Source organism: Pectobacterium actinidiae (assembly GCF_000803315.1).
Lineage (GTDB): Bacteria > Pseudomonadota > Gammaproteobacteria > Enterobacterales > Enterobacteriaceae > Pectobacterium > Pectobacterium actinidiae.
On the sequence record NZ_JRMH01000001.1, the window covers coordinates 2,649,806 to 2,880,491 of the forward strand.

At 48.4% G+C, this 230,686-nt stretch carries 209 protein-coding genes, 7 tRNA genes, 1 other RNA gene and 5 pseudogenes (1 of these 222 only partly in view); 91 read left to right on the plus strand and 131 right to left on the minus strand.

The window, feature by feature from the left end:
- Positions 1-451 precede the first annotated feature (451 nt).
- The 6 genes from sufE to sufA all read right to left on the minus strand — a co-directional run bounded on the left by sufE (position 452) and on the right by sufA (position 6,174).
- Positions 452-868 carry a cysteine desulfuration protein SufE gene (gene sufE / locus KKH3_RS11260; RefSeq protein ID WP_039359488.1) on the minus strand — a complete coding sequence of 139 codons (417 nt, stop codon included), beginning with the start codon at positions 866-868 and terminating at the stop codon, positions 452-454.
- A 33-nt stretch (positions 869-901) separates the two neighbouring features.
- Complete coding sequence (gene sufS / locus KKH3_RS11265; RefSeq protein ID WP_039359492.1) at positions 902-2,125, minus strand: cysteine desulfurase SufS; 1,224 nt, start codon at positions 2,123-2,125, stop codon at positions 902-904.
- Entirely contained in the window at positions 2,125-3,471 is a 1,347-nt protein-coding gene (sufD, locus tag KKH3_RS11270; RefSeq protein ID WP_039359494.1) for a Fe-S cluster assembly protein SufD, read from the minus strand. Before sufD ends, sufS begins: the two co-directional genes overlap by 1 nt.
- Entirely contained in the window at positions 3,446-4,192 is a 747-nt protein-coding gene (gene sufC, locus KKH3_RS11275; protein WP_039359497.1) for a Fe-S cluster assembly ATPase SufC, read from the minus strand. Before sufC ends, sufD begins: the two co-directional genes overlap by 26 nt.
- A 97-nt stretch (positions 4,193-4,289) precedes the next feature.
- Positions 4,290-5,789 carry a Fe-S cluster assembly protein SufB gene (gene sufB, locus KKH3_RS11280; RefSeq protein WP_039359500.1) on the minus strand — a complete coding sequence of 500 codons (1,500 nt, stop codon included), beginning with the start codon at positions 5,787-5,789 and terminating at the stop codon, positions 4,290-4,292.
- A gap of 13 nt (positions 5,790-5,802) precedes the next feature.
- Positions 5,803-6,174, minus strand: coding sequence for a Fe-S cluster assembly scaffold SufA (gene sufA / locus KKH3_RS11285; RefSeq protein ID WP_039351732.1), 372 nt, complete (start codon positions 6,172-6,174; stop codon positions 5,803-5,805).
- Positions 6,175-6,601: 427 nt separating this feature from the next.
- Here sufA and KKH3_RS11290 point away from each other — a divergent pair, with 427 nt between their 5' ends.
- Positions 6,602-7,003 carry a hypothetical protein gene (locus KKH3_RS11290; protein WP_015840662.1) on the plus strand — a complete coding sequence of 134 codons (402 nt, stop codon included), beginning with the start codon at positions 6,602-6,604 and terminating at the stop codon, positions 7,001-7,003.
- 72 nt (positions 7,004-7,075) lie between these two features.
- Here KKH3_RS11290 and menI read toward each other — a convergent pair whose 3' ends face one another.
- Together menI and ydiJ are read right to left on the minus strand one after the other, a co-directional pair.
- Positions 7,076-7,492, minus strand: a complete 417-nt coding sequence (gene menI, locus KKH3_RS11295; protein WP_039359503.1) for a 1,4-dihydroxy-2-naphthoyl-CoA hydrolase — start codon at positions 7,490-7,492, stop codon at positions 7,076-7,078.
- Complete coding sequence (ydiJ, locus tag KKH3_RS11300; RefSeq protein WP_039359505.1) at positions 7,492-10,545, minus strand: D-2-hydroxyglutarate dehydrogenase YdiJ; 3,054 nt, start codon at positions 10,543-10,545, stop codon at positions 7,492-7,494. The genes menI and ydiJ overlap by 1 nt, the downstream gene beginning before the upstream one ends.
- 286 nt (positions 10,546-10,831) lie before the next feature.
- On the opposite strand from ydiJ, the gene ydiK reads away from it, so the two are divergent.
- The 3 genes from ydiK to apbE all read left to right on the plus strand — a co-directional run bounded on the left by ydiK (position 10,832) and on the right by apbE (position 13,503).
- On the plus strand, positions 10,832-11,941 hold the full coding sequence (ydiK, locus tag KKH3_RS11305; protein WP_039359508.1) for an AI-2E family transporter YdiK: 1,110 nt from the start codon (positions 10,832-10,834) through the stop codon (positions 11,939-11,941).
- A gap of 313 nt (positions 11,942-12,254) precedes the next feature.
- Positions 12,255-12,366, plus strand: an RNA gene (gene rprA / locus KKH3_RS21740) — antisense sRNA RprA.
- A 90-nt stretch (positions 12,367-12,456) separates the two neighbouring features.
- Positions 12,457-13,503, plus strand: coding sequence for an FAD:protein FMN transferase ApbE (gene apbE, locus KKH3_RS11310; protein ID WP_039359511.1), 1,047 nt, complete (start codon positions 12,457-12,459; stop codon positions 13,501-13,503).
- A 172-nt stretch (positions 13,504-13,675) separates the two neighbouring features.
- On the opposite strand, the gene ppsA is transcribed toward apbE, so the two are convergent.
- Positions 13,676-16,054, minus strand: a complete 2,379-nt coding sequence (ppsA, locus tag KKH3_RS11315) for a phosphoenolpyruvate synthase (RefSeq protein WP_039359513.1) — start codon at positions 16,052-16,054, stop codon at positions 13,676-13,678.
- 300 nt (positions 16,055-16,354) lie between these two features.
- On the opposite strand from ppsA, the gene ppsR reads away from it, so the two are divergent.
- The 3 genes from ppsR to KKH3_RS11330 all read left to right on the plus strand — a co-directional run bounded on the left by ppsR (position 16,355) and on the right by KKH3_RS11330 (position 20,600).
- The gene (gene ppsR / locus KKH3_RS11320; protein ID WP_039359514.1) at positions 16,355-17,176 is read left to right on the plus strand and encodes a posphoenolpyruvate synthetase regulatory kinase/phosphorylase PpsR; all 822 of its coding nucleotides are present in this window, start codon (positions 16,355-16,357) and stop codon (positions 17,174-17,176) included.
- 192 nt (positions 17,177-17,368) lie between these two features.
- On the plus strand, positions 17,369-18,421 hold the full coding sequence (locus tag KKH3_RS11325) for a 3-deoxy-7-phosphoheptulonate synthase (protein ID WP_039359516.1): 1,053 nt from the start codon (positions 17,369-17,371) through the stop codon (positions 18,419-18,421).
- Positions 18,422-18,788: 367 nt separating this feature from the next.
- Positions 18,789-20,600: a glycoside hydrolase family 13 protein gene (locus tag KKH3_RS11330; protein ID WP_039359519.1), complete on the plus strand. Its 1,812-nt coding sequence runs from the start codon at positions 18,789-18,791 to the stop codon at positions 20,598-20,600.
- Between the two features lie 39 nt (positions 20,601-20,639).
- On the opposite strand, the gene KKH3_RS11335 is transcribed toward KKH3_RS11330, so the two are convergent.
- Positions 20,640-21,353 (minus strand): GntR family transcriptional regulator, encoded by a 714-nt coding sequence (locus tag KKH3_RS11335; RefSeq protein WP_039359522.1) that lies wholly within the window; start codon positions 21,351-21,353, stop codon positions 20,640-20,642.
- A gap of 297 nt (positions 21,354-21,650) precedes the next feature.
- On the opposite strand from KKH3_RS11335, the gene KKH3_RS11340 reads away from it, so the two are divergent.
- From KKH3_RS11340 to KKH3_RS11365, 6 genes are all read left to right on the plus strand, one after another.
- Entirely contained in the window at positions 21,651-23,240 is a 1,590-nt protein-coding gene (locus KKH3_RS11340) for an alpha-glucoside-specific PTS transporter subunit IIBC (RefSeq protein ID WP_039359525.1), read from the plus strand.
- A 2-nt stretch (positions 23,241-23,242) separates the two neighbouring features.
- On the plus strand, positions 23,243-24,565 hold the full coding sequence (locus tag KKH3_RS11345) for a 6-phospho-alpha-glucosidase (protein WP_039359528.1): 1,323 nt from the start codon (positions 23,243-23,245) through the stop codon (positions 24,563-24,565).
- A gap of 204 nt (positions 24,566-24,769) precedes the next feature.
- Positions 24,770-25,819 (plus strand): hemin-degrading factor, encoded by a 1,050-nt coding sequence (locus KKH3_RS11350; RefSeq protein ID WP_039359531.1) that lies wholly within the window; start codon positions 24,770-24,772, stop codon positions 25,817-25,819.
- Entirely contained in the window at positions 25,816-26,634 is an 819-nt protein-coding gene (locus KKH3_RS11355) for a heme/hemin ABC transporter substrate-binding protein (protein WP_039359534.1), read from the plus strand. The genes KKH3_RS11350 and KKH3_RS11355 overlap by 4 nt, the downstream gene beginning before the upstream one ends.
- Entirely contained in the window at positions 26,631-27,635 is a 1,005-nt protein-coding gene (locus KKH3_RS11360) for a FecCD family ABC transporter permease (RefSeq protein WP_039359537.1), read from the plus strand. Before KKH3_RS11355 ends, KKH3_RS11360 begins: the two co-directional genes overlap by 4 nt.
- Positions 27,628-28,425, plus strand: coding sequence for a heme ABC transporter ATP-binding protein (locus KKH3_RS11365; RefSeq protein WP_039359541.1), 798 nt, complete (start codon positions 27,628-27,630; stop codon positions 28,423-28,425). The genes KKH3_RS11360 and KKH3_RS11365 overlap by 8 nt, the downstream gene beginning before the upstream one ends.
- Before the next feature lie 20 nt (positions 28,426-28,445).
- Here KKH3_RS11365 and KKH3_RS11370 read toward each other — a convergent pair whose 3' ends face one another.
- The 9 genes from KKH3_RS11370 to KKH3_RS11410 form a co-directional block, all read right to left on the minus strand.
- Entirely contained in the window at positions 28,446-29,897 is a 1,452-nt protein-coding gene (locus tag KKH3_RS11370) for a protein adenylyltransferase SelO (protein WP_039359544.1), read from the minus strand.
- A 186-nt stretch (positions 29,898-30,083) separates the two neighbouring features.
- Complete coding sequence (locus tag KKH3_RS11375) at positions 30,084-30,809, minus strand: EAL domain-containing protein (RefSeq protein ID WP_039359547.1); 726 nt, start codon at positions 30,807-30,809, stop codon at positions 30,084-30,086.
- A 136-nt stretch (positions 30,810-30,945) separates the two neighbouring features.
- Entirely contained in the window at positions 30,946-31,962 is a 1,017-nt protein-coding gene (lplA, locus tag KKH3_RS11380) for a lipoate--protein ligase (RefSeq protein ID WP_039359551.1), read from the minus strand.
- Between the two features lie 40 nt (positions 31,963-32,002).
- Positions 32,003-32,479 (minus strand): NlpC/P60 family protein, encoded by a 477-nt coding sequence (locus KKH3_RS11385; RefSeq protein WP_412458869.1) that lies wholly within the window; start codon positions 32,477-32,479, stop codon positions 32,003-32,005.
- 147 nt (positions 32,480-32,626) lie between these two features.
- Entirely contained in the window at positions 32,627-33,403 is a 777-nt protein-coding gene (btuD, locus tag KKH3_RS11390; RefSeq protein WP_039359554.1) for a vitamin B12 ABC transporter ATP-binding protein BtuD, read from the minus strand.
- Positions 33,404-33,955: a glutathione peroxidase gene (locus tag KKH3_RS11395; RefSeq protein ID WP_039359557.1), complete on the minus strand. Its 552-nt coding sequence runs from the start codon at positions 33,953-33,955 to the stop codon at positions 33,404-33,406.
- 51 nt (positions 33,956-34,006) lie between these two features.
- Positions 34,007-35,002 carry a vitamin B12 ABC transporter permease BtuC gene (gene btuC, locus KKH3_RS11400; protein ID WP_052201329.1) on the minus strand — a complete coding sequence of 332 codons (996 nt, stop codon included), beginning with the start codon at positions 35,000-35,002 and terminating at the stop codon, positions 34,007-34,009.
- A 121-nt stretch (positions 35,003-35,123) separates the two neighbouring features.
- Positions 35,124-35,888, minus strand: coding sequence for a class I SAM-dependent methyltransferase (locus KKH3_RS11405; protein ID WP_039359560.1), 765 nt, complete (start codon positions 35,886-35,888; stop codon positions 35,124-35,126).
- 11 nt (positions 35,889-35,899) lie between these two features.
- A complete protein-coding gene (locus tag KKH3_RS11410; protein ID WP_039359563.1) occupies positions 35,900-36,244 on the minus strand; it encodes a cupin domain-containing protein in 345 nt (114 codons plus the stop codon).
- Between the two features lie 116 nt (positions 36,245-36,360).
- Here KKH3_RS11410 and KKH3_RS11415 point away from each other — a divergent pair, with 116 nt between their 5' ends.
- Positions 36,361-37,077, plus strand: coding sequence for a Crp/Fnr family transcriptional regulator (locus KKH3_RS11415; RefSeq protein WP_039359566.1), 717 nt, complete (start codon positions 36,361-36,363; stop codon positions 37,075-37,077).
- A 416-nt stretch (positions 37,078-37,493) separates the two neighbouring features.
- Here KKH3_RS11415 and cobB read toward each other — a convergent pair whose 3' ends face one another.
- The 5 genes from cobB to lolC all read right to left on the minus strand — a co-directional run bounded on the left by cobB (position 37,494) and on the right by lolC (position 42,481).
- Positions 37,494-38,324, minus strand: a complete 831-nt coding sequence (gene cobB / locus KKH3_RS11420; RefSeq protein ID WP_039359569.1) for a Sir2 family NAD+-dependent deacetylase — start codon at positions 38,322-38,324, stop codon at positions 37,494-37,496.
- A gap of 11 nt (positions 38,325-38,335) precedes the next feature.
- Positions 38,336-39,250 (minus strand): N-acetylglucosamine kinase, encoded by a 915-nt coding sequence (gene nagK / locus KKH3_RS11425; protein WP_039359572.1) that lies wholly within the window; start codon positions 39,248-39,250, stop codon positions 38,336-38,338.
- Positions 39,251-39,334: 84 nt separating this feature from the next.
- Positions 39,335-40,582: a lipoprotein-releasing ABC transporter permease subunit LolE gene (gene lolE, locus KKH3_RS11430; RefSeq protein WP_039359575.1), complete on the minus strand. Its 1,248-nt coding sequence runs from the start codon at positions 40,580-40,582 to the stop codon at positions 39,335-39,337.
- Positions 40,579-41,286 (minus strand): lipoprotein-releasing ABC transporter ATP-binding protein LolD, encoded by a 708-nt coding sequence (lolD, locus tag KKH3_RS11435; RefSeq protein WP_039359578.1) that lies wholly within the window; start codon positions 41,284-41,286, stop codon positions 40,579-40,581. The genes lolE and lolD overlap by 4 nt, the downstream gene beginning before the upstream one ends.
- Positions 41,279-42,481: a lipoprotein-releasing ABC transporter permease subunit LolC gene (gene lolC / locus KKH3_RS11440; RefSeq protein WP_039359581.1), complete on the minus strand. Its 1,203-nt coding sequence runs from the start codon at positions 42,479-42,481 to the stop codon at positions 41,279-41,281. The genes lolD and lolC overlap by 8 nt, the downstream gene beginning before the upstream one ends.
- 142 nt (positions 42,482-42,623) lie before the next feature.
- Between lolC and mfd the strand changes: the two genes are divergently transcribed.
- Together mfd and yegD are read left to right on the plus strand one after the other, a co-directional pair.
- On the plus strand, positions 42,624-46,076 hold the full coding sequence (gene mfd, locus KKH3_RS11445) for a transcription-repair coupling factor (RefSeq protein ID WP_181939654.1): 3,453 nt from the start codon (positions 42,624-42,626) through the stop codon (positions 46,074-46,076).
- A 209-nt stretch (positions 46,077-46,285) separates the two neighbouring features.
- Positions 46,286-47,638 (plus strand): molecular chaperone, encoded by a 1,353-nt coding sequence (gene yegD / locus KKH3_RS11450; RefSeq protein WP_039359584.1) that lies wholly within the window; start codon positions 46,286-46,288, stop codon positions 47,636-47,638.
- 51 nt (positions 47,639-47,689) lie between these two features.
- Here yegD and KKH3_RS11455 read toward each other — a convergent pair whose 3' ends face one another.
- Positions 47,690-48,280 carry a TetR/AcrR family transcriptional regulator gene (locus tag KKH3_RS11455; protein ID WP_039359587.1) on the minus strand — a complete coding sequence of 197 codons (591 nt, stop codon included), beginning with the start codon at positions 48,278-48,280 and terminating at the stop codon, positions 47,690-47,692.
- A 135-nt stretch (positions 48,281-48,415) separates the two neighbouring features.
- Between KKH3_RS11455 and KKH3_RS11460 the strand changes: the two genes are divergently transcribed.
- Together KKH3_RS11460 and KKH3_RS11465 are read left to right on the plus strand one after the other, a co-directional pair.
- Entirely contained in the window at positions 48,416-49,624 is a 1,209-nt protein-coding gene (locus KKH3_RS11460; protein ID WP_039359590.1) for an MFS transporter, read from the plus strand.
- A gap of 37 nt (positions 49,625-49,661) precedes the next feature.
- On the plus strand, positions 49,662-50,855 hold the full coding sequence (locus KKH3_RS11465; RefSeq protein WP_039359592.1) for an MFS transporter: 1,194 nt from the start codon (positions 49,662-49,664) through the stop codon (positions 50,853-50,855).
- An 83-nt stretch (positions 50,856-50,938) separates the two neighbouring features.
- Here KKH3_RS11465 and KKH3_RS11470 read toward each other — a convergent pair whose 3' ends face one another.
- The 9 genes from KKH3_RS11470 to KKH3_RS11510 all read right to left on the minus strand — a co-directional run bounded on the left by KKH3_RS11470 (position 50,939) and on the right by KKH3_RS11510 (position 59,339).
- Positions 50,939-51,478 (minus strand): glycine zipper 2TM domain-containing protein, encoded by a 540-nt coding sequence (locus tag KKH3_RS11470; RefSeq protein WP_039314289.1) that lies wholly within the window; start codon positions 51,476-51,478, stop codon positions 50,939-50,941.
- Positions 51,479-51,947: 469 nt separating this feature from the next.
- The gene (locus KKH3_RS11475; RefSeq protein WP_039359595.1) at positions 51,948-53,252 is read right to left on the minus strand and encodes an NAD(P)/FAD-dependent oxidoreductase; all 1,305 of its coding nucleotides are present in this window, start codon (positions 53,250-53,252) and stop codon (positions 51,948-51,950) included.
- Between the two features lie 365 nt (positions 53,253-53,617).
- Positions 53,618-54,160 (minus strand): alpha/beta hydrolase YcfP, encoded by a 543-nt coding sequence (gene ycfP / locus KKH3_RS11480; RefSeq protein WP_039359598.1) that lies wholly within the window; start codon positions 54,158-54,160, stop codon positions 53,618-53,620.
- A gap of 28 nt (positions 54,161-54,188) precedes the next feature.
- Positions 54,189-55,217 carry a beta-N-acetylhexosaminidase gene (gene nagZ, locus KKH3_RS11485; RefSeq protein WP_039359601.1) on the minus strand — a complete coding sequence of 343 codons (1,029 nt, stop codon included), beginning with the start codon at positions 55,215-55,217 and terminating at the stop codon, positions 54,189-54,191.
- A gap of 196 nt (positions 55,218-55,413) precedes the next feature.
- Entirely contained in the window at positions 55,414-56,298 is an 885-nt protein-coding gene (gene thiK / locus KKH3_RS11490; protein WP_039359604.1) for a thiamine kinase, read from the minus strand.
- The gene (gene lpoB, locus KKH3_RS11495; protein ID WP_039359606.1) at positions 56,279-56,860 is read right to left on the minus strand and encodes a penicillin-binding protein activator LpoB; all 582 of its coding nucleotides are present in this window, start codon (positions 56,858-56,860) and stop codon (positions 56,279-56,281) included. The genes thiK and lpoB overlap by 20 nt, the downstream gene beginning before the upstream one ends.
- Before the next feature lie 21 nt (positions 56,861-56,881).
- A complete protein-coding gene (locus KKH3_RS11500) occupies positions 56,882-57,262 on the minus strand; it encodes a YcfL family putative periplasmic lipoprotein (RefSeq protein WP_039359609.1) in 381 nt (126 codons plus the stop codon).
- Positions 57,263-57,331: 69 nt separating this feature from the next.
- The gene (hinT, locus tag KKH3_RS11505) at positions 57,332-57,682 is read right to left on the minus strand and encodes a purine nucleoside phosphoramidase (protein ID WP_039359612.1); all 351 of its coding nucleotides are present in this window, start codon (positions 57,680-57,682) and stop codon (positions 57,332-57,334) included.
- Between the two features lie 202 nt (positions 57,683-57,884).
- Entirely contained in the window at positions 57,885-59,339 is a 1,455-nt protein-coding gene (locus KKH3_RS11510) for an MFS transporter (RefSeq protein ID WP_039359615.1), read from the minus strand.
- 123 nt (positions 59,340-59,462) lie between these two features.
- On the opposite strand from KKH3_RS11510, the gene KKH3_RS11515 reads away from it, so the two are divergent.
- Positions 59,463-60,260: a helix-turn-helix transcriptional regulator gene (locus KKH3_RS11515; RefSeq protein ID WP_039359618.1), complete on the plus strand. Its 798-nt coding sequence runs from the start codon at positions 59,463-59,465 to the stop codon at positions 60,258-60,260.
- Positions 60,261-60,320: 60 nt separating this feature from the next.
- Here KKH3_RS11515 and ptsG read toward each other — a convergent pair whose 3' ends face one another.
- The 14 genes from ptsG to yceD all read right to left on the minus strand — a co-directional run bounded on the left by ptsG (position 60,321) and on the right by yceD (position 72,658).
- Positions 60,321-61,754, minus strand: coding sequence for a PTS glucose transporter subunit IIBC (ptsG, locus tag KKH3_RS11520; protein WP_039359622.1), 1,434 nt, complete (start codon positions 61,752-61,754; stop codon positions 60,321-60,323).
- A gap of 313 nt (positions 61,755-62,067) precedes the next feature.
- A complete protein-coding gene (locus KKH3_RS11525; protein WP_039359625.1) occupies positions 62,068-62,865 on the minus strand; it encodes a metal-dependent hydrolase in 798 nt (265 codons plus the stop codon).
- A 19-nt stretch (positions 62,866-62,884) separates the two neighbouring features.
- Positions 62,885-63,895 carry a DNA polymerase III subunit delta' gene (holB, locus tag KKH3_RS11530; RefSeq protein WP_039359628.1) on the minus strand — a complete coding sequence of 337 codons (1,011 nt, stop codon included), beginning with the start codon at positions 63,893-63,895 and terminating at the stop codon, positions 62,885-62,887.
- Position 63,896: 1 nt separating this feature from the next.
- Complete coding sequence (gene tmk, locus KKH3_RS11535; protein WP_039359631.1) at positions 63,897-64,556, minus strand: dTMP kinase; 660 nt, start codon at positions 64,554-64,556, stop codon at positions 63,897-63,899.
- Positions 64,546-65,565, minus strand: coding sequence for an endolytic transglycosylase MltG (gene mltG / locus KKH3_RS11540; RefSeq protein ID WP_039359634.1), 1,020 nt, complete (start codon positions 65,563-65,565; stop codon positions 64,546-64,548). The genes tmk and mltG overlap by 11 nt, the downstream gene beginning before the upstream one ends.
- 14 nt (positions 65,566-65,579) lie before the next feature.
- Entirely contained in the window at positions 65,580-66,377 is a 798-nt protein-coding gene (pabC, locus tag KKH3_RS11545) for an aminodeoxychorismate lyase (protein ID WP_039362377.1), read from the minus strand.
- A 127-nt stretch (positions 66,378-66,504) separates the two neighbouring features.
- Positions 66,505-67,746: a beta-ketoacyl-ACP synthase II gene (gene fabF, locus KKH3_RS11550; RefSeq protein WP_039359637.1), complete on the minus strand. Its 1,242-nt coding sequence runs from the start codon at positions 67,744-67,746 to the stop codon at positions 66,505-66,507.
- A gap of 80 nt (positions 67,747-67,826) precedes the next feature.
- Positions 67,827-68,063: an acyl carrier protein gene (gene acpP / locus KKH3_RS11555; protein WP_005970506.1), complete on the minus strand. Its 237-nt coding sequence runs from the start codon at positions 68,061-68,063 to the stop codon at positions 67,827-67,829.
- 154 nt (positions 68,064-68,217) lie between these two features.
- Positions 68,218-68,952: a 3-oxoacyl-ACP reductase FabG gene (gene fabG, locus KKH3_RS11560; RefSeq protein WP_010297224.1), complete on the minus strand. Its 735-nt coding sequence runs from the start codon at positions 68,950-68,952 to the stop codon at positions 68,218-68,220.
- 14 nt (positions 68,953-68,966) lie between these two features.
- On the minus strand, positions 68,967-69,896 hold the full coding sequence (gene fabD / locus KKH3_RS11565) for an ACP S-malonyltransferase (RefSeq protein WP_039359640.1): 930 nt from the start codon (positions 69,894-69,896) through the stop codon (positions 68,967-68,969).
- A gap of 17 nt (positions 69,897-69,913) precedes the next feature.
- Positions 69,914-70,867, minus strand: a complete 954-nt coding sequence (locus KKH3_RS11570; protein WP_039359643.1) for a beta-ketoacyl-ACP synthase III — start codon at positions 70,865-70,867, stop codon at positions 69,914-69,916.
- 6 nt (positions 70,868-70,873) lie between these two features.
- Positions 70,874-71,920 (minus strand): phosphate acyltransferase PlsX, encoded by a 1,047-nt coding sequence (gene plsX, locus KKH3_RS11575; RefSeq protein ID WP_039359647.1) that lies wholly within the window; start codon positions 71,918-71,920, stop codon positions 70,874-70,876.
- Positions 71,921-71,949: 29 nt separating this feature from the next.
- Positions 71,950-72,120 (minus strand): 50S ribosomal protein L32, encoded by a 171-nt coding sequence (rpmF, locus tag KKH3_RS11580; protein WP_005970518.1) that lies wholly within the window; start codon positions 72,118-72,120, stop codon positions 71,950-71,952.
- A 16-nt stretch (positions 72,121-72,136) separates the two neighbouring features.
- Positions 72,137-72,658, minus strand: a complete 522-nt coding sequence (yceD, locus tag KKH3_RS11585; RefSeq protein WP_039359651.1) for a 23S rRNA accumulation protein YceD — start codon at positions 72,656-72,658, stop codon at positions 72,137-72,139.
- Between the two features lie 140 nt (positions 72,659-72,798).
- On the opposite strand from yceD, the gene KKH3_RS11590 reads away from it, so the two are divergent.
- Entirely contained in the window at positions 72,799-73,383 is a 585-nt protein-coding gene (locus tag KKH3_RS11590; RefSeq protein ID WP_039359654.1) for a Maf family protein, read from the plus strand.
- A 66-nt stretch (positions 73,384-73,449) separates the two neighbouring features.
- On the opposite strand, the gene rluC is transcribed toward KKH3_RS11590, so the two are convergent.
- Positions 73,450-74,406 (minus strand): 23S rRNA pseudouridine(955/2504/2580) synthase RluC, encoded by a 957-nt coding sequence (rluC, locus tag KKH3_RS11595; protein WP_039359657.1) that lies wholly within the window; start codon positions 74,404-74,406, stop codon positions 73,450-73,452.
- A 594-nt stretch (positions 74,407-75,000) separates the two neighbouring features.
- Between rluC and rne the strand changes: the two genes are divergently transcribed.
- The gene (gene rne / locus KKH3_RS11600; protein ID WP_039359661.1) at positions 75,001-78,354 is read left to right on the plus strand and encodes a ribonuclease E; all 3,354 of its coding nucleotides are present in this window, start codon (positions 75,001-75,003) and stop codon (positions 78,352-78,354) included.
- Positions 78,355-78,416: 62 nt separating this feature from the next.
- Here the strand turns inward: rne and KKH3_RS11605 are convergent, their stop codons facing one another.
- Positions 78,417-78,704 carry a putative quinol monooxygenase gene (locus KKH3_RS11605; protein WP_039359664.1) on the minus strand — a complete coding sequence of 96 codons (288 nt, stop codon included), beginning with the start codon at positions 78,702-78,704 and terminating at the stop codon, positions 78,417-78,419.
- Positions 78,705-78,888: 184 nt separating this feature from the next.
- Here KKH3_RS11605 and pyrC point away from each other — a divergent pair, with 184 nt between their 5' ends.
- From pyrC to KKH3_RS11635, 6 genes are all read left to right on the plus strand, one after another.
- Entirely contained in the window at positions 78,889-79,932 is a 1,044-nt protein-coding gene (gene pyrC / locus KKH3_RS11610) for a dihydroorotase (RefSeq protein ID WP_039359667.1), read from the plus strand.
- A gap of 106 nt (positions 79,933-80,038) precedes the next feature.
- Positions 80,039-80,278: a DNA damage-inducible protein I gene (gene dinI, locus KKH3_RS11615; protein ID WP_039359670.1), complete on the plus strand. Its 240-nt coding sequence runs from the start codon at positions 80,039-80,041 to the stop codon at positions 80,276-80,278.
- An 88-nt stretch (positions 80,279-80,366) separates the two neighbouring features.
- On the plus strand, positions 80,367-80,624 hold the full coding sequence (locus KKH3_RS11620; RefSeq protein ID WP_039359673.1) for a hypothetical protein: 258 nt from the start codon (positions 80,367-80,369) through the stop codon (positions 80,622-80,624).
- Between the two features lie 241 nt (positions 80,625-80,865).
- Positions 80,866-81,120, plus strand: coding sequence for a biofilm formation regulator BssS (gene bssS / locus KKH3_RS11625; protein WP_039359676.1), 255 nt, complete (start codon positions 80,866-80,868; stop codon positions 81,118-81,120).
- Between the two features lie 458 nt (positions 81,121-81,578).
- Positions 81,579-82,133 carry a cytochrome b gene (locus tag KKH3_RS11630; protein WP_039359679.1) on the plus strand — a complete coding sequence of 185 codons (555 nt, stop codon included), beginning with the start codon at positions 81,579-81,581 and terminating at the stop codon, positions 82,131-82,133.
- Positions 82,134-82,162: 29 nt separating this feature from the next.
- Positions 82,163-82,738, plus strand: coding sequence for a YceI family protein (locus tag KKH3_RS11635; RefSeq protein ID WP_139338645.1), 576 nt, complete (start codon positions 82,163-82,165; stop codon positions 82,736-82,738).
- A 72-nt stretch (positions 82,739-82,810) separates the two neighbouring features.
- Here the strand turns inward: KKH3_RS11635 and trhO are convergent, their stop codons facing one another.
- On the minus strand, positions 82,811-83,878 hold the full coding sequence (gene trhO / locus KKH3_RS11640) for an oxygen-dependent tRNA uridine(34) hydroxylase TrhO (RefSeq protein ID WP_039359685.1): 1,068 nt from the start codon (positions 83,876-83,878) through the stop codon (positions 82,811-82,813).
- A 216-nt stretch (positions 83,879-84,094) separates the two neighbouring features.
- Here trhO and KKH3_RS11645 point away from each other — a divergent pair, with 216 nt between their 5' ends.
- Complete coding sequence (locus KKH3_RS11645; protein ID WP_039359688.1) at positions 84,095-85,189, plus strand: NADH:flavin oxidoreductase/NADH oxidase; 1,095 nt, start codon at positions 84,095-84,097, stop codon at positions 85,187-85,189.
- 260 nt (positions 85,190-85,449) lie between these two features.
- Positions 85,450-86,370, plus strand: a complete 921-nt coding sequence (locus KKH3_RS11650) for a Kdo(2)-lipid IV(A) acyltransferase (RefSeq protein ID WP_039359690.1) — start codon at positions 85,450-85,452, stop codon at positions 86,368-86,370.
- Between the two features lie 114 nt (positions 86,371-86,484).
- Here the strand turns inward: KKH3_RS11650 and mdoH are convergent, their stop codons facing one another.
- Both mdoH and KKH3_RS11660 read right to left on the minus strand, forming a co-directional pair.
- Complete coding sequence (gene mdoH / locus KKH3_RS11655) at positions 86,485-89,049, minus strand: glucans biosynthesis glucosyltransferase MdoH (RefSeq protein ID WP_039359692.1); 2,565 nt, start codon at positions 89,047-89,049, stop codon at positions 86,485-86,487.
- Positions 89,042-90,544, minus strand: a complete 1,503-nt coding sequence (locus KKH3_RS11660) for a glucan biosynthesis protein G (protein ID WP_139338646.1) — start codon at positions 90,542-90,544, stop codon at positions 89,042-89,044. The genes mdoH and KKH3_RS11660 overlap by 8 nt, the downstream gene beginning before the upstream one ends.
- A 443-nt stretch (positions 90,545-90,987) precedes the next feature.
- On the opposite strand from KKH3_RS11660, the gene KKH3_RS21750 reads away from it, so the two are divergent.
- Positions 90,988-91,479: a DUF2946 domain-containing protein gene (locus tag KKH3_RS21750; protein WP_072034526.1), complete on the plus strand. Its 492-nt coding sequence runs from the start codon at positions 90,988-90,990 to the stop codon at positions 91,477-91,479.
- A 102-nt stretch (positions 91,480-91,581) separates the two neighbouring features.
- A complete protein-coding gene (locus tag KKH3_RS11665) occupies positions 91,582-93,099 on the plus strand; it encodes a PepSY-associated TM helix domain-containing protein (RefSeq protein ID WP_039359698.1) in 1,518 nt (505 codons plus the stop codon).
- Positions 93,100-93,209: 110 nt separating this feature from the next.
- On the opposite strand, the gene KKH3_RS11670 is transcribed toward KKH3_RS11665, so the two are convergent.
- The 3 genes from KKH3_RS11670 to KKH3_RS21755 form a co-directional block, all read right to left on the minus strand.
- Positions 93,210-94,874, minus strand: a complete 1,665-nt coding sequence (locus tag KKH3_RS11670; protein WP_039359701.1) for a methyl-accepting chemotaxis protein — start codon at positions 94,872-94,874, stop codon at positions 93,210-93,212.
- Between the two features lie 960 nt (positions 94,875-95,834).
- Complete coding sequence (locus KKH3_RS11675; protein WP_039359703.1) at positions 95,835-96,116, minus strand: hypothetical protein; 282 nt, start codon at positions 96,114-96,116, stop codon at positions 95,835-95,837.
- A 158-nt stretch (positions 96,117-96,274) separates the two neighbouring features.
- Complete coding sequence (locus tag KKH3_RS21755) at positions 96,275-96,574, minus strand: hypothetical protein (RefSeq protein ID WP_072034527.1); 300 nt, start codon at positions 96,572-96,574, stop codon at positions 96,275-96,277.
- A 155-nt stretch (positions 96,575-96,729) separates the two neighbouring features.
- Between KKH3_RS21755 and KKH3_RS21760 the strand changes: the two genes are divergently transcribed.
- Together KKH3_RS21760 and KKH3_RS11680 are read left to right on the plus strand one after the other, a co-directional pair.
- Positions 96,730-96,915: a GhoT/OrtT family toxin gene (locus KKH3_RS21760; RefSeq protein WP_072034528.1), complete on the plus strand. Its 186-nt coding sequence runs from the start codon at positions 96,730-96,732 to the stop codon at positions 96,913-96,915.
- A gap of 83 nt (positions 96,916-96,998) precedes the next feature.
- Positions 96,999-97,505 (plus strand): 2-thiouracil desulfurase family protein, encoded by a 507-nt coding sequence (locus tag KKH3_RS11680; RefSeq protein WP_039359707.1) that lies wholly within the window; start codon positions 96,999-97,001, stop codon positions 97,503-97,505.
- A gap of 48 nt (positions 97,506-97,553) precedes the next feature.
- On the opposite strand, the gene KKH3_RS11685 is transcribed toward KKH3_RS11680, so the two are convergent.
- From KKH3_RS11685 to KKH3_RS11700, 4 genes are all read right to left on the minus strand, one after another.
- Positions 97,554-97,982 (minus strand): universal stress protein, encoded by a 429-nt coding sequence (locus tag KKH3_RS11685; protein ID WP_039359709.1) that lies wholly within the window; start codon positions 97,980-97,982, stop codon positions 97,554-97,556.
- A 165-nt stretch (positions 97,983-98,147) separates the two neighbouring features.
- On the minus strand, positions 98,148-98,603 hold the full coding sequence (locus KKH3_RS11690; protein ID WP_039359712.1) for a GNAT family N-acetyltransferase: 456 nt from the start codon (positions 98,601-98,603) through the stop codon (positions 98,148-98,150).
- 4 nt (positions 98,604-98,607) lie between these two features.
- Entirely contained in the window at positions 98,608-99,132 is a 525-nt protein-coding gene (locus KKH3_RS11695) for an isochorismatase family protein (RefSeq protein ID WP_039359716.1), read from the minus strand.
- A gap of 86 nt (positions 99,133-99,218) precedes the next feature.
- The gene (locus KKH3_RS11700) at positions 99,219-99,641 is read right to left on the minus strand and encodes an NUDIX hydrolase (protein WP_039359719.1); all 423 of its coding nucleotides are present in this window, start codon (positions 99,639-99,641) and stop codon (positions 99,219-99,221) included.
- 502 nt (positions 99,642-100,143) lie between these two features.
- Here KKH3_RS11700 and KKH3_RS11705 point away from each other — a divergent pair.
- On the plus strand, positions 100,144-100,398 hold the full coding sequence (locus KKH3_RS11705; protein ID WP_039359722.1) for a biofilm/acid-resistance regulator YmgB/AriR: 255 nt from the start codon (positions 100,144-100,146) through the stop codon (positions 100,396-100,398).
- Positions 100,399-100,787: 389 nt separating this feature from the next.
- On the opposite strand, the gene KKH3_RS11710 is transcribed toward KKH3_RS11705, so the two are convergent.
- Positions 100,788-100,875, minus strand: a tRNA-Ser gene (locus KKH3_RS11710).
- A gap of 288 nt (positions 100,876-101,163) precedes the next feature.
- On the opposite strand from KKH3_RS11710, the gene yccA reads away from it, so the two are divergent.
- Positions 101,164-101,823: an FtsH protease modulator YccA gene (yccA, locus tag KKH3_RS11715; RefSeq protein WP_039359724.1), complete on the plus strand. Its 660-nt coding sequence runs from the start codon at positions 101,164-101,166 to the stop codon at positions 101,821-101,823.
- Positions 101,824-101,932: 109 nt separating this feature from the next.
- A complete protein-coding gene (gene tusE / locus KKH3_RS11720) occupies positions 101,933-102,262 on the plus strand; it encodes a sulfurtransferase TusE (protein ID WP_039359726.1) in 330 nt (109 codons plus the stop codon).
- Between the two features lie 11 nt (positions 102,263-102,273).
- Here the strand turns inward: tusE and yccX are convergent, their stop codons facing one another.
- Entirely contained in the window at positions 102,274-102,552 is a 279-nt protein-coding gene (gene yccX / locus KKH3_RS11725) for an acylphosphatase (protein ID WP_039359730.1), read from the minus strand.
- Positions 102,553-102,773: 221 nt separating this feature from the next.
- Here yccX and hspQ point away from each other — a divergent pair, with 221 nt between their 5' ends.
- Positions 102,774-103,082, plus strand: coding sequence for a heat shock protein HspQ (gene hspQ / locus KKH3_RS11730; RefSeq protein ID WP_039359733.1), 309 nt, complete (start codon positions 102,774-102,776; stop codon positions 103,080-103,082).
- Positions 103,083-103,163: 81 nt separating this feature from the next.
- On the opposite strand, the gene KKH3_RS11735 is transcribed toward hspQ, so the two are convergent.
- Entirely contained in the window at positions 103,164-103,577 is a 414-nt protein-coding gene (locus KKH3_RS11735) for a CoA-binding protein (RefSeq protein WP_039359735.1), read from the minus strand.
- Positions 103,578-103,771: 194 nt separating this feature from the next.
- On the opposite strand from KKH3_RS11735, the gene KKH3_RS11740 reads away from it, so the two are divergent.
- Both KKH3_RS11740 and KKH3_RS11745 read left to right on the plus strand, forming a co-directional pair.
- Complete coding sequence (locus tag KKH3_RS11740) at positions 103,772-104,296, plus strand: DUF2057 family protein (protein ID WP_039359736.1); 525 nt, start codon at positions 103,772-103,774, stop codon at positions 104,294-104,296.
- 137 nt (positions 104,297-104,433) lie between these two features.
- Positions 104,434-104,892 (plus strand): methylglyoxal synthase, encoded by a 459-nt coding sequence (locus KKH3_RS11745; RefSeq protein ID WP_039359739.1) that lies wholly within the window; start codon positions 104,434-104,436, stop codon positions 104,890-104,892.
- Between the two features lie 85 nt (positions 104,893-104,977).
- Here the strand turns inward: KKH3_RS11745 and helD are convergent, their stop codons facing one another.
- Positions 104,978-107,035: a DNA helicase IV gene (gene helD / locus KKH3_RS11750; RefSeq protein WP_039359743.1), complete on the minus strand. Its 2,058-nt coding sequence runs from the start codon at positions 107,033-107,035 to the stop codon at positions 104,978-104,980.
- A 197-nt stretch (positions 107,036-107,232) separates the two neighbouring features.
- Between helD and KKH3_RS11755 the strand changes: the two genes are divergently transcribed.
- The gene (locus KKH3_RS11755; RefSeq protein WP_010276031.1) at positions 107,233-107,679 is read left to right on the plus strand and encodes a YccF domain-containing protein; all 447 of its coding nucleotides are present in this window, start codon (positions 107,233-107,235) and stop codon (positions 107,677-107,679) included.
- Positions 107,680-107,699: 20 nt separating this feature from the next.
- Positions 107,700-109,835 carry a YccS family putative transporter gene (gene yccS, locus KKH3_RS11760; RefSeq protein ID WP_039359746.1) on the plus strand — a complete coding sequence of 712 codons (2,136 nt, stop codon included), beginning with the start codon at positions 107,700-107,702 and terminating at the stop codon, positions 109,833-109,835.
- Between the two features lie 15 nt (positions 109,836-109,850).
- Here yccS and KKH3_RS11765 read toward each other — a convergent pair whose 3' ends face one another.
- The gene (locus KKH3_RS11765) at positions 109,851-110,471 is read right to left on the minus strand and encodes a TfoX/Sxy family DNA transformation protein (protein ID WP_039359748.1); all 621 of its coding nucleotides are present in this window, start codon (positions 110,469-110,471) and stop codon (positions 109,851-109,853) included.
- 224 nt (positions 110,472-110,695) lie between these two features.
- Here KKH3_RS11765 and sulA point away from each other — a divergent pair, with 224 nt between their 5' ends.
- Both sulA and ompA read left to right on the plus strand, forming a co-directional pair.
- Positions 110,696-111,202 (plus strand): SOS-induced cell division inhibitor SulA, encoded by a 507-nt coding sequence (gene sulA, locus KKH3_RS11770; protein WP_039359751.1) that lies wholly within the window; start codon positions 110,696-110,698, stop codon positions 111,200-111,202.
- Between the two features lie 362 nt (positions 111,203-111,564).
- The gene (ompA, locus tag KKH3_RS11775) at positions 111,565-112,659 is read left to right on the plus strand and encodes a porin OmpA (protein ID WP_039359754.1); all 1,095 of its coding nucleotides are present in this window, start codon (positions 111,565-111,567) and stop codon (positions 112,657-112,659) included.
- Between the two features lie 78 nt (positions 112,660-112,737).
- On the opposite strand, the gene matP is transcribed toward ompA, so the two are convergent.
- Positions 112,738-113,196, minus strand: coding sequence for a macrodomain Ter protein MatP (gene matP / locus KKH3_RS11780; RefSeq protein ID WP_039359757.1), 459 nt, complete (start codon positions 113,194-113,196; stop codon positions 112,738-112,740).
- 166 nt (positions 113,197-113,362) lie between these two features.
- On the opposite strand from matP, the gene KKH3_RS11785 reads away from it, so the two are divergent.
- Both KKH3_RS11785 and fabA read left to right on the plus strand, forming a co-directional pair.
- Positions 113,363-115,132, plus strand: a complete 1,770-nt coding sequence (locus tag KKH3_RS11785; RefSeq protein ID WP_039359760.1) for an AAA family ATPase — start codon at positions 113,363-113,365, stop codon at positions 115,130-115,132.
- Between the two features lie 91 nt (positions 115,133-115,223).
- The gene (gene fabA / locus KKH3_RS11790) at positions 115,224-115,742 is read left to right on the plus strand and encodes a bifunctional 3-hydroxydecanoyl-ACP dehydratase/trans-2-decenoyl-ACP isomerase (protein ID WP_039359762.1); all 519 of its coding nucleotides are present in this window, start codon (positions 115,224-115,226) and stop codon (positions 115,740-115,742) included.
- Between the two features lie 94 nt (positions 115,743-115,836).
- Here the strand turns inward: fabA and KKH3_RS11795 are convergent, their stop codons facing one another.
- The 4 genes from KKH3_RS11795 to betI form a co-directional block, all read right to left on the minus strand.
- On the minus strand, positions 115,837-116,490 hold the full coding sequence (locus tag KKH3_RS11795; RefSeq protein WP_080756536.1) for a tellurite resistance TerB family protein: 654 nt from the start codon (positions 116,488-116,490) through the stop codon (positions 115,837-115,839).
- Between the two features lie 146 nt (positions 116,491-116,636).
- Positions 116,637-118,316, minus strand: coding sequence for a choline dehydrogenase (betA, locus tag KKH3_RS11800; protein ID WP_039359768.1), 1,680 nt, complete (start codon positions 118,314-118,316; stop codon positions 116,637-116,639).
- Positions 118,317-118,335: 19 nt separating this feature from the next.
- Complete coding sequence (betB, locus tag KKH3_RS11805) at positions 118,336-119,808, minus strand: betaine-aldehyde dehydrogenase (protein WP_039359771.1); 1,473 nt, start codon at positions 119,806-119,808, stop codon at positions 118,336-118,338.
- A 68-nt stretch (positions 119,809-119,876) separates the two neighbouring features.
- The gene (gene betI / locus KKH3_RS11810; RefSeq protein WP_039359774.1) at positions 119,877-120,464 is read right to left on the minus strand and encodes a transcriptional regulator BetI; all 588 of its coding nucleotides are present in this window, start codon (positions 120,462-120,464) and stop codon (positions 119,877-119,879) included.
- 357 nt (positions 120,465-120,821) lie between these two features.
- Between betI and KKH3_RS11815 the strand changes: the two genes are divergently transcribed.
- From KKH3_RS11815 to KKH3_RS11825, 3 genes are all read left to right on the plus strand, one after another.
- Positions 120,822-122,855, plus strand: a complete 2,034-nt coding sequence (locus KKH3_RS11815; RefSeq protein WP_039359776.1) for a choline transporter — start codon at positions 120,822-120,824, stop codon at positions 122,853-122,855.
- A gap of 216 nt (positions 122,856-123,071) precedes the next feature.
- Positions 123,072-123,710: an RpiB/LacA/LacB family sugar-phosphate isomerase gene (locus KKH3_RS11820; protein WP_039359779.1), complete on the plus strand. Its 639-nt coding sequence runs from the start codon at positions 123,072-123,074 to the stop codon at positions 123,708-123,710.
- Between the two features lie 218 nt (positions 123,711-123,928).
- Positions 123,929-124,018: transfer RNA gene (locus KKH3_RS11825), tRNA-Ser, on the plus strand.
- A 262-nt stretch (positions 124,019-124,280) separates the two neighbouring features.
- On the opposite strand, the gene phoH is transcribed toward KKH3_RS11825, so the two are convergent.
- The 3 genes from phoH to KKH3_RS11840 all read right to left on the minus strand — a co-directional run bounded on the left by phoH (position 124,281) and on the right by KKH3_RS11840 (position 127,030).
- A complete protein-coding gene (gene phoH / locus KKH3_RS11830; RefSeq protein WP_039359782.1) occupies positions 124,281-125,069 on the minus strand; it encodes a phosphate starvation-inducible protein PhoH in 789 nt (262 codons plus the stop codon).
- 519 nt (positions 125,070-125,588) lie between these two features.
- A complete protein-coding gene (gene fliZ, locus KKH3_RS11835) occupies positions 125,589-126,104 on the minus strand; it encodes a flagella biosynthesis regulatory protein FliZ (RefSeq protein WP_039359785.1) in 516 nt (171 codons plus the stop codon).
- A 203-nt stretch (positions 126,105-126,307) separates the two neighbouring features.
- Positions 126,308-127,030, minus strand: a complete 723-nt coding sequence (locus KKH3_RS11840) for an RNA polymerase sigma factor FliA (RefSeq protein WP_014915881.1) — start codon at positions 127,028-127,030, stop codon at positions 126,308-126,310.
- 463 nt (positions 127,031-127,493) lie between these two features.
- Between KKH3_RS11840 and KKH3_RS11845 the strand changes: the two genes are divergently transcribed.
- Positions 127,494-128,537, plus strand: coding sequence for a glycosyltransferase (locus KKH3_RS11845; RefSeq protein WP_234991573.1), 1,044 nt, complete (start codon positions 127,494-127,496; stop codon positions 128,535-128,537).
- A gap of 68 nt (positions 128,538-128,605) precedes the next feature.
- Here KKH3_RS11845 and KKH3_RS11850 read toward each other — a convergent pair whose 3' ends face one another.
- The 15 genes from KKH3_RS11850 to KKH3_RS11920 form a co-directional block, all read right to left on the minus strand.
- Positions 128,606-129,448, minus strand: coding sequence for a WcbI family polysaccharide biosynthesis putative acetyltransferase (locus KKH3_RS11850; RefSeq protein ID WP_039359789.1), 843 nt, complete (start codon positions 129,446-129,448; stop codon positions 128,606-128,608).
- Between the two features lie 80 nt (positions 129,449-129,528).
- Positions 129,529-130,716, minus strand: coding sequence for an acyl-CoA reductase (locus tag KKH3_RS11855; RefSeq protein WP_039359791.1), 1,188 nt, complete (start codon positions 130,714-130,716; stop codon positions 129,529-129,531).
- Positions 130,700-131,782 carry a LuxE/PaaK family acyltransferase gene (locus tag KKH3_RS11860; RefSeq protein WP_039359793.1) on the minus strand — a complete coding sequence of 361 codons (1,083 nt, stop codon included), beginning with the start codon at positions 131,780-131,782 and terminating at the stop codon, positions 130,700-130,702. The genes KKH3_RS11855 and KKH3_RS11860 overlap by 17 nt, the downstream gene beginning before the upstream one ends.
- Positions 131,783-131,784: 2 nt before the next feature.
- Positions 131,785-133,191 carry an AMP-binding protein gene (locus KKH3_RS11865; RefSeq protein WP_039359796.1) on the minus strand — a complete coding sequence of 469 codons (1,407 nt, stop codon included), beginning with the start codon at positions 133,189-133,191 and terminating at the stop codon, positions 131,785-131,787.
- On the minus strand, positions 133,181-133,870 hold the full coding sequence (locus KKH3_RS21350; RefSeq protein WP_052201331.1) for an MBL fold metallo-hydrolase: 690 nt from the start codon (positions 133,868-133,870) through the stop codon (positions 133,181-133,183). The genes KKH3_RS11865 and KKH3_RS21350 overlap by 11 nt, the downstream gene beginning before the upstream one ends.
- 4 nt (positions 133,871-133,874) lie before the next feature.
- Positions 133,875-134,918: an N-acetylneuraminate synthase family protein gene (locus KKH3_RS11875; RefSeq protein WP_200802243.1), complete on the minus strand. Its 1,044-nt coding sequence runs from the start codon at positions 134,916-134,918 to the stop codon at positions 133,875-133,877.
- A 15-nt stretch (positions 134,919-134,933) separates the two neighbouring features.
- Positions 134,934-136,715, minus strand: coding sequence for a thiamine pyrophosphate-binding protein (locus KKH3_RS11880; RefSeq protein ID WP_039359801.1), 1,782 nt, complete (start codon positions 136,713-136,715; stop codon positions 134,934-134,936).
- A 19-nt stretch (positions 136,716-136,734) separates the two neighbouring features.
- On the minus strand, positions 136,735-137,208 hold the full coding sequence (locus KKH3_RS11885) for a 3-hydroxyacyl-ACP dehydratase FabZ family protein (RefSeq protein WP_039359804.1): 474 nt from the start codon (positions 137,206-137,208) through the stop codon (positions 136,735-136,737).
- Between the two features lie 2 nt (positions 137,209-137,210).
- Positions 137,211-137,456, minus strand: coding sequence for a hypothetical protein (locus tag KKH3_RS11890; RefSeq protein ID WP_039359806.1), 246 nt, complete (start codon positions 137,454-137,456; stop codon positions 137,211-137,213).
- Positions 137,457-137,563: 107 nt separating this feature from the next.
- Entirely contained in the window at positions 137,564-138,223 is a 660-nt protein-coding gene (locus KKH3_RS11895) for an acetyltransferase (protein ID WP_159440283.1), read from the minus strand.
- Positions 138,224-138,408: 185 nt separating this feature from the next.
- Entirely contained in the window at positions 138,409-139,476 is a 1,068-nt protein-coding gene (locus KKH3_RS11900) for a class I SAM-dependent methyltransferase (RefSeq protein WP_039359809.1), read from the minus strand.
- 119 nt (positions 139,477-139,595) lie between these two features.
- Entirely contained in the window at positions 139,596-140,699 is a 1,104-nt protein-coding gene (locus KKH3_RS11905) for a DegT/DnrJ/EryC1/StrS family aminotransferase (RefSeq protein ID WP_039359812.1), read from the minus strand.
- A 22-nt stretch (positions 140,700-140,721) separates the two neighbouring features.
- Entirely contained in the window at positions 140,722-144,225 is a 3,504-nt protein-coding gene (locus tag KKH3_RS11910; RefSeq protein ID WP_039359814.1) for a glycosyltransferase, read from the minus strand.
- 144 nt (positions 144,226-144,369) lie between these two features.
- A complete protein-coding gene (locus KKH3_RS11915) occupies positions 144,370-148,053 on the minus strand; it encodes a glycosyltransferase (RefSeq protein WP_052201332.1) in 3,684 nt (1,227 codons plus the stop codon).
- Between the two features lie 400 nt (positions 148,054-148,453).
- Positions 148,454-149,344, minus strand: a complete 891-nt coding sequence (locus KKH3_RS11920) for a flagellin N-terminal helical domain-containing protein (protein WP_039359816.1) — start codon at positions 149,342-149,344, stop codon at positions 148,454-148,456.
- Positions 149,345-149,627: 283 nt separating this feature from the next.
- Here KKH3_RS11920 and fliD point away from each other — a divergent pair, with 283 nt between their 5' ends.
- Genes fliD through fliT form a run of 3 tightly spaced genes read left to right on the plus strand, consistent with a single transcriptional unit; the run spans position 149,628 to position 151,837 of the window.
- Complete coding sequence (gene fliD / locus KKH3_RS11925) at positions 149,628-151,016, plus strand: flagellar filament capping protein FliD (RefSeq protein WP_039359818.1); 1,389 nt, start codon at positions 149,628-149,630, stop codon at positions 151,014-151,016.
- A 30-nt stretch (positions 151,017-151,046) separates the two neighbouring features.
- On the plus strand, positions 151,047-151,457 hold the full coding sequence (fliS, locus tag KKH3_RS11930; RefSeq protein ID WP_039285815.1) for a flagellar export chaperone FliS: 411 nt from the start codon (positions 151,047-151,049) through the stop codon (positions 151,455-151,457).
- On the plus strand, positions 151,457-151,837 hold the full coding sequence (gene fliT, locus KKH3_RS11935; protein ID WP_039359819.1) for a flagella biosynthesis regulatory protein FliT: 381 nt from the start codon (positions 151,457-151,459) through the stop codon (positions 151,835-151,837). Before fliS ends, fliT begins: the two co-directional genes overlap by 1 nt.
- 275 nt (positions 151,838-152,112) lie before the next feature.
- Here fliT and fliE read toward each other — a convergent pair whose 3' ends face one another.
- Entirely contained in the window at positions 152,113-152,427 is a 315-nt protein-coding gene (fliE, locus tag KKH3_RS11940) for a flagellar hook-basal body complex protein FliE (RefSeq protein WP_010279635.1), read from the minus strand.
- 260 nt (positions 152,428-152,687) lie between these two features.
- On the opposite strand from fliE, the gene fliF reads away from it, so the two are divergent.
- From fliF to fliR, 13 genes are all read left to right on the plus strand, one after another.
- Entirely contained in the window at positions 152,688-154,418 is a 1,731-nt protein-coding gene (fliF, locus tag KKH3_RS11945) for a flagellar basal-body MS-ring/collar protein FliF (protein WP_039359821.1), read from the plus strand.
- On the plus strand, positions 154,415-155,407 hold the full coding sequence (gene fliG / locus KKH3_RS11950) for a flagellar motor switch protein FliG (protein WP_039359823.1): 993 nt from the start codon (positions 154,415-154,417) through the stop codon (positions 155,405-155,407). The genes fliF and fliG overlap by 4 nt, the downstream gene beginning before the upstream one ends.
- A complete protein-coding gene (gene fliH / locus KKH3_RS11955; protein WP_039359825.1) occupies positions 155,400-156,122 on the plus strand; it encodes a flagellar assembly protein FliH in 723 nt (240 codons plus the stop codon). The genes fliG and fliH overlap by 8 nt, the downstream gene beginning before the upstream one ends.
- Positions 156,122-157,492: a flagellar protein export ATPase FliI gene (fliI, locus tag KKH3_RS11960; RefSeq protein ID WP_010279628.1), complete on the plus strand. Its 1,371-nt coding sequence runs from the start codon at positions 156,122-156,124 to the stop codon at positions 157,490-157,492. The genes fliH and fliI overlap by 1 nt, the downstream gene beginning before the upstream one ends.
- 8 nt (positions 157,493-157,500) lie before the next feature.
- The gene (gene fliJ / locus KKH3_RS11965) at positions 157,501-157,947 is read left to right on the plus strand and encodes a flagellar export protein FliJ (protein ID WP_010279625.1); all 447 of its coding nucleotides are present in this window, start codon (positions 157,501-157,503) and stop codon (positions 157,945-157,947) included.
- Entirely contained in the window at positions 157,944-159,233 is a 1,290-nt protein-coding gene (locus tag KKH3_RS11970; RefSeq protein ID WP_039359827.1) for a flagellar hook-length control protein FliK, read from the plus strand. Before fliJ ends, KKH3_RS11970 begins: the two co-directional genes overlap by 4 nt.
- 155 nt (positions 159,234-159,388) lie before the next feature.
- Entirely contained in the window at positions 159,389-159,868 is a 480-nt protein-coding gene (fliL, locus tag KKH3_RS11975; RefSeq protein ID WP_039359828.1) for a flagellar basal body-associated protein FliL, read from the plus strand.
- Between the two features lie 5 nt (positions 159,869-159,873).
- Positions 159,874-160,887, plus strand: coding sequence for a flagellar motor switch protein FliM (fliM, locus tag KKH3_RS11980; protein ID WP_039359830.1), 1,014 nt, complete (start codon positions 159,874-159,876; stop codon positions 160,885-160,887).
- Positions 160,880-161,293 (plus strand): flagellar motor switch protein FliN, encoded by a 414-nt coding sequence (gene fliN / locus KKH3_RS11985; protein WP_015840788.1) that lies wholly within the window; start codon positions 160,880-160,882, stop codon positions 161,291-161,293. Before fliM ends, fliN begins: the two co-directional genes overlap by 8 nt.
- Positions 161,293-161,715, plus strand: a complete 423-nt coding sequence (gene fliO, locus KKH3_RS11990; protein ID WP_039359833.1) for a flagellar biosynthetic protein FliO — start codon at positions 161,293-161,295, stop codon at positions 161,713-161,715. Before fliN ends, fliO begins: the two co-directional genes overlap by 1 nt.
- Positions 161,716-161,792: 77 nt before the next feature.
- Positions 161,793-162,488, plus strand: a complete 696-nt coding sequence (fliP, locus tag KKH3_RS11995; RefSeq protein WP_172644770.1) for a flagellar type III secretion system pore protein FliP — start codon at positions 161,793-161,795, stop codon at positions 162,486-162,488.
- Positions 162,489-162,508: 20 nt separating this feature from the next.
- On the plus strand, positions 162,509-162,778 hold the full coding sequence (gene fliQ / locus KKH3_RS12000; RefSeq protein ID WP_010279609.1) for a flagellar biosynthesis protein FliQ: 270 nt from the start codon (positions 162,509-162,511) through the stop codon (positions 162,776-162,778).
- A 2-nt stretch (positions 162,779-162,780) separates the two neighbouring features.
- Positions 162,781-163,566, plus strand: coding sequence for a flagellar biosynthetic protein FliR (gene fliR / locus KKH3_RS12005; RefSeq protein ID WP_039359839.1), 786 nt, complete (start codon positions 162,781-162,783; stop codon positions 163,564-163,566).
- A 369-nt stretch (positions 163,567-163,935) separates the two neighbouring features.
- Here fliR and flgL read toward each other — a convergent pair whose 3' ends face one another.
- The 11 genes from flgL to flgB all read right to left on the minus strand — a co-directional run bounded on the left by flgL (position 163,936) and on the right by flgB (position 174,119).
- Positions 163,936-164,889, minus strand: coding sequence for a flagellar hook-associated protein FlgL (gene flgL, locus KKH3_RS12010; protein WP_039359842.1), 954 nt, complete (start codon positions 164,887-164,889; stop codon positions 163,936-163,938).
- 31 nt (positions 164,890-164,920) lie between these two features.
- Positions 164,921-166,615: a flagellar hook-associated protein FlgK gene (flgK, locus tag KKH3_RS12015; protein WP_039359846.1), complete on the minus strand. Its 1,695-nt coding sequence runs from the start codon at positions 166,613-166,615 to the stop codon at positions 164,921-164,923.
- A gap of 125 nt (positions 166,616-166,740) precedes the next feature.
- Entirely contained in the window at positions 166,741-167,703 is a 963-nt protein-coding gene (gene flgJ, locus KKH3_RS12020; RefSeq protein WP_039359849.1) for a flagellar assembly peptidoglycan hydrolase FlgJ, read from the minus strand.
- Positions 167,703-168,812, minus strand: coding sequence for a flagellar basal body P-ring protein FlgI (locus tag KKH3_RS12025; RefSeq protein ID WP_039359852.1), 1,110 nt, complete (start codon positions 168,810-168,812; stop codon positions 167,703-167,705). The genes flgJ and KKH3_RS12025 overlap by 1 nt, the downstream gene beginning before the upstream one ends.
- A gap of 16 nt (positions 168,813-168,828) precedes the next feature.
- On the minus strand, positions 168,829-169,542 hold the full coding sequence (locus KKH3_RS12030; RefSeq protein ID WP_039359856.1) for a flagellar basal body L-ring protein FlgH: 714 nt from the start codon (positions 169,540-169,542) through the stop codon (positions 168,829-168,831).
- A gap of 183 nt (positions 169,543-169,725) precedes the next feature.
- A complete protein-coding gene (flgG, locus tag KKH3_RS12035; protein WP_039359858.1) occupies positions 169,726-170,508 on the minus strand; it encodes a flagellar basal-body rod protein FlgG in 783 nt (260 codons plus the stop codon).
- Positions 170,509-170,535: 27 nt separating this feature from the next.
- Positions 170,536-171,291: a flagellar basal body rod protein FlgF gene (locus KKH3_RS12040; protein WP_039359861.1), complete on the minus strand. Its 756-nt coding sequence runs from the start codon at positions 171,289-171,291 to the stop codon at positions 170,536-170,538.
- A gap of 21 nt (positions 171,292-171,312) precedes the next feature.
- Positions 171,313-172,506: a flagellar hook protein FlgE gene (gene flgE / locus KKH3_RS12045; RefSeq protein ID WP_039359864.1), complete on the minus strand. Its 1,194-nt coding sequence runs from the start codon at positions 172,504-172,506 to the stop codon at positions 171,313-171,315.
- Positions 172,507-172,579: 73 nt separating this feature from the next.
- Complete coding sequence (gene flgD, locus KKH3_RS12050; protein ID WP_039359866.1) at positions 172,580-173,254, minus strand: flagellar hook assembly protein FlgD; 675 nt, start codon at positions 173,252-173,254, stop codon at positions 172,580-172,582.
- Between the two features lie 15 nt (positions 173,255-173,269).
- Complete coding sequence (gene flgC, locus KKH3_RS12055) at positions 173,270-173,674, minus strand: flagellar basal body rod protein FlgC (RefSeq protein WP_015840801.1); 405 nt, start codon at positions 173,672-173,674, stop codon at positions 173,270-173,272.
- Between the two features lie 28 nt (positions 173,675-173,702).
- Complete coding sequence (gene flgB, locus KKH3_RS12060) at positions 173,703-174,119, minus strand: flagellar basal body rod protein FlgB (protein ID WP_039359869.1); 417 nt, start codon at positions 174,117-174,119, stop codon at positions 173,703-173,705.
- Between the two features lie 165 nt (positions 174,120-174,284).
- Here flgB and flgA point away from each other — a divergent pair, with 165 nt between their 5' ends.
- From flgA to KKH3_RS12075, 3 genes are all read left to right on the plus strand, one after another.
- A complete protein-coding gene (flgA, locus tag KKH3_RS12065; RefSeq protein WP_039359872.1) occupies positions 174,285-174,953 on the plus strand; it encodes a flagellar basal body P-ring formation chaperone FlgA in 669 nt (222 codons plus the stop codon).
- Between the two features lie 141 nt (positions 174,954-175,094).
- Complete coding sequence (gene flgM, locus KKH3_RS12070; protein ID WP_039359875.1) at positions 175,095-175,391, plus strand: flagellar biosynthesis anti-sigma factor FlgM; 297 nt, start codon at positions 175,095-175,097, stop codon at positions 175,389-175,391.
- Positions 175,392-175,396: 5 nt separating this feature from the next.
- Entirely contained in the window at positions 175,397-175,834 is a 438-nt protein-coding gene (locus tag KKH3_RS12075) for a flagella synthesis protein FlgN (protein ID WP_039359878.1), read from the plus strand.
- Positions 175,835-175,896: 62 nt separating this feature from the next.
- On the opposite strand, the gene KKH3_RS12080 is transcribed toward KKH3_RS12075, so the two are convergent.
- The 15 genes and pseudogenes from KKH3_RS12080 to KKH3_RS12150 form a co-directional block, all read right to left on the minus strand.
- Positions 175,897-176,307 (minus strand): flagellar protein FlhE, encoded by a 411-nt coding sequence (locus KKH3_RS12080; RefSeq protein ID WP_181939655.1) that lies wholly within the window; start codon positions 176,305-176,307, stop codon positions 175,897-175,899.
- A 5-nt stretch (positions 176,308-176,312) separates the two neighbouring features.
- A complete protein-coding gene (flhA, locus tag KKH3_RS12085) occupies positions 176,313-178,397 on the minus strand; it encodes a flagellar biosynthesis protein FlhA (RefSeq protein WP_039359884.1) in 2,085 nt (694 codons plus the stop codon).
- On the minus strand, positions 178,390-179,541 hold the full coding sequence (flhB, locus tag KKH3_RS12090) for a flagellar biosynthesis protein FlhB (protein ID WP_039359887.1): 1,152 nt from the start codon (positions 179,539-179,541) through the stop codon (positions 178,390-178,392). The genes flhA and flhB overlap by 8 nt, the downstream gene beginning before the upstream one ends.
- 245 nt (positions 179,542-179,786) lie before the next feature.
- The gene (gene cheZ, locus KKH3_RS12095) at positions 179,787-180,431 is read right to left on the minus strand and encodes a protein phosphatase CheZ (protein ID WP_039359890.1); all 645 of its coding nucleotides are present in this window, start codon (positions 180,429-180,431) and stop codon (positions 179,787-179,789) included.
- A 9-nt stretch (positions 180,432-180,440) separates the two neighbouring features.
- Positions 180,441-180,830 (minus strand): chemotaxis response regulator CheY, encoded by a 390-nt coding sequence (gene cheY / locus KKH3_RS12100; protein WP_005970714.1) that lies wholly within the window; start codon positions 180,828-180,830, stop codon positions 180,441-180,443.
- A gap of 38 nt (positions 180,831-180,868) precedes the next feature.
- Positions 180,869-181,921: a protein-glutamate methylesterase/protein-glutamine glutaminase gene (locus KKH3_RS12105; RefSeq protein WP_010279517.1), complete on the minus strand. Its 1,053-nt coding sequence runs from the start codon at positions 181,919-181,921 to the stop codon at positions 180,869-180,871.
- On the minus strand, positions 181,921-182,793 hold the full coding sequence (gene cheR, locus KKH3_RS12110) for a protein-glutamate O-methyltransferase CheR (protein ID WP_014915918.1): 873 nt from the start codon (positions 182,791-182,793) through the stop codon (positions 181,921-181,923). Before cheR ends, KKH3_RS12105 begins: the two co-directional genes overlap by 1 nt.
- A 520-nt stretch (positions 182,794-183,313) precedes the next feature.
- A pseudogene (locus KKH3_RS12115) lies at positions 183,314-184,998 on the minus strand (methyl-accepting chemotaxis protein).
- A 135-nt stretch (positions 184,999-185,133) separates the two neighbouring features.
- On the minus strand, positions 185,134-185,631 hold the full coding sequence (gene cheW / locus KKH3_RS12120) for a chemotaxis protein CheW (protein WP_039359892.1): 498 nt from the start codon (positions 185,629-185,631) through the stop codon (positions 185,134-185,136).
- Between the two features lie 31 nt (positions 185,632-185,662).
- Positions 185,663-187,666 carry a chemotaxis protein CheA gene (gene cheA, locus KKH3_RS12125; RefSeq protein ID WP_181939656.1) on the minus strand — a complete coding sequence of 668 codons (2,004 nt, stop codon included), beginning with the start codon at positions 187,664-187,666 and terminating at the stop codon, positions 185,663-185,665.
- Between the two features lie 39 nt (positions 187,667-187,705).
- The gene (gene motB, locus KKH3_RS12130) at positions 187,706-188,761 is read right to left on the minus strand and encodes a flagellar motor protein MotB (RefSeq protein WP_039359897.1); all 1,056 of its coding nucleotides are present in this window, start codon (positions 188,759-188,761) and stop codon (positions 187,706-187,708) included.
- Entirely contained in the window at positions 188,758-189,645 is an 888-nt protein-coding gene (motA, locus tag KKH3_RS12135; RefSeq protein ID WP_010279501.1) for a flagellar motor stator protein MotA, read from the minus strand. The genes motB and motA overlap by 4 nt, the downstream gene beginning before the upstream one ends.
- Before the next feature lie 134 nt (positions 189,646-189,779).
- Positions 189,780-190,358: a flagellar transcriptional regulator FlhC gene (gene flhC, locus KKH3_RS12140; protein WP_005970730.1), complete on the minus strand. Its 579-nt coding sequence runs from the start codon at positions 190,356-190,358 to the stop codon at positions 189,780-189,782.
- Positions 190,359-190,361: 3 nt separating this feature from the next.
- Entirely contained in the window at positions 190,362-190,712 is a 351-nt protein-coding gene (flhD, locus tag KKH3_RS12145; protein WP_010279486.1) for a flagellar transcriptional regulator FlhD, read from the minus strand.
- Positions 190,713-191,516: 804 nt separating this feature from the next.
- Entirely contained in the window at positions 191,517-192,449 is a 933-nt protein-coding gene (locus tag KKH3_RS12150; protein ID WP_039359901.1) for a DMT family transporter, read from the minus strand.
- A gap of 309 nt (positions 192,450-192,758) precedes the next feature.
- On the opposite strand from KKH3_RS12150, the gene KKH3_RS12155 reads away from it, so the two are divergent.
- Positions 192,759-194,468 (plus strand): methyl-accepting chemotaxis protein, encoded by a 1,710-nt coding sequence (locus KKH3_RS12155; RefSeq protein WP_039359904.1) that lies wholly within the window; start codon positions 192,759-192,761, stop codon positions 194,466-194,468.
- A gap of 68 nt (positions 194,469-194,536) precedes the next feature.
- Here the strand turns inward: KKH3_RS12155 and dsrB are convergent, their stop codons facing one another.
- Positions 194,537-194,740, minus strand: a complete 204-nt coding sequence (gene dsrB, locus KKH3_RS12160; RefSeq protein ID WP_039359907.1) for a protein DsrB — start codon at positions 194,738-194,740, stop codon at positions 194,537-194,539.
- A 209-nt stretch (positions 194,741-194,949) separates the two neighbouring features.
- On the opposite strand from dsrB, the gene KKH3_RS12165 reads away from it, so the two are divergent.
- From KKH3_RS12165 to KKH3_RS12230, 14 genes and pseudogenes are all read left to right on the plus strand, one after another.
- The gene (locus KKH3_RS12165; protein WP_039359909.1) at positions 194,950-196,365 is read left to right on the plus strand and encodes a diguanylate cyclase; all 1,416 of its coding nucleotides are present in this window, start codon (positions 194,950-194,952) and stop codon (positions 196,363-196,365) included.
- A gap of 277 nt (positions 196,366-196,642) precedes the next feature.
- Entirely contained in the window at positions 196,643-196,861 is a 219-nt protein-coding gene (locus KKH3_RS12170; RefSeq protein ID WP_039359912.1) for a KTSC domain-containing protein, read from the plus strand.
- A 459-nt stretch (positions 196,862-197,320) separates the two neighbouring features.
- A complete protein-coding gene (locus KKH3_RS12175; RefSeq protein WP_039359914.1) occupies positions 197,321-198,775 on the plus strand; it encodes a flagellin N-terminal helical domain-containing protein in 1,455 nt (484 codons plus the stop codon).
- A gap of 51 nt (positions 198,776-198,826) precedes the next feature.
- Positions 198,827-199,372, plus strand: coding sequence for a helix-turn-helix transcriptional regulator (locus KKH3_RS12180; RefSeq protein ID WP_039359916.1), 546 nt, complete (start codon positions 198,827-198,829; stop codon positions 199,370-199,372).
- Between the two features lie 440 nt (positions 199,373-199,812).
- A complete protein-coding gene (locus tag KKH3_RS12185) occupies positions 199,813-200,331 on the plus strand; it encodes an Hcp family type VI secretion system effector (RefSeq protein WP_039359918.1) in 519 nt (172 codons plus the stop codon).
- A gap of 196 nt (positions 200,332-200,527) precedes the next feature.
- On the plus strand, positions 200,528-202,498 hold the full coding sequence (locus tag KKH3_RS12190) for a type VI secretion system Vgr family protein (protein WP_039359921.1): 1,971 nt from the start codon (positions 200,528-200,530) through the stop codon (positions 202,496-202,498).
- The gene (locus KKH3_RS12195) at positions 202,491-203,387 is read left to right on the plus strand and encodes a DUF4123 domain-containing protein (protein ID WP_039359924.1); all 897 of its coding nucleotides are present in this window, start codon (positions 202,491-202,493) and stop codon (positions 203,385-203,387) included. The genes KKH3_RS12190 and KKH3_RS12195 overlap by 8 nt, the downstream gene beginning before the upstream one ends.
- Before the next feature lie 11 nt (positions 203,388-203,398).
- Positions 203,399-205,003: a hypothetical protein gene (locus tag KKH3_RS12200; protein ID WP_072034529.1), complete on the plus strand. Its 1,605-nt coding sequence runs from the start codon at positions 203,399-203,401 to the stop codon at positions 205,001-205,003.
- Between the two features lie 71 nt (positions 205,004-205,074).
- Complete coding sequence (locus KKH3_RS12205) at positions 205,075-206,043, plus strand: hypothetical protein (RefSeq protein ID WP_234991580.1); 969 nt, start codon at positions 205,075-205,077, stop codon at positions 206,041-206,043.
- A gap of 240 nt (positions 206,044-206,283) precedes the next feature.
- Entirely contained in the window at positions 206,284-207,306 is a 1,023-nt protein-coding gene (locus tag KKH3_RS12210; RefSeq protein ID WP_039359928.1) for a hypothetical protein, read from the plus strand.
- 26 nt (positions 207,307-207,332) lie between these two features.
- Positions 207,333-207,599: a type VI secretion system PAAR protein gene (locus KKH3_RS12215; protein WP_039359931.1), complete on the plus strand. Its 267-nt coding sequence runs from the start codon at positions 207,333-207,335 to the stop codon at positions 207,597-207,599.
- 106 nt (positions 207,600-207,705) lie between these two features.
- The gene (locus KKH3_RS12220; RefSeq protein ID WP_039359934.1) at positions 207,706-208,791 is read left to right on the plus strand and encodes a hypothetical protein; all 1,086 of its coding nucleotides are present in this window, start codon (positions 207,706-207,708) and stop codon (positions 208,789-208,791) included.
- A 308-nt stretch (positions 208,792-209,099) separates the two neighbouring features.
- Positions 209,100-210,851 (plus strand): annotated as a pseudogene (locus tag KKH3_RS12225) (N-6 DNA methylase); the annotation flags it as partial.
- A gap of 1 nt (position 210,852) precedes the next feature.
- A complete protein-coding gene (locus tag KKH3_RS12230; RefSeq protein WP_052201333.1) occupies positions 210,853-211,566 on the plus strand; it encodes a restriction endonuclease subunit S in 714 nt (237 codons plus the stop codon).
- On the opposite strand, the pseudogene KKH3_RS12235 reads toward KKH3_RS12230, so the two are convergent.
- Positions 211,495-211,910, minus strand: a pseudogene (locus tag KKH3_RS12235) (transposase); the annotation flags it as partial. The gene KKH3_RS12230 and the pseudogene KKH3_RS12235 sit on opposite strands and share 72 nt — an antisense overlap.
- A 276-nt stretch (positions 211,911-212,186) precedes the next feature.
- On the opposite strand from KKH3_RS12235, the gene KKH3_RS12240 reads away from it, so the two are divergent.
- The 3 genes from KKH3_RS12240 (at position 212,187) to KKH3_RS12245 (ending at position 216,376) form a co-directional block, all read left to right on the plus strand.
- Positions 212,187-214,844 carry a type I restriction endonuclease subunit R gene (locus KKH3_RS12240; protein ID WP_268807954.1) on the plus strand — a complete coding sequence of 886 codons (2,658 nt, stop codon included), beginning with the start codon at positions 212,187-212,189 and terminating at the stop codon, positions 214,842-214,844.
- Positions 214,817-215,383 (plus strand): type I restriction endonuclease subunit R, EcoR124 family, encoded by a 567-nt coding sequence (locus KKH3_RS22600; protein ID WP_268807953.1) that lies wholly within the window; start codon positions 214,817-214,819, stop codon positions 215,381-215,383. Before KKH3_RS12240 ends, KKH3_RS22600 begins: the two co-directional genes overlap by 28 nt.
- A gap of 66 nt (positions 215,384-215,449) precedes the next feature.
- The gene (locus KKH3_RS12245) at positions 215,450-216,376 is read left to right on the plus strand and encodes an IS5 family transposase (RefSeq protein WP_039359936.1); all 927 of its coding nucleotides are present in this window, start codon (positions 215,450-215,452) and stop codon (positions 216,374-216,376) included.
- A gap of 355 nt (positions 216,377-216,731) precedes the next feature.
- Here KKH3_RS12245 and KKH3_RS12250 read toward each other — a convergent pair whose 3' ends face one another.
- From KKH3_RS12250 to uvrY, 7 genes are all read right to left on the minus strand, one after another.
- Complete coding sequence (locus KKH3_RS12250) at positions 216,732-217,997, minus strand: tyrosine-type recombinase/integrase (RefSeq protein ID WP_039359939.1); 1,266 nt, start codon at positions 217,995-217,997, stop codon at positions 216,732-216,734.
- A 203-nt stretch (positions 217,998-218,200) separates the two neighbouring features.
- Positions 218,201-218,287, minus strand: a tRNA-Leu gene (locus KKH3_RS12255).
- An 8-nt stretch (positions 218,288-218,295) separates the two neighbouring features.
- Positions 218,296-218,369 (minus strand) — tRNA-Cys (locus KKH3_RS12260).
- 51 nt (positions 218,370-218,420) lie between these two features.
- Positions 218,421-218,496, minus strand: a tRNA-Gly gene (locus KKH3_RS12265).
- Between the two features lie 139 nt (positions 218,497-218,635).
- Complete coding sequence (gene pgsA, locus KKH3_RS12270) at positions 218,636-219,184, minus strand: CDP-diacylglycerol--glycerol-3-phosphate 3-phosphatidyltransferase (RefSeq protein WP_010279374.1); 549 nt, start codon at positions 219,182-219,184, stop codon at positions 218,636-218,638.
- A 58-nt stretch (positions 219,185-219,242) separates the two neighbouring features.
- The gene (gene uvrC, locus KKH3_RS12275) at positions 219,243-221,075 is read right to left on the minus strand and encodes an excinuclease ABC subunit UvrC (RefSeq protein WP_039359944.1); all 1,833 of its coding nucleotides are present in this window, start codon (positions 221,073-221,075) and stop codon (positions 219,243-219,245) included.
- Entirely contained in the window at positions 221,068-221,724 is a 657-nt protein-coding gene (gene uvrY / locus KKH3_RS12280) for a UvrY/SirA/GacA family response regulator transcription factor (RefSeq protein WP_039359945.1), read from the minus strand. Before uvrY ends, uvrC begins: the two co-directional genes overlap by 8 nt.
- A gap of 642 nt (positions 221,725-222,366) precedes the next feature.
- Between uvrY and KKH3_RS12285 the strand changes: the two genes are divergently transcribed.
- Positions 222,367-222,591 (plus strand): DUF2594 family protein, encoded by a 225-nt coding sequence (locus KKH3_RS12285; RefSeq protein WP_010279363.1) that lies wholly within the window; start codon positions 222,367-222,369, stop codon positions 222,589-222,591.
- Positions 222,592-222,684: 93 nt separating this feature from the next.
- Here KKH3_RS12285 and KKH3_RS12290 read toward each other — a convergent pair whose 3' ends face one another.
- On the minus strand, positions 222,685-222,972 hold the full coding sequence (locus KKH3_RS12290) for a basic helix-loop-helix domain-containing protein (RefSeq protein ID WP_039359947.1): 288 nt from the start codon (positions 222,970-222,972) through the stop codon (positions 222,685-222,687).
- A gap of 455 nt (positions 222,973-223,427) precedes the next feature.
- Positions 223,428-223,503: transfer RNA gene (locus KKH3_RS12295), tRNA-Lys, on the minus strand.
- 336 nt (positions 223,504-223,839) lie between these two features.
- On the opposite strand from KKH3_RS12295, the gene cycA reads away from it, so the two are divergent.
- Positions 223,840-225,252, plus strand: a complete 1,413-nt coding sequence (gene cycA / locus KKH3_RS12300; RefSeq protein ID WP_039359949.1) for a D-serine/D-alanine/glycine transporter — start codon at positions 223,840-223,842, stop codon at positions 225,250-225,252.
- A gap of 170 nt (positions 225,253-225,422) precedes the next feature.
- Here the strand turns inward: cycA and iraP are convergent, their stop codons facing one another.
- Both iraP and KKH3_RS12310 read right to left on the minus strand, forming a co-directional pair.
- Positions 225,423-225,689, minus strand: coding sequence for an anti-adapter protein IraP (gene iraP / locus KKH3_RS12305; RefSeq protein ID WP_039359950.1), 267 nt, complete (start codon positions 225,687-225,689; stop codon positions 225,423-225,425).
- A 393-nt stretch (positions 225,690-226,082) separates the two neighbouring features.
- Positions 226,083-226,352: pseudogene (locus KKH3_RS12310) on the minus strand (LysR family transcriptional regulator); the annotation flags it as partial.
- 379 nt (positions 226,353-226,731) lie between these two features.
- Between KKH3_RS12310 and KKH3_RS12315 the strand changes: the two are divergent.
- Positions 226,732-226,807 (plus strand) — tRNA-Asn (locus tag KKH3_RS12315).
- A gap of 161 nt (positions 226,808-226,968) precedes the next feature.
- Positions 226,969-228,240: a tyrosine-type recombinase/integrase gene (locus KKH3_RS12320; RefSeq protein WP_039359954.1), complete on the plus strand. Its 1,272-nt coding sequence runs from the start codon at positions 226,969-226,971 to the stop codon at positions 228,238-228,240.
- A gap of 133 nt (positions 228,241-228,373) precedes the next feature.
- Here KKH3_RS12320 and KKH3_RS21770 read toward each other — a convergent pair.
- Positions 228,374-228,577, minus strand: a pseudogene (locus tag KKH3_RS21770) (helix-turn-helix domain-containing protein); the annotation flags it as partial.
- Between the two features lie 258 nt (positions 228,578-228,835).
- On the opposite strand from KKH3_RS21770, the gene KKH3_RS12325 reads away from it, so the two are divergent.
- A complete protein-coding gene (locus KKH3_RS12325; protein WP_014699383.1) occupies positions 228,836-229,108 on the plus strand; it encodes a helix-turn-helix domain-containing protein in 273 nt (90 codons plus the stop codon).
- A gap of 346 nt (positions 229,109-229,454) precedes the next feature.
- On the opposite strand, the gene KKH3_RS12330 is transcribed toward KKH3_RS12325, so the two are convergent.
- A complete protein-coding gene (locus tag KKH3_RS12330; protein ID WP_200802232.1) occupies positions 229,455-230,513 on the minus strand; it encodes an alpha/beta fold hydrolase in 1,059 nt (352 codons plus the stop codon).
- A gap of 117 nt (positions 230,514-230,630) precedes the next feature.
- Positions 230,631-230,686: the 3' portion of an NADPH-dependent F420 reductase gene (locus tag KKH3_RS12335; RefSeq protein WP_039359958.1), read on the minus strand. Its footprint extends 568 nt past the window's final position; the window shows 56 of its 624 coding nt (coding positions 569-624); the start codon falls outside the window, past its right edge; the stop codon is at positions 230,631-230,633.

Consider the following 230,686-nt stretch of genomic DNA (forward strand, 5'->3'; position numbering starts at 1 on the left):
AATATATTAATTATCAACAACATCCGGTTCTATACCCAGAATGCAGTATCCGGCTGGCTATACCCTGTTACCCCCGTCATACCTCAAGTTGCCTGTGCGTTCGCCTTGCTGCAACCCGAATTTTTCAGGAGATATCTGGTGTCAATGCGGCTATTTTGCCCCTTTCCACCAAGCGTGGGTATATATTAGCATTGTTGTAACAAAAGAATATTTTATTTAAAAATCAAAGCATTGATATTCAATTCTTTACAAAGCCGAGTCAGAATAAAATTTAATGAAAAATAAATATACGGGACGAATTCTGAAATATCAGCGGGTTAATAAATTCAACAAAAAACAATAGCGTGCCGTTGGTAAAAATCAGTGAATACAAAAACAAAAAAGCGCTGGACGTTTTTTCCGTCACAGCGCTTTTTTTATACTCCAGGAAAGCAGAAAACAGGGGAGAAAATTAAAGCAGTGCCGCAGCATGCGCACGAATCGCGCGCAGCATCGCCTCAAGCCCCTGAGAGCGCGATGGCGTCAGGTGTTGATTCAGCGCCAGCGATTCAAAGAATGGCCGCACATCCAGCTCAACAATCTCCTGCGCCGTCAGCCCCTGATACAGGCTGAAAACCACCGCAATCAGCCCCTTAACAATAGCGGCATCGCTGTCGCCGTGCAGGATGATAATGCCCTGCTCATCAGGCTGCGCCACAATCCAAACCTGGCTCTGGCACCCTGAAATCAGGTTATCAGGATTACGCCACGCATCGGGTAATGGATCAAGACGCTCCCCTAACTCGATGATATAAAGATATTTCTCTTCCCAGTCATTACAGCGCGCAAAATTGCGCGCCAGTTTCTGCGGTTCTGGCAGACTCGCCATGCTTTCCTCCCCGAACAGATCAGCGCGCGGCGCTTAACTGCCCAGCAATCGATGGATACGTTGCAATCCGGCAACCAGCCGGTCAATTTCTTCGCGTGTAGTATAAACGGCCAGCGAGGCGCGGCACATACTGGGAACACCATAGTGTTCCATCAGCGGCATCGCGCAATGGTGGCCGGTGCGAATCGCAATACCGTACCGATCGAGGAAACTTCCGACATCATAGGCATGGTGCTGCCCAAGGTTAAACGCAATCACGCCGTGACGCTCAGCAGGGCCGTACAGTGTCAGATCGGGCACCTGCGTTAACGCTTCCAGCGCATACTGCATCAGCGAGGATTCATAACGTTGAATGTCTTCACGCCCCAGTGCCGTCACGTAGTCCAACGCGGCGCCTAAGCCTATGATACCGCCCGTGTTAGGCGATCCCGCTTCAAAGCGCCACGGCGAATCGGCATAGGTGGTGCCTGTACGCAGGCTCACCTGACGAATCATCGCCCCGCCGCCTTCCCACGGCGGCATGGCCTGAAGCAGGTCACGTTTGCCGTATAGCACGCCAATACCCGAAGGGCCGTAGATCTTATGGCCTGAAAAGACAAAGAAATCACAGTCCAGATCCTGCACATCGACAGGCTGATGCATAATCGACTGCGCGCCATCAACCAACACGACCGCGCCCGCCGCTTTTGCTTGCGCGACAATGGCTTTTACCGGATTCAGCGCACCAAGTACGTTAGAGATCTGCGTCACCGCCAGCAAACGAGTACGTTCATCCAGCAATGCGGGAAGCTGAGCAACATCCAGCGAACCATCTTCGGCCAACGGCAATACGCGAACCTCGACGCCACGCGCTTCCGCCAGCATCTGCCAGGGAACGATATTCGCGTGGTGTTCCATCTCGGTGATGATCAGGTTGTCGCCTGGCTGGATGAAGGTGCGGCCATAACTGTTAGCCACCAGGTTGATGGCCTCCGTCGTCCCGCGAACAAAAACAATCTCTTCTGCTGAGGCGGCATTGATAAAGGACGCCACCTTTTCGCGCACGGCTTCCATCGTGCTGGTCGCCTGTGCGCTCAGCGTATGAATGCCGCGATGCACCGCGGCGTATTCATGACGATAGAATTCAGCTTCGCGATCGATAACCGAATGCGGCTTTTGCGCACTCGCCGCGCTATCAAGATAGGCTAACGGCTGACCGTTAACCTCACTTGCCAGCAACGGGAAATCGGCGCGAACCCGTTCAATAGGATAACTCATCATACCGCCTTGCCGGCATTCGCCAGCGCGTTAGGCAAACGCTGCGCGATACGTTCCAGAACCACATCTCGCAGAGACTCGTTTTCAATCGCTTCTGTGACTTCCGCCGCAAAGGCGAAGATGATCATCTGTTGCGCATCCTGCTGCGTAATACCGCGGGAACGCAGATAGAACAGCTGTTCTTCGTCCATGCGGCCAATGGTGGCACCGTGACTGCATTTCACATCATCTGCGTAAATTTCCAACTGCGGCTTGGTGTCGACTTCAGCCAGTCGACCCAGCAACAAGTTGTTGTTGGTCATCTGCCCATCAGTTTTCAGCGCGTGCGGCGCAACTTTGATCATGCCGTTAAACACCGCTCTGGCGCGATCGTTGACGATGACCTTATGCAACTGACGACTTTCGCCATAGCCCTGATTGTGCTCAAGATACGTTCGCGTATCACACACTTCACTACCGACAGGCAGAATAAGGCTATTCATGGACAGATTCGTGCCTTCGCCGTTCAACTGAGCGCTGGTGTTATGACGCGTCAGCCCCGCTCCCAGCAGAAAACTGTGGCTGCGAACCCGGGCATCACGCGCCAGAACCAGATCGTTATGCGCAAAGTGGTAACCCGCAGCCGCTTCAAACGCCAGTTTATAGTGGCTAACCTGGCTATTTTCCGCCGCATTCACCGTCAGACGTGCGCCAGTAAAGTGCGCATGCTCATCCAGACTGACATAGTGCTCGATAATTTCCGCGCTCGCGCCACGCTCAACGTTCAGATGATGACGATGGTGAGCCGTGTTCAACGCGGCCGCCTGACTGCTGCTGATGTGCAACAGGTAAAGCGGTTTTTCCGCCTGCTGTCCGGCAGCCAGACGAATCAGCGTACTCGTGCTAGCCAAACTTTCGGTGAGGTGCAGAAACACTTCAGACTGGATGGCCGCGGGCAACACGCCACGCGCACGCGACGCCTGTACGTCAACCTGATAAGGGCCCCAGACGCTGTCGCTGAGTTCGGCATTGAATACGCCATCGACAAACACCAGACGCCAGCTATCCACGGCTAATGCCAAGGCATCTACCGCTGCACGATCGAGAGACGGTGCCTGTGGCGCGACAAATTCGTTGCTCAGCAAACCATCCAGCGGCGTGTATTTCCAGTGCTCATGCTTACGGTGCGGTAAGCCAAGACGTATCACGTCCTGCCAGTGCTGGTTTGCATCTTCAGAACGACGCGACGCATCACGCTCAAACAGGCCATGCCATTGTTGCAGCGCCTGCTCTTGCTTCTGGGCGATGCTGGTTTTACCCGTCGCGTTGTCGTTCGTCACATTATTGCTCGTCGGTAAGCCAGCCATAGCCTTGCTCCTCCAACTGTTTCACCAGCGAGAAATCACCCGATTTCACAATACGTCCCTGATACAGAACGTGGACGTGATCCGGTTTGATGTAATCAAGAATACGCTGGTAGTGCGTGACGATGATGAACGAGCGTTTGCCGTCGCGCAGGGAATTCACGCCGTTAGAGACGATTTTCAATGCATCGATGTCCAGCCCGGAGTCAGTTTCATCCAGAATGCACAGATCCGGCTCCAGCGCCGCCATCTGCAGGATGTCGTTACGCTTCTTCTCGCCGCCGGAGAAGCCCACGTTGACCGAACGGGTCAACAAGTCTTCCGGCATATTCAACAGCTTGATCTTCTCTTCGATAAAGTCGGCGAAGTCAAAGCGATCCAGCGGTTCCTGCTCGCGGTATTTACGTACCGCGTTAACGGAGGTTTGCAGGAAGAACTGGTTGCTGACGCCGGGGATCTCGACAGGGTACTGGAACGCCATGAAGACGCCTTCGCCCGCGCGATCTTCTGGAGCCAACTCCAGCAGATCTTTCCCTTTGAAGCTGACAGAGCCGTCGGTCACTTCATATTCTTCACGTCCCGCTAGCGTCGCGGAGAGCGTACTCTTTCCTGAGCCATTCGGGCCCATAATCGCGTGGACTTCACCCGGCTTAATAGTGAGATTAAGCCCTTTGATGATCTCTTTGCCTTCTACGCTGACTTTTAAATTTTCGATGCTTAACATGCTTATTCCTTCCAACGCTCAATGTGGCGAGCGCTTAATGAATTCCGGGACCGATGATTCTCATTATTCGTCTGTGAAAATCCCGGTAACCGCCGAATTAACCCACGCTATGTTCCAGGCTAATCGCCAGTAACTTTTGTGCTTCTACCGCGAATTCCAGCGGCAATTCAGAGAAGACGTCCTTACAGAATCCGTTCACGATCATCGAGATGGCATCATCTTCGCTGATACCGCGTTGCAGACAGTAGAACAGCTGGTCTTCGCCAATTTTCGAGGTCGTCGCTTCGTGCTCCAGCTGCGCAGTATTGTTGCGCACTTCCACATACGGGAAAGTGTGCGCGCCACACTCGCTGCCGATCAGCATAGAGTCACACTGGGTGAAGTTACGGGCGTTGGTCGCGCTCGGCATGATCTTCACCAGACCACGGTAGGTGTTCTCACTGTGTCCGGCGGAAATCCCTTTAGAGATAATGGTCGAACGGGTGTTTTTACCGATGTGGATCATCTTGGTGCCGGTATCGGCCTGCTGACGACCGTTGGTCAACGCGACAGAGAAGAATTCGCCGACGGAGTAATCACCGCGCAGAATAACGCTCGGGTATTTCCAGGTGATCGCTGAACCCGTTTCTGACTGCGTCCATGACATTTTTGAATGCTCGCCTGCACACAGCGCGCGCTTGGTCACGAAGTTCAGAATCCCGCCTTCGGCGTCATCTTTACCGGAGAACCAGTTCTGCACCGTGGAATATTTCACTTCGGCATTCTTGTTGATGATGACTTCCACCACGGCGGCGTGCAACTGGTAGGTGTCACGAACCGGCGCGGAGCAGCCTTCGATGTAGCTGACGTAGCTGTCATCATCGGCGATCAGGATCGTACGCTCGAACTGACCGGTTTTCGCCGCGTTGATGCGGAAATACGTCGACAGTTCCATCGGGCAGCGCACGCCTTTCGGGATGTACACAAACGTGCCGTCAGAGGCGACCGCCGAGTTCAACGCCGCAAAGAAGTTGTCGTTCGCCGGTACCACCGTACCGAGATACTGACGCACCAGCTCAGGATGTTCCTGAATCGCCTCGCTGAATGAACAGAAGATAATGCCTTTTTCAGCCAGCTCATGCCGATACGTGGTCGCCACGGATACGGAGTCGAAAATGGCATCGACCGCCACTTTCTTGCCTTCACGAACAGGAACACCCAGCTGATTAAACGCATTCTCTACTTCACTGGTCAGATAATTATTCACGTCCGTAATCCCGGATTGCTGCTTAGCGCCGGGCTCAGAGCCGCAGCTGTCATCGCAGTTACCGCAGGAAGGCGCGGAATAATAGCTATAGTCCTGATAGTCCAGTTTCTCGTAATGGGCTTTCAGCCAATGCGGTTCTTCCATCTCCAGCCACGCTTTGTAGGCGTTGAGACGGAATTCCAGCATCCACTCAGGTTCGTTACGCTTCGCCGAGATCGCCCGTACGACATCTTCGTTGATGCCGTGCGCCAACTCATCGGTTTCCAACTGCGTGAAGAAACCTTCTTTATAGCGTCCATCACCCATCCAGATCTGGACATCATCAGGTACATCTACCGTGCTACGTGCCATAATTTTTCATCACTTAAATGCCAAAGCTTTCGCCACATCCACAAGCATGCTGCGCTCTGGGATTATTAAACTTGAATATCTGATTCAGCCCTTCACGGACAAAATCAAGTTCTGTGCCGTCAATGAAAGGCATCGCTTTCAGTGGGACATACAGTTTTGCACCATCACGTTCGAAAACCAGATCGTCGGTTTCGAACTCCTGTACCAGATCCAGCACGTAGCCAAACCCCGCACAGCCTGATTGTTTAACGCTGAGACGCAGTCCTTGCACGGCCTCATTCTGCTTCGCCAGATTCTTAATCTGCTTCACGGCACTATCTGTCAGCGTCAGTCCTTGCCAGACATTTTCATCCAGTGAAAACGTCCCTACATTTTCCGCTTGCATATGGAATACCTCATTGCGTGTGGTACCAGTTTTAGGCTGGTTTCCCCTAATGTTAGTGATAATGAAACTAGCTTCAACCTCTTGTTTCGCAGGGCTATTCGTAACATTTCGGTTTTTAGCGAGCCAATAGCGCTATTTTACACGTCTCTGACGCGCCAAACAACGCGGCAAAAAATCAACTAACCAATTGATAATAAATGAATTAACAGCATCACCCTTATCTCTTTCGGGAAGGTGAAAATTATCATCTCGTTATCATTATTATAACATTTATCGGCGATACCTATTTGTAAAACAGGGAAGGTATATGAAGATTTATATGATTTCCGATCATACTTTTGACGTTAAAAACACATTTTGCCCATTGATCATGGCCTTTTTTATCAATATGATAATGATTATCATTTCATATTCAGGATCGATAACCATGCTTTCCGTGAATGCCTGGCTGCACCACCAAATTGACGAATATAAATTTCAGATCCGCGATGCCACCGTTGATTTTTATATGGCGGAAGCTCGCCTGAACCGTCCAGGAAGCAATATTGACCATTTACGTCGCTATCATAACGCCTGCATGGACATGGTTGAACTCTGTCTGAGAAATGGCGATGACGACAGCTATCTGCATGCGCTGGTCAAGCTGCACAATCGGTTGATTAAAGAGATTAATAATGAAGGGCGTTGCCACCTCTTTCGCGTGCAAAGCTACTACTTTGCCCGTAATACGCTGAAGTCGATTTGCCATCAGTTGAGCATGCAAGGTTCATGGGATAAAGCCACCGCGTTTCAGACGGATTTTGTTAAGCGCGTACCGTTTCTCCCCTGAAGCGCAATGTTTTCTCATCTTCCCAGAACAACGGAACCAGACCCGCCAGCAGCCTGGTTTCGTGTCTTATGTTTATGGCGTAATGACCGATGTCGTCAGACGTGAAATACAGCACAGGCGATTCTGATTATCAAAAATCTCAATCTGCCACACCTGGCTACGACGGCCAACGTGCAGCGCGCGGCACACGCCCCGCACCTCACCTTCACGTACGGCTCGCAGGTGATTGGCATTGATCTCCAGTCCTACCACCTGCTGATCGCCTTCAGAACACAGATAACCCGCCACAGAACCCAGCGATTCTGCCAGCACGACGGACGCGCCGCCGTGCAGCAGGCCAAATGGCTGACGCGTGCGAGAGTCCACTGGCATCACCGCTTCCAGAACATCATCCGCAATATGGGTATAACGAATACCGACATGACCCACCATACACGTTTGGCTCTGTTGATTAAGCTGTTCAAGCGTAATCTGTCGTTTCCACAGCATCAGAGAATCTCCAGCAAGGCCTGTAGCGGATGGCGCAACGCACTGCCTTCCATGCGTTTCACCTGACTGCGACACGAATAGCCAGTGGTCAGGCAGCGTTTCTGCGGTAACTTCTGCAACACCTGCTGCCAGGACAGCGCATAGATGCCCTGCGAGTTGGCGAGATTTTTGGTTTCATGCCCATAGGTTCCCGCCATGCCACAACACCCGACGCTGACATTCTCCAGCTTTGCGCCAAAGCGCGAGAAAATATCGGACCACTGTTTAGTGCTGATCGGCAACGCCGTGGTTTCCGTACAATGCCCCAGCAGATACCAAGATTCGCCGGTGGCAGGCTGCGGCGTGCTATCTGCCAACGCCGTTACCAACCATTCATGCACCAGTTGCACCTGGAAATCGCCACGTTTCTCACCCAGAATTTCACGGTATTCGTCGCGATAGCACAGCACCAGCGCCGGATCGACACCCACCATCGGCATCCCCAGTTTGGCTACGCGGTTCAGGAAGTCTGCTGTCTTCGACGCCGTTTTGGCAAAACGTTGTAGGAAGCCTTTAATGTGCTGCGCCTTTCCGTTCGGCGAGAACGGCAGCAGAACCGGTTTCAACTTCAGTTTTTCGATCAGGTGGACAAAATCGGCCACTACCTGCGCATCGTAATAGCTGGTGAATGGATCCTGCACGATCAACACATACTGCTGACGCGCCGCTTCCGGCAACTGTTCCAACTGTTCCAGCGTGGTGTTGACACCGCTATGCCCGGCAAACTGCTGACGCAGCGACGGCGACGACAGTAAGGGCAAATCGACCATACCAATCTGGCTGCGGCTCAGGTTATTCAGCAGCGGCATTTTCAGGAAGAAGTTAAACGTCTTCGGGCTACGTGCCATCAGTGGCGCATAGCTTTCGACACCCGCCACCAGATAATCACGAACCGGGCGCAGATAGCGCGTGTGATAAAGCTGTAAGAAACGGGAACGGAAACCGGGCACGTCAATTTTGATAGGGCACTGCGTTGAACAGGCTTTGCACGCCAGACAGCCCGACATCGCCTCTTTAACTTCATGTGAGAAATCGTAGTCACCCTGCTTCGCCTGCCAGGTGTTGCGGGTTTTCTGGATAAAGGCACGCAGGCTCAGCTTCTGCTGCGGCAAGGCGTTCTCCAAAGCAACCGGATCGACGCCCTGCTCCGCCAGCAGGCGTAACCATTCACGCACCAACGTCGCACGGCCTTTCGGCGAATGAATACGGTTGCCGCTGATTTTCATCGACGGACACATTGGGCTACGGGCATCAAAGTTAAAACACAGTCCGTTACCGTTACATTCCATCGCACCACGGAACGCGGTACGCACTGTCAGTGGGATCGTGCGATCAAACGTGCCGCGTTTGACCGCATCGACTTTCATCATCGGCGCATCCACATCCAGCGGCGCACAAATTTTTCCAGGGTTAAGTCGGTTATCAGGGTCGAACGCCGCCTTGATGCGACGCAACTCGGTATACAGCTCCGGCCCAAAAAATTCAGGGCTATATTCGGCGCGGAAACCTTTACCGTGCTCACCCCACAGCAGACCGCCATATTTGGCCGTCAGCGCGACAATCTGGTCGGAAAGCTGCTTCATCAGCATTTCCTGTTGCGGGTCGCACATATCCAGCGCGGGACGAACGTGCAGCACCCCAGCGTCCACATGGCCGAACATGCCGTATGTCAGGTTATGGCTGTCCAGCAGCGCGCGGAATTCTTCGATGTAATCCGCCAGATGCTGTGGCGGCACGCAGGTGTCTTCTGCAAACGGAATCGGCTTTGCCAGCCCTTTACTGTTACCCAGCAGCCCGACAGCTTTTTTCCGCATGGCATAAATACGTTCGATTCCGGCAAGGTCATTACAGGTTTGGTAACCAATCACCCCGCCTTCACCGGTCTCCAGCAGCGTGTCCAGTCGCTGACAGAGCGCGTCGACCTGCCCGTTAATCAGCGCTTCATCATCCCCCGCGAACTCAACGATGTTCAGGCCGAGCATTTCCTGATTAGGCACATCGGTAATCAGTTCGCTGACGGAATGCCAGACGATATCTTCACGGGCAAGGTTTAAGACTTTGGAATCTACAGTTTCAACCGACAGCGCTTTCGCTTCTACCATGAATGGCGCATTGCGCAACGCTGAGTTGAAGGAATCGTATTTGATATTGACCAGACGACGGCTCTTCGGCAGCGGCGTGATATCGAGCTTCGCTTCGGTGATAAACGCCAGCGTGCCTTCAGCCCCGGTCAGAATACGCGTCAGGTCAAAGGTACGGAGATCGTCGCTGAATACATGGCGCAGGTCATAACCCGTCAGAAAACGGTTCAGCTTAGGGAACTTGTCAATAATTAACGCACGCTGTTCGCGACAGCGGTGCAGCACCGTATGGTAAATGCGACCGAGGGTGGAATCTTCTAACGCCAGTTTCTCTGCCAGCTCGACCGACATCGCTTGCGTATCCAGCATTTCGCCGCCCAGCAGAACCGCACGCAGCCCCAGTACATGGTCTGAGGTTTTACCGTACACCAGCGAACCTTGCCCTGATGCATCGGTATTGATCATACCGCCCAGCGTCGCTCGGTTACTGGTCGACAGTTCAGGTGCGAAGAAATAGCCATAAGGCTTCAGGTACTGATTAAGCTGATCTTTAATGACGCCAGCTTCGACGCGTACCCATCCCTGCTCAGGATTGATCTCCAGAATGCGGTTCATATAACGCGACATATCGACCACGATGCCGCGATTCAACGCCTGACCGTTCGTTCCTGTTCCGCCACCACGTGGCGTAAAGGTCAACCCTGAAAAACGCGTCTCACCCGCCAGCCGCGAGAGGATCGCCACATCGGCGGTTGAGCGGGGGAAAACCACCGCATCCGGTAAAAGTTGATAAATGCTGTTATCCGTCGCCATCGTCAGACGATCGGCATAATTGGTCGCCGTATCGCCCGTGAATCCATTTTTCTTCAATGCTTCCAGAAAATTAAGCACCGGCTGGACCAGCCCGGGAGATTGTGTGATCTGTGGGATCATTATTTTTTGACCCTGTCCGTACATGATGTGTTTGCCAATATGTCGTGATATACCTGATATAGCCGCCCTTTCATCGGGGACATGACGTTTTATCACATTTCGCAATCGTGTGCGCTCTCGGATCGGCAAAAACATACAGCGTGTTGGCTAACCGTAGTTTCACCAACAAAATGTTCAACAAGCTGTCAAAACACTTAGAAATATCTCATGATGACATTGTGATTAAATCACTTCACCCAAACCACCTCACCTTCAGCCTTTTCTTTTGCTATTGAGGAACCATTCGTTGAGCAAATATTCTCAACCACCACGATTTGACCTGGCCAGAATCCTGTTCAGTCTGGTGTTTATTACCATCATGATTATTGCCTGTTTTTGGGTGGTGCAGCCTTTTATTCTGGGGTTCGCCTGGGCATGTATGGTGGTCATTGCCACCTGGCCGATGCTGATTAAATTTCAGGCGCTATTATGGGGGCGACGTTCTCTGGCTGTTCTTGTCATGACGCTGCTGCTTATCCTGCTATTTATTGTCCCGATTGCCGTTCTTGTCAGCAGTGTGGTGGATAACAGCTCGGCGCTAATGAGTTGGGGAGCCAGACAGGAAAATTTTTCTCCGCCAACGCTGGAGTGGCTGACGTCAATCCCTTTAGTCGGTGATAAATTATTCAACAGCTGGCAGACGCTGTTGCAAAGCGGCGGCAGCGGTTTGTTCGCCAAGGTGCAACCTTATTTTGGTAAAACCGCGACCTGGCTGGTCGCACAGGCTGCGCATGTCGGGCGTTTTCTAATGCACTGCTCCCTAATGCTGATCTTTAGCGCCCTGCTCTATTACAAGGGGGAAGCCGTTGCGAAGGCCGTACGACATTTCGCTATCCGGTTGGGACAGGAGCGCGGTGATGCCGCCGTGATTCTGGCGGCGCAGTCGATTCGTGCCGTCGCACTGGGTGTGGTGGTAACGGCCATCGTGCAATCGGTCTTAGGCGGAATTGGTCTGGGGCTATCCGGGATTCCCTACACCACACTATTAACTGTTCTGATGTTCCTATGTTGCCTGGCGCAGTTGGGGCCTCTTCCGGTACTTATCCCTGCGATTATCTGGCTATATTGGACGGGCGATACCACCTGGGGCACTATCCTGCTGGTATGGAGCTGCTTCGTTGGCACAATCGATAATATTATTCGCCCGGTCTTAATCAGAATGGGAGCCGATCTTCCTATGCTGCTGATTCTTTCTGGTGTGATTGGCGGGTTGTTGGCCTTTGGTATGATTGGGATATTTATTGGCCCGGTCGTCCTCGCGGTTTCCTATCGTCTGCTGTTTGCCTGGATGCGCGAAATCCCCGAACCGCAAAACATCCTCTCCGTTAATACATCCAACACACCAAATAAAAAGTAAGACCAGCAATCAGTGTTTTATCTTCGCGTGGGCGGTGCGCCGCCTACGCCTCCCCCCTTCCGCCATTGCTTCTTCGGTACTATTTTCGACACTATTTTTCAGCATTATTATTCCCCTACTTTCTCAATAGGTAAAATTAGCTAATGATTAACCCTCTATTCTTGGGGATTAGTCCTAAAAATTTTGATATCATTTCTCTAATGCATCAATATTATTGACAATATAAAAACGCTGACAGGTGAACTCTTAAAAAACAATTAACTATTAGGATGATTCTTAATGACTGAATAGCGCATAATCCATAGGATTAATAACGGAGCTAGTATTAACCTACTGTTTGTCAATGAGGTTTCCTCCTCGTCAGAGTTAGTAACGAATTGCTGTGTGTAGTCTTTGCCCATCCCCTGAGATGGGCTTTTTTTTCCTTTCATTTGTCTTCCATTCAATTACGCCTCATCCCTTTTTTGTTACTCTCCTGTCTGCCTATCCTCAGTTCAGTTTTTCAGGAGTTTTTCATGATGCCTCGCGCCGCGAAGATATTGCTACTCTGTGGCTTATTCAGCCTTCTGGCAGCCTGCGATAATCCAGCACCGACGACACAACGACCGCTGTTGACCATTGAAGGCAAAACCATGGGAACGTTTTACAGCGTAAAAATCAGCGGCGACATCAGCGAAGATAAAACGCAGCTACAACGGGAAATTGACGCGCTGCTCGAACAGGCCAATAACGACATTTCTACCTATCGTGATGATTCAGTACTGTCGCGTTTTAATCAGTATCGGGGAACAGATCCACAGCCCATCAGCAATGGCATGGCGGATATCATTCTGGCCGCATTGCGTATCGGTAAAGCCACTCACGGCGCGATGGATATCACCGTCGGCCCACTGGTGAATCTCTGGGGGTTCGGCCCGCAGAAGCAGCCTACGCGGATCCCCAGCCAACAGCAGATCGATGTAGCACGGCAACATGTCGGGCTGCGCCACCTGAAACTGATCGGTGACGAAAAAGGCGAGTGGATTCAGAAAGACCTTCCTGATTTGTATGTCGATCTCTCCACATTGGGTGAAGGGTACGGCGCAGACGTTCTCGCGCAGCTCATGACGCGTAAAGGGATCACCAATTATCTGGTTTCCGTCGGCGGTGCGATTTCCAGCCGAGGGGTGAACGCCGAGGGTACGCCGTGGCGGGTAGCGATTCAGAAGCCAACTGACCAGGAAAATGCAGCACAGGCGGCAGTAAATTTGCAGGGTTATGCAATCAGCACTTCCGGCAGCTATCGGAATTATTTTGAGGAAGACAGCAAGCGCTATTCTCACGTTATCGATCCCGAGACGGGCAGACCGATTACTCATCAGTTGGTTTCTGCAACCGTGATTGCCCCAACGGCGTTAGAAGCGGACGGCTGGGATACCGGTTTGATGGTGTTGGGAACGGAGAAGGCGTTGAAGCTGGCGGAGCAGCAAGGGCTGGCAGTTTATCTGATTACCAAAACGGATAAGGGCTTTAGCGCGGTAATGACGCCACAGTTCAAATCCTTCCTGATTGCGGCACCGTAAGAAACATCAAGGCCAACGGCAGCCCCATAGTGATAAGAGCGAGATACACGGGGCTAACACAGAGTGAGGCATCCCTGCGGGAACCTCATCTCCGTGTTTCCCCTAAAATCTGACATCGTCGGTTGCTATGACGCCCGGCAGTCACCAAGCGTCATAGCATTCACCGTACAAATTACTTGTGCTCGGCCAGATTCAGCCAGGTTTGCACCACGGTGTCTGGGTTGAGCGACAGGCTATCGATGCCCTGCTCCATCAGCCAGAGCGCGAAATCTTCGTGATCTGACGGGCCCTGACCGCAAATACCGACATATTTACCCTGTTTTTTGGCGGCCTTAATCGCCATCGACAGCAACGCCTTCACCGCATCGTTACGTTCATCAAACAGTGACGATACTACGCCGGAGTCGCGGTCCAGACCCAGCGCCAGCTGCGTCATGTCGTTCGAACCGATGGAGAAACCATCAAAGCGTTGCAGGAATTCATCGGCCAACAGCGCGTTGGACGGAATTTCGCACATCATGATGATTTTCAGGCCGTCTTCGCCACGGCGTAAACCCTGACTTGCCAGCTCGGCAATCACCGCTTCCGCCTGCGCCACGGTACGAACAAACGGGATCATGATCTCAACGTTCTTCAGACCCATCACGTTACGCACGCGTTTGACCGCTTCGCATTCCAGCGCAAAACAGGCCTTGAAGTCCGGCGACACATAACGACCCGCACCGCGGAAGCCCAGCATCGGGTTTTCTTCTTCCGGCTCATAGCGCTCACCGCCAACCAGATTAGCGTATTCGTTCGATTTAAAATCGGACAGACGGACGATGACGCGCTTCGGCGAGAATGCCGCTGCCAGCGTTGCGATCCCTTCCACCAGACGACCTATGTAGAATTCCACCGGATCGTCGTAGCCCTGCATCAGCGTTTTAATCTCGCGTTGCAGTTCAGGGGCTTGCTGGTCGAATTCCAGCAGCGCACGCGGGTGCACGCCAATCATGCGATTAATGATGAATTCCAGACGCGCCAGACCGACGCCATCGTTTGGCAGGCAAGCGAAATCAAATGCGCGGTCAGGGTTACCTACGTTCATCATGATTTTCAGCGGCAGTTCAGGCATTTCATCAATCTGTGAACTCTTCACGGAGAAGTCCAGCAGATCCTGATACACATAACCGGTGTCGCCTTCCGCACAGGACACAGTCACTTTCTGCCCTTTGCGCAAACGCTCGGTCGCATCGCCACAACCCACGACGGCCGGGATGCCCAGTTCGCGTGCGATAATCGCCGCGTGACAGGTACGCCCGCCGCGATTGGTGACAATCGCCGCCGCTTTCTTCATGATCGGTTCCCAATCTGGGTCGGTCATGTCGGTTACTAGCACGTCTCCCGCATTGATCAGGTGCATCTCGCTGATGTCCTGAATCACTTTGACTTCACCCGCGCCGATACGGTGGCCGATCGCACGGCCTTCCACCAGCACCGTGCCGCTAGCAGGCAGATGATAGCGCTCCATAACCTGACCGTTGGAACGTACGGTTTCTGGACGTGCCTGCACGATATAGAGTTTGCCAGTGTGGCCGTCTTTCGCCCACTCGATGTCCATCGGGCGGCCGTAGTGTTTCTCAATCAGCAGTGCCTGACGCGCCAGCGCCTGCACTTCGTCATCCGTCAGACTGAAACGTGTCGTTTGTTCTGTCGGCACATCTTCAATCCGTACCTGCTTGCCATGTTCCTGGCTGGCGGCATACACCATACGGATTTTTTTCGATCCCATATTACGGCGCACAATCGCCGGTTTATTGTTCTGCAAGGTCGGCTTATGAACATAGAACTCATCCGGGTTCACCGCACCCTGCACCACCATTTCGCCCAAACCGTAAGCCGAGGTAATAAACACCACCTGATCAAAGCCAGATTCGGTATCGATGGTGAACATCACGCCTGCGGAGGCCAGATCGGAACGCACCATACGCTGTACGCCCGCCGACAGCGCTACGCCACGGTGGTCATACCCCTGATGTACACGATAGGAGATCGCGCGATCGTTAAACAGCGATGCAAATACGTGCTTCACCGCCACCATCACCGCGTCAATACCCTGCACGTTCAGGAAGGTTTCCTGTTGGCCGGCAAAGGACGCATCCGGCATATCTTCTGCCGTGGCGGAAGAACGCACGGCAAATGAGGCGTCTTTCTCACCATCGGCCAGTTGCTGATAGGCGTCACTGATTGCCTTTTCCAGCTCCGGCTGGAATGGCGTATCAATAATCCACTGGCGAATCTGCGTACCAGCACTGGCCAGTTGATTCAGATCGTCAATGTCGGTGCGATCGAGCAGCTCATAAATACGCTGGTTAATCCCGCTTTGATTAAGAAAATCATTAAACGCCTGCGCCGTTGTCGCAAAGCCGTTGGGAACGGCTACGCCCAATCCTGAAAGGTTGGTGATCATTTCACCCAGAGAGGCATTTTTGCCCCCCACCCTTTCAACGTCGTGCATACCGAGTTGGTTATACCAAAGGACATTACGCAAATCAGGGCCGTTATTGGACATCGAAAATAATCCTTTCTGCATACAATTAGGGTATGAAAGAGTTCGGTTGAGAATCGCCTCAACGCAATCAGGTTAGCATAGCGTTTTGATGAACATGGACAGGTGAATCGATCAACCTATGAAAAAAAACTGATTTCACGGCGAATGATTGCTTAATGCGGTAAAAATCCAATATCGTACAAGATTAGCATTCTTTATCATGAAGATAATGAAATGGCGTTTTAATAAAAGTATTATCGAAATGCAATTTTTGACGAGGTTAATGTGTTCGAGCTGTCGGCAATATCACAAGGGGGTTATGTGGAAAGAAGCGTATTTTATGTCTCGGACGGTACAGCCATTACGGCAGAAGTACTGGGTCATGCGGTGTTATCCCAGTTCCCCGTGAATACGGTTAGCTATACCTTACCTTTCGTGGAAAGTGAAGCTCGCGCCAAAGCCGTGTGTGAGCAAATCAATACGCTCTATCGGCAAACCGGTGTGCGCCCGCTGGTGTTTTACTCCATCGTCACACCAACCGTGCGTAACATTATTACCAGCAGCGACGGATTTTGCCAGGACATCGTACAGGCGCTGGTTGCCCCTTTGCAGGAAGAATTGAACACGCCGCCGACGCCGATTGCCAACCGTACTCACGGTTTGACGGCCAATAACCTTAGCAAATACGACGCCCGTATCGCCGCTATCGATTATACGCTGGCGCACGATGACGGTATTTCGCTACGCAATCTCGATCAGGCACAGGTGATTCTGCTGGGTGTGTCACGCTGCGGTAAAACGCCGACCAGCCTGTATCTGGCGATGCAATTCGGCATTCGCGCCGCCAACTATCCTTTTATTGCCGATGATATGGACAATCTGCGCCTGCCCGACGCGTTGAAGCCTTTCCAACACAAACTGTTCGGGCTCACGATTGATGCCGAGCGGCTGGCGGCCATTCGGGAAGAACGCCGGGGCAACAGCCGCTATGCTTCGTTGCGCCAGTGCCGTATGGAGCTCAGCGAAGTCGAGGCGCTATTTCGCAAACATCAGATTAAATATCTCAATACCACCAATTATTCTGTTGAGGAAATCTCCGCCAAAATCATCGACATTCTCGGCATGAGCCGAAGAATGTACTAGTACATGATAGATTTTTTACCCTGATGCGGTTGTAATGTGCGCCATTTCGTTTATTGTGTGCACCATCACTTCCCGGCATTTCGCCGCTGCGAAGCAACCCTTTTAGTCGGAAACATTGTCTGAAAACACCGCGATGTCTATGCATTTCCAGCGATGACAGGTTTTCGGCTTGACCGTATTCAGAGACAAAACATGCAACAAACAGATGAACTGCGGAGCGCGCGCATCGAGAGTCTGGTTACGCCTCAAACGCTACTTGCCAGACTCCCGATTACCCCCACCATTGCCGAAAATGTCACCTCGTCACGCAAAAAAATTGAAGCCATTCTAACCGGTCAAGATCCCCGTTTACTCGTCGTGGTTGGCCCGTGTTCCATCCATGACACCGATAGTGCGCTAGATTATGCACGCCGTCTGGCTGCGCTACGCACGAAGTATCAGGACAGGTTGGAAATCGTCATGCGTACCTATTTTGAGAAACCGCGTACGGTGGTGGGCTGGAAGGGGCTGATTTCCGATCCCGCGCTCAATGGAACCTTCCAGGTGAACGACGGGCTGGAAATTGCACGCCGCCTGCTGCTGGACATTAATCAGCTTGGCTTGCCGACCGCGACGGAATTCCTCGATATGGTCACAGGTCAATATATCGCCGACCTGATTAGCTGGGGCGCGATTGGCGCAAGAACGACCGAAAGCCAGATCCACCGGGAAATGGCCTCGGCGCTGTCCTGCCCTGTTGGCTTCAAGAATGGGACGGACGGTAATACGCGCATCGCCGTCGATGCGATTCGTGCCGCGCGCGCCCAGCACATGTTCCTCTCGCCGGATAAGCAGGGCTTCATGTCAGTCTACAAAACACAAGGCAACCCGTTTGGCCACATTATTATGCGCGGCGGGAAAAAACCGAACTACCACGCGCAAGATATCGCCGCCGCCTGCGCTCACCTGCGTGAATTCTCGTTACCCGAACATCTGGTGATCGATTTTAGTCATGCCAACTGTCAGAAACAGCATCGCCGTCAGCTCGATGTTGCCGATGACATCTGCCAACAAATTTGCGCTGGTTCACGCGCCATCGCGGGCATCATGGCGGAAAGTTTCTTAATCGAAGGCAACCAGCCGGCGATCAATCCTCTGGCATTGACGTATGGGCAATCCATCACCGATCCTTGCCTGAGCTGGCAGGATACCGAAACGCTGCTGGCACGTCTGGCGGACGCCGTCGACAGCCGATTTCAGGCTTAATCCCCTCCCCCCTGTAGTTCATCGCCACAGGGGGAGAGAGAGTATGTCATTTCTTCTCATCGCTTCGCGGTGCAATAGCATTTCCTCCCTCTTTTAGCCGATGAATAATAGGGTGATATTAGTTTTCACGCTTATTTTTTTACAGAAAAGAACATGTAGACGTAGTATTTCCCTGGCAACTATAAGTTGACCATATACAAGCATGGAGTAAAGTCATTAATAGAATCCAGAATAGGATTCATTATTTACATTTATTTGCCCATGCTCGACAGGGGTAGTCTTATTTCTGTACAACGGCCTACTGGTGATATGGCATGGCTGTTTTCATTCAGCCAAATTACAATATTAAATACGTGATTTAATTACTATGACGATACTTACTACTCGAATTACGCTCAGTACAATACTGGCGGCAGGATTATCATTCTCAGCCGTTAATTATGCGGCAACAAATCATAATGAGCAGGATACAAAGACGGTAATAGCCGTCAATGATGGCGTTTCTGCGCATCCCGTGTGGTGGAAAGAAGCTGTGTTCTATCAGGTTTATCCACGTTCATTTAAAGACAGTAACGGTGATGGGATTGGTGATCTTAAAGGCCTGACCGAAAAGCTCGATTATTTAAAAACACTCGGTATTAATGCCATCTGGATTAACCCCCATTATGATTCACCGAATACCGATAACGGATACGATATTCGTGATTATCGAAAGATAATGAAAGAATATGGCACAATGGATGACTTCGACAACCTCATTGCAGAAATGAAAAAGCGTGATATGCGACTAATGATAGATGTTGTCGTTAATCACACCAGCAATGAACACAAATGGTTTGTTGAAAGTAAGAAATCAAAAGATAATCCTTATCGCGACTATTACATTTGGCGCGATGGTAAAGATGGCACACCGCCTAATAATTACCCCTCCTTCTTCGGCGGTTCCGCCTGGCAGAAAGATAACGTAACACAGCAATATTATTTACACTATTTTGGCGTACAGCAGCCCGATCTGAATTGGGATAATCCCAAAGTACGTGAAGAAGTGTACGATATGCTGCGTTTCTGGATTGATAAAGGCGTTTCCGGGCTACGTATGGATACCGTAGCAACCTTCTCTAAGAATCCGGCATTTCCCGATCTCACGCCAGAACAATTGAAAAACTTCGCTTATACCTACACACAAGGTCCAAATCTGCACCGTTACATTCAGGAAATGCACCAGAAGGTGCTGGCAAAATACGACGTCGTTTCCGCAGGTGAAATTTTCGGTGTACCGCTTGAAGAAGCGGCCCCGTTTATCGATCAACGTCGTAAAGAGCTCGATATGGCCTTCTCATTCGATCTTATCCGTCTCGATCGCGCCGTAGAAGAAAGATGGCGACGGAATGATTGGACGCTATCCCAGTTCCGTCAGATCAACAATCGACTGGTCGATATGGCCGGGCAATATGGCTGGAATACTTTCTTCCTGAGCAACCATGATAACCCGCGTGCTGTATCACACTTCGGTGACGATCGCCCTGAGTGGCGTATCCGTTCTGCTAAAGCGTTGGCAACCCTAGCGTTAACACAGCGAGCGACCCCGTTTATTTATCAAGGGGACGAATTGGGCATGACCAACTATCCGTTTACCTCCTTGTCTGAATTTGATGACATTGAAGTTAAAGGTTTCTGGCAGGACTTTGTAGAGACCGGAAAAGTGAAACCTGATGTCTTTTTGGAAAACGTGAAACAAACGAGTCGCGATAACAGCCGAACCCCATTCCAATGGAGCAATGCGGAACAGGCGGGCTTTACTACAGGTACGCCCTGGTTCCGTATTAACCCCAACTACAAGAACATCAATGCAGAGGATCAAACGCAAAACCCAGATTCCATCTTCCATTTCTACCGTCAGCTGATCGCACTGCGTCACGCCACGCCGGCGTTCACCTACGGAGCCTATCAGGATCTCGATCCGAATAATAACGAGGTACTTGCTTATACTCGTGAACTCAACCAGCAACGTTATCTGGTTGTGGTGAACTTTAAAGAGAAACCGGTGCATTACGCGCTGCCGAAAACGCTTTCCATCAAGCAAACACTGTTGGAAAGTGGGCAGAAAGATAAGGTAGCACCGAATGCAACCTCACTTGAGCTCCAGCCGTGGCAGTCAGGTATTTATCAGTTGAACTGACACAACGTCCGCTCGTCGTATCCCGATGAGCGGACGAATTTACAGCGAAAGCTTATTACGCTGCATATAAAAGCTAACCTGATAATCATGTACGTTATAAATCATAATCGAAAAGTCGAGATACGCGCCTTCAACCGACTGCGAAAGAGAGGTCATTTGTAGCAACGGCGCGCCCTCGCTCACGCTCAATAAACGTGCCACCGACACATCAGCCAAAATCGGCGAGAAAACCTCGTAGCAACCGGCAATCTCAATATGTTTTTCGTCCTCGATATAAGCGAATTTCGATCCCTGCAAATGCTTTACCGACAGCTCAGGAAAGAGAGCAACCGGTAAATAGCTGTCTTCCAACATACAAGATTTACCGTCCACGTAGCGAATACGCCGCGCAAAGTAGATCTTTTCATCTGTCCGAAGCCGCAACTGTCGGGCAATCGCTGGCGGCGCGGGGATAATACGAAAATCCACGACGTCATTCGTCGTCGTACGACCAATCAAACGCATATGTTCGGCAAAACTGTTCAGCGCGTGACTCTCATGCTGGACATCTTTTTGCAGAATATAGGTTCCACTCCCGTGGCGACGATCCAGTAGCCCTTCAGCCACCAGCAACTCTAGTGCTTTACGCACGGTCATCCGCGAAACGGAGAATTCTTTCGCCAGATGTTTCTCCGCTGGCAACACCTCACCCACGCGAAATTCTGCGGAATTAATGCGTGAACGAATCTGTTCGGCAATAAATTTATAGATCACTTTTAGACCTCCCTTTCCTCTTTCCGATGCCATAATATTCACCTGACATCCTTAATTTTTACTTCCTAATCATAGTATTACGTTTCTTTTACCGCCAACGCTCTCCTGTACAGAATAAACAGGTCTGCAAGACGGCCAAAAGCTATACCTCTTCCCGCGCGCCAACTTGTTGATTGAGTTCACAAATCATCGATACATGCTCTGTTCGTGTAAGCCAACCTGCTTATTCTCACTACAGAACGCGTTATCTAGACCAAAAAAAATTTCCCTACAAACATAAAAATGAAGGACACCATTATGCTCAGTCAAATTCAGCGGTTTGGTGGCGCAATGTTCACACCCGTGCTGCTATTTCCTTTTGCCGGTATCGTCGTCGGGTTGGCGATCATGCTGTCGAATCCCATACTTGTCGGTGAGTTAGCCAACCCGGACAGTCTATTTTTCCAGATAGTTTATGTGATTGAAGAAGGCGGATGGACCATCTTTCGCAATATGCCACTGATTTTTGCTTTCTGTCTGCCGATTGGATTGGCAAATCACTCACCTGCCCGAGCGTGTCTGGCTGCACTGGTTTCCTACCTGACCTTTAATTATCTCATTCAAGCAATGGCGACCCAATGGGGCGGCTATTTCAATATTGATTTCAGCGCCGAGATCGGCGGTATGAGTGGATTAACGACGATCGCAGGCATCAAAACGCTGGATACCAGCATTATTGGCGCTATCGTCATCTCCGCCTTTATCACCGCGCTTCACAACCGTTATTACAATAAAACGCTGCCAGTTTATCTCGGCATATTTCAAGGCACTGCTTTTGTGGTCATCATCAGCTTCCTGCTGATGCTACCAGCCGCCTGGTTGACCTTACTTATCTGGCCTAAAATCCAGATGGGAATCGCGTCCCTTCAGGGATTACTGCTGGCATCGGGCGCTGCCGGAGTCTGGGTATACACGTTTCTGGAACGCATTTTAATCCCCACCGGACTGCATCATTTCGTTTACGGACCGTTTATCTATGGTCCCGTTGCAGTAGAAGGCGGTATTCAGGTTAACTGGATCGCCAATATTCAGGCTTTTAGTCAGTCCACACTGCCATTGAAGACGCTCTTTCCCGTTGGTGGATTCGCGCTGTTTGGCAACGCGAAGATCTTTGGTGCCATAGGTATCGCCGCAGCCATATACGCCACAGCCAGCCCTGAAAACAAAAGCAAAGTTGCAGGCTTGCTGATCCCTGCCGTACTTACCTCCGTGCTAGTGGGTATCACCGAACCACTTGAATTCACTTTCCTGTTCATCGCCCCTTTTCTGTTCGCGATCCATGCTGTGCTGGCCGCCACGATGGCCACCGTGATGTATATGCTGGGCGTAGTCGGCAATATGGGCGGCGGATTGATTGAAATCGCCACGCAGAATTGGCTCCCCATGTTCCACCATCACGCCATGAATATGGTCATCCAAGTCAGCGTCGGCATCCTGTTCTCTTTTCTCTATTTCCTGATTTTCCGCGCCGTGATTTTGCGTTTCAACATCAAAACACCGGGACGGGAAGACAGTGAAATTCGCCTCTACTCAAAAGCGGATCTTGCTGGAAAAACCACGCCTCAACACATGACACAACACGCAGCACAACAGGACGAAGCCAAAGCGTATCTGACCGCATTGGGCGGAGCAGAAAACATCGCTAGCCTCACCAACTGCGCAACCCGTTTACGCATCACGCTGGCAGACCCAACGCTAATGCAGCCCGATGACGTATTCCGCCAGCTCGGCGCACACGGCGTCGTCCGCAACAGTCACGCCATTCAGATTATCGTCGGCCTGTCGGTTCCTCAGGTACGCGATCGTCTGGAAAATCTCATGCACAACACACATCCTATGGAGATTTAACCATGAAAAAATTTTCAATTTTGATCGCAGGCGGCGGCAGTACTTTTACCCCAGGCATTGTTCTCATGCTACTGCAAAATCAGGATCGTTTTCCGATCGGTACGCTGAAATTTTATGACAACGACAGCGCGCGTCAGGAAATCGTCGCCGAAGCCTGCAAAATTTTGCTGCAAGAGCAGGCGCCTGAAATCAAATTTAGCTATACCACCGATCCACAAACCGCATTTACCGACGTGGACTTTGTGATGGCACACATTCGCGTCGGTAAGTACCCCATGCGCGAACTGGATGAAAAAATTCCGCTGCGTCACGGCGTGGTTGGGCAAGAAACCTGCGGCCCGGGCGGGATTGCCTACGGTATGCGCTCCATTGGCGGCGTGCTTGAACTCGTGGATTATATGGAGCAGTACTCACCACAGGCGTGGATGCTAAATTACTCCAACCCAGCGGCAATCGTGGCAGAGGCGACCCGCAAGCTACGTCCCAATGCGAAAATACTCAATATCTGTGATATGCCAATCGGCATAGAAGGCAGAATGGCAGACATCCTTGGCCTGAAATCACGTAAGGAGATGACGGTACGCTACTACGGACTGAATCACTTTGGCTGGTGGACATCGATTCAGGATAAAGACGGTAACGAGTTACTGCCAACTATCCGCGAACACGTCGCGCAACATGGCTATATTCCACTGACGGTTGAGAACCATAACGAAGCAAGCTGGAACGATACGTTTGCCAAAGCAAAAGATGTCTGCGCACTCGATCCGCAGACGCTACCCAATACTTACCTGAAATATTATTTCTTCCCCGATTATGTCGTGGCGCATGCCAATCCTGACTATACGCGAGCCAATGAAGTGATGGCCGGACGGGAAAAACAGGTATTTGGCGCCTGCCGTGCCATCACTGAAGCGAAATCGGGTACGGCTGGCGATCTCGAAATTGATGAACATGCGTCTTATATTGTCGATCTGGCACGCGCTATCGCATTTAACACGCGAGAAAGAATGCTATTGATTGTTGAAAACAACGGTGCGATACGTAACTTTGATCCTAGCGCGATGGTGGAAATTCCGTGTCTCGTCGGAAGCCACGGGCCAGAGCCGCTGCAAATAGGCGACATCCCTACCTTCCAAAAAGGATTAATGAGCCAACAGGTTGCCGTCGAAAAACTGGTGGTTGAAGCCTGGGAAGAAGGGTCGTATCAAAAGCTGTGGCAAGCGCTGACATTGTCCAAAACAGTTCCCAGCGCCAGCGTCGCCAAAGCCATTTTGGACGATCTGATTGATGCCAACCGCGATTTCTGGCCTGAATTACACTAACCGTAAATGACTTCCGCCCCTTCTTATCGCGAAGGGGCTTCCTCCTGCTACTTTCTCGTTATTTCGCGACACATAAACTCCTCTCCCAATTTCCCTTATTCCACTTATTAAGAAAACTTCACTTGAGGTTGCGTTTTTGTTACATGAAAATGATTCTCATTCATTGCTATAATCAATACGACAACGATTAAGGGAACGAACGAGATGCAGACGTCCATTTACCAACAATACCTCCAGGCTAAAGTAGAACATCCGCGCAAATACGCACGCGATCTGGCTGCGCTACTCGGCATCAGCGAAGCGGAACTCACACATGCCCGCGTCGGACACGATGCACAGCGTTTACAGGGTGATGCCAAAGTCTGGCTCAGTGCACTGGAGCAGGTTGGTAATACCAAGTCGATCACGCGCAACGAATACGCCGTGCATGAGCATACCGGTTACTATCAAAACCAGACGCTGGATGGGCATGCCGGCCTTATCCTCAACCCACGCGAGTTGGATCTGCGTTTGTTCCTTTCTCAATGGGCTTCCGCCTTTGCGCTGCGTGAAAACACCGCACGCGGTGAGCGTCAAAGCATTCAATTCTTCGATCATCAAGGCGATGCCATTCTGAAGGTCTACACCACTGACACCACCGATATGGCCGCCTGGCAGCTATTCGTTGAGAAATTTACCAGCAGCGAAAACCCTGCGTTGGCACTTCGCCCTGCTAACAGCACAGCCGCCGAGCAGGTCGTTGCCCACAATCCTCAGTTTGAAGCAGACTGGCGTGCGATGACGGATGTGCATGATTTCTTCATCCTGCTCAGACGCTATAACCTGACGCGCCAGCAGGCGTTTAACTCGGTCGCTGACGATCTGGCCTACCGTGTAGAAAACGATGCACTGTCACAGATTCTGTTTGCCGCGCGTGAAGATCAGAACGAGATCATGGTCTTTGTCGGTAACCGTGGCTGTGTGCAAATCTTCACCGGTACGCTTGAGCGTGTAGAGCGTATGGAACAACACGCGGAATGGATTAACATCTTTAATAAAGACTTCACCCTGCATTTGATCGAAGGCGCGATTGCTGAAAGTTGGATCACGCGTAAACCGACGGTCGACGGTATTGTGACCAGCCTCGAACTCTATGCCGCAGACGGCTCTCAAATTGCACAACTCTTTGGGCAACGTACCGAAGGCACGCCGGAACAACAGCAGTGGCGCGACCAGATCAATGCCCTGAAACCGCTTAAGGATCTCGCCGCATGAAAAACTGGCTATTCCCCCTGCTATTGACACTCCCACTGGGGGTGTCTGCTGCCGAACGTATCGTTTCTATCGGTGGTGACGTCACGGAAATCATCTATGCGCTAGGTGCAGAGAAAGATCTGGTTGCGCGCGATAGCACCAGCCTGCACCCGGAAGTCGTGAAAAAACTGCCTGATGTGGGCTACATGCGTCACCTCAATACCGAAGGTATTCTGGCGATGAAACCATCGCTGGTGGTTGCCAGCGACCTGTCTCAGCCGTCGCTCACCTTGCAGCAGGTGGCGGACAGCGGTACTAAAGTGATTCACGTCCCTGCACAACCGTCTTTGGACGTGGTGCCGCAGAAAATCGGCGTCATCGCACAGGCGTTGGGCAAAGACACCGAAGGTAAAACGTTGACGGAAACCTATCAACAGCAGTTGGCGGCAGTTAAAACAACGCCATTACCCGTCAAGACGTTATTTATTCTCAACCACGGCGGTATGAGTGCGATGGGGGCAGGTAAAAATACGCCGCCAGACACGATCATTCGCCACGCCGGGTTACAGAATGCTATGCAGAATGTTGAACGTTACCAGCAACTGTCTCAGGAAGGTGTGATTGCCAGTGCACCAGATCTGATTCTGATCTCCAGTCAGGGTCTGAAGACATTGGGCGGCGAAGCGCAAGTCTGGAAATTACCAGGACTAGAACTGACTCCAGCTGGCAAGAACAAGCGTCTGTTGGTCGTCGATGATATGGCAATGCTGGGCTTTACGCTCGGAACGCCAGCGTTGATGGCGACGCTGCGTCAGACCGCTGAAGCGATAAAATGACGTCACGGTTTCATCCGCGCACGTGGTTAATCGCGCTGTTATTGCTCATGGCGGTACTGATGGTGGGTGCCGCCAACATGGGTGCGTTGGCGTTGTCCCTCAAAACGCTATGGCAGACGCCTTTTGACGATCCGCTCTGGCATATTTGGCTGAACATCCGCGTTCCCCGCGTGCTGCTGGCGATCCTCGTCGGCGGCGCTCTGGCCTGTTCAGGCGCGATTATGCAAGGACTGTTTCGCAATCCTCTGGCCGATCCCAGCCTGCTTGGCATCAGCAGCGGGGCTGCGCTGTGTGTGGCACTCACTATCGTGCTGCCGCTTGGCCTTCCCCCTCTGTTGGCGCTTTACAGCCCGATGTTTGCCGCTTTCGCGGGTAGTCTGGCGATTACCGCTATCATTTTTATCCTCAGCCGCTCCGAACAGGGTGGGCTAACGCGATTACTGCTGGCGGGTATCGCGCTTAATGCGCTGTGCCTGGCGCTGATCGGCGTCTTAACCTACATCAGCACCGACCAACAATTGCGCCAGTTTTCACTCTGGGGCATGGGCAGCCTCGGACAGGCTCAGTGGCCAATGCTGTTAGTGACCAGCACGCTGGCCATTCCTGGCATGCTTGCCACACTGTACTACGCGCGTCGTCTGAATGTATTGCAGTTGGGGGATGAAGAGGCGCATTACCTCGGTATCAACGTAAAGCGTACCAAATATGCACTACTGCTACTCAGTTCGCTGCTGGTGGGGGTCGCCGTGGCAGTCAGCGGCGTGATCGGGTTTATCGGGCTCATTATCCCGCACCTGATGCGCTTGCATGTGGGTGCCGATCATCGCTGGCTCATTCCCGGTTCCATCCTCGGTGGTGCCTGTCTGCTGTTGTTTGCCGATACGCTGGCACGGACGCTACTTGCACCGGCAGAAATGCCCGTTGGACTGTTAAGCAGCCTGATTGGCGGGCCGTATTTCTTATGGCTGATCGTTCAGCACAAAGGACGCAGCAATGACTGACTCAGCGCTCGACCGGACATTGGTCGCACGTCATCTACGCTTTCAGACCAACGGACGCACTCTGACGGATGACGTTTCTCTGGAACTGCACAGTGGGGAAATCGTCGCGATTATCGGTCCTAACGGTGCGGGGAAATCCACCCTGCTCCGTTTACTGACCGGTTATTTGACGCCAGATGAAGGTGAGTGCTTGTTAGCCGGACAGCCTTTTTCGCACTGGCAGCCCGGCGCGCTTGCCAAAACGCGCGCGGTGATGCGTCAACATAGCGGTATGGCGTTTGCGTTTAGCGTAAGAGATGTCGTTGCGATGGGTCGCTCCCCTCATGGGCGCTATCCGAAAAATGATGATGTTATTCAGCAAGTCATGGCACAAACGGGCTGTCTGGAACTGGCTACGCGCGACTATCGTCAGCTTTCCGGCGGGGAGCAGCAGCGTGTACAACTGGCTCGCGTGCTGGCACAGCTGTGGCACCCTGAACCGACGCCGGGTTGGTTGTTTCTCGATGAACCGACTTCGGCGCTGGATCTGTATCATCAGCAGCACCTCTTACGGCTACTCAAACAGCTTACACGCGAACAGCCGTTATCCGCATGCTGCGTCCTGCACGATCTGAATCTGGCCGCGCTGTACGCCGACCGTATTCTGCTGCTGCACGAAGGGAAGCTGGTGGCACAAGGCACGCCCGCGCAGGTGTTACAGATAGACACGCTGACCCACTGGTATCGCGCCGATCTCAGCGTCGGTTCACACCCTGACTACACCATTCCGCAAGTTTATCTGCGGCAATAGTCTATTATCCCTGCTCCGGCCTAGCTGGAGCAGGAAATCTCCAGATGCTTACCCCATTCTGGCGGTAGCGCCGCTAAATCGTTCATATCAGGCTGATCATCATACGGCCGACACAGCGCCTGATGCAGACGCGCCAGCACACTGATGTCGTCGTTTTCCGCCCGTTCAATCGCCATTTGTGCCAGATAATTACGCAGAACATATTTCGGGTTCGTTGCATTCATCAACCGACGACGTTCCTCATCGCCCTGCTCTTCCTGCATCAGCCTCTGGCGATAGTTCGCAAACCAGCTATCAAACGCGGCTCTGTCGATGAATTCATCACGGAGCGGCGAGCGCAATTCTTGCTTCTCGCTATCTGCCAGCAGCCGGAACGTGCGGGTATAATCGCTACCTTCCTGCTGCATCAAACGCAGCAGCCCGACCAGCACGTCATTATCCTCCGGGCTCGCGGTAAATAAGCCCAGCTTAGCGCGCATCAGCGTGCCATAGTGCTGCATCAACGCTGGTTCATAGCGAGCAAGCGCACGCTCCAACGTTTCTGTGTCCATCAGCCCCGACAGCGCCTGCGCCAGACGATGCAAATTCCACAGCCCCACAGCGGGCTGATTATCAAACGCATAGCGCCCGCGATGGTCGGAATGATTGCAAATGAAATCAGGCTGGTAGGCATCTAAAAAGCCGTAAGGGCCGTAGTCGATGGTCAGTCCCAAAATCGACATGTTGTCCGTATTCATTACGCCGTGCGCAAACCCAACGGCCTGCCAATGTGTAATCAGCCGCGCGGTACGTTCTACCACATCACCAAACCACAGCTCATAACGACGCTCGTCGTTTTCCCACTGCGGCCAATAGCGGGCGATCACATACTCCGCCAACTGACGCACCTTTTCTGGTTCACGGCGATAGTAAAAGTGCTCAAAATGACCGAAACGCACATGGCTTTCCGCCACGCGCAGCAACATCGCCCCCTTTTCTTCTTGCTCACGCTGAACCGGATGTGTGCTGGTGACAATCGTCAGCGCCCGCGTGGTGGGGATCCCCAGATGGTGCATCGCTTCCGAAGCCAGAAATTCGCGTATTGCTGAACGCAGTACGGCACGACCGTCGCCCATACGTGAATACGGCGTCAGCCCCGCACCTTTCAAGTGCCAGTCCATGCTGCGGCCATCTGCCAACTGTTGTTCTCCTAGCAGGATGCCACGCCCGTCCCCCAACTGGCCGGCCCACACGCCAAACTGATGGCCGCTATAAACCTGCGCCAGCGGCGTCATGCCCGGCAGCAAACGCTCACCGCTCCAGACGGCGTCCTGTTCTGGCGTAAACCATTCAGACGACAGGCCGAGTTCCGCGGCCAATCCCTCGCTGTGATAAAGCAGACGAGCGCCATGCAGCGGCGTCGGCTGTAGCGCGGTGTAAAATCCCGGCAGTTGATGAAAATAGTGATTATTGAATAACGGTGTTTGCTGCATCCTGTCTCCCTAATACCACCCTGTTCAGGTGAAGAGAGCCATATGCTCACGACACAACGACTAACGGGTATGACGAAAGTGTAGAGGGATGATAATGAAATTAACACGGAGGAAATGCAGGGGTATTACTTTCACGATGGTATTCAGGAAAGACCGTCGCTCTCAAAGACGGTGGGAATAATTGAGTTAATCAATAATTGCCGTGCGTTGCTCAAGCCTGTCAAAATGTACGGCGGGCCACATTTGGCCTTGAACGGCATCAATGTTTAGCGACCTCATTTTGTTCAGGCTCGCCATAGTATCGATCTCTGTGGCGACGATACTGATACCTGAATAGCTGTTTTTAATCGTCCGCAGTAAGGGTTCCATCATCAGCGTATTGCCCGGGCGCGATAAAAGCTGCGTGATAAACTGACGATCTAATTTCACTCCACGTACTAGCCCATCGTGCAAAGGTTTAAGCGTTGTTTTTCCCGAACCAAAGTTATCCAACCATAAAGGAACGGATTGACTCAAATTCAGCAGCGTGGCGTTTTCTTTCCCCTGCGATAGCTGAGGGAAGAGTTCATTAATCTCCAACAGCACAAAATCGAGACGTTTGATTTCGCTGCGCAGCACGTCGGATTTAATTAGCATTTCGGTTATTTGACGCCCAACCTTCAGCACGAGCTGAATGTGGTTATCAATAAACCATGCGGATCTATCTTTGATAAAATGCAGTTGTTCACAAAAAAAATTATATTGTTGTCGTGGACTTAACTGCATGAGGAGAAGATCGGCTGGCATACTCAACTTGCCTGAAAGCCCATTAAAATGGCTGATCATTTCGACAGCCAGCAGCGTTCCATCCAACCTGAATATCGGCCAAAAAACGTAGTCACTGGTGTAATCAACAGCAAGATGGATGCGCATGATCCTGTACTGCATAGCGATTAATAATAATCACATTACGTTATTATTATAGATGAATCTACAGCGCTTATCGCACAACGCACGAAAAGCGCCTTTCTGCCATGCAGCGGGGTCATTAAGCGTCCTACTTCGCGATCTAGCGCAGGCTTTGTTCCAGCCAATTTGCCAGTTCCTGCAATTCGTTTTGCTGTTCGGGGAAGGTAGCGATCAGTGCCTGACACGTCGCCGCCAAGGCTTCTGGACGATACGCCGTTCCCTGTAATGCAGAGGCGAGTGCTTCTAGCGGCGCGGGGTTCAGGCTATCGGTATAAATCTGTGCACGGACAATCACACCGCGTTCCACATCGAAATGTAATTCAACGCCGCCCCAGGTAAAACGGTTATCCAGTAAGTGCGAGAAATCTGGTGCCTGACCGAAGTTCCATTCCCAGCTACTTTGACGCGCAAACTGTTCGCTGAATCCGGGTAGATCCGGGTGGGCAGATGGCGAGATGATTTCCGGCTCGCACTGTTCGCCAAAATAAGCAAAGAAGGCCTGTGTCACGGCCTGACTAATGACCTGATGATCGACAGAAGGCAGCAATTCCACCAGATTGGCGACGCGGGAACGCACGGACGTAATTCCTTTTGCCTGTAGCTTCTTAGCATCCGGGTTTAAATAATCCGCTAAACGACTGAGATCTGCGTTCAGCAGCAGCGTGCCGTGATGGAACCCGCGATCTTTGGTTTCGCGGTAGGCAGAACCGGACACCTTACGCACGCCGTCCGTGGTTTCCACCACCAGATCGTTACGCCCCGAGGCACTCGCTTTTAACCCAAGCGAACTGAGTGCATCCAGAACAATTTGCGTTGAGACGCTTTTATCGTATTCCGGTTTGCCCGCCATGAAGGTAAAGCAGGTATTACCGAGATCGTGGAAGACCGCTCCACCGCCGCTGCTGCGCCGTGCCAGCGTGATCCCATCCTCTTCCATCCGCCGTGTATTGCACTCTTTCCACGGATTTTGGGCACGACCGATGACTACCGTTTCCGCATTGCGCCATAAAAACAGCACCCGCTGCGTGGTGGGCATCTGGCGAAAAATGCACTCCTCAACGGCCAAATTAAACCAGGGATCGTAAGAGTCGGAGATCAATAAACGCAGAGAGGACATGAGTGGAGAGCTCCATGCTGTCAACAAAATAAGGAAGGAATCAGATACGGCGGGCCTGCCAGTACGCCCGTTTCCAGTACACGTTATCCAGCGATGAGCGGATTACACCCTGACTGGTAGAGGCATGAATAAACTGGTCGTCTTTGTCATAAATGCCGACATGCAGCCCACTGCTGCCGCTGCCAGTTTTGAAAAAGACCAAATCGCCCGGTAATAGATTATCGCGATCAACACGTTCGCCCAGTTCGGTTTGTTCTTCCGTGGTGCGCGGCAGTTGCATGCCAAACCTATCGCGAAATGTCAGGTAAACAAAGCCAGAACAATCGACGCCGTTACGATCCAGCCCACCATAGCGATAAGGCGTTCTGTACCATTGTCCGAGTTGATCGTTTAGCTGCACCATCACCATGATCGAATCGCTCAGACGCGCATTCGGCGGCGGATTATTATGCCGACTACTGCTACAGCCGACCAAAATCAGGCAGGCAAGAATCAAAGCGTGGCGTAAACGTATCATCGCGATTACCATAAAACCGCCGAGGCCATAGACCTCTAGCGTTTGAAAATGCTAGGTATTGGGTTAATTTAGCGTTTAATCGGGGTAACTGGCAAGTAAAGGCGATTTTTCCTATTTCTGACGACGCCGATTTTCTCGCGACAGCAGTCAGGCGCTGCGCGTGATGATCCAGTTTCTGCCATCAACCACGTGCCGCTGAAACGCAACACCGAACACAGGAGACAGCACGTCCGGCAGCATAACCTCCGCCGTTTTGCCCTGTGCCACCAGAGTACCAGCAGACAGCAGCCACACGCGATCCGCATGGTGGGCGCTGTGATTCAGATCGTGCGCGCAAACCATGACCGCGATGCCCAAACGACAGAGTTCGCTCAGTAACGCATCCAGTGCCACCTGCTGCGCCACATCCAGACTATTGGCCGGTTCATCCAGCAGCAGCAAACGCGCGTGCGGATTAATCGTCGGCCAAATTTGCAACAGTGCCGCCACCAGCCGAACGCGCTGCCATTCTCCTCCTGACAGCTGCGCGAGTGGACGCGACAGCTTGTCGGTTAACATCAAGCTTTCTGCCAGAAAATGCACCACCTTTTCGACCGCGTCTTCCTGAGCCAACGGCGGTTGATGCCGTTGCCAATACTGGAATACCGGCATCAGCGCCAGCGGCGGTTGCTGCTGTGCCAGATAGGCACGCCGCACGGCAAGATCCGCTGCCGTATAGTGCGACAGCGGCGTGCCAGCCAGATAAACTTCACCTTCCCCCTCCAGTAAGCCAGCCGCTCTTGCCAGCAAAGTACTCTTTCCCGCGCCGTTGGGGCCGATGATGTGCAGTAACTCACCACGACGACACTCTGCGTTCGTCGGCAACAAACGCGGCAAGACGCTAGCCTGCATCAGCTGTAATACTGGGGAAGTCTGCTGCGTCAATTATTTTGCCAACGCCTCTTCGATCGCTTTCACAATGGTGTCATGGTCAGGAGCCATATCCGGCGCAAAGCGATCAATCACGTTCCCTTCGCGATCCACCAAAAATTTCTCGAAGTTCCACAGGATGTCTTCTGGATTCTTGGGCTTACGGCCTTTATTGACCAAACGCGCAAAAAAGTCACTCTTCCAGGTTCCATTAGCTTCCGGTTGCTGACGAATCAACAACTGGTACAGCGGGTGACGGTTCTCGCCATTCACTTCGATTTTGCTGAACATCGGGAACTGAACGCCAAACGTCCCACGGCAGAATTCCTGAATTTCTTCTTCCGAGCCCGGTTCCTGCCCTGCAAATTCATTGGAGGGGAATCCCAGTACGACCAATCCTTTATCGCGATAGGTTTCGTAGAGTTTTTCCAACGCATCGTATTGTTTAGTCAGGCCACATTGAGAGGCGACGTTGACGACTAAAGCCACCTGCCCTTTAAACGCTTCAAACGTTGTCGCTTTTCCGTCAATGGTGGTCAGCGGAATAGTATAGATTTCAGTGCTCATCGTTTTGCTCCCTTCAGTGATAAACAAGAGTGGATAGAACAAGACATCTCGCTACAGTCGATTGCGTAATAGTAGCCAGATAAACCACGGCGATCCCAGCGTAGCGGTAACCACGCCTATCGGCAACTCGGCTGAACTCAGCGCAATGCGCGCGACGGTATCCGCCAGCAAAAGAACGCCACCGCCAGCCAACGCGCAGCCAGGCAATAAATAACGCTGATCGGTCAGTCCGCACAGCCGTAACATGTGTGGGATCACCAGACCAATAAACGCGATGATACCGGCCAGTGCCACACTCAGACCGACCTGTACGCCCATCACCAACACGAGAATAGTACGCCAGCGATAGACAGGGATACCCAACTGACGCGCCTGAATTTCACCCAGCGTCAGCCCGTTTAACACCGCCCCCTGACGACTCAACCACAGCACAAGCGGCAAGAGTGTCAGTATCAACCAACCGTGTCGCCAGTCAATGCCGCTAAAGCCGCCCATCATCCAATACATCAATTGGCGTAAATCGAGGCTGGTGCTGAAATAGACGGCCCAGGTCATCACCGCGCTACAGATAATCCCAAGCGCAATGCCAATGAGTAACAAGCGAGTATTAGAAATATGGCGGCGGGCAAAATGGAGTAACAGAAAGGTAATCAGCAGCGCGCCAGCAATCGCGCTCAGGCTTAACATCCAGACGGGCAGCAATCCCTGCCCCAACAGCACCGTCAGCACTAAGGCCACGCCAGCGCCGTTCGCCACGCCCAAGAGCCCTGGTTCCGCCAGCGGATTATCAAAGACAGCCTGCATTACGATGCCCGACATCGCCAGACTGGCCCCCACCAGCATCACGGCCAGCGTTCTGGGCAAACGCAGTTGCCAGACAAAGAGCTGCTGCGCGTCATCCAGCCAGGCCGTTGGCCAAATCCAGCGCTCCCCCGCGCACAGGCTGATGACCAGCGTGAGTGCAAGAAACGCCAACAGCAGTGCCAGACTCCGACGATCGCGTCTGCACTGCTGTTGTTTTAGCTGGCTGTAGTGGGGTAACGGCATAGCGTGCTTTAGCGGGATATCACCCGGCGGTCATTAAGTAGTGTCATGTATGTTAAACGATTTCGCTTACCTTACACGCATTTTCCTTGTTACCGCCACGCAACCAAAATGAAGACGATCGCTACTTCGTGCTACATACCGCAATATAGTTAAGCTGGTTCCGATTGCGGCGGAAGGTATGAAACATATTGAAGAACATACTGCGATTTTCTTTCTTCAGCGCATTTTTTACGATACGCGCCGCCCCCGCTAGCCCCTCATCATAGATCAGCCCCTGTGGCGTCAGCAGCGTCATTGCGCCGTTATCGTAGCTGACCCGACTAAAACCACACTCCTGAAACAGCGTCACCCAGCGCTCACGCAGCATCGGCTGGGCATGCACGTTAATCGCTTTATGCATCTGTTCCACCGCCTGTAATGCCCCGGTATCCTTCTCGGAAAGCAACATGATATCGTGCGTAATCAGACGACCACCGGGTTTCAACACGCGATAATATTCGGCAATAATCCGGCTCTTGGCCTTATCGGCATACATCGTGAGCATGGCTTCATTAATCACCACGTCAAAGTGATTATCGGGGAACGGCAGTTCCAGCGCATTGGCCTGCATAATCGTGACCTGAGAGGCTAAACCGTTCGCTGCTACATTTTCCTGCGCCTTCTGTAACGCGGCTTTATCCATATCCGCGCCAATAACCTGACAGCCAAACCGACGCGCAATTTCCATCGCTGTGGTGCCCATATTGCAGGCAACTTCTAATACTACGCTGTCCTGCCGGAACCCGGCCTGACTGAGCAGCCATTCCGTTGCCTTTCTGCCGCCGGGACGCAAACGCTTTTTCCCCAGTCGGGCTAAAAATTTATGTCCAGCTTCATGATCGCTCATACTGTCACTCCTTAATTCGGTGTTTTCAGCGTCTTCAACATCGTCAGCAACATACGCGACGACTGCTGCGCATCAACGGCATGTGGGATATTCGCGGGCATACGCACCAGCGTGCCGGGCTGCGCGACGACAGGCTCGCCCCCGATCGTCAGCAATAATTCACCTTCAAGTACCATAACCAGTGCATCATAAGGCGCACTGTGCTCGCTCAATCCCTGCCCCTGATCGAAGGCAAACAGCGTGACATTGCCGCCGTCGGTTCGAGCCAACACACGGCTGGCGATACCGTGTTCGGTTGGGGTAATTAATTCATGGAGAACCAGCGCCTGTGCCGCCGGGAGGGTATTTTCTTTCATAGAAACGCTCCGCTAGTGTCGATTCAGCGCGCCGTGATTTTGCTTGCCGAATCCATGCAAGTGATTATTATTTTCATTTACTAGCTTGATGGTAATACCAGCCTCTGGGAGGGCAAATGACATTTGTCAAAAAGGCGCTGTCACCCGATGAATACGGCGAGGTACTGTTTCAGCATGACTGGATGCGCGGTGAACCCAGCAATGTGGTGTGTGAGCTATTGGCTAAAAGTGAACGTCTGTTTTTCCAGCACGATGACATTCTGTTTCGTGAAGGCGACAAAATGCAGCACTGCTTACTGGTTGAAACGGGAAAATTACAGGCCTTTCGCCATACCTATGGCGGCGATGAGAAGATTTTCGGGCAATTTGAGCGCGGTGAATTTGTCGCCATCGCCGCCGTCTTTATGGATCACGGCCGCTTCCCGATGAATATCCGCGCACAGAGCGACGGTCACACGCTGATGATCCCACGGCAAGATATTCATCAGTTTTGCTTGCAACGCCCGGAGCTGGCACTGCGTTTGCTCAATTATCTGGGCAAGAAACTCTACTCGACGATCAACCAAATCGACTGGCTGACCTCCAGCTCCGCGCCACAGCGTCTGGCGGATTACCTACTGCGGCAGCACCACATTCAGCAAACCCAGCATCTGACACTACCGGTGAGCCGAGGCCAGCTTGCGACGTCATTAGGGATGCGCGGCGAAACGCTGAGCAGGCTCATGTCAGACTGGAAGCGACAAGGCCACATTATCTATCGGGGTCATCAAGTGGAATTATGCGATCTGAATTATCTGAAAGAACTGGCTGCCGAAGCTCGGCGGACATTCTGATTGATCGAAGCCTTTGTCGATTCAGGCATGGCAAGCGGATAGAACAATTTTGGATATACTTTTTGACAATTGTCATTCCCTCGTCATCGGATTATCAACTACGCTTAGCTGACATTGATGAGAATAGCTCTCATTAACACTTTTGTCTTTCATAAGACATCGTGAGGGTAACGCTATGCTGGGCTTTTTCCGACGAACCTTATCATTTCATGGAGCACGGCCACCGCATCCGCAGGCCGACTCGCCGACAGAAACCGTTTCGCATACGCGCTGTAGCGAGAGTGAATATTGTTTCTTTAACCATACCGCCATGTTGCCATTCGATCAGCTTGACGAATGTTGCAGCAGCAACGATCGGCAAGAGAAAACGTCATCCTCACACGATTCATGACGTTTTCGCTTCTTTTTGATGGCGTTTAAAACTTGATGCTTTGACCGCGCGTTAGCCAGGCAGCGACGAACTCGGGTACGACAGTGCTGGCGGGGCCGTAAATTTTTTCATCAAACTGGCTTTCTACCTGGCTCGGCTCCAGATTCAGTTCCAGCGTGTAGGCGCCGTGCGAATGGGCTTCATGGACAAAACCTGCGGCGGGATAGACATGCCCCGACGTGCCAATCGCAATAAAGTAGTCCGCCTGCGACAGCGCATGATAAATCTTGTCCATGTGCAGTGGCATTTCACCAAACCACACCACATGCGGGCGTAAGGGCGCGGGAAATTGGCAGCAGTGGCAACGTTCACCGACGGCAAGGTCGTCCGTCCACTCAAAAACCTGCCCACTTTGGCTACAGCGAATTTTCAGTAGCTCACCGTGCATATGAATCACGCGCTTGCTGCCAGCACGTTCATGCAGGTTATCGATATTTTGTGTAATCAGTTGGAAATTGTCTTCCAACATCGCTTCCAGATTCGCCAACGCCAGATGTGCGGCATTAGGCACAATTTCCGGCTGCTGTAACTGACGACGACGGGCGTTATAAAATGCCTGCACCAGCTCGGGATTACGCTGAAAGCCTTCGGGCGTCGCGACATCCTCAACACGGTGTTCTTCCCACAGCCCATCGGCCGCGCGAAAGGTACGAATGCCCGATTCCGCAGAAATACCGGCGCCCGTCAGTACCACCACACGCGGTTTTTTCACTTCGCTTGCTGCCAGATAATCACGATGGAAAATACGCGCACGAAGACGCTGTTGCCGCAGTCGCTTTCCCTTATGAAACCGCCCTAATCGTTGACGCGTATACATACCTTCTCCAGCTAGTTATCCATTAAGTGTAGCAACGCAGCACCACGTACGCCGCCCGCATCGCCATGACGCGCTTTCTCTATACGCGGCAGTTTCGCAATCGGTAAAAGTCGTGAAGGAAGGCGCGTCGGCAGAATTTGATAAATTTCATCAAAATTCGACAGGCCGCCGCCCAATACCAGCAGGTGTGGATCGAACAGCGTCAGTAAATTACCCAGACAGGCCGCCAGCAAATCCATAAAGCGATCGACAAATTCCAGCGCTTTTTCTTCTCCACCACGATAGTGCCGGATAATCGTCACAGCAGGCAGCGCTTCACCATACCGATGCTCGTACAGCCATTCAAAACCGCGGCCGGAAATATAATTCTCGATACAGCCAGATTGGCCGCAGCCGCACTTTACGCGGGGAATATCCACGCCAATGATATCCAGCGCGTCGGACGGCAGGCGGAGATGGCCAAACTCTCCCGCGATACCGTTGCGCCCGTCGACCGGACGCCCGTTAATCACCAGACCACCGCCCAGCCCCGTACCTAAAATCATGCCCAGCACGACAGGATAGGAACGAAATTCCGCATCCCAGGCTTCCGACAGCACAAAGCAGTTAGCGTCGTTACTGATGCGAATATCACGCTGCAAACGCTGCGACAAATCCGTACGCAGCGGTTTTCCCATCGTCGCAGGCAGATTAGCGGTGAATAGCGCACCATCGCTACCCGTTTCCATACCCGGTACGCCGAGACCAACCTTCCCCTGTACGCCAACCTGTGCATCGGCTTCATGCACCAGATCGACCAGTGTCGTGAGTAAGCCATCATAATTACTGCGCGGCGTCGGCACCCGCTTTTGCCACACCTTGTTCAACTCCGCGTCGAACACGCCCAGCTCAATTTTCGTGCCGCCCATGTCAAAACCGTAGTACATGACTGCTCCTTAGGGTGTGATCGCTTTCCCACACGATAGGGATTATCCCCGTCATCTCTCAAGCCGCATGTGCGTTGGCTTGGCTTACTGTCCGCTCAACACGCGGGCTGGGTCAATCCGGCTGGCGCGCCGCGCCGGATACCAGCTGGCAATCAAACTCAGCACCAACGACGTGCCTAATACGATGACAACGTCCATCAGATGCAATTCCGACGGCAGAAAATCGATAAAATAGATGTCGCCAGACAACAGTTTATGGCCGATAAGTGCCTCGATACCACGAATAATCGGCGTCAGTTGCAAGGTCACGATCACGCCGACTACTGCACCTATCACGCTGCCTAGCAGCCCGGCCAATAGCCCGTACCAGACAAAGATAGCGCGAATCAGCCCGTCTGACGCGCCCAGCGTACGCAACACCGCGATATCGCTGCTTTTGTCTTTCACCGCCATCACCAGCGTTGAAACAATATTAAAGCAGGCCACGCCAATCACCAGAATCATCGCCAGATACATGATGGTTCTCACCATCTGGATGTCTCGGTACATATAACCATAGGTGCCAATCCAACTGCTAATAGTGACATAAGCCTTCGTGGCCATACCCGCATCACGCACCAGTTTATTGGCGGAGAACACATCTTTAGCCTTGATGGCGATCCCCGTTACGCTCTGTCCCATATCCAGATACTGCTGGGCATCGGCAAGCGGAATCAGCGCCAGACCGTGATCGAGTTGGCCGCTCAGTTGTAAAATGCCACTGACGTGCAGCCGGATGCGTTTAGGCTGCATCAGCTTCATTTCAGGGTCGCTGTTCGGGATCATCACCGTAACCCAATCCCCTTCAGCCACATTCAACGCCTTCGCGACGCCCTGCCCGATAATGACCTGCTGTTCGCCCGCGCGAAACCGCTGCCAGGCATTATTGATCACATAGTTGGGCAGTGCGCTAAGACGTGTTTCCTGCTGCGGATCGACGCCTTTTACTTGAATCGCCTGAAGCTTGGCACCGTTTTCCAACAGCCCAGTGAAATTGATATAAGGCGCGGCGGCGGCAACGCCAGGAACCTGTTCGATTTTAGGTAGGATGTCCTGCCAGCCGTCAAAAGGCTGATTAACTGGTGCGATCTCGCCGTGCGGCACCACGGCCAGAATGCGGTTATTCAGTTCACGTTCAAAGCCATTCATCGCACTCAGGCCAAGAATCAACACCGCAACACCGAGAGCGATCCCCAACGTTGAAATGACGGAGATCAGCGAAACCATGCCGCCACGCCGACGGCCACGGCTAAAGCGCAGACCAATCAGCAACGAGAGCGGAGGAAAGGTCATTGCCGCGCTCCCATCAGGGTCAGTTCCTGCTGCAACTGACCGTCGCGCATTTCCAGTTGACGATTTAGTCTGCTAGCCAACTGCAAGTCATGCGTCACCACCAGGAAAGCCGTACCCTGCCGGACGTTCAGTTCGCCTAACAGCTCGAAAATGGTATCCGCCGTACGCTGATCGAGGTTACCGGTCGGTTCATCCGCCAGCACCAGCGAGGGGCTGTTGACCAGTGCTCTGGCAATCGCGACACGCTGCCGCTCGCCGCCGGACAACTCCGACGAACGGTGGTGGCTACGCGATTCCAATCCAACAGCCGCCAGCATTTCGCGTGCTTTATCCTGTGCCTGTGACGTCGGCACTTTGCCAATCAGCAACGGCATGGCAACGTTTTCCAGCGCAGTGAAATCCGGCAGCAGATGGTGAAATTGATAAATAAAACCCAGCTCGCGATTGCGTAAATCGGCTTTTGCCGCCGCCGAAAGCGAACTCAGCGGTTGGCCTTTAAAGATAACTTCGCCAGAGGTCGGCGTATCCAACCCGCCCAGCACATGCAGCAACGTACTTTTACCCGAACCGGAACTCCCGACGATCGCCATCATTTCCCCGCAGCTCATCTCAAAAGAGACATCGCGTAACACGTCGGTAGACAGCTTGCCGTCCTGATAGCGCTTAGACAGGTTAGTACACTGCAATAACGGTAAATCACTCATAACGTAAAGCCTCAGCGGGTTGAACGGCGGCAGCGCGCCATGACGGGTAAAGTGTCGATAAGAGGGCAATCACCATCGCGGAAATCGCGATCGTCACGACCTGCGCGGGGTCGATCGCCACTGGCAGCGCGGCACCATCCAGCAACACGCCCAATATTGGCATCAGCGTATTCAGTTGGCTGGCCAATAACGTCCCCAGCAATGCCCCTAACAACGCGCCAATCACGCCAGCGCTGCCCCCCTGCACGATAAACACCGCCATAATCTGACGTTGAGTCAGCCCCTGCGTTTGCAGAATGGCGACTTCTCCCTGTTTTTCCATCACCAGTAAACCCAGCGAGGTAATAATATTGAACGCGGCCACGGCGACGATCAGGCTGAGCAGCAGCCCCATCATATTTTTCTCCATGCTTACGGCCTGAAACAGCTCACCTTTACGTTCGCGCCAGTCTTTCCAGACGGTGCCTTCCGGCAGCGTTTGCGTGCTCAGCGTATCAACCAGCAGCGGCTTTTCCAGCCACAAACGCCAACCGGTAATGTGGTTCGTCGGATAGCGCATTAGCCGTGAGGCATCCTGCTGATTCACCAGCAGTTGGTAGCTATCCACTTCGCTGTTGGCGGCAAAGGTTCCGGCAACGGTAAAAATACGCTGGCTGGGGATACGCCCCATCGGCGTCAACTGACTGGCGCTCGTTACCATCATGCGAATTTGATCGCCAGCTTTAACACCCAACTGTGCGGCCAGTTTCTCGCCCAAAATGGCCCGGTACTGACCAGATTGCAGTTGCTGCTGTTTGACGTTAACCAGATAGCGTGACAGCGGATCCTGCTCGTCAGGATCAATGCCTAACATCACGCCCACGGCGACGCTGCGAGCACTTTGTAGCACCACATCGCCCGTCGTTAGCGGCGCAACGCGCGTTACACCTTCCAGCGAGTCTAAGGAGGAAGCAGGAATCAACGCCGGGTTCAGCGAACCCTGCGGCGTAGAAATAACCGCCTGAGGCATCACGCCCAGAATATTGCCTTCCAGCTCGCGTTCGAAACCGTTCATTACAGAAAGCACGGTGACCAGCGCCATCACGCCCAGCGTGATGCCAATGGCGGATAACCAGGAGACAAACCGGCCGAAGCGGTCTGATGCACGCCCGCGCATGTAGCGCAGGCCAATAAATAAAGCGACAGGTTGATACATGAAATCCGTCTGGATAAGGTTGCCAAAGCAAAGTGATCAAGGATAATAAAGGGTAGTACTGCTTTATGGAACCCTAACACCCTCACTCTACGGCTTTTTCTTATTCCTGGCCGGATGCAGGGAGGCGAGACCCGATAATCAGATGATGCCTGAAAATTACCGTTATTCGCTGCCGCCCAAAGCGGGTGAGCAGCGCCTGCTGGGCCAGTTAACCGGCGCTGCCTGCGCCGTCGAATGTGCAGAAATCATTGAACGCCACGCCGGGCTGGTGGTGCTTATCGCGCCTGATATGCAAAACGCCCTGCGATTGCGTGATGAAATTCAGCAATTTACCGACCAGCACGTTACCACGCTGCCTGACTGGGAAACGCTGCCCTACGATAGTTTTTCTCCGCATCAGGAAATTATTTCTACCCGCCTTTCCACGCTCTATCAATTGCCTAACATGACGCGCGGCGTTCTGATTCTGCCAGTCAACACGCTGATGCAGCGCGTTTGTCCGCACAGTTTCCTGCACGGTCATGCACTGGTGTTGAAAAAAGGTCAGCGCCTCTCGCGTGACAAGTTGCGTTCGCAGTTGGAGCAGGCGGGCTACCGCAGCGTGGATCAGGTTATGGAACACGGTGAGTATGCCACGCGTGGCGCTCTGCTGGATCTGTTCCCGATGGGGAGCGAAGAGCCTTATCGTATCGATTTCTTTGACGACGAGATCGACAGCCTGCGTCTGTTCGATGTGGATACACAGCGAACCCTGAATGAAGTGCCGCACATTAATCTGTTGCCCGCCCATGAGTTCCCGACCGATAAAGCCGCCATCGAACTTTTCCGCAGCCAGTGGCGCGAACAGTTCGAAGTACGGCGCGATGCCGAGCACATCTATCAGCAGGTTAGCAAAGGCGTCTGGCCCGCAGGGATCGAATACTGGCAGCCGTTATTCTTCAGTGAACCGCTGCCGTCGCTGTTCAGCTACTTCCCGAACAACACGCTGATCGTTAACACTGGCAATCTCGAGCAGAGCGCCGAGCGTTTCTGGCAGGATATTCAGCAGCGTTTCGAAAGCCGTCGTGTCGACCCGATGCGACCACTGCTGCCATCAGATTCACTCTGGCTACGTGTTGACGGTCTGTTCACCGAGCTGAAAGCGTGGCCGCGCGTGCAGTTAAAAACCGATACGCTGCCGGAAAAAGCTGCCAACGTGAATCTGGCCTATCTGCCGCTGCCGGAGTTGGCGATTCAGCACCAGCAGAAATCCCCGTTGGATGCGCTGCGCCGTTTTATCGAACAGTTCGAAGGCCAAATCATTTTTTCCGTCGAGAGCGAAGGCCGACGTGAAACGCTGCAAGAGCTGCTGGCGCGCATCAAACTGAACCCGACGCTCATCAGCACGCTGGATCAGGCTCAAGGGCGTGGTACTTACCTCATCATCGGTGCCAGTGAGCACGGTTTTATCGACACGCTACGCCAGCGCGCGTTGATCTGCGAAAGCGATCTGCTGGGTGAACGCGTCAGTCGCCGCCGTCAGGATAGCCGCCGCACGATTAATACCGATACGCTGATCCGCAATCTGGCGGAACTGCGGCCGGGGCAGCCCGTCGTCCACCTCGAACACGGCGTTGGCCGCTATGCCGGACTGACTACGTTAGAAGCAGGCGGTATCAAAGCCGAATACCTGATTTTGACCTATGCAGGTGAAGACAAGCTGTACGTTCCGGTTTCCTCGCTGCATTTGATCAGCCGCTACGCGGGCGGTGCCGATGAGAATGCGCCGCTGCATAAACTGGGTGGCGATGCCTGGTCACGCGCACGTCAAAAGGCGGCGGAAAGGGTGCGCGATGTCGCCGCCGAGCTGCTGGATATTTATGCCCAGCGTGCGGCAAAGAGCGGCTTTGCGTTTAAGCACGACAAAACACAGTACCAGCTTTTCTGCGAAAGTTTCCCCTTCGAGACCACGCCCGATCAGGCGCAGGCCATCAACGCCGTGCTGAGCGACATGTGCCAGCCGCTGGCGATGGATCGTCTGGTGTGCGGCGATGTCGGCTTTGGGAAAACCGAAGTGGCGATGCGCGCCGCATTTTTAGCCGTTGAAAACCATAAGCAGGTTGCCGTTTTAGTGCCGACGACGCTGTTGGCGCAGCAGCATTTTGACAACTTCCGCGATCGCTTTGCCAATTGGCCGGTGAAGATTGAAATGATCTCTCGCTTCCGCAGCGCACGTGAACAAACTCAGGTGCTGGAGGAAACGCAGGAAGGTAAAGTCGATATTCTGATCGGCACCCATAAACTGTTACAGAGCGACGTGCGCTGGCGCGATTTAGGGCTGCTGATTGTGGATGAAGAGCACCGCTTCGGTGTACGTCATAAAGAACGTATCAAAGCGATGCGAGCGGATGTCGATATCTTGACGCTGACCGCCACGCCGATTCCGCGGACGCTCAACATGGCCATGAGCGGGATGCGCGATCTGTCGATCATCGCTACGCCGCCAGCCCGCCGTTTGGCAGTGAAAACGTTCGTGCGCGAGTATGACAATCTGGTGGTGCGCGAAGCGATTCTGCGTGAGATTCTGCGCGGCGGACAGGTGTACTACCTCTATAACGACGTCGAAAATATCGAGAAAGCGACGCAGCGGCTGGCGGAACTGGTGCCAGAAGCGCGCATCGCAATCGGTCACGGTCAGATGCGTGAACGCGAGCTGGAACGGGTCATGAACGACTTCCACCACCAGCGTTTTAACGTGCTGGTGTGTACCACAATCATCGAAACGGGGATCGATATACCGAGTGCCAACACCATCATCATCGAGCGTGCCGATCACTTCGGCTTGGCACAGTTGCATCAGTTGCGCGGTCGCGTCGGTCGCTCCCACCATCAGGCTTACGCCTACCTGCTGACGCCGAATCCTAAAGCGATGAGCACCGATGCGCAGAAGCGTCTGGAAGCCATCGCCTCGTTGGAAGATCTCGGCGCCGGCTTTGCGTTGGCAACGCACGATCTGGAAATTCGTGGGGCAGGTGAACTGCTAGGAGACGATCAGAGCGGACAGATGACCAGTGTCGGTTTCTCACTGTATATGGAACTGCTGGAAAGTGCCGTCGATGCCTTAAAAGCGGGTCGGGAGCCGTCGTTGGAAGATCTGATTAACAGCCAGACCGACGTCGAACTGCGTTTGCCTGCCCTGCTGCCCGACGATTTCATTCCCGACGTCAATACGCGCCTGTCGTTATACAAACGTATTGCCAGTGCGAAAACCACTGCCGAGCTGGATGAGTTGAAGGTCGAACTGATCGATCGCTTCGGCCTCCTTCCCGATGCAAGCCGCTATTTGTTGCAGATTGCCGCCCTGCGTCAACAGGCACAGGCACTGGGGATTCGCCGTATTGAAGGGAATGAGAAAGGCGGTTTTATCGAATTCAGCGAACAAAACCGCGTCGATCCCTCCCACCTTATCGGCCTGTTACAGCGCGATCCGGGCACTTACCGTCTTGATGGCCCGACCCGCCTGAAATTCATGAAGGATTTGAGCGACCGCCCGCAGCGCATCGAGTTTATCGGCTCACTGCTGGGGAATATGGCGCAGCATACGCTGGCAGCGTAAGGTGTTTTCAGCATACTCAACGGGAACCTGCGGGTTCCCGTCAAACATCTTTCCCTACTCCGTTGCATCCGCCTTTACAAGCCCTACCGTAACGCAGTAAAGTCGCCCCCCCTTTTTATCGCCCACCACTTCTGCCTGCTCATTCTGGCCATTGTTGGTACGACGTTAAAAATCTCTCCCGAAAATTTCTCATGGCATGGGGTCTCACTATGTTTATCGGTTTTGACTACGGTACAGCCAACTGTTCAGTGGCGGTTATGGAGGCGGGTACGCCACGGCTCCTGTCGCTGGAAAATGGCTCGCCTTATCTTTCTTCTCTGCTGTGCGCACCCGTGCGTGAAGCGGTTAGCGAGTGGTTATGGCGACACCATCAGGTCAATGCTGAGGGTGAGAACGCGCTGCTGCTGAAGCGTGCCATCAGCTACAACCGCGAGGAAGATATCCGCGTACAGCCTGATAGCGTGAAATTTGGGCGCGATGCATTACGCCATTATATGGATGATCCAGAAGAGACGTGGTTCGTTAAATCGCCGAAGTCCTTCCTTGGTGCCGTCGGGCTGAAAGCCCAGCAGATTGCGCTGTTTGAAGATTTGGTCTGCTCCATGATGCTGCATATCCGCACGCAGGCAGAAAGCCAGCTCGACCAGCCTATTCGTCAGGCCGTCATCGGTCGTCCGATTAACTTTCAGAGTATCGGCGGCGAAGAAGCCAACCAACAGGCGCAAGGAATCTTAGATCGTGCAGCCCACCGTGCCGGATTTGAAGACGTCGTCTTCCAGTTTGAACCCGTGGCCGCCGGGCTGGATTTCGAATCTACGCTGATGAAAGAAACGCGTGTGCTGGTTGTGGATATCGGCGGCGGAACCACCGACTGCTCCATGCTGCTTATGGGCCCAGAATGGCACAAGCAACACGAACGTTCGCAAAGTCTGTTAGGACACAGCGGTTGCCGCGTTGGCGGTAACGATCTGGACATCATGCTTGCGTTCAAACAGTTGATGCCACTGCTTGGCATGAATAGCGAGACGGAAAAAGGCATCGCTCTGCCGATCATGACCTGGTGGAATGCGGTCGCAATTAACGATATTCCGGCACAAAAAGAGTTTCATAGCACCGCCAGCCGCGCGTTAATCAACGAAATGATCCGTGATGCCCGCCAGCCCGAGCTGGTGAAAAGACTGCTGACCGTCTGGCAACAGCGCCTGAGCTACCGTCTGATTCAACTGGCGGAAGAGAGTAAGATTGCGCTTTCCAACCAGTCGGAAACGGCAGCCGATTTACACTTTATCGAATCGGGTCTGGCAACGTGTATTCATGCTGATGAACTCAACGCTGCCATCGATAATCCGCTCATGCGTATTCAGCAACAGGTGACGCTGGCGCTAGAAACCAGCCAGACCCGACCGGAAGTGATCTACCTGACTGGCGGTAGCGCACGTTCTCCCCTCCTTCGTCAGGCCATTCAGCAATTGCTTCCTGATATTCCTATCGCCAGCGGCAACGACTTTGGTTCCGTTACCGCCGGATTGGCGCGCTGGGCGGAGATTATCTTTCGCCGTTAATCCAAAAACGAGACGCCAACCACGCGTCTCGTCATGCTATTCTTTCGATCGCTACCGCGACTTGACTAATAGCCCACGCAGCAGCAATTCCAGCGCGGCAACGCCTTGTGTCAGCCGCGCATTGCCCTCCTCACCCTCCGCAATCCAGAACGCCGCTTCAGCCAGACTGCCGTAGATTAACGATGCCAGCGCCTGTGGATCGACATCCGCTACCACGCCCTGTCGGATAAGGTTATCGATCAGCCGCTGCATCGACTCAACGCAATGGCGCTGTGAATCCGGCGATGCGCCCCCCAAAACAGCCCGGGCATCGCGCAGCACAATACGCTGAATCTCTGGCTCCCGCGCCATTTCCAGATAGGCGCGGCAGCGACGCTGAAAGCCTTCCCAGGCATCTTCAGCAGTATCGGAGATGGCTTGCAGTCGTTCATCCATCTCGGCATCGATCTGTTCCACCACGGCTGCCAATAATCCTTTCTTGTCACCGAAGTGGTGATAAAGCGCCCCACGGGTCAGGCTCGCCTGCGCAGTGAGATCGTCCATTGAGGTGTCAGCATAACCGCGTTCGCTAAAGACCTTACGGGCGGTCGCCAGCAACGTAGTGCGGGTTTCTTCCATTTCAGCACGGGTACGACGAACCATCGACACATCCTTACATACACACCGTATGATTATTTACATTCAATCCGTATGAATATATGCTTTTATTCATACGCTCTGTATGTATTGTCGCTGTGCCACCGCGCGGTGGCAAGTGGATTCACTTTGGAGAATGAGATGCTCAATCCTTATCGAGAACTTTTCACCGCACCCGGCACCAAGGGCTTTGCACTGTCTGGCCTGCTGGCGCGCATTCCGCTGCCCATGACGGGTATTGGCATTATCACTATGCTGTCGCAACTGCGCGGCAGCTATGCACTCGCGGGTGCCGTGTCCGCCACCTTTGTGCTGACCTACGCGCTACTGTCACCGCAGACCTCTCGTCTGGTTGATCGCCACGGGCAAGGCCGCGTGCTACCGATTGCAACCGCCGTCAGCGCGATCGGTATGCTGCTTCTGATCACCAGCACCTGGTGGCAAGCGCCTGACTGGAGCTTATTCATCGGTGCCTTACTGGCGGGTTTCATGCCCAGCATATCCGCGATGGTAAGAGCACGCTGGACAGCAATCTATCGCGGCCAGCCTCGCTTGCAGACGGCTTACTCGCTGGAGACGGTGCTCGATGAAGTCACTTTTATCGCCGCGCCTCCACTGGCTATCGGGCTGTCCGTCGCAGTGTTTCCTCAGGCTGGCCCGCTGGCAGCGGCACTCTTGCTGATTATTGGCGTGTTTGCTCTGGTGACACAGCGCGGTACGGAACCACCAGTAGAAGCGCAGGATGTCAGCACGGATCGTTCGGGGTCGGTGATCAAACAGACGAACGTGCGTTTGTTGGCGCTGTTGCTGGTCGCAATGGGCGTCATCGTGGGCACCGTGGATATCGTCAGCGTGGCCTTCGCCGAACAGCATGGGCAGCCTGCTGCGGCCAGTCTGGTGTTGTCGGCTTATGCGGTCGGTTCCTGTCTGGCCGGGCTGGTGTTCGGCGCTCTCAAGCTGCGAACCGCATTGCACCAATTGCTGTTGCTGGGCGGCTTGGCAACGGCAGCAACCACGTTGCCTCTATTGCTGGTTGGCAGCATTCCGACACTGGCTGCGGCCGTGCTGATCGCCGGGCTGTTCTTCGCCCCCACCATGATCGTGGCCATGTCGCTGGTCGAACGTCTGGTTCCCGAACATCGCCTGACCGAAGGCATGACCTGGCTGCTGGCAGGGTTGAATGTCGGCGTGGCGCTGGGCGCAGCGGTATCAGGCCACGTTGTCGATGAGGGCGGTGCTCGAGCCGGATTTGCCGTGGCGCTGGGCGCTGGCGTACTAGTGCTGCTGGTCGCGCTATGGGGGTACCAGCGTTTTCGGGCACATGCCTCTTCTCTTCTCCATGTCGCTTGACGGTTAAACCGCTTGTGCCCCCTATTAGGACTGAACCATGAATACGTCTTCCTCTATCCCTACAGGTGCTGCTGCACAGCCTCTCTGGCTGGCCGTCGTCGCCGTTGGTCTTGCGACCTTCTCGGTGGTCACGACGGAAATGCTTCCAGTCGGCTTGTTAACCGCGATTGCCGATACGCTACAGACCTCTACCGGAACCGCTGGCCTGATGGTTTCGCTGCCTGCACTGTTAGCCGCGTTATTCGCCCCACTCGTGGTAATCGCATCCGGCGGTATGGATAGACGCAGGATCCTATGTGGACTGCTGACGCTGCTGGTTATCGCCAACATTGCCTCGGCACTGGCACCGGACATCGGTTGGATGCTGGCGGCACGCGTGCTGGTCGGTTTTTGCATGGGTGGCATCTGGGCGATTGCCGGCGGTCTGGCGGCCCGACTCGTTCCCGAGCACGCCATCGGCTTGGCGACATCTATCATCTTTGGCGGTGTCGCGGCGGCATCGGTACTGGGTGTGCCGTTCGGCGCACTGATCGGCGATCTCGCCGGATGGCGCTGGGCCTTCGGCTGCATGGCTGTCTTTAGCGGGCTGGTGCTAGTGCTTCACCTCGCGGTTATTCCTGCCTTGCCCGTCGCCCATTCCGTCCCCCTACGCCAGTTCGGCGAGCAGTTGATCAACCGTAAACTGCAAGCCGGGTTAATCCTGACGCTGTTGCTGGTAGCCGGACACTTCATGGCTTTTACCTTCGTGCGACCGCTGCTGCTATCGGTATCAGGGTTCGATGCGCGATGGATCAGCGCATTGCTGTTCGCCTATGGCTTGGCAGGCATCATCGGTAATTTTCTGGCGGGCATCATCGCAGCGCGACGTACGCCGTTAACCTTGATGACAATCGCGTTGGGGCTGTTGTTGACTCCGATACTTTTCCTGACCGTCGGTGACTCACATTTCGGCGGCGGTATAGTGCTGCTCGTCTGGGGATTAGCCTACGGCGGCGTGTCTGTCGGTTTGATGACGTGGATGATGAAGGTCGCGCCACGCGCCGTGGAGATGGCCTCCGCGCTGTATGTTGGCGTTTTCAACGTTGGTATCGCGCTTGGGTCATGGGTAGGCGGTCAGATAGTCGATAGCTCTGGCCTGATTACGACGCTTTGGCTGGCCGCTGGATTTGCAGCTGTCGCCTTACTGTTATCGTTGAGCATGAAACTGGCTGAAAGCAGGAAGATCGTATAATGAAAAAACCGCGAGCACCTTCTTTAGGTGGCTCGCGGTTTTTAGAGATGGTGTCAGCGCAAAACCGTAGACGTTCGGATCAGTTAACTCTGCTGATTCAGAATTAATTGCCCATTTCGATCTACTGGAATTTGTGTACCAGGATCGCGATCCATGCGGATTTTACCCTGCTGGTCGCCGATTTTATAGGTGACATCATAACCCAGAACTTTTTGTGATTTGTCGTACACCGTCTGACAGCGCTGTTGCTGCGTCGTGTACGTATCATTTTCCTGCATGCCGCTTTGTACACGGTTGCCCGCATAGCCGCCAGCCAGTGCACCCGCTACCGTTGCGACATCTTTACCGCGACCGCCACCGAACTGGTGCCCCAGAACACCACCCGCTACTGCACCCAGTACCGAGCCAGCAATCTGGTTTTCATCCTGCACCGGACGACGATGTGTCACGCTCACATTACGGCACTCCTGACGAGGCGTTTTGACCGTTTCTTTTATTGGTGTTGCTGTTAGCACCTGTGCAAACTGAGGTTTAGAGGAAAAGACATCCATACTCGCCACCGCCGCCACACCCAATGCCGCAGCCACACCAATACCTACACCCGCTAACATTGATTTGTTCACAGGATACCTCCCGAATCTATTCTCACGCATTCCCCACCTGCAACCCTGGCGTAAACCTTGTTTTACGCCAACTCGCGTTTAACGCGATGAATCCGATGGTTCCTTCTGAATATCAGCATTCAGAATTTTCGGCGTGCGTGCTACGCCATCTGTAAACAGTGGAAAGTCTGCACAATGTTTCACGCTCTCGCAATAAGACTAATTAACCAAAACTGTCAGATTCGTAACATAAAACTGCCATTTGGGAATTATCTTAACTGGAATTGCTAATAGGACGACATTTTATACTGTTATTCCAGCAAGATGCTCAACGGCATGACAAGCAAAAGTCCCGCACAGGAAAGGAGCCTTATTAAGGCATTGAGGGGAAGAGAAGAATATTTCCAAAGCATCCAAACTGGCGATGACAAAAAATACGGGCACGAAATAGCGTTCATGCCCGTATCATAAAGATGTCAGCAACGATGGATTAATGCAGTTTCAGACGCGGGCGAATCACACGATTGATCCCACCGACCAGCATCATCAAGCCTGTTTTAACATAGCCATGCAGAGCAACCTGGTGCATGCGATAGAGAGAGATATACACGAAACGTGCAATCCGCCCTTCTACCATGACGGAACCGCGCATCAGATTCCCCATCAGGCTGCCAACCGTACTGAATTTAGACAGCGAAACCAGCGAACCGTGATCTTTATAGACGTAAGGTTTCAACGTTTGCCCGTTCAGCAAGGCGATGATATTGCTGTGGCAACGTGATGCCATCTGGTGGGCCGCCTGTGCGCGCGGTGGTACGAAGCCGCCGCCTTCCTGCGGGCAGGAGGCACAGTCGCCAATGGCGAAAATGTTGGGATCGCGCGTCGTCTGCAACGTCGGCTCAACCACCAGCTGGTTAATCCGGTTCGTTTCCAGACCTGCAATCTCTTTCATCGCATCCGGTGCTTTGATGCCCGCTGCCCAAACCATCAGGTCGGCGTCGATAAATTCACCGTCCTTGGTATTCAGACCGCCACGTTCTGCGCTGGTCACCATGGTTTTCGTCAGCACACGGACGCCAATGTTGTTCAGCTCGTGATGTGCCGCCGCTGAAATACGCGGCGGCAGCGCAGGCAGAATACGCTCGCCCGCTTCCACCAACGTCACATTCAGCGTTTGGTTATCCAGCCCGTCAAAGCCGTAGCTATGCAGCTGTTTCACCGCGTTATGTAATTCCGCAGACAGCTCAACCCCTGTCGCACCGCCACCCACAATCGCGATGTTCACGCGCTCTTTTTCTTCCTGATTTGCCGTGAATTTCAGGAACAAATTCAGCATTTCATTATGGAAACGGCGGGCTTGTTTCGGGTTATCCAGGAAAATACAGTGATCTTTCACGCCCGGCGTACCGAAGTCATTTGAGGCACTGCCTAATGCCACCACCAAAATGTCATACGGGATACGACGCGCTGCAACCAGCACATCGCCTTGCTCGTCACACACTTCAGCCAGTTGAATCTGCTGCTGTTCACGATCGATATCCGTCAACATGCCCAGTTGGAACTGGAAATAGTGATTGCGGGCATGCGCCAGATAGCTCAGCGCATCCATATCGTCGTCCAGCGAGCCGGTTGCCACTTCATGCAGCAACGGTTTCCACAGATGGCTGTGGTTGCGATCCACCAGCGTGATCTCCGCTTTTTTCTTGCGTCCTAGCTTGTGACCCAAACTTGTTGCAAGTTCAAGTCCGCCAGCTCCCCCGCCGACAATAACAATTTTTTTGGTTGGTGATGTCAAAATGACCCCCTAAAATGTGAACCAATCGTTAATAAAGAGTAAAGAATAATATCCTTATATAACATAGGGTTCGCGTAAGTTAAGCCTGATATCTGCTGCAAGAATAGCACGCTAGGTTATTTGGTCATACCAAAATTGATATATATCAATTTATTTTGTCGGGCAGATTTTTAGCAAGAAAATTCCATTTTTATTTCAGTGTATTAGCGGAAATCTACGCGAAGAGAAAATGCTGAATCGTGCGCATCTGCGCCGCTGGATGAAATAAGAAAAGTACATAAACTACGTCATTCCTCCTGATTCCCCGCCAAAAAGATATCAGAAGGAACGACAGCAGCCATTAGCAGAACATTGCTAACGCAGAGTTAACCGAGCGTTTTGAAGGCTTTTATTCGCTGCAAATGGGGGGAGATGCTTTTGAATTTATGCGTCTGAATATCGTCCCAGACGATCTCGTAATACGTTCCCAACGTCTGCGCGCTACGCTGGCTGTCCAGCATTTCATCCTGACGAGAGAGCATCACCAAGCAGCGATCGCGGTTCTTTTCACGAAAGTTCGCCACGCACTTCGTGGCGATATCCAGATACTCTTCCGGGCGATCGATTTTCCCGCTCATGTTTTCCTGCGGGAAAAGGTTAGGGTTGACGATGACTTGTCGTATATCACACAGGAAACCGACCCGTTCGGCCCAGAATCCCCCCAACCCTACGCCACAGATCAGCGGACGATCGTCATCAGATTGCTGAATCGTCTTATCCACCTGCTTGAGCAGATGTTGCATATCATGGCGCGGATGCAGCGTGCTATAGCTAATCAGCCGAACATCTTCATCAATAAACTGAAGCTGCATGACCTTTTCATGGTTACCGGGGCTGGTCGAGTCAAAACCGTGTAAATAGATAATCATCTTTCATCCTCACCGCAGACTGAATTGCCTATTTCTCGCCATTTTTATGCGCCTGCCAACGCTCGCTGAGTAATGTGAGCGCCTGATTAGCCTGCTTCCAGCGTGGCGAATCCAGCAGTTCCCGACGAGAAAACGAACCCTGATGATATAAGCGCGTCAGTTGCTCCGCTTTGACCGGGGACAGGTTATCTAGCACGCTGACCGCCCCTTCCCGATGGTTACAGACCAGAATCATGTCACATCCTGCCTGCAACGCCGCCTGCGCCCGTTCGGGATAGCTGCCCATCACGGCGGCTCCTTCCATCGAGAGATCGTCAGAGAAAATAATGCCATCAAAACCTAACTCTTCACGCAGCACCGTTTTAAGCCAATAGGACGAACCACTGGCCGGACGCGGATCCGCCTCCGTGTAAATCACATGGGCAGGCATGATCGCATCCAACTGCTGGCGCTGGATCAGCGCTTTAAAAATCAGCATGTCGTGTGCGCGAATCTCCGCAAGCGGGCGTGGATCGCGCGGCGTTTCTTTATGCGAGTCAGCGCTGACCGCGCCGTGGCCGGGAAAATGCTTACCCGTGACCTTCATGCCCGCACTATGCATGCCGCGAATAAAACTCTGCGCCACCGCCAACGCCGTCTCTGGATTGGCATGAAACGAACGCTCACCAATCGCCGCACTCTGGTGGCCGATATCCAGCACCGGCGCAAAGCTAATATCGATATCCATCGCGATCATTTCCGCCGCCATCAGCCAGCCGCCTTCTTCCGCCAAACGCAGGGCTTCTGATTCGCTATTTAATGCCGCAAACGCCTGCGCGGCAGGCAGACGGGTAAATCCGTCACGAAAACGCTGAACGCGTCCCCCTTCCTGATCCACGGACACCACAAGGCGCTCGCGCGACGCCGCACGGATTTGACGCACCAGTTCGCGCAACTGCGCCGCATCATGAAAATTACGGGTAAATAGAATAACGCCGCCAACCAGCGGGTGTTCCAGTACTTCACGATCTTCTGCATCCAGCTCATAGCTGGCGACATCTAACATTACCGGACCCACAAAAACCTCATTCTTTAGAGTGTGCTGCTTAATAAAATGACCTTTACCACAAAAGCCAAACGGTCAGTCTAATGTTGGTCACTTACGTATGGATTTAGGGGGAAACACGATGATGAGGCTCCCGCTGGGATGCCTCGCACCGTGGTAGCCCCCGGCATCTATCCCCTTTACGATCGGAATTACACCGTCAGCCTGACTAAAGCCTGTGGCCCAGCTGTAGCCGATGATATAGCGCGGGAATGTCCGCTAAAAACTCGGGGCTCTTCGTTTGCTGCCAGCGTAACTCAAACCACATCAATACCAGATAATCGACCCAGGGGAACCATCGCATCATCTGTTGCTGGAGGCGGCTCACGGAAAACCCTCGCTGATGCCGCTGGTAACTCTGTAGAAAATACGTTTGCGCCAGGCTTTCCATCTTGCTGGCTCGCGCAATAAACGCTAGTTCAAAGGCAATATCGCCATCTGAGGCGTATTCCCAGTCAATCAACACCGTTCCTTGTGGCGTAATCAGCAAGTTTTCAGCATGCACATCGAGATGAAGAGGAGCCAGTGCCAAAGGCGTCGGTAGCGCCGCATGCTGAAAGTAATGATGGGCGCGCAACAACGCGGGCGAACGGCGTCGCGGATCCATCAACTGCCAGTGCTGTGCGAATAGCGTTTTGAGATCGAGAGGATGGCCGCTACGCGGCTGGCAATGAAGCTGAGACAATATTCGCGTCACTTCACCATTAGCCAGCATCATCAGGAACTCATCAGAGGTGGCAATGCGCCCCGGCACCCACTCGACAATGAGCCAACCGTCACGCCACAGCAGCGGCCGTGGCGCGAGACCTATCGCCGACATCTGTCGCAGCAGAGCAAACTCGCGCTGGCGATCGATGCCCATTTTCCGCTCGGTTGGTGATTGCCGACGCGCAAGCCATTCGATGCCTGTGCCACGGATACGCCAGCTTTTACTGCTCAGCCCGCCAACCAGCTCAAAGCGAAGATCCGCTATCTCCACGGCCGGGAAATATTTCTGGATCGTCACAGTCAGCTGTTGGTGGAGGCCTGCCTGCTTAATGCTGGACGGCGCCATTGCCTGACCACACAATTTCACCGGTCTGCACCAGCATCAGTTGCATGTCGAGCTGTGGCGATTTCACATCACCACTGACGTCGCTGTACAGTACATACTGCGCGCTGACATAGCGCGCCAGACCAATCGCCTTGCTGCGCGATCCTAAGCTATCGTCAACCGACAGGCCCAGCGTTTGTTTTGCGGCGGCCAGTTGCTCACGCGGCACCAGCGTAAACGCCTTACCGGAAGATAATGCGCTGTACAATGCCCCCGTCGCTTTCGCTATCGGCAGTGAACCATTGGTGTTATTTTTCACACTATCTACCAGCAGGATGCTGCCCGGCGTGACGCCATCGGCTTTCAGCATTTGCGCCACCAGCGGATTGATGCTGGCTTCCCAGTTCAACGTCTGGATTTTGGGCGGCTGTGGTACGGATTCCCCCGGTGGCGACGTTGGCGTAGTTGGCACTTGAGGCTCAACAGGCTCAATAGTCGCAGGTGGTTCGGTCGGTTCCGGCGGGCGGCTGGGACACCCTGTCAGAACCAATGCCGCCAGTATCACCCCTAGATACTTTTTCATATTTTCTCTCTCTGCACAGCATTATAAAAACAGATGAAGACGAACCTGACACGCATTGGGACTGCTGCGCGTTGAAAAAACCGTCATTTCCGTCTGTGGCGGGATTTCAATAGACTGCACCTCTTCAAAAGGCAGCACATCCAGCCCGTTTTCATCATACCAATAGAAACGATAATGCACGGTCACCGCGTGTGAAGCGTCGTTGCTGACGACGGAAGACGCACGCAGTCGACCATTTTCTGAATCCAGCGACGGGTTCCCTGCGGTAACACCGGCCGTTAGCACAGGGGCATCCAATACCAGCGTTTGCCGCTCATTGATAGTCAGCACTTTTGGCGCGCTACAGCTTGCCAGCAGGCCAGCCATCAAACACGCGGACAGAAAAAGCATCGGGTTACGCATGATGTTCTCGCATGGTGGTTTCCTCGCACGACAGTCTGCCCATGACTATCGAACCTGGTTCTAAAAGCTCTAGCTCGCCAGCAAAGGCCCTAATGCGCGGCCACCCAGCAGATGCATATGGATGTGATAAACTTCCTGCCCGCCGTGTCGGTTGCAGTTAATGATCAGACGATAGCCGTCTTCTGCAATACCTTCCTGCTGCGCAATTTTACCCGCGACCGTCACCATACGTCCCAGCGCCGCTTCATGCTCGGGAGCCGTGTCGTTAACGGTAGGGATCAAGACATTCGGGATAATCAGGATATGGGTTGGCGTGCGAGGCGCGATGTCACGGAAAGCGGTGACCAGTTCATCCTGATACACGATATCGGCAGGAATTTCCCGGCGGATGATTTTACTAAAGATGGTTTCTTCAGCCATGATTGATTTCCTTGTTAAAGCTGGCGTTGAACGACGTCATGTAGGCAGTATGAGTGACATATTCCATTTCTTTCAACCTTCTTCGTCTATTTCTGGTGCGGGTGGTTAAAATACGACTCCCAGTAAAAACCAGAAAGACGCCCGCCTGCTCCCGAAAACAGTGACGCTATCGCCGCTGCGGTAAGAATTTCGCACCGTCCTATCAACTGAATGACCGCTGCGTTCTTAGCAACATCCATAACAGGATACAGACCAGCAGAGCCGCGACCAGGTTGTAGAGCATTCCCGCTACAAAAGCTGCAACATACTCGCTCGCTTGGGCAACCGCACCATCGCCTGTCGCCAGCACGGTACCAAACAGGATCCCCACTACGGCCACACCCAGCGCCGCCCCAACCTGCTGAACCGTCGAGATCACACCGGATGCCATACCAGCCTGAGCCTCATCGACAAAGCCCAGAACCAGATTCAACAGCGGCGTCATGATGAAACCTTGACCCGCCCCGACCACCACCAGCACAGGGATCAGCCGTACAGCCACCAGATCCGCCCCCGCTATTTGCACTTGCATAATCAACAGGCCGATCGAGACAGCATAGATTAACGCCCCTGCGACGATGGCAGGCGTGCCCCAGCGGGCAACCAGACGTGGTGCAGCCAGCGATGCCAGAACGAAACCCACACTGCACGGCGCGAAAATACTGCCCGCGAGGAAAGGATCAAGCCCCAGCCCTGTTTGCACCAGTAGAGCAAAACACAGGAAAAATGAGCTGGATGTGGAATACACCAACAACACGAGCAACACGCCTAGCAGGAAGCGGCGCTGTGCAAGCAGGCGCATATCCACCAGCGGAAGATACCCCGCCAGCTGTCGACGTTGCTGCTGGCGATGAAAAATCATCAACAAGAGAGTGGCAGTGGTCAACATCCACAGGCTCCATGCTGGCCAACCTTGCCCTGGGCCTTCGATCAACGGTACCAACAGCAGCGTCAATCCCACACTGACCAACGCTACCCCCGTCCAGTCCAGCGAAGGGCGCTGCGGCGTGCGGGACTCAGGAATAAATCGTGCAAATGCGATAGCCAGCAGGCCAATGGGAACATTAATAAGAAAGATACTGCGCCAACCCAGCTCAAACAGATTAGCATGCACCAGCCATCCCCCCAGTACCTGACCCGCAATGGCGGCTAATCCCAACGTCATGCCCAGCAAGCCGAAAGCTCGGCGGCTATCGTTACCGTCGAAATTGACGCGGATAGAGGCATAAACCTGTGGAAACAGTAAAGCAGCGGCGAGCCCCTGCAAGATACGCGCACCAATCAGAAACCCCGCATGGGGTGCGAGGCCACACAGCGCGGAGGCGAGCGTAAATCCGGCCATGCCCACCACAAACAGGCGACGTCGACCAAATACATCTCCCAGTCGACCGCCCGTAATCAGCAATACGCCGAAGGCCAGTTCATAACCCGCCACGATAAAGCCGATCTGTGCAAAGCTAGCACCCAGATCGGCCTGCATGCTGGGAATAGCCACATTGACCACGAACAGATCGAAGATCGTGACAAAACCGGCCATCAACAGCACCGACAAGCCGAGCCAAGGTGGACTATTGACAGCCGGCGTAGGCAGTGCCGATGCGCGATAATGTGAGTTCATCTTGTGTCTCCTTGCATATCGAGAGTTTGCGTATCGAAAGTGATGACGCCGTCATTCTCAAATCCTTTTTAAACAATTACAATTTAACCACTTATGCTATTACTAAAAACAATGTGGTAAACGATGCGGACATTGGAAAGAACTCGCCACGATTTAGCCGCCTTTTTGCGCGCGCGGCGTGAACGGGTGTCACCCGCCGACGTGGGCCTGCCCAGCGGAGGAAGACGGCGCACGCCGGGGTTACGACGAGAGGAAGTGGCTGCGTTGGCTGGCGTGGGTCTGACGTGGTACACCTGGCTCGAACAGGGACGTGATATCGGTGTGTCCGCAGCATTTCTGGACAGCCTGGCACGGGTGCTCAAACTCGATGCCGCTGAACGTCGCCATCTGTTCCTGCTTGCGCATGAGCGACCACCAGCCGAACCGGGTAAGACGTGGTGCGTAGTACCGCCGCTGGTACGGCGTTTGATGCACGATTTGGCTCCGCATCCTGCCTATATACTCAACCTGCGCTGGGACGTGCTGACCTGCAATGAACCAGCAAACCAGCTTTTCGGTTTCGACGCCCACCCTCCCGAGAGACGCAACCTGCTCTGGCTGTTGTTTACCGATCCGTTACTGCATGAGCGATTCGTCGGCTGGGAACAACAGGCTCCACAAATGCTGTCGAGTTTTCGTCGCGATTTCGCACGCGCGACGCAGGAGGCAGATATTCATGAACTGGTGGACGAACTGGAACACGTGTCACCGGACTTCAAAACGTGGTGGCGGCAGCATGAGGTACATGCCCCGTGCAGCGGCGTGCGGGAACTGATGATCGACGGCAAGGCTGAAGCCTTCGAGCATACGTCGTTGACCATCGATGAAGATCGCCATCTGCGTCTGGTGGTTTACGCAAGGCAATCTCAGGAAGAGGAATAAGGCGATTCTGACCATAAAAAAAGGGGCTTTCGCCCCTTTTTACCACTCCCCAACAACACATCAGTGGTTACGGATGTAGTCGTCCATATCGGTTTTCAGGTTATCGGATTTTGTACCGAAAATGGCCTGAACACCGGAACCTGCTACAACCACACCTGCTGCGCCCAGTTTTTTCAGGCCAGCCTGATCAACTTTAGCCACATCGCCTACGCTAACGCGCAGACGGGTGATGCACGCATCCAGGTTAGTGATGTTTTCTTTACCACCAAACGCGCTAACCAGAGCGGCAGCCATTTCAGTGCTGTCCTGTGAATTTTGCTCAGACGAGCTATCTTCACGGCCTGGTGTTTTCAGGTTCAGTTTGGCAATCAGAACGCGGAAGATGGTGTAGTAAATCAGCGCATAGCCCAGACCCACAATCGGGAACAACCACAGGTTGCTACCGTTGCCGCTCAGCACCACGAAGTCGATCAGACCGTGGGAGAAGCTTGTACCATCACGCATACCCAACAGGATACAGATTGGGAACGCCAGACCCGCCAGAATCGCATGGATCACATACAGGATCGGTGCAACAAACATGAAGGAGAACTCAATTGGCTCAGTGATACCCGTCAGGAACGAGGTCAGCGCCGCAGAGATCATGATACCGCCCACTTTCGCGCGGTTTTCTGGCTTAGCTGAATGCCAGATAGCAATAGCCGCAGCTGGCAAACCGTACATTTTAAACAGGAAACCACCGGACAGTTTACCCGCAGTCGGGTCACCCGCAATGTAGCGAGGGATATCGCCGTGGAAAACCTGACCCGCCGCATTGGTGAACTCACCAACCTGCATTTGGAAAGGAACGTTCCAGATATGGTGCAGACCAAACGGAACCAGAGAGCGTTCAACGACCCCATAGATACCGAATGCCAGCATCGGGTTCTCGTTCGCAGCCCAGTGGGAGAATACCTGAATCGCACTGCCGACTGGTGGCCAGATGAAAGACAGTACCGTACCGATAACGATCGCCGTCAGACCGGAAATAATCGGCACAAAACGTTTACCGGCAAAGAAGCCCAGATACTCAGGCAACTGAATGCGGTAGAAACGGTTAAACATATACGCGGCAATCGCACCGGCAATGATCCCGCCCAGAACACCCGTATCCGCCAGGTGCTTCGCCGTAATCTCGGCAGCCGGTAGATTAAGAACCAGCGGTGCAATCGCAGCCATGGTTTTAACCATGATGCCATAAGCCACCACCGCCGCCAGTGCGGAAACACCGTCGTTATTAGTGAAGCCCAGGGCAACACCAATAGCAAAAATCAACGGCATGTTGGCAAACACCGAGTCACCGGCCTGAGCCATGACGCTGGAGACAATTTCAGGCAACCAGCTAAAATTGGCCGAACCGACACCCAGCAGGATACCTGCGATAGGAAGTACGGATACGGGCAGCATTAGCGACTTACCTACTTTTTGCAGGTTTGCGAATGCATTCTTGAACATAATTGAGTGTGCTCCTGAGTAATAGTGCTTTTACTTCTGATACTTCATATAAGCAAAGACGGGGAGAATGGCCTTTGCGAGTTGGGGTGTCTTAGCCCCCTTTAATTTTTACGCAGAGTAAAATAAATAGTGTTCATAATGTTTGATTGCTATCACGTTTCCACAAGCCGACAGGCTGAGATCGAACAAATATTGCACTTTTCTGTGATATATCGCTAAAAAACACGTCCCCCTGAAGAGGAAAAACCTAATCAAGGGGATTATGAAGCGCTATTAATTACACGGATAAAAAAAACTCGGCTATTTTCAGCCACTATTGCGCGGCGGTCAACCGAGCCTTATCAATGTGAAACAGGCGGGAGAAGTTTTCTGTCGTGGCGGCAGCGAGAGTTTCCAGCGATGTGCCTTTCAGTACAGCGAGATATTCTGCTACATCGCGTACATACGCAGGCTGGTTTTCCTGACCCCGGAACGGAACTGGCGCAAGCCAAGGGGAATCCGTCTCAATCAGCATCCTATCTAGCGGCACGTAGCGCGCTACGTCACGCAGCTCCTCTGCATTACGGAACGTCACGATCCCAGAAAACGAGATATAGAACCCCATATCCAGCAACGCTTTTGCCGTGATCAAATCTTCCGTAAAGCAGTGCAGAACACCGCTGCATTTCTCCGCCTGCTCATCACGCAGAATTGCCAGCGTATCTTCACGGGCAGCACGCGTATGTACAATGACCGGCTTGTTCAGATCATTACCAATACGAATGTGTTCACGAAACGACGCCTGCTGCTGGGCTTTTGTCTCCTGCTGGTAGAAATAGTCCAGGCCCGTTTCCCCCATCGCCACCACACGGCTGGCGCTGGCCAGCTCACGCAACTCGGCATAGTCATAAGGGGCTTCCTGATTAAGCGGATGAACGCCGCAGGAAAAGGCCACGTTATCGCGCTCGCCGATTAACTCCACCATGGCACGATAGCCGGGCAGCGTTGTCGCCACCGCCAGAAGGAAGCCGACATCGCGACGTTTCGCTTTATCCAGCACGTCGGAGACATCTTTATGCAATGACTCATAATCCAAACCGTCAAGATGACAGTGGGAATCCACTAACAACATGATATTTACTCGATAGTAATTAAACAGAAAATGGATGGCTGTCGCGCTTAACCGATGAAGCAAGCGTGCGCTCTCCATCAAGTAGACGTTCCGTCAGCAGCAGTTCACGGTTTACCCCCGTGACAGTCAGCAATTTTTGCCGACAATCCAGCCACTGTTGCAGTTCATACTGCAAATGTGCGGACGGTTCGCGCGCCAGACGCTCAACCAGTTCGATCTGATCCTGATTCACCCAATGCTCGCTTGCCCCCTGCTGCCATTTCATCGCATCCAGCAGTAACGTGGCCAACCAGTGAATACGAACATCAGCATCGTCATGATTCAGCTGTGGTATCAGCGAGAGCTGATCTCGCGAAGCCAGCGCGGCAGAAAACGCCTGACACAACGCACTACGCTGTTTCCAACGCTCTGGCTGCAATAACGCCTCAGCGGCAAGCGGCGCACCCGATTGCAATCTCAACGCCGTGCGCAATGCCTTACTGTCATGGCGATGGCGAGCGTTCAGCCACAGCACGCTCTGCGTCTCACCTGGGACATCCAGATAATGATACAGACAACGGCTGCGCAGCGTCGCCAATAGCCGTGCGGGTTCGCGGCAGCCAAACAAAAAGAAGGTATTCTGCGGCGGTTCTTCCAACGTTTTCAGCAGTGCATTGGCAGCAGCCTCTGCCAGTTGCTCAGCAGCAGCCAGCCAGATCACCTTTGCTCCGCCCTGCCGGGAGTGTTGGTACACCTTTTCCACAACGTCACGCACGGGATCGACGCCCAGACTTTGCTTACCTTTCTCCGGGCTTAACACATGCCAATCTGGGTGCGTTCCTGCGGTCATCAGGTTACAGGAGTGACATTGGCCGCAGCTTTTCATTCCATCAGGCCGCTGGCAGATCAACCAGCGGCTCAGCGCATAAATCAGCGACTCATCGCCCATGCCCGGCAGCGCATGCAGCAACACCGCATGATGGCCTCTGCCCGCCTGATATTGGCCGATAAGCTGCCGATACGATGCATTCAGCCACGGATACCACTCCATATCAGCTCTGCCCCTGCGCGACGGGCTGCAACCCTTGTTGCTGCAACCACTGCTGTAACGTCGCCTGAATATCCGCACTGACGGCATCAATAGACTGTGAGGCATCGATCGTCAGGATACTGTCATCCTCCGCCGCCAGTTCCTGATAGCGGGAACGGGTGCGATCAAAGAAAGCCAGAGACTCCTGCTCGATTCTATCCAGTTCGCCGCGCTGACGCGCGCGCTGCAAGCCGATGGTTGGTGGCAAATCAAGATAGAGCGTCAGGTCAGGACGAAAATCACCGAGCACGGTGTCGCGCAGTGAGCGCAGCAGTTGCTGGTCGATCCCGCGACCACCACCCTGATAAGCCTGTGAAGAAAGATCGTGCCGATCGCCAATGACCCAGTTTCCATCTGCCAGCGCCGGTTTGATGACGTTATCCACCAGTTGCACTCTGGCCGCGTATAACATCAGGACTTCCGCTTTGTCAGTGACCTTCTCATCGGCTATGCCTTGCTTGATAAGCTCACGCAGCTTCTCCGCCAACGGTGTGCCACCGGGCTCTCGTGTAAACACCACGTCTTTCACACCATGTGAGCGCAGCGTTTCCACAACGATATTGCGCGCGGTGGTCTTTCCCGCGCCTTCCAATCCTTCAATGACGATAAATTTACTGTTCATCCCGTTCCTTTAACGCTGAGCGGTATACCCTCACAGCACGATTATGGTCTGCAAGGTTAGTGGTAAAACTGTGTCCGCCTTTTCCATCCGCCACAAAATACAGGTACGACGTTTTGGCTGGATGCGCAGCTGCATCCAATGAAGCCTTCCCCGGCATCGCAATTGGCGTAGGCGGCAAGCCGGAGATAACATAAGTATTGTAAGGCGTCGGCGTATCTAATGCCTTACGGGTTATCACGCCTTTATAGTCGTCGCCCATGCCATAAATGACCGTAGGATCGGTCTGCAAGCGCATGCCCAGACGTAAACGATTGACAAAAACGGAAGCGACCTGCGTGCGTTCTTCATTGATCGCCGTTTCTTTTTCAATGATTGACGCCATCGTCAGCAATTCGTCCTGTGTCTTATACGGTAATCCTTCTTCACGCCCTTTCCATACCTCATCCACCGTTTTTTTCATGCGCTGGTGCGCACGCTGCAACAGGGCGATATCGCTCGTACCCGCCGTGTATGAATAGGTATCAGGATAAAACCAACCTTCCGGGTTCGTCTTATCTTTGATTTCCAACTGGGTGGCGACGTCCTGTTCAGCTTTATCGGCTAGTGAATGCTTGATATAAGGTGCTTGTTGCAGCGTGCCTAACCACTCTTTCAGCCGTGAGCCTTCGACAAAACGGATGGAGAATTGCGCTTCTTTTCCGCTAGACAGTAGCGCCAGCATCTCACGCACGGTCATTCCCGCCGTAAAGCGATACGTACCGGCTTTGAATTTTGCCAATTCAGGCTCGATACGCAGTAACCACGGAAAAAACGCGCCATCAGTCATAATTTTCTGATCTAGGAGCAGCGTTTCCAGCCCTTCTCTTCCCGTACCGGCAGGAAGTGTGAAAATAGTTTCTTGTTCGATAGTCAATGGAGAACCAGCAAAACGCTGCATTTTCTGCCACGCTACCAGCAACAGGAGTACAACAGCAGCAATAATCAGCAAACCAATTTTCTTTTTCTTCATAAATCAACCATCTACTAGCAGTCAAAACTCAGGAATTGATAAAGAACTCGGGAGTGGTAACGCCAGATATGTGCCTGATTCACGGGGACTATCGGCATTAATGCGTTACAAATCAGTACTTCATCCGCATCGGCCAACGTGGTTACGGGTTCGCTGACAATCTGTAGATCGAAGTCAGAACCAGCCAGCAAGGTGATAATATGTTGCCGGGCAATGCCATTCACGCCTGACTGGGATAAATCCGGCGTATAAACCCGATGCCCTTTGCGCCAGAATAAATTAGCGGCACAGCATTCCACTAGCGCACCGGAAGTGTCAAGCACGAGGGTCTCATCGGCGGATGTCTGGTCAAGATGCGCACGAATCAACACTTGTTCGAGCCGATTCAGATGTTTTATTCCCGCCAACAGCGGATTTTTAGCTAGCGCCACAGGGCTGAGATTCAAGCTTATGCCCTGCTCACGCCAGTTGGCATAGTGCGCAGGATAGCTTGTCTGCATGACGACTCGGGTTGGCTGCACACAGCCTTGGGCACTATAGCCACGCCCGCCGACACCTCGTGTTAGCATCACTTTCACTACGCCGTCTGCTCGCCCTCGTGCCGCCTGTTTCATTTCAGCAATCAGGCTTTCCCAGTCAAGCACCGGAAATAATAAGCGCGTGGAAGCCTGTTGCAAACGCGCAACATGTCGATCCAGCCAAACAATGTCGCCATCGCATATTCTGGCTGTCGTAAAACAACCGTCACCATACTGTGTACCCCGATCGAGTACCGAAAGTTGTTCCTGTAACTGACCATTTACCCACAGCATAATAAGCTCCGCATCATTCATCATCGTCAGCTTGCCAGTAAAGTTGCGTTGCAGACAAGCAGGGGTGTCTGATTTTATGCAGGCAAAAAAAAACCCGGAAACCGGGTTTTTTTAGACGCTATCGCAATCAAACTTTACGGAAGATCAGCGAACCGTTGGTTCCACCGAAGCCGAAAGAGTTGCAGAGTACATATTCCAAGTTGCTGACCTGACGCGCCTCATGAGGCACGAAATCCAGATCGCAGCCTTCATCTGGATTGTCCAGATTGAGCGTTGGCGGAACAGACTGATCGCGCAAAGCAAGAATACTGAAAATAGACTCTACCGCGCCTGCTGCACCGAGCAAATGACCCGTCATCGATTTTGTTGAACTCACCAGCACACTGCTGGCGTCCGAACCAAATACGGATTTCACTGCCTGCGTTTCAGCTTTATCACCCGCAGGCGTAGAGGTGCCATGCGCGTTGATATAGCCAATTTGGCTCGTTGACACACCGGCATCACGCAGTGCGTTTTCCATCGCCAGCGCAGCGCCAGAGCCGTTCTCCGGCGGAGACGTCATATGATACGCATCGCTGCTCATGCCAAATCCAACAATTTCTGCATAGATTTTCGCACCGCGCTTTTTCGCGTGTTCATACTCTTCCAGCACCATAAGGCCAGCACCGTCACCCAGAACAAAGCCATCACGGTCTTTATCCCACGGACGGCTTGCCGCCTGAGGATCGTCATTGCGCGTAGACAATGCACGAGCGGCACCGAATCCACCGACGCCCAATGGCGTACTGGCTTTTTCTGCACCACCGGCCAACATCACATCCGCATCATTGTAAGCAATAATGCGAGCGGCTTGACCAATATTGTGCACGCCAGACGTACAGGCCGTAGCGATAGAGATGCTCGGGCCACGCAGTCCGTACATGATAGTAAGATGTCCGGCCACCATATTGACGATGGTGGACGGCACGAAGAACGGACTGATTTTACGCGGGCCACCGTTCACCAGCGCAGTATGGTTCTCTTCAATAAGACCCAGACCGCCGATGCCGGAACCAATCGCCGCACCGATACGCGGCGCGTTCTCTTCCGTTACTTCCAAACCGGAATCCTGCATGGCTTGAACGCCAGCAGCAACACCGTATTGAATAAAGGCATCCATTTTGCGAGCTTCTTTACGCGAAATGAATTCCTCAGAATTAAAATTCTTTACTAAGCCAGCAAAACGCGTTGCGTAGGCACTAGTATCGAAATGGTCGATCAGGCTGATACCACTCTGACCGGCAAGAAGAGCACTCCAGGTAGACTCAACTGTATTGCCGACAGGAGATAACATGCCCAGTCCGGTCACAACTACTCGACGCTTAGACACGCTTATCCTCCAGGGAGGGAAAAAAGACACTGCGGGACAAAAAAACTTAGGCGGTCGAATGACCGCCTAGATATGTTCGCTTACTGCTGGTTAGCCTGAATGAAATCAATGGCTGCTTGAACAGTCGTGATTTTTTCAGCTTCTTCGTCTGGAATCTCAGTATCAAATTCTTCTTCCAGAGCCATTACCAGCTCAACAGTGTCAAGAGAATCAGCGCCGAGGTCGTCAACGAAAGAAGCATTGTTTACGACTTCTTCCTGCTTAACACCAAGCTGTTCAACGATGATTTTCTTAACGCGTTCTTCGATAGTGCTCATACTCTTAAATTTCCTATCAAAACTCGCTTTCGCGATGGTTTTCGTAGTGTATAAAATGTTTGAAAAGATGCAACAAAATCTCGGCTGGTCGAACCACGATTTTGTGCTATTTTGCGGTTATCACCGCAAATAAAGCAAATAGTTTTCGAGCTTTTTAGATCATATACATGCCGCCATTGACATGCAATGTTTCGCCAGTAATGTAAGCAGCTTCATCAGAGGCTAAAAATACAACAGCACTGGCGATTTCTTTAGCATCACCGAGTCGGTTAGCTGGAACCGACGTCAAAATGCCTGCTCGCTGTTCTTCTGTCAATGCCTGAGTCATATCTGTTTCGATAAAACCAGGCGCGACTACGTTGACCGTAATACCACGAGAAGCCACTTCACGTGCGAGGGATTTACTGAATCCAATCAGTCCCGCCTTCGCTGCCGCGTAGTTAGCCTGTCCTGCATTGCCCATCGTTCCCACAACAGAACCGATGGTAATGATCCGGCCAAAACGTTTCTTCATCATGGCACGCATCACTGCTTTAGACATGCGGAATACCGACGTTAAATTGGTATCCAGAATATCGTGCCATTCGTCATCTTTCATACGCATCAGCAGGTTATCACGCGTGATACCCGCGTTATTGATAAGAATATCAACTTCACCGAATTCTGCGCGAATTTCTGCTAATACGCTTTCTACTGATGCTGCATCGGCAACATTCAGCATATAACCTTTACCGTTCTCACCCAGCCAGCCGCTAATTGCTTCAGCACCTTTTTCGCTGGTTGCGGTACCAATGACTTTTGCCCCGCGGGCAACCAACGTCTCGGCGATGGCACGCCCAATACCACGGCTTGCACCAGTAACCAGTGCAATTTTCCCCTCAAAACTCATTGTATTCTCCGTTCTTATTTCTCAATCGCCGCTGAGAGAGAAGCAGGATCGTTCACCGCATCTGCTGTCAGGGTATCGACGATTCGTTTGGTTAAGCCAGTCAATACTTTACCCGGCCCGACTTCTAGCAGCGACTCAATGCCCTGAGAAGCCATAAATTCAACACAGTCAGTCCAGCGCACCGGGCAATGAAGCTGGCGCACCAGCGCATCACGAATGGCTTCCGGTGTGGTTTCGATGCGTGCATCGACATTATTGACAACAGGGATGACCGGAGAATTAAACGTCACGGACTCAAGCGCAGCAGCAAGTTTCTTCGCTGCTGGTTCCATCAACGCACAGTGTGATGGAACACTAACAGGCAGTGGCAGCGCACGCTTTGCCCCCGCCGCTTTACAGGCTGCACCCGCACGCTCAACGGCGTCTTTATTGCCTGCAATCACCACTTGGCCCGGTGAATTGAAGTTTACCGGAGACACCACCTGCCCTTGCGCGGATTCTTCACACGCCTTGGCAATAGCGTCGTTATCAAGCCCGATAATGGCATACATCGCACCCGTGCCTTCCGGCACCGCTTCTTGCATCAGTTTGCCACGCAATTCGACCAGACGGACGGCCTGTTGGAAATCCAGAACGCCAGCACAAACCAGTGCAGAATATTCACCAAGGCTATGACCCGACATCAGAGCAGGCGTTTTTCCTCCCTGCTGCTGCCAGACACGCCAGATAGCAACAGAAGCGGTCAGTAACGCAGGCTGCGTCTGCCAGGTTTTATTCAACTCTTCAGCCGGCCCTTGCTGGCTAAGCTGCCACAAGTCATAGCCTAACGCTTCAGAAGCCTGAGCAAACGTTTCGGTGACGATCGGGTATTCTGCCGCAAGTTCAGCCAACATCCCTACCGTCTGCGATCCCTGACCGGGAAACACCATTGCAAATTGCGTCATATCACAATCCTGTTTAATTAAAAACGAACCAGCGCTGAACCCCAGGTAAAACCGCCACCGAAGGCTTCAAGCAGCACCAGTTGTCCTGGTTTAATACGCCCATCACGCACCGCTTCATCAAGCGCTGAAGGCACAGAGGCTGCGGAGGTATTACCATGACGATCAAGCGTCACAACCACCTTATCCATCCCCATACCCAGTTTTTTTGCCGTGGCGTTGATGATGCGCAAGTTAGCCTGATGAGGCACCAGCCAGTCTAATTCACTTTTATCCAGTTGAGCCGCTTGCAGCGTTTCTTCAACGATATGAGCTAGTTCAGTCACTGCCACTTTAAAGACTTCATTACCCGCCATCGTCAGGTAAGCAGGCGTATCCGTGTGGTTACGATCCTGATGCGGCAGCGTCAGCAGTTCACCATAACGACCATCGGCATGCAGATGGGTAGAAAGAATGCCCGGTTGCTCTGACGGCGTTAACAGCACGGCACCCGCACCATCACCGAACAGAATCAGCGTGCCGCGATCTTCAGGATCCAACGTACGAGACAACGTATCAGAGCCAATCACCAGCGCGTATTTCACCGCACCACTTTTAACATATTGATCGGCAACGCTCAGCGCGTAGGTAAAACCTGCACACGCCGCAGCCAGATCGAAGGCAATCGTATCTTTGATCCCTAGCAGTTGCTGAACCTGGCAAGCGGAGCTAGGAAAAGCATGGCTTGATGATGTTGTCGCAACAATCAGAAGACCGACTTCAGAAGGATCGACATTCGCCATTTCCAGTGCTTTCTGCGCAGCACGGTAGCCCATGGTCGCTACGTTTTCATCCGGCGCAGCAATACGGCGCTCACGGATTCCAGTACGAGTGACAATCCATTCGTCCGTCGTTTCCACCATCTTTTCTAAATCAGCGTTCGTCCTGATTTCTTCAGGCAGGTAGCTGCCCGTTCCGATTATTTTTGTATACATGTACGCTTAATCACTCTTGGGTAATACCGCTTCTAGACGAGCGGCAATCCGCTCGGGAAGCTGCCGCCGTACCGTCTGCATTGCCTGTTCAATGGCAACGGCAAACGCTCTCTGGTTTGCTGCACCATGACTTTTGATTACAGTTCCCCGTAATCCTAGCAGGCATGCGCCATTATATTGATCGGGATTCAAATGACCGAAACGCTTTGATAAGCGTTTTTGTAGCAAACGCCCTAGCCATTTCAACCACCAGGATCGCTTTTGTTTTTGCCCAGGGCCTGAAGCTGGGGATTTCAGCAGTGACAGGAACATCCTTACCACGCCTTCCACCGTTTTCAGTGTGACATTACCCACAAAGCCGTCACAGACCATCACATCCGTTTTCCCCGTCAACAGATCGTTGCCTTCCAGATAACCGATGTAATTTATTGATGGTGCCTCTTTTAACTGCGCCGCTGCTTCACGGATAGTGCTCAGCCCTTTGCTTTCTTCTTCACCGATATTCAACAACGCGACCCGAGGATTTGTCAGTTCCAGCACTTCTTCTGCCATCACTGAGCCCATCACGGCAAACTGAACCAGCATCGTGCTGTCACAGTCAACATTCGCCCCCAGATCCAACACGACTGTTTTTCCGTGTTGCTGGTGAGGTAATACTGATACCAACGCGGGTCGTTCAATTCCTTCCAATGGCTTAATCAGGAGCTTAGCCAGCCCCATTAGCGCCCCCGTGTTGCCAGCACTCACACAGGCCTGTGCTCGACCGTCTTTAATCAACTCAAGCGCTATGCGCATTGAGGTACCACGGCTCGCACGAATAGCCTGTGACGGCCTCGCATCACTAGCAATAACCGACTCCGCCGGAACAACTTCTAAGCGGGAAAGTAAATCAGAATCGACTTTGGCAAGTAATGGAGTTATCGCAGCAGGATCGCCGACTAATAACAAATTGAGAGCTGGATTAGAAGCCAGTGCCTGCAATGCAGCAGGCACTGTTACGCAGGGACCAAAATCCCCGCCCATCGCATCTAACGCCAGTGTTAGGCGTGTCAAGGTATTGCCTTGCAAATAATTCGCAAGAATTACTTAGCAATTACCTTGCGACCGCGGTAGTAACCATCCGCAGTGATGTGGTGACGCAGGTGAGTTTCGCCAGAAACTTTATCTACGGATACAGAAGCGGTAGTCAGCGCATCATGTGAACGACGCATACCACGTTTGGAACGGCTAGGTTTGTTTTGTTGTACGGCCATGGACCTTACTCCTTAATTACTTACGCTTTAAACTGGCTAATACGGCAAATGGATTTGGTTTTTCCGCCTCTGCAGGTAGTTGACCAAATACCATATCCGCTTCGGACACTTCACAGTGTTCAGAATCATGCACCGGGGCGATAGGCAACATCAGAATAATTTCATCTTCAATCATTGCCAGCAGATCGACTTCGCCAAATTCATCAACGCCGATCGGCTCATACGCTTCCGGTAACGCTTCGGCCTGCTCATCATTGACGACCGGGCTAAAACAGAATGTCGCATGGACTTGATGTTCAAACGGCTTTCCGCAACGCTGACACATCAGTGTGACAGTAACGTCAGCGTTACCGTCGATCACCGCCAGACGCTGATTATCGATATTGAAAGATAAAGAGGCCTGAACATCACTATCCACACTCACCACTGATTCGGCAACACGCTCTACCTGTTCAGCGGAATAGACACCAACGTAATCTAAACGCTTCTGAGCAGTGCGGACCGCATCAAGGGTTAAGGGTAATTTTACCTTTTGCATAGGGCGCGCATATTAACGTCGTAACGACATAGAGTCAAAGAAAAAGGCAGTGATGCACCACCTTTCACCAATATTCGCTTCCAGAGCGGCGCACAGTTTAAAATGCCTTTCATCATTACGCTACGGTTTATCAAAAAATTATGCAGCAGATTGTTCTCGCCTCAACCTCACCTTATCGTCGAGCCTTATTAGAAAAGCTCGCGATCCCTTTTGTTTGTGCGTCACCAGACATCGATGAAACTCCTCGCCCCGGTGAAAACGCCATCGATCTTGTAATCCGCCTTGCTGAAAGCAAAGCGCGCGCGCTGGCCGCGCACTATCCTAATAACCTGATTATCGGTTCCGATCAGGTTTGCGTTCTGGGAAATGCTATAACAGGAAAGCCACATAATAAGGGTAATGCAACACGGCAATTGCAGCAGGCCAGCGGAAAATGTGTTTCCTTTTTTACGGGTTTAGCACTCTTCAATAGTACAACCCAGGAAATGCAGAGTCTCGTAGAGCCATTCGATGTACATTTCCGTACGCTAACGGGAGCAGAAATTGACGGTTATCTGGAGAAAGAGCAGCCGTGGAACTGTGCGGGCAGCTTTAAAAGCGAAGGATTGGGCATTACCCTTTTTGAACGCCTATCCGGGCGCGATCCTAATACGCTCATTGGGTTACCCCTGATCGCGCTAACGCAGATGCTACAAAAGGAAGGCGTGAATCCGCTGACGATGTGAAATAAATCGGGATAGCCTAATGAAGCGCTATCCCGACAGATAAAAGCAGGCAGAAGGTATGCGTGGTTATGCTTTTGTCTTGCGCAGTATCTGTAGACAGCGACGCAGTCCGCTATCTAATGGTGCTTCGACTCTCAACGTCTCACCCGTGTTCGGATGTTCAAAACGTAGCGCTTGCGCATGCAGGAACAGACGTTTTAAGCCCGTGTCCGCCAGTTGCTGGTCGAATTCACGATCGCCGTAACGGTCATCGAACGCTATCGGATGCCCTGCATGTTGTGCGTGCACACGAATTTGATGCGTACGCCCGGTAACAGGGCTTGCCCGCACCAGCGTCGCATGTTCAAAACGTTCTTCTATTTTAAAGCGCGTTTCTGACGGTTTACCGTCGCTGTTTACTCGTACGATACGTTCACCGCTTTGCAGGATATTTTTCAACAGCGGTGCCTGAACAACCTTGCAGTGAGACTGCCATTGGCCGCGAACCAGCGCCAGATAGTCTTTTTGCATGCCTTTCAGCCGCAGCTGTTCGTGTAGAGAACGTAAGGCCGAACGTTTTTTTGCGACCAGCAAAACGCCAGAGGTATCGCGATCGAGGCGGTGTACTAACTCCAGAAAACGTGCTTCCGGGCGTAAAGCACGCAACCCTTCAATCACGCCGAAGCTCAGGCCACTGCCGCCATGCACGGCTGTACCCGAAGGCTTATTCAGAACCAACAGGTAGTCATCTTCATAAATAATGCACTCGGCCAACGCCGCGACTTTGCCAAGACTGGCAGAAACAGGGGTTTCATCGCGTTCTGCCTGTCGAACAGGCGGAATACGGATGACATCCCCATCGAGCAATTTATACTCAGGCTTGACCCGTTTCTTATTTATCCTTACCTCACCTTTTCGCAAGATGCGGTAAACCATGCTTTTAGGCACACCTTTTAAGTGGGTATGCAAAAAATTATCGACGCGCTGCCCCGCTTCATCTGCGGAGATCGTCACAAATTGTACTGAAGGATTATCTGTTTTCATGATGCGCGATTCTAAATAGAGCAACCCGATAGCGCCACTTCTTTTTCTGTGCTTAACTGTGTGTCTGACTTATGAAGATATTGTTGCATTGTCGAGTAAGTGGGCGAGTGAGTTGGCCTGTAGCATCAACCCCTGCCCGTTTTGGTAATAACAACAGAACTATCTTTATACAGACAGGCAAAGTCACCTTGCTATAACGGTATCAGCAGTGGAATAATGCTTTTGCGTTTCCCACGCGGATTTCCGATAAAACACGGGGAAATTGCGAAATTATTAAATTTGCCTGATGACGCACACACGCAGCAATGGCGTAAGACGTAATGTGAAATCAAGCAGTTAGCGGGCTGCGGATTGCAGCTTGGCCGGCAAATGGAATCAGATCTGGCGACATAATTCAGAAGCTGTTCCCTCAGTAAATGCGCTGTTTTCCATCAGGAAACACAGGCTACCGAAACATGCGTCTCTATGCAGGCGACAACCGGGAGGTTGACGTCCCTGCGATAAGCCACGAGGCCATCGGTTCACTCCGGTCATGCGGTTCTTTTGTCCGCAGCTCTATCAATAATGTAAGTAAAAATAACGAGTAAGTTGAAGATGAAAAGAATGTTAATTAACGCAACTCAGCAGGAAGAGTTGCGTGTTGCCTTGGTTGATGGTCAACGGCTGTATGATTTGGATATCGAAAGTCCGGGTCATGAGCAGAAGAAAGCAAATATCTACAAAGGTAAAATCACTCGTATCGAACCTAGTCTTGAAGCGGCTTTTGTTGATTACGGCGCTGAAAGACATGGTTTCCTCCCTCTTAAAGAAATCGCCCGCGAATACTTCCCTAACAACTATTCCTCCCACGGTCGTCCTAACATCAAAGACGTGTTACGTGAAGGTCAGGAAGTCATTGTTCAGGTAGACAAAGAAGAGCGTGGCAACAAAGGCGCTGCACTGACCACCTTTATCAGTCTGGCAGGTAGCTATCTGGTCTTAATGCCGAATAACCCTCGTGCAGGCGGTATTTCACGCCGTATCGAAGGTGACGATCGTACCGAGCTCAAAGAAGCCCTGGGATCGTTACAACTGCCCGATGGCATGGGGCTTATTGTTCGTACCGCTGGTGTGGGTAAATCCGCTGAAGCACTGCAATGGGATCTGGCTTTCCGTCTGAAACACTGGGACGCAATCAAAAAAGCCGCCGAAGGTCGCCCTGCACCGTTCCTGATCCATCAGGAAAGTAACGTGATCGTTCGCGCTTTCCGCGACTATCTGCGCCCAGACATTGGCGAAATCCTGATCGACAATCCAAAAATTCTCGATCTGGCGAAAGAACATATTTCTGCGCTGGGTCGCCCTGACTTCAGCAGCAAAATCAAATTGTACAGTGGTGAAATTCCGCTTTTCAGCCACTATCAGATCGAATCGCAGATCGAATCCGCTTTCCAGCGTGAAGTTCGCCTGCCGTCTGGCGGCTCTATCGTTATCGATACGACCGAAGCGCTGACAGCGATCGATATCAACTCCGCCCGTGCAACGCGCGGTGGTGATATTGAGGAAACCGCCTTCAATACCAACCTTGAAGCCGCAGATGAAATTGCCCGCCAGTTGCGCCTGCGTGACCTCGGTGGCCTGATCGTTATCGACTTCATCGATATGACTCCGGTTCGTCACCAGCGTGAAGTTGAAAACCGCCTGCGTGACTCCGTACGTCAGGATCGTGCACGTATTCAGATCGGCCGGATTTCCCGCTTCGGTCTGCTGGAAATGTCGCGTCAGCGCCTGAGCCCTTCACTGGGTGAATCCAGCCATCACGTCTGCCCACGCTGTAGCGGCACAGGCACGATTCGTGACAATGAATCACTTTCACTCTCTATTCTTCGTCTGATTGAAGAAGAAGCGCTGAAAGAAAATACCAAAGAAGTCCACGCGATTGTTCCGGTCCAGATTGCATCTTATCTGCTGAACGAGAAGCGTGACGCCGTTAACGCCATTGAGAAACGTCAAGGCGGCGTGCGCGCAATCATCGTGCCACACGACGGTATGCAGACACCCCACTACTCCGTTGTTCGCGTCCGCAAAGGCGAAGAAAAACCGACGCTCAGCTATTTGCTGCCTCAGCGTTTGGAAACGGAAACACAGCAACTGCAAGACGAACAAACGATCGAGCGTAAACAGCCTGAACAACCCGCTTTAGCAACGTTTAGCATGGCTGAAATGCCAGAGGAAACCACGCCTCCAGTTGCCAAAGCGGCTCCTGCTGTAGCGAAAACCGCAGAGGATGCTCAGCCAGGCCTCATCAGCCGTTTGTTTAGCGCCTTGAAAGGTGTCTTCGCTTCTGAATCTGTGGCAAAAACAGCGGATGCTACTGACGAGAAGAAAGCAGAAGAAGAGAAATCTACTGAAGGCCAGCGTTCTGAACGTCGGAACTCACGCCGTCAGGGTAATAATCGCCGCGATCGTGGCTCTCGTGACAATCGTGACAATCGTGACAATCGTGACAATCGTGACAATCGTGACAATCGTGAACAGCGTGATGATCAGCGCCGTAATAAGCGACAAAACGAGGACGCGGTTACTGACACCCGAGCTGTGGAAAATGCAGAGAAATCCAGTTCGGAAGAACAACCGCGTCGTGAACGTCAGCGTCGTCGTCAAGATGATCGTCGTCAGGCTCCGGCTGAGGCAAAAGTACAGCCAGTTATTGATGATTCCGATGACAATGCAGTTGAGGACAAACCGACTCAGGCTATGCCACGTCGCCAGCGCCGTCAATTGACGCAGAAAGTACGCGTTCAGTCTGATGCTCAACAAGATACTCTCTCCGATAGCGCCGCACCTGTCGCGACCCCATCTGAGCAGGTTCAATCTTACGTCAAGCCAAACGATGCTGCGGTAGACAATAACGAGGTCGATAACGAGCAAAACGATGCTAATCGTGCTAATGCCGAGAATGGCGGTATGCCGCGTCGTTCACGTCGTTCGCCACGTCACCTGCGCGTCAGCGGCCAGCGCCGTCGCCGCTATCGTGATGAGCGTTATCCGTCTCAGTCACCAATGCAGTTGGAATTTGCCGCCGCCTCTCCGGAAATGGCATCAGGAAAAGTGTGGGTTAGCTACCCTCTTGCACAGCCACAGCAGGCTGAAAGCCAACAGCAGGACGAGAACGTTGCAGCAGTTGAAACACCGCTGTTACCTGCCGTTGTCGACGCTGCCGTGACTGCACAAGCTGACACAGTGGAATCCAACACTATTGAAAACGTTGCGATTACTGAAGCAGTAGTCCACGAAGCAGCCGCGGTAACCGCAACAGCACAAACTGCTGATGTTATCCAGGATAGCAATGTAGTGGATGTCGAGGTGAGTACCGCAGGCGAAGAAACCGTCGGCGAGCCAATTACCGAGAACACCGCTATCGACGATGCTATCGCGTCAGTTGCCGTTAATGCCGTTGAAGCAGCAAGCACAGCTGATACTGTGGCGACTCAGGATGCTGAAGAAACCGTTGACGCTGTTGCCTCTGAAAAGACAGTGGCTGAAAACGTAGCGACTGAAGCAGTCGTAGAAGACAAACCAGCGGATAGTATCGCTGATGCAACTGAGAAAGCAGATGTGGCAGAACCAGTTTCTTCCCCTGCGCTTTCCACAGTACAGGAAGCCAGCCCGCAACAAAGCGTTCAGGATGAGCCGGTAACCGCTATCAGCGCACAACCGATTGTGGAAGAAGCATCTGTATCGAGCACAACAAAAGCAGCAAGCGCTGCTGAGCAGCCTCGTTATAAGCTCCACGCAACAGCGCCTATGACTAAAGCGCCAGCACCGGCATACCATGCAGAACCTGCTCGACACAGTGATTGGGTACGTCCGGCCTATCCGTTCTCAGGAAAAGGTTCGGCAGGTGGCCATGCCGCAGTTAACCAGTCAACTGCGCCAGCAACCAAGCCTACACCGGTCAGCGAGTAAGCCTGACTTATATAGACAAACACCCGCCAATTGGCGGGTGTTTTTTTATGCACAATTATTCGTTAGCCTAAAACATTCAATAGCTTGATATCCACACTGTTCGTTTTGCCATCCAACTCCGCCAGCAGATTTTTGAAGTGATCGCTCTGCTCATGTGATGTCAGGGCATCTCGATTTTTCCAGCGTTCGAAGAACACAAACGAACCGGGTTTATCCACGACTTCATGCAGATCATATTGCACATTACCCGTTTCCTGTCTGCTAGGTGCCACTACGCGTTTTAGCGTTGCAGTAACATCTGTAATGAACTCTGCTTTTGCCTGAATAGTGGCAACAATACGAATTTCCATATACATCCCTTATTTATCAATGAAAAGATAATGCTATCAGATGCCAATCCACGGTTAATTTCAAGCATTCATCAACAAACGGATGCATTCAAATGGCTTTACGCTTATCCTTATCCCCCGCCGTATCAGTCCCAAAACCAACCGAAAGACGATGTTTTTCTACTGACCGCCGGAGCGCAATTCCATGACCGCACAGCCCACTATTCTTAAAATCCGTCGCCCTGACGATTGGCACATTCACCTGCGTGACGATCGGATGCTGGAAACTGTCCTCCCCTATACCAGCCGTTTCTTCGGTCGTGCGATTGTTATGCCTAACCTGACGCCGCCGATTACCAGCGTAGCCAGCGCTATCGCGTATCGGCAGCGCATTTTAGCCGCGGTCCCGCAGGGCGATAACTTTCATCCACTAATGACGTGCTACCTGACCGATGCGTTGGATGCCAATGAAATCGTGAGTGGCTTTGAGCAAGGCGTCTTTACCGCGGCCAAACTCTATCCAGCCAATGCGACAACGAACTCCAGTCATGGGGTTACCAGCGTCGCCAATATTTCCGGCATTCTGGAACAAATGCAGAAGATTGGCATGCCGCTACTCATCCATGGTGAAGTTACCGACTCTGCCGTGGATATTTTCGATCGGGAAGCACGCTTCATCGAAACGGTGCTGGAACCCTTACGCAAGCAGTTCCCTGAGCTGAAGATCGTCCTTGAGCACATTACGACGAAAGAAGCAGCGCAGTATGTTATTGAGGGTAATGATTATCTTGCCGCAACCATTACACCGCAGCATCTGATGTTTAACCGCAATCATATGTTGGTTGGTGGCGTTCGCCCTCACCTATATTGCCTACCCATATTAAAACGTAATACGCATCAGCAGGCGCTACGTGAAGCAGTTGCGAGCGGCTGTGACCGGCTTTTCCTCGGCACTGACTCCGCGCCCCATGCAAAACACAGAAAAGAGTCCAGCTGCGGCTGTGCCGGCGTGTTCAATGCTCAGGCGGCACTAAGTACCTATGCCACCGTTTTTGAAGAAATGAATGCGCTGGATAAACTCGAAGCATTCTGCTCCCTGAACGGCCCACGCTTTTATGGCCTGCCAGTGAACGACGGCTGGATTGAACTTCATCGTGAATCCGTCACATTCCCCGAAGAAATCGCTCTCGGCGACGAGTCGCTAATCCCCTTCCTGGCCGGCCAAAGCCTCAACTGGTCAGTCCGTTAATCGGCAAGCCCATCCGCATTATGCCGATGGGCTAAATTTTATTGTGTGCCTTGTTCTCCATTCACAATAACTGTATAAATAAACAGTTTAAAATTTGGAGGTCAGCATGCGCGTAGAAATCACTCTTGCAAAGACAACGCCTTTACCCGCCGGTGCCGTCGACGCACTTAGGCATGAGCTGGAAAAGCGTATTCACAAAATTTATCCCGACACGCCCATTCAAGTTCGTTATGCATCCGCAAATAACCTGACAGTCATGGGCGCTGGCAAAGAGGACAAAGATCGTATCTCTGAAATCTTACAGGAAACATGGGAAAGCGCCGACGACTGGTTTACCACAGAGTAATCTAAAACTTGAAAAATAATGAAGATATAGGCTGTAATGGCAGTTTAAAGCGGCAATTCGCCATGTGCTATGACCGAGGGTATGTGTGATGACGGTAGAAAAACCAGAAGAGGCAATGACATTTGGGGAACTGCTAGGGCTGATTGGCGAGCAACAACGCAAGATAGACGCTCTTGAACTTGCCTTTTCGTCCCTGGCATTCTGCCTTGATGAAAAAGCAAACAAACTGATGATTCACAATCTGGCACTCGAATCTCAAAATGAGAATCGAGATCCAGCAATGAAAAAATACCTTGCTCGACTTGCTGCCGCATTGGAGAAAAATGCAGGATTTGGCGTGGAATAATGCTCTGCCGTCCCTGTTAACAACACTTTCGGGATGAAAGCCTATTCATCCCGATATTTCATTTGACACATCCCTCGTCACTCACTCATACCTGCCTGTGTAATCTTTTTTACAAAAAATTGAAAATATTTCCCATAAATTAAATAAGCAGCAGTATACTGATAATGCTCATTTAAAAATAATGAGCCACCTGAAGCCTCATTAGTCACTCATGTTAGTAACTAGTCAATAAGGGGTATTTATGGATAGAAAAAATGAAGTTATTCAGACACATCCTCTTGTAGGTTGGGACATCAGTACCGTTGACAGTTATGACGCCATGATGATCCGTTTGCACTACTTATCCACCTCGGACCAAGCACCAGATGAAACACATGTGGACCGTACGCTTTGGCTAACGACCGATGTTGCCAGGCAGTTGATACACATACTTGAAGCCGGTATTGCAAAAATCGAATCAACAGACTGTGATGCTAGTGATTATCGAAAACATTAGTAATTGATAACGTTATTAATATTATATTCAATACCCATTAACTTTCCTAAAATAACAATACCGCCAATAGAGCGGTATTGTTATTTTAGGGTTATTCTCATTTCTTTTTATAGCCATCCATCTATTAAATCATGCCTATCTGTTCTTATACTCGCACGCCTCTTATACTAATAATCACCTGCTACATAATTATTCAACGAATAGAGTCCTCTTCCAGCACCACTAATTTATTCCATTGTCGTCTTTATTCATCCTTTGCCTGAAAACAGGCATTAGAAATATTTATTTTAAATAAAGCACTTCAATAACCAAACTGAATAAATTATGAATTTAAATTCAAAAAAATTGCTCATGTTTATGATAATGTTGCAATTTGAAAGTTTATATTGATTTTATGTTTCTTCCTGTTAAATTTCGCCAAATTGACTACGTTATCGATCTGATAAGGAGCTATCACCATGCTTTGGCGTAATACCTCTTCTCGTTATGGCCATATCAGCATTCTTTTGCACTGGATTGCAGCGTTAACCGTTTATGGCATGTTCGCTTTAGGGCTGTGGATGGTCACGTTAGGGTACTACAATATTTGGTATCATCGTGCTCCAGAGATTCACAAAGCCATTGGTGTGCTACTCTTTGCCATCTTAATCTTTCGCGTGGTGTGGCGTTTTATCTCCCCACCGCCTCCACCGTTGAAAAGCTACTCGACATTTACCCGTATCAGCGCGACGCTGGCTCATATTGCGCTTTATGTCATTCTTTTCGCCATTCTCATTAGTGGATACCTCATTTCCACTGCCGAGGGGCATTCCATCTCAGTTTTTGGCTGGTTTTTTGTTCCGGCCATTGTCAGCGGCTTGACGGATCAGGCCGATATAGCAGGCGACGTGCACCTTTATCTTGCATGGGCGGTGGTTGCCTTATCAGCGCTGCACGGCTTAGCCGCATTAAAACACCACTTTATCGATGGTGATAACACGTTGAAACGGATGTTGGGTCGCAACGTTCCTTAACTTTCTGGATTTATGGAGAAATACCAATGCTGAAGAAAACACTACTGAGCCTGACCGCAGTATCCATGCTTGCCTCTGCCGGTTCTGCACTGGCGGCAGAGTACAAGTTTGATAAAGAAGGCCAGCACGCGTTTATTGAATTCCGCATTAAACACCTCGGTTACAGCTGGCTTTACGGCAGCTTTAACGACTTCGATGGCGCTTTTACCTTTGATGAGAAAAACCCATCAGCGGATAAAGTGAATGTCACTATCAACACCAACAGCGTTGACACTAACCACGCTGAACGTGACAAGCATCTTCGTAGTGCAGAGTTTTTAAACGTTACCAAGCATCCACAGGCAACGTTTACCTCCACTGAAGTGAAGAAAGACGGTGAAGAGTATGATATTACTGGCAACCTGACCTTAAATGGCGTCACCAAGCCCGTTAAGCTGGATGCCAAACTCATCGGTCAGGGTGATGACCCGTGGGGTAACTATCGTGCAGGATTTCAAGCTGAAGCCACTATCAAGCTGAAAGACTTCAACATCACGACCGATTTGGGTCCAGCTTCACAGGACGTAGAACTGATTATTGCCGTTGAAGGCGTTCGCCAGAAATAAGGCGGCACATGCATCAACAGTACACAGCCCTTTCCGTTGGAAAGGGCTTTTTATTGCACGATAAGCCGTTAGCTATTCAGCCTTATCTTTCGCTACCGGTGCAGGAATGTGCAGCGTTGATTGCAACAATCCTTTGGATTTATTGAAGATCTTCATCCCATTTTCACGCCCGCTGCGTATCGCTCTCTGCTCTTCCAACGGCAACTTCGTTTCATCCTGACACTGCGTGCTACAGCAACCTTCGTATTTTTCGGCACAGCTCGGACATTGGATAAACAGAAGATGGCACCCTTCATTACGGCAGTTAGTGTGGCTATCACACGACGCTCCGCACTGATGGCAATGCGCGATAACATCATCAGAGATACGCTCTCCCATCCGTTCATCAAACACGAAATTCTTGCCGATAAACTTCAGCGGTAAGCCCTGAGCTTTAGCCTGACGCGTATACTCGATAATACCGCCCTCGACGTGATACACGTTCTTAAAGCCGTGATGCAGCATGTAGGCGCTGGCCTTCTCGCAACGGATACCGCCCGTGCAGTACATGACAATATTTTTATCACGCACCTCGTCCAGCATTTCAACGGCCATCGGCAATTGCTCACGAAACGTATCCGACGGCACTTCCAGTGCATTCTCGAAATGCCCGACTTCATATTCGTAATGATTACGCATATCGACAAACACGGTATCAGGATCGTCAGCCATTGCATTAACCTGATCGGCTTTCAGGTATTGACCAACATTCGCCGGGTTAAAGGTAGGATCGTCAATGCCATCGGCGACAATCCGTTCGCGTACTTTCATACGCAACACCCAAAACGATTTCCCGTCATCTTCGAGAGCGATATTTAAGCGAATCTGATCGAGTGCCGGATGCGCGCTGAACAATCCAGCTTTAAAGGCATCGAACTGATTATTGGGCACACTGATTTGGGCGTTAATCCCTTCAGTGGCAATATAAATGCGCCCGAAGACCTTATATTGCTCAAGCTGAATATACAGACGATCGCGAAATGCTTTTGGATCGTCAATCGTAAAATATTTATAGAAGGAAACTGTGGTACGCGGCTCGGTTTCCGCAAGCATACGTGCCTTCAGTTCCTCATTAGAAATTCGGTTATGTAACACTGGCATGGTGTACGTTCCTGTCTTCATTGAGGTTAACGGGTGGCATTCAACATCAAGCTATAGCTCGATACATCGAATCGCCCGGCATCATACCTGATAGTGCGGAGGCTGTCAGGGCATGAAATGAATAGCGCAACGAGAAAGCGTGATCTACCGTAAACCCATGACCTCTGGGATTCATTTTCGCTTTCATGAAGTATCATCATTGAGGGATCTGTCATTATGAGTCAGCTTTTCACCCCCGTATCGCTTGGTAAACTCGAACTGCCCAATCGAATCATCATTGCCCCCATGTGTCAGTATTCGGCTGAGGACGGCAAAGCGACAGCCTGGCATACGATGCATTTAGGTCATCTGTCACATTCTGGCGCAGGGCTACTTATTATTGAGGCGACAGCAGTTTCGCCAGAAGGTCGAATATCCCCGCACGACCTTGGTTTGTGGGATGATGCAACCGAACAAGCCCTTGCCAGCGTGATTCATGCAGTCAAAACCTATTCTGCTATGCCTTTCGGCATACAGTTGGGGCACGCAGGTCGCAAAGCCTCAACGGGCGTTCCGTGGAGCGGACGGGCATTTCTGCATCCAGATCAGGGTGGCTGGCAGACTATCGCACCATCGGCTGTTCCTTACAATGCGAGTGATTCGACACCACAGGCCATGTCAGAATCGCAAATCCGTGCGTTAATTGACTCGTTCGTTGACTCTGCTAAACGTGCGGACCGCCTGGGTTTTGATCTGATAGAAATTCACGCTGCCCACGGCTATTTACTGCACCAATTCCTTTCACCACTGACAAATCAGCGCATGGATGGCTATGGCGGTTCACTTCAAAATCGGATGCGTCTGGTCATTGAAATTTACGGCGCGATTCGTGACGTTTTCCCTGAACATAAAGCCGTCGGCGTGCGCATTTCTGCGACAGATGGTGTGGAAGGAGGCTGGGATCTGGAACAGTCCGTACAGCTCAGTAAGGCGCTGCACGAATTGGGTTGCGATTTCATCCATGTATCCAGCGGCGGGCTATCACCGTTACAACAGATTCATCCTGCCCCTAATTATCAGGTGCCGTATGCACAGCGGATTAAACAAGAGGTTGGTATTACAACCATCGCCGTTGGATTGATAACCGAGCCGGAACAGGCAGAAGCGATCGTTGCAACCGGAGAGGCAGACGCTATCGGGCTGGCCCGTGCGATACTCTTCAATCCTCGCTGGCCGTGGCATGCGGCCACCAGACTAGGCGCACAGGTATGTGCACCTGCACAGTACTGGCGTAGTGAACCACGCTACGCCAGAGGCATTTTCAAACAGTAACGATGGATACGATGCGTCAGGCGATCCTTCCAAGGTCGCCGCTTCCCCTTCTCACCACGCGATTTGCCAACAAAGGTTAAAACTCATTCCCAGAAAATGGTACGATAAAGTACGCTTTTTGCATAAAAATCAGTCAATAACATGACAGTAATTTGTTTTATTGGCAAAGCACCGCAATAATCTATCTTGCAGTTAACCATTAACTCGATTTTTTTAACGGTTCGCGTGCTGACCAGCACCAAAATATTGATACTGAGGCCATGACACAAATCCCTTCTTTTAATCGTTCATTGCTACATCCGCGCTACTGGCTCACCTGGTTGGGCATCGGCATCCTGTACCTTATCGTTTTGCTGCCCTATCCCGCTATTTATCGTATCGGTACCGCTCTCGGCCATCTGGCTATGCATCTGCTGCCAAAACGCGTCAAGATCGCTGCTCGTAACCTTGAGCTGTGTTTCCCCGACATGCCACAGGCTGAGCGTGATGTATTAGTCAGGAAGAATTTCGAATCGGTCGGCATGGGCGTGGTTGAAACGGGTATGGCCTGGTTTTGGCCGAATTGGCGTCTCGAACGCTGGTTTACGGTAACAGGCCTTGAGCACATACGTCCTGAGAACGAACGTGAGCAAGGTGTATTGCTTATCGGGCTACATTTTTTAACGTTGGAGCTCGGTGCACGCGTTTTTGGTATGCACAATCCCGGGATCGGCGTTTATCGTCCAAATGATAACAAGCTGATCGACTGGTTGCAGACATGGGGGAGACTACGTTCCAATAAATCCATGCTGGACCGAAAAGATCTTAAGGGCATGATTCGTGCTCTCAAACAAGGCGACATTATCTGGTATGCCCCGGATCATGATTATGGCCCACGCAGCAGCGTATTCGCCCCGCTGTTTGCCGTAAACACCGCGGCAACAACCCGTGGGAGCTATATGCTGATAAAAACAGCACATCCGGCAATCATCCCATTTGTGCCACGCCGACTGCCCGAAGGCAAAGGTTATGAGTTGCTGATTCAGCCTGCTGAACAGGGAGCACCTGTAGATAATGAAACCGTGACCGCCGTTTGGATGAATAAGGTTGTTGAAAAGAACATTCTGCTCGCACCGGATCAATACATGTGGCTGCATCGCCGTTTCAAAACCCGCCCGGAAGGTGAACCGTCTCTTTATTAACTATCCTATGTCAGCACTCACCGTTCCGATTACTCGTTTCAGGAACAGCTGACAGACGAAAAAAAAGCAACGGCGATTGATTGCCGTTGCTTTACCTTTCACACCACTATGCGGTTAGCTTTTGATATGAGGTGTGGGAAGTTTTTGGTAAGACTCGACCCACGCAGCATAAGCTTCCGGTTTTTGCCACACATGGTAGTGCAACCGCGAGATCGTAACAGGATCGCTAAGCAATGCCAGACGCTGATTATTGCTGACCTCTTCCGGCTTACGATTCAAAGCATCACGCACATTTTGCTCACGTACATCTTCAATCGCCCGACTGAAGCGGTGACGCGCCGTCGCCATTGCACTGGCAAGGGCGTTAACTGACGGATCAAAGACAGCCTGCATAAACCCGTTATCAAGTCTACGCTGGTGGTTCAACCTGCAATATTCGTCGGTCGCGACCAGTTCGCGTGGTGGATTAAACTCTTCCGGTATCATCAACAGCTTCGCACGCTTACAACGCAGTCCCAACGCCGCACGGCTTGAGTAAACCGACACAAACGGCGACAGAATCAGCGAGAAGACAATCGGCGCCAGCCACCATAAGAAACGCAGATCCAGCCATGCCATGCCAATCGCCCAGACCAGCCCCAGAATCAACTGAGAACCGTGGCGCACAAACGCTTCACTCCACGGAGTCGCATCGTCGTCACGCTGTGGAGAATTCCACTGCACCGACCAGCCAAGGAACGCACTAACAACAAACACCGTATGGAACAACATACGAACCGGTGCCAGCAGAACCGAGAACAGCATTTCCAGCAGCAGAGAAAGGAATACCCGGAAAGCGCCACCGTACTCTTTTGCGCCTTTCGCCCACACCAGAATCACGCTCAACAGTTTTGGCAAGAACAGTAAGACCAATGTCGTCGAGAAGAGCGCAATAGCCAGTTCTGGCCGCCACTGTGGCCAGACGGGGAACAACTGTCGAGGCTGCAAGAAGTACTGTGGTTCCATTAGCGTATGCACAACCTGCAAGGCTGTAGAGAGCACCAGGAACATAAACCACAGCGGTGCGGACAGATAAGACATCACACCAGTAAGGAAAACTGCACGGTGAACAGGATGCATACCTTTAACCAGGAACAACCGGAAATTCATCAGGTTACCATGGCACCAGCGGCGGTCACGTTTTAATTCATCCAGCAGGTTGGGCGGCAACTCTTCGTAGCTTCCCGGCAGATCGTATGCAATCCACACGCCCCATCCTGCACGACGCATCAGCGCCGCTTCAACGAAGTCGTGAGAAAGAATCGCACCCGCAAACGAACCTTCACCCGGCAGCGGCGCCAGGGCACAGTGCTCGATGAACGGTTTAACACGGATAATCGCGTTATGACCCCAGTAGTGTGACTCACCCAACTGCCAAAAATGCAGGCCCGCGGTGAACAGCGGCCCATAGACACGCGTTGCAAACTGCTGGCAGCGTGCATACAGCGTATCCATACCCGATGCTTTCGGCGAGGACTGGATGATACCGGCGTTTGGATTCGCTTCCATCAGTCTGACCAAAGACGTCAGACAGTCGCCGCTCATCACGCTATCGGCATCCAGAATCACCATGTAGCTATACTGGTTACCCCAACGGCGGCAGAAATCGTCGATATTGCCGCTCTTACGTTTGACGCGGCGACGGCGACGGCGATAGAAGATACGCCCAGCGCCACCAACATCACGGCACAACTCCATCCAGGCTTTTTGCTCTGCCACGCAGATATCGGGATCGTTACTGTCGCTCAGGACGTAAATATCAAAATGCTCAAGGTTGCCCGTCGCTTCAACAGATTCATACGTCGCACGTAATCCCGCAAACACGCGTTCTACGTCTTCGTTACAAATCGGCATGATTAACGCCGTGCGATGCTCGGGGTTCAGCGCCTCGTTACCCACCGTCGTGGAAGAGATACTGTATTTGTCTCGACCAATCAGCAGTTGCAGGAACCCCATCAATGCAGTCCAGAACCCAGCCGACACCCAACAGAACAACACCGCGAACAGGACAAGTATGCCGCTTTGCAGCACATAAGGCAGCAGTTGCATTACCGAGCGCGTCCAAGGCTGACCCGCCATTTCAAACGGATCGATCAGCGCCCACCCCTGATAAGGGAGAATGGTTTTCATGTACCAGGTTGCGATCGCCGTCTGGAACAGCGTCAACACCAGCAGAATATAGCGGCGGATTGTTCCTACCAGACGCCAGCGGTTTTCGGAAATTTTCTCTTCCGGGCTGTAATGAGGACGAGGCGGCACAGTACGACCCAGCAGACTTTCCCACCAGCGGATCAGTGGGTTCGTCCGCCAGACATCAGGGAACATAGAAGCGCGGGTAATGACAGGCATGGCTTTTAATGCCGTCCGCCCTTCTCTATCTGTACCAAGCTGCTTACCGTTTTCCAAACCATCAGCCCAGGCCATTTCAAGACGAGCCTGCACAGAATGCAGTGCAACATCGTCTTCTGCCTGAACATTGACCTGGCTACCTCCAGACGGGTTACCTTCAGACAAGGCCTGATGCAAAACGGCCTGATCGTTCCAGGCCGCTTGCGGTAATTTTTCGCGAAGAACCTCTGCCTGCTCCGCAGGCAGAGGTAGTTTCTCAATATAATCGAGAGAAGAAGTTGACTTATTCATTAGCAGGCAGCTGATTGCTCCAGGTTTCAGTCAATGTCGTCTCGCCATTAACCAACGCAGCTCTCATTTCAGTTGGCTGTTTCGCATCCTTCACACGCAAACGCAGCGTCAGACGCCAGCCATGAGTTACCGGGTTATAGCGAACATTATTTTCTACAATCTCGCCGTTGTCGCCAATGCTGACCTGAGAAGCTACCGGAGCATTCTCATCCAGCTCTTTTAAATTCGGCCCAATAAAGTCCACAATATAAGCGATCGTGCCGTCAGGCTGGCGGATCAGGTTAGATTGTTTGACATCACCGGCAGAACGGCGAGTTTGCTGAACATAGGCAACATTCGGGGAATGCAGTTGATCTTCGTCGCGTGTAAAGTGCAGACGATATTTAATATCCAGCGGTTTGCCCGTTTCTGGCAACACATCCGGCGTCCAGAAGGCAACAATATTGTCGTTGGTTTCATCCGCAGTAGGGATTTCAACCAGTTCAACTTTTCCTTTGCCCCACTCGCCTTTCGGCTCAACCCAACCGCTTGGGCGCAGATCGTAACGATCGTCAAGATCTTCATAAGCAGTGAAATCGCGACCACGTTGCAGCAGACCAAATCCTTTCGGGTTTTCTACCGCATACGTACTCACAGACAGGTGCTTCGGATTATTCAGCGGACGCCAAATCCATTCACCATTACCGGCGTGAATAGACAAACCGTTAGAATCGTTCAGCGCTGGACGATAGTTCAGCGTCGTCGATGGCTGGTTAGGTCCAAACAGATACATACTGGTCAACGGAGCGATACCCAGCTTGCCCACGTTATCACGCAGGAAGACTTTAGCCTGAACATCTACAACGCTGTCACGACCCGGATAAACGGTAAAGCGGTAAGCACCTGCGGCACGCGGCGAATCCAGCAGCGCATAAATCACCAGGTGTTTATCATTCGCTTTTGGACGTTCAATCCAGAATTCACGGAAACGCGGGAACTCTTCACCAGAAGGCAGCGCGGTATCGATAGCCAAACCACGGGCGGATAAGCCATAAATCTGGCCTTTACCGACTACACGGAAATAGCTGGCACCCAGCATACTGACGATTTCGTCGTTCTTATCTGCTTTATTGATTGGATAGAGAACTTTAAAACCCGCAAAACCGAGATTTTTAACGGCTTCAGGATCGTGATTAACGGAACCAAAATCAAAGTACTCAGGAGAGTATTTAATCTCATCAACCGTTGTCGCCGTGACTTCATTAATTTTCACAGGAGTATCGAAATACATCCCCTGATGGTAGAACTGGAGCTTGAAAGGCGTCTGTACATTATTCCAGTATGACTTATCGTTATTGAAACGAATTTGCTGATAGTCCGCAAATTTCATATCACGGAATTGCGCAGGAAGATTACTTTTCGGCGCTTCAAAACCCTTTTGTGCCAGCTTTTCAGCCTGCTGTGCCACATCATCAATAGAAAATGCCCAAGCAGGCACTGCGCTTACAGACAGCATAATGGCGGCGGACAGCCAGCGAAGGCTAGCAACCCGCTGTTTAAACCCAAATTTATTATCCAGCACAGCTCCCCCTGTTGGTGTGCTTCAATCAACTAAAATCCATATTAATGGATAAGTTAGCTTTCCTACAACTTGATAAAGATATTGTTCATCATAATAGGTCAGCGTTTAAACAACGAGAACGCTAAAGCATGATAAACCGGGTTGTAAAAATGGAAAACAGCCACGGACTATAGCGAATATCGACCTGCGCGTGCGTAGGATTATTCCGTTTACGCCCGTGCAATTTCCTGATGAGTCATTGATAGAAATCAGAACGAATAGCGGCAGCGCTTCATATGTCACGTGCAATATGTCGGGCATAAACATTTGTGTAACAATGCCGGGGCAAGTAAAGTACACTCCCTGACTGAACCCGGTATTGTTGAATTAAGACTGCTATGCTTTTGTCCGCGCTACGACGGCGAAGTTTCCCAGCCTGGGTCGGCATCTTCGCTATTTTGACCATCTTCATTGCACCAGTGATTTCACAAACACAGGTGCTTCATGGGGCTCATGCCCATGAAAATGGTACCAGCACGCCAGATTCTACTACTACACATCGTTCAACTACTGCACATACGACCAGCGCGCATGATACAGCCGCGTCCGCTCGCGAGAGTATAGCCGAACCGCATCATAATCATACCGGACATGCAATGTCCGGGCATCACGCGACGCAATCACACCACTCTTCGCCGTCCATGATGATGGACCATGCTGCTTGTGGTTACTGTGTACTCTTTTCGTATACGCCAGCGTTGTTCGCAACAGGCTCTCCCACTCCCATACTGACAGCGTCTTTATCGGAAGTACTGGTTATTCATTTTATCTCCCGTATTGTCCTTCCTGAACGTTATGCTTCTCCTGTCGTTCGCGCCCCGCCTTTCTGAATCACGCATCATCATGCTCATGTGCATTTATAACGCATCGCGCTATACCCTTTCAGGTATGGCGTTTGATCATTTTTTTGCTAAGTGATTTCAGAGGGTTTTATGTCACACCCTAATCAGGCCTCAGCCGCCGCCTCCAGCGCGCGTCCAGCCGCAGAAACTGCGTCGGATAAACATACGATGGATAACGTATCGCCACGTGCCGCAATCGTTGCCCTGTTCATCCGGCTTCATTTTTATATCGGTCTTTTTGTCGGCCCTTTTATTTTCGTCGCGGCTCTGACAGGGACGCTGTATGTCCTGACACCCCAGATTGAAAACCGGCTGTATTCGCACCAGCTTTTCACCGAAAGCCAGGGCACGCAGCACTCTCTGGCTGAGCAAATCCATGCTGCACAGGCGGGGCTCGCTCACCGTCAGGATGCAAAATTACTTGCGATACGCCCTGCGCCTGCCGTGGGAGAAACCACCCGCGTCATGTTTGCCTTGCCTGAGTTGGGGCCATCGGAAAGCCGCGCCGTTTTCATCGATCCTGTTTCACTGGAAAATCGCGGCAGTGAGATCGTTTACGGCACCAGCGGCATCCTGCCATTTCGTACCTGGCTTGATTACCTGCACCGCGGGCTGCTGTTAGGTGATATCGGGCGCACTTACAGCGAGTTGGCAGCATCCTGGCTGTGGGTCGCAGCGTTGGGCGGCATGGTTATCTGGTGGTCAACCCGACATCTGTCGTCAACGACCAAACGGCGGAAATTAAAAAATAGCCAGACAGCGGCGGCCAAGACGCAGCGTTTGCGCCACTGGCACGCCACGATGGGGCTGACCCTTGTGCTTGGTTTGCTCTTTTTCTCCGTAACGGGGTTAACCTGGTCACAATGGGCGGGAAGCAATATTTCTGTCGCGCGAACCACGCTAGGGTGGCAGACCCCATCGGTGAATACACAGTTGCCCACACCGATGTCTCATCACGATATGATGCACGCTCACGATATGGCGATGACGACAGATGAGCACGCTGAACACCATGCGTCGATGCCAATGGGGGATGTCGAAGCCTCTTCGCCTGCATTATTTGATGAGGTGTTGGCTATCGCACGTCATGCTGGAATTGATGCCAATAAAATCGAAATCCGCCCTGCCACCAAGCCGCATCGTGCATGGACCGTCAGTGAGATCGAGCGTTCATGGCCGACACAGGTTGATGCCGTATCAGTTAACCCCGATACGCTGGATATTGTAGACAAAACCGATTTCAACACCTTCCCGCTTGCCGCCAAACTCACCCGCTGGGGAGTAGATGCGCATATGGGGGTGTTATTCGCTTTACCCAACCAACTCATCCTCGCGGCGTTTGGTCTTGGGCTCTGTACGATGATTGTATGGGGTTATCGAATGTGGTGGATACGTCGTCCAAAATCTCGCCATGACGCTAATCCGATCAACACGCTGACAGCAGCATGGTTGGTGGTTCCTGTCTTTCAGCGAGTGTTGATTACGCTTATAACGCTACTCGTGGCAGTGAGCTTGCCCGTCATGGGGATCAGCCTGCTTATCTTCCTGCTCATTGACGTTGTTCGGTGGTCGATGAATCATCCGAAGCAAACTATCGCTAAACCCTGATTTCCCGACTGTCATCATCGCTCGATACAGCAATAAAAAACCGCCATTGTGCTACACAATTCGTGTAATACAATGGCGGTAATTAGCAAGACACGATTAGCGAGAAAGCGTTAGAACGTCGTCCAATCCGCCAGCTCACCTTTAGCAGACGTTTTTTCCGTACGGACACTTTTAGGTGCAGCCAGCGCAGGCGCTTCTGCTTTTCTACTTAACGCAGCGCTTTTATACGATGCGCCAAGATTGAACACACTGACCGTACGCGCGAGGCTATTGGCCTGATCCTGCAAAGAGAGTGCTGCGGCGGCAGATTCTTCAACCAATGCGGCGTTTTGCTGGGTTGTCGTATCAATCTGCCCAACAGCCAGGTTGATCTGGTTGATTCCATCGCTTTGCTCACGACTGGCCTGTGCTATTTCGCTGATGATTCCCGTTACGCCCTGCACGTTCGTCACCAATGAGTTCATCGTGACGCCCGTTTCTTCTACCAGCCCCATGCCGTCCTGTACTTTCTTGAACGAATCATCGATAAGCTCTTTGATTTCTTTTGCCGCCGTAGCACTGCGCTGAGCCAACGCCCGGACCTCGCTGGCAACCACGGCAAACCCTCTGCCCTGTTCACCCGCTCGTGCCGCTTCAACAGCTGCATTCAGTGCCAGAATGTTGGTTTGGAATGCAATGCCATCAATCACACCGATAATTTCCGCCATACGTTGTGACGAATCGCGGATACCGCGCATTTCCTGCGTTACCGTTTCCATCATCGCACCGCTTTTTTTCACCGTTTCAGACGCGCTGGCCGCAAGGTCTGTTGCCTGCGTCGTATTATCTGCGGTATTTCTTATCGTCGATGTCAATTGTTCCATTGATGACGCCGTTTCTTCCAGCGAGCTTGCCTGTTCTTCGGTTCGGGCAGACAGATCCTGATTCCCTGCGGCAATTTGCGATGCCGCACTAGAGATCGTTTCAGCGCCATCCCGCACCTGACTGACAATTTGTCTTAAGCTACTGTTCATATTATTCAAGGCAGATAACAGTTGACCGGTTTCATCTTTACGTTCGGTATAGATTTCAGAGGTCAGATCGCCTTTCGCGACATTTTCGGCCACGCCCAGCGCTTCTTGTATAGGCTGAGTTACACTGCGGGTAATCAGTGAAGCAATAATCAACCCAGCCAGCGCACTGATGATAATGATCGTAGCGAGAACCATCAGCGCATTTTTGTAACTTTCCCCCACCGCTTGCGCTGAGGATGACATTTTATCATCCTGTATATCAATGAACTCGTTAACTTTGCTGGTGTATTTCGCTTGAGTAACACGCGTTATATTGAAGTACTCTTCGGCAGCGGCGTCGGTGCTCCCTGCCACGACCAGTGACGAGAGTTTATTCGCTGAATCAAGGAAATCGCGTCGGATATCACTAATATCACGCAGTACCGCAACAGATTTATCATCATTGACAGACTGGTTTAGATATTCCATGAGTTCAGATATTTTCCCTGAACGTTCTTTGTTCAACGCCAACTGTTTATTAATTTCACTTTCTGATTTGAGTAATAACAACAGCTGTTGATTATTGAGGTAACCGTTCAACTCATCAATGAGCTTGTTACTTTTGACGGTGAGTGGATAGTTTTGCGAAACAATTTCATCCATTTTTTCGTGAAAATCACTTAGTTTTGAAATTGCAACGCTGCCAATTACCAAAAGCATTAATACCAGAAAGGAAAACCCCGCTCCTAATCGATATCCTATACGCCAGTTGGATAAACTCATTAACATCTCCTTAATTAATTTTCTCTATCTGTATAAAAGCATATAATTAAAAAATTAATACTTATTCAATAAATACAGATAGCTCCAATACTCTTTTTCATAACAAAAAAACACATTTCTGGACAGATTATTCATATGCCCTAGTGAGAGACATAAAAAATATGTAGGTCGACATGCTTATCAAACCACATCCATCATGGCGCAGTCGAATTGGTCTAACCAGATACAGTGCGCATTACCAGGTTTATGAACATACTGGCAAGAGAAAAACGTCATACTTTACACCCCATCTTTCATCACACCGCAGCTCGGCTGTTCACATCTCATACGCCATAAAACCCACGAACATTACCACTGCTAAAATGAGTGGTTAAATAGCAGCGACAAGGGTGAATAAAAATCAGAACACGCCTTGCTTACGCCGAAGGTGGTATCGGCCTTTTGTAGATAATCTTTATATTTTCTAACTTATCTATTTAATATCTATTAAATCGATCATTTTTTTAAAATCTATCTATTTACAAGATATATCTATTTTATAAAAATAAATATTGCATTTAGAATGTAACAATAAAACCAAAAAAATAAATAATAATAATTTTCTATATATTTAAATAAATATTGTTTGAATTTATATTTAACTGCATACAGGAAATAGCGAGATATGAAAAACGAGGTGAATGGCGTCGGATAAGGTCCTTTCCAATGATATTCACGCGTTATATCCGTCATACTTCAAGTTGCATGTGCGTTGGCTGCGTTAATCGCCCTAGAGGGCTAACGCTTCGCGTTGTTCAAAACGTTAACGTTTTGTCCTGAAACTCGAATTATTTGGGGTATATACGAACATCAAGAATGAGCAAAAGACTCACCCAGACACCTTTTTATCAAGGCGTCTGGGTGATTTAATTTTGTTCTTTATTCTTTAAATCAATCAGAGATCAGAATCATATTCCAGCATTACTTTTTCTTGGAGGTCGCTTTAGATTTACCTTTCAGTAATTCTCGGAGTTTCTTGAGTTCTTTCTGCGTCAATGGTGCTTCTGCACCCACTTCCTCCGTACCCTGGCTGTCCACCGATTTAGGCGACAGCTCAGAGACCTGATGGCTTTCATCAAAACTTCTCAGCAACCGGGCGCTCACTTCCGCACTGAGGGATACCTCGTTTTCCAAGGCAGCGGCTTTGATTTTTTCTTTCAGCTCTGGGGAAATTTTCAGGGACAGGCTAGATATCTCACTCATTTTATTACCTTTCTGATGGGGTAAAATAGTAAGCTATGACAGCCAGCCTACAATGTCCATACTGAAATAAAAATTTAATATTTCTGTCACAGAAATAGTTTAATTGATTTCTTAGCAAAGAGATTATTATTTCGCTATTTTTATTTTTCTGTCGAATGCTATGTATTTCCCTTTTTCATTCTCCAGTCATCAATCATTTTTCTGGTCACGTCATCTTTGTAACAAATTGGCGAATAGCCTCCTGCCCGGCTCCATGCGCTACGCTTACCGCACTTGCTACCATTACGTGCTGAATTATAAGGACAAGGGCAATTACCGGAATAAGAAGAAATCGATTCCTGAATAATCTTTTCTTTGATCTGTTCATCAGAAATCCGAGAATTTTTCGCCATACTAGGTGTAGAAACAGAAAGCAGGGCTACAGCACACACCATCGCAACAGCCAGTGTTGTTTTCATACCGAAGGTCTCATTTTAACCAGAGGATAGTAACTGTAGTACAAAATACACACCGCAGAGCGGTGCCTCACGACGACCCATTATGGGTTAAAAAATTGATCATAAAATATTAACAACATAAAATGCAGGCGCTTCGAGGATAAAAGGAAATAAACGTGCCACATCACTCCCTCTGGGAACTCATCAAACTTACCTACATGATCGGTTTTGTCGTTTCCTTGATCGTTACTTTCTTGTTAAGTAAAGACAAATCCTTACTCATTCGATTCTTTGCCTCATTAATCGTGGGGCTAACCTGGCCGTTGAGCTTTCCCGTTGTCCTGCTGTTTTCCATTTTTTGAAGCGGCGTTTCTCTTCCATACAACGCGTATGGTGACTCAATGCAGCAACGCCTATGCTCGCTTTTTAGAAGGAATACCCCACGATGAGTAACATTCTAATCAGCGCCTGTCTGTCCGGCTTCCCTGTACGCTATAACGGTACTGAAAAGAAATCTGTCGGCGAATACCTTGCGCAGTGGCGACAACAGGCCAGACTGATTACGTTTTGCCCAGAGCTTGCTGCGGGTTTCTCAACGCCCAGACCTTCAGCAGAAATTATTCCTGCCCCGGGTGGCAATTCGGTCATTAAGGCTGGTGCAAAAGTTGTCGAAGCAACCGGTGGCGATGTAACCGAGCGTTATATCCTGGGAGCCTGGCTAACACTACAAATGGCACAACAGCATAACTGCCGCTACGCTCTGCTTACAGAAGGAAGCCCATCCTGCGGCAGCCGCATCATATATAGCGGACGATTTGATGGTTCACAAACGGCAGGCAGCGGCGTCACCGCAGAATTGCTGCGCCACCACGGTATCGAAGTGTTTTCCGATCGCGAGATCGATCGGTTGATCGAACGCGTTGAATATTGCGATAGCCAGACTGACGCATAGTGTCGCTGCTGCCCCATAACCAAACGCGGCAGCAGCGTTATGCAAAAACTAACGGACAACTAACACTGACATTTTCGCATGGCGAACAATAGCGGCAGCATTTGAGCCAAGCAGATAGGTTTTCACATTCGGTCGCCGTGAACCGATAACGATTAAATCTGCATTCATCTCTTCTGCTAGCGCTAACACTTCGTCTCTGGCCGATCCGAAGCTGACACTGCATGTCAAACGCGATGCAGGAAGATCGATTGTTTTCATCAGTGATTTCAGTTTGTCATTGGCTTTCACCACCGCCTCATTCTCAAACTCTTTTATGCCAAAAGAATAAGCAGATAAAAATGCTGACGCATCCGGGAGGGAATGAAAGAGGTGGATTGCAGCTCCCGACATTTTAGCTAACCTGACTGCATGCGTCAGCGCGTGTGTGGTGAGTTCATCTTCTTCTATATCTACTGGCACCAGGATGCTCGTGTACATAATCACCTCTCCCTATCGTGGATAACTGATTATCTGTCAGCCTGTAAGAAGCGTAGTCTGCTCCTCGTCAGCAGAATATGATCCTGTTCACTTTTACGCATGTTGCCTGCAATTTTTATCCTAATCTGCGCATAAAGCGAGTCGTTAGCTCACCGCAATGTTGATTCAAAGCGACCGTGAATAGATACGTGACGACTCACCCCAAGGGTGATGCCCCATTCCCGTAAAGTGAAACGCATACCGTTCATAAAAACCGCACAGATCCGTACATAAATGCAGCTTAGAAAAACCCATACGACGGGTTTCCTCTGCAAGACGTTCGATAATCCGCCCCGCATAACCGTTGCCACGATGACGCTCTTCAACGTAAAGCGCACACAGCCAGGGATAAAGATCCATACGGCTGATGAAATCATTAGTGATTAACCCTGCGCCACCAATAATATGTCCATCTTTTTCCAGCAAATACCAATCAGGCAATGGGTTTTCGGCATCAATGCAGTGGTTAATACAGTCTTCATAAAGCATCAACGTGTCATCTGACGCCCAATGGCGTTGAAAATAATGAACGGCCCGTTCTTTGTACTCGGGCTGATTTCTGACAGAAATAATAGTCAACATAGGGCTAGCGGCCTGCCTTCCATGAAGCAATGATGTGTTCTGTTGTTTCTACCGTAATCGTGTTACCCGGAATAATAAAATGCCGCCACACGTCGTTGTAATGCGTAGTTAACTGTTCGGCTTTCAGTTCGTCGCGATTGGACGTCGTGTGAGCATCAGCTGCAATCGTCAACGCATAGCCGCGGCTAGCTGCATTTTTAATGGTTGCATCAACGCAATAATCCGTCGCACATCCACAAATCGTAAGGTGGTTTACACCCAACTCAGCCAGCACATCGGATAGCGACGTGCGGTAAAATGCATCACACGCCGTTTTAGTGATAAACAGGCTCCCCTCTGGCTGGTGCAGTTCAGATAATAGTTGCCATCCCTCGCTACCAGACAGCATGCCGTCATCTTCATGCTGAATAAAAATCGTCCGATCTGCTGCATTCGAAAGCTGGTTTATCAATGCGACCGTCTGCGCTTGTCGCGCTCTTGGCGTTGCAAACACCGCCTTTTGCATATCAATCACGATCAAAACCTGCATCTTTTTTCCTTATTTCGACGTTTAACATCGGCATGCATTATCATCATCGAAGCAACGGCACAACCATCCCAACCCGTTAGTTCTGGCTAGATCATGTCCACTATACCATGAGGATAAAACTTGATTTCCCCTGAACGCAGTAAATCAATATCAAACCAGCGGGTGATGATCGGAACACCGTTTGTCTCTATACCATGAATGATATCTTGTTGATAAAGCGACTCATCCTGAAAACGAGCCTCATAAACAAAGACAATCTCATGACCTGGCTTGCCATTGTAGGAGAAAATATTCTCTGAAACGCCCAATAGCGAAAAATCCTTGGTCGCAGCACTGATTTCCTCCTGAACCTCCCTCTCCGCCGCCGCCTGCGACAGCTCGCCAAAATCGATGCCGCCTCCGAGCGGCAACACATAATGCTCATCTTTTATCGGGTCATGCCCTTCTGCTAACAGAATCTTGCCATTATGGCGGAAAAGACAAACGGCTTTTGCTCTGATCTTTTGCATGCCAACGCTCCAGGTAAACTACAGCACTCTTTTGATAAAAATACATTTTTTGGTAAACGGACATTTTTTGACAAAAAGGCACTTATTGATAAACAGCATGTATCGCAAAAAAATGTCATCTTCTTGTACAGATCAAAATCTTATAGGTCGTAATCAAAATGCATTAATAGTCTTTATGTTCAGCTAATGTTTTCCCCTTCCTCCTTTCACCCCGTTATGTTTAACTTATTGAAGTCATGCATCTCACATAATTATTTCAGACATAATATTGGTGGAAAACGATAAATTCATATTTATCCGCCTGACCATTGATCGTCATCACCCTTTCACATTTGGAAGCATCGCTGAGTAACGCTGTATTTATTTATCTTATCGACTGGTTTTATGCGTATGATCGACTAAAGTTAAGTAGCCATTTCTTTATGTCTGGCGGATAGCGCGTTCGTGCTGTCTGGCAGTGTGCGTACAAACAATGTCCAAAGCACGAAAGGGAGGAGAAACAATGCATCCAGAGGTGTCGCAAAACGAGCTCCCAACATCTGGTGGCCTCGGCCTTGATTCTCAGGTCAGTGATACGGAAATGCTCGGTAACATTGTGGAAGAAATCATTCAATCTGGTCATTCCGTTAGCAACAAGGCTATCATCGCTAAATTAGTCCACAAGATTGAAACAGAGGCCAATACTGCCTTTCAGGAAAAATATCGTTCTTTGCTAGAACTGGTGGTTTATAAAACGCAAGATGACTTCCTGATTTAATACGCAGTCAATACATCAGTCTATCGTTTTTCAGTAACATATTGGTTTTTCAGTCAGGAAATTTTATTTAATGTACGCAAGTCCGAACAGAAATAGATAAGCAATAAATAACATCGGCATTTATATTGTCATTATCCCTGAGCAATAACTATCGATTTATTAATGATGAGCAACGCGATGCTTATTTGTTTTTTACTCATCGCTAGCATCCATTTCTGAATGAATAGGTGATGGGAAAATCCGCTGCGTGCCTTCGCTCCAGGTTCCAACATGCTCAGCGCGGACGTTGTTACGACAACGGCCACATCAGCGCCACAAGGTAGAAACGATTTTGGGATTTGATAGCAGAAACGAAAACGGGCTAGCCTAAGCTAACCCGTTGAATTTTTTGGCGGAGGAGTAGAGATTCGAACTCTAGAACACTTTCGCGTCGCCGGTTTTCAAGACCGGTGCCTTCAACCACTCGGCCACTCCTCCGCAATGACGCGAACTATAAACAGTGTGTGAGATCTTGTAAAGCATCACAGCGCTCGATTGCCTGAAAAATAATCTAACACAACGCAATTGCACGTAAAAACGCCACGCGACAGATAAAATAGTGCAATTTATCTCCGGTTTCACACGACTTGCAGGACAAAAACACGCGCGCTGCCCCACAGGATGAAAAATTTCAGCGTAAAGAAGGGTAAACCACCTTTAATAACGTCCTGCAACTATTTACTCTTTGACATTGGATAATAGCACCCTGAAGAGAGAGTCGCTGATATGGATCGTATTGTTGTTTCTTCTACCCGTGAAAGCTCGCTGCTCAGCACTCATAAAGTGCTGCGCAATACCTATTTCCTATTGTCGCTGACACTGGGCTTTTCTGCCGTTACCGCAACGGCAAGTACTGTACTTAACCTGCCCGCTCCTGGCTTAATTCTAATGCTGGTTGGTTTTTATGGTCTGATGTTCCTGACGCACAAACTGGCGAACAGCCCTGCCGGTATTCTGGCAGCGTTCGCACTGACCGGATTTATGGGTTACACGCTGGGCCCGATTTTAAGCTCGTTGATTTCTTCCGGCGCAGGCGACATTGTCATGTTAGCGTTGGGCGGTACAGCGGCGGTGTTCTTCTGCTGTTCAGCCTATGTCTTAACGACACGTAAGGATATGTCCTTCCTGTCAGGCATGATGATGGCAGGGTTCGTTGTTCTGGTTGTTGCCGTCATCGCCAATCTGTTCCTACAGATTCCGGCCTTGCATCTGGCGATCAGCGCCCTGTTTATTTTGTTCTCTGCGGGTGCCATTCTGTGGGAAACCAGTAACATCATTCATGGTGGTGAAACCAACTACATCCGGGCGACGGTTAGCCTGTATGTCGCGATATATAATATCTTCGTTAGCCTGTTGAGCATTCTGGGCATCATGCGTAACGACTAAATCTCGTCTATCGTCGCACCGAGAAAGCCCCATTTGGGGCTTTTTTTATTCCGGCGCAAACAGAAAAATTTGTTAAACTGCGGGCTGATACATCGCAGTCGGAGAGAAGATGTTGGAGTTTGAAGGGCGAACAATCGCAACTGACGCGCAAGGTTACCTTATGGATAGCACCGCGTGGAGTGAAGCCTTGGCTCACATGTTAGCGGAACAGGAAGGCATCGTATTGACTGAGCCGCATTGGGAAGTCGTGCGGTTTGTGCGAAATTTTTATCAGGAGTTCAATACATCGCCCGCGATACGCATGTTGGTTAAGGCGATGGCGCAAAAGTATGGTGAGGAGAAAGGAAATAGCCGCTACCTGTATAAACTCTTTCCTAAAGGGCCAGCCAAGCAGGCAACGAAAATCGCCGGCTTACCCAAACCGGTGAAATGCATCTAGCGCCCTCAGATTCAATAGCGGATCGTAAAACCTTCATAGTCCGTCTTGCCATGTGGCTCAATAAGCACCTTATCAACTCTGGCGCTTCGTGGGCCTCCTTGCTTCAGCCACTCGATCAACGCATCTACCGCATGAGCTTCACCGCTTGCGAGCACCTCCACGCTGCCATCATCACAATTGCGCGCATAGCCATTGAGGCCAAGCTGCCTAGCCTGATGCTGCGTGCTGTAACGAAATCCAACGCCCTGAACCACACCATAGACATAGGCGACAGTCGCTATCGTTGTCATCTTCTCCTCCTCTCCAGCCCAGCGACCCAACAACATTTCATTAGCAGAGCTGTATCTTCTAAAAATTTACACCATACTGTTAATAATGTGTTCAACCAGCGATTCATCAACGAATACATCACTTGAAAACGCTGCACGCTAAAAGGCGTTATCGGATGCGGTTGTCCTTCCTCTACCATCCGCAACGAGTAGAAAGTGTAATCTATTTCCAGGGGGGGGATATGATCATCTGCAAATTTGGTATCGGACAACAGATTCGTCATAGACTACTGGGGTTTCCAGGGGTCGTTATCGATATCGATCCCGAATACTCATTAGACACACCTACCTGGGAAGAAATTAGCGGCAATGATACGCCACGCTCCGAACCGTGGTACCACGTTGTCATGGAAGATGATGAAGGCCAACCGATCCATACGTACCTGGCAGAGGCGCAGTTGATGAAGGAAGAGCTTTCTGAGCACGAACACTCTTCGCTGAACGAATTAGCTGAGGTCATTCAGCGCCGTGCGCCGCAGCTGCGCCATTAATTTTCACTAAAAACAGATACTGGCGACCAACGCAAAATATTGGCGATGTTGTGGTATTCAGCATCGCCGACTATCTGCAACTTATTTCTCCAACCCCAGCCGCGGGATTTCAATTTTCGGGCAGCGATCCATCACGACGATCAGTCCGGCATCGTGAGCCAGAATTGCCGCTTGCTCATTAATCACACCAATCTGTAACCACAGAACGGTAGCGCCGATGGCGATGGCCTCTTTGGCTATTTCATAAGCGGCTTCCGGCTGGCGAAAGACATCGACCATATCAACCGGTTTAGGAATGTCCGCTAAGCTGGCATATCCTTGTTGCCCTAAAAGTGTCTGGTCGGCCAGTTTGGGACTAACTGGGATAACCTCGTAGCCCTGTTTTAGCAAATACGCCATCACACCATAACTCGGGCGGGACGGATTATCGCTGGCTCCCACTAACGCAATGGTTTTTACCGTTTTCAGTACAGACTCAATATCTCTGTCATTCATGCTATTCAACCTCTCTTGCGTGATTTATTACAGTGTATCGCACATCCTACGACGAGCAGGAAATAGCGTAAAACCACGTTCATCTGTGCCTTATGGCGCGAAAAATGCCATAACAGTCTGTTTCAAATTGAAACCTTTGACACACTCAGACAATTCCTCAACAATACTCGGATTACGTGCCATCTGGGAAAATTATGAAATTCGGCTTCATCACTGTCTGCCTTGTTATTGCAGGTTTAAGTACCTCAGCAATTGCGGCAACAACGTTGAAATTAGATCAGAAGATCAATCTCCTTATGGTTGACGGGCAGAGGATGTCAGGCTCGTTGCTGAAAGGTGCCGATAGCCTCGAACTGAGCAGTGGACAACACCAAATTCTCTTCAAAGTGGTTGAGACTGTCGACCACCAAACAGGTGCCCCAGTAACCTATTTTCCCTCAACATTTATTGCGACCTTTAATACAGAAAAAATGACGTCGGTGTCATTTAAGCTGCCGCCGCTGCGAACCGTTCAGGATCGCAAAAATTTTACCGCCCAGCCTGAATATCAATTGCTTGATGAAAAAAATCAGGCGATCCCCGTTCGTAGCGATGCGATTGTGATCGCAGACAGTGAGCTACTCGATATAGAGCGAAAAATGTCAGAATACAACGCAGCAGCGAAAGGCGCTTCGGTTGCTGGCTTTGCTACCGTACTGAATGAATCCGTAAGCTGGTGATTTTATATGCAGTCACAGTAGATTTTTGATACCCGTTCGCCTTTTCCTACTTTTATCGCTTTGCACTGAAACGGCGTTTCCGTAATCTGTCTGTACCCTAGCGTCAGCTTTACTACACCAGATTGAAGGACGTAACCATGGAGTTCACCACCCGTACCATCCCCGCGCAAAAACATATTGCGCTGGTAGCACACGACCACTGTAAACAATCTTTGCTGGATTGGGTTGGTACGAACAAACAACAGCTCACAGAGCACACGCTTTACGCTACCGGAACCACTGGTAACCTAATTCAGTTGAATACGGGTCTTCCCGTAAAAAGCATGCTAAGTGGACCGATGGGGGGTGACCAGCAGGTTGGCGCACTCATTTCCGAAGGGAAAATCGATTTAATGATCTTCTTTTGGGATCCGCTTAACGCCGTGCCACACGATCCCGATGTCAAGGCGCTGCTGAGGCTGGCTACGGTTTGGAACATCCCTGTTGCCACCAACCGGGCAACGGCTGATTTCCTGATTCACTCAGCGCTATTTAAAGAACCGGTTCAAATCGCCATTCCTGATTATCAGCGCTACCTACAAGACCGTCTGAAATAATATCAGTCCATCACCCTGGACCAGCGGCGTGCTACATGAATACACCATCGACGCTGGTCTCTTTTGTTCTATTTCTCTTTTTTCGTTATCCCGGCTTACGCTGCGTCGGTACGCCTAGGCGGTGAAGATGTTCAATAAACACTGATGGATTTGTCACATCCTGTAGCAACCAAACGCGATGTTTCGCCCTCGTCAGCGCCACATACAGTAAACGCCGCTCTTCCGCATCGGGGAAGTCCTCCGGTTCAGGTAATAGCACCGCCTCAATGACAGACTCTCTTGCCGGAGCCGGGAACCCATCTTTCCCTTCATGCATACCCACAATAATGACATACTCCGCCTGCTGCCCTTTACTGGCGTGCACCGTCATGAAATCAATCTGCAAATTCGGCCATTTGGTCGCAGCCTTCTCTAAAATCGCTGGGCGTAAATGGTGATAACGCGCCAGCACGAGAATGCGTTCATCCGCTTTCACAAAGCCGCTAAGTTTATCCAGAAGGGGTTCAAGCTGATCCTGAGGCAGGATGGTCACCGCTTTTTTATCTCCCTTATTCAGGCTATTAAGCGGTTTCCTCAACTGATATGGGTTTTGCTGTATGAACGTGTTGGCGACTTCACCAATGCGTTCATTAAAACGATAGGTGGTATCCAGCGCGCACTGCTCGCCTACGCCGAAATGCTGTTCAAATGCTGTCGTCAACGCCAGCTCAGCACCGCTAAAACGATAAATTGCCTGCCAGTCATCCCCAACAGCAAAAAGACAGGTACGGCTATTTTGTCGACGCAATGCTGCTAACAGCGTCGCACGCTGCGGTGAGATATCTTGAAATTCGTCCACCAGAATGTGCTTCCAGGGACTCACAAAGCGCCCTTTATCCAGCAAGTTCACGGCTTGATGGATGAGGCCAGAGAAATCGACGGCATTCTCATCCTTAAGCGCTTTTTTCCAGGCTTTCAACAACGGAGCCATCAGGCGAACTCGTTGCTGAAATACTGTCCGAATTGATTCTGGCGCCTGCTCAACCATTTCACTCTGGCTGCCGCCGTGCATACGCATCAAGCCTAACCAGCGTTCAAGTCGCCCAGCCAACCGTCCCGCCAGCTTCGGATCGCTCCAGAAATCGCCTTCTGGCACATCCCATTCCAGCTCTTCTGTTAACCAGCGTCGCCACCCGTTAGCCTGCGTTTTTTTCTCAGCACACTGCTGCTGCCAATGAGAAATCAGCAATTCTCGACGCTGTTTCGCATCACTTTCCAGTTGGCTTATCATCGGGGCCTTGCGGCTAGCCTGCTGAATAATGTGCAATGCCAGCGCATGGAACGTCTTAGCCTGAATCTCATCCGTGCTGACCCGCTCCCGGATACGTTCGTTCATCTCTTCTGCCGCTTTACGTCCAAATGCCAGCAGTAGAATCTGATCGGGCGTGGCTTCTTGACGATGCAGTAACCATGCCGCTCGGGCCACCAGTACGGAGGTTTTCCCACTGCCAGCGCCGGCCAGTACCAGCACTCCCTCTTCACCATTAATCACAGCTTTACTCTGCGACACATTTAGTGGCGAACTCTCTACCGTTTCAAAGAAAGACTGTTCTGCCGCCAGCGTGCGATCCATCCATGCCTGATTCACCGCTGTGCGCGTCTCATCGCCCTGCTCAAGCCAGCGCAAGCAATTCTGGTAGTGGTCACGGCAGTTATCAAAGGTTTCAAGACGAGAAACAGGAAGCGGCAAAGCGCCCAGCGATTCACGAATGGCATTCTGCAATGTTGCTAAAGCCTGTCGGCTAAACCATTTATCCTGCTGCGTCAGTGTTTGAATACTGTCCGTTTGGCGTTGCAAAACTTCAGCACTGATCAGACTCATCTCCTCGCTCCAGTCGAGCCAGGATTTAAGAAGATGGCGGTAAAAAGCCTGCGTTTCCTGCCACTCTGTTCCGTGCAAGCGCACCACTTTTCCGGCTGGCAATTCAAATTCCAGCTCTCCCCACACCAGCCCTCTTTTACAGTGAATACTCAGCAACTGATTAAAAGGGATCAGGTATTGATGTTTATCGCCACTCACTTCGACACCGGCATTCAGTAACCGCACCCGGTTGTAAGGATGCTGGGCCAGATGTTTACCTAACGAGGTAGATTTCAGTTCCATGATGTTCGCGCCATGACTATGTGAGAGGTTATTCGTCCATTTTTATCGTTTATCTGTTCACTAGTTTACCCGTTATCAGACTTCACGCTCTAGCCTTAAAAACAGGTTAGGATATCCTGATGCTTAATGTGATAATTCTTTTACCATCAGCGAGTTTGGTTACTTTATCGGTTTACCTTACACGTACAGGAGAGAGTATGCGTACTGTGTTGAATATCCTTAACTTCGTATTAGGTGGTTTTTTCACCACGTTAGCCTGGCTTCTGGCGACTGTTGTCAGCGTGCTGCTGATTTTTACCTTGCCGCTAACACGCTCATGTTGGGAAATCACCAAGCTGTCACTCTTGCCTTATGGCAATGAGGCCATCCATGTTGACGAGCTGCGCCCAGATGAAAAGAGCGCGATTCTCAGCGCAGGCGGATCGCTGCTGAATATCTTCTGGTTCATTTTCTTTGGCTGGTGGCTTTGCCTGTCGCACATCATTACTGGCATCGCACAGTGTATTACGATCATTGGCATTCCTGTTGGCATCGCCAATTTTAAAATTGCCGCCATCGCGCTGTGGCCAGTAGGGCGTCGCGTGGTTTCCGTCGAACTGGCGCAGGCTGCGCGGGAAAACAATGCCCGCCGCCACTTTCGCTAACGGCATCTAAGGATATTACGTTGCTCATCTTCGCCCCGGGAATTCGCCGCTATGTGTATAACAGCAGTTGGCTGTATACCATTCGCATCCTTATTGCTCTGAGTGGTGCGGCGGCCGTTCCCTGGTGGCTTGGGCAGCCAACATCGACTATCCCCGTCACGCTTGGCGTCGTCGCAGCCGCCCTTACCGACCTTGACGATCGCCTCACCGGACGTCTGCGTAATCTGTTCATTACGCTGGCCTGTTTTTTTGTCGCTTCCGTTTCGATCGAATTGCTTTTCCCCTATCCCTGGCTGTTTGGCCTTGGTCTGGCAGTATCAACCTGCGGATTTATTCTGCTCGGCGCATTAGGGCAACGCTATGCAACTATTGCATTCGGCGCACTGCTGATCGCTATTTACACCATGCTGGGCATCTCGCTTTATGACAACTGGTATCAGCAGCCCATCATGCTGCTGATCGGGGCCTCGTGGTACAACCTGCTGACGCTATTCGGCCACCTGATATTCCCCATCCGCCCGTTGCAGGATAACCTCGCGCAGTGTTATCAGCAGTTGGCTCGCTATCTGGATGCCAAAGCTAACCTCTTCGACCCCGACATTGAAGAAGAAACCGACAAGCCCCTCATTGACGTCGCGATGGCAAACAGCCAGCTGGTTGCGACGCTCAACCAGACCAAATCATCGCTATTAACACGTCTGCGTGGCGATCGCGGCCAGCGCGGTACGCGCCAAACGCTGCACTACTATTTTGTCGCGCAGGATATTCACGAACGGGCCAGCTCATCGCATGTTTACTATCCGCAACTGCGTGAAAAACTGCGCTATAGCGATGTCTTATTCCGCTTTCAGCGCCTGCTGAGTATGCAGGCCAAAGCCTGTCAGCAGTTGTCGCAATCTATTCTTCTCCAGCAAAAATATCAGCATGATAGCCGCATTGAGCGGGCTTTCGTGCATCTCGAGTCCGCTATTGCGCGCATTGCTGCCAACAACATGGCCGACGCCGCACAAATCAAAGCGCTCACTTATCTCTTGAATAATCTGCGCGCCATTGATGCTCAGTTGGCGACTATCGAATCTGAACAGGCGATTGAGCAAGAAAACAACCCGGAAAACACGCTGGCAGATGACAAAATCACGGGGTGGAGCGACATCCGCTTACGCATTAGCCGCCACTTGACGCCGCAGTCGGCACTGTTTCGTCATGCCATACGTATGTCCGTGCTGCTCTGTAGCGGCTACGCGTTGATTCAGGTCACGGGCTTGCAACACGGGTATTGGATTCTGCTCACCAGCCTGTTTGTTTGTCAGCCCAACTATAACGCCACTCGGCGGCGTCTGACGTTGAGAATTATCGGGACATTGACTGGTATTTTGCTTGGCCTACCCATCCTATACTTCGTTCCTTCGCTGGAAGGACAACTGACGTTGATCGTTATCAGTGGCGTACTATTTTTCGCCTTTCGCAACGTACAGTACGCCCACGCGACCATGTTTATTACCCTGCTTGTCCTGCTCTGTTTCAACCTGTTAGGTGAAGGCTTTGAGGTTGCAGTGCCACGCATTATTGATACGCTACTAGGGTGTGCCATCGCATGGGCGGCGGTGAGTTTTATTTGGCCAGACTGGCGCTTCCGCGGTCTGCCAACCGTCATCAATAAGACATTGGATGCCAACTGCCGTTATCTTGATGCGATCATGGTTCAATATTATCAGGGGAAAGATAATAGCCTGCCTTATCGCATTGCCCGCCGCGATGCGCATAACTGCGATGCAGAACTGGCCTCCGTCGTATCGAATATGTCTTCAGAGCCTCATGCGACCAGAAATAAGCTGGACAGCGCATTCCGCTTCATGTGTCTGAATCATACGTTGCTAAGCTATATTTCGACGCTCGGCGCACACCGAGGGAAAATTACCTCAACGGAAACGCTGCAATTGCTGGATGATGCCGTGTGTCACGTTGATGATGCGTTACACTGCAACGAAGAGGAAAGTTTGCGTATCAATCAGGGATTGAAAACTATCACTGCCAGCCTTCAATCCCTTTCACCCGAATCAGACAGTAAAGAATCATTAATTATTCAGCAAATCGGCCTATTGATCGGTCTCTTACCTGAACTCGTACAGTTAAAAAATGACATGATTACACAGTGAAAATAGGTATTTTTCTTAGTGCTTTGGCCCTTTGGATACCGCATTATTTTTATACCATTCCAACAGTTCGTTGCGGATACCGCGAGGGAGTGCCGCCTGATGAGTACCACAAATTGCACCAGCAAGCGCCAATAGCACGTTAACACTCAGATTAGCGCGAACCTTCCGCAACTCGAGATAGCTGTTTTTCGCACCATAATGTTGTAATTCATCGACATTCTTTATTCCTGCTTTCCACAGCAGCCGTTCGATATCGTGGTTAAGATTCGGAAGATCTTTTAGCCGTCCGTTGGCACTTATGACGGCTTTATCATACTGCGCGCCTCCCAGTGCCAGATGGGCGAAATACAATAACTGCTCAGATTCTTGCCATAATGCTTCATCGACGAGAAAGTAATTCAACGGAACGGGCATGCCGCGCTTGGTATAAATCAGATTAGGCATATCCCGCTGTTGAAAATATTTTTCATCCTTCTTACTGGCGCGAAGATAAAGCTCCCCTTCTGACACCAGTCCAAAAATCGTTTTATTTGCTGCGATGCTGTAGCCACCAAATTGGGAACGCGAAGTGATGTCCCCCAAAGATGAAAAAGACTGCTGAGATTGCAAAATCCTTTTTTTGCATAATTGCTTCATTGCCATAATCCTTAGTATTGAAATGATCTCTTCCTGAACAATTAGAAATATCTGTAGCAGGAACAAATAATTAACCACAGCCCCGATGCGGCTTCAAACAGTAAATGTGTTTACTGTCTCTTGCATATGGAATATGCGAAGCGCTTTCAAAAAAATCAGGTTGATTTTCACGCACACAGTAGATACTGTATGTTCATACAGTAACACTATGGGTAGAACTCATTATGCGTACGCAATCAATCCGCTCTCACAACATCGAGCCGTCATCGTTTTCTGCAAATCAACACGCTGCGGAGCCCTCGGTTGCCACAGGTGGAATCATCAGCGAAATCGTGTACAACGCCGATCAGCCCATAGTCACACACTTGTTATTACCGCTCTTACAGCAGCTAGGTACGCAGTCTCGTTGGCTGTTGTGGCTTTCTCCTCAGCAAAAATTGAGCCGCCCTTGGGTTCAGCAATCTGGGCTACCGTTGGATAAAATGGTACAACTTCACCACATCAATCCGCTGTTTACGGTTGATGCTATGGAAAGAGCCTTGCTGACAGGGAATTACAGCGCTGTTTTGTGCTGGTTACCACACGAATTAACGGAAGAAGAGAGGGTTCGGTTACGGCACGCCGCACAGGCAGGAAACACGTATGGCTTCATTATGCGACCAGAAAGTGCTGGCGGTGACGCCTATAGACTGTTTCCTAGCCTTAAAATTCATTCGACATTGTATCATTAAGTAAATTAAGAATTTTCTCAGCTCATCTAGGTTATACGCCTTGTCGATCGCCGCAGAGCGGTATTCTGCGGGCTTTTTGGATATATTTAATACAGCTAGAAGGCGTAAGATCTGTCAAAAGCATCTACTATTTGTTAGCAAGTATGTATGAATCGTGCGGTTTTCTTATGATGTAAATCACATCATACTTGTAACTTTCTCATCACGTTGTAGACTTTAACTCGCTGGAGTTGCTCTTTTATAACGTCAGTTGACTGACAGTGAGTCATAAATAAGGGCAAAGTCTCCAACCAAAGGATTTTAACCAAAGGTTTATTAGCCCTCCAGGTTAATTACCGATTTGGATGATAATGAGGCGTAAAATGAAAAAAACAGCTATCGCAGTTGCAGTGGCACTGGCTAGCTTCGCGACCGTCGCGCAAGCAGCTCCTAAAGACAATACCTGGTACACCGGTGGTAAACTGGGTGTGTCTCAATTCCACGATACTGGTTTCTACGGAAATGGTTACACTGGTGTCAACAACAACCCAATCAAAAGCAAGTTAGGCGCTGGTGCATTTGTTGGTTATCAAGCCAACCCGTACCTGGGTTTTGAACTGGGCTACGACTGGCTGGGCCGCATGAAGTATGCAGGTTCAACTGCATCAAATGATGACAGCGCTAGCTTCAAAGCACAGGGCATCCAACTGGCTGCTAAACTGAGCTACCCAGTTCTGCCTGATCTGGATGTTTATACCCGTTTAGGTGGTATGGTATGGCGCGCTGATAGCCATGCAGCAACCTCTGTCAACACAGGTGTAAGAACTGATATCAACAACGACGACACTGGCGTTTCTCCGCTGGCTGCGATCGGTGTTGAATACGCTATCGACAAAAACTGGGCCACTCGTATTGATTACCAGTGGGTAAGCAATATTGGTGATGCAGGCACAGTCGGTGCTCGTCCAGACAACATGCTCATCAGTGCTGGTCTTTCTTACCGTTTCGGCCAGGATGACCGTGTAGCACCAGTTGTTGCACCAGCTCCTGCTCCAGCTCCAGTTGTTGAAACCAAGCGTTTCACCCTGAAATCTGACGTTCTGTTCAACTTCAACAAAGCAACACTGAAAGCAGAAGGCCAGCAATCACTGGATCAACTGTACACCCAGTTGAGCTCTCTGGATCCTAAAGATGGTTCTGTTGTTGTTCTGGGCTTCACTGACCGTTTAGGTTCAGAGCAATACAACCAAGGCCTGTCTGAAAAACGTGCACAGAGCGTCGTTGATTACCTGGTTTCTAAAGGTATCCCTGCGAACAAAGTCTCTGCTCGTGGCCTGGGCAAATCTCAACCTGTTACCGGTTCTACCTGTGACAACGTGAAACCTCGTGCTGCGCTGATCGACTGCCTGGCACCGGATCGTCGCGTAGAGATCGAAGTTAAAGGCATCAAAGACGTTGTAACTCAGCCTCAGGCTTAAGTTATTAACGAAAAAAAACCTCGCTTCGGCGAGGTTTTTTTATGCCTGTTTATCGGCAAGATAGATGACAAACACCGATCACATTTCGTCGTTATTCAGAATAGCTTTAAGATCCTGCTTAAGCAGCGACATCTGGCTGGCATATTTTTCTTTGTGTTCAGCGTCTTCAATTAACTGCACTATCGTTTCTGATAACGTCACTCCGCGTCTCTGCGCAAGAGCAGCAAGACGCTGCCAAACCAGGTATTCCAGATCGATCGATTTCTTGCGTGTATGCTGATGCTCTGCGTTGAAATGGCGTTTGCGCCGTGCGCGAATTGTCTGCTTCATCCGGTTTTCTAAGGTGGGATTCATACATTGCGCAATCCACTCCAACACTTTCACCGGCTGGTTTTCCATTTTAAGCAATGCTTGTACAGCATCATCCGCAGCGCTTTGCTCGAGAAAACGCGTAATCTCTTCCCCCTCCCGATGCTTCTTCACCAGGTATTTCCATTTCCACCCGCACTCAAGATTTTCTAGTTGTTGATATTTCATATTAAATTCTTCAGTGACCGCGTAACGTGACTTTCAGCATAACAGTTTTCCTTGATTTTGGCCGCTTTCTGGCAGCTTTTAAGATGATTAGCCAAACGCGGCCTGCGTTCCAACGTATGAAAGATGACGGAGAGATGACTCTCCTTATGCGAAGTTTAGATTATTCTTGTATAATCACGCTTTTCCTTCAGACGATTACATTGATACTTTGACCAGTAACCGACTCTCATGGCAGCATTTACTGCCCAATAATACGCCTTATCAAACGCTATTCACTCAGGCAGCGCAACTTGCTCCTGCTGAATTCTCCGCTATTCAGTCGCGTCTGGCAGACAGCCTGACGCTCTTTTGCCACCCTCGTTCCCCTTCCCGCTTTATGCTATTGAAAGCGCAGGAGAATGATGAATATATGGCATTGATCGCCCGTGCGCTAAGCGCCATCAGGCCAGACTCCGGGGCGATACATGGCAGTAAATATATCATTGAGGGTCGTCATATCCGGGTCGAACCCGCCACACAGCCTGCGGATAATTTTGCCGCACAGCAATCCTGTGGCTATCAGGAATGGATTGAACCTGAACAGCTCTTCGGCTGTGTACGCAGTTTTCACGATGAAGTCACGCTGCACCCAGGACTGATTCATCAGATAAATGGCGGTACGTTGATCCTGTCAGCCAGAGCACTGCTGGCTCAGCCGTTGATGTGGCTGCGTCTGAAACAGATTATGGCTGAAGGTCTCTATCGTTGGCTGTCACCAGACGAGCGCAAACCACTTCCTGTTGATGTACCACCGATGCCGCTTGATCTTCGTCTGATCATTCTCGGTGATCGTGAAAGTTTGGCAGATATTCATGATATGGAGCCGGAATTAGGCGAACACGCGATTTACGGCGAGTTCGAAGCGCAATTGCAGTTAATTGAAACTGACGACATGGCGCGCTGGTGCTCCTACATCAATGCCCTGTGCAGCGAAAATCAGCTGCCGCTGCTGGATGCCGATGCCTGGCCGGCATTAGTGAACATTGCGATACGCTACAGCGGCGATCAAGGCAACTTGCCATTATGCCCGCGTTGGCTAATCAGCCAGTTAAAATATGCATCTCTATACGCCAGAGATGGTCAAATCACGGAGCAGGCGCTGGTTGACGCCGTTGCCGCTCGCCAATGGCGTGAAGGCTACCTTCGCGAACGCATGCAGGATGAAATCGAATTAGGTCAGATCCTGATCGAAACGGAAGGCGAAGTCGTCGGCCAGATTAATGGACTTTCCGTATTAGAATTCCCTGGCTACCCCGTTGCCTTTGGCGAGCCGACACGTATCAGTTGCGTGGTTCACGCGGGCGACGGTGAATTCACCGACGTTGAGCGCAAAGCCGAACTTGCTGGCAATTTACACGCCAAGGGTATGATGATCATGCAGGCATTCCTGATTACAGAACTGGAGCTTGATCAACAACTGCCCTTCTCTGCGTCCATAGTCTTCGAGCAATCGTACAGCGAAGTTGATGGCGACAGTGCCTCACTGGCAGAGCTGTGCGCGTTGGTGAGCGCCCTCGCCTTGCGACCCATTAATCAACAGTTCGCGGTAACCGGTTCCGTCGATCAATTTGGTCACGTGCAGCCAATTGGCGGCGTGAATGAGAAAATCGAAGGTTTTTTTGAGGTCTGCCAGCGTCGTGGGCTGACGGGAACACAGGGCGTGATTTTACCTACGGCTAATCTACGTCATCTCTGTTTACAGGAAGATGTCGTTGAAGCGGTACGTGGAGGGAAATTCCATCTTTTCCCGGTAGAAACTGCGCCGGAAGCGTTGTCATTATTGACCAACTTCGCTTATGACGATGAGCAACAGCCAAACCTGCTGTCCGCTATTCGTGAGAGAATTGGACAACTTGCACCGCAAGAACGTAGACGTTTCCCTTGGTTTTTCCGTTAAACCAACTGGTTTAACCAGACGCAACAGACTTGCCCAGCGTACAGGTGTACGCTAACCTGCGTGCTTCATTAAAACAAGGCTTACAGAGACCATGGTAGATAAACGCGAATCCTATACAAAAGAAGACCTCCTTGCCTCCAGTCGTGGTGAACTGTTCGGCCCGCAAGGCCCTCAGTTACCTGCCCCTAACATGCTCATGATGGACCGCGTCGTTAAAATGACGGAAGACGGCGGTAAGTATGGCAAAGGCTATGTGGAAGCCGAATTGGATATCACGCCTGACCTGTGGTTCTTCGGTTGCCACTTCATCGGCGATCCGGTGATGCCAGGCTGCCTCGGCCTGGATGCCATGTGGCAATTAGTCGGCTTTTATCTGGGCTGGCTGGGTGGCGAAGGCAAAGGCCGCGCGCTCGGCGTGGGTGAAGTCAAATTCGCCGGACAAATATTGCCGACAGCGAAGAAAGTGACGTATCGCATTCACTTCAAACGCGTGATCAATCGCCGTTTGGTGATGGGTATTGCTGATGGCGAAGTACTGGTTGATGGTCAACAGATCTATACCGCTGACGAACTGAAAGTAGGTTTGTTCAAAGACGCCAGCGCTTTCTAAGCGCCAGATAGCACTGCGGGCGAAAAACTTTTCGCCCGCATTATCCGTTTATTTCTCCGATGTTATCCCTGCGTGGTTTAAACCACTCGCCCTATCATGATGGACTTTTCAGTTCATGGGTGATCGACTGCCGTACGTCTTGCGGTATCTTCAATTCAGTCGCTAACGCATCCAGATAGCTTTTCTCCATGAAGTGGTCGACATCGATTACTGCGCAGCTCAGGAAGTACACCTCGAGCGCTTCTTCCTCGTTCTTCACGTCTTTTGCCAGCAAAACAGGGTCAAGCGGTTGTTCTATAGCTTCCTGCACCCAGCGCTGCGCGTCACTCCCCAGTTGCAGTTGCTGGATATTGTCATCAATACGCTGTTTCTCAGTCGCATCAATATGGCCGTCGCTCTTGGCAGCAAAAACCAACGCCTGAATCAGACGGCGGGCACGAACATTGTCGCCCGAAGACTGGGTGCCAAACTGTGGATCGTCCTGATGCGTGTCACGAACGCGTTTTTTGTACTGGTTCCACAACACCACGCCCGCCGCCGCACTGCCGCCAATGATCAACGCATTTTTACCCAACGAACCCATGATTTTCCGCGTGGATTTATTCGACAACAACACGCCCGCCAAACCGCCCAACGCAGCAGGCTTCAGCATATCGCCCAAGTTGCCGTTTTTGCCCCCTTGATGCTGATTCCCCTGCTTGCTACCGGAGCCCAATAAGCCCTGAATCTGTTGCAGCCAATTATTCATTTTCATTCCTCAAGGAAAAGTGACATCACTGATGGTGTTGTCACTCATAGTAATGGTGCGGAAGGCGTTTGTTTGTCAGATTGTGTATAGCAATGAAAAGTATGGACCGCACTTTCTCTACGGTCCATCTGGCTATGCAGGAAACGTCACGAGGCTGACTTCAGCGGCGTTTTTCTCACTGGGGTATTTCCGGAAACGTAGTAGCGCGCTTTGCTGCGCGGCAGCGGCTGACGACGGCGGATTCGGTCGGCAATTTTCTCAGCAATCATGATGGTTGTTGCGTTCAGGTTACCCGTAATAATTTGCGGCATGATGGAGGCATCCACCACACGCAGCCCTTCCATACCATGAACCCGGCCTTGTCCATCGACCACCGCCATCTCATCCTCTCCCATCTTACAGGAACAAGAGGGATGGAATGCTGTCTCAGCGTGGGTACGGATAAACTCGTCCAGTTCCTCATCAGTCTGAACCTCCAGCCCTGGGCTGATTTCTCGTCCACGGTATTTATCCAGTGCGGGCTGCGCCATGATTTCACGCGTAATGCGGATCGCATCGCGAAATTCCTGCCAATCCTGATCCGTCGACATATAGTTGAACAAGATGCTGGGGTGCTCGCGGGCATCTTTGGATCGCACCTGTACACGCCCCCGACTGAGTGAACGCATAGAGCCGACGTGCGCCTGAAATCCGTGTTCTTTCACCGCGTTACTGCCATTGTAATTAATCGCGACGGGCAAGAAGTGGTATTGAATATTCGGCCAAGCGAACTCATCCCGGCTGCGAATAAAGCCCCCCGCTTCAAACTGGTTGCTGGCTCCAACGCCAGTGCCGCTGAACAGCCATTCTGCCCCGATTTTCGGCTGATTAAACCATTGCAACGCGGGATAGAGCGATACCGGTTCTTTGCAGGCGTATTGCAAATACATTTCCAGGTGATCCTGTAAATTCTCACCGACGCCGGGCAAATCGTGCACGACGGGAATGTCGAGACTTTGAAGCAGAGCTTTCGGTCCTACACCGGAACGTTGCAGGATCTGCGGCGAGGCGATCGCGCCAGCACAGAGCAACACTTCGCGGCGTGCCTTCGCCGTCTCCGCACTGTCGCCTTTAAAGTAAGCCACGCCAACAGCACGTTTTCCATCAAAGAGAATTCTGTCGGTTAAGGCATGCGTCACGATGGTTAGATTTTGACGACCTTTCGCCTGATCCAAATAGCCTCTCGCGGTACTGGCGCGCCGCCCTTTCGGCGTGACAGTCCTGTCCATCGGGCCAAAACCTTCCTGCTGGTAGCCGTTAAGGTCGTCTGTACGCGGATACCCTGCCTGTACGCCCGCTTCGACCATCGCATGAAACAGTTCGTTGTTTCCCATCTTCGGCGTAGTCACCGAAACCGGGCCAGTCGCACCATGATAGTCGTTCGCCCCAACATCCCGCGTTTCCGCTTTACGGAAATACGGCAGGCAGTCAAGGTAACTCCAGTCTTCCAGACCCGGCATGGTCGCCCAGTTATCGAAGTCCATTGCATTGCCGCGAATGTAGCACATGCCGTTAATGAGTGATGAACCACCCAGCCCTTTGCCGCGGCCGCATTCCATACGGCGATTATTCATGTGAGGTTCTGGATCGGTTTCATAAGCCCAGTTATAGCGTTTCCCCTGCAATGGGAAAGCTAATGCGGCGGGCATTTGCGTGCGGAAATCCAGCCGATAGTCTGGGCCACCCGCCTCAAGCAGTAGCACGCTCACGTCGCTTTCTTCTGTTAAACGCATTGCCAGCACATTGCCAGCGGAACCCGCTCCGATAATGATGTAATCGTATTCCATTAGGTTTTCTCCCCTTCGTTTAAAATACCGAGCGGAATTCACCCAGTTCAACCTGTACAGCTTTAATTTGCGTATAGTGTTCCAATGTTATTATGCCGTTTTCACGTCCGACACCCGAATGTTTGTAGCCGCCCACAGGCATTTCGGCCGGCGATTCTCCCCAGGTGTTAATCCAGCAAATGCCCGCTTCAAGCTGGTGAATAACCCGATGTGCCCGATTCAGATCGCAGGTCACGATGCCAGCCGCCAGTCCATACTCGCTTTGATTGGCGCGACGGATAACCTCATCCTCATGCTGATACGTCAAAATACTCATGACCGGACCAAAGATCTCCTCTCTCACAATCGTCATGTCATCCCGGCAATCGGTGAACACCGTAGGCGCAACGTATGCGCCTTGCGCATACTTCTCGTCAGCCATCGGTTCGCCGCCCACCAGCACGCGAGCGCCTTCACGTTTTCCGCTTTCGATGTAACGCAGTACGGATTCTCTGTGCGGAAAGCTGACCAGTGGACCAAAGTTCACCTGCTCGTCAACCGGATCGCCAATACAGATGCGCTGAACGCGCGCCAGAATTTTTTCCTCAAACTGTGCCTGCAATGTCTGAGGAATGAAGACACGTGTGCCGTTAGTACACACCTGGCCTGAGCTGAAGAAATTCGCCATCATGGCGATGTCCGCCGCCTTATCCAGATCGGCATCATCAAAAATGATCAGCGGTGATTTTCCGCCTAGCTCCATCGTGACGTCTTTCAGCGTCGAACCTGCGGCATTGGCCATTACGGTTTTCCCACTGGCGATCCCCCCAGTGAAAGAGACTTTGGCAATCCCCGGATGCGTGGTCAGCGCCTGACCAACAGATTTCCCCGTTCCCGTCAGCACGTTGAAAACGCCAGCCGGTAATCCAGCCTCGGTATAGATTTCCGCCAGCTTCAACGCCGTGAGTGACGTGACTTCGCTGGGTTTGAAGATCATCGCATTGCCTGCCGCCAGCGCAGGGGCAGATTTCCACAACGCGATCTGAATAGGGTAATTCCAGGCACCGATACCCGCGACCACGCCAAGCGGTTCACGACGGGTATAGACAAATGAGGTATCGCGCAGCGGGATCTGCTGCCCTTCCAGCATAGGAATCAGCCCCGCGTAGTACTCCAGAACATCCGCGCCGGTCACGATATCGACGGTACGTGTTTCCGAGAGTGGCTTGCCGGTGTCGTGCGTTTCGAGTAACGCGAGCTCATCGTTGCGCTCGCGCAGGATATCCACAGCACGGCGTAAAATGCGCGAACGTTCCATCGCCGTCATCGCCGCCCATACCTTCTGCCCTGCGGTTGCTGCATTGACCGCACGGTCAACATCTGCGGCAGTGGCCGACTGAATTTGGGCAATGATCTCGCCATTCGCGGGGTTCACCGCATCAAACGTATCGTCACCCGTGCTATCGACATACGTACCGTTGATATAAAGCTGTTGTAAACCGTAGTGAGACATAAACTCTCCTGTCTGATGACTGCCTAAACACACGCTCCAGGCAGTGAAGGCAAAATGATAAAGAAGGATTACGCGCGGGCGAGTTGCTGCTCGATATAAGCGTAGGTAATGCCCAGCGCATCTTCGCGGTTGAAGGCGTCATGGCTTAGCGCACCACGCAGCCATAGCCCATCGATCAGACCTGCCAGCCCTTTTGCCGCAATACGCGCGTTGTCCTTCGACAAGCAGCGGCTGAATTCAACACACAAATTGGAGTAAAGTCGCCGATCGTTAACCTGCTGTAGCCGATGGAGCATGGGGGAATGCAGACTACTGGCCCAGAACGCCAGCCAGGTTTTCATCGCCGCGCTATTCGTCTGGCTATCATCAAAATTCCCCAGAACTATCGCCCGCAAACGTGCGCGAGGCGTATTTTCTGCCAGGTTCATCAGTCTTGATTTCACCGCCAGCCCCAGATGACTAATCAGATAGCGCATCGTCGCTTCCAGTAAGCCATTTTTATCGCGGAAGTAATGACTGATAATCCCATTCGACACTCCGGCACGTCTGGCAATCTGTACGATTGAGGCATCATGCATCCCCACATCATTAATCGCGGCCAGCGTCGCTTCGATGAGTTGCTGCCGTCTGATGGGCTGCATTCCGACTTTAGGCACCGCACTTCCCCTTCATTTTCTTTCCGCCATTTTTGTGTGATAAATCACAGTGAACGACGGTGATTTGTGATCCGATTTGTCTTATTAAACTTTTTTTTGATTGAACGTTCAATAAAAAATGAATATCTTTTATTGCTGAAAGGTTAAAAATATGTATCGATTATCATGAAAACTGGTGTAAGTTCAGACGATAACTCCACCTTAAAAAGAATAATTTCTTTTTTGTTCTGACGACCATCTTCAACGGAAAGCGTACTCAGCGGATGTCCTGCACCGTGTGTTTGGTATGATATGCGCTAAGCGCGCTTCGTGGAGAGAGGGGTCGGAGTACTATTTCACGCAACGCAAGGGATAACCATGCCAGCCTCAGAAACCACTACCCAACAGGATCGCCTGAATCCTGTCGTGTTCTACACATCAGCGGGATTAATCCTGACCTTCTCGCTGATGACCATGTTGTTTAACAAAGAAGCGAATGCCTGGATTACCCACGCGCTTAACTGGGTTTCCGCCACATTTGGTTGGTACTACCTGCTAGCCGCCACGCTCTACATCGTTTTCGTCATCTTCATTGCGTCATCACGGTTTGGGTCGATCAAGCTCGGGCCAGAACAGTCGAAGCCTGAATTTAGCCTGATGAGCTGGGCAGCCATGCTGTTTGCGGCGGGGATTGGCATCGACTTAATGTTCTTTTCCGTTGCGGAACCCATTACGCAATATATGATGCCGCCGGAAGGACAGGGACAGACGATAGAAGCGGCACGGCAGGCCATGGTTTGGACGCTGTTTCACTATGGGTTAACCGGTTGGTCAATGTACGCGCTGATGGGTATTGCTCTTGGCTATTTCAGCTACCGGTATAATTTGCCGCTGACGATTCGCTCTGCCCTGTACCCTATCTTTGGTAAACGTATTAATGGCCCGATTGGTCACAGCGTTGATATCGCGGCCGTGCTCGGAACTATCTTCGGTATCGCTACCACGTTGGGCATCGGCGTCGTTCAGCTTAACTACGGGCTGAAAGTCCTGTTCCAGATCCCAGAGAATCTCACCGTTCAGGCCTCGCTTATCCTGCTTTCCGTGATCATGGCGACAGTTTCCGTAACATCCGGCGTCAATCGCGGTATTCGCTTCCTCTCCGAGCTGAACGTCCTGCTCGCACTGGGCCTGATTCTTTTTCTGCTTTTCTGGGGTGATACCGAATTTCTGCTAAACGCGCTGGTGCTTAACGTGGGAGATTACATCAATCGCTTTACCGGCATGACGCTTAACAGCTTTGCCTTTGATCGCCCGACAGAATGGATGAATAGCTGGACGCTGTTCTTCTGGGCTTGGTGGGTCGCATGGGCACCGTTTGTCGGGCTGTTTCTGGCTCGTATCTCACGCGGCAGAACGATTCGCCAGTTCGTCGTCGGCACGCTGATCATTCCGTTTGTCTTTACACTACTGTGGCTCTCCATTTTCGGCAACAGCGCGCTTTATCAGGTGCTCCACGGTAATCTGGATTTTGCCAATGAAGTCATGCAGCACCCAGAACGTGGATTCTATAGCCTGCTGGCACAGTATCCGGGCTTCAGTCTAAGCGCATCTGTCGCGACGATTACCGGCTTACTGTTTTATGTCACCTCTGCCGACTCCGGTTCACTGGTGCTGGGCAACTTCACCTCTCGCCTTGGCGACATTAACAATGATGCGCCAAACTGGCTGCGGGTTTTCTGGTCAGTCGCGATTGGCCTGCTCACGTTGGGTATGCTGATGACAAACGGTGTATCAGCATTGCAGAACACCACCGTGATCATGGGGTTACCGTTTAGCTTTGTGATGTTCTTTATTATGGCGGGATTGTATAAATCACTGCGGGTTGAGGATTACCGTAAAGCGAGTTCCCTACAAACATCGGCACCAATACCAATATCAGGCGACGATCGTCTGAACTGGAAGCAACGGCTCTCACGCGTCATGAATTTCCCTGGCACAACGCATACGCAAAAAATGCTGGATAACGTCTGTAAAGTCGCTATGGATGATGTCGCGCGCGAACTGCGCCTGCGAGGCACCAGCGTTGAAGTCAACGACTTGCCGCCTGTTGCAGATGAACGCCTGAACCATCTCGAACTGTTGGTTGATTTGGGGGATGAACAGAACTTTCTTTACCAGATTTGGCCACAGCGCTATAGCGTCCCGGCGTTTACCTACCGCGCCCGCTCGGGTAAATCAGATTATTACCGCCTTGAAACCTTCCTGCTGGAAGGGAGTCAGGGGAATGACCTAATGGATTACAGCAAAGAACAGGTAATTAACGACATTTTGGATCAGTACGAACGACACCTGAACTTTCTTCATCTTAATCGAGAGGCTCCAGGCAATACGCTGACCTTCCCTGACGCATAGTCCCCTACTCTATGGCGCTGAAATACAGCGCCATTTTTCAATATGTTATGCATTTATTATCCTTATTCTTTCATCCTCTTTTTCCTGAATCTATGGACTGTGCCGCATTCTTTGCTTCGACGATTTGCGCTTTATTTTTGAAACGGTATACTGCACACATCAATTTGAAATACAGTTTTAAAAAATGTATTTGTCCGTCACAAAAAAGGAACGAACATGAAAATTGCACTGATTAACGAGAACAGCCAGGCTGCCAAAAACGCCATCATCGCCGAGTCTTTGACCAAAGCGGTTGCACCGTTGGGCCACACTGTACACAACTACGGTCAATACGCCGTTGAAGATGCAGCGCAGCTGACCTACATCCAGAACGGTATTCTGGCAGCTATCCTGCTGAACTCTGGCGCGGCTGATTTCGTTGTGACCGGTTGCGGCACTGGCCAGGGCGCAATGCTGGCTTGTAACTCTTTCCCAGGCGTAATTTGCGGTCTGGTTGTTGACCCGTCTGATGCTTACCTGTTCTCTCAGATCAACAACGGTAACGCTGTATCTGTTCCTTACGCTAAAGGCTTTGGCTGGGGCGCTGAACTGAACCTGGAAAACCTGTTTACCCAGCTGTTCAAAGAAGAAGGCGGCCGAGGCTATCCGAGCGATCGCGTTGCTCCTCAACAACGTAACAAAAAAATCCTGGATGCCGTAAAAGCAGTGACCTACAACGATTTGATCACCATCCTGAAAGGCCTCGATCAGGATCTGGTTAAAGGCGCGGTTGCTGGTCCTAAATTCCAGGAATACTTCTTCGCTAACAGCAAAGACGAAGCACTGACCAGCTACATCAAAACGCTGCTGGCATAATCGTCCGATAGCTGACAAAAAACCACAGGCCATCATGGTCTGTGGTTTTTTTATGCCAATTATCTACTCGCTTTGCCTACATTTTAACGACACGGTTACGCGGACTATCCTTTACCGTTCAATGCTTAGCCATACGCACCGTTCGCGCTAAATACTGCTTGACCGAATCCAGACGACTCCCTATAGTAGCGCCCCGTTGCCCCTTGTAGGCAACCCCCGGTGAGGTGTCCGAGAGGCTGAAGGAGCACGCCTGGAAAGTGTGTATACGTGAAAACGTATCAAGGGTTCGAATCCCTTCCTCACCGCCATATAAAAGAAAACGCCCTTAACTTACGTTAAGGGCGTTTTCTTTTATATCGTTGGAACGGATGAGAAGCGTTGACAGGGTTCGACAAAACGACAGGAGTGGCGTTTTGGACCGCCAACAGCGGCCCGCAGGGCGAGCGGCAGGACGCCGCGAGTCAATCCATCGACATGTACATGCCTGAGACTAAAACGCCCCTGATTTGCATCAGGGGCGTTTTTTTATGCTGAAGGCACAGGAACTTTCATTCCCATACCACACAGACATCAGCCATAGGCATGGAGCGTACGCTGGCACAACGCCGAGCGCACGCAGTCCTCTTTACCGAAAGAGACTACGCCGATCATGTCATCCTCAACAAAACGCTCCAGTGCATCGCGCAGCCCGGATTTAACCCCGGATGGCAAATCACACTGCGTCACATCACCATTGACGATAACCGTGACGTTTTCGCCTAAACGCGTCAGGAACATTTTCATTTGGTTCACTGTCACGTTTTGCGCCTCATCCAGAATCACAACCGCATTTTCAAACGTCCGTCCGCGCATATACGCAAAAGGGGCAATTTCGACTTTGGCGATTTCCGGCCGCAAACAGTACTGCATGAAAGAGGCTCCCAGTCGACGCAAAAGTATGTCGTAAACCGGGCGGAAATAAGGCGCAAACTTCTCCGCAATATCTCCAGGTAAAAAGCCAAGATCTTCGTCAGCCTGTAATACTGGCCGCGTAACGATAATACGTTCAACCTCTTTATGGATTAGTGCCTCCGCCGCTTTCGCAGCGCTCAGATACGTTTTACCACAGCCAGCTTCACCCGTAGCAAAAATCAACTGTTTGTTTTCTATCGCAGACAAGTAATGTTCCTGGGCAGCAGTACGAGCTTGAATAACGGAATTATCACGATTTTCGCGCGCCATCCCGATTGCTTCAATCCCGCCCATGTGTACCAGAGAAGTGACCGATTCTTCCTCACGCTGACGATGGCTACGTGACTCACGACGGATAACGCGTTTTGCTTCACGACGCGCTTTGATCACTGCTTTTTGTCTTCCCATAGTGGCACCTTACAGTTTGTTTCACTTACCGCACTGCTCTGCAGCGCGTGACGTTTAACTCACTAACGAGGTTAGGCTTCCTTATTAAGCCGATAGCGGACGGAGAATACGCATGATTTATCCACGAGCCGAGTGGAAAACAGATCGGGCGTTCATGGATAGAAAAAGAAAATAAACGGAAAGTTTGGGTAACAAGAGAATGGCGCAGTGTTGAAAATATGTGGGAGAAGAGTCCCTCGCATCGGCGAGTCAGCAGAATAGAATCTTGACATCGACTATAAAGTCCGAAAAAGGACATTACCATTCGCGTTCCTCACTGTGACAACAACTATTCCACTGAATAATGATTGACCGCATCGTAGAACTACCGCTAACCATTGCCTAAAAATTAGTGCCGAATGATTTCAGTATTATGACAGTGCAATAATTTGCCCCTGCAATGCAAGCATTTTTTACACTGTCATAACATTTACGTCTGGTTAGTATCCCATGGTTTGGCAATGTCAGCGCTTATGCGCGTCAGAAATGCCGCTGCCAATCCAGATATTGATCGTATTTTCGTAAAGCGCTGCGGTAAATATTTTGCTCAATACCGGGAAGATAATCACATACGCGTTGCTGCACTCCATCACGGTGCCGGGAAAAGGTTTCTGTGGGATAATTATTGGCAGCCAACAGTTCGTCCAGGCGCCGCAGGCGAATGACATACTCGCGCATCGTGCTATGGCGAACTTCAGTCTGCTCAATCAGATACTGTGTGAAAGCTTTAATATCGAAATAGCTAGCAGTGGTATTGCATAATATTTCGCTACAAAAGCGGCAAAGTGGGATTAACTCCTGTTGCAGACCGGCCCATATTTCGTCGTCGATAAGCCTATCGATACTGCCGATCGATTTCTTATTGATAAGCTGATTGCGAAATACGAGTGAAACGCGGTCAAGCTCTTTATCACACTGGGAACAGTTGGTCTGTCTGTGTTTGAAGTCTTTCAGATAACGGCTTAGGAGCTGTTTCTTCCGAATTGATGTGTGCATGAATCCATTCCATGACAATATATAACGTCAGTGTGAAGCGATAGCATCATTCATTACGTCAGAGAATCTGGCGTGCTAAAAACAGGTGACATTAATCATGTAAATACTGATGCAAGATGCGCATCAATATTCAAAATTGTCATAATCCTGCGGCTTCAGTGACTGAAGATATACTTTGATAACAGTATTCCTACGCAGCGCAATTAAACATCGTTCATTAATTTCACGCGCAGGCGCTTTATCGCCTGGCTATGCAACTGACTGACTCTCGACTCCCCGACTTCAAGAACGGCACCGATCTCTTTCAGGTTCAACTCTTCCTGATAGTAAAGCGTCAGCACCAACTTCTCGCGCTCTGGCAGGCTTTCAATCGCATCCATTACTCGATGACGCAAATTGCCTTCCATCAGTTGATGCAATGGATTCGCATCTTCATTGCCTTCCAATAACGCCTCTGCGCTGTCACCATGTTCTTCACGCCATTCATCGTAAGAGAAAAGCTGGCTGTTATTGGTATCCAGCAATATCTGACGATAATCTTCAAGCGTGATATTCAGGGTCTGCGCAACTTCCTGCTCCGTTGGAGTACGACCGAGCTGCTGTTCAGCCTGTTGCATTGCTTGTGCCACTTCCCGCGCATTACGCCGTACACTGCGTGGAGCCCAGTCACGACTGCGTAATTCATCCAGCATCGAACCACGAATTCGTTGGACGGCATAAGTGGTAAACGCCGTACCTTGTAACGAATCATAACGTTCAACGGCGCTTAGCAAACCGATACCGCCAGCCTGAAGCAGATCGTCAAGCTCAACACTCGCGGGGAGACGAACCTGTAAACGCAAGGCTTCATGGCGCACTAGTGGAACATAGCGCTTCCAGAGGGAATTTTTATCCATTGTGCCTTCGGCGGTATACAAATCGCTCACAGTGACAAATACCTACGATGATAATGTTATCGACACTATTATGCTTTTAGGTAGGGTAGCCAATCGCCTGAATAGCGTCAAAAAAGGAGGGCTATTCATGCCATGTATGACAGGATTGAGTAAAGGCCCTGCGGAGAGCAGCACAAACCACTCGTACAAATGGTGCAATGAGACAGCAGATCTGTGATGCATATCTCTTCCTAAGGAAAATTATACTCGCGCAGATCTCGAATAGATAAGCCACTCTTGCGCCTCAAAGGCTCAACAGCCATGTGAAACTTTTAGTGCCAGATAGATATGCCAAAACATTATAATCAGGAATATAGAAGTCTACTACCAGACATTCGCTCTTTTTCTTGTCGCCGATGGCAGCAAGTATCAAATTGTTATCACTGATAAATTAATATAGTATTGAGTAATATCAATCCCTTAAAAATGCGGTGCACAAATGATATCAGTCTGCATGATCGTAAAAAACGAAGCTTTGCACTTAGGCAACGCATTGAAAGAGATTGTAAAATATTTCGACGACATTGTTGTCATAGATACTGGTTCAACTGATGACTCAAGGAATATTGCCAGAAACTTTACTGACAAAGTTTATGACTTTGAATGGATATCAGATTTTTCCGCCGCAAGAAATTATTCGCTGCAATTTGCCAAATATGATTGGATTTTAATTATTGATGCCGATGAAGTGATTAATCAAATTGATATGGCAGTGCTTTCCGAACTCATTAACACGCATCCGACACACGTCGGGACGGTAGAGATCGCTAGCATTACTAATGATGAAACCTCGGAAGAAATAGATTTAATTCAAGAACGTATAAGTCGGCTTTTCAACAAAAAATATTATGAATTTTTTGGCATTATCCATGAGCAGATTTGCAAGAAAAATACTGGAGAAGCACCAGATGGACGATTTAATGCACCACTATCGTTCATACATACTGGTTACACAAAAGAAATCATAGAAAGTAAGAATAAGATCGATCGCAATATAACGTTACTCCAACAGGCCATCGATAAAACAAGTAATGACGCTTATTTACATTACCAGTTAGGGAAAAGTTACTATCTGGGGAAGAATTATGAGCAAGCAGCACAAAGCTTCGAAACATCACTACACCTGCAAAAAGATATGTATCAGGATTACAATGAAGTCCTGATTGAATGTTACGGCTATTGTTTAATTAATACAGCACAATATGAGAAAGCACTAGAAATTTTGCAATATGAAAATTTTTGCCCCTCAACGGATTTTATGTTTTTAAAGGCATTAATACTCATGAATAACGCTGATTTTCAGAATGCTATCGATACATTCCAGCTATGTACAAAAATGGGCCCAGGCCGAAAACAAGGCGTTGGAACATATAAGGCCAATTACAACATAGCAGTTATACTTGAGTGTTTTGGTATGAAGTCTGAAGCTCTCGACTATTACCAACGGTGCGGGGATTATAAGCTAGCGCTTGAGGGGATTGTAAGGATTAAAGCGTAATTTATTTAAAAACCAATGGAGCATCCTGTTTTATTAAAACCGACACTCCATTAAAATAATGATGGAATTTAAAAATCCATATACTCATCATTGAGAACATTATAGTAATTTGAGCTAATCAATGCTTTAACCAAATCAGTTCGACTATACTTATCAAAAAATGAATAGTTTATTTTGCAGGCAAGCTGCAATCCAGAATCCCTCATCATATAATAGCTTTGGTCACCGCTACCAAGTCTAGGGGCTCTATAATTATTCAGCAACTCTTGACCATTAAGGTTAAATGTTTCATGAATACCAAATGTATTAAAATGTATTGATTCAAATAATAAACTTAAATGCTTATTACTTGGATGGCTAATGGTTGAAAAACAGTCTTGATCCTGAGACAAAGAGGATAGATAGTAATCTGAGTAATCAAAAATCAGCTTCCCTGAGTCATACAACGCCTTATATTTATCAGTATTTTCTATCAGTGCGGCATATTTTTTATCTTGGGACAAACCAACACTATGGTATTTTTCGATGGCACCTTTATAGTCAAAACCAGAGAGATACAAATGCAGAAACCGATAGTCTACATAAACCATCAGGTCAGGCAACTCTTTATCAAAGTAGGCTAATTGTGGGCTAGATACCCGAGACTCCATAGTAGGTAACATTTTTATATCAAAGTATCTTTCCAGTGCGGAGGTAGAGAAACTCCCCCATCGTTCTGAGTGATACTGCATAAAAATAACATCACAGGACTCTAATTCATGGTAGAAATTTATAACATCAGCTTTCTCTTTTAATTTATAGATTGGTGTATTAAAAATATAGTTATACTCATTACCACTAATATTCTTATTACTTTTCAGCAACTCACCAATAATTTCTAGCTGACAATTTCCAACTAAAGCGACTCTCATAAAAAACCTTTCCATTATATATAACTACATTCTAAGCGCATAAAAACCATTGCGCATAGATTCCCATAAAACTGAAAGCCTTATTGAAAAATCATTTTTCGTGATAGCTCTCGAATCAGGTCGTGCCCATCCCATACTAAGGAGAAATCCATAGATTTCCCCATTGGAACAATTCTATCGACGCCTTTTGGGCTCGACGAAATGAATGTTTCAAAATCTTCTTTATTTAGACCAAGATAAGTGATTGTCTGACATTTATCAGAGCAAACAGGTAAAATTTCCGTTATATCCCGAATAGAGTACTCAAGGAAAAAGCCGCTATTATATTTATGATTTATAATATCAGAGCGCAACGCTTTCAGTTCAACTCTTGTAAGATGATTGGAGCGGTTCTTTATGATTGTCACATCAGAGCACGCCGCAATTTGATAGGATTTAGATAATTTACCAACAGCCTGTACAGGTGAAAGAGGATAGTCTCTGATAGATTTATTCTCAACTCTTTCCCAAAAATCAACCTTTGCTGCTTCAATATTATTTCCAATCCAAAAGACAAATGCTGGGGACGTACACGCATTTTGGTCAGAAAAGTAAGTATCGTTATAAAAATCCCGAACAACCCTTGCTTTATCATCAACAGACAAATAAAAATCAGCATTGATAATTAATATAGAATGCCTGTCAGAAAATGTTATTTCATTTGCTCTTGGTTTCAGCGCTGACTGCCGGATATTAGCAATGGTTTGATCGCCTCCCCAGATCACTCGAGCATCAGCTATAGCAGACAAGCTATCAATAATAGCTCTAACCGTAGGGAATTTCGCCATTAACACATAAGGCTGAATATAAGAAAACTCTTCGGAGGCAAGCTCATTTATAGCATCACAGATAACAGAAACCTGAGGAAATTCTTTAGCTGGCAACCTAATAATATTTGAATTACCAGCTAACAAACCTGCTGCAAAACTAAAAGCAAAGTTAACAGGCACATTAGATGGCGTAGAATGAAAAACGATTCCTTTACCGAATCGTTCAAGAACATCATCGTATTTGTTTTTTTCTTTCAACAATGAGACTCTTCGACACCAAAAAGCAAACGTTATTACATCCGAATAACCTTTAGCTTTTTTCATCAGCAGTGTAGACAGCGCATTCAAAAAAGTAATACTTTTGTCATCAAAAATCCTCATAGCCGGAACATCAGGCATTTTTTTCAGAGTGTTTTCATTTCCGACAACATAAGATATATCGCTAATTTCTTGCTGCATAAGTGTCGCTACACCCTCTGAGTTCTGCATTTTTAAGCCTGCCATTAATTTTGAAATATTTACCTTTCCGGCCACAAAGACAGTTATCGATACCTAATAAAACGCCCTCATCCTCTGTTAGCAAAGAATGTCCAGGATATGATTGTGGTAAAATGGATACAACCTGGATAATTCCAGTTTCACCGGGGCTGCAAACAGAAAAATCAGATGGACGACGAATAATTACATCAGAGTAATTACTGGCATGCAAATGTCCATGCTCACATGCCATATAAATGGATCCGGTTTGCTCGACCATACCGTAGTAATCATGGATATCGCTAAGATTAAACTGCGCTTTTAGCCTATCTTTAAACTCTGCTTGTGAAACAGCCTCAGAAGCCAGTTTTTTCCACCCTCCTCCATGAATCAAACATCCATTTGATAAATCAAGCTTGTCGCCTGATCTGACAAATTCTTTATAAAAATGCTGCCAGACCATAAATGTAAAACCAAAAAGCAGTACTTTCTTTCCTTCATGCTTTTTCAGAAATGCTTTAATCACAGGTAGATTAATGTTCATTTCATCATCTAAAGCATAGGTTCTATCGGTGCCAAAAATAGAAAAACCTAATATACCCGCACCTCTTGCCGAAAACATTGCGCGGTTTTTTACTACAGCTGAACTATCAATGATCAACATCGGCATACGAGAGCTTTCAGTAAAGGAAGAAACGATCTTCACCAGTACCTTTTGTTGATTACTTGCTGTTGTTTTATCCAAATAAATTTTGGATACAGTTTGACCTGTTGTACCTGATGACGTCATCGTTTTGAACACGTCTTCATCAGGAACAGACTTTAATGTTAACTCTTTAAAAAGACTTACAGGCAGAAAGGGAATATCGTAATAGGAATTGATGTTAAGAAGATCAAAGTTTAACGCATCTAAAATATTTGAATAGGGAGCGCAATGTTTATAGTGCAGACGAGTTAACTCCCCCAAGCTACGCGTTAAAAAATCATTTTTTTCCTGCTCCCCCATTGAAAATGGGTTTAAACTCAACACACTCTCAAGATTATTCATTATTATTTCCCAAGTTCGCTATATAATATTTTCCCAGCGTTATTTTTCGGCAAGGAAAAAATATATTTAACCTTGAAAGCAGAGAAATTTATCTTACTTGTTTTAGCAACAAAATCCCTGACATTCTGAATACAATCATTATTCGTAATATAAATATCCATGGCATCATCAATACCACAACAGGCGCAATCGATATCTATAAAGTTAGATTTTATTAAACGCTCAGTTTCATCAAGGTTTACTCTATTACCATATATTTTTAAAAATCTCTTTTTTCGTCCAATGATATAAAAGAAACCATCGTTATCAAACTTTGCAACATCTCCAGTAAGCAATCTCCCTTTGAAGTCATCCCCTTCTGAAAGATCGTCGCGCGAACTGGCATACCCCAGACTTACATTATCTCCATGATAGACAAGCTCTCCTGCGGTTTCAGGTGAGTTTATTAAATTACCGTTTTCATCTATTAAAGAAAATTTTCCGCCAGGAATCGCAATACCCATTGAGCCTATTTTTTCTAACGTTTTATCTGCCGGCAGGTATCCCATTCTTGCTGTAGCTTCTGTTTGCCCATACATCACAAAGAATTTCTTATTATTATCATACGCATATCGGGCAATTTTTTCGTGCAACTCTAATGAGAGCTTCCCACCTGCTTGCGTGAGCGTCTTTAAATTGGGAAGATCCCTTCTCATGAATTTTAATTTATCAAGCATTTCATAAGTGTATGGTACCCCAGCAATAGATGTCACATTGCTCACTTGCAATAGAGTCCAAAATTCCTTTTGCATTAATGTGCTATTCGTTAATACAACACTTGCCCCAATGCTAAAATGTGAATTAATTATGGATAGTCCATAGGTATAATTCATTGGTAGAAGAGTGATTGCGCGATCAGTTTTCGTTATGCCAAGATATTCAACAATCGCTGACGCGTTAGACTCAATATTTTGATAGCTTTGTCTAACTAATTTAGGGCTACCCATCGAACCGGATGTCGTCAACAATAACGCCAGATCGCTGTTTAAAGAATTATTTTTATTATGATGAATATTTGTCTCTAACAATGCGTACCCGTGTCGTAAAAATACGGTTTTATATGAGAATAGCGATTGTCTCTCCACTGGCACATAAATATAATCAGGCTCATAAATATCAATAAGATTGCTCAATAACGTTGAATCAATGTCTTTATCAAGCAGTAATGGAACTGCATCATGTTTTAATGCTGAAACATATCCAACTATCGCGCCCAGACAATTAGAGCACAAACTAAATATTAAAGCACGTTCCCTTATTTTCTCGCCAAGTTCATTACTAAATAAATCTAATTCTTTATAAGAAACTTCGCTACCATTTTCAGTAACAATGGCAGTGTTATGTATGTACTTATTAAAATCAAACAGCATGGATTCTCTCCCCTATGATAAAGCTATCACCATGACCTGGGAAACATACAATATTTTTATCTAGAGAAAAAAAGAAAGGCAATGCTACATCATTATAGCTTTTATGATTTCCACCTGGAAACCTGGTAATGGCCTGGACATCTTTTAATAATGAATCACCAGTAAAAGATATTTTATTATTAACAATAATCGACACGCTTCCTGCTGAATGACCAGGAATTGACGTAATTCTTATTTCATTCCCCTCCCAAAGATAAATAATTTCATCATCAAAAACAATATCAGCCACACATTTGTAAGATGGGAAATTTTTGTTAAATTCTTTAGAGAAATCAGTACCATTAACTTTATCTTGTTCTGCAAGAATAAAAGAAATCAAAATTGGCCGGTTATTTCTTTTATCAAGAATAGATTCTGCACATTTTCTTTGACAGATCAGTGTTGATTTAAATATGGATTTTAGCCAGTTTACACCGGACGTATGATCGGGATGTTCATGCGTTAATAAAATCACAACCTCTTTTACATTGCTATTTTTCAACAATATATAAGCACTTTCAGATTCATGAGGATCAACAACTAATGCAGAACATCTCCCTAATATGATATACATATTAGAGTTAATATACGGAAAAATAAAGCGGTTGATAGTGATATCACCCGCTTGATAATAAGGCATTTGACTACAACGTCCCGCTAATGTCATCTTGGGATATTAACCGATCGGCCTCAACATCTCTGCTTAACACACGTCCAATCAGGCTATCTGTTAATTCCGGAGCAAGACCTGTACCTGGACGCTTAAAATCCATGTCATTGATCGATAATTTGTGTCCTGCTGGTAAATTTCTAGCAAACACTATGCTTCTGCGCATTTTTTTACGCTGTTCATATTCTTCTACTGAGACGACTCGCTCTTTATTGCCCATAGCAGAGAAGACACTATGACAGCCATGAACCAAAACCGCCATTTCTTCTGGTTCGATGGCCATGTTGTTGTCCATTCCCATCTTACTCTTATCCAATGTAAGATGTTTTTCAACGGCACAGGCTCCTAACGCTGTAGCAGCGACCGCCATCTCAGTTCCTAAAGAGTGATCTGAGAAACCAACTGGGTAATCCCTGAATATTTCTCTCAGCCCGATTATGTTATTGAGATTTATTGTCTCTGGTTCAGCAGGATAAATTGAAATACAATGCAATAGAATGATCTTACGATTACCTTGTTTTTCAATAGTATCGATAGCCTTTTTTATTTCATCAAGCTCGGCCATTCCTGTGGAAAGAATGATAGGGACATTCTTGCTCGCAATATATTCAAGATATGGATAATTATTAACATCTTGAGAAGCAATTTTAATATAGGGAACATTGCACTCATTTACTAAAAAATCTACTTCTCCGCGAGAATAAGGAGTAGAAGAAAATGAGATACCTATTTCATTGCAATATTTGGATAATTCTAACAGTTCTGTTTCAGGCAATGAAAATTTTGAGATTATCCGTTTTGCAATAGGATTGCTATCGTAGTAATCCTTTGAGTACAAAGAATCAGTAGACCAGGACTGAAATTTTACACAATCACATCCTGCATCCTTTGCTTTAGTTATCATATCCTTTGCGACGTCAATATTTCCGTTATGGCTTGAATTTACTTCTGCAATAATATACGGTTTTTTATAAGAACCTATTATTTTACCATCCCGTAATAAAATATCTGCCATCATATACCTCGATATATTTTACTGATCAATTGGATCAATAATCATTTCTGATAAAAAGAGCTCTCTTTCCAGGAAAGGAGATTGATCTTCTAAAGGCCTCTGGACAAAGCGCCCTTTCATGTTGCGAACATAAGAGGTATTAATATACTCTTGATCTTCTGGGCTTAAAATTTCACAGAGGACTGGACCTTCACGGTTCAGGACTTCCTGAATTTTTTGATCAACTACATGCGTGTTTTCAATGAACTCATACTGAATATCGAAACAGTTAGCAACTTTTTCGAATTCAGGACAAGAGACACCATTATCAGCATCTGTGCCGACAGTTCTTGTTCTAAATAAATCAACCTGTCTCTTTCTAATAACGGCATAACAGTTATTATTAATTACCAAAATCTTAATAGGTAAATTATTATGTCTAATTGTCTGCAACTCTTGCAAGTTCATCATTATGGAACCATCACCAACAACAGCAACGACTTGTTTCCCTGAACTATAATATGCTCCGATCGCTGCGGGTAATGCGTATCCCATCGCCCCCTGAGATACAGGATGCAAACACTTTTGCTGCTCTTTAAATGAAATGGTTGTTGGCATAATCAACTCTTCCAAACCAGAGTCAGTCACAAAAACCGCATCATTATCCAAATGTGCCGAGAGAACATCGGCTAAATAATACAAATCAACCTTTCCGTCTAATTTATATTTATCTTCGCACTTAGGAAATATATTTTTGTAATGCAAACACTTATCAACCCAGGCACTCCAGCTTGTGTTTACATTTTTGCTGCTAAGTTTATTCAAGAAATCTTTAGCATCAGATAGGATAAGTTTATCTACTGTTAAATTATCCTTTTTATATTCATTTTCATCAATATCAATAGCGATAATTTTCGCACATCTCGCAAATTTATCGGGGTTATTTCCCGTCGTCATCGATGTCATACGAGAGCCAACAATAATTAATAAATCGGCATTCTGCATAGCAAAATTAGCCGCTCTATTCGTCGCCATTGTACCTACAGCACCAATCGACAGTTTTTTATCAGACTTATATATATCCGTAGCTGAGGCTGTATAAACAACCGGTATTGAATACTTATCAACCACTGAATCTAAAACCGCCTCAGCGCCTGCAGAACGAACGCCGCTACCAATCAAGATAACAGGACGTTCAGAAGCAGCTAATGCCTCTAGTAAATATTCGATATCGCCATCAGAAGCGGATAATTTATCTTCATTAAATTCGAGTCGCTTTAGTTCATCTTCATCAACTCGCATATTCTGAATATCGAGAGGAATATCAATCCATACGGGGCCTTTCCGACCAGAGAGAGCCAAGTGAAAGGCCTTATCCAGCTCCATCGCGATACTTTCAGGATCTGAAACCATAACCGCATATTTAGTAATCGGCGTAACCAGACTGATGATATCAGCTTCTTGTTGCCCATAAGTCCTTATAGGCAGCCCAGTATAGGTTACCGTTTCCTTTAATGAATTCTGTCCTGAGATCACAACCATCGGGACGTCATCTTGCCAAGCGCAGAGTACAGGAGTAATGGCATTCGTGGAGGCACACCCTGTAGAAACCAGGCAGGCACCCATTTTATGATTTACCTGAGAATAAGCCATCGCAGCATATGCACCAGCTTGTTCATGATGAACACAGATGCAGTCTAACCCTTCCTGCTTGGCGGCAGCGTCAGACAAATAAAGTACCCCTCGGCCCGTTACCATAAATAGGTGTTCAACCCCTTCCAGGTACAGGCGTTTCATAACATAATCTGCGACGCGAATCATAAAGGTTTCCTAAAAAATATTACTTCGGAAGAAATTTATTCAAAGTATCTGGTACAGCAACAACTAGCTCAATTTGGCACGCTAATTCGCCATGAACAAAGCCGGTAGCTTTCCCACTGGCAATTCCCCGACGATAGGAGTTCAATTCCGCAATAATATCCAAGCGGTTTCCCGGAATTATCTTCTTCTTAAAATCGGCATTTTTAACAGATAAAAAGCCTGTTTTCTTTCCTTTATTTTCAGGAATAGTTAAAAATGTCATTAAAAAAACTTGTGTTAACGTTTCTATTTGAATGAACCCAGGGACAACGGGTTCATCTTCAAAATGGGCAGGAAAAAACCATTCATTATAGGTGAAATTTTTAAACCCTTTCGCACTTTCCCCGGGAATCGCTTCCTCTATTAAATCTAAAAAAAAGCAAGGATAGCGATTTTGCTGATATTTTTGAATTTCAACAGGAGAGAGGTTTCTTAAAATAGAAGACTCACTCATTATTAACCCTCAGAGATTTCAATATTGTATTTACCTAATATCTCGATCCCTTTTTTGAATGAACTCAAATCAACAATGTCGTCAGTATCCAGCATAATGTCAAAGGTATCTTCTATTGCAGCAACCAGTCCCATATGCCCAACAGAGTCCCATGCATCAATGGACTGGTATTTTAGCTCGCTTGCACTTTCCGCTTCAATTTCAAATGTTGTAGCAAATGCGTTGGTATATTTCTCTAGGTTAGTCATATTTTCCTCATAAGATGAAAGAACAAGATTTATGTGTAAATCTTGATTTTAAATAGATGTATTCTGAGTTAAAAAATTAATATACAAATAGGTAAATGAATTGGTTTTTATAAAAAAACCTTGCCCTCATCATTTCCTTTCGTAACACGTGCTGGATTGCCTATTACTACAGAGCATGCCGCAACATCTCTAAATACAGCGGCCCCCATAGATATTATGGCATCATCCCCGACAGTAATTTTTTCTTTAATCGTTGCATGCATTCCAACATAAACTCTATCGCCAAAAACAGATGATCCACCAGGTGCGGAATGGGCGGAGAAAACAGAATGGCTACCAACAACAATATCATGCCCAAGCAAACTGTATGGCTGAATGAGGCAGTTATTACCAATGTTCACATTACAGTGAATTGACGAATACTCACATAAAACACAACCTTCACCTATTATTGCACTGGGTGAGATTCGTGCCGTTGGATCGATCAATGTAGCAATATTCAGTCCATTGCTCTTAGCTTTATTAAAAAGTTTTTCACGTAAAGAAGGTTCGCCGATAGCAATAATAACCTCATAAGCGTCCTTATTTTTCATTATCGAATCAAAGCTAAATACTTTAGCGCCCAGATTTTCGCCATTATTTTCATAGTCATTGATAAAAACAATCTCTGACCAAGATTTTGATTTTATATTTATAGCATTCGCTATATCAAAAAACTCTCTACCCAGACCACCCGAACCATAAATAGCTAACATTTTGTTTTTCATAGAAACACTCAAAGCAAAAATCATTGTGTCAAAAGTGTCTTTTATCTCTATTTAAAATAGATAAAATTTCGTGAATGTCTCTATTTATTTCAGGAAACGATCATGTCATGCCGAATCCTGTAAGACTCTCATATGTTTATCTTCAGAAAAAAGATAGGCATGATAAAAATAGATTATTTAAATCACTATCGAATCTTCATATATAATGTATCACCTTCGATAAAATGATATGCCACTCGAGGATCATTGATTAACTCATCACCAACTTTTTTCGGCCCATCACCAAATGCCCAGTCATAATCATCAATAAGTACCCAACCATTGCTCTTAACAAGAGGAAACCAATTATCAACATCTTTTTTAGCTTCCTCATATTTATGGTTTCCATCTATATGTAGGAGAGCTATTTTTCCCTCTATTTTTACGCATCCGAACTCATCATTACAAATTTCGCCACGCTTCGTAGCGAGCAGATATTCTGAAATTGCTTTCTCAGAAACAGCGCGAATATAAGTTAGATTTTTCTGTCCAGAGTTATGTGCAAGAAAGCCTGAGAAAACACTATCCCAATTAACCTGATCGCGAGAGTCATTGACGAGAGCCACTTTATCATCGTTGCCTTGATCACCACTGAGTTCGCCTTCCCAAGGATCGACGCATACAACACTACCAATTTCATATCGTTGAGCTAACCAAGATAAAGCAAATCCCGATCGACCTAAAAAGGAACCTATTTCAATGATATCTCCTTTAGGTGTGTCCGTAAATATCGAACATAAAGATCTCAACTTAACATTATCACTTTGCCCTGGAATATCATTATATTTTATATATAAATTTGCATACTCATTTTCTTTCAATATCACACCGGAATTAAAATGATTATTTTTAGATATATCCTTTGTTGTTTCCTTAGCCCATGAAAATGCATCTTTTACATTATTAAAAACAGAATCCAATGGGGGCAAATTACAAACTGAATAATCGTATGATATTGTTTCTTTTAATTTATTCAAATACTGCCAGACTACAGTGTGTGGAGAGTAAACATAGTTGATATTATTATGGCGTAGCATATCTTCAAAATCAGACTGAAAAGATTCATCTGTAATATAAGGAAGATGCTGAGTATTGATATCTTTTTTAGTTTCTGAAGATGCATATATGATGTTGCCACCAATGGATCTGGCAAAATTTGCGAACACCTTAGACTCAGGCATATTACTAGGGAAAACTAAAAAATTCAAAACCATATTCACTCTCCAAATAAAATAAAAAGCCAATGAAAGCTTTATTTAAATTAATAATTTAATCTTGCTAGTAAATAAAGACGCAGTGCAAAGATGCTTAACATATATTTATGAAAAACCGATCATTCAAGAATAAACTCGACTATTTTAAATATATCTTCTTCAGATAAGTCAGGGTAAATAGGAAGACATAATACATTATCAGAAATATTCACTGCACTAGGTAATAAACGTTCCTCTGCCGAGTCCAGACCTCTGTACATAGGAAATGAGCTAATCAGCGGATAAAAATAACGCCGCGAGAATATATTCTTTGTTTTTAAATGCTCATAAATCTCGTCTCTCTTTTTAGGAAAAGAGTCAGACAAAAATATAGGAAAGTAAGAATAATTCCAAGTAACATCATGTGGAATATTTATTATTTTAATTCCCGAGACTTCTTTTAAAAGTTCAGCGTATAAATTATAAACTTCTTTTCTTTTATTCAGCGCGACATCGATATGTTTAATCTGTAGCAATCCATATGCAGCCTGTATTTCATTCATCTTACCGTTGATGCCAGGTGCAACAACCGTGACCTCATCAGCAAAACCAAAATTTTTAAGATAATCGATACGTTTTTTTGTCTTCTTATCAGGGCATATAATAGCACCGCCCTCAACAGTACTGAAAACTTTAGTTGCATGAAAACTTAGAATAGATAGGTCGCCATGATTCAAAATACTGATATTGTTTTTTTTCACGCCAAATGCATGGGCGGCATCATAGATAACTTTCAGTCCATAGTTATCTGCAATCGCTTGAATACGTTCAACATCGCAAGGAATACCATAACAATGCACAGGCATAATAGCTGAAGTGTCAGAAGTAATCGCTTGCTCAATCTTATCAGGATCGAGGTTGCACGTAAGAGGGTCAATATCGACAAATACGGGTTTTAGTCCATTCCATAAAAGCGAGTGTGAAGTCGCGACAAAGGAATAAGGAGTAGTAATGACCTCACCGGTAATACGCAATGTCTGCAATGCAGTTAATAGAGCCAAAGTACCATTTGAAAAAAGACTGATATACTCGACTCCTAAGTATTTGGCCAGTTCTTGCTCAAGCTGCTCATGTAGAGGTCCACCATTCGTTAATCTTTTATTTTCCCATATTTTTTCCAAATAAGGAATAAACTCCTCAAGCGGAGGAAGCAGTGGACTGGTGACATATATTTCATTTTTCATAAACAGCCCTTAATATAATAAATTATCGTGGCAGCCAATTTTTCTTTATAATTTCCAGATTTTTTTGATTAATCATCCAGTTTTCTTGAATTTCACTTTTTAACACTGCACCAACTTTCCTGGCCGCATCAACATCATTGATATATTGACTCATTGCTGAAGACCAGTCTTTGTATCTATTTTTCACAACATTAACGGAAAGTCTGCTTTTATAACATAAAACATCACTGCATATAATCGGTATTCCACAGATACCTAACTCTAATAGACGAATATTACTGCGGGCTCGATTAGCATTATTATCAGCCAGCGGTGCTATTGCGAAATCAAGATTAAGAGAAGCTAGTTGCTGAGGGTAATGTGTAAAACCGTGATAACGATGATACTCATGAATAAATGGTTTCAGTTTAGGAGGGTAAGCGCCCAAAAACACCCATGTAACGTGGTGGAAAAAGTCACGGATGACGTTAGAAACTAATTCAATATCTTCATCACTGAGATCCTGTGTTATACACCCAACACGAGGTTTATCGCTTGTCCTACGTGTGAAGGCAAGGTCATTCCAAAAATGGGGTAAATATGTAGGTAAAACCTGAATATCGTGATGCACTCTGCCATATTGCTCTGCTAACACTTCAGACCCGACAATCACTCTATCAAATGGAGCCAAGTCTTCTTTTATTTTATTCAAATGTTCTTTTTTATTTTTACTATCATCAAACTTGTTTGATTCATAATAGTTCATGTCATAAATAGAAAAACAATCTTTCATCGACTTGAAATCAATTATCTTTCTACTTTGAATATGATTCTGAGTGATAATAACATCAGGCTTTGTTTGCAAAAAATCAGATATAATAAGAGGTTCTGAAGCCACTGCACCTTCAACAACTCCATTGTATCTCATTTTATAAAAAGGTTCGTCTAGCCGATATATCTCCATCGGATTAGAACTGCCAGAAAACATCATTATACGGGGCAAGCGTTGAGGCTCTAGCGATAACTCACGCGGCCTGATATATTTTTCTATTCTATAATTTCTTGTTAATGACAAATTTTTATTATAGGCAGGATCATTAGCAATGACATCACCCCACTTATGATAGATAGCCTTCACTTGTTCTGAGCAAGTTTCATTTTTTCTATCATTTTTTTCTGGAGATAAATCAGTCGCGACAATAGAGTAAGGAGTCCAAACAGAAAGATAACCTGCGTCACGAATTTTTAGGCTTAAGTCGATATCGGCAAGATATCCCTCAGTCAGTGACTCGTCTATGCCACCAACATCTTGATAAACAGAACGTCTTACAAGTAAACATAATTCGGGAAGTACACTATAATTTTGTTCTATTGCTAAACGATGCATATAACCAGGGGCTGAATAATGGCTTCCAATAAAAGGACTTTCTGCTACACCATTGAGCCCAAGCACTATGCCTGCTGAATAAACTTTCTCATTGAGATTAATCACTTTGCTGCCAACGCATCCAACCTCATCACGCAGGCAATGATTGACTAAATTTTCCAGCCATTCATCATGCGCAGGAAAAACCGCCACATCAAGCAAGAGTAAATAATCACCCGATGCTTGATTAGCTGCAATGTTATTGAGTCTAGAGCGGCTTTCCTTATGTGGAGATAGGATTATTTTTATTCTTTTAGGATCAATTTTACTGACTTCTTCTAACCAGTAACGATTCTCGTCAATATCGGCATAGCAACTTAAAATCAAAATTTCATAATTGGTATATTTAGACTTTTCCAGCAACCCCATAATACAGCGCTGCAATGTATTGACATCACCGTTATCGATAACAACAATACTAATTTTAGGTAGTTCCTTGGTATGACCATAAACAATCCGACATCCACCTGAGGAATTGTGTAAAATCAGACTATTCACATAACCTTTTGCGTTTAAATAGTTACTAACTAACTGATCAGCTTTACTACTATCTAATTCTTTTTTTAATTCACTGATTAACACTGGCTCAGGAAAATGGCCAACACTCCCATTACCTTTTTCAGTAATCAATTTCATCAGAACATCGAAATCAAAAAAATCAGGAGGAATATTATTGCAAAAACTTGCGTCTCTAAATATGCTTTGATGGAAAAAGCAGCCAATAAAAAATGCACTGGGAAAACCAAGAAAGTAATCAATGCTAAAATCAGGCAAAAAAGCAGACTCTAATTCTTCACATTCATTAATAAATATTTTATCAGGATAGATTGCTCTACATTCATTCACTCTATTTAAGTAACATATAGCAGAAAAAAAACCATCTGCGAGAAATTCAACACCAGCTCTCACATATTGAAGCCAGTCAAAGCACGGCTCCATCGCTATATTTTTTATAGTAGCGCTTAAGTTATTTGTTTCGCATAGTGAGACCCAAGATTCAAAATCTTTAGGAAGAGTATAATCTCCATCGGAAAAAACGATACAGTTTAATCTTGAATACATCCCCTTCACAGGCAATAAAGACTCTAATGTAGTTAAAACCGCATGCCAAGATTTCGATTGATCATAAATGCCGATATAAATGGTTTGAGGTGAGACCAGTTCATTAATACTTCTGGAAACCAGGGAAATTCTTTCAGGAGAAAGCTCTCGCTGCCTAACCCATTCCATTACATTTTCTTTATGATTTTTATTATAACGCTCTTGCGCTTTATCTTGTGTGATTTCAAGAAACTTAAAAAATTGCTGATTGGATACACTTTCCAATCCTTCATAAAAGTCTTTATATTTATAAAGGTTCGCCTTTGCTCGTTCCAATTCATGCGGAGAATCATCCCAGGCGACATCAGCATTACCCGCATCTTTAGAGGTACTCTCCGTAATAGCATATTTTTCGTACCCAGAAGCAACTCTGGCAACCACAGGACAACCGCATAATCCTGCTAAAGCACAAGTACCAGATGCTTCGTAAGAATACATAACTCGCCCACGCTTAAGCACTTTAGCAAGTTCATTCAGCGACAATGGCTGTTCCATCGATAAAATTTTTATATTCTCAGGCAGCGTTGAAAAATCGACAGAACTACGCGGGACTCGGTTTAAATACAAGAGATCAAGATCTTTCTCTTTAACATCATCACAAAACACTGACAAATCATAAGTTGATATCGTTAGTAAATTGACATTAGCCTCATTTTCAGCAAATTCTTGTCGATAAAAGAAGAAGAGATCGTCTTCATCAGCATTAATACTATTGCCATTCAGTACCGCCTCTTTGTTCAGCATATATCGGACACAAACAGGCGCTTCCAGAGGATTGCCTGACTCTATTTCAGGGTAAACCGCGATGAATATTTCCCCTGATTCTTTATACTCATTAAATTTCCCAGAAGTTAATTGTGGCGTATTCCATTCTGGGTTAGTTTCCGGAGAAACTACGTATGCTTCACCACCATGTTGGTTAATAAGGTGGCAAAGACGATGCACAACCTGAATCCCAAGAGAGGCTTCAATATAACCAGGAACAGTCATTACATAAGGATATTTAAATTTTTTATTCATCGTTTATCCTGAAACTCAAACGCTCGTATACGCTATTTACAAAAAGTCTATCGCTATTATTTAAAAGAGAGAATGCTACCGCCCTTGGCTCTTCAGCAACCAATGCGCTATCACATCCTCAAGTTGTGTTACTACGCTATCTCGCTATTTTGGCAACCAGGCCTGTAACCAATCCGTTAAGCCATCACCTTCAAGCATCCAATCTTTATATACGGTATCTTTTAGTTGATCACCCATTCTTGCTGTCGCATCCATATCAGAGATATGCATGCGAATTGCGTCCATCCAATCTTTGAAACGATTATCAACCCGTGTTACGGGTAAACCACAGCGATAAGGCTCAATGTCAGTACAAATTACCGGTACTCCACAAGCACCTAACTCCATGAGCCGTAGATTACTTTTGCATTCATTGAACAGATTATACTCAAGCGGTACCAGTGCCAAATCGAGATTCAGGCTCGCTGTCTTTTGTGGGTAATATTCGATAGGGACACCTGCGTGAAATTCACATTTCACACCTTCAGGCTTCATCCCCATGAAAACCCACTCAACGTCATCTTCAAGCGCTTTCACCACCGAGCGGAGAATAGCCAAATCACCTTTATGGCTACTCCCCCCAGCCCAACCCACCCGAGGTTTGCGCCCTTGCTGACGCAGACTCGTTAACCCTTTCCACCAGGATGTAGGTAGACGGTTATATGCAACACGAATATCTGAGTGGTAAGCAGAGTAGGCTTCAGCCAGTGCTGGCGTAGAAACCACAACCCAATCAACCGATTCCAGCGAACGACGGAAATTTTTAATTAATTGCTGCGAGAATGCTTTTCTATTACCGCTGTTGATAGGGATATTAAGAATATAGTCATCAAATTCCGCAACAATCGATGAACGCGTATATTTGCGATACTGTGCCACCATCTCTGGAGTCTGAGCACCAGCGGCAGATTGAACAATCACAACATCGGGTTCCATATCAACAGCATCGACCAATTTTGGTACGCCATGTTTCAGGCCCCCTTCTATGTGCATTTCTCGTTCTAATGCCTGAAAAGGGAAAATAACACGATAATGTCCACATCCATGCCAATCACTATGACTCCCAATTACCACAGGCAGAGGTCGCCCAGGCAATGCACGCTGGCATCGAGCCATTTCTGGCGTGAGAGAAAACCCCGGAGCATGCTTACCGTAAGCAGGGTGATAGCACGGATCGTTCGCGAGTTGCGGTAGCCAGCGATCATAAAGCAGCTCAACATCTGACTTTTGCGGTAACGGTGACAGCTTGAAGTGCTGTTGTAATAAGCGCGATGCGCCGCCTAAATGCATCACTTGAGCTTCTGGCGTCCACACAACCAGATAGCCCTGTTGTCGTGCTTTAAGCGAAAGATCAACATCACCAAAATAGGTGGGATATTGCTGCTCATCAAATCCACCAAGCTCAACATAAACGTCACGCCGCATCATCATGCAAGCCGCACTAACTGCACTGACATTATGAGTTGTACGCAGACGACTCATATAACCTTTTGATTCCGCCCCCATCCCCTGAAATGCAATCGCGGCGCTATCATTCATTCCCAAGACAATACCGCCATGCTGAATTCGTCCATCATCGAACACCAGTTTAGCCCCAACAATACCAACTTCAGGACGCAGTGCATGATTTAATAAAGCATTCAGCCAATCTCCATTGGTAATTTCAGTATCATTGTTAAGGAAAAGCAGAACATCGCCCTTCGCTTTTTGAGCAGCAAAATTATTAATGGCGGAAAAATTAAATGGATGTGGCCACGACAAAACCTGAACCTGAGTTAATTCCATTGCAGCAAGCTGTCTTAAATATTGACAGGCACCTGCCTCTGCTGACTGATTATCGACAATTAACAATTCGTAATTGAGATATTGCGTACGTTCCATCAGCGTTTCAATACACCGACTAATTACAGGTAGGTGATCACGCGTAGGAATAATGATGGAAACAAGCGGTTTACTTGCATGTTGATATTGAATACGGCATATCCCATCATTGTTGCATGCTGAAACAACAGCTTCAACATGGCAACGAGCAAGATGGCGTTGGATAATATCAGGGTAGTGCTGTGTCACTCCGTCGCTGTTCAACCAGTCGAACAATGAGTCTGTGGTATAAACCAGCACTTCAGGAATATGACCAATCGCTTGCGGCCCTTCTTGTTCTATCCGTTGCCAAATCACATCATGCAGTTCAAGAGATTCGCCTACCGAAGGAATAATGCCTTGTTGACGCAGAGTTGACACATCAATGGCTAGATTACGGCCGATATAGGGAAAACTGCGCAGCATATCAATATTACATTCAGGCTTAAGCATTGGATTTTCTGCTTTACCTTCTTTCAGAATCGCTTCGTCAAAATAAAAGGCTTTCGCCGAAGGAAAACGCAGACGGTGCTCAGCTAATAATAATGATGCATGCGGAAGTAACCGCTCCCCAGCACGTAAAACTAACAGATAGGATGTTGATGTTTGGGCCAGAACGGCATTCAGTTGGCTTTCCTCAACACGATCAGATGATAACCATGTAACTGTACCGGGAGCATCCGCGCAAGTGAAACCATTCGAGGTCAGTACATAGACCTCTTTAGCCAAATAAAATTGCTCCTGGACACTCGCTAATGAAGCATTTATGGCATTGTTGTCGTTAGATTGTGCCAGTACCGCGATGCTTATATTACCAATGTCTGGATAGGCTTGGATAAACGCTTGCAATAAATCACGACGAGCAGGACTAATCAATCGCTCACTCAGCCACTTATCAACGGAATAAAAAGGCTTCGTTTTATCCTGCAACGTTAAGTTATGAAGGGCGAGCCTTTGCAATTCTTGGTCGGTTATAGTTTTAAGTGTCGGCTCTGGCAAGCTGTCAAGTAGCTCGGGTAACGTATTTGATAACCGCCAGGATTTATTATAATAATCTGAGCGTTGCTGGGTATATTTCGCAGCTTGCTCATAACCCTTATAAATGCTCTCTGCCACTTCTTCGGAAGAAAGAGCCTTCCCAGCTGTTTCATTACGAAATACATTGCCCTCAACCAATTCATCAGTAATATACCCGATGAAAAAATTGTCTTGATACAAATAGGCAGGCTTTCCTAAACACAGCGCATATTGTGCAATAATCCCACTAGCAACAATAGCATCAAAATCCGTAACTGTATTATTATGAACCCATTGCTCTCGGTTCATAATTTCACAAGCTATCGAAAATTTCTCCAATTCACTTATCAACGCCTTGAGCATCGGTGTTGTTTCTTCCACGACAATAAGTATCTTTTTTAGACTCTTGTTATTTGCGTGCGAAGTGTGATTGAAATAAAAATCAGGAGAAGAATGAGGGAATACGGATATCAACGAGCTCGTTATCCCACCTTCATTCAAAAAATTGGTCAATCGAGGCAATGTGACTAACGCTCGATCGCATAAGCGGTTTTCAAGCAAAATATCAGCCGATGCGGCTTCTCGGCTATCCAATGACTGGTGATCGAATATGATATTCGTTGTGACTCCACCATTCAGGAACCTGTCTAGTATACTGGTATTTAGTGAAAAATACTGAATCCAGAATAGATCATAATTTTCATTGAAAATATAATCAGTATCAGCAGTGGCAAAAATGTCTTTACCTGGAAATTTCTTCTCTATCAGGTTTTTTATGCGCGTATCATACTGATGACAATACACATCCACCCCCCAACCGCTATCGATGAATCCACCCATCAGATCCAAAATGGCGAGTGTTTCATCTCTGTAGTCGATAAGTTGAAGTGTACTGATAAAGACGCGTGGCATAGAGAGGAGCCTTGTAGACAAAACGGATATATAAATACTTTCATTGTAAAGAGAGAAAATCAAACTAAACGATAAATAAACCAATCAATTACCATGCTATTTAAAGCATTAAAATCAAAACTATCGTTTCTTCTCCTGGCAAAATGTACCAGAGCCAACCCCTTCATTACTCACTTAGTTTTCTTTCATGATAAACAATCACTTACAAGTTATTTCTGGAGACTATAAACAGGAGATAAGTTGTTCGAAAGGTACAGAAAGATAAAGAATGGAGAAAATTAAGATAGAAGCATCATGAAGAGGCTTTAAAAACAGGCGTAAGATGACACTGAAATACAAGCGATTGATATATTTAACCCGGCACATGGCCGGGTTAAAAGTAATACTATATTGCTTACGATTAACGCAGCAGAGACAGAACGGTCTGAGGAACCTGGTTCGCCTGGGACAGAACGGATGTTCCTGCCTGTTGCAGAATGTTCGCCTTGGTCATGTTCGACACTTCCACCGCATAATCCGCATCCTGAATTCGGCCACGGGCGTTCGACAGGTTGTTGATCGTGTTGTTCACGTTGGTGATCGTAGATTCGAAACGGTTCTGGATCGCACCCAGATTACTACGCGCGGTGTCTACTGCTTTCAGTGCGGTATCAACGGCATCGACGATTTGCTGTGCCAGACCACCAGAACCACCGATAGCACCTGAACCACTTGCAGCACCAGTACCACCACTGATTGCATCTACCGCAGTAGAAACACCAGAAGACAACCCTGAAGTTGTTGAGGCATTAACCAGCGCACCTGAATCGATAGTGATAACTTCGTTAGCACCGGTGTTTGCACCAACCTGAATGTTGATACCGCCGCTTGCAGTGCCGTCCAGCAGGTTCGTGCCGTTGAAAGATGCTGATTTAGCAACACGGTCGATTTCGTCCAGACGTTGCTTCATTTCAGTGTAGATTGAAGTACGGTCAGTACTACCGTTGGTATCACTTGCTGCCTGAACCGCCAGCTCACGAACACGCTGTAAGTTGTTGTTGATTTCGTTCAGGTTACCTTCTGCCGTTTGCGTCAGAGAGATACCGTCGTTAGCGTTACGCGCAGCCTGAGTCAGGCCTTTAACCTGTGCAGTCATACGGTTGGCAATCGCCTGACCAGCAGCATCGTCTTTTGCACTATTGATACGCAGACCAGAAGACAGACGCTCAATAGCGGTGCCCAGAGAAGATTGTGACTTGTTCAGGTTGTTCTGGGTGACCAGAGACATGATGTTAGTATTAATCGATGCCATGATAGCGTTCCTTAATCAATAAGATGTAAGCTTCGGGTTAGACCCACGGGGTCATCCCCGTTGTGATTGTTTATCGGAACACTTTTCAAAAGCTTTAATTTTTTTAACACACATCTTTTTTTTTTGCGCCTGGTAACACAACTGAGGCACGGGTCTGCCGACCTAAAGCAAGATCGATGATACTGGAAAGTAATAACACTCGCTCAAAATGCTAAACTTATTATTCGTACTGCCGATAACCGTCTTATAGACCATTGGCTCTGGATAGATAAAGGATTCGATTATGGCAAGCATATCTTCATTAGGTGTGGGTTCAGGTTTAGATTTGAGCGGTTTGTTAACGCAACTGAGAACAGCTGAGAATCAGCGTTTGACGCCCATTACAACGCAACAAGCCAGTTATAAAGCTCAACTTACTGGTGTCAGTGCGCTTAAAAGTTCACTCGATAAACTCAATACCGCTACCAATGCCTTAGCCAAATCCCAATCATTCGGCATTGTCACTGGCTCGATTGATGGAATAACCAATACCAAAGTATCCAGCACCAATAAGGCATTTACTGCAACAACAAGCAGCAAGGCCGTCGCTGGTAGTTATAGTATTGAGGTTCAGCAATTAGCTCAAGCTCACTCCATTATCTCTGGCGTTAACACAAGTGCAACGACAGCGCTAAGTTCATCAGATAGCAGTCTCACTATCGCTCAGGCCGATGGTAAGTCATTGACGGTTGACATTAAAGGTGGTGAAACGTCGTTAAACGACGTCCGGGATGCGATTAATAAGGCAAACGGCGGCGTAAGTGCGAGCGTAGTCAAAGCCAAAGATAACGAATACTACCTGATGCTGACAGCCAGAAATACTGGCGAAGACGGTGAAATCACGCTAACAGACAGCGGTAATGTTCTGGGTACCACAACCGAAAAAGTTGCTGCGCAGAATTCAGTGATCGTTGCAAATGGGATCACTATTGAACGTCAAAGCAATACGATTGATGATGCCTTTGAGGGCGTCACCTTAACGTTGACGGCTAAAACAGAAACAAGCAAACCTGAAACTCTGACCGTTGATCAAGACATTACGGGTATGAAAGCTGCCATAACAGCATGGGTTGATGCCTACAATAGTCTGCAAGATACTATCGCCGCACAAACCAAATACACCGCAGTTGAAGCTGGGGAAGACCAATCCACCACTAACGGTGCATTAATCGGTGATTCAACAGTTCGTGGCATACAGAATGCCCTGAAAGGACAGCTCACCACAGTACAAAGCGGAGATGGTGAGTTTAATATTCTCGCCGATTTAGGCATCAAGCAAAACTTTAAGACCGGTAAGCTTGAAATAGACAACACGGTTTTGGAAAAAGCGCTTAAAGAAGAGCCAGGTAAAGTTCAAGCCTTTTTCGTAGGTGATAATGACAAAACGGGTTTTGCGACACAAACCCGCGTTTATCTGAAAGAGCTCCTTGATACCGTTGATGGTACTATCAAAACCAAAGAAGATAGTATTAGTAAAACAATCAAAAGCCTGGATACACAATCTCAGCGAATCCAAGCCGGTATTGAAGAAACTATTGCTCGCTACCAGAAACAGTTTACAGATCTCGATAAAGCGATGTCTAACATGGCTTCAACCAGTGCAAGCTTAACAAGTATGTTCTCCAGTCTCTAAAGTTTGCCGATTAAGTAGATAGGTAACGAGATGTACAATATGAAAGGCAGTCAGGCCTATGCTCAGGTAGGCCTTGAAAGCAGTGTGATGAGCGCAAGCCCTCACCAACTTATCGTCATGCTGTTTGATGGTGCGCGTAGTGCAATGGTGCGAGCACGCATCCTCATGGAGCAAGGCGATATCCCAGGCAAAGGGATGGCGCTATCTAAAGCGATCAACATTATCAATAACGGACTAAAAGCCGGATTGGACATGGAGAGAGGGGGGGAACTCGTTGAAAACTTGTCCGCTCTGTACGATTACATGTCTCAGCGTTTGTTGATTGCCAATTTACATAACGATGCAAAGGCGATAGAGGACGTCGAAGCATTGTTGGAAAATATCGCTGATGCCTGGCGGCAAATCGGCCCTAATTACAAACCAGAGCAGGAAGTACGCTAATGGCCTCCCCCCATCGGCTTCTAAAAGATTACCAACAGCTTTTGTCTTTGAGTCAAAAAATTCTTCATTTGGCCGTCAGCGGCCAATGGGATACGTTGGTTGAGCAAGAGATTGTTTATGTTCAGTCCGTTGAAGGCTTAGTTAACACGCCAATTCCTGACGAAATTGACAGTGTGATGCGTTTGCATCTGCGACAAATTTTGCAGGAAGTGATGGATAATGAAGCAAAAGTAAAACAACTTCTGCAGAAGCGGATGGACGAGTTAAGTTCGTTAATGGGGCAATCACTGAAGCAAAAGTCAATTAATACGACGTATAGCGAATTTGCAGGGCAGCGACTGCTGCCGGGTGACCCTGCTCCAGGCGAGCCGAACTCATAATTTCACACTCGTATATCAGAACACTGCGCGCCCCTATCTCCGCCTGATACGGGCGCGTTTTTTTCCCCACAAATGGTGATTTTACTCTACACAATCAGACTATTGGCATAACAAAATTAGTACACTTTCAGGATGTGAAGAGCAGAGAGCCTTAAGACAAGGAATAGACAGACGTGGCGTTGGGAAAAATAAATATTGTGCGTAATTTCATTGCATTAACAGTGAGATTACGCACAATGGCCTTACTTGTTGCAGGTTGATGTCATTAGACAACATCAAACAGACATATTCATCACTTCCTGATACGCAGATACCAGTTTATTACGCACCTGAATGCCCATCTGCATTGAAATGGATGATTTCTGCAAATCCACCATCACATCATTCAATGCTACGCCTGGCACACCCAAGGTAAATTTTTCAGCCTGCGTACGAGCCGTCTGTTGTGTGTCGCTGATCTTATCGATCGCGGCTTTCAACTCACTGGCAAAACCAGGTTCTACCGATGGTCTGGCTATTGGCGTGTCAGCGGCCTGCAGAGCTTTGACCTGCATTTGCTGTAAAACGCCATCAATACCTTGAACTGACATAACACCTCACTACATCATACAGAGTAGACTGCTTATGCATTTTCTATGACAGCATTACCCTATCACACCGCTTTTCAGATAAATCGCACAATTAGCGCGAAAAATGCCACCTTATCGACCCATCGATTTTTCTTTTACGGAAAATAATGACATGCCGATAAATGTAGGCGAAATGTTTTATTGATTGCGCAATCAGGGAGTTCTGTTTTGTCACGTCACAACGTTAAGTATATCGTTCAACAACCAAGCAGAGATAGAGTATGAACGCCTCATTAACCGGCGCCGCTACCGGTAAAAATAGCTTTGGCGAAATACTCAACCGGTTACGCGCCAATCCGAAAATTCCGCTATTGATCGCAGCCGCTGCAACCATTGCGATCGTCGTTGCGTTGACGCTATGGGCCAAAGGTCCAGACTATCGAGTGCTTTATAGCAATATAAATGACCGTGACGGTGGTGCGATTGTCAGCGAATTAACAAAGCTGAATATCCCTTATCGCTTTGCAGAAAATGGCGGAGCGATCATGATTCCCGCCGCTAATGTTTATGAGACCCGACTCAGACTTGCTCAATTGGGACTGCCAAAAGGCGGCGCAGTTGGCTTTGAATTGCTCGACCAGGAAAAGTTCGGCATCAGCCAATTCAGCGAGCAGATTAATTACCAGCGTGCGCTGGAAGGTGAACTGTCCAGAACGATAGAAACGCTCGGCCCCGTTCAGAATGCGCGAGTTCACCTTGCCATACCGAAGCCTTCGCTGTTCGTTCGTGAGCAAAAAGCGCCCTCTTCTTCTGTCACCCTGACATTACAACCGGGTCGTGCGTTAGATGAAGGGCAAATCAATTCCATCGTTTATATGGTTTCCAGCAGTGTTGCTGGCCTGCCACCAGATAATGTTACGGTCGTTGATCAGACCGGACGCCTGTTAACCCAAGCTGGCGGCAGCGGCCGCGATCTGAATGCTGCGCAACTGAAGTACAGTAACGAAGTCGAGGCGATGTACCAACGCCGCATAGAATCCATCATTGCGCCAATGGTGGGCATGGGTAACGTACATGCCCAGGTCACCGCGCAAATCGATTTCTCTGCTCGTGAACAAACTGACGAACAATACCAACCCAACCAACCGCCAGATAAAGCGGCGGTTCGCTCTCAGCAAACCAGCCAGAGTGAGCAACGAGGAGGCCCGAACGTCGGTGGCGTCCCTGGTGCATTAACCAATCAGCCCGCACCGGCACCTACAGCCCCTATTGCAACGCAGCCAAATAATGCCAATGCCAATGCCAATGCGAACAATCAGGCTGGCCAGCAGAACCAAAACAATGCAGCAGGTGCGCAAGCTAATGCAGCAAATGCGAATACCGTTATTCAAACATCAAATGTTCGCAATGATGCAACAACCAACTATGAAGTCGACAAGACGATTTTACATACCAAACACAGCACAGGTGGTGTAAAGCGCTTGTCTGCGGCCGTTATTGTTAACTACCAGCCTCCTGGTGAGGATGGCAAACCCGTTGCGCTGACGGAAGAACAGATCAAGCAGATTGAAACAGTAGCACGCGAAGCAATGGGCTTCTCTGCTGAACGCGGCGATACATTAAATGTCGTTAATACGCCATTTATGGACAGCACCGATGGTTCTGGCGAACTCCCGTTCTGGCAAAAACAAGCATTTCTCGATCTCCTAATCGAAGCTGGCCGTTGGCTGCTGGTTCTGATCGTTGCCTGGATTCTGTGGCGTAAACTGGTTCGTCCACAACTGCAGAGAAAAACACAGCAACAAGAAGCGGCATTGGCGGCGGCAGCGCTGTCTCAAGGTGCAGACAACGATGTTATGGTCAACTTGAGTAGCTCGGAAGTTGAACAACAGCGGAAATCGCAGCAACGCGTCAATGCAGAAATGCAAAGTAACCGTATACGTGAAATGGCAGAGAACGATCCACGCGTTGTCGCTCTGGTCATTCGCCAATGGATGAGTACTGAACTATGACCCTGACTGGAACAGAAAAAAGCGCCATCTTATTGATGACCATTGGTGAAGACCGCGCCGCAGAAGTGTTTACTCATCTTTCGACCAAAGAAGTACAGCATCTTAGTGCTGCAATGGCGAACATGCGACAGGTATCACAACAGCAGTTACTCGAAATCCTGAGAGAATTTGAGTCTGATTCAGAGCAATATGCCGCTCTCAGTGTTAATGCCGGTGACTACCTGCGCTCAGTGCTTGTCAAAGCGCTTGGTGAAGAACGTGCATCCAGCCTGTTGGAAGATATTCTGGAAAGCCGCGACTCTACAAGTGGAATGGAAACACTCAACTTCATGGAGCCGCAGATTGCCGCAGACCTTATTCGCGATGAGCATCCACAGATTATCGCAACCATCTTGGTGCACCTGAAACGCGCTCAGGCTGCCGATATCTTGGCTCTGTTTGACGAACGTCTTCGTCACGACGTTATGCTACGTATCGCGACCTTCGGCGGCGTTCAACCTTCCGCTCTGGCAGAATTGACAGACGTTCTGAATGGCTTGCTGGATGGCCAGAATCTCAAACGTAGCAAAATGGGTGGTGTTCGTACTGCTGCTGAGATTATCAACCTGATGAAAACTCAGCAGGAAGAAGCGGTTATCGATGCAGTACGCGAATTCGATGGCGAACTGGCACAGAAAATCATCGACGAAATGTTCCTGTTCGAAAATCTGGTGGACGTGGACGACCGCAGCATCCAACGCCTCCTGCAAGAAGTCGAGTCCGAGTCCCTGCTGTTGGCATTGAAAGGTGCCGAAGAGCCTTTACGCGAGAAATTCCTGCGCAACATGTCTCAACGTGCTGCGGAAATTCTTCGCGACGACCTTTCAACTCGCGGTCCAGTACGTATGTCGCAGGTCGAAAACGAACAAAAAGCTATTCTGCTTATCGTCCGTCGACTGGCAGACAGCGGCGAGATGATTATCGGTGGCGGCGAGGATGCTTATGTCTAACGCCCCCAAAAATCTGGCCTGGCAACCCTGGAAGCTCAACGATCTGGCGGAGCCCGTTTCAAAGTCCGTTCCAACATATCAGGTGAGTGACGAACCTGAATTGCCGGACATGGAGCGTTTCTCTGAAGAAAATGCCCTTTCTGCTGCCGAGGAGGAACTCGCTTCTCTGCGTGAAAGCACAATGCAACAGGCACGAGAAACGGGTTTCGCGCAAGGCCATCAACAAGGTTATGACGCGGGTTATCAGGAAGGTTTAGCCAAGGGGCAACAGCAAGGTTTGCAGAACGCCTTACAGCAGCAGCAACCGATTATTGAACAGATGCAGCAAATGGTCACCGAATTTCAACAGTCGCTGGATACACTCGACAGTGTGATCCCAGCTCGCCTGATGCAGTTGGCTTTGACCGCAGCCAAGCAGATTCTGGGGCAACCTCCGGTATGCGATGGTAATGCGCTGCTTGGTCAAATACAGCAGTTGATTCAGCAAGAGCCTATGTTTTCAGGGAAAACGCAACTGCGCGTTCACCCTTCAGACCTGGAACGTGTTGAACAATATTTGGGTCCGACACTCAGTTTGCATGGTTGGAGATTGCTTGCCGATAGCCAACTTCACCCTGGTGGTTGTAAAGTCAGCGCAGAAGAAGGCGATCTGGATGCCAGCCTGGCAACACGCTGGCATGAGCTTTGCCGTTTAGCCGCACCGGGAGAACTATAATGACTTCACGCCTCGGACGCTGGCTTTCTTCTCTCGATTCATTTGAGAAGCGCATTGATGACACGCCTTCGGTGCGTCGTTACGGCCGCTTAACCCGGGCGACAGGTTTGGTATTGGAAGCGACAGGGTTACATATGCCGCTGGGCGCCACCTGCCTCATTGAACGGCAGAATGGTTCGCAGGTTGAAGAAATCGAAAGCGAAGTCGTCGGTTTCAACGGGCAAAAACTCTTTCTTATGCCGCTGGAAGAAGTTGAAGGTATTACCCCCGGAGCGCGTGTCTACGCCCGCGTCGGTCAGGACAGCAGTAGTCAGGGGAAACAATTACCATTAGGCCCTGAATTACTGGGTCGTGTACTGGATGGTAGTGCAAAACCACTGGATGGTTTACCCGCGCCGGATACAGGCTATCGCGCACCACTGATTACCCCGCCGTTCAACCCATTACAAAGAACGCCAATCGAAAGCGTGTTGGACGTGGGTGTTCGAGCCATCAACGCTTTGCTTACCGTAGGTCGGGGGCAGCGAATGGGTCTATTTGCGGGTTCAGGGGTGGGTAAAAGTGTGCTGTTGGGAATGATGGCACGCTATACTCAAGCTGACGTTATCGTTGTCGGCCTTATCGGTGAACGTGGCCGAGAAGTAAAAGACTTTATTGAGAATATCCTGGGCACGGAAGGACGAGCACGTTCCGTCGTTATTGCCGCACCGGCTGATGTTTCTCCATTATTAAGGATGCAAGGTGCCGCCTATGCGACGCGTATTGCTGAAGATTTTCGCGATCGTGGACATCACGTTCTGCTCATCATGGATTCGCTCACGCGCTATGCCATGGCACAGCGTGAAATTGCGTTAGCGATTGGCGAACCGCCGGCAACCAAGGGTTATCCCCCTTCTGTCTTCGCTAAATTACCCGCACTAGTCGAGCGCGCCGGTAATGGTATTCATGGAGGTGGTTCAGTCACCGCCTTCTATACTGTTCTAACAGAAGGTGACGATCAGCAGGATCCTATCGCTGACTCCGCTCGTGCTATTCTTGACGGACACATCGTCTTGTCACGTCAATTAGCGGAGTCTGGTCATTATCCGGCAATTGATATTGAAGCATCAATTAGTCGTGCGATGACAGCGCTGATCGATGAAGGTCATTATGCTTCTGTAAGGCAGTTTAAACAGTTACTATCCAGCTACCAACGTAACCGTGATTTAGTCAGTGTTGGTGCCTACGCCGCAGGCAGCGATCCTATGCTTGACAAGGCAATTCGGCTTTACCCGCACCTGGAAGCCTTCTTGCAGCAGGGGATGTTTGAACAGAGTAACTATGAAGAGTCCTGCCAGGCGTTGCACACTATTTTCCCTCGTAACGAGTAGGAGAGCAGATGAAAACCCAGTCACCGCTGGTTACACTACGCGAACTGGCGCAGAAGGACGTTGAGAAAGCAGCAGGTCAGTTGGGACAAGTGCGTCAGGCACATCAACAGGCCGAGCAGCAGCTCAATATGCTGTTAAACTATCAGGATGACTATCGTCAAAAATTGAATTCGACGATGTCCTCTGGTATGGCAAACAATAGTTGGCAAAATTATCAGCAGTTCATCCGAACGTTGGACAGTGCAATTGAGCAACACAGGCAACAGCTTTCGCAGTGGACATCACGTTTAGATTTAGCAATGAAGACCTGGCAAGAAAAACAGCAGCGCTTGAACGCATTTGAAAAATTGCAGGATCGCGAACTGACAAGACAGCTTGCCAAAGAAAATAAAATAGAACAAAAACAAATGGATGAATTTGCCCAACGGGCCTCACAGAGGAAAGCAGAATCATGAATCTGTCCGCGTTACCTATAGCTACCACTGCCAGTGATACAAGCAGTTCTTCTGCTTCATTACTGACACAGGGTGAACTGCCAAAAGATTTTGTTGATCTGTTGAGCAAACGCATATCACAAGTAGCCGATACTTCGGGTAAAAAAACACTCGATAAAGTAGACGAAGAAGCCCTGCTAAGCGCGTTAGGGAAAGATAATGCTTCACTTAGCCGTGATGATGTCAATGCTCTGCTTTCTTCTTTTAGCTCTCTTATGGGAGCAACGCTTACAGCGGGTAAGCAAAATCCAGAAATGGTAGAGCAGGCGAAGTTTAAGAATCTGGACAAAAAAGAGAGCGCCAGCACGACAGATGACACCATCGCCATGCAGGCACTGCTTGCCATGTTGCAAACAACGCCGCTCTCTGCACAAACTGCAGCTGATAACATCGGAGCGACTGCCGCTACTACAGGTTTAAATATTCCAGGGTTCATTGACGCTAAGCGCCAGAATGAGGCCACATCTGTACTCAATAATGCGGGTGAAAGTGCCAAAGGCACGCTGGCAACATTGCTCGACACGTCAGTGATGCCAGATAAAGATGCAGGCATTTCACGCGATCTGCATCATGCAGCCAAGCAAAACTCACTAACAACCGAATCTGCGGATGAAGCTGCAAAGTTTGTGCTAACGACGCCAAGTTCTCTTGCGGGCGATCGCAATGCGTCTGAATCAGTCTCTACATTAGGCAACGGGGCGTCTCAAACAACACCGCCTGTCGCACAGGCTATGCATATTCAGCCGGCATCAGTGGGAACGACGACTCCAGCCCCTCAGGCAGCAAGCGCACAGCTGAATGCACCATTTGGTTCACCGCAATGGCAAGATGCATTGGGCCAGCAAATCATTATGTTCAGCCGTAATGGTCAGCAAACCGCAGAGTTGCGTTTGAACCCACAGGAATTGGGTGCCCTGCACATCAGTCTAAAAATCGATGATAACCAGGCTCAAATTCACCTTGCTTCCGCAAACAGTCAGGTTCGCTCAGCGCTGGAAGCTGCACTGCCTCACCTACGTAATGCGATGGCAGAGAGCGGAATTAACCTTGGTCAGAGCAGTGTAGGCAGTGACGCCTCAGCCTGGCAGCAGCAAACGGCGGGTAATAACAACGATGGCAACAGCCGTGGTCCGTCTTACCAGCAACAGTTTGGTCATTCGTCAGAAAGCACAAGTGAATTATTAGACGTACCAGAACAGTTAAGATCAATGGCATCATCCGTCAACGGCGTTGATATCTTTGCCTGAAAGTGAAGTAAACGAATAAGTTAGCACGATTTTCCCTGCCTATTCTCTGTATTGAACATTGCAATAGGCAGGATAATCATCGACATTACGCATTTATTTATTGTTGATTCCATCCAGCAATAAGTATCGATAAGTAACGGGAACTATCTTTGGCTATGTCTGATATGCAAGTTCGACCAGGACGTAAACGGTCTATTTGGCTAATACTACTGATTATCGTTGCTCTCGCTGCAACTGGTGCTGCGGGTGCCGCCTGGTGGTTATTAAATCAGAAAAACGCAGCAACGGCTGAGCAAGAAGCACCGCCACCGCCAGAGCCTGTTTTCATGCCACTGGATACCTTTACCGTTAATCTTGTCAATGCAGATAATGACCCTGATCGCGTGTTATATGTTGGATTCACGCTGCGTTTACCAGATGAAGCAACGCGTACACGGTTCACTAATTATCTGCCAGAAGTTCGCAGCAGACTGCTATTACTGCTTTCTCGTCAGGACGCGATTGCGCTTGCCAATGAGCAGGGTAAACAACATCTGATAGAGCAAATTAAGCAAGTGCTAAGCCCACCATTAGTTCCTGGTCAACCTAACCAGGTCGTTACTGATGTTCTGTTCACGGCCTTTATACTGCGGTAACCATTATGGGCGATAGCATTCTTTCACAAGCAGAAATTGATGCATTATTAAATGGCGACAGCGGCGATAGCAACGCTGATGCAAATGCGTCGTCAAAAGCGGATGGGGGCGTCAAGCCCTATGACCCGAATACTCAACGACGCGTTATCCGCGAGCGTTTACAGGCATTAGAAATCATTAATGAGCGCTTTGCGCGTCAATTCCGTATGGGATTGTTTAACCTGTTACGCCGTAGTCCCGATATCACTGTAGGTGCGATTAAGATCCAGCCTTATCATGAGTTTGCCAGGAACCTTCCCGTACCGACAAACCTGAATCTGATTCACTTAAAACCGCTACGTGGTACCGCATTATTTGTATTTTCACCAAGCCTGGTATTTATCGCCGTAGATAACCTCTTCGGCGGTGATGGCCGTTTCCCGACAAAAGTTGAAGGGCGTGAATTTACCCACACCGAGCAGCGCGTAGTTAAGCGTATGTTGCGTTTGGCTCTGGAGGCTTATGGTGAAGCCTGGAATGCGATTTACAAACTTGACATCGAATACGTGCGTTCAGAAATGCAGGTCAAGTTTACCAACATCACGACGTCACCTAATGATATCGTTGTGACTACTCCGTTTCATGTTGAGATCGGTTCGCTGACTGGCGAATTTAACATCTGTATTCCTTTTTCAATGATCGAACCGCTGCGTGAACTGCTCGCGAATCCGCCATTGGAAAACTCACGTCAGGAAGATCAGAGCTGGCGTGATACCTTAGCTAAGCAGGTACAGCATTCCGAATTGGAATTAGTTGCAAGCTTTGTTGATATTCCGCTGCGACTCTCCAAGATTCTGAAGCTACAGCCTGGCGATGTGTTACCGATCGACAAACCTGACAAGATCGTTGCTCATGTTGACGGCGTGCCCGTACTGACTAGCCAATATGGCACATTAAACGGGCAATATGCCCTACGTGTTGAACATTTGATTAACCCTATATTGAATTCTCTGGATAACGAGGAACAGCCCCATGAGTGACACCAAGAAACCGTCCGACGATAAGGAATCAGTGGACGATCTGTGGGCTGATGCGTTTAACGAGCAGCAGGCTGCAGAAAAACCGGCCGCGACAACAGAAGGCATTTTTAAGTCGCTAGAAGGTCATGACCCCTTGGGTGCTCTGCAGGATATCGACCTGATATTGGATATTCCTGTCAAACTCACCGTTGAGCTTGGCCGGACCAAAATGACGATAAAAGAGTTACTGCGCCTGACTCAGGGCTCTGTTGTTGCACTTGATGGCTTAGCCGGTGAACCGTTGGATATCCTGATCAATGGTTATCTGATCGCCCAGGGTGAAGTTGTTGTTGTATCTGACAAGTACGGTGTTCGTATTACAGATATCATCACGCCATCCGAACGTATGCGCCGCCTGAGTCGTTAATGGCAATAGCCTCTACACCATCTCCAGCCCCAGTAGCAAGTCAGCAGTCAACACTTGTTACTGAGCCACCACTTACCGGCAGCATGTTACTGACACAGGTTGGTAGCGTGCTAGCTGGTATTTTATTATTTATTCTGCTGATTGCCTGGCTAGCTCGTAAACTCGGTTTTGCTCCCCAAGCCAAGCAAAACAAGTTGCTAAAAGTGGTATCCAGTTGCCCTGTCGGGCAGCGTGAACGTGTCGTTATTGTAGAAGTTGATAAGACCTGGCTGGTGCTAGGTGTTACGGCTCAGCAAATCACGCCGCTGCATACGCTTTCAGCGCAACCAACCAACGACAGTTCCTCAACTGGTGAAACCAAACCAGTAGATTTCAATCAACTGTTAAAGAAAGTTTTAAAGCGTCCGGAAAAATCGGAATGAGTGTCTTGCCTAATTATTGTCGTATCACCGCCCTGCTTCGCACACTGCGCTACGCTTTTGCCATCGGTTTATTGTTCATGGCACCATCGGTGTGGGCACAGCTTCCTGGTATTGTGACGCAACCTTTGCCTAACGGTGGACAGAGCTGGACGCTATCCGTACAGACGCTGGTTTTACTCACGTCATTAACATTTCTTCCTGCTGCATTGTTAATGATGACCAGCTTCACCCGGATCATCATTGTATTGAGCTTGTTACGTAACGCACTAGGTACGCCAACCGCACCACCGAACCAGGTATTGCTTGGATTGACGCTTTTCCTGACATTCTTTGTCATGTCGCCCGTGTTAAACCGTGTTTATGACGAAGCCTATCTTCCCTTCAGTCAGGATCAAATAAGCATGGAAGTCGCCATAGAACGTGGCGCGGAGCCAGTCCGTGAATTCATGCTGCGGCAGACACGGGAAACCGATCTGGCGTTGTTTACCCGGTTGGCAGAAATTCCAGAGATCCAGGGACCTGAAGCGGTACCCATGCGTGTACTTCTCCCCGCATTTGTGACAAGTGAGCTAAAAACCGCTTTCCAAATTGGTTTCACCGTATTTATCCCTTTCCTCATCATTGACCTCGTTGTTGCCAGCGTATTGATGGCGCTAGGGATGATGATGGTTCCTCCGGCAACCATTTCATTGCCTTTTAAACTCATGCTTTTCGTATTAGTCGATGGCTGGCAGCTGCTACTCGGTTCATTAGCCCAGAGTTTTTATAGTTAGACGAATAGAGGAATGCGACTATGACACCAGAATCGGTGATGGCGCTTGGCTATGAAGCAATGAAAGTAGCATTGGCGTTGGCGGCACCTCCGTTAATGGCAGCACTACTCAGCGGACTACTTATTAGTCTCTTGCAGGCTGCTACTCAGATAAACGAAATGACGCTGTCGTTTATCCCTAAAATCCTAACTGTCTTCTTCACCTTAGTGATCGCTGGGCCCTGGATGTTAAACCTCATGCTGGACTACATGCGTACGCTATTCGGCCAGCTACCTAATATTATTGGGTAAACATGCTGACGTTTAATAGTTGGGACATGGTGAATTGGGTCAGCCAGTTTTTCTGGCCTTTTGTCAGAATTCTTGCACTGATCAGCACCGCACCTGTCTTTAACGAGAGAGCGATTGGCAATCGGGTAAAAATCGGCCTGGGTGTACTGATTACGCTGCTCGTTGCACCCTATTTGCCGTTAAACACCACGCCCATTTTTTCCGTCGCAGGCGTATGGCTGTTAATACAGCAAATTCTCATCGGCGTTACGCTCGGCCTATCAATGCAGTTAGCATTTGCCGCTATTCGCCATGCTGGCGAGCTCATTGGTTTACAAATGGGTCTCGCTTTTGCGACCTTCTTTGATCCCACTGGCGGCCCGAATATGCAGGTAATCGCTCGCTTCCTGAATATTCTCGCAATCCTGCTGTTTTTAACCTTTGATGGGCACCTCTGGATGATTTCGTTATTAGCAGATAGTTTCTATACTCTGCCAATCAGTGCCAATCCTGTTAATAGCCATGCTTTCCTTGCTCTTGCTCGTGCAGGTGGACTGATTTTTATCAACGGATTGATGCTAGCGCTGCCAATCATAACCCTATTGCTGACCATCAACCTGGCGTTAGGCATGCTGAACCGTATGGCACCTCAACTCTCGATATTTGTCGTTGGCTTCCCAATTACCCTCACGGTGGGAATCATGACATTAGGTTTATTACTTCCATTACTCCCTCCCTTCGCAGAGCATTTATTCAGCGAAGTGTTCGATTTACTTGCTGATATCCTCACTCAACTATCAAGTTCTTAGCGCCTTATATAAATCTGTAGTGATCAACGTGAAACCAATATGGGTGCCGTACGTGCCGATTGATTCCCATTGAAGATCCTTACGGTTTGGTATCGTAGCTCATCCTATGCGTATGGCTATACGAAGCTGTGATTTTGCTAAATCTTACGTGGGGTTACATCAGACATCGATACACTAAAACAATCTGTGTACTAAAATAATAGGTGTTATATAAAAGGGAATATCAGAGAGAATTGAGGATGATGGGAGAATAAAAAATGGCATGTCATCCATTCGGTATTAATGAAGAGAATGACACGCCTAAAAAATACGCCCGGTTTAAGCGTATTCAAACTGTAAAGTAGAATAGAAAAATATCGTCTATTACTACTATTTCATCTGGAATAACGACATTCCTTGCATATTTTGGAAAGCCGTATAAGAAGCCTGTAGAGAAGACTGCTGCATGACATAAGACGAAATTGCGTCATACCAGTCAGTATCCTGCAGTTGTCCCAACGCCGTCTTATTCGCTACATCACGATCTTTGCCAATAGCATCAAGGTTATCAATCTCATTGAGCTGAATACCCAACTCTGCACGAACGGCTGAAATGTTATTAAATGAATTTTTTAAACCGCGGTTTGCCGTCTCTAACGCCGCTGCTACACTGGCTTTTGTTGCATCGTCAGCATCGGCAAGAGGTGTTTCAAGCGCTTTAATTGCAATATCCAAAGTCTCAAATAAATCGGATTGGATGCTGCCATCCGGTTCTGCTTGAGCATCACCGGTCGTTCCATTGAACACCGCAGAGCCGACATGGCTGACTGTCATATTCCGGGCTGCATCTACGCGTTGTGAAATCGCCTGGCTACCGCCCAAATACTCAACGCCACTGGTTCCCTCAACAAAAGGAATTTTGTCCGTGTTGTAACCGGCAAAAATATAATTACCGTTGCCATCGGTGCTGTTGGCCATATTCAGCAATTCAGCTTTCATACCACGCAGGGAGGTCGCGACCGATTTACGGTCGTCATCACTCAGAACACCGCCGCCTTTGATTACTTCGGTCAATGCGCTGCTAATCGTGGTCGTGCTTTTGTCCAGGATAGACTCTTCCAGAGACATACTTTGCTTAGCAAAGGTACGAGCCAGCGTGTACTGACCATTCTCTGATTGAGCCTGACCAAGCATAATGGCGCCCGCCGCAGCAATCGGGTCATCTGATGGGTTTACGACACGTTTACCGGTAGATAATTGCTCACCCGTTTTTTGCCACGCGGTCTGACCATTCAGAATGCCTTGCATATTTTGCTGATATATCATGCTAGTACTTAAGCGCATGGTATTAATTCCTCTTTATCAAATGGTCAAACTAGCTACGTGCAGCTAATAAAGCGTCGAATATGGATTGTGCTGTTTTGATGACCTGAGCATTGGCCATGTAATATTGCTGATAACGCATCAGATCGCCGTACTCTTCATCTAGATTCACACCAGCTACAGATTGCTGCTCTGCCGTCAGTTGCTTAACAACGTTTTCCTGCGATGTGTTATTTATCTTCAGCGTACTGGTCTGGTTACCAATCATGCCCACCAAGCTCGCATATGCGCCAGAAACACTGGCCTTTCCGCCTACAATCTTCTCATTTTGCAGTGCCAACAGCGCCTTAGCGTTGGTATTATCACCTACACCGCCAAATACGGGATTGCCGCTTCCATCCACAACCGGGTTGCCCGCATCATCAAGCTTAACGGATGCAGCAGCAATTTTATTAGGATCGGAAATAGCCACTGACATGTCGATAATCACGTCATTAACTGGCTTGAGCAGGAAACTGTCGTTCGTCGCAGGCGTTCCCGTGATAGTCATCTTGATGCCATCAAAGTTCAGGCTATTATCAGTAGTATCCACTGACGCCGTAAATTTCGAATTGTCAGACAAACGTGTCACCTGCCAGCTAGCGCCATCATATTTAATCGTATAATTGGTCGCTTGCACGTCTTTGGTGTCAGTGTAAGACGGGGTCAACACGGCGTTCCCCGCGTTCTTACTGTCGTTCAGAGCAACAGCTTTACCAAAAGAGAAGAAGTCGCCGCCTTTAACACCATCGTGGTCAAAACCTTCTTGGTGCTGCGCATTAAATGCATCAGCAAATGCTAATGCTAACTGCCCTAGCTGATTACGCGCCTCATCTAGCGTCTCTGTACGGAAAGCGATCAAGCCACCTAATGAACCACCCGTTAACGTACTCTCATTCAACGTGACAACGTCGTTTGTCCGGTCTTTATATCCGATGGTGAGACGAGACGGGTCACTGCTGGAACTAATCGCAACTAATTGATTGCTGGTACCCGCCTGAACCAAGTTAGTACCGTTCTTCAATGCAACGTTATAAACCGTCCCATCCTGAACGGTAACATCAACACCGACTAATTTATTAAGCTGATCGACCAGAAGGTCTCGCTGATCAAGCAAATCGTTAGGCATCGTGCCGCTATTTGCGCCCATTAGTTTCGTGATTTCGTTGTTTAACGATGCGATCTGGTCGGTATACGTATTAATTTGGCCAACAGTGCTTTGAATCTGTGTATTCAGCCCACTTTCCATGTCACGCAGATACTTATCCGTGACCTTGAATTGGTTTACCAGCCCTTCAGCTTTGCCCAGTACCGTTTGACGAGTAGACGAATCACCCGCGTTGCTGGTGAGGTTTTGCAGGTTAGAAAAGAAGTCCTGTACCGTTGATGACAGGCTAGTCGTACTACTGGCCAGCAGATTATCAATCTTGGAAATCTGCTCGTAATAAGCGGTAACTGAGCTGCTTGTCGTTTGCGCAGAACGAAGCTGGTTGGTGATGAACTCATTGTACTGACGATTAATGCTAACAACATTGACACCGTTACCAATATACCCAGCGGATGTGCTGCTGCTCGTTGCTTGCTCAAGAATCGCATTTTGCCGACTATAGCCAGTAACAGCCTGATTACTAATGTTGTTACTCACGGTACTCAGCGCAACCTGTGCACCTTTTAAGCCACTCATCGCTGTGTTAAGTAAATTGGACATAGGGTGTTGTTCCTTTTACACAGGTTTTTTCGCCCTGCGCGATTAACTAAATGCTGAAAGCAGCAAATACGCTACATAAGTTAATTACTATATCGGTCAGGAAGCACAAATCTTGAATAAAAAAATCAAAATAGCCGACTCAAATCGTGGGTGTAGGCTTTCGCGACTTTCTCACCTGAATTCTTCATTTGCTGGATCATGCTAACCAGTTTTTGGGCATATTGTGGATCCGTTGCATAACCTGCCTTTTGTAACGCATGAGCCGCTTGCTCAGCCGTTCCTGCGCTCATCACAGCAGAATAGCGTGGGTTATTAGTCAACAACTTCACATAGTCGCCAATAGCCTCAATATAGGAATCGTACACTCTGAAGCTGGCTTTTACCTTTTTGGCCACGCCTTGCTCATACTCTGTCGTAGTTATCTCTGTTGTCGGCCCATTCCAGCTACTGCCTGCTTTGATACCAAACAGATTATGACTTGGGCGCCCGTCTTCGGTAGGGATTTCACGCTGTCCCCAGCCAGATTCAAGCGCAGCCTGAGCGAGGATAAGGTGATGAGGTATTCCACTATGCTGACTGGCAATCTGAGCAGGTAAGGAAATCTGAGACACAAAATTGCTATTGGATAGCGGCAACGCTGAACCTGTCGTTGGCAATTTAGGTAGCGCTTTACGTACCATCTGTTCCAAGGCCGCAGTTGGCATGCTTTTGAGCACATCACCATCGAATGTTAATGGAACAGACGGAACAGCGGCTTTAGCCGCCGTAGCATCGGGGGATTGTCGGGTCAATTGCTCAACCATAACATCCACGAGTCCAAGTCCCTTGCCCTTAGTTGAGATCTCCTGAGCAATTTGCTGGTCATACATTGAGGTATACAGACGCGTCTGATCGCTATTGAAGAGCCCGTCCTGCGGAATCGCTGAACGCATGCTTTTCATCATCAATTGTACAAACACGCCTTCCATTTGTTGCGCAACTGCCCTGATCCCCTCTTTACTTTGAGGATTGCCTGAAACCTCACGCTTCAGCGTATTCAGGGACTGCGCATCATAGGCCGCATTATTCAGCGTCTGTATATCACTCATTAGATAATTTCCAGTTTGGCACGCAAGCAGCCAGCGCTTTGCATCGCCTGTAGGATAGACATCAGCTCCATCGGCGTCGCCCCCAGGGAATTCAGTGCACGCACGACATTGTTGAGGTTGGCGCTGGAATTGACTCGCTGTAAAGAACCGCCTGCTTGCTGAACCGAGATCTCAGTTTGCGGCGTGACCACCGTCTGGCCGCCACCAAATGGCGTATTAGGCTGGCTAACATTGGCTTGCTGATTGATAGTCACAGAAAGGTTGCCCTGAGCAATAGCACAACTATCCAGCGTGACATCGCGGTTCATTACAACAGATCCGGTACGGGAGTTGATAATAACCTTGGCGTCCTGGATACCGACGTTAACTTCAATATTCTGGATATCGGCCAAAAAGCGAACCTGAGAGCTGTTACCATGTGGGGCAAGGACCTGAATAGTCCGAGAATCCAACGGACTCGCGGTACCACCGTATCCAGAGCGATTTATCGCATCACTCACCTTCTGCGCCATCGAGAAGTCATCGTTCTTCAATTGCAGCATGATGGTATTCGATGTGCCAAACGTGCTTGGCAGCTCTCTCTCGATAACCGCACCATTACTGATTCGACCGCCAGCAAGCTGGTTAACCTGAACACTGCTTCCGCCAGCAGATGCGCCAGCGCCGCCAACCAGCACGTTACCTTGAGCAAGGGCATAAACCTGATTATCGACCCCTTTCAATGGGGTCATTAGCAGCGTCCCACCGCGCAGGCTCTTCGCATTACCGAGTGAAGACACAACGACATCAATATTTTGGCCGGTTCTGCCAAAAGGCGGAAGTTCCGCCGTGACCATCACCGCCGCCACATTTTTCAACTGCATGTTGGTTCCGGCAGGAACAGTAATCCCCAACTGGGAAAGCATGTTAGTTAAGCTTTGCGTCGTAAACGGCGTCTGCATGGTCTGGTCACCAGAACCATCCAGACCAACCACTAAACCATAACCAATTAACGCATTGCCGCGTACACCCTGGATATTCACCAGATCGCGAATTCTCTCTGCCGACGCAGAGGAAATATTCAGCGTCAGTAATGTCAGCAGTACAGTGAAAAATGATGCAATCCGCATGGCAGGCCTCTTAAGCTTAGAACGGAGAAACATTGAGGAAGAACCGCTGTAACCAGCCCATGTTTTGCGCTTCGTTAATATAGCCATTACCGACATATTCAATGCGCGCGTCTGCGACTTGAGTTGATGGTACCGAGTTGCTGCCGCTAATCGTTCTCGGGTTAACGACACCGGAGAAACGGATAAACTCAGTACCCTGATTAATTGCAATTTGTTTTTCGCCAACAACTTGCAGGTTGCCATTAGCCAGAACCTGGCCAACCGTAACCGTAATGGTGCCACTGAACGTGTTGTTCGCATTCGCACCACCTTGGCCTGTAAATTCGTTTGTTCCGGTGGCATTCAGCGCGGCTCGGTTATTGCCGAGTGGGCCTTCCAGATAACGAGGCGTCGCAGTCAGACCAAACGTGGACGAACCATCTCTGCTTGCATTGGCAGAAGAACTTTTACTGGCGCTGACGTTTTCTTGCAGCACGATCGTTAGTGTGTCGCCAACATTACGTGGACGGCGATCTTCAAACATCGGTTGATAGCCATAATTCATCGGCTGCACGGTTTGGAAAATAGAACCATTGGGTCCGGCCAAAACAGGCGCTCCAGGCTGGGCTGTCGTTGGCCCTGTGACAACTTTATCATGCGGAATATAGGCGCAACCGTTAAGTGCTAACATCGCGATCAATGCCAACAGACGGGGTCGGCGGAGTGGTTTGATTACCGACTTTGCATTCATTATCACTGCGGATATCGCCTTAAATTAATCTATTTCACATATTCACGGGGTAAATCAAAGCCATACTTGCCCACTCATCTGGTGCTTATGGTCATCATTACCCCGTTAAACACTGTCTATATTGCTACTATCATCAGGCCACCAGAGCACCCGCTCTCGCTCCTGAAATTAGCGGGTTACTTATTACAGCTGGGTCAATTTCTGCAACATTTGGTCAGAAGAAGAAATTGCCTTACTGTTGATTTCGTAAGCACGCTGAGTCTGAATCATCGACACCAATTCCTCTGCCACATTGACGTTGGAAGTTTCGACATATTTCTGATACAGCAGCCCTGCGCCATTCAAACCAGGGTTCGTTTCATTCGGCGCACCTGAACTCGCGGTTTCCAGATACAGGTTCTCACCCATGCTCTCAAGGCCGCTATCATTAATAAAGGTCGTCAGTGTCAACTGGCCAATCTGGTTTGTTGCCGCCTGTCCCTGCAGTTTAACGCTGACGATACCGTCGCGGCCGATGTTCAGTTCTGTCGCATTCGCCGGAACAGTAATCGCAGGCTGGACCTGATAGCCGCTGGACGTCACTAACTGGCCGTTACCATCAAGCTGGAAGGCACCATCACGCGTATAAGCGGTTGTTCCATCAGGCAACTGGACCTGAAAGAATCCCTGACCTTTAATAGCGACGTCTTTAGAGTTACCCGTTTCGGAAAAAGTCCCTTGAGTATGAATTCGCTCTGTCGATACCGGACGAACCCCCGTACCTAGCTGCAAGCCGGAAGGTAACATGGTTTGCTCTGAAGATTGAGCACCGGGCTGACGAACTGTTTGATACATCAAGTCTTCAAATACCGCACGCTGACGCTTGAAACCATTGGTGCTGACGTTTGCCAAGTTATTGGAAATAACGTCCATATTGGTTTGCTGAGCATTCAAGCCGGTTTTTGCAATCCACAAAGAACGGATCATTTATTCACTCCTGTGCGCACTCGGCGCTTAACCCATTGCTAATATCTGATTAGCGCGTTGTGCATTATCGTCGACGCTGCTAATGATTTTCATCTGCATTTCAAAGCGACGAGCATTGGCAATCATATCGACCATGGTATCGACCGTGTTCACATTACTGCCCTCGATCACACCCGGCATAATACGCACGGTAGGATCGTTTTGCAGAACATTACCACGTTGTTGCTGAGCCTGTTGCGTCAAGCGGAACAATCCGTCATCAGACCGCTCAACTTCTTGTCCGGTAGCTTTTACAAGCTTCAAACGCCCCAACTGGGCAATCGTATTCGGCGGATCACCGGCATTAAGCGCAGAAATTGTACCATCAGGAGAAATGCTGACCTGAGCCTGCGGAGGAATGTCAATCGGTCCACCGTCGCCCATCACGACACGCCCCTGGATAGTCAACTGCCCATCAGCGTTGATCTCCATATTACCATTACGGGTGTACGCTTCACCGCCATCAGCGGTTTGCACTGCCAACCAACTTTCTTTCGGTAAAGCGACATCCATTGCACGGCCAGTATAATTCATCACGCCTTCAGTCATATCAGCGCCAGGCGTTGAAGCAACAACCAGCGTTCGGGTGGGCAGCGTCAACCCATTTACCGGTACAGCACGGAGTGCAGAAAGCTGTGCCCGGAAACCCGGCGTTGAGGCGTTAGCCAAGTTGTTCGCAGTAATTGCCTGCTTTTCCAATGACTGACTCGCGCCACCCATTGCCGTATAAATCGCGTGATCCATGCAATGTCCCCGTTAGGATAATTAACGCAGGCTAACCAGCGTTTGCAGAATGGAATCCTGCGTTTTGATAGTTTGCGCGTTTGACTGGTAGTTACGCTGCGCAACAATCATGTTGACCAGCTCTTTACTCAGGTCAACGTTTGAACTTTCGGTAGATTTGCCGATCAGTTTACCCAGACTTCCGGTGCCCGCCAGACCGATAACCGCCTGACCAGATGTTCCCGTTTCGGACCATACGTTATCACCTTCAGGAGAAAGGCCTTCAGGGTTGGCAAATCCAGCCAGCAAAATTTGTCCCAGAGGCTGTTTCTGGCCATTACTGTAGCTGCCCTCGATCGTGCCATCGTCATTGATAGCAAAACCGGTCAACGACCCTGGCGCGAAACCGTTCTGAGTTGGACTTTTATAGCTATAATCGGCGTTTTGTTGCACGCTGCCGCCAAAATTGAGCGTGAACGTATTCGTTGCTGCACCGTTGGTACCCACAAGGTTGACGGTAAAGGGAGTGTGCCCCGTCAACGCGCCGTTCGCGGCAAAATTCAGTGTTCCCGCATTTTGGTACGTCACTGGTGTTACTGAATCATCCTTGGCATAGGTTTGCCAGGTGTTATCCGCTGTTTTAACGAAATACAGCGTGAAATTATGCACATTACCTTGGCTATCGTATGTCGTTAATGCGGTTTTGCTGTTATACGTGCCCTCAGTCCCGGTATTATCCCAGGTTGTGACCGCATCAGATGACTTCAAGTTAGCGGTAAGGGAAGCCGTCGTGGTCGCACTCGCCAGCATATCGCCTTCGGGTATCGTCAATGGTACTGGATCGGCACCCGTTTGAACGGTTGGCGGCGTACCCGCAACCGGATAGCCCGTCAATTGCATACCCTGAGCGTTAACAATGCTGCGGCCATTCAGCATAAACTGACCGTTGCGGCTGTAATAGATGGAGCCATTAGTGTCCTGCATTCTATAGAAGCCATTACCACTGATCGCTACATCCAGATCGCGCGATGAAGACGTTACGGTACCGCTACCGAAGTCCTGTAATACCGATGAAACCTTCACGCCCATACCGACTTTAGAACCCGCAAACATATCAGCAAACGTGACGGTCCCGGATTTAAAACCCACTGTCGCTGAGTTAGCGATGTTATTACCGATAACATCCAGGTTATTAGATGCTGCGTTTAAACCACTGACCGCCTGAGAAAAACCCATGTCGCTCTCCAGAGAATTGATTAAGTCATATTCCAGATAGTAATTTCACTGGAATAACATGAAATTGATACCGTTACAGAATCTGCCGGACATCGTCCATGGTGGCTCTGCCGCGTAGTCCTAAATCCAGTAATGCGCCGCTATCGTCGCGAATAACACTATTTACAACCGCATAGCTCAATGGCTGAACAACTTGCTGTGCACCGCCCGTACTGGCGGCGACAGTGAAGGTATAAGCCCCGTCAGGCGCAACCGTGCCATCAGAAAGTTTACTATCCCAGTTGAATGAGTGAACGCCGGCAGAAAGCGTCCCCAGCTCGATCGTACGAACAGCTTTGCCTGTCGAATCATTAACGGTGACGGTAACAACCTCTGCGGCTTTCTCCAGTTCCACGCCAAAGGGGGTGCTGGTTTCTTGACCAACAAGGATATCTTTTCCTGGGATCATGACACTGTGGCCAATCAGCGTTGTCGCCTGCATGGATTGGTTGTTATTGATCTGACCAGAGATAGAACCCAATGTGGTATTCAACTTTTCAATACCACTGACTGTATTAAGCTGAGCAAGTTGGCTTACCAACTGATCGTTGCTCATCGGATTCGTCGGATCCTGATTCTTCAACTGCGCAACCAGAAGTGTCAGAAACTGATTCTGTAGATCGGCGCTGCTATTCTTCTCTATCGCCGTGGTCGACGAGGTACTCTGGGTACTACTCGCAGAGGAAGTATCATTAATTGTTACAGACATTTATTCGTCTCCCGATTATTGCCCGATCGTTAACGTCTTCAGCATCATCGATTTTGTCGTATTCAAGACTTCGACGTTTGCCTGATAACTGCGCGATGCAGAAATGGTGTTTACCATCTCAGCCACTGGATCAACATTCGGCATCCGAACGTATCCCTGACCATCAGCCAACGGGTTACCCGGTTCGTAAACCAGACGAGCTGGCGATGGGTCTTCAATAACATTGGCAACGCGTACGCCTCCTGTTGACTGCCCCGGAGCCGCATTCACTTCGAATACAACCTGCTTGGCGCGATAAGGTTCGCCATCAGGACCCGTCACGCTGTCTGCGTTAGCCAGGTTACTTGCACTCACATTCAGACGCTGAGATTGCGCAGAAAGCGCTGAGCCTGAAATTTCGAATATATTTAATAACGACATGAATCTTTACCTTCCCATCGCGCTACGATCATGAACCTGACTGCAGAACCGACATCATGCCTTTAATCTGCCCACTCAGAACGGTCAGGCTAGATTGATATTTCAGGCTATTATCGGCAAAATTAGTGCGTTCGCGGTCCATATCGACCGTGTTGCCATCCAACGCAGGCTGATCGGGTACGCGATAGAGCAAATCAAGTTCCGGCGGCTGAAAATTCTGTGCGGGTATATGCCGTACAGATGTGGTTTTCAGCGCGATACCCGTACCGTTCACCCGCCCTTGCTCCATCGTTTTACTGAGCTGGCTGGCAAAATCGATATCCCTGGCCTGATAGCCTGGCGTATCCGCATTGGCAATATTCGCGGCCAGAATTTCCTGCCGCTGGGCACGCAAGTTCAACGCTTCTTGCTGAAACCGTAACGAGGCGTCTAATTTATCAAGCATGCTCCCTCCGCAAGTTAGAATTTGGAGTGAGTAGGATAATTCTCATGATGGCTATACCATCGAACGAATAGACACCAAATGCAGCGCTATTTATTGCCTTAACCTCACGCTGACATCGTTACACTTAATGCCCGATATAATCAGAATCAGGAGAGCCGAGCAGGAATGAAAACAATACATTATTACCTCTATCTGGCGGCGTCCTGTTTTTTCACGTTTTGTGCCCCTGTCAATGCGAACGACCTCCCTACACAGATCAATCAATTTTTTGCCTCACGCTTTCAGGGAAGCACGAATACTGTAAACGTTGTGGTAAAATCGCCAGAATCGCAATGGCCACAGTGCGAAGCACCGCAAATCACGCTGCCTGGAAACACGAAAATGTGGGGTAATGTGAGTCTGTCCGTACGTTGCGGGCAACAGCGTCGCTTCATTCAGACCGAAGTTCAGGTAACAGGGAATTATGTCACCAGTGCACGGCTTATCAATCGTGGAACCACGCTGACGGAGAAAGACATTCGTTTGACAAAAGGCAGGCTCGATTTATTACCGTTGCGCCCTATACTGACGTTAGCAGGCGCACAGGGCGCAGTCCTTTTACGCGATCTCACACCTGGCCAGGTTATTACCGCCTCAATGATAAGGCGCGCCTGGGTCGTAAAGGCGGGTCAGTCAGTGCAGATTATCGCCCAAGGGGAAGGCTTCACAATTAATGGCGAAGGAAAAGCCATGAACAACGCGGCAGCCGGACAAGCGGTCAGAGTCAGAACGGCAAATGGACAAATTGTCAGCGGAATCACAAACGAAGATGGGATTATTCTGATCTCACAGTAATTAATTAAAGATTTGCTCATGTTTGCCGATGATAGTTACATGGTCATTACTGACGACGTTTTAAAATTGAACATCAATGTGGTATGCACTCTTTAACACATTGATGATTAACCATTTATACTCAAATCAGAGGGATGTATTATGAGTATTGATCGCACCCAGTCACTGAAGCCGATCAGTCAAGTGCAGCAACGCGAATCTGGCGATGTTGCTAAAACTAAACGTAAACAAGCTGAAGCTCAGTCTGAAGTTAGCGCAACACAGGTAAAACTGAGCGACGCGCAGGCAAAATTAATGCAACCGGGCACGCAGGACATAGACATGAACCGCGTTGAAACCCTGAAGCAGGCAATTCGTGATGGCTCACTTAAAATTGATGCCGGAAAAATCGCGGATGCGTTGCTTAAAGAGACGCAGGATTTTTTAGCAGGTAATTAATATTTATGGAAAATCTGCAATCGATTTTGAATCAACTACTGAGCAACCTACGTGAGCTCGATGTGGTTATGTCCGAAGAGCAAACACTGCTTTGCGCTGGCCATATTAATAGTATCGCGCTGCAACAGGTGACAGAGAAGAAAACGTCCTTGTTGGCGACGATGCAACATTTGGAAACGCAGCGCCATAAAACTGAATCTACTCTTAAGCTGCAAGCGCCTTATGACGGTATTGAAACATTGTCGGTTCACTGGCAGCAAGTGCAAGAGTTAACCAGACGTTTGAACGATCAGAATCAGCACAATGGCCTTCTACTCAGTCGGCATATTGCCTACACAAATGAAGCCATCAATATATTGAAGCCGCGCCATGGTCAGGGATTGTATGGTCCAGATGGTCAGTCGAAAGGTGTGACAGTGGGTGGCAGAAAAATTACGTTCTAAAAGTCTCTGCCTTTTCAGCAGAGACTTTTTCATTGTTTAAAATGGCTACTTTTTTAAAACGATTACTTATAGTTTACTGAGATATCGATCGTACGAACGCTGAACGTATTATTCATACGCCCCTTCCCTTCAATATAGTAGACAAAACGAAACTCATTGCTAGCAGCTAATCCTTCAAACGCCTGAGTTTGCCCATCACCGCTTCCACCTAAATCAACACAGCGCTGTGGCGATTTTGAACAGAGTTTAACGGCAAGACCTGAAGGTATCGTGGAATCAATAAGGTGCCGCCAATATATTGTTGTAATCGTTTCATCTGGATTAACGGCTATGTTAGGAACAAAAGCTGACGTCGTAACCATCTCACCACGATGATCAAGTTTTACTCCCGCCATACTTCCGTTCCAACTACCTGGCGTCGCAATAGCACAGAACGGGAATGTCAGCGCGACAGCAGCCAGAGAACGCATCATCTTTCTCACTTCTGAGCCTCCCCGATCACAGATGTCATACGAATCTGGCGATGATCGCTGATTTCTAAATTAGACAGTACGGCCATATTTGGCAGACTACGGTGCAGGAAGCGGGCAAGCAAAGCGCGTAAAGCATGGTTCACGAGCAGAACTGGCGGAGCACCCAACATTTCCTGCCGCTGTAGCGCTTGTTTCGCTTGTTCAAGCAGGCGATCGGCAAGCCCCGGTTCGAGACCACCGCCTCCTTGAAGCGCCTGTAAAAGAAGGCGTTCCAACGACCCTTCCAAACCGATAACCTGAAGCTCACTGTCGCCAGGGAACCACTGTTGGGTAATCGCACGTCCCAGAGCAACCCTAACTACTGTGGTAAGCTCATAAGGATCTGGTTGCACCGGCGCATGTTCCGCCAATGTCTCCATGATAGTGCGCATATCTCTAATCGAAACTCTCTCGCTAAGCAAATTTTGCAAGACCTTATGCAAGGTCGTTAACGTCACTACGCCAGGGATGAAATCTTCCGTCAGTTTTGGCATTTCCTGCGCAACGCGATCCATTAACTGCTGAGCTTCTTGTCTCCCAAACAGTTCACTGGCATGTAATGCAATTAAGTGGTTCAGGTGCGTTGCCACCACGGTACTTGCTTCAACAACGGTGAACCCTTGAGCTTGAGCCTGATCTTTCAGCGCATTATCAATCCAGACTGCTGGCAACCCAAACGCAGGATCCTGCGTGACATCTCCCGACAAAGAGCCAACCGCATTTCCCGGATTGATCGCCATCCAACGACCAGGATGAGCCTCACCGCTCCCTACCTCAACACCTTTCATCAGTATGCGATAGCTGGCAGGCTGAAGTTCCAAATTATCCCGGATATGAACCACTGGCGGTAAGTATCCCATTTCCTGGGCAAACTTCTTCCTGATACTACGAATCCTGCCCAACAGTTCGCCATCTTGCTGCGCGTCAACCATTGGGATCAATCGATAGCCAACTTCCATACCCAACGGGTCTTCAAGCTGTACGTCAGACCAACTAGCTTCAATAACCTGGTGCTTCTCCATTGATGCTGGTATAGGTTGCATCACGGGTTCTTTCTGCTGTTCTCCGCGCATCCACCAGGCAAGCCCTAACAAAGATGCTGTAAATAACAGAAAGACAAAATTGGGCATTCCAGGAACCAGCCCAATAAGCCCAATAACCGCCGCACTCAGCACCATTACTCGTGGGTTATTGAACAACTGAGTGACCATCTGCTGGCCAACATCCTGATCGGTACTCACGCGAGTAACAATCACACCCGCTGCGGTAGAAATAATCAGAGCAGGAATCTGGGCAACCAGGCCATCACCGATGGTAAGCAACGTATAGCTTTCGGCTGCCTGACCTACTGGCATGTTGTGCTGTACAACACCGACGATCAATCCACCAACAATGTTGATGACCATGATAATCAGTCCGGCGACAGCATCACCGCGCACGAACTTACTGGCACCGTCCATTGAACCGTAAAAATCTGACTCCTGAGTGACTTCAGCACGACGCTTTTTCGCCTCTTCTTCACCAATGATCCCAGCATTAAGATCGGCATCGATCGCCATCTGTTTGCCTGGCATACCATCCAACACAAAGCGGGCACCGACTTCAGCGATACGGCCGGCACCTTTGGTGATGACCATGAAGTTGATTAAGACAAGAATGATAAAGACCACGATACCAATGGCAAAATTTCCGCCTACCAGAAAGTGACCAAATGCTTCAACAACTTTACCTGCGGCGGCCGTCCCCGTATGCCCTTCGAGCAAAATAATACGGGTAGAGGCTACGTTGAGCGAAAGACGTAATAAGGTAGAAAACAGCAGAATCGTAGGGAATGCGGCAAACTCCAGCGTCCGCTGCGTAAACATCGCAACCAGCAATACCATGATGGACAGTGCAATGTTAAAGGTAAATAACAGATCCAGAATGAATGGCGGCAGCGGCAATACCATCATGGAAAGTATCAGCAGGATCAGTATTGGTCCGGCTAATATTTGCCATTGGGTACCTTTCATATTACTCGGTAAACGAAGCAAAGAGGCCAAATTAGCCATCAGTAGTATTCTCTTTAGCAAAATCCAGTGCATCCGGCACTGGTAGATGTTTCGGTTTTCTAGGAATTAATCCACCTTCCCGCTTCCAGCGTTTCAGTTGATAAACCCAGGCTAAGACTTCTGCAACGGCGGCATACAGCGCAGCCGGAATATGCTGCCCGACCTCTGAATGACGAAATAGCGCTCGCGCCAACGGTGGGGCTTCTAAAATAGGAACACGATGTTCAGTTCCCAATTCACGAATACGCAACGCGATCTCACCAGCCCCTTTCGCCAACACTCTCGGCGCATTCATTTTTTTCTCATCATAACGTAATGCTACCGCATAATGCGTCGGGTTAGTGACTATCACATCAGCCTTAGGCACATCAGCCATCATTCTACGCTGAGCAATTGCTCTCTGCTGCTGACGAATACGGCCTTTAACATGAGGGTCACCTTCGTTCTGTTTATGCTCATCACGAATTTCCTGCTTGCTCATTCGTAATTTTTTGATGTGGCTCCAAACTTGCCAAAACACATCAAAAGCAACCATGGGAATGAGTCCCATAATAATAAGGAAACCACACATCACGGCCAGTTCCAGCGCATCTCCCATCGCCGAAATCGGCGCTTCGGATACCAAATGCAATATCTTCGGCCAGTTATGAATCAAGAACAAGGTACTAATGATCCCCACCATGACTGATTTCAATATTGCTTTGAAGAGTTCAGCCAGTGATTGGGCGGAAAACAACCGTTTCAGCCCAGAAATAGGATCTAATTTTTTGAAATCAACCTTTAATGATTTGGTACTAAATAATATCCCGCCAAGCAGCAAAGGCGCAGACAGCGCAACCAACACAGCGCCTAACAAAATTGGTATCAACGCCGATACGGCCTGACGCAGTAATGAGCCAACATGCCGTAGCATCTGGGTGTCATCACCAATCGTTGCGTAATCGAAATTTAACGACTGTGAGACAATTCTGGCCAATCGCCCTGCCATGGCCTCGCCTCCCATCCACAAAATAGCCAGACCTGCGACCATCATCAGAACAGAGGTCAGCTCTCGCGATCGTGGGATCTGCCCTTCTTCACGCGCCTTCTCCTCCTTTTGGGGAGTGGGGGCCTCTGTTTTTTCTAGATCGCTATCTTCAGCCACTATGGCGTTCCTGTTACGACTTTTGGGATAGGAATTTGCTGCCTAGCATGACAAATACGAGAAAGTTTTATGGCTGGAACAACGAGAAAAACCAACGCTTCTTTATCGCATAGTAAGAACTAAGGGGAAGGGAAAAGCGAATTTAGCTATTTATGGCCATAAACACTGGCCATAAATAACAGAGCGATGCTGTTCGTCATCTTTTTCAAGAAAGGAAATGGCTTCCTGTCTCGACGCAAGAGTCATTAGAACCCAAGACTATCCAGAAGGTCATCAACCTGATCCTGATTGGCAACAATACCTGCGGCACCTTTATCCAACTGAGGTCCATTAAGCAGGCCATCATTTGGACGCTTAGGCGCGTCTGGTTTTTCTGGAATATTTTCCAGCAACACCATCAACAGTTGTTTTTCAATCTCCTGAACAACATCCATCATACGCTTGATTACCTGGCCGGTAAGATCCTGGAAATCCTGCGCCATCATAATTTCCAACAGTTGAGCGTTGGTAAACGAGGTATGCTGTGGTACATCTTCAAGATAGCTACGCGTGTCCGTCACTAATTCGCGCGCATCAGCCAGCTCAATAGGATTTTCAAACCATTCATCCCAACGAACTTTCAGAGATTTGGCATCCGCTTCTAATTGGTTCTGACGTGGTTGCGCAGCTTCTACGCAGTTCAGAGCACGCTCTGCCGCTTGCGCAGTCATCTGGACAACATAGTCAAGACGATCGCGGGCATCAGGAATAGCCTCTGCGGCTTCTGCTATCGCATTATCCAGACCCAGCTCTTTCAAACTGTCGCGCAGCATACGAGTCAATTGGCCGATACGCGAAATGATCTCGGTTGCTGAAGCTGTGTCGTTCACGGACGGCATATGTGGCGTCATAAGATCCCCTTACATACCCAATTTTTCGAAAATCTTATTCAGTTTTTCTTCAAGGGTAGCGGCAGTAAATGGTTTAACTACATAGCCGCTAGCACCCGCTTGTGCCGCAGCGATAATGTTCTCTTTCTTCGCTTCCGCCGTTACCATCAGCACGGGAAGGCTTGAAAGCGCGCCGTCAGCACGGATAGTCTGCAACAGTTCCAGACCATCCATGTTGGGCATATTCCAGTCAGAAATGACGAAATCAAAAGCACTAGCGCGAAGCTTGTTCAACGCGTCAGCGCCATCTTCTGCCTCTTCTACGTTATTAAAGCCCAGTTCCTTCAGCAGGTTACGGACAATTCGGCGCATCGTCGAAAAATCATCCACTACCAGAAATCTGAGTTCTTTATCGGCCATACCTACTCCTAAAATATTTATTGCTCACCGAGAGCTGCTTATATACGTAATGCCTGTCCGGCAGAGATTTGTGCCAACATACGCTGGCTCACCTGGTGCAAATCCACCACTTCATCGACGCCACCCATCGCAATCGCTTCACGTGGCATCCCGAAAACCACACAACTGGCTTCATTTTGGGCCAAAGTATAAGCACCAGCCTGATGGAGTTCCAACATGCCAGCGGCTCCATCATTCCCCATTCCAGTAAGGATCACCCCTACGGCATTTCGTCCGGCGTATTGCGCAACCGAACGGAATAACACATCGACTGATGGACGATGCCGATTAACGGGTGGTCCATCATTTAAACGCACTTGATAGTTTGCACCACTACGTGCAAGTTCAAGATGGCGAGCTCCCGGAGCAATGTATGCATGACCAGGAAGAACACGTTCACCATCTTCTGCTTCTTTCACTGTAATCTGACATAGCTTGTTCAAACGTTCGGCGAAAGACTTCGTAAAGCCTGGTGGCATGTGCTGGGTAATCAGTAATGCAGGGCTTGTCGGCGGCAGGGGCTGTAATACATGCCGTATCGCTTCCGTTCCCCCTGTTGACGCACCAATTGCGATCAATTTTTCACTACTTAGCAGTGGCGTATGCTGAATAATTTTTGTCGGCTCTGCCCCTGTGCTACGTTGCGGCAGGCGCGCCTTCGCGGCCATACGAATTTTTTCAGCAATCAGTTCACTGTATGCCAGCATGCCTTCACGGATACCTAACTGAGGTTTGGTGACAAAATCAATCGCACCAAGCTCCAGCGCGCGCAGCGTAATTTCTGAGCCTTTTCCCGTCAGAGACGACACCATGACAACAGGCATCGGGCGCAAACGCATAAGCTTCTCAAGAAAATCCAACCCATCCATACGAGGCATTTCAACATCCAGTGTTAATACCTGAGGATTGAATTTTTTAATCAAATCACGAGCAACTAATGGATCTGGCGCGGTCGCGACAACTTCCATATCAGAATGGCTATTAATTATTTCAGTCATGATCTGACGCATTAGGGCAGAATCATCAACACATAATACTCTTATCTTGCTCATTATCTTTCCTTAGCCAGCCCATATACAGTTTGCCCACGCAAATAGAACTCGCGACTGATCTGGCTGAAATTCTCTGAATGCCCAGCAAATAACAATCCTCCCGGTTTAAGCATCGGGACGAATCGACGGAGAATACGCTCTTGAGTTTCTTTATCGAAATAAATCATTACATTACGACAAAAAATAGCATCAAATGGCGCGGGAACGGACCAATCAGGTGCGAGCAAATTTAGTTGTTGGAAATGCACCATTGACGCAAGCTCAGGGCGAACACGAACCAAACCACTATGTGGCCCGGTACCGCGTAAAAAAAACCGCTGTAGTTGCTGTGGAGAAAGAGAGCGCAACTCTTCCTGACGATAGATGCCAGCCGTTGCTTTTTCTAATACCTGAGTATCAATATCACTGGCCCATACCTGACATCCACTCGCTTTATTACCTAATACCTCTGCAAGCGTCATCGCCAGCGAATAAGGCTCTTCCCCTGTAGAGGCAGCCGTACTCCAGATGGTGTAGCCATTTGGACGCTTTCTGGCATGCTCGGCCAATATGGGAAAATGGTGAGCTTCACGGAAAAATGCCGTCAGGTTAGTGGTTAACGCATTAACAAAGGCTTGCCACTCCGCACTGTTAGGATCCGACTCTAATAGTGCTAGGTACTGACCGAAATCGTTAATTCCGAGCAAACGGAGACGCCTAACCAAGCGGTTATAAACCATTTCACGTTTGTGATCGGCCAAAACAATACCGGCACGCTGATATATTAGTTGACTGATTCGCCGGAAATGGGTATCCGACAACGGCAATCTATCAACCATCTGCGTTAGAATAGAGGCAGATTCAGGGCGATTTTGCGACGGTGTACTTTTCATATCAAACCGCTCGAATAGTGTTTTTTGCTATGGTTTGTTTTCAATCTGAACTTTCCTTTACAGCTAACGCAGGTTTTTATTGTCATTCGTCAATTACTCATCGCATTACGATTAAAACTGACACTGTATTGGTAATACACCCCGCACGTTCTGCAAACTGAACCGGTCAGCGTGTTCGTTCTACCAAAGCCACATGCTGTCGGGTGGCGTTATCCCTCTCATCACAGCTGTGCTACCTGCTTTATTCTTTGGCTTTAATACCAAAACCAGCTTCACCCCATCATATCCATAACATAAGTTACAGATTGAACAATATCATGAATTACCCTGCTTCAAAGCGCCAAGAGCTATACCGCTTACAAACCTCGAATGTGCACTGTTCAAGTACTCGCATATTCATTTTTCTAAATTATGGCGAGTAAATCATCACCCAGCCACCTACATGTAAGCGGCTGGGGATTAGCTCGATAAACAGTGTCCCTATAGCTTGGGTTGCTTATAGCTTATATGACGGTTCCGATCAGAACGTTTCCCAATTGTCATTTGATGAACCTTCTTTCGCTTTCTTACCGCCATACGCTGATGAAGCCAACAATGCAGGTTTTTGGCCCGCTGTCGCTAGTGTCGCCCTTCTAAACGACCCCGAATCTTCAGACAGACGGAATACAGCAACAGCCTGATTCAGCACTTTCACCTGTTCTTCCAATGCAACAGCAGCGGCGGCAGACTCTTCAACCAAGGAGGCGTTTTGTTGCGTAACCCGATCCATCTCAGTTACAGCTTGGCCGACCTGATCGATACCTTTACTTTGCTCATCAGAAGCAGAAGCAATTTCGCCCATAATATCCGTTACACGAGTGACAGCACTGACGATTTCTCCCATCGTCTCGCCCGCACTTTCAACCAGTACAGAACCTTCATCGACTCGGCTGACAGAATCTTCAATCAAACTTTTAATTTCTTTCGCAGCCTGAGCACTACGTTGTGCCAGATTACGAACTTCACCTGCAACAACCGCAAACCCACGGCCCTGTTCCCCTGCTCTGGCCGCTTCAACCGCCGCATTCAGCGCAAGAATGTTGGTTTGGAAAGCAATACCATCAATCACACTAGTAATATCGGCAATTTTTTGCGAACTTCCAGCGATATTGTGCATGGTTTTGACGACATTATCGACGACCTTGCCCCCCTCTGCGCCGTCTCTGACGCACTCAGTGCCAACTGGCTGGCCTGACGAGCATTTTCCGCATTCTGCTTAACGGTTGCGGTCAACTGTTCCATGCTTGCTGCCGTTTCTTCTAGTGAAGCAGCCTGTTGCTCAGTACGAGAAGAAAGATCGTTATTTCCAGCGCTAATTTCTGTAGCACCGGTATAAATCGCGTCAGCACCTTGTCGAACCGCACTCACCGTGGAAACAAACTCACTTTGCATATGGCGAATACTGTCGGCCAGAATTCCCATTTCATTGCTGCTGTGAAAGTTAGTCGTTTTTGTCAGATCACCTTTCGCAATATGACGTATGTGTTCAACAATATTATTTAGCGGCCTTATTAATAGCTGTTGAATACCGAACCAAGAAATCAGAGCTAACGTGAACACGAGCACGATAATGAAACCGAGGATCCAAAGCGCTGAGTCGTAAGCTTCATCGTTTTTAGCTATGCCAGCCTGATAAAGTTTATCGCTTTCGGCTTTGTAGACGTAATACGCTTTTTCAAAGTTATCCTGAAAACGCTGTGTCGGTTGCTCAATAAACTTTTTAAATTCTCCTGCATTCAGAAACTGAATTAACTCAGTTAATGCAGCATTCAGAGCAACATAATTCTCTTTTACTCCCCGGGCTACGCTTTCATCCTGACGCGAATCCGGCGGTACTTTCTCATAGCGGGAGAAAAAATCGTTTGCGACAGACAGTTGCTTTTGAGCCGAAGCCAAAAGCTCTTTCCCGCCCGCACCTGCACCCGTACCGTTTACATCAAGAGCAAAACGCGTACCCGCGCGGTTAAGTGTATTACGGGTCTGTAATAAATATGACCACGCAGAATCCAGCTCGGAACGCTTTTGGTTAATAACCTGCGTTGAACTAAAGATATCCTTATCATTTTTTAATGCACTAAAGAATAAACCACCAGAAATAAGCTGAAGCGCCCCAAACAACACCAGTACAAGCATCAGACCTGTAACAACTTTTATACGGTTAAACATATAACGCCTTTTGAGTAGACCAACCATCGATGATATCGGCATTATTCTGGATATCTTTACGAATTTATGAACAGACAAGGATAGAGCTAAGGAAGGTTTTTGGGGCCACTTTCGTAGCCCCAGAAGGCCGATGGATTAGGCTTTCAATACGCTATCAACCAGCGCCATTTCTTCGCTACTCAACAGTTTTTCGATATCAACCAAAATCAGCATTCTCTCGCCCAAAGAGCCTAAACCAGTTAGGTACTCTGTTGACAGCGTTACAGCAAATTCCGGTGCAGGACGAATTTGGTCTGTAGTCAATGACAACACATCAGACACGCCATCTACGACAATCCCGACAACACGCTGGCCAAGGTTCAGAACAATAACAACCGTGTTGTCATCGTATTCAACATCCTGCTTGGCGAATTTAATACGCAAGTCAACGATCGGTACAATGACACCACGTAGGTTAGTAACACCTTTAATGAAGGAAGGTGTGTTGGCAATACGCGTTACCTGGTCATAACCGCGAATTTCTTGTACTTTTAAAATATCAACGCCGTACTCTTCGTCACCCAGCGTAAAAATCAGGAATTCCTGTCCTACTGTTTCGCCAGTTAATTTCGTGACGCTTGCAAGTCCAGTCATGTTTTCCACCCTTTATTAACCATCTGTTTTATTAAGCAGCAGTTTCAACCACACGCTTTTCACGATTAAGCGCTTGTAACGCTGAAACATCCACAATCAGCGCAACACTACCATCACCAAGGATGGTAGCAGCTGAAACGCCTGGTACCTTGCGATAATTACTTTCCAGGTTTTTGACGACGACCTGATGTTGCCCAATCAACTGATCAACCAACAAGGCATAGCGTCGACCCGCACTCTGTAGGATGACGACGATCCCCTGAGTAGCATCCGTCTTAGCGCCATCCACATCAAAGATATGGAACAATTCAACAAGAGGTAGATATTCACCACGAACCTGCAATACGCGTTCTCCGCCAGCTAACGGATACAAGTCTTCTGACTGAGGCTGCAAGGATTCCATCACGGCGTTAAGCGGTAGAATAAAGACTTCTTTGTTAACTTTAACGGACATACCATCAAGGATGGCGAGCGTTAATGGCAACAGGATTCTGATCGTTGTGCCTTTTCCAGCCTGGAAGTGGATTTCGACATGACCACCCATTTCCTGAATATTTCGCTTCACCACATCCATGCCGACACCACGGCCAGAAACGTCCGTGACTTTCTCAGCAGTTGAGAAGCCAGGAGCAAAGATCAACATGCCAACTTCTTCATCAGACATCGAGTCATTCACGGCCAACCCTTGAGACAAGGCTTTAGCCAGAATTCTCTCACGGTTAAGTCCTGCCCCATCGTCGATAACTTCAATACAGATGTTACCACCCTGATGCTCCGCAGAAAGCGTCAAATTACCTACAGCAGCCTTACCCGCAGCAACGCGCTTATCTGGAGATTCGATACCGTGATCGAGGCTATTACGCACCAGGTGCGTCAGAGGATCGATAATACGCTCGATCAAACTCTTATCCAGCTCAGTAGAACTCCCCATCAGCGTTAGTTCAACCTGCTTATCCAATTTCGCAGCCAGGTCACGAACCAATCGAGGGAAACGGCTAAATACATATTCCATCGGCATCATACGGATAGACATAACCGATTCTTGCAGATCGCGGGCGTTGCGTTCCAACTGCCCCATACTGTTGAGCAGGTCGCCATGTGCCACAGGGTCGAGTTCGCTTGAGCGCTGTGCCAGCATAGATTGCGTAATCACTAGCTCACCGACGAGGTTGATAAGCTGGTCAACCTTCTCAACCGCTACACGAATACTGGTATCACCGGTTTTTGCTTTATTTTTTCCATTTTCCGGTGCAGCTTGCGGTTTTGCAGCAGCTGGCGCAGAGGGGGCAACTGGCGTTACCGGTGCCGGTGCTTCGACAACAGCCACTGTCTCCACAACTTCAGCAACAGCAGGTTGGCTGGCTGCGGCAGACTTGAAGCTGATTTGCTCAGGTTCAAGAACAAAACACAGTACAGCACTAATATCGTCTTCACTTTCAGACGTGACCAGTGTCACTTCTACGCTAGTGTCAGTCTGGTGAGGATCTTTAACGGTTCCCAGATTACCAAGCTCTTCCAGCATCTGAGGTATTTCCTGAGACTTCAGGCCAGTTAATGCAATACGCATTTCACCTTTACCTGCAGCGCTAGAGGCCGGGCTGGCAGTGTTCTGTGTTGCAGTTGGTGCTTCAGCCTGGGCAACATCACCATCGGCTTTAGACTCCAAAGCAAGCTGGCGCAAGGCCTGACAGATATACTCAAAGCTTTCAGCATTGGGTTCCTGTGCGGTTTTATAAGCGTCCAACTGATCCTGCATAATGTCTTTTGTTTCCAGAAACAGGTTGATGATATCAGTGCTAAGACGCATTTCGCCACGTCTTGCCCCATCGAGTAAGTTTTCTAACAGGTGCGTAGTTTCCTGCAATACTTTAAAACCGAATGTGCCAGCGCCTCCTTTTATGGAGTGAGCTGCGCGGAAGATCGCATTCAATTGCTCGGTGTCGGGTTCTGACGGATCCAACAACAATAAGTGTTGTTCCATATCAGCCAGTAATTCATCTGCTTCATCAAAGAATGTTTGATAGAAAGCACTCATGTCCATGCTCACGTGGTCACCTCTGCTGTGAATCGCGGCTTATTGAGAAGGCGTCGCCTGGCTATCGGGCGCAGCAGGCAACGCGGTAGTTGGCTGCTGACGCTCTGGAGCAGGAACTCCATTAGTTGGTTGTGGCGATGCCCCACCACTTCCACTCGTATTGTTATTATCACTATTTTCGGCAGCCGGAGTGGTAGATTTAGGCTTATCCAACTCCATATTTTGTAAATTTTCCACCTTGTCTATATTTACAGCAGAGCTTTCTGCATTTTCTTCTTCAATATCCTTCTGAGCTTGCCTGCTCAATACCAGCAAACTGATGCGTCTGTTAATTGCATCATTTCCACCTGTTGCCTGTTTGAGGCTCATTGTCGCAGCCATACCCACAACGCGCAAAACTTTTCCATCAGACAAGCCCCCAAAAATAAGCTCTCGACGTGATGCATTGGCACGATCGGCAGACAATTCCCAGTTACTATAACCACGTTCCCCTGTCGTATACTGAACATCATCCGTATGGCCTGAGACACTTAGCTTATTAGGGAAATCGTTCAGGATAGGGGCTATCGCACGCAGAATATCTCGCATATAGGGTTCAACCTGCGCGCTCCCGGTTTTAAACATAGGGCGATTTTGACTATCGATGATTTGGATACGTAACCCTTCATCAATCATTTCAATTAACAGATGTGGGCGAAGTGCCCGTAAACGAGGATCGGCCTCAATTAACTGATCCAGACGTTCACGCAATCTATTGAGTCGAACCTCATCCAGCTTCTTCTCTACGTTATCTGTCTTGATGACCTTTTTCACTTCACCATCTTGTTGAGTGGGATCATTCCCACCACCAGGAATGGGGCTGGAGCTGTCACTTGATTTAGAGCCTGAAGTTAACGCAACCTTTAATGGGGTACGAAAATACTCTGCGATTTGAGCCAACTGCATTGGCGTAGAAATTGCGATAAGCCACATTACAAGAAACAATGCCATCATTGCTGTCATGAAGTCAGCGTAGGCAATCTTCCAGGAACCACCGTGGTGGCCCCCATGTCCAGACTTACGCTTTTTGCGAATAATGGGATGCTGATGTTTCATGCGTTACTGTCCGACGCTTGCTGAGTCGGCGATTTCACACGACGAATGTGTTCTTCCAATTCGGTAAAGGAAGGACGCTCCGTTGAGTACAGCGTTTTACGACCAAATTCAACGGCAATTTGCGGAGCGTAGCCATTAAGGCTAGACAGTAAAGTGACTTTAATGCACTGCAATACTTTGATTTTTTCTGCATTTTTCTGGCGCAGTAACGCGGCTAACGGGGAGACAAAACCGTAAGCAAGTAAAATCCCCAGGAAGGTACCCACCATGGCGTGAGCAATCATCATGCCCAATTCAGCAGCAGGCCGGTCAACATAGGCCAGTGAGTGAACAACCCCCATAACCGCTGCGACGATACCAAATGCAGGAAGACCGTCTCCCATCATCGTTAAACTGGACGCAGGCACTTCACTTTCATGTTCAATAGTCTCGATCTCTTCATCCATCAGCGTTTCAATCTCAAACGCATTCATGTTACCGCTGACCATCAAACGCAAATAATCGGTAATAAACTCAACGACAGTGTTATCAGCAAGAATATTCGGATAGCTCGAGAAGATTTCACTCTCACGAGGGTTATCAATATCAAACTCCAAGGAAAGCATGCCTTGCTGGCGGGATTTGGCCATCACTCGAAAGAGTAAGGCCATGAGATCCATATACAATGCTTTATTGTACTTGGAACTTTTGACCAAAAGAGGCAGCGCTCGTAGCGTTGCTTTTATCGCCTTTCCATTGTTACCAACGATGAAAGCACCTAACGCCGCACCACCGATGATCAGCAGCTCCGAAGGTTGATAAAGCGCCCCCAAGGCCCCACCGACCATGAGATAACCGCCGAGTATCGAGGCCACAATTACGATATAACCCAATATAACCAGCACAAGAAATCCTTATAATAAAAAAGGTGGGCGGAAAGAGAGATAAAACTGCGGAGCCGTAGCCAAGACTTTCTAGAGGAAGAAATCTATCACCGCCCTCACAACCAACAGTGATAGATTCACAAATCGCTACAGGCTCAGACTGCGTGTTTTACCTGTTCATCCAGCAGTTGAGGTATTATATCGGCAAGATTTTGCGAAAGTTTACGCCTTTTTACCGCTCTGGAAGGGGGCTGGCATAAACTACAAACAAAACTGTTTTTAGGTTGATGAGCGTGAGTAATGAACATCCCTTTGCAGCAATTACATGACGACAGTTGCAGCATACCGCTGTCAACAAACCGGACTAATGTCCAGGCTCGCGTCAATGCCAACAGTGGAGAATCGCTCTGTGGCGCACACTGTTCCAGGTAAAGTCGATAAGATTTAATAACCGCTTCAACACCGCTGCACTGCCCATTCTTGATTAAAAAGCTGTAAGCGTTGTAGAACATTGATGAATGAATATTCTGTTCCCAGGTCATAAACCAATCCGTTGAAAAAGGTAGCATTCCCTTTGGCGGCGGACTTCCTCTAAGTTCTTTGTACAGTTTAATCAAACGTCCGCGACTTAACTGAGTTTCACTTTCCAGCATCTGTAAACGAGCACCGAGCGAAATGAGCTCCATCGCCAATTGGATGTCTTTCGCTTCCTGAACAATACTTTTCTCCGCCATTACTTATGCCCTTTTCTTAGGCAGGTTTTCTTCTTTCGAAGTTAACTGTTGTAATAAGTTACTCGACAACAAAATGCCCGTATGAATTTGCTGCAAATCATCCACGCGTGATTCCTGAGTCAAGACTTTGATTGTATTGTGATCGTTAAAGCGGAAATGGCATATCAGTTGGTTAGTTTCTGCCAATTTCACCATCTGCGGTAAAGTCAGTTGCATCAAGATATCTGCCATCTCGTCGTTGATTCCCAGACGAAACATCGCAGAAGCTTTTTCATCATTAATTAAGCGTTGCGCCAGTAACAAATAAGACAGATTAATGTCATAAATGTGTTTGAGTAATTCAGAGGTACCCATATTTCCCATCCCGACAGGCTATGTTTAAAACATAAGTTAGGTGATAGACCATATCGCCCAGTTCGAAAATCACTCTCCATTGATGGCATAAAAAACTATCGGTGCCAGATACTGCGAGTTACTACGTTATCAATTCTTATTCGGGCAATCGTTACTTGCCAACTTTGCGCATCACGCTGAGAATCCGTTCATCCGTTGCTTTTTAGTTCCATTCTGAAGACTCGTCCAACCCAAGCATAGGATTAATCCTAAAACAGCGCAACTGTACCGCCTAATCCTTAGCACATACAACGCGACAGAAGAATGATTTTGGCCATTATGTGACACGGATCACACAAATGAAAGCATTATGAGCTAAACCCTGTCTGGTCAGATCACTTTTCTGCCTATTTTCCCACCAAAATCGTGCACTAAACGTTACAAAAAAGAGCATTGAAAATAATAAAAAAGAAACAATTTGCTTGCTATATAAATGATAGATATACAAAAAACCCCTTGCGACCAGAACACACTCCATTATGATAAGTTTATACCTTTCACGAAAAACTTACACTTTTTACCCAAAAAACTCTTAACTGCATGTTATGACGCAAAATTTATCGTCCCTTTGTCAGTACTCAATCGTAATGGCAACAAAGCATACCGATCTCGCAGCAAAAGAAGATTGAACATTACTATATTAATAGTAAAGAAATGAGTGATCTTCTGGGGTTGAGTACAGGGAAGCTATTCGCGGTTTCAACGCTCTCAAGCATCACGCGACACAGTACCTTCGGACGGTATGTGAGTGAGGTCGCAAAGGCATTACCGATCGCTTTTAACAATTCGATTAACCAGCCAAATACCTGAGCATACCAGGATGAGTGCAAAGAAATATTTCCACTCAAGAATGCTTTCATTAAGAAACAGAGCTGACAACAGCGTACCAGAGACTGGGATAAGGAAATTAAACGGTGCGACCATACCGACCCGGTTATATTTCAGTAATTGGCTCCATAATGAAAACGCGACAGAAGAAAGCAGAATAAGGTAGCCTAGCATCAGTACAGCTTTCCAATCAGGAACGATGAGCGTCCCGCCAGTACAGTACCCTGATATCGTTAAAATGATCCCACCAATAGCCAGTTGATAACCGGTCATAACAGTTGGATCCATCGTTTGTGATATACGCTTACCATATATAGTAGATGCAGACAAAATAAATGCGGCAATAACAACGAACCCATCACCTAACAGCGTAAAACCAATAGTCATTCCATTACTGTTGATATTAACGACCATCACACCAGCGAAACCCAATATACAACCAATTAGTTTATTAATATTTAATTTGTCATTCTGGTATAAATAATGAGCAAGCAGTACGCTGAAAAAAGTACTGGTTGCATTCATAATCGAACCTTTAACACCAGTCGTATAAGCCAGACCAATGTAAAAAAAGACATATTGCAACGATGTCTGGAATATCCCCAGTGTGGTTAACTGCACCAACTGCCCACGCTGAAAGCGCCCGATAGACCGCCCGCTTAACACAGCAAGTACCAAAAGTAACAGCCCAGCGAACGCAAACCGGTAGCCTGCAAAAACAAACTTTCCAGGAATATCATTATCAGCAATATGAAACAGCTCATAGCCATTTTTAATTGCCGGATAAGCACTTCCCCAGAGTAAACAACATAATGTGGCGATAAAAAAAACAACTTTTTTATCAGAAAAAATATGCAGGCGCTTTTCCAAGAAAAATTCCTCCGAAGATAGATTCGCTATAATAGCGTTGAACTTCGGACAAATAAAGTTAGAGGGCAGACTCTTTATTTTTCATTATCAATGTGTATGATTTCGCATCACGTATTTCTCTTTCCTTTTTAAAGAGTTAAAAACGTGATCGGGATCGCATCGAATTTGATTAAGGTTTCTCAATATATGCCGATTATCTTTTACATTGGCTGTTTGGCTAATGAATTGTCATTAATGTAGACACTAAAACCTAAACGCCAATGCCGCAGCGGTTGGCATGGTAAATCATAAGTTTCTGAGAATGAGCGAATGGATATGAAAATAACGTCAAGGTCTGAGCAGCACGCCGAGACCGGCATGCTGAGCAATTTACGGCTAGTTCCCTTATTCATTATTATTCTGGGTGGTATTATGCTGTTATTTGCAGCATCTATCGGTACATCCAGCTACTTTCTACAAACCAGCAATCAGTCATTAGATGATGTCACACAAGAAATCGATACCCGAATGGGGATCTCAAACAGTTCCAACCACCTTCGTACTGCACGCCTGCTACTCATTCAGGCCGCAGCGGCTGCTCGTATTGGTGATTCGCAGGTCTTCAATGACAACCTGAAACAGGCTGAGCAACGTCTGGAACAGTCAAAAAAAGCATTCCTTGTCTATGAACAACGTCCGGTTAAAACACCTCAGGATATGGCGTTAGATGGCGATCTGCGTAAGTCCTATGACGCATATGTCAATCAAGGTCTTATACTGATGCTCACCGCTGCAAAACAAGGCCTGTTTGAAGAGGTTATCACTCTCGAATCAGAAGAAACCCGTGTTTTAGATCTGGCCTATAACAAATTTTTGCTAGAGGCTGTCGCTTATCGCACGCAAAGAGCGAAAGAACTAAACGAAACTGCGCATAAAAATGCGCTGCTTGGATATTCTTTGATGGGTGGCAGCTTTGCGCTGGCCACTATTTTAACGCTTCTGACATTCTTCCTACTTCGAGGGATCCTCATCAAACCAATAAATCAATTGGTCCAGAGAATTCAGCGTATTGCGCAGGGTGATTTAACTCAAATGTCAGACCGTTATGGCAGGAATGAAATTGGCACACTAGCCAGCAACGTTCAACAAATGCAGTCTTCTCTGGTCACTACCGTCACTACAGTGCGGGAGAGTGCGGATTCTATTTATCAAGGTTCAACGGAGATATCATCCGGCAACACAGACCTTTCCTCGCGAACCGAACAACAAGCCGCAGCACTTGAACAGACTGCGGCAAGCATGGAGCAATTAACCGCAACGGTGAAGCAAAACTCAGAAAATGCGCACCACGCCAGCCAGCTCGCAGCAAATGCCTCAGGAAAAGCCAAGCAAGGCGGTGAGATCGTTGCAAACGTTGTGAACACGATGAACAGTATCTCTGGTAGTTCAAAGAAAATCTCTGAGATTACCAGCGTTATTAACAGCATTGCTTTCCAAACGAATATTCTCGCACTCAATGCGGCGGTTGAAGCAGCCAGAGCAGGCGAACAGGGTCGCGGTTTTGCCGTCGTAGCAAGTGAAGTTCGTAGCCTTGCACAGCGCAGTGCGCAAGCGGCAAAAGAGATAGAAACGCTGATTTCTGAATCGGTCAACCTGGTCAGCAGTGGTTCTGTTCTGGTTGATAACGCGGGGCAAACCATGAAAGAGATCGTCGATGCCGTCACTAACGTCACCGACATCATGGGTGAGATTGCTTCTGCATCTGACGAACAGAGTCGAGGGATTACTCAGGTCGGTCAGGCAATATCTGAGATGGACAGCGTGACACAGCAGAATGCTTCGCTCGTTCAGGAAGCCAGTGCTGCTGCCGCATCATTGGAAGAGCAAGCAGCATTGCTTACCCGTGCAGTTGCGACATTTAAGTTATCCAGCCATTTGTCAGCCCCTACCCGGCCGAACGCTCAAGCCGTCAAGGGACGTTCATCACTCGCCCTTCCCCGCCAAGCCAATACGGAAAACGGTAACTGGGAAACGTTCTAATACTGGACACCAAAGTCACGGCGAGCATTGTCCGAGTGAACAATGCTCGCCTATTGGCATCATCCCGTTTACTCTTTTTCTGGCAACATTTTTGGCTCAACAAACGTACCGTCTTTGCTATCCACCTCATTGAAAAACCAGACACCAGCAGGGTAATCTTTTAACGCAACCAAATACATTATTCCTTCCTGAAACGTTTCTACAGCCAGAATCGTCCCTTCCCGGCGCATCTTTCCATCAGTTTTAACTGTAACCAGATCATTAACTTTCATAAATTTATCTCAAAATAGCTTCTAACATCAAAAAAACAGCATTATCATTTACAGCTACGATAGGAATAGTACTTGCATGAAATGATTAATTTTATTTATCTTTAACAACGCCATATTGGCCCTCTCTGTCATTACATATCAATTATTCAGGCAAAAATTGATCGTTTCTATCCTAGTACATCCGACATATTCGCAAAAGAGATTAAAAGTTGAACGAACTACTGAACGTTGATGAACAGAGAGACAACGGTGAGTCAGACTACAATCAAGTCATAACATCAGAATGGATGCAATTGATAGTCACAACCTCACAGAAATCTTTTAATCTACTGCGAACCCTCGCCGATCAGAAAGCCTCCGACTTTGCTGACGCGTTCTACTCCTACATGCTTAAAGATCAAGAAGCCTCTCTGTTTCTCTCCAGCCAGCAAGTCCACGATCGACTTCATGGATCGATGAGCAAATGGATAGCGGACATTTTAACGAATAACGGCGATCGTCTAGCTGACCTGATTAACCATCAAAAGAAAATTGGTCAGATTCATGCACGTATTGGTATTCCCGTCGATCTGGTTGAGCGCGGAGCCCGGCGTTTAAAATGGCATCTTTATGAAGACATCGCACAGGTGGCAGAGGATAAAACGCTATGCTTTGATGCCATGCGTTTTGCCTCCATCTCTATGGATATCGCTATAGAGATAATGAGCAAGACCTATTCACAATCGCATGACCTAGCAGCTAAAAATGAAGAATCCTATCGGCTATTTTCTATTCTGGAAAATGCCAGCATCGAGAGAGAGCGCCAAAATGCATCGCTGCTAAATTGGGAAAATGCCTTTATTTTTAGCGTTGCCACCGGTACACCGCTTTCCAGCATTCAGGACCTGAGTGATTCCGAGTTTGGCCTGTGGTTTAACCATAAGGGGAAATCCAGTTTCAGTAATATTCAGGGAATACGCACGATCGCCTCAATCATGACTGAAACGGATGACTACATTCGTAGCCATAGCACTACCGCACTACTGACACAGCAGGATTACGCCCCGCTACTTAAAACGGTTAGAAGCAAGATTTATAAAATAAATATGCTGTTGGGATCGCTATTTGACGAAGTCCAAAAATTGGAAAGCGGTAAGGATACGTTGACCCTTCTGTTAAATCGTCGTTTCCTGCCAACCATTCTTAGACATGAAATATCGCTGGCAATGCACTCAAATACCTCGCTCAGCATCGCTATGATTGATATTGACCATTTTAAAACCGTGAATGACACATATGGTCATGCCGCTGGCGATAGCATCCTGAAAAGGATTGCAGAAGTGCTATATGAAAACACGAGGAACAGCGACTATGTTTTCCGCTACGGCGGCGAAGAATTCATGATCGTACTTATTGAAACGCCGAAAGTCGCCGCCCATACCATCATCGAGAGGTTGAGAAAGAAAATCCAGGCTCACCCTATTTATCTTCAAAACGGTGAAAGTGTTACAATGACCATAAGCGCAGGCATCGCCGTTTATAACGGTCATCCCGATTATGAATGCTTGATAAAGGCAGCGGACGATGCGCTCTATCAGGCCAAGGCAAACGGTAGAAACAGGATTGAATACGCGCCGGAAGCCTAACTATTTTTACCTTGTTGCAAGCCTGTGCTCCAGGTCACAACCGAAAAGAATAGCCCGCTATTCATCGTCACAGGTTTGCATCATTCCTCTAGCTAAACAGATGAAGTTCTCCTCATTGAACAAATTCACAGCATGAAAACGATAAACCAACGATTTTACTAACCAACCCGCCCCAAATTTGATACATATTCAATAAATAAGCATGATTGTCGACAATATGTCATGCAGCAAATCTTTTTATAATTTGATCTTGTTTTGTACAAGGGAGGAACGAGCATTGCAGCGACAGCAGGTTTCATCGTCACGAATTTATTCCATTGGGTACGATCCAAAGACGCACAACCTTGAGATAGAGTTTTATAATAAAGATATCTATCAATATGTTGGCGTGCCTGAGTCTATCTATAAAAAATTCATTTCTGACGCTGTCGTCTCTAAAGGCCGTTTCTTTGATGGCGTGATAAAAGATAAATTTTTATGTCGAAAAATTAGATAGATAAAGACTTACCAATAGTAGCGTCAGTATATGTCGCCGTTCCTTAACGGTATCAAATCATCGCGCCCCTACTATGTGGCACTGAGCATTTCTGTTCTCCGCCAGAATGCCAGCCACAAATTCCCTCAAAAAATCCCCGTTGAGAATATATCTTCTTCGCCTGCTTTGATTACAGGGCAGACCACCAACCCGTTTAATTTTCATGCCGTTACGTGAACCCTGATTCAGAGTGTTTTTGATCGGTAACGCCGATCGATACTATCGCATCGATCTATCAAAACGATTATCTTTTGATCGCCGCCGTCGATAAGCTATTGCCGAGAATAACCATAACGTAATGTTTTATCTGTTCTTTATTCCCATACTCGGGAATGGCTGGCTATTGCCTGTTATCGGGTAAATCAATAATCAGCAGATAAAAATCATCCCGTTGTTTTGCCAAATCAGGACTGGTGCACAATGACCCCGATTACCTCTCTTCATTTAACGATACTGAATCAACAGGGTAAATCGGCCACCCGATTGAGCCAGACGATTGAACGACTTTCATCGGGTATACGTATTAATAGTGCGAAAGATGATGCCGCTGGTCAGGCTATTGCCAACCGAATGACTGCCAATCTGAATGCCAACAGCGTCATCGCCAACGGAATGAAAGACGGTCTCAGCCTGATGCAAACGGCCGAGAGCGGGCTCAGTGCCATCAATAACTTGATACAACGCGGCAGACAACTCGCGGTGCAGGCGGCAAACGAAACGCTGTCCGATACCGATCAGGCCAGCCTAAACGGTGAATACCAGCAAATTAGGGAAGAAATCGACCGCATCGCCTCGTCGACACAAATCTTTGGTCGCTATCCGCTGGCACCGACTGAGCCGGGCCCTCAGCCGGTCAAGCTGGGCGACACCCTGCCGCTGGCAGAAAAATTTCCCAATGCCAATACCCAGTATCAATTCCCTTCTGGCGTGGTTTCGCTGGCTTACATTCCTGCTGGCGCAAAAAATATCACCATCACCATCGACTCATTAAGCGCCGATGACGATATCCAGCTATTCGCGCGAGATGGCAGGCATCTGGCCGGTACGCCCTCAGAAGGCACAGACGCCGATATCGTCTGGTCAGCAAACGGTGTGACAGATGAAAGCACCATGAATACCGCCGTGATTACGCAAGATAACGGCTTTTTACCTGGAGCCACCTACTCGGCAGATTCGCTGCTGCAAGCCGGGGAATACAATATCAATACAGGGGCACAGACCACTTATCAGGGCATGACCATCACCTACAGCGGTGATGGCGACCGCTTTGAAGATGCCAACACCGGGGGATTTAACGATGGAAATGTGGGGGCAGCAAACCGGCTGGAAAAGATTCACATTGATGAGGTAACGGAAGATCTGATTGTCATTGTCGTTGGCAGCGGCGTATTTACTAGCAGCGCAAGCTGGGATGAACTTCCCACACCCACGGAGCCTGCACCGCCACTGCCGCCTTCAGTACCGATCAGCAAAGAAACGACATTTGTCATCGGGGCGAGTTTCGGTGATGAATTGCAAACGGTCACTATCAACCCAACGCCCGCCGACAGCCAGTCACTGGGGCTTTCCTCTGTGACGCTAAGTACACCAAAACAGGCCAGTGCGGCAGTAGCCACGTTCGATAACGCACTGAAAACGCTGGACGGTTACCGCAGTGAATACGGTAGCAAGATGAACCGCTTTGAATCCGTCACTACCGTGCTGTCACAGGAGAAGGTTGCCACCACTGCCGCCCGCTCACGCATATTGGATGCGGATTACGCCATTGAGGTTTCCGCGATGACAAAATCCCAGATCCTGCAACAAGCTTCTTTGTCCGTCTTGTCGCAAGCCAATCAGCAGTCAGGAAACGTATTAAAGCTGTTACAGGGATGATGCGCCGCCAAGTACATCACTTTGCTATTTTTCTACTGAATCACTATCGCCATGAGCATTGAGATATTTAGCCGCTGTCCCTTCACTACAGCGGCGTTTACCTTTCTGGAAAGTATGGATGGCGGCAATGAGCCAATCACCATTGTGGATATCGAGCACGGTATCGACATGGCGCTATTAACTCGCATCATTACCGATCGTCAACGGACATTCATTATTATTCTGAACAATCGCAAACATGCGCCTGTAATGGTGGCTAAAAAGGTACTACTGTTATCAAAACACACATCGATGAACACGATTAAAAAAGTGATCTCTGCCCTGTCATCGTTCAGAGAAATAAAAGGCAAGGCGATATCGTTATCACCGAATGAGAAAATATTCTTCGGCTATTGGCTGGACGGAATAGCAATAAAAACCATCGCAAAGAAGATGGCGATAACCCATAAAACCGCCAACAACATGAAAAATAATATCTACAGAAAATATGGAATAAAGGATCTGCTCACCTTTTTACTCATCGCCAGAATCTCACATATGCAAAGTATCGCTGACGCCGAGCATCACAGGGTTATCTACGTTGATAAGGTGGCGTGAGGTAACATCCTGAGAACAACAGGAGGCTTGAATCCCACTGATTTTGCGAGCACATGTCGCCATATATCCGTCTTTCAACCCTTCTCGGCCGATTTGGACCACAATGCCGTTCCATTAGCCTACCTGATATTGATAAATTTATGAGGATGTCCTACCCGTCCATATCTTTAAAATAGGCGGCAACATCACACCCCTAACTCAAACTTTCAGAATAACTGCGCATTTTGCGCAATTTCTTGCTCACTTTCTGGTGCAAATCACTTTTTGCGCAATGGATGCCGTTTTTTCGCGAGGTCTGCGCAACTTTTTGCTCAAATTTGGCTTAGGGAAAATTTGAGTTAGATAAATCTCTTTATAAAACATAAAGATAATTTTTGGCATGGGTATTGATATACAGACGGTGAAGCTATTCAACTCGTTTAACAACAAGGAGCAAGACTATGCCAACTCCATGCTATATCAGCATCGAAGGTAAAACGCAGGGCAACATTACCGCGGGTGCTTTCACCTCTGATTCTGTCGGCAACATCTATGTGGAAGGCCACGAAGACGAAATGCTGGTACAGGAATTCAAACACATCGTCACCGTACCGACCGACCCACAGTCTGGTCAGCCGTCCGGCCAACGTGTGCACAAACCGTTCAAATTCACCGTCGCGCTGAACAAAGCTGTTCCGCTGATGTACAACGCCTTGGCGTCTGGCGAAATGCTGCCGACCGTGACCCTGAAATGGTACCGCACCTCTGTTGAAGGTAAGCAAGAACACTTCTTCTCTACCATCCTGACCGATGCCACTATCGTTGATATCGACTGCAAAATGCCACACTGCCAGGATCCATCCAAACTGGACTACACCCAGTTAATCGAAGTGTCGCTGGCTTATCGCAAAATCGACTGGGAACACACCGTTGCCGGGACTTCTGGTTCCGATGACTGGCGTACACCGGTCGAAGCGTAATTCCTACCGAACCCGGGTTTGTCCCGGGTTTTCTGCGTTTTTCTCAACATGATGCTTTATCAACATGAACTGTGGCGTGAGCAGACTCAGACCACAGCTCAGGTTTTTATTTTAATCAGGATAGCGACGTGCCGCTCCGGGAAACCCCGAGGCGTGCGGTAGCCATGGCAACGGCGAAGGAAGAAGGAGAGGACGGGTGGCAAACAGTACAGGATTACAGTTCACCGTAAAGGTCGGCGCGTTGGAGGCAGGCACCTTTGCGGTGGTGGATTTCAGGCTGGATGAAGGGCTGAATCGGCCTTTCAGCCTGTCGCTGAGTCTGGCGAGCGCGTTGCCGGATGTGGATTTCGGCGCGGTGCTGGACCAGCCGTGCGAGCTGATGATTTGGTACGAGGGCGAACTGAAACGTCGGGTCAGCGGGATTATCAGTGGCTTCACACAGGGTGACACCGGTTTTCGGCGCACGCGCTATCAGATAGAAGTCCGTCCGGCGCTGTGGCGACTGGGGCTGCGCACCAATGCCCGTATTTTTCAGGCACAGAAACCGGACGCGATTATTGGTGCGCTGCTGGAAGAAGCGGGCATTACCGATTACGCCTTTGCACTACGCAACGAGCACGCGGTGCGGGAATACTGCGTACAGTATCGGGAAAGTGATTTGGCGTTTATCACCCGTCTGGCGGCGGAAGAGGGAATGTATTTCTTCCACGAATACGAAGAGGGTAAACACCGCGTGGTATTTGCCGATGATGCGGGCGCGCTAACCAAAGGCCCCGAGCTGTTCTTCAACCTCGCCAATCAGGGATTAAGTGAGGGCGACTATGTCCGGCGCTTCCACTACGCGGAGCGGGTGAGTACCTCGGACGTGGAGTTGAAGGATTACAGCTTCAAGACACCGGCTTACGGGCTGTCACACAAGAAGATGAGCGGCGAGCTGGCGCACCAGCGAGAAAGCTATCAGCACTACGACTATCCGGGGCGCTATAAGCAAGACCCGAGCGGCAAGGCGTTCAGCGGTTACCGGCTGGATGCGCTGCGTTCAGGGGCGGTGACAAGCGAAGGGGAATCCAACTGCGCAGGGCTGATGCCGGGCAATACCTTTACTCTGACGGAGCACCCGAATGCGACGCTGAATGCGGTATGGCAGACGGTGAGCGTGACGCACGTCGGGCAGCAGCCGCAGGCGCTGGAAGAGGAAAGCGGCGGCGAACCGACCACCATGAGCAACAGCTTCACGGTGGTGAAAGGCACGACGACGTGGCGTGCCGCGATGCCGTACAAACCGATGGTGGACGGCCCGCAAATCGCCACCGTCGTCGGCCCGACGGGGGAAGAAATTTACTGTGACCAGTACGGTCGGGTGAAACTGCAATTCCCGTGGGATCGCTACGGTGCGAGCAACGACCAGAGCTCGTGCTGGGTGCGCGTCAGCCAGGGCTGGGCGGGCGGCCAGTACGGCATGATCGCCATTCCGCGTATCGGCCATGAAGTGATTGTCAGTTTCCTTGAAGGCGATCCGGATCAGCCGATTGTGACCGGGCGTACTTTTCACGTCACCAATCCGTCCCCCTATCCGCTGCCCGCTAACAAAACGCGTACCACGCTTCGCTCCCAAACCCATAAAGGCAAAGGATTTAACGAACTCAGCTTTGAGGATGCGACCGACAACGAAGAGATCTTCCTCCACGCCCAGAAAAATATGGCAGTGCGGGTGCTCAATTCCAAAGATGAGCGCGTGGACTATAACCGCACAACAAGCATCGGACATGATGAAGAACTGGTGGTCGCCAACGATCGTAAAGTCACGGTAGAAGGCAATCAGGATCACAAAACCACAGGCAACCATTTATCGCTGACCGAAGGCGATCGGGGCATACAGGTTAAGGGCGATCTGACGCAGAAAATCAGCGGCGTATTCAGCGTAGACAGCAACGGCGATCTGACGCTGCAAAGCGGCAGCAAATTAACGCTCAGGGTTGGGGGCAGCTTTGTGGTTATCCACTCCGGTGGGGTCGACATCAAAGGGCCGGCCATCAATCTGAACTCAGGTGGCAGCCCCGGCGATGTGGCACTCCCTGCCGATCCGGCGATATTGAAAGCGGCTGCTGCCGCAGGGACGCTGTTTGTGGCGCACTGCCCGGCAAAGGAGAAAGAAAACCGTGAGTGAGACTGTGCAATATGCCGTTATAGATGGCTCAATTGAAGAAGGACTACTGGATTTTTTGGCTGAACACGACCCGCCGCATTGTTGCTTATATGCAGAGCCCTTACAGCAGGAGTTAGTCCCGCTGGCTCCCTATTTAGTTGAAGTCACGCATGAGGTTTCATCCTGGCTGGTGAATAAAACCTCGGCGTGGGGGATCTATCTATTTACGTCGGTGAGCATGAAGGATTTACGCCACCATCTACGTAAATATTTACAGGTTCTTTTGCCCTCAGAAGATAAACCCGTGTTTTTCCGCTTTTACGATCCGCGAAATATCTGGAACTTATGCCATGTTCTGAGTGAATGGGAATTGCATTGTTTTATGGGACCGATTGAAAAGATGATGACGGTCCATAATAGAACCATTCGGGAAGAACATTTTCAGCCCATCCGAGCCCAGTTTCCGCCAACGGCTAAAAGCCGAATGAAATTGTTCAGAATCAGCCAGCCACAGCTTGATTTACTGAATCAGTATGCAGAAGTGAAATACATTGAGGGGTTAGCGGCTAAGACGATTACTCAGTACGCAGAAAAAATACAACATAGTGCACCGTATGTTCCCGAATGGAAAATGAGCCAGACGGAGGACATTTATAACGGCTTAAAAGATAGCCCTGAGCGCTTAACAGTCAACGAGTCTGTGAGCGAGTGTTATCATTTTTGTAAGGCAAAAGGTATTGAAGACGATCGCGCTATTCGCGGATTACTGCATTTATTGATAGAAAAAGAGATGTATTCAATAAAAAAACTCCCTGTGCTATGGCAGGACTTATTAAGTAATGAAAGCTTTCCCGCCCATTACCGGGTTGAACGCTTGCTTAAAGATACACTGGGATATATTCCCCGCTAAAGGAAAAGCGCATGTCTGAAGGAAAAATCTCACTTGCAGCGGGCAATGCCTGCGCAACCTGTAATCATCCCGATCCCTGTACCTATGAAATAACACTTGATGCATTTGATGAGAAAACCCATGTCTGGCCTGTTGAACAGAATATTCATCTCAAAGTCCTGGATGATGGAACCGGCAGTCAGGGAACGATAAAAATAGAAGGGAAGTGCGAGAAACCCACCTGCCCGCAGGCCACGCTGGAAAGTGGAAATGAGAAAATTGCGCTAAAGAATGGGGCACCAAACCCCATCACGCTCTATTACAAGAAACCCGCAGATAGCGATCAGGCTGATTTGCCCGTCGATCCGATATGGTCCTATTTCAATCGTATTCACTTGCCTTCTGATGCCATTGCCGCCCCCCATCGTTATCAGTTGATTACGCAGGGCTGCACGGGTAAAGCGAGTTATGCACAAATAGATGTTTATCCTGAAGTGGAGCTACGGGCTGTCATCGGTTTCAGCTATGAGCTAAGGGGAAAAGAACGCACCTGGAAAGAGCGGCGGGATGAACAGGCGGCTGCCAGAAAAAAGATGGAGAATACCCAGCCTAAAAATGGCAATAAACTGCGGAGTGGCTGGACATTGCAGACCGATCAGTTTCAAATCACGCAGGAGCAGAAGCTGAATATTGAGTATGGGCTGAAAATCGGCGGTACGGAATATTCGGCTAAGTTTGCCGAATTGACCCGTAATAAAGTCAAAACGGTCAAGACGCTGGAACAGATCGGCAAAGTGGAGCGGTTTTTATCGAATATCAACAAATATCTCCTGCCCGATCCCGAAAAAAAGGGAACGCGCGAGTATCGCCTCTTTGATTTCTCCGTTGAGCCGATTAATCTGGGGGTGTCCTACGCGTATCAGTGCAAGGACAGTGTTGATGATGCCACGCATTTTATGGGGCTTTACGCGGCGCCCTTCCTTAGCATGAGTATGAAAATAGACCTGATACAGCTTCTGGCGGCCTATTGCAAAGTGGAGCGTATTGCCGCGAAGTGCCGGGAATATATCGCGAAGGGAGGCAGTTCCTTTGAGTGCTATATAAAATTGACGGCAGAGCTGCACTTTTCTGTCGGTGCGGCCTATAAACAAGCGCAATGGACCTTCACACCAGAGGACGACAACAACAAGCTGGCTTTTGTGCTGGAAGGGGTTGTCAGCCAATCGTTTGAAACAAAAGTACTCTTTTTAGAAATTGCACTAAAGGCTCTAGGTGTACTCAAAACAGAAGCAGGGATGAAGCTTGATCCACATGATGATGGTATTGATTTGGTGGGATATCACGATGGTATCAAGGCCGAAGTGGCATTAATGGCGGATGTTAAAGAAGATGGTTCTCGTAAAGAGAAGAATAGCTTGAATAGAAGTTATTCATACACATCAACAACAGAACTGGCTGGGCCACTAAAAGCGGATGAGTCTGCGATGAGGATTAATTTGTTTGGTAAAGAGAGGGTCATTACTAAGCCGGAAGTGATACCCGCTCAGCCGTGGGCAATGGGATCCAACCCCAAATACAATAAAGCGGAAAAAACGAGTCAGGAGCCCTGGGCGATGGGCTCCAATCCGAAACGTTAGGAACACAAGGAAAGAAAATGGTCAGGAAATTTTTTCAATGGAAATGCCTAATACTGTCAGGAGTGATGATGATGTCTACCGCCAATGCCGCTAATGAGCCGTTAAGGATCCGCAGCGTATTTGATATTAACTCAGCGTTTTGTGCCATCAAAACCAACGGCGTACTTGGGATGGATAACCGAGATTCAGCGGTTGCAGGAAGAGGGTTTGGTACATCCAGTACCAATGCGTTGTTATTTTTGGAAAATGGAGAGAATGAGATTACCGCTGAAATCGGGGCGCTGGGCTGGTTTTCACAAGAAACTATTGGTGATAATGAACGCAGAGCGTTTGAACCTGATGCGATTTGTAAAGTGGCCTTAACCGCATTTAAAGGAGAGCAATCGAAGGTACTGAGTCAGCTCACCATCGCTATCGGTCAAGACGGAGTTCCCTATGCGCAACCAAGCGAAAAAACGAACGAAGCTGAAACTAAAGAAGTGTCAGTAAGGAAAATTCCTGCACAGCAGGTTGAAATGGGGCATTTTCCTTCCAATTATTTGATCGATAACTATTTCCCAGCAGAGATGGAGCTCTATCAATTTACTAAAAAAGTCCATCTTAAAAATCTCCCAGAGTGGAAATGGGTAAAAGCAACTCCATTCACTGGAAAAACCGAGCAAATTCAATCATTAAAAATTTCTTATCTCGATCTCTGGCACATTCTTGCTGAAAAAAATGATGTGGAAATAAAAAAATATCTTAATGAATCGTTACAAGCATGGGCAATCACAACCGGAAATTCTACTGACGAAATATATAACGATCGTAGTTTCAAAAACGATTCCAAAAGTAGTTCATTTAAAATGCGCTCTATTAATTGGAATGATTATAAAATTGAAGTAATGAATAAAGGTAGAATGGTGCGATTTGTTAATAAGTCAGATCCTACTATATCTCCTCTTTCTTATACATTCAAAGATAATGATGGCGATAATAGTGTAGGGTATTTCTCCCCCATATTCTCTTTTGTCGATGGGAAATTTATTCCTGTTATTTGATTTTAGTGAAATAAATGCAGTATCTGAAGTAAGTTAACCACTTACTTCAGTGTTTTAATTTAACGCCTAAGAATAGTCATGTGATTAGTTGAGACAATAACAAGTTTAGTAATGAGTATCCTTACTGGTAACGGAATTGCGTGCGTTAAATTTTAATTCATTAAAATAATATGTAATACTAAAAATGAGTAATATTAGTCTGCCATTTTTATTAGTTATCGATAAAATCAGGGAGAAATCATGAGGGAAAAATGGCGTAAATGTATGCACGTGGTTTTTGTCGGGCTAATCATGATGTCTACCGCCAACGCAGCTAATGAACCGTTAAGAATCCGTAGTGTATTCGATATTAACTCGGCGTTCTGCGCCATCAAGACTAACGGCGTGCTTGGAATGGATAACCGAGATTCAGCGGTTGCTGGAAGAGGGTTTGGTACATCCAGCACTAACGCATTGCTTGCGTTGGAAAATGGAGAGAATGAAATTACAGTTGAAATCGTGGCGCTGGATTGGTTCTCACAGGAAACAATTGGTGATGATGAACGCAAAGTATTTAAGCCAGATGCAGGGTGCAAAGTAGCCCTCACTGCATTTAAAGGCGAACAGTCGAAGGCATTAAGCCTGCTCACGATTGCTATCGGTAAAGACGGCATTCCTTATGCGCAATCAGGTGGAGAAGCGGACAACGCTAAAGCTGAAAAAGCTACTGTAAAAAAAATCACTGCTCAGCAGGTTGAAATGGGACACCTCTCCTCGGATTATCTGATCGATAACTATTTCCCTGCTGGTATGGAACTCTATCAGTTTACGCAGAAGGTTTATCTTAAAGGTATTCCTGAGTGGAAATGGACAAAAGCAACCCCGTTTACAGGCAAGCCAGAACAGATTCAGGCGCTAAAAATCGCTTACCTCGATCTCTGGTACCTTCTAGCAGAAAAGAATGATATAGAAATAAAGAGATATCTTAATGAATCTTTGAAAGCATGGGCAATGACTACTGGAGATAGTATTGATGATGTTTACAAAAGTAATACATTTGTAGATGATTTAAAAAACCATGAATTTAAAATGATCAATATCAACTGGAATGATTATGAAGTTGAAGTGATGAATGATAATAGAATGGTTCGATTTATAAATAAATCTGACCCAAGTTTTTCTCCTCTAATTTATTTCATAGTAAATGAAAATGGTAATAAGCGGCTTAGGGGGTATTCACCAATTTTTTCCTTCATTGATGGAAAATTTATTCCTGTTATTTGATAGCTGTTTACACTAAGGATTATCACATGGGAAACGCAGTTAAATTAGGCGATAGCGATACCGGGCACGGTAGCCATCCGCCTACACCTGTCACAGCGGGTTCATCAACCGTTAAGGTTGACGGCCTACCGTTGGCTCGACAAGGCGATCCTCTGGCTCCGCACGGGCATAGCCGCATCATTAGCGGTGGTTCATCCAGTGTCTTTATTGACGGCAAACCCGCTGCACGTACGGGAGACACCGTTAGCTGTGGCGGTGTTATTATCGGCGGTGGAAGTGTGGCGATTGGGTAACTGGCTGTAATTCTTATTGCACCATCCAGACGCTGGGAGCATATTTGCCGAAACTCCTTTTCCACTCAGGACGAACCAATAACGACAGGAGCGTTGATGTACCAATATGTGGCTTAAATATCTGTCTCGCTTTTTTAACGGCCCCGGTTTTCTGCTGTTACCGGTCATACTCTCTATCCTGCTTATCGCTGCGGGTAAAGTTTGTCATCTGATCTTTGGCGATGCTTTTTTCAATATGCTCTTAACACCTGTTGGGATTATTTCACTGATTGTTGTGCCCGCTCTGCTATTTTATGGCATTTCGGCACTGCTGAATGTCGCTAAGGATGATGACCTGGGTACGCCTGAATCTCCACAGGAAAAGGCCGTCCCCCGCAACGTTGCTACCCACAGTCCAACAATAGACATCACTACCATTACGACAAAACGTACGCCGTTGTGGAAAATTGTGCTGAATAGTCTGACGCTTATCGCGCTAATACTGATTCCATTTTTCGGCGTATTGGCCATTATCGCGTTTATGGGTATCGTGATTTTCCGCGTTGTGCAGCCATCAGCGCAGAGCCGTTTTATGCGTTTTCAGGAAAGGTTACCCAGCAGTAAAGTGCGTTCAATGACGACCGGCATGGTTCAATTGGAAGGCAAATTGGTGGCGCAACAGCAGATGTTGGCACCACTGAGCGAAGAGCGCTGTATTGGTTACTACCACTGTGTTAGCGAAGAAAAGCGCGACCGTGAGGGGAGAACGCATTACCGAATAATTCATGAGGAGCAGTGCTGCCATCCATTTCTGCTGCGTGACAGTACAGGTAGCGTGCTGGTTGATGGCATTGACCTGGATTTCCATCTGTTATCGGCGAATGCACAGCAACGTAGTGGACGCGAAATTGAGCGAGAATATATTATTAGACAAGGCTCCAATTATCGGCTGATTGGTAACGCAGCGCGTCGTGGTGACGAATGGGTGATCACACGTGACAAACTGCATCGTGTATTTGGCATTGCCCCCATCGGCAATATTCAGCGCCGCAAAAAGTTAGATGTTGTGTTTGGCCGCGCTCGTTACTTTTTGGCCGGCACCGCTCTGGCGATAGCGCTGATACTCGCGGTTCCCATTGAAGTAAAACAACATCAGGTTGTTATCCACTTCGAGCAGTTGTTTCCGTTCTCTTTTTCCTTTCCCTCACTGTAAACGAGTATGAAATGAGTTATCGCGTTGTTTTCCGCTGCCTTTAACGGTGGCATCAATGTGCTTCCCGCCCTGATGTTGGCGAAGATGACGCGTGATCATTTCCATCCACTATTACAATTATCTCTGAAGAGACATGTCATGCTGACCTTACCTGTTAATTTTCTGTTTCTGATGCAAGAACCGGGCTACGCACTGTTAATCACTATCTTAGGCCCGTTGGCGATAATTATTATCCTTGGACCTTTCTTACACTCCCCGACATTTAAGTGGCTGAGTGGAGTGTTGGCAGGAACTGCCGCAATCGTGTTGATTGGCCGTATTTTGATGAAAGCGATCCACAAGGCTCGTACTACGCCTTGCATGTCGATGCCGTGGTGTCCAACCCGCCTTACTCACAAAACTGGGACCCCAGCTTTAAAGACAGTGATCCACGCTATTCACGTTTTGGCTTAGCCCCTAAAACCAAAGCCGATTTTGCTTTTTTGCTGCATGATCTCTACCACCTAAAACCCGATGGTATTATGGCTATTGTACTACCCCATGGGGTCTTATTCCGTGGTGGTGAAGAAGGTGAAATTCGCAAGCAACTTATTGAGCAGAATCACATTGATACTGTTATCGGACTACCGGCCAATATCTTTTTTGGCACTGGCATTCCCACGGTGATTTTGATCCTCAAACAAAAACGTCAAAACACCGATGTATTGGTGGTCGATGCCTCCAAGCACTTTATGAAAGAAGGCAAAAGCAACAAACTGCAAGCCAGTGATATCAAGCGTATTACCGATGCGGTGATTAACCGCGAAAGTATCGACAAGTTCTCGCAACGGGTAAGCAAACAAACCCTGGTCGACAACGGCTACAACCTCAATATACCGCGCTATGTGGATTCCTCTGCGGCGACACCAAGCTGGGATTTACACGCCACCATGCTCGGCGGCATCCCCAACAGCGAAATTGCCGAGCTATACAATTTTTGGCAAGCTTTCCCGCAATTACACGGCACTCTGTTTACGCCAAAATCCGCCGCTTACAGTGATCTGGCCATTGCCAAACAAGACGTTAACGCCAGCATTAGTGCGCACCCGCAAGTATTAGCGTTTATCAGCGCCTACAACCAAGCCTTTAATGGCTTTGATAACTACTTAAACACCCAGTTAATACAAAACTGGCAAAGCGTAAAACGTAACCAACAAGAGTCGGCATTGAGTGCCGAGCTATTTACCCGCTTAGCCCCCATTGTCTTAATCGACAAATACCAGGCTTACCAATTTCTAAACAACCAATGGCAAATTATCAGCGCCGATTTAGAAATGATGCAAACCGAAGGCTTTGCCGCCACCAGACAAGTTGACCCTAATATCGTCATCAAGAAGAAAGACGGTAAAGATACCGAAGTGCAAGACGGCTGGAAAGGCCACCTACTGCCGTTTGATTTAGTGCAACAAACTTACTTAAGTGATGACTTACAGGCGCTGGCAGCTCAAGAAACCCGCCTGGCAGAAATCGCCAGCACGCTGGAAGAAATTTTAGAATCCCTAAGTGAAGAAGAAAAAGAACACGATACGGTCAAAGAAAGCAAAGACGGCTTTGCCAATGCCGAATTAAGCAAGGCTGCTAAAGCCTTCTTGAAAGAACAAAAAGACAGCAAAATTAAATTCGCAGAAGAAAGCCATGAAGCCAAAATCATTCGCGCAAACAAATTAATCGATGAAGAAAAAGCCCTGAAAAAAACGGTCAAAGATGCCGCCACTGCCCTGCACTTAAAAACCAAAACAACTATCGAAGCCTTAACCGATGAACAAGTGAACAACCTGCTGCACCTTAAATGGATTGCGCCGTTAAACACCGAACTCGCCGCCATGCCAAACGCCGTGATTAGTCAGCTCACCAGTCAGGTACAAGCCCTTACTGATAAATATGCCGTCACCTATTCGCAAGTGGCCCATGAGATTCAAACTACTGAGCAAGAACTGGCGCAGATGATGGATGAACTCACGGGTAATGAGTTTGATATACAGGGCTTGGCTGAACTCACCAACTTATTGAAGGGTGAATAAGATGAGTATAGAGAGGAAAGTGCCAGAGGTTCGTTTTAAAGGGTTTAGTGGGGAGTGGGAAAACCTAACGTTGGGTGATCTTGGTTCTGTCGCCATGAATAAAAGAATTTTTAAGCATCAAACGACCATAAACGGTGACGTTCCATTCTTTAAAATAGGTACGTTTGGAAAGAAACCTGATGCTTTTATTAGTAAAGTTTTATTTGATGAATATAAAGCAAAATACCCATATCCAGTTGCAGGAGACCTCCTACTGTCAGCTTCTGGAAGTATTGGTCGCGTTGTTGAATACAAAGGGGAAGAGCAATACTTTCAGGACTCAAATATTGTTTGGCTAAAACATGATGGAAATATAGACAATACTTTCTTAAAGGTTTTTTATTCAATTGTTAAATGGAGTGGGCTAGAAGGCAGCACTATCCAACGACTCTACAACAAAAATATCTTAGACACCGAAATTAGTACACCTGAAAGACAAGAACAAATCGCCATCGGCAACTACTTCCAAAAGCTAGACACGCTGATCAACCAACACCAACAAAAGCATGACAAGCTCAGCAATATTAAAAAAGCCATGCTGGAAAAAATGTTCCCCAAACAAGGCGAAACCATACCAGAAATCCGCTTTAAAGGATTTAGTGGGGAGTGGGATGAAATCAGGTTCATCACGACAGGTGTCCGGCTGATAAAAATACACCGTCCTGCTCAGCGATAACGTCCTGCATGCCTGGCGTATGCTCATCGTAAACTGCGCGGTCAGGTAACTGACGAGCTCACGCTTTATCGCTGGTTTTAAAGCTTTTTTTCGATGACATCTTTCAGAGCACGACACTCAAGACTCAGATCGGCAAACATCTGTTTGAGACGACGATTTTCGTCCTCCAGATCTTTCATCTTTTTGATATCAGAGGCTTCCATACCGCCAAACTTCGCTTTCCAGTTGTAATAGCTGGCTTCGGAAATGCCGGCTTCGCGGCAGACATCCTTGACGGTACGTCCAGCTTCGACAGACTTCAAAACGGCAATGATCTGGTGTTCAGTGAATCGGGCTTTACGCATGACGATCTCCTCAGGGAACATGCTCAATATGTCGGAAGATCTCTAAAAGTGAATGGTTCGGTTTAGCGGGATACTTACAGGACAGCTAAAGGGGTAAGTCAGAAAGTTTTAGCTAATCTAAACGTTTCTATACCCACTGATTTGGTCGAGCAGGCTGCTATAGGCAACTACTTTCGAAAGCTGGATTACCTAATCAACAAACACCAACAACAAATTACCAAACTCAATAACATCAAGCAGGCCTGCTTGAGCAAAATGTTTGTATAGGGAGTGCACATGATCACCTTTAAAACCGAAGCGCAATTTGAGCAGGCCTTTATTGAGGTACTCACCAACAAAGGTTGGGAGTCGGAGATACTCAAAAACAAAACCGAAGCCGATTTACTACAAAACTGGGCAAACATTTTGTTTGAAAACAACCGCCAGCGGGATCGCTTGAACGATGTACCGCTTACCGCGACTGAAATGCAGCAAATTATTGAGCAAATCAAAGAGCTTAAAACCCCGCTCAAGCTCAACGGTTTAATCAACGGTAAAACCGTGGCCATTAAGCGTGATAACCCTACAGATACCTTGCATATGGGCAAAGAAGTCAGCTTAAAAATCTACGATCGTCAGGAAATTGCCGCCGGACAAAGCCGTTACCAAATTGTGCAGCAACCCAAATTTGAACGCGGCAGCCCTTTGCGTAATGACCGCCGTGGCGATGTGCTGCTACTGATTAACGGCATGCCGGTGATCCATGTAGAACTAAAGCGCAGCGGCATACCCGTTAGCCAGGCAGTAAATCAAATTGAAAAGTACAGCAAAGAGGGCGTATTTAGCGATCTATTTTCGCTCATCCAGGTGTTTGTAGCTATGGAGCCCAACGAGGCCAAATACTTTTCCAACCCAGGGCTAGACGGCAAGTTTAACCCCGACTATCAATTCAACTGGGCCGATTTTAATAACGAACCCATGAACTACTGGAAAGACATCGCCTCTACCTTGCTTTCTATCCCGATGGCGCACCAGTTGATTGGCTTTTATACCGTTGCCGACGATACCGATGGCGTGCTTAAAGTGATGCGCAGTTATCAGTATTACGCCGCCAATGCGATATCTGACAAAGTGGCCAAAACCAACTGGCAGCAACTGGGTAGCGCGGCCAATAATCCCGATCGCCTCGGGGGTTACGTGTGGCATACCACGGGTTCGGGTAAAACCATGACCAGCTTTAAATCGGCGCAGTTGATCGCACAATCCAAAGATGCCGATAAAGTAATTTTTTTAATTGACAGGATTGAGCTAGGTACTCAGTCGCTCGCAGAATACCGCAATTTTGCGGGCGATGGTGAAGACGTTCAAGCCACCGAAAATACTCACGTGCTTATTACCAAATTAAAAAGCACCGATCCCGCCGATACCTTAATTGTTAGCTCCATTCAAAAAATGAGTAATATTTTTGAAGCAGTAAATGATGAAGGCGTAGCCACCAACGCTGGAGATATTGAAAAAATTCGCGCTAAGCGTTTGGTGTTTATTGTCGATGAGGCACACCGCTCTACCTTTGGCGACATGCTGATTATTATTAAACGTACCTTTCCGCGCGCCTTATTTTTTGGGTTTACCGGTACACCAATTCAAGAAGAAAACGAAAAAAACGGCAATACCACCAGTACCGTATTTGGCAACGAGCTACACCGTTACAGCATCGCCGATGGCATACGCGATGGCAACGTGCTGGGCTTTGACCCTTACAAAGTTCCAACTTTTAGAGACAGTGATCTAAGACAAGCGGTGGCGTTAGAACAAGCCAAAGCCAACACGGTGATGGAGGCCATGGATAACCCAGCCAAAAAGAAAAAGTTTAACCATTTTATGAATGATGTGCCTATGGTTGGTTATAAAGATGCCACTGGCAAATACCACAAAGGCATTGAAGATTATGTGCCTAAAAGCCAATATTTAAGCGAAACTCACCAAGCCAAAGTGGTGGAAGATATTCTGTATAAATGGGATGTGCTCAGCCAAGGCAATAAATTCCACGCCATTTTGGCCACTAATAGCATTGCCGAAGCCATTGACTATTACCGTCATTTAAAAGCCGCCAAACCTGAACTTAAAGTATCGGCCCTGTTTGATCCGAACATTGATAACGACGGCAGTGGCGACCGTGGCCCCACCTTTAAAGGCGATGGCCTGGAAGAAATTATGGCCGACTATAACGCGCGTTATGGCCAGGATTTTGATTTTGCCCGCCATGCAGCCTTTAAAAAAGATTTAGCGGCTCGGCTTGCCCATAAAAAGCCTTACGAGCGCATTCATACCGAGCCTTCAAAGCAATTAGATTTACTGATTGTGGTGGATCAAATGCTCACTGGCTTTGACTCTAAATGGCTTAACACCTTGTATTTAGACAAGGTAATTAAATACCAAAATATTATTCAGGCGTTTTCACGCACCAATCGCTTGTTTGGGCCGGACAAACCCCACGGGATTATCCGCTATTATCGCTATCCGCACACCATGGAGCAGCACATTAACGCTGCGGTAAAACTCTATTCCGGCGACAAGCCTATCGGCCTCTTCGTAGATAAGTTAGAAAGCAATCTTAAAGCCATAAATGAATTAGTGGCTGAAATCACCGAACTGTTTGTCAGCGCAGGTGTTGAGAACTTTGAAAAACTGCCAGAAGATATAGAAGACAGTGCCCAATTCGCCAAATTATTTAACACCTTTAGCCAGCATCTCGAAGCGGCTAAAGTACAAGGTTTACATTGGGAACAGTCGGTCTATTCCTTTACTGAAAATGATGTAGAACATGAGGTAACGCTGGCTATAGACGAACAAACTTACCTGAGCCTAGCCCTGCGCTATAAAGAATTGGTAGGCAAAGGTGATGGCGGTGGCGCGGGGGCGGCGATGTGCCTTTTGATATCAGTGGCTATTTAACTGAAATAGATACTGGAAAAATCGATGCCGACTATATGAACAGCCGCTTTGATAAATTTTTAAAAGAGCTGAACAAACATCAAGACTCTGCGAGCATTGAAACCACCTTAAATGAGCTGCACAAGTCGTTTGCATCGCTCACCCAAAGCGAGCAAAAGTACGCCAAGCTCTTCTTGCACGACTTGCAGCGCGGCGATGCGCAGTTACTTGAAGGCTATACTTTTAGAGACTACATCAACACCTACAAAGATAATGCTGAAAATGCACAATTAAACGCCGTTGTTAATGCTCTTGGTTTAGATAAAGGACTCCTCATAGCATTAATGGCTGATAGTGTTAATGATAAGAATCTCAACGACTTTGGTCGCTTTGACGCACTAAAAGAATCGGTAGATAAAGCAAAAGCCAAGGTCTACTTTGAAAAACAAGACGGCGTAACCATACCTCTTTTTAAACTGAATATTCGCATTGAGCAGTTTTTAAAGCGGTTTATTTTGGCACAAACAGATGATTTCTTGGGTGATAGTGGGCTTTGTTGAATAGATCGAACTTTCGGCGGGAAACAGGATCAGATCGCTCTCACCCCTGACAGAGCGTGGCGCACCGTGGCAAAGCAAAAGTTCAAAATCACCAATTGGAAAACCTACAACCACGCACTCCGTCAACGGGGTTCGCTGACTGTCTGGGTCAGCGACGACGCCACTGCTGCATGGTACGACAAGGCACAACCAAAGCGGCGCGGCAGGCCGCTGCGCTACACGGATACCGCGATAACTACCGCGCTGATGCTCAAAAGCGTTTTCGGCCTTACGCTGCGGGCGCTGCAAGGATTTATCGACTCGGTTTTCCTGATGACGGGAGTGTCGTTGCGCTGCCCGGATTACACCAGCATCAGCAAGCGGGCTCAGAACGTCGACATCAATATCAAGACGCCGACGCGCGGCGAGATAGCGCTTCTGGTCATCGACTCCACCGGACTGAAAGTGTTCGGCGAAGGGGAGTGGAAGGTGAAAAAGCACGGCGCGGAGAAACGGCGGGTGTGGCGCAAGCTGCATCTGGCAGCGGACGCGGCCACGCATGAAATCGTGTGCGCGGACTTGTCATTGAGTGGCGTGACGGACGCACAGACGTTGCCGGGTCTGATAGGCCAGACGCAGCGGAAGATAAAGGAAGCGGTGGCAGACGGCGCTTATGATGTCCGCTACTGTCATGACAGTCTGAAGAGGAAGAAAATCAGGCCGGTGATCCCGCCGCGCAGTGGTGCGACCTACTGGCCTTTGGCGCATTACCCGGAACGGAATCAGGCGGTAGCGTATCAGAGGCTGTCGGGGAGCAATGAGAAATGGAAAGAGAAAGTGGGCTATCACATACGTTCAGTGGCGGAAACGGCGATGTCGCGGATAAAGAAAGTGTGTGGCGGACGGCTGACGCTGCGAAACTATGATGCACAGGTAGGCGAAGCCATGGCGTTGGTGAAAGCGTTAAATCTCATGACGTTGCTGGGTATGCCAAACAGTGTGCGTATTGCCTGACAGAGATGGAAACGGCTTTGCCGTATCTCGAAAATTATTTATTCAACAAAGCGGTGATAGTGATGTTGTTGATGAAGTGATGTAATGGACAGCATCCCTCAGCGTAAGTCCTGCCACACTTATGCTGAGTGTTCTTTTTTCAAAGGAACTGCACCATGAACTCGATAAAAGTCATTAGTATCGGTCTGGCTAAATCTGTCTTTCAGAACTGCGTCTACCGGAAAATAAATACTACTTCCCATCATTGTTTCCTTTTAGATTCATTAAATTGCAAAAAAGTCTCTGTCTTTTGACAGAGGCTTTCTGTGACATGAAATTATTGAATGAGACGTATTACCATAAAAATTGATGTTGATTATTTGAATGGATTATTTACTTTTGTGTAATCAAAAGGCGATATAACGTGCTGCCTATTCGCATCGAGAAAATCAGCCCACCATTGCAGCATCAGCTTACGTTCGTCGAGATGCTCCGCCTTGTGGATATATGCCGCCCGGACGCCGTTACGCTCCTGATGGCTCATCTGCCGTTCCACAGCATCTCTAGACCACAACCCTGACTCAATCAGTGAACTACAGGCCATAGTGCGAAAGCCGTGACCACACACTTCCGTTTTGGTGTCGTAGCCCATCGTTTGCAGCGCTTTGTTTACCGTCCCCTCACTAACGGGTTTTCGTGACGAATGGTCGCCAATGAAAACCAGTTCACAATGCCCACTCACCTCTCTGATCTTTTTAAGGATCTCCAGTGCCTGACGGCTTAGTGGAACAAGATGTGGTGTGTGCATTTTTGAACCGCGCTCGGAGAATTTCACTCCGGGGATCGGTTCACGTTCAGGGGGAATCGTCCACAACGCTCGTTCAAAGTCGATTTCCGGCCAGCGGGCAAAACGCAGTTCACTGGAACGGATAAAAATCAGCAAGGAAAGATTTATCACCCACTTGGTAAACTCACGGCCTTTATAGCCATCTATACGGCCAAATAGTTCATGTAAGCGTTCGAGTTCCAACGCAGGGCGGTGTTCGACTTTGCCGGGCATAATCGCCCCTGCCATATCTTGCGCCGGGTTATAGTCAATCAGGCCGTTTTGTACGGCATAGGTCATAATGGCAGTCACGCGTTGTTTTAGGCGTTTAGCCACTTCTAAGCGTCCAGAGCGTTCGACGCTTTTAATCGGTGTCAGCAAGTCGCGTGTTTTCAGATCTGAGATGTGTTTGCTACCGATAGCGGGGAAAATATTGTCGCTGAGACTTTTCAGGATACGTTCAGCATGGGATTCCGACCACTTCTTATTATCAGTATGCCAAGCGCGAGCAACAGCCTCGAAGGTTTGCTCATCATCTTGTTGTTGCGTTTTGACTGCTTTTTTATGCTCGTTGGGATCAACGCCAGCAGCAATAAGTTTTCGTGCCTCATCGCGTTTCTGACGCGCTTCAGAAAGGGGAACCTCCGGGTAGACACCTAGCGCCAGCGTCTTTTCTTTGCCATCCGAACGATAGCGTAAGCGCCAATATTTAGACCCGTTGGTATGAACCAGAAGAAACATACCGTTTCCATCGGTAAGTTTATAAGGCTTCTCTTCCGGTTTTGCTGAACGTACCTTGATGTCCGTGAGTGCCATAATGCTTTTCCTTCAATAAATGCGTTATTGAGGGTACAAGGATTTACCATACTGAAGTATACCCGCAATTGTACCCGCACAAGCAAGTTGATGTCAGTTGAATTGTGTTGACGTAGGAAGAGTATGGAATGAAGGAGAAGCCAGTAAAACCGTGGGTTTTAGGCAAAAAAATAGACGTCGGTTGACGTCTATTGATTTATCAATGGTGCCCGGGGCGGGACTTGAACCCGCACAGCGCGAACGCCGAGGGATTTTAAATCCCTTGTGTCTACCGATTTCACCACCCGGGCTTAAATATTGGAGGCGCGTTCCGGAGTCGAACCGGACTAGACGGATTTGCAATCCGCTACATAACCGCTTTGTTAACGCGCCAAAATATTTAGGTCTTAGTGACCAACATCCGCAATTGCCGATGTTTTAAATTGGAGCGGGAAACGAGACTCGAACTCGCGACCCCGACCTTGGCAAGGTCGTGCTCTACCAACTGAGCTATTCCCGCAACACAGAACTCACTGATTATCTTAACTTCTTACAAACCAGCGTTGCTGTTGATGCGGTGCATTCTACTGACCTGACGCGATGAGTCAATAAAATTATCAGGTAACCGCGTTCGTTTGCTGGTTTTTACGGCGCTTCGATCAAGGTTCAAGCAGATCGTGTCGCGCGGCGTTCAAATATTGAAACATGGACCAGAAAGTCAGTACAGCCGCGATGTACAACGCCACAACACCGACACCTTCAACAATGCGTTCAGGGCGCCATAGCAAAGCAAAAAGTGCCATCATCTGGGCCGTAGTTTTAACCTTCCCTATCCACGACACCGCAACGCTACTTCTCTTGCCAATTTCAGCCATCCACTCTCGCAATGCTGAAATGATGATTTCCCGTGCGATCATTGTCGCTGCTGGCAGCGTAATCCACCAAGAGTGATAGTATTCTGCAACCAGTACCAGCGCGACAGCCACCATCACTTTATCCGCAACAGGATCGAGGAAGGCACCAAAACGCGTGGTCTGTTTCCAACGGCGGGCAAGGAAACCATCAAACCAATCCGTCACGGCAGCAAACACGAAAATCAACGCGCAGAGCAGCGGTGCCCAGACGAATGGAAGATAAAACGCCAGCACGAAAAACGGAATAAGAGCAACACGAAACAGGGTAAGCAACGTCGGTATATTAAATTGCATAGCGCTTAGGTAACTATCTGGCTGGAGTGGATACTAAGAGTATGTTGCAACATTGTCCCTAGTGTTTCAATGCATGGAAGATTTTTTCTGCCAATGCATGCGAAATTCCAGGAACATTTGCAATCTCCTCAATACTGGCATTCATCAAAGGTTGCAGCCCTCCCATGTATTTCAAGAGGGTTTGACGACGTTTAGGGCCGACACCTTCGATAAGCTCCAGCGTACTGGTATTTCTTACTTTTGCTCTCTTCTTACGATGTCCGCCAATTGCATGGTCATGCGAATCATCACGAATATGCTGAATAACGTGCAATGCGGGAGAATCCGGCGGCAGTGCTACGCCCTCGCCCGTCGACTCAAAAAACAGCGTTTCCAGTCCGGCTTTACGATCGCTGCCTTTCGCGACACCAAGTAACAGAGGCTTGTTTTTATCCCATGATACTTGCAACGAGTCAAACACGGCCTGAGCCTGGCCGAGTTGCCCTTTTCCACCATCGATCACAATGACATCCGGTATTTTACTGTCATCCAGCGCTTTACCATATCGACGCCGGAGGACTTGTGCCATGGCGGCATAATCATCACCTGGCGTAATGCCACTGATATTATAGCGGCGATATTCAGAACGTAACGGACCGTTGGCATCAAATACTACACAGGATGCCACAGTCTGTTCCCCCATCGTATGACTGATATCAAAACACTCCATTCGATGGATTTCTGGCAGTTGCAAGACGTTAGCTAATGCAGACAGACGCTGATGAATTGTGGACTGCTGAGACAATTTTGTGACCAGCGCAGTGGCAGCGTTCGTCCGCGCCAGTTTTAAATAACGAGCACGATCTCCACGAGGTTTCGTCTGAATTTGTACTTTTCTTCCCGCAACTGCCGTTAGAGACTCCGTCAGCAAATCTTTATCGGGCAGAGTGAAATCGAGCAGAATTTCTGTAGGCAACGTTCGGCCTAAGCTGCCCTGTAAATAGAATTGCCCGACAAAAGTCTGCACGACTTCCCCCAATTCCGTACCGCCAGGCACTTTAGGGAAATAACTCCGGCTGCCAAGCACTTTTCCCTGCCGGATGAATAGGACATAGACGCAAGCCATACCAGCATCAAAAGCAACACTGATAACATCCAAATCTTCGCCGTCGCCGGAAACAAATTGTTTTTCCGTCACCCGTCGAACCGCCTGAATCTGATCGCGTATCCGGGCTGCATCTTCAAAATGCAGGTCGCGACTGGCCGCTTCCATCCGGGAAATGAGTTGATTCAGTACTTGCTGATCTTTGCCAGACAAAAACAGGCGAACATAGTCAACCTGCTGTTGATAATCCTCTTCGCTAACCAAACCGCTAACGCAAGGCCCGAGACAGCGACCAATTTGATATTGCAGGCAGGGACGAGAGCGATTGCGATAAACGCTATTTTCACACTGGCGCACCGGAAATAGTTTTTGCAGCAATATTAGCGTTTCACGCACGGCATTGCCGTTGGGAAATGGGCCGAAGTATTCGCCCTTCGCATGCTTAGCCCCACGGTGAACGGCCAAGCGTGGATGCACATCACCACTCAGGAAAATCATGGGATAGGACTTATCGTCGCGCAACAAGACGTTATAACGCGGCTGATAAAGCTTGATGTAGTTGTGTTCCAGCAGCAAAGCTTCAGTTTCTGTGTGCGTGATCGTGACATCAATATGCTTGATGCTTTTGACTAATGCCTCGGTTTTACGGCTGGCAACATGACTGCGGAAATAGCTGGCGAGTCGTTTTTTTAAGTCTTTTGCCTTACCAACGTAGATGACCGTATTACCGGCATCATACATCCGGTAGACACCGGGCTGGCTCGTTACCGTTTTTAAAAATGCCGAAGCATCGAAACTCTCACTCACTACTTAACAATGTCTCCGCGGTAAAAAGCCCGTGCTTGATAGCCAGATGGGTCAGCTCTACGTCGCCGTTGATATTCAGCTTGCTAAACATACGGTAACGATAGCTGTTCACTGTTTTAGGGCTTAGGTTCAGCTGATCTGAGATTTCAGTCACTTTCTGACCCTTCGTTATCATTAGCATAATCTGTAATTCGCGTTCAGACAAACACTCCAGCGGCGCATCCGTCTGCGGATCCAACTGGCTTAATGCCATCTGTTGAGCAATATCAGAAGCAATATACCGTTTACCTGCATGTACTGCGCGAATGGCAGAGATCACTTCCTGAGGGGCGGCAGCTTTACTCACATACCCCGCGGCACCAGCCTGCATCACTTTAGCAGGCAACGGATTCTCAGTGTAAATAGTGAGCATGATAACTTTTATATCTGGAGTAAAACGCAGGATCTTGCGCGTTGCTTCAAGCCCGCCGATGCCCGGCATGCTCATGTCCATCAGGACAACATCCACATCATTGCTCCGGCACCATTTGACGGCATCTTCACCGCAGCATGCCTCACCAACCACTTTCAGACCTTTGATATCGTCAAGAATGCGTCGTATCCCTGCCCGCACCAGTTCATGGTCATCAACAAGAAAAACGCTAATCAAAGAATAATTCTCCAAAAAAGGGAGTAACACTTACATAAAAAGTTGCTTGCAGGTGATACTACGTTGGTTTCAAAAAATAATGAACACAGATTTATATGAATATGAATTTTAAAATATGCCGAGAAGGAATAAAGCGCATTCTCGATCATAACAATATATCGTTAACCTGATGGTGAATGTTGATCACACTCTTAACATTTCAAATACGTCACACAGTATAAACAGCTCGCTGGCACAAAATGTATAAAAAATAACGCAAATCAAATGGCATACAATTGGCTTTATATCTTGAATGTCAATAAAAAATCACTATTGTAATCAGCATGTGATTGGAAATTTCACCTCGTCAGCCACTGTATTATACAAATAATATATTCAGTGAAAAACGTCCATAGTGAACATCATATGTATTAAACAAAACACATCTATAGCCTTTATCACAAAAAAACATTCAAAATATAGACACTATTTTAATAAGTTAAATGCATAAAAAACAGTCACTAAAATGGCTTTATCCGCGAATAATATCAATCCACAATATGCTTTATGTTATACTCTCGCCCATCTGGTTATGCCTGTCGCGTCGGCGGTAACGCCCGCAGCAGGCGAAGGAAAACATCTTTTTCTTGTTGAGGAGAAAACATGAGCAACGCAGATTTTTCTACTGCTGCATCCGCTGAAACACTGGCCCATGAGGTGACCTGCCTGAAGGCGATGGTTACGCTGTTATTAAAAGCAATCGGCCAGGCGGACGCCGGTAAAGTTATCATCAATATGGAAAGGTATATTGCTCAATTGGAAGATGCCGAGCAAGCCGCAGTCTTTGATAACACGATTAAACAAATCAAAACCAGCTACCGTAAATAGCACTATTTGCTACACCGCCATCTTAATAATTTGATCTGGCGGTGTAGTGATATTTATCATTGCCTTCCTGACTTAAGAAATAGAGACGCTCGTCTATTTATTTCCGATACTGATAAGTTTCAAAAGCAATGCCTTTTCTTTCTTTTTATATTGCGTTAACTCCATCACCAACGCTTTATCCAGGAACTGTTTTCTGGAAAGTGCTTTTCTTTCATTAACCAGTTCCCTCAGTTCGGTGAAGCATTCATTTATTTTGTACTCTTTTGAACTTTCTGTACAAATTATCTCATGGATTGTCTGGCTCAGCTCAGACAATGAGATAACTGATTTTGGATCCTGGTGACTTTTTTCTATGACAGCCAGTAATTTTTCGAATCCCATATGAACCTCCGAAATCAAGCAGAAACTTGCTTATGGCTAACCAGGAAACTCCAGCTACCTCTAAACGCCGCCCCAGTGGATATGAACACTACCCTGTGCAAACAATTCGTAACATCATAAACGATCTGTCAACTATTCCATCTGTTAAGCATAGCACCTTCTCGCAACTCTTCAGGACGAACGGGGCACATTCTCACCAGGCAGAGTGATAGCTTTCAGCGATATCACCAACCCTCCTATATTCACCTGGCGTTAAAGCGTTATATGAATAAAGCATGTCCGAAACAGTCAAAACGATTAAGCAAGGGGAATTATGATAAAAGTGAGATGAATCAAAAAAAGGATATAGATTAACGCAGGAAATACGATTAATGTTAAGAATGGATACAATTAAAAACTAACCAAAGAAAAAATAATAACAAAATGAAATAAAAACTATAACTTATTGAAATTGTTGGTGGGTCGTGCAGGGTTCGAACCTGCGACCAATTGATTAAGAGTCAACTGCTCTACCAACTGAGCTAACGACCCAACGGGGAGGATTATTCTCCTCCTCGGCATGCCTGTCAAACACTTCATATTAATTTTTTATGCGTGATAATAGAATTGTTAGCGATTGGTAATTTTGTTAACCTGTTCATCCTATTTATCTCTGCCCCCTCATCAATTTATATTCTCTTCATTTTAGGGTAAAAAACATACAGCATCACTTTACATCATTATCTGCCCTCTTATGCCCGGCAATCTCAGACATCCGCTGTAATAAGTACTGCGGTTGCGCTATCTTATTCGTTTCGATTTTCGCAAACGAGAGCCGCCAAAGAGCTCAAAAAAACATCACAGACAGAAACAGGAAAGTGTACTTACATGGTCGAACAATCAAAAGAAGCCGCAGACCTTGCTCCTGAACAAGGAGAGGGACTGCAACGGAATCTGACTAATCGTCATATTCAGCTCATCGCCATCGGCGGAGCGATCGGTACTGGGTTATTCATGGGCTCGGGCAAAACAATCAGCATGGCCGGTCCTTCGATCATCTTCGTTTATATGATCATTGGCTTTATGCTGTTTTTTGTCATGCGTGCAATGGGAGAACTATTACTCTCCAACCTCAACTATAAATCATTCAGCGATTTCGCTGCTGACCTACTTGGGCCATGGGCGGGTTTCTTTACCGGCTGGACTTACTGGTTCTGCTGGGTCGTAACCGGGATCGCCGATGTCGTAGCCATTAGTGCCTACTCTCAATTCTGGTTCCCTGATTTATCGCAGTGGGTCTCTTCCCTGCTTTGCGTTCTGCTATTACTGACGCTAAATCTGGCAACCGTGAAGCTGTTTGGTGAGATGGAATTCTGGTTCGCGATGATAAAAATTGTCGCTATCGTTGCGTTGATCGTGGTCGGTGTCGCGCTGGTCATGATGCAATTCTCTTCCCCATCAGGAAACGTCGCCTCTTTTACCAACCTCTGGAATGATGGTGGCATGTTCCCTAAAGGAATAAGCGGTTTCTTCGCCGGATTTCAAATCGCCGTATTCGCATTTGTCGGCATAGAACTGGTTGGGACGACCGCCGCTGAAACTAAAAATCCGAAAGTCGTGCTGCCGCGCGCAATTAACGCCATTCCAATTCGTATCATCATGTTTTATGTTTTTGCGTTAATCATGATTATGTCCGTCACTCCGTGGAGTGCAATCACGGCAGATCGCAGTCCTTTCGTGGAAATGTTCGTGCTGGTTGGCTTACCAGCGGCTGCCAGTATGATCAACTTTGTCGTCCTGACATCGGCGGCATCCTCAGCCAATAGCGGCGTATTTTCCACCAGCCGCATGCTCTTTGGCCTGGCGAAACAAGGCGATGCGCCGAAAAGTTTCGGTATGCTCTCTAAACGCGCGGTTCCTTCGACGGGATTGATGTTTTCCTGCATTTGTTTGCTGTCGGGTGTGGTGTTGATCTACCTGATTCCGAACGTGATGACGGTCTTTACGCTGGTGACCACCGTCTCCGCAATTTTATTCATGTTCATCTGGAGCATCATCCTGTGCTCTTACCTGACATACCGTAAAAAACGCCCTCAGCTACATGCCGAGTCATCCTATAAAATGCCGTTGGGTATTTTCATGTGCTGGATATGTCTAGCCTTTTTCGCTTTTGTTATTGTACTGTTAACATTACAGCCAGATACACGGCAGGCGCTTATTGTCACACCGCTGTGGTTTATTGTTCTGGCTATTGCTTATCAGTTTATTCGTCGGAAAAAGCAGTCTGTTGACGTGAAGTAAAAGGGATAAACGCAAGAAAGGCGCGGACAACGTCGGCGCCTTCAATTTTTTTCAGAAAAATCACGCATAGCACAAGTATTCTCTATTATTGGATATAAACAGTTCTCAATTGTATATACGAAAATTAATATGCGAACAATTAATGTCGTCACCATTGATATATAAGAAAGTTATTCCCGTAATGGAACGGTTGTGATTCGATTGATGTTTTTTGCTAATAGTTCGAGAGCTAAGTAATTATGTTTATCCTTCTGCTGCGAAGCATCAGCAACCACACCTTCTATCTTTTTATTTAACTCATTGATTTTTCTGTCATCAAGTGTTGAAACAATAGCAGAGATCAGCATCTCTAACGATTCAATCTTCGCGTTCAGCGCTTTTTCTCCAACTTCTTTTTCTGCCAGCTTAATTAAAAGATGAGAGAGGATATTATTCATTTGAACTCCTTAATCAAAAAAATAACCGTCATACACCCATAAGGCAACACCTGTTCTTGGTGCACAGGATTAGAGAAAACATAACGAAGATTAATGTAACACTGTGAATGGCCTGACCGCTAGTGTCTATTACCATTTTAAGGAAATCATATTCACACGGCAGCAATAAAATGAAGCTACAGATAAATAGACCAAATAAATAAAAAAACTAAAAAACCATTTTATTTTGAAGATTGAAAATTCCTGTTTTGAGGAAGATCGATAATGCCGTAAATGTGATTAACCTCACAAAAAAACAAGAAAGAGCACCATTTTGATAGAACTTCAAACAACAAAATCTGATAGGTAGCCAGCCATCGGTAAATGGCTGGCTCTATGATCACGAGCTTACGCACTCATTGATTGCCGTGCGCCACTCACCGCATCCTTTGCTTGTTCGCACTGTGACAATATCGTTTGTGCATGAGAATAAAGAATTTTCCCCGCCTCAGTGGGCGTAACACCACGCCGACTCCGCACCAGCAGCTGTTTTTCAAGTTCACTCTCCAGCGTCGCGACCTGCTGGCTCAGCGCCGGTTGTGCAATATGCAACAACTCAGCAGCCTGTGTCAGGCTACCGATATCAACGATTTTCACAAAATATTTGAGCCGTCTAAGATTCATGTCTGCCTCCTGAGTAGTTACTCTAAAGAGGTAGCAAAAAGCGCGCCATATTATGGCTTCATGTCTAAGAAAAAGTGATACCTCATTGATAAGCCACAGGTAAAATAAGGAAAAGCAATGATTCTGCTAACCAAAACACCTGATTTTGTCTAGGAAACCGGTCATCAAGCCAATACCAACCTGCACCATCGTAAAGCAACTCCTGCTATTTTAGGGTGCAAATCTGCTCGCTAATCAGCGTATTTCAATGCTTTCTCGTGCTCAACTTGAGCAATAATTTCAATATGTTGGTTATTAGTTCGGCAATCAAACGTACCAAGCGATAACAGCCTTTGACAACCCGAAACGCTCCCGCTATTATCCATCGCACTTAACCGATTCCTCTGTAGTTCAGTCGGTAGAACGGCGGACTGTTAATCCGTATGTCACTGGTTCGAGTCCAGTCAGAGGAGCCAAATTATTGTTCTCATGCCTCTTTTAGAATCCTTATGTGATTAAGATTCAATAGATTAGCGTGAAAAGTCTTCCCGATGCATTTTCAGTTTTCTCTCCGCATCGGGAGAATTTGGTGGTCAGATTTGGGGTCAAGTTGGTTCGATGACGGAGTGACCCCCAAATGTCTCTTAACGACTCAAAAATCCGCAACTTAAAACCATCAGCAAAACCCTTCAAAGTTTCCGATTCTCATGGTCTGTACCTTTTAGTTAATCCCGGCGGTTCACGTCTCTGGTATCTCAAATATCGCATCAATAGAAAAGAATCCCGCCTCGGCTTAGGTGCCTACCCTGATGTATCTCTGGCCGACGCTCGTCAGCAACGTGACGGTATTCGAAAATTGCTGGCTCAGAATATCAACCCAGCACAACAGCGATCCGCTGAACGAACCACTTCCTCACCAGAAAAAACCTTCAAGACCGTGGCATTGAGCTGGCATAAAAGCAACCGAACATGGTCAGAGAACCATGCTGCCCGTCTGCTCGCCAGCATGAACAATCATATCTTCCCGATAATTGGACACCTGCCGGTCACCGAACTGAAAACCCGTCATTTCATCGACCTGCTGAAAGGGATTGAAAAAAGAGGTCTGCTGGAAGTGGCGGCACGTACCCGACAGCATATGTGCAACATTATGCGTCATGCTGTGCATCAGGAGTTGATAGAGCACAATCCGGCGGCAAATCTGGATGGCATAATCGCCCCTCCCATCAAACGCCACTACCCTGCCCTTCCGCTGGAAAAACTCCCGGAACTTTTGACTCGCATTGAGGGTTACCAGCAAGGACGAGAGTTAACCCGCCTGGCAGTATCACTCACTCTGCACCTGTTTATCCGTTCCAGCGAACTGCGTTTCGCCCGTTGGTCTGAGATTGATTTCAGAAACAAAATCTGGACCATTCCTGCCACTCGTGAGTCCATCCCCGGAGTCCGCTATTCAGGGCGTGGCGCGAAAATGCGTACCCCGCATATCGTTCCTCTATCCAGTCAGTCCATCACTATTCTGAAACAGATAAGGGAAATCTCCGGGCATCAGGAACTGATATTTCCCGGTGACCATAATCCGTATAAACCAATGTGCGAAAACACGGTCAACAAGGCGTTGCGCTTGATGGGTTATGACACGAAAGATGAAATCTGTGGCCACGGATTCCGCGCAATGGCCTGTAGTGCCCTGATGGAATCCGGACTGTGGGCGCAGGATGCGGTTGAACGACAGATGAGCCATCAAGAACGCAATAGCGTTCGAGCGGCTTACATCCATAAAGCTGAATATCTCGATGCTCGTAAAGCGATGATGCAATGGTGGTCGGATTATCTGGATACCAACCGGGAAGAATATGTTGCGCCATACATTTATGCTCAACAACATAAGACGGCTGGAGCTGCCTGATCGATAACGCTCCTAAGAGCAGATTCTGATAACAGGATCTGCTTTTCAGACAGCGAGAAAATCTTGCCTCAGCATTTCACAAACAGTCGAGAAATGTCAGTAAATTGCTCAGACTGGATACGTGAATGAAAGTCTATTGCGGGGTAATCAACAACGTAGAATTAGGGTTACTTTTCTTATAACGATGGTACTGCAAGATTAGCGTTGCGAGATCTTCATCGACAGCATAGAAATACGCTTCCGGCACATCCAGCACAGCCGCAAACCGACAAACCAGACCAAAATTCGGTGAACTGACTTCCCTTTCATATTGGCTTACGCGGGAACCCGACGTTTCTATCTTTATCATAAGGTTAAAAAGCAACCAAAAATAAAGATAAAATTTATTAAGCCAAGAAATGCTTTAAGAATGGATTACTAACTGAAGCGATAATAAATCTGCATTAATAATGCTCTGTGGATAATACCATGATTGATAAGAGATTAAGACTAGCCCGAGTGAACAAAGGATTAAAGCAGACAGAAACTATTGTCTCATTGGTCTGGATGGATAGCTTACTGGAAGAAGTAAAGTTTTAATCCAAGAGGAGGACGTATGAACATTGAACAACAGGAACAACGAATGGACTGGCATCCTGCCGATATCATTGCAGCCCTGCGCAAACGAAAGACGACGTTAGCCGCCGTATCACGTGAGGCGGGTCTTAGTTCATCAACGCTTGCAAATGCACTAAACCGACCCTGGCCGAAAGGCGAACGACTGATCGCCGACGCACTGGGCATTCCAGCGAGTGAAATCTGGCCGAATCGTTATTTCGATTCACAAGGGCAGCGCATTCCGCGAGAAATTCGTCATAAAAACAATTAGATCAGTTGCTGGTTTAAGCGCCAACCATCAGGGAAAACAAATTCTTATCTCAACCTAATTCAACAGTACCGCATCATCAATTGGTTCGTTAATTACCTCGAACCAATTGATATGCCCTGAGTCAGGATATTTCCATTTCCTTTTTGATGCAAAGTTTTGATAGTGTTGTTCGGTGTAAAATCAGTAACGCGTGTAGTAAATGCCGATATGAACCAGATAGCCTATCTAGTGATTATTTCCCAAAGCTAAAATTTTAGAAATGTCGAGTGAAAAGAAATCAATAAAATCATCGTTACTACCCACTAATCCTATTCCTCATGGGTAGTGGTAACAACAATCGTTCTCTTTATTTACTAAGTTTATTATCACTCTCAGTTGTCTTTAAATTGCCATTGGCTTTCCCGTTCAGAAACGATTTAAGTTCAGACGTAAATTTGCGCGGGTTTTTGAACATCAAAAAGTGATCACCTTGTTCTTCACGGGTAAAAATAAATAATCTGGAGTCCGGTATGACCGACTGCATCCAGCGCTGGCTTTCAATATATGGACTGTATTCACCGGTAAATATTGCCGTTGGAATATCTATCTTGTGTTCAATAACATCCCGCCAGTCATTGGTCAGATGATCAAAGAGAACCCGTTCGAGGTCCTGTGGTTTGTTATGAGTTACCTGACGGGAAAAATTCTCAGAACTTGCAAACCAAGGTGAATCCATTAACTGAACCCGTTCGAATGCATTCAGGTCGGAAACAAGTTTATTCGGTGTTTTCATACCACGGAATGCTTCAATCATTGCTTCGGGTGAAGTCACACTTCCGCCAGCTTGCAGGCGTTCCTGCTCTGTCCAGTTTTGATGGCTGTAGATAGAGGGGGACTCATCCACAAATGCAATTCGTTCTATGTTAGAAGTCCCAAATAAATCGATATAACTCCACAGAACAGATGCCCCCATGGACCATCCACTAAAACTGGCTTTAGTAATACCTGCATGCTGCGTCATTTCCCGGAGATCCATGGCAAAACGGGATATACGACTTCCATAGGATGCAGATTCAGATAGCCCCTGATTTCTGGGATCCAGTACATAAACATGATAGTCCTGACTTAAAAGGTACATCACATAGATATACTCAGCCCCGTTAGCTGCCCAACCAGGAACAAAAACCAGAGGCTGCCCTTTCCCTGCTTCCCAGTAACGAAGTTTGACACCATCGCTGGTGGTAAACGTGTTTATCTTTAAGCCCTTGAATTCGGACAGCCTAGATGGCATCCCCTTAGGCGGAGCGGAAAAAATAACGTCCTGACCAATGACATCAACGGCAGAAGCGGCAAATACGGCATGAGATGTAATAGTCATAAGAAGAGTGAAAACCCCTTGGACAACATGCTTTTTAAAATTTTTCACAACAATATCCGGATAAATTGTATGTGCAGGTGAACCCGTCTGAAACAGTTCAGGAATCGAACGGGCTCCAATAAAAAATTATCCGACCGAGGGTAGCCGGATAATTGTTCAGAATATTTAGGCTTTCACCCAGGCAGGAGCGACCACGGGTCCCTGACCCAAGAAATAACCAA

What these genes read in the sequence shown, in the direction of transcription:
- KKH3_RS11865 (WP_039359796.1), bottom strand. Translation starts at nt 133,191, where the DNA reads ATGCTGTTTGATTTTAATAAGTACATACATAACACTGCCATTGTTACT.
- KKH3_RS11920 (WP_039359816.1), bottom strand. Translation starts at nt 149,344, where the DNA reads ATGGCATCGATTAATACTAACATCATGTCTCTGGTCACCCAGAACAAC.
- KKH3_RS11360 (WP_039359537.1), top strand. Translation starts at nt 26,631, where the DNA reads ATGACGTCACGGTTTCATCCGCGCACGTGGTTAATCGCGCTGTTATTG.
- KKH3_RS21755 (WP_072034527.1), bottom strand. Translation starts at nt 96,574, where the DNA reads ATGAAAACAACACTGGCTGTTGCGATGGTGTGTGCTGTAGCCCTGCTT.
- motB (WP_039359897.1), bottom strand. Translation starts at nt 188,761, where the DNA reads ATGAAACATCAGCATCCCATTATTCGCAAAAAGCGTAAGTCTGGACAT.
- KKH3_RS11755 (WP_010276031.1), top strand. Translation starts at nt 107,233, where the DNA reads ATGCGTACTGTGTTGAATATCCTTAACTTCGTATTAGGTGGTTTTTTC.
- fabD (WP_039359640.1), bottom strand. Translation starts at nt 69,896, where the DNA reads ATGACGCAATTTGCAATGGTGTTTCCCGGTCAGGGATCGCAGACGGTA.
- yceD (WP_039359651.1), bottom strand. Translation starts at nt 72,658, where the DNA reads ATGCAAAAGGTAAAATTACCCTTAACCCTTGATGCGGTCCGCACTGCT.
- KKH3_RS21350 (WP_052201331.1), bottom strand. Translation starts at nt 133,870, where the DNA reads ATGCCTTATTATCAAGCGGGTGATATCACTATCAACCGCTTTATTTTT.
- KKH3_RS11875 (WP_200802243.1), bottom strand. Translation starts at nt 134,918, where the DNA reads ATGATGGCAGATATTTTATTACGGGATGGTAAAATAATAGGTTCTTAT.
- KKH3_RS11510 (WP_039359615.1), bottom strand. Translation starts at nt 59,339, where the DNA reads ATGAACTCACATTATCGCGCATCGGCACTGCCTACGCCGGCTGTCAAT.
- sufE (WP_039359488.1), bottom strand. Translation starts at nt 868, where the DNA reads ATGGCGAGTCTGCCAGAACCGCAGAAACTGGCGCGCAATTTTGCGCGC.
- flhA (WP_039359884.1), bottom strand. Translation starts at nt 178,397, where the DNA reads ATGGCTAATTTGGCCTCTTTGCTTCGTTTACCGAGTAATATGAAAGGT.
- KKH3_RS11365 (WP_039359541.1), top strand. Translation starts at nt 27,628, where the DNA reads ATGACTGACTCAGCGCTCGACCGGACATTGGTCGCACGTCATCTACGC.
- sufD (WP_039359494.1), bottom strand. Translation starts at nt 3,471, where the DNA reads ATGGCTGGCTTACCGACGAGCAATAATGTGACGAACGACAACGCGACG.
- KKH3_RS11515 (WP_039359618.1), top strand. Translation starts at nt 59,463, where the DNA reads ATGCGGACATTGGAAAGAACTCGCCACGATTTAGCCGCCTTTTTGCGC.
- helD (WP_039359743.1), bottom strand. Translation starts at nt 107,035, where the DNA reads ATGGAACTGAAATCTACCTCGTTAGGTAAACATCTGGCCCAGCATCCT.
- KKH3_RS11620 (WP_039359673.1), top strand. Translation starts at nt 80,367, where the DNA reads ATGACGGTAGAAAAACCAGAAGAGGCAATGACATTTGGGGAACTGCTA.
- KKH3_RS11815 (WP_039359776.1), top strand. Translation starts at nt 120,822, where the DNA reads ATGCCAGCCTCAGAAACCACTACCCAACAGGATCGCCTGAATCCTGTC.
- rpmF (WP_005970518.1), bottom strand. Translation starts at nt 72,120, where the DNA reads ATGGCCGTACAACAAAACAAACCTAGCCGTTCCAAACGTGGTATGCGT.
- KKH3_RS11765 (WP_039359748.1), bottom strand. Translation starts at nt 110,471, where the DNA reads ATGAAGCAATTATGCAAAAAAAGGATTTTGCAATCTCAGCAGTCTTTT.
- fabA (WP_039359762.1), top strand. Translation starts at nt 115,224, where the DNA reads ATGGTAGATAAACGCGAATCCTATACAAAAGAAGACCTCCTTGCCTCC.
- fliT (WP_039359819.1), top strand. Translation starts at nt 151,457, where the DNA reads ATGGCCTCCCCCCATCGGCTTCTAAAAGATTACCAACAGCTTTTGTCT.
- hspQ (WP_039359733.1), top strand. Translation starts at nt 102,774, where the DNA reads ATGATCATCTGCAAATTTGGTATCGGACAACAGATTCGTCATAGACTA.
- sufC (WP_039359497.1), bottom strand. Translation starts at nt 4,192, where the DNA reads ATGTTAAGCATCGAAAATTTAAAAGTCAGCGTAGAAGGCAAAGAGATC.
- fliR (WP_039359839.1), top strand. Translation starts at nt 162,781, where the DNA reads ATGCTGACGTTTAATAGTTGGGACATGGTGAATTGGGTCAGCCAGTTT.
- lolC (WP_039359581.1), bottom strand. Translation starts at nt 42,481, where the DNA reads ATGTATCAACCTGTCGCTTTATTTATTGGCCTGCGCTACATGCGCGGG.
- KKH3_RS11630 (WP_039359679.1), top strand. Translation starts at nt 81,579, where the DNA reads ATGCTTTGGCGTAATACCTCTTCTCGTTATGGCCATATCAGCATTCTT.
- acpP (WP_005970506.1), bottom strand. Translation starts at nt 68,063, where the DNA reads ATGAGCACTATCGAAGAACGCGTTAAGAAAATCATCGTTGAACAGCTT.
- KKH3_RS12290 (WP_039359947.1), bottom strand. Translation starts at nt 222,972, where the DNA reads ATGGGATTCGAAAAATTACTGGCTGTCATAGAAAAAAGTCACCAGGAT.
- trhO (WP_039359685.1), bottom strand. Translation starts at nt 83,878, where the DNA reads ATGCCAGTGTTACATAACCGAATTTCTAATGAGGAACTGAAGGCACGT.
- lpoB (WP_039359606.1), bottom strand. Translation starts at nt 56,860, where the DNA reads ATGAAAAAGTATCTAGGGGTGATACTGGCGGCATTGGTTCTGACAGGG.
- KKH3_RS11845 (WP_234991573.1), top strand. Translation starts at nt 127,494, where the DNA reads ATGATCGTAAAAAACGAAGCTTTGCACTTAGGCAACGCATTGAAAGAG.
- yccX (WP_039359730.1), bottom strand. Translation starts at nt 102,552, where the DNA reads ATGACAACGATAGCGACTGTCGCCTATGTCTATGGTGTGGTTCAGGGC.
- matP (WP_039359757.1), bottom strand. Translation starts at nt 113,196, where the DNA reads ATGAAATATCAACAACTAGAAAATCTTGAGTGCGGGTGGAAATGGAAA.
- tmk (WP_039359631.1), bottom strand. Translation starts at nt 64,556, where the DNA reads ATGAACAGTAAATTTATCGTCATTGAAGGATTGGAAGGCGCGGGAAAG.
- KKH3_RS11455 (WP_039359587.1), bottom strand. Translation starts at nt 48,280, where the DNA reads ATGGTTCGTCGTACCCGTGCTGAAATGGAAGAAACCCGCACTACGTTG.
- KKH3_RS11820 (WP_039359779.1), top strand. Translation starts at nt 123,072, where the DNA reads ATGAAAATTGCACTGATTAACGAGAACAGCCAGGCTGCCAAAAACGCC.
- pgsA (WP_010279374.1), bottom strand. Translation starts at nt 219,184, where the DNA reads ATGCAATTTAATATACCGACGTTGCTTACCCTGTTTCGTGTTGCTCTT.
- KKH3_RS11330 (WP_039359519.1), top strand. Translation starts at nt 18,789, where the DNA reads ATGACGATACTTACTACTCGAATTACGCTCAGTACAATACTGGCGGCA.
- KKH3_RS11700 (WP_039359719.1), bottom strand. Translation starts at nt 99,641, where the DNA reads ATGCAAAAGATCAGAGCAAAAGCCGTTTGTCTTTTCCGCCATAATGGC.
- KKH3_RS11680 (WP_039359707.1), top strand. Translation starts at nt 96,999, where the DNA reads ATGAGTAACATTCTAATCAGCGCCTGTCTGTCCGGCTTCCCTGTACGC.
- KKH3_RS11325 (WP_039359516.1), top strand. Translation starts at nt 17,369, where the DNA reads ATGCAACAAACAGATGAACTGCGGAGCGCGCGCATCGAGAGTCTGGTT.
- ycfP (WP_039359598.1), bottom strand. Translation starts at nt 54,160, where the DNA reads ATGATTATCTATTTACACGGTTTTGACTCGACCAGCCCCGGTAACCAT.
- KKH3_RS21750 (WP_072034526.1), top strand. Translation starts at nt 90,988, where the DNA reads ATGCTTTTGTCCGCGCTACGACGGCGAAGTTTCCCAGCCTGGGTCGGC.
- KKH3_RS11500 (WP_039359609.1), bottom strand. Translation starts at nt 57,262, where the DNA reads ATGCGTAACCCGATGCTTTTTCTGTCCGCGTGTTTGATGGCTGGCCTG.
- KKH3_RS12105 (WP_010279517.1), bottom strand. Translation starts at nt 181,921, where the DNA reads ATGAGCAAGATAAGAGTATTATGTGTTGATGATTCTGCCCTAATGCGT.
- nagK (WP_039359572.1), bottom strand. Translation starts at nt 39,250, where the DNA reads ATGTACTACGGTTTTGACATGGGCGGCACGAAAATTGAGCTGGGCGTG.
- flgG (WP_039359858.1), bottom strand. Translation starts at nt 170,508, where the DNA reads ATGATCCGTTCTTTGTGGATTGCAAAAACCGGCTTGAATGCTCAGCAA.
- phoH (WP_039359782.1), bottom strand. Translation starts at nt 125,069, where the DNA reads ATGGGAAGACAAAAAGCAGTGATCAAAGCGCGTCGTGAAGCAAAACGC.
- fliH (WP_039359825.1), top strand. Translation starts at nt 155,400, where the DNA reads ATGTCTAACGCCCCCAAAAATCTGGCCTGGCAACCCTGGAAGCTCAAC.
- KKH3_RS12185 (WP_039359918.1), top strand. Translation starts at nt 199,813, where the DNA reads ATGCCAACTCCATGCTATATCAGCATCGAAGGTAAAACGCAGGGCAAC.
- KKH3_RS11405 (WP_039359560.1), bottom strand. Translation starts at nt 35,888, where the DNA reads ATGAGCGATCATGAAGCTGGACATAAATTTTTAGCCCGACTGGGGAAA.
- lolD (WP_039359578.1), bottom strand. Translation starts at nt 41,286, where the DNA reads ATGAGTGATTTACCGTTATTGCAGTGTACTAACCTGTCTAAGCGCTAT.
- cheZ (WP_039359890.1), bottom strand. Translation starts at nt 180,431, where the DNA reads ATGACGCCACATATGCCGTCCGTGAACGACACAGCTTCAGCAACCGAG.
- flgJ (WP_039359849.1), bottom strand. Translation starts at nt 167,703, where the DNA reads ATGAGTGATATACAGACGCTGAATAATGCGGCCTATGATGCGCAGTCC.
- fliN (WP_015840788.1), top strand. Translation starts at nt 160,880, where the DNA reads ATGAGTGACACCAAGAAACCGTCCGACGATAAGGAATCAGTGGACGAT.
- KKH3_RS12215 (WP_039359931.1), top strand. Translation starts at nt 207,333, where the DNA reads ATGGGAAACGCAGTTAAATTAGGCGATAGCGATACCGGGCACGGTAGC.
- KKH3_RS12040 (WP_039359861.1), bottom strand. Translation starts at nt 171,291, where the DNA reads ATGGATCACGCGATTTATACGGCAATGGGTGGCGCGAGTCAGTCATTG.
- btuC (WP_052201329.1), bottom strand. Translation starts at nt 35,002, where the DNA reads ATGCCGTTACCCCACTACAGCCAGCTAAAACAACAGCAGTGCAGACGC.
- KKH3_RS12080 (WP_181939655.1), bottom strand. Translation starts at nt 176,307, where the DNA reads ATGATGCGTTCTCTGGCTGCTGTCGCGCTGACATTCCCGTTCTGTGCT.
- fliI (WP_010279628.1), top strand. Translation starts at nt 156,122, where the DNA reads ATGACTTCACGCCTCGGACGCTGGCTTTCTTCTCTCGATTCATTTGAG.
- KKH3_RS11855 (WP_039359791.1), bottom strand. Translation starts at nt 130,716, where the DNA reads ATGCAGCAAGAAATTAGCGATATATCTTATGTTGTCGGAAATGAAAAC.
- cheR (WP_014915918.1), bottom strand. Translation starts at nt 182,793, where the DNA reads ATGAAAAGTACACCGTCGCAAAATCGCCCTGAATCTGCCTCTATTCTA.
- sulA (WP_039359751.1), top strand. Translation starts at nt 110,696, where the DNA reads ATGCGTACGCAATCAATCCGCTCTCACAACATCGAGCCGTCATCGTTT.
- KKH3_RS11970 (WP_039359827.1), top strand. Translation starts at nt 157,944, where the DNA reads ATGAATCTGTCCGCGTTACCTATAGCTACCACTGCCAGTGATACAAGC.
- iraP (WP_039359950.1), bottom strand. Translation starts at nt 225,689, where the DNA reads ATGAATAATATCCTCTCTCATCTTTTAATTAAGCTGGCAGAAAAAGAA.
- flgD (WP_039359866.1), bottom strand. Translation starts at nt 173,254, where the DNA reads ATGTCTGTAACAATTAATGATACTTCCTCTGCGAGTAGTACCCAGAGT.
- KKH3_RS11905 (WP_039359812.1), bottom strand. Translation starts at nt 140,699, where the DNA reads ATGAAAAATGAAATATATGTCACCAGTCCACTGCTTCCTCCGCTTGAG.
- flgK (WP_039359846.1), bottom strand. Translation starts at nt 166,615, where the DNA reads ATGTCCAATTTACTTAACACAGCGATGAGTGGCTTAAAAGGTGCACAG.
- cheW (WP_039359892.1), bottom strand. Translation starts at nt 185,631, where the DNA reads ATGACTGGACTTGCAAGCGTCACGAAATTAACTGGCGAAACAGTAGGA.
- KKH3_RS11660 (WP_139338646.1), bottom strand. Translation starts at nt 90,544, where the DNA reads ATGCTGTCTGTAAGCGCAGTGCCTGCTTGGGCATTTTCTATTGATGAT.
- KKH3_RS11705 (WP_039359722.1), top strand. Translation starts at nt 100,144, where the DNA reads ATGCATCCAGAGGTGTCGCAAAACGAGCTCCCAACATCTGGTGGCCTC.
- pabC (WP_039362377.1), bottom strand. Translation starts at nt 66,377, where the DNA reads ATGCTGTGGGTAAATGGTCAGTTACAGGAACAACTTTCGGTACTCGAT.
- KKH3_RS11290 (WP_015840662.1), top strand. Translation starts at nt 6,602, where the DNA reads ATGCTTTCCGTGAATGCCTGGCTGCACCACCAAATTGACGAATATAAA.
- KKH3_RS11670 (WP_039359701.1), bottom strand. Translation starts at nt 94,874, where the DNA reads ATGAGTTTATCCAACTGGCGTATAGGATATCGATTAGGAGCGGGGTTT.
- KKH3_RS12205 (WP_234991580.1), top strand. Translation starts at nt 205,075, where the DNA reads ATGTCTACCGCCAATGCCGCTAATGAGCCGTTAAGGATCCGCAGCGTA.
- tusE (WP_039359726.1), top strand. Translation starts at nt 101,933, where the DNA reads ATGTTGGAGTTTGAAGGGCGAACAATCGCAACTGACGCGCAAGGTTAC.
- cycA (WP_039359949.1), top strand. Translation starts at nt 223,840, where the DNA reads ATGGTCGAACAATCAAAAGAAGCCGCAGACCTTGCTCCTGAACAAGGA.
- flgL (WP_039359842.1), bottom strand. Translation starts at nt 164,889, where the DNA reads ATGCGCTTAAGTACTAGCATGATATATCAGCAAAATATGCAAGGCATT.
- fliM (WP_039359830.1), top strand. Translation starts at nt 159,874, where the DNA reads ATGGGCGATAGCATTCTTTCACAAGCAGAAATTGATGCATTATTAAAT.
- dinI (WP_039359670.1), top strand. Translation starts at nt 80,039, where the DNA reads ATGCGCGTAGAAATCACTCTTGCAAAGACAACGCCTTTACCCGCCGGT.
- flhD (WP_010279486.1), bottom strand. Translation starts at nt 190,712, where the DNA reads ATGGGTACCTCTGAATTACTCAAACACATTTATGACATTAATCTGTCT.
- KKH3_RS11590 (WP_039359654.1), top strand. Translation starts at nt 72,799, where the DNA reads ATGCAGCAGATTGTTCTCGCCTCAACCTCACCTTATCGTCGAGCCTTA.
- KKH3_RS11460 (WP_039359590.1), top strand. Translation starts at nt 48,416, where the DNA reads ATGCTCAATCCTTATCGAGAACTTTTCACCGCACCCGGCACCAAGGGC.
- mdoH (WP_039359692.1), bottom strand. Translation starts at nt 89,049, where the DNA reads ATGAATAAGTCAACTTCTTCTCTCGATTATATTGAGAAACTACCTCTG.
- ompA (WP_039359754.1), top strand. Translation starts at nt 111,565, where the DNA reads ATGAAAAAAACAGCTATCGCAGTTGCAGTGGCACTGGCTAGCTTCGCG.
- mltG (WP_039359634.1), bottom strand. Translation starts at nt 65,565, where the DNA reads ATGAAGAAAAAGAAAATTGGTTTGCTGATTATTGCTGCTGTTGTACTC.
- KKH3_RS11900 (WP_039359809.1), bottom strand. Translation starts at nt 139,476, where the DNA reads ATGGTTTTGAATTTTTTAGTTTTCCCTAGTAATATGCCTGAGTCTAAG.
- KKH3_RS11675 (WP_039359703.1), bottom strand. Translation starts at nt 96,116, where the DNA reads ATGAGTGAGATATCTAGCCTGTCCCTGAAAATTTCCCCAGAGCTGAAA.
- sufB (WP_039359500.1), bottom strand. Translation starts at nt 5,789, where the DNA reads ATGGCACGTAGCACGGTAGATGTACCTGATGATGTCCAGATCTGGATG.
- KKH3_RS11650 (WP_039359690.1), top strand. Translation starts at nt 85,450, where the DNA reads ATGACACAAATCCCTTCTTTTAATCGTTCATTGCTACATCCGCGCTAC.
- KKH3_RS11525 (WP_039359625.1), bottom strand. Translation starts at nt 62,865, where the DNA reads ATGTTGTTAGTGGATTCCCACTGTCATCTTGACGGTTTGGATTATGAG.
- KKH3_RS11465 (WP_039359592.1), top strand. Translation starts at nt 49,662, where the DNA reads ATGAATACGTCTTCCTCTATCCCTACAGGTGCTGCTGCACAGCCTCTC.
- KKH3_RS11895 (WP_159440283.1), bottom strand. Translation starts at nt 138,223, where the DNA reads ATGAAAAACAAAATGTTAGCTATTTATGGTTCGGGTGGTCTGGGTAGA.
- KKH3_RS11570 (WP_039359643.1), bottom strand. Translation starts at nt 70,867, where the DNA reads ATGTATACAAAAATAATCGGAACGGGCAGCTACCTGCCTGAAGAAATC.
- KKH3_RS12180 (WP_039359916.1), top strand. Translation starts at nt 198,827, where the DNA reads ATGAGCATTGAGATATTTAGCCGCTGTCCCTTCACTACAGCGGCGTTT.
- cheY (WP_005970714.1), bottom strand. Translation starts at nt 180,830, where the DNA reads ATGGCCGATAAAGAACTCAGATTTCTGGTAGTGGATGATTTTTCGACG.
- KKH3_RS11795 (WP_080756536.1), bottom strand. Translation starts at nt 116,490, where the DNA reads ATGAATAATTGGCTGCAACAGATTCAGGGCTTATTGGGCTCCGGTAGC.
- KKH3_RS11605 (WP_039359664.1), bottom strand. Translation starts at nt 78,704, where the DNA reads ATGGAAATTCGTATTGTTGCCACTATTCAGGCAAAAGCAGAGTTCATT.
- fliG (WP_039359823.1), top strand. Translation starts at nt 154,415, where the DNA reads ATGACCCTGACTGGAACAGAAAAAAGCGCCATCTTATTGATGACCATT.
- holB (WP_039359628.1), bottom strand. Translation starts at nt 63,895, where the DNA reads ATGGAGTGGTATCCGTGGCTGAATGCATCGTATCGGCAGCTTATCGGC.
- apbE (WP_039359511.1), top strand. Translation starts at nt 12,457, where the DNA reads ATGATGCCTCGCGCCGCGAAGATATTGCTACTCTGTGGCTTATTCAGC.
- fliO (WP_039359833.1), top strand. Translation starts at nt 161,293, where the DNA reads ATGGCAATAGCCTCTACACCATCTCCAGCCCCAGTAGCAAGTCAGCAG.
- fliD (WP_039359818.1), top strand. Translation starts at nt 149,628, where the DNA reads ATGGCAAGCATATCTTCATTAGGTGTGGGTTCAGGTTTAGATTTGAGC.
- mfd (WP_181939654.1), top strand. Translation starts at nt 42,624, where the DNA reads ATGATGCCTGAAAATTACCGTTATTCGCTGCCGCCCAAAGCGGGTGAG.
- lplA (WP_039359551.1), bottom strand. Translation starts at nt 31,962, where the DNA reads ATGTCCTCTCTGCGTTTATTGATCTCCGACTCTTACGATCCCTGGTTT.
- fliL (WP_039359828.1), top strand. Translation starts at nt 159,389, where the DNA reads ATGTCTGATATGCAAGTTCGACCAGGACGTAAACGGTCTATTTGGCTA.
- rluC (WP_039359657.1), bottom strand. Translation starts at nt 74,406, where the DNA reads ATGAAAACAGATAATCCTTCAGTACAATTTGTGACGATCTCCGCAGAT.
- flgA (WP_039359872.1), top strand. Translation starts at nt 174,285, where the DNA reads ATGAAAACAATACATTATTACCTCTATCTGGCGGCGTCCTGTTTTTTC.
- KKH3_RS12030 (WP_039359856.1), bottom strand. Translation starts at nt 169,542, where the DNA reads ATGAATGCAAAGTCGGTAATCAAACCACTCCGCCGACCCCGTCTGTTG.
- ydiJ (WP_039359505.1), bottom strand. Translation starts at nt 10,545, where the DNA reads ATGATCCCACAGATCACACAATCTCCCGGGCTGGTCCAGCCGGTGCTT.
- KKH3_RS11880 (WP_039359801.1), bottom strand. Translation starts at nt 136,715, where the DNA reads ATGATTCGCGTCGCAGATTATGTTATGAAACGCCTGTACCTGGAAGGG.
- KKH3_RS11890 (WP_039359806.1), bottom strand. Translation starts at nt 137,456, where the DNA reads ATGACTAACCTAGAGAAATATACCAACGCATTTGCTACAACATTTGAA.
- KKH3_RS11910 (WP_039359814.1), bottom strand. Translation starts at nt 144,225, where the DNA reads ATGAATAAAAAATTTAAATATCCTTATGTAATGACTGTTCCTGGTTAT.
- fliP (WP_172644770.1), top strand. Translation starts at nt 161,793, where the DNA reads ATGGCACCATCGGTGTGGGCACAGCTTCCTGGTATTGTGACGCAACCT.
- bssS (WP_039359676.1), top strand. Translation starts at nt 80,866, where the DNA reads ATGGATAGAAAAAATGAAGTTATTCAGACACATCCTCTTGTAGGTTGG.
- KKH3_RS11860 (WP_039359793.1), bottom strand. Translation starts at nt 131,782, where the DNA reads ATGAATAATCTTGAGAGTGTGTTGAGTTTAAACCCATTTTCAATGGGG.
- flhC (WP_005970730.1), bottom strand. Translation starts at nt 190,358, where the DNA reads ATGGCGGAGAAAAGTATTGTTCAGGAAGCGAAAGACATCCAATTGGCG.
- hinT (WP_039359612.1), bottom strand. Translation starts at nt 57,682, where the DNA reads ATGGCTGAAGAAACCATCTTTAGTAAAATCATCCGCCGGGAAATTCCT.
- KKH3_RS12320 (WP_039359954.1), top strand. Translation starts at nt 226,969, where the DNA reads ATGTCTCTTAACGACTCAAAAATCCGCAACTTAAAACCATCAGCAAAA.
- sufS (WP_039359492.1), bottom strand. Translation starts at nt 2,125, where the DNA reads ATGAGTTATCCTATTGAACGGGTTCGCGCCGATTTCCCGTTGCTGGCA.
- KKH3_RS12210 (WP_039359928.1), top strand. Translation starts at nt 206,284, where the DNA reads ATGAGGGAAAAATGGCGTAAATGTATGCACGTGGTTTTTGTCGGGCTA.
- pyrC (WP_039359667.1), top strand. Translation starts at nt 78,889, where the DNA reads ATGACCGCACAGCCCACTATTCTTAAAATCCGTCGCCCTGACGATTGG.
- ptsG (WP_039359622.1), bottom strand. Translation starts at nt 61,754, where the DNA reads ATGTTCAAGAATGCATTCGCAAACCTGCAAAAAGTAGGTAAGTCGCTA.
- KKH3_RS11735 (WP_039359735.1), bottom strand. Translation starts at nt 103,577, where the DNA reads ATGAATGACAGAGATATTGAGTCTGTACTGAAAACGGTAAAAACCATT.
- betA (WP_039359768.1), bottom strand. Translation starts at nt 118,316, where the DNA reads ATGGAATACGATTACATCATTATCGGAGCGGGTTCCGCTGGCAATGTG.
- yccA (WP_039359724.1), top strand. Translation starts at nt 101,164, where the DNA reads ATGGATCGTATTGTTGTTTCTTCTACCCGTGAAAGCTCGCTGCTCAGC.
- KKH3_RS12025 (WP_039359852.1), bottom strand. Translation starts at nt 168,812, where the DNA reads ATGCGGATTGCATCATTTTTCACTGTACTGCTGACATTACTGACGCTG.
- KKH3_RS11385 (WP_412458869.1), bottom strand. Translation starts at nt 32,479, where the DNA reads ATGATACGTTTACGCCACGCTTTGATTCTTGCCTGCCTGATTTTGGTC.
- cobB (WP_039359569.1), bottom strand. Translation starts at nt 38,324, where the DNA reads ATGTATACGCGTCAACGATTAGGGCGGTTTCATAAGGGAAAGCGACTG.
- betB (WP_039359771.1), bottom strand. Translation starts at nt 119,808, where the DNA reads ATGTCTCACTACGGTTTACAACAGCTTTATATCAACGGTACGTATGTC.
- flgB (WP_039359869.1), bottom strand. Translation starts at nt 174,119, where the DNA reads ATGCTTGATAAATTAGACGCCTCGTTACGGTTTCAGCAAGAAGCGTTG.
- thiK (WP_039359604.1), bottom strand. Translation starts at nt 56,298, where the DNA reads ATGGCGCCGTCCAGCATTAAGCAGGCAGGCCTCCACCAACAGCTGACT.
- KKH3_RS11355 (WP_039359534.1), top strand. Translation starts at nt 25,816, where the DNA reads ATGAAAAACTGGCTATTCCCCCTGCTATTGACACTCCCACTGGGGGTG.
- flgM (WP_039359875.1), top strand. Translation starts at nt 175,095, where the DNA reads ATGAGTATTGATCGCACCCAGTCACTGAAGCCGATCAGTCAAGTGCAG.
- fliQ (WP_010279609.1), top strand. Translation starts at nt 162,509, where the DNA reads ATGACACCAGAATCGGTGATGGCGCTTGGCTATGAAGCAATGAAAGTA.
- KKH3_RS12230 (WP_052201333.1), top strand. Translation starts at nt 210,853, where the DNA reads ATGAGTATAGAGAGGAAAGTGCCAGAGGTTCGTTTTAAAGGGTTTAGT.
- KKH3_RS11340 (WP_039359525.1), top strand. Translation starts at nt 21,651, where the DNA reads ATGCTCAGTCAAATTCAGCGGTTTGGTGGCGCAATGTTCACACCCGTG.
- KKH3_RS12240 (WP_268807954.1), top strand. Translation starts at nt 212,187, where the DNA reads ATGATCACCTTTAAAACCGAAGCGCAATTTGAGCAGGCCTTTATTGAG.
- menI (WP_039359503.1), bottom strand. Translation starts at nt 7,492, where the DNA reads ATGCTGTGGAAACGACAGATTACGCTTGAACAGCTTAATCAACAGAGC.
- cheA (WP_181939656.1), bottom strand. Translation starts at nt 187,666, where the DNA reads ATGAGTGCTTTCTATCAAACATTCTTTGATGAAGCAGATGAATTACTG.
- KKH3_RS12075 (WP_039359878.1), top strand. Translation starts at nt 175,397, where the DNA reads ATGGAAAATCTGCAATCGATTTTGAATCAACTACTGAGCAACCTACGT.
- flgC (WP_015840801.1), bottom strand. Translation starts at nt 173,674, where the DNA reads ATGTCGTTATTAAATATATTCGAAATTTCAGGCTCAGCGCTTTCTGCG.
- rne (WP_039359661.1), top strand. Translation starts at nt 75,001, where the DNA reads ATGAAAAGAATGTTAATTAACGCAACTCAGCAGGAAGAGTTGCGTGTT.
- fliZ (WP_039359785.1), bottom strand. Translation starts at nt 126,104, where the DNA reads ATGCACACATCAATTCGGAAGAAACAGCTCCTAAGCCGTTATCTGAAA.
- flgE (WP_039359864.1), bottom strand. Translation starts at nt 172,506, where the DNA reads ATGGGTTTTTCTCAGGCGGTCAGTGGTTTAAACGCAGCATCTAATAAC.
- KKH3_RS11350 (WP_039359531.1), top strand. Translation starts at nt 24,770, where the DNA reads ATGCAGACGTCCATTTACCAACAATACCTCCAGGCTAAAGTAGAACAT.
- KKH3_RS11685 (WP_039359709.1), bottom strand. Translation starts at nt 97,982, where the DNA reads ATGTACACGAGCATCCTGGTGCCAGTAGATATAGAAGAAGATGAACTC.
- fliJ (WP_010279625.1), top strand. Translation starts at nt 157,501, where the DNA reads ATGAAAACCCAGTCACCGCTGGTTACACTACGCGAACTGGCGCAGAAG.
- ppsA (WP_039359513.1), bottom strand. Translation starts at nt 16,054, where the DNA reads ATGTCCAATAACGGCCCTGATTTGCGTAATGTCCTTTGGTATAACCAA.
- KKH3_RS11370 (WP_039359544.1), bottom strand. Translation starts at nt 29,897, where the DNA reads ATGCAGCAAACACCGTTATTCAATAATCACTATTTTCATCAACTGCCG.
- KKH3_RS12250 (WP_039359939.1), bottom strand. Translation starts at nt 217,997, where the DNA reads ATGGCACTCACGGACATCAAGGTACGTTCAGCAAAACCGGAAGAGAAG.
- KKH3_RS11645 (WP_039359688.1), top strand. Translation starts at nt 84,095, where the DNA reads ATGAGTCAGCTTTTCACCCCCGTATCGCTTGGTAAACTCGAACTGCCC.
- KKH3_RS12175 (WP_039359914.1), top strand. Translation starts at nt 197,321, where the DNA reads ATGACCCCGATTACCTCTCTTCATTTAACGATACTGAATCAACAGGGT.
- KKH3_RS11885 (WP_039359804.1), bottom strand. Translation starts at nt 137,208, where the DNA reads ATGAGTGAGTCTTCTATTTTAAGAAACCTCTCTCCTGTTGAAATTCAA.
- KKH3_RS11740 (WP_039359736.1), top strand. Translation starts at nt 103,772, where the DNA reads ATGAAATTCGGCTTCATCACTGTCTGCCTTGTTATTGCAGGTTTAAGT.
- dsrB (WP_039359907.1), bottom strand. Translation starts at nt 194,740, where the DNA reads ATGAAAGTTAATGATCTGGTTACAGTTAAAACTGATGGAAAGATGCGC.
- fliF (WP_039359821.1), top strand. Translation starts at nt 152,688, where the DNA reads ATGAACGCCTCATTAACCGGCGCCGCTACCGGTAAAAATAGCTTTGGC.
- KKH3_RS12155 (WP_039359904.1), top strand. Translation starts at nt 192,759, where the DNA reads ATGGATATGAAAATAACGTCAAGGTCTGAGCAGCACGCCGAGACCGGC.
- fliS (WP_039285815.1), top strand. Translation starts at nt 151,047, where the DNA reads ATGTACAATATGAAAGGCAGTCAGGCCTATGCTCAGGTAGGCCTTGAA.
- KKH3_RS12200 (WP_072034529.1), top strand. Translation starts at nt 203,399, where the DNA reads ATGTCTGAAGGAAAAATCTCACTTGCAGCGGGCAATGCCTGCGCAACC.
- fabG (WP_010297224.1), bottom strand. Translation starts at nt 68,952, where the DNA reads ATGAGTTTTGAGGGGAAAATTGCACTGGTTACTGGTGCAAGCCGTGGT.
- KKH3_RS11915 (WP_052201332.1), bottom strand. Translation starts at nt 148,053, where the DNA reads ATGCCACGCGTCTTTATCAGTACACTTCAACTTATCGACTACAGAGAT.
- KKH3_RS11690 (WP_039359712.1), bottom strand. Translation starts at nt 98,603, where the DNA reads ATGTTGACTATTATTTCTGTCAGAAATCAGCCCGAGTACAAAGAACGG.
- KKH3_RS11695 (WP_039359716.1), bottom strand. Translation starts at nt 99,132, where the DNA reads ATGCAGGTTTTGATCGTGATTGATATGCAAAAGGCGGTGTTTGCAACG.
- KKH3_RS11745 (WP_039359739.1), top strand. Translation starts at nt 104,434, where the DNA reads ATGGAGTTCACCACCCGTACCATCCCCGCGCAAAAACATATTGCGCTG.
- KKH3_RS11410 (WP_039359563.1), bottom strand. Translation starts at nt 36,244, where the DNA reads ATGAAAGAAAATACCCTCCCGGCGGCACAGGCGCTGGTTCTCCATGAA.
- KKH3_RS12325 (WP_014699383.1), top strand. Translation starts at nt 228,836, where the DNA reads ATGAACATTGAACAACAGGAACAACGAATGGACTGGCATCCTGCCGAT.
- KKH3_RS11665 (WP_039359698.1), top strand. Translation starts at nt 91,582, where the DNA reads ATGTCACACCCTAATCAGGCCTCAGCCGCCGCCTCCAGCGCGCGTCCA.
- KKH3_RS12220 (WP_039359934.1), top strand. Translation starts at nt 207,706, where the DNA reads ATGTGGCTTAAATATCTGTCTCGCTTTTTTAACGGCCCCGGTTTTCTG.
- KKH3_RS11395 (WP_039359557.1), bottom strand. Translation starts at nt 33,955, where the DNA reads ATGAGCACTGAAATCTATACTATTCCGCTGACCACCATTGACGGAAAA.
- lolE (WP_039359575.1), bottom strand. Translation starts at nt 40,582, where the DNA reads ATGACCTTTCCTCCGCTCTCGTTGCTGATTGGTCTGCGCTTTAGCCGT.
- KKH3_RS11850 (WP_039359789.1), bottom strand. Translation starts at nt 129,448, where the DNA reads ATGAGAGTCGCTTTAGTTGGAAATTGTCAGCTAGAAATTATTGGTGAG.
- fliE (WP_010279635.1), bottom strand. Translation starts at nt 152,427, where the DNA reads ATGTCAGTTCAAGGTATTGATGGCGTTTTACAGCAAATGCAGGTCAAA.
- yegD (WP_039359584.1), top strand. Translation starts at nt 46,286, where the DNA reads ATGTTTATCGGTTTTGACTACGGTACAGCCAACTGTTCAGTGGCGGTT.
- KKH3_RS12285 (WP_010279363.1), top strand. Translation starts at nt 222,367, where the DNA reads ATGAGCAACGCAGATTTTTCTACTGCTGCATCCGCTGAAACACTGGCC.
- KKH3_RS11345 (WP_039359528.1), top strand. Translation starts at nt 23,243, where the DNA reads ATGAAAAAATTTTCAATTTTGATCGCAGGCGGCGGCAGTACTTTTACC.
- sufA (WP_039351732.1), bottom strand. Translation starts at nt 6,174, where the DNA reads ATGCAAGCGGAAAATGTAGGGACGTTTTCACTGGATGAAAATGTCTGG.
- KKH3_RS11375 (WP_039359547.1), bottom strand. Translation starts at nt 30,809, where the DNA reads ATGCGCATCCATCTTGCTGTTGATTACACCAGTGACTACGTTTTTTGG.
- KKH3_RS11415 (WP_039359566.1), top strand. Translation starts at nt 36,361, where the DNA reads ATGACATTTGTCAAAAAGGCGCTGTCACCCGATGAATACGGCGAGGTA.